Annotated in this window: 208 protein-coding genes, 1 tRNA gene and 5 pseudogenes (2 of these 214 only partly in view); 103 read left to right on the forward strand and 111 right to left on the reverse strand. The window is 66.6% G+C overall.

Annotated elements, in window-relative coordinates; translation table 11 throughout:
• The 10 genes from NG1_RS07920 to NG1_RS07965 all read right to left on the reverse strand — a co-directional run.
• Nucleotides 1–446, reverse strand: the 5' portion of a protein-coding gene (locus NG1_RS07920) for an antirestriction protein ArdA (RefSeq protein WP_168434130.1). It extends 235 nt beyond the left edge of the window; only the first 446 of its 681 coding nucleotides appear in the window; the start codon lies at nt 444–446; its stop codon lies off the left edge, out of view.
• Nucleotides 447–558: 112 nt separating this feature from the next.
• On the reverse strand, nt 559–963 hold the full coding sequence (locus tag NG1_RS07925) for a hypothetical protein (protein WP_062969397.1): 405 nt from the start codon (nt 961–963) through the stop codon (nt 559–561).
• A gap of 81 nt (nt 964–1,044) precedes the next feature.
• Nucleotides 1,045–1,611, reverse strand: coding sequence for an MT-A70 family methyltransferase (locus NG1_RS07930; protein ID WP_245659825.1), 567 nt, complete (start codon nt 1,609–1,611; stop codon nt 1,045–1,047).
• 53 nt (nt 1,612–1,664) lie between these two features.
• Complete coding sequence (locus tag NG1_RS07935) at nt 1,665–2,678, reverse strand: replication-relaxation family protein (protein ID WP_062969399.1); 1,014 nt, start codon at nt 2,676–2,678, stop codon at nt 1,665–1,667.
• Nucleotides 2,675–4,855 (reverse strand): type IV secretory system conjugative DNA transfer family protein, encoded by a 2,181-nt coding sequence (locus NG1_RS07940; protein ID WP_062969400.1) that lies wholly within the window; start codon nt 4,853–4,855, stop codon nt 2,675–2,677. Before NG1_RS07940 ends, NG1_RS07935 begins: the two co-directional genes overlap by 4 nt.
• Entirely contained in the window at nt 4,842–5,096 is a 255-nt protein-coding gene (locus tag NG1_RS07945) for a hypothetical protein (protein WP_062969401.1), read from the reverse strand. The genes NG1_RS07940 and NG1_RS07945 overlap by 14 nt, the downstream gene beginning before the upstream one ends.
• Before the next feature lie 209 nt (nt 5,097–5,305).
• Nucleotides 5,306–5,521: a hypothetical protein gene (locus NG1_RS07950; protein WP_245659826.1), complete on the reverse strand. Its 216-nt coding sequence runs from the start codon at nt 5,519–5,521 to the stop codon at nt 5,306–5,308.
• Complete coding sequence (locus tag NG1_RS07955; protein WP_062969402.1) at nt 5,509–5,760, reverse strand: hypothetical protein; 252 nt, start codon at nt 5,758–5,760, stop codon at nt 5,509–5,511. Before NG1_RS07955 ends, NG1_RS07950 begins: the two co-directional genes overlap by 13 nt.
• Nucleotides 5,761–5,762: 2 nt before the next feature.
• A complete protein-coding gene (locus tag NG1_RS07960; RefSeq protein ID WP_157113909.1) occupies nt 5,763–7,232 on the reverse strand; it encodes a hypothetical protein in 1,470 nt (489 codons plus the stop codon).
• Between the two features lie 61 nt (nt 7,233–7,293).
• Nucleotides 7,294–8,412, reverse strand: a complete 1,119-nt coding sequence (locus tag NG1_RS07965) for an OmpA family protein (protein WP_062969404.1) — start codon at nt 8,410–8,412, stop codon at nt 7,294–7,296.
• A gap of 324 nt (nt 8,413–8,736) precedes the next feature.
• Between NG1_RS07965 and NG1_RS07970 the strand changes: the two genes are divergently transcribed.
• Complete coding sequence (locus NG1_RS07970) at nt 8,737–9,714, forward strand: hypothetical protein (RefSeq protein WP_157113910.1); 978 nt, start codon at nt 8,737–8,739, stop codon at nt 9,712–9,714.
• 57 nt (nt 9,715–9,771) lie between these two features.
• Here the strand turns inward: NG1_RS07970 and NG1_RS07975 are convergent, their stop codons facing one another.
• The 4 genes from NG1_RS07975 to NG1_RS07990 form a co-directional block, all read right to left on the reverse strand.
• Nucleotides 9,772–10,476: a hypothetical protein gene (locus NG1_RS07975; protein WP_157113911.1), complete on the reverse strand. Its 705-nt coding sequence runs from the start codon at nt 10,474–10,476 to the stop codon at nt 9,772–9,774.
• A 168-nt stretch (nt 10,477–10,644) separates the two neighbouring features.
• On the reverse strand, nt 10,645–11,091 hold the full coding sequence (locus NG1_RS07980) for a hypothetical protein (RefSeq protein ID WP_062969407.1): 447 nt from the start codon (nt 11,089–11,091) through the stop codon (nt 10,645–10,647).
• Nucleotides 11,092–11,258: 167 nt separating this feature from the next.
• Nucleotides 11,259–11,975, reverse strand: coding sequence for a hypothetical protein (locus NG1_RS07985; protein ID WP_062969408.1), 717 nt, complete (start codon nt 11,973–11,975; stop codon nt 11,259–11,261).
• Nucleotides 11,965–12,798: a hypothetical protein gene (locus NG1_RS07990; RefSeq protein ID WP_062969409.1), complete on the reverse strand. Its 834-nt coding sequence runs from the start codon at nt 12,796–12,798 to the stop codon at nt 11,965–11,967. The genes NG1_RS07985 and NG1_RS07990 overlap by 11 nt, the downstream gene beginning before the upstream one ends.
• A gap of 167 nt (nt 12,799–12,965) precedes the next feature.
• Between NG1_RS07990 and NG1_RS07995 the strand changes: the two genes are divergently transcribed.
• Together NG1_RS07995 and NG1_RS08000 are read left to right on the forward strand one after the other, a co-directional pair.
• Nucleotides 12,966–13,196, forward strand: a complete 231-nt coding sequence (locus NG1_RS07995) for a hypothetical protein (protein ID WP_062969410.1) — start codon at nt 12,966–12,968, stop codon at nt 13,194–13,196.
• The gene (locus tag NG1_RS08000; RefSeq protein ID WP_062969411.1) at nt 13,193–14,536 is read left to right on the forward strand and encodes a hypothetical protein; all 1,344 of its coding nucleotides are present in this window, start codon (nt 13,193–13,195) and stop codon (nt 14,534–14,536) included. Before NG1_RS07995 ends, NG1_RS08000 begins: the two co-directional genes overlap by 4 nt.
• 12 nt (nt 14,537–14,548) lie before the next feature.
• On the opposite strand, the gene NG1_RS36455 is transcribed toward NG1_RS08000, so the two are convergent.
• A complete protein-coding gene (locus NG1_RS36455; RefSeq protein ID WP_369691006.1) occupies nt 14,549–15,490 on the reverse strand; it encodes a helix-turn-helix domain-containing protein in 942 nt (313 codons plus the stop codon).
• 323 nt (nt 15,491–15,813) lie between these two features.
• Here NG1_RS36455 and NG1_RS36460 point away from each other — a divergent pair, with 323 nt between their 5' ends.
• Nucleotides 15,814–16,887, forward strand: coding sequence for a hypothetical protein (locus NG1_RS36460; protein ID WP_157113913.1), 1,074 nt, complete (start codon nt 15,814–15,816; stop codon nt 16,885–16,887).
• Here the strand turns inward: NG1_RS36460 and NG1_RS35260 are convergent.
• The 7 genes from NG1_RS35260 to NG1_RS08045 form a co-directional block, all read right to left on the reverse strand.
• Nucleotides 16,884–18,056: a M20 family metallopeptidase gene (locus tag NG1_RS35260; RefSeq protein ID WP_084498773.1), complete on the reverse strand. Its 1,173-nt coding sequence runs from the start codon at nt 18,054–18,056 to the stop codon at nt 16,884–16,886. The two genes, NG1_RS36460 and NG1_RS35260, sit on opposite strands and share 4 nt — an antisense overlap.
• Nucleotides 18,057–18,059: 3 nt before the next feature.
• Nucleotides 18,060–18,377: a hypothetical protein gene (locus tag NG1_RS08015; RefSeq protein ID WP_062969414.1), complete on the reverse strand. Its 318-nt coding sequence runs from the start codon at nt 18,375–18,377 to the stop codon at nt 18,060–18,062.
• Between the two features lie 686 nt (nt 18,378–19,063).
• Nucleotides 19,064–19,267, reverse strand: coding sequence for a hypothetical protein (locus tag NG1_RS08025; protein WP_062969416.1), 204 nt, complete (start codon nt 19,265–19,267; stop codon nt 19,064–19,066).
• Nucleotides 19,264–19,839, reverse strand: a complete 576-nt coding sequence (locus NG1_RS08030; protein ID WP_062969417.1) for a hypothetical protein — start codon at nt 19,837–19,839, stop codon at nt 19,264–19,266. The genes NG1_RS08025 and NG1_RS08030 overlap by 4 nt, the downstream gene beginning before the upstream one ends.
• A 37-nt stretch (nt 19,840–19,876) precedes the next feature.
• A complete protein-coding gene (locus NG1_RS08035; protein ID WP_062969418.1) occupies nt 19,877–20,080 on the reverse strand; it encodes a hypothetical protein in 204 nt (67 codons plus the stop codon).
• A gap of 6 nt (nt 20,081–20,086) precedes the next feature.
• A complete protein-coding gene (locus NG1_RS08040; protein WP_062969419.1) occupies nt 20,087–20,689 on the reverse strand; it encodes a hypothetical protein in 603 nt (200 codons plus the stop codon).
• 6 nt (nt 20,690–20,695) lie between these two features.
• Entirely contained in the window at nt 20,696–20,911 is a 216-nt protein-coding gene (locus NG1_RS08045) for a hypothetical protein (RefSeq protein ID WP_062969420.1), read from the reverse strand.
• A 221-nt stretch (nt 20,912–21,132) separates the two neighbouring features.
• On the opposite strand from NG1_RS08045, the gene NG1_RS08050 reads away from it, so the two are divergent.
• On the forward strand, nt 21,133–22,515 hold the full coding sequence (locus NG1_RS08050; RefSeq protein ID WP_501193573.1) for an NsdA family TPR-like regulatory protein: 1,383 nt from the start codon (nt 21,133–21,135) through the stop codon (nt 22,513–22,515).
• 28 nt (nt 22,516–22,543) lie between these two features.
• Nucleotides 22,544–22,873: an MTH1187 family thiamine-binding protein gene (locus NG1_RS08055; protein WP_062969422.1), complete on the forward strand. Its 330-nt coding sequence runs from the start codon at nt 22,544–22,546 to the stop codon at nt 22,871–22,873.
• 25 nt (nt 22,874–22,898) lie between these two features.
• Here the strand turns inward: NG1_RS08055 and NG1_RS08060 are convergent, their stop codons facing one another.
• The 4 genes from NG1_RS08060 to NG1_RS08065 all read right to left on the reverse strand — a co-directional run bounded on the left by NG1_RS08060 (nt 22,899) and on the right by NG1_RS08065 (nt 25,739).
• The gene (locus NG1_RS08060; RefSeq protein ID WP_062969423.1) at nt 22,899–23,489 is read right to left on the reverse strand and encodes a hypothetical protein; all 591 of its coding nucleotides are present in this window, start codon (nt 23,487–23,489) and stop codon (nt 22,899–22,901) included.
• Nucleotides 23,486–23,773, reverse strand: coding sequence for a hypothetical protein (locus NG1_RS36465; protein ID WP_157113914.1), 288 nt, complete (start codon nt 23,771–23,773; stop codon nt 23,486–23,488). The genes NG1_RS08060 and NG1_RS36465 overlap by 4 nt, the downstream gene beginning before the upstream one ends.
• 275 nt (nt 23,774–24,048) lie before the next feature.
• Nucleotides 24,049–24,474, reverse strand: a complete 426-nt coding sequence (locus tag NG1_RS35270; RefSeq protein ID WP_439956399.1) for a histone-like nucleoid-structuring protein Lsr2 — start codon at nt 24,472–24,474, stop codon at nt 24,049–24,051.
• Nucleotides 24,456–25,739, reverse strand: coding sequence for an IS110 family RNA-guided transposase (locus NG1_RS08065; RefSeq protein ID WP_245659827.1), 1,284 nt, complete (start codon nt 25,737–25,739; stop codon nt 24,456–24,458). The genes NG1_RS35270 and NG1_RS08065 overlap by 19 nt, the downstream gene beginning before the upstream one ends.
• Nucleotides 25,740–26,191: 452 nt before the next feature.
• Here NG1_RS08065 and NG1_RS35275 point away from each other — a divergent pair, with 452 nt between their 5' ends.
• The 15 genes and pseudogenes from NG1_RS35275 (at nt 26,192) to NG1_RS08150 (ending at nt 39,845) form a co-directional block, all read left to right on the forward strand.
• Nucleotides 26,192–26,740 carry a DUF3558 domain-containing protein gene (locus NG1_RS35275; RefSeq protein WP_168434131.1) on the forward strand — a complete coding sequence of 183 codons (549 nt, stop codon included), beginning with the start codon at nt 26,192–26,194 and terminating at the stop codon, nt 26,738–26,740.
• An 84-nt stretch (nt 26,741–26,824) separates the two neighbouring features.
• The gene (locus NG1_RS08075) at nt 26,825–27,259 is read left to right on the forward strand and encodes a hypothetical protein (protein WP_245659828.1); all 435 of its coding nucleotides are present in this window, start codon (nt 26,825–26,827) and stop codon (nt 27,257–27,259) included.
• A gap of 10 nt (nt 27,260–27,269) precedes the next feature.
• Nucleotides 27,270–28,478: a WXG100 family type VII secretion target gene (locus NG1_RS08080; RefSeq protein ID WP_062969426.1), complete on the forward strand. Its 1,209-nt coding sequence runs from the start codon at nt 27,270–27,272 to the stop codon at nt 28,476–28,478.
• A gap of 106 nt (nt 28,479–28,584) precedes the next feature.
• Nucleotides 28,585–29,358 carry an ESX secretion-associated protein EspG gene (locus tag NG1_RS08085; protein WP_062969427.1) on the forward strand — a complete coding sequence of 258 codons (774 nt, stop codon included), beginning with the start codon at nt 28,585–28,587 and terminating at the stop codon, nt 29,356–29,358.
• 159 nt (nt 29,359–29,517) lie between these two features.
• Nucleotides 29,518–30,036 carry a YbaB/EbfC family nucleoid-associated protein gene (locus NG1_RS08090; protein ID WP_062969428.1) on the forward strand — a complete coding sequence of 173 codons (519 nt, stop codon included), beginning with the start codon at nt 29,518–29,520 and terminating at the stop codon, nt 30,034–30,036.
• Complete coding sequence (locus tag NG1_RS36470) at nt 30,033–30,347, forward strand: WXG100 family type VII secretion target (RefSeq protein WP_157113915.1); 315 nt, start codon at nt 30,033–30,035, stop codon at nt 30,345–30,347. Before NG1_RS08090 ends, NG1_RS36470 begins: the two co-directional genes overlap by 4 nt.
• Before the next feature lies 1 nt (nt 30,348).
• A pseudogene (locus tag NG1_RS39305) lies at nt 30,349–33,549 on the forward strand (WXG100-like domain-containing protein); the annotation flags it as partial.
• Nucleotides 33,550–33,697: 148 nt separating this feature from the next.
• Nucleotides 33,698–34,228: a hypothetical protein gene (locus NG1_RS38135; protein WP_245659829.1), complete on the forward strand. Its 531-nt coding sequence runs from the start codon at nt 33,698–33,700 to the stop codon at nt 34,226–34,228.
• Between the two features lie 443 nt (nt 34,229–34,671).
• On the forward strand, nt 34,672–36,588 hold the full coding sequence (locus NG1_RS38140; RefSeq protein ID WP_245659830.1) for a hypothetical protein: 1,917 nt from the start codon (nt 34,672–34,674) through the stop codon (nt 36,586–36,588).
• A gap of 194 nt (nt 36,589–36,782) precedes the next feature.
• Nucleotides 36,783–37,274 carry a DUF6301 family protein gene (locus NG1_RS08125; protein ID WP_062969435.1) on the forward strand — a complete coding sequence of 164 codons (492 nt, stop codon included), beginning with the start codon at nt 36,783–36,785 and terminating at the stop codon, nt 37,272–37,274.
• Nucleotides 37,271–37,738 carry a TY-Chap domain-containing protein gene (locus NG1_RS08130; protein WP_062969436.1) on the forward strand — a complete coding sequence of 156 codons (468 nt, stop codon included), beginning with the start codon at nt 37,271–37,273 and terminating at the stop codon, nt 37,736–37,738. The genes NG1_RS08125 and NG1_RS08130 overlap by 4 nt, the downstream gene beginning before the upstream one ends.
• 37 nt (nt 37,739–37,775) lie before the next feature.
• The gene (locus tag NG1_RS08135; protein ID WP_063910297.1) at nt 37,776–38,249 is read left to right on the forward strand and encodes a DUF6301 family protein; all 474 of its coding nucleotides are present in this window, start codon (nt 37,776–37,778) and stop codon (nt 38,247–38,249) included.
• Between the two features lie 224 nt (nt 38,250–38,473).
• Nucleotides 38,474–38,908 (forward strand): integrase core domain-containing protein, encoded by a 435-nt coding sequence (locus tag NG1_RS08140; protein ID WP_168434132.1) that lies wholly within the window; start codon nt 38,474–38,476, stop codon nt 38,906–38,908.
• Nucleotides 38,909–39,158: 250 nt separating this feature from the next.
• Complete coding sequence (locus tag NG1_RS08145) at nt 39,159–39,359, forward strand: hypothetical protein (protein WP_062969438.1); 201 nt, start codon at nt 39,159–39,161, stop codon at nt 39,357–39,359.
• Nucleotides 39,360–39,401: 42 nt separating this feature from the next.
• Nucleotides 39,402–39,845: a hypothetical protein gene (locus NG1_RS08150; RefSeq protein ID WP_245659831.1), complete on the forward strand. Its 444-nt coding sequence runs from the start codon at nt 39,402–39,404 to the stop codon at nt 39,843–39,845.
• Here the strand turns inward: NG1_RS08150 and NG1_RS38145 are convergent.
• Nucleotides 39,833–40,192, reverse strand: a complete 360-nt coding sequence (locus tag NG1_RS38145; RefSeq protein ID WP_245659832.1) for a hypothetical protein — start codon at nt 40,190–40,192, stop codon at nt 39,833–39,835. The two genes, NG1_RS08150 and NG1_RS38145, sit on opposite strands and share 13 nt — an antisense overlap.
• The gene (locus NG1_RS08155) at nt 40,143–41,285 is read right to left on the reverse strand and encodes a hypothetical protein (RefSeq protein ID WP_063910289.1); all 1,143 of its coding nucleotides are present in this window, start codon (nt 41,283–41,285) and stop codon (nt 40,143–40,145) included. The genes NG1_RS38145 and NG1_RS08155 overlap by 50 nt, the downstream gene beginning before the upstream one ends.
• 343 nt (nt 41,286–41,628) lie before the next feature.
• On the opposite strand from NG1_RS08155, the gene NG1_RS08160 reads away from it, so the two are divergent.
• Nucleotides 41,629–41,889, forward strand: coding sequence for a helix-turn-helix domain-containing protein (locus NG1_RS08160; protein WP_062969593.1), 261 nt, complete (start codon nt 41,629–41,631; stop codon nt 41,887–41,889).
• A gap of 136 nt (nt 41,890–42,025) precedes the next feature.
• On the opposite strand, the gene NG1_RS08165 is transcribed toward NG1_RS08160, so the two are convergent.
• From NG1_RS08165 to NG1_RS08180, 4 genes are all read right to left on the reverse strand, one after another.
• The gene (locus NG1_RS08165; RefSeq protein WP_157113917.1) at nt 42,026–43,114 is read right to left on the reverse strand and encodes a hypothetical protein; all 1,089 of its coding nucleotides are present in this window, start codon (nt 43,112–43,114) and stop codon (nt 42,026–42,028) included.
• Between the two features lie 16 nt (nt 43,115–43,130).
• Entirely contained in the window at nt 43,131–43,676 is a 546-nt protein-coding gene (locus tag NG1_RS36480; protein WP_157113918.1) for a hypothetical protein, read from the reverse strand.
• A 74-nt stretch (nt 43,677–43,750) separates the two neighbouring features.
• Complete coding sequence (locus NG1_RS08175; RefSeq protein WP_062969442.1) at nt 43,751–45,652, reverse strand: DUF262 domain-containing protein; 1,902 nt, start codon at nt 45,650–45,652, stop codon at nt 43,751–43,753.
• Nucleotides 45,653–46,206: 554 nt separating this feature from the next.
• Nucleotides 46,207–47,145, reverse strand: coding sequence for a restriction endonuclease (locus NG1_RS08180; RefSeq protein WP_062969443.1), 939 nt, complete (start codon nt 47,143–47,145; stop codon nt 46,207–46,209).
• Nucleotides 47,146–47,517: 372 nt separating this feature from the next.
• Between NG1_RS08180 and NG1_RS08185 the strand changes: the two genes are divergently transcribed.
• The 4 genes from NG1_RS08185 to NG1_RS36485 all read left to right on the forward strand — a co-directional run bounded on the left by NG1_RS08185 (nt 47,518) and on the right by NG1_RS36485 (nt 51,871).
• The gene (locus tag NG1_RS08185; protein WP_157113919.1) at nt 47,518–48,015 is read left to right on the forward strand and encodes a hypothetical protein; all 498 of its coding nucleotides are present in this window, start codon (nt 47,518–47,520) and stop codon (nt 48,013–48,015) included.
• A gap of 102 nt (nt 48,016–48,117) precedes the next feature.
• The gene (locus NG1_RS08190) at nt 48,118–48,996 is read left to right on the forward strand and encodes a hypothetical protein (protein WP_062969594.1); all 879 of its coding nucleotides are present in this window, start codon (nt 48,118–48,120) and stop codon (nt 48,994–48,996) included.
• Between the two features lie 8 nt (nt 48,997–49,004).
• The gene (locus tag NG1_RS08195; protein WP_062969445.1) at nt 49,005–49,709 is read left to right on the forward strand and encodes a hypothetical protein; all 705 of its coding nucleotides are present in this window, start codon (nt 49,005–49,007) and stop codon (nt 49,707–49,709) included.
• Nucleotides 49,706–51,871, forward strand: coding sequence for a serine/threonine-protein kinase (locus tag NG1_RS36485; protein ID WP_157113920.1), 2,166 nt, complete (start codon nt 49,706–49,708; stop codon nt 51,869–51,871). The genes NG1_RS08195 and NG1_RS36485 overlap by 4 nt, the downstream gene beginning before the upstream one ends.
• A gap of 349 nt (nt 51,872–52,220) precedes the next feature.
• Here NG1_RS36485 and NG1_RS38960 read toward each other — a convergent pair whose 3' ends face one another.
• The 6 genes from NG1_RS38960 to NG1_RS08230 form a co-directional block, all read right to left on the reverse strand.
• On the reverse strand, nt 52,221–52,967 hold the full coding sequence (locus tag NG1_RS38960; protein ID WP_084498777.1) for a histidine phosphatase family protein: 747 nt from the start codon (nt 52,965–52,967) through the stop codon (nt 52,221–52,223).
• A gap of 282 nt (nt 52,968–53,249) precedes the next feature.
• On the reverse strand, nt 53,250–54,185 hold the full coding sequence (locus tag NG1_RS36490; RefSeq protein ID WP_157113921.1) for a hypothetical protein: 936 nt from the start codon (nt 54,183–54,185) through the stop codon (nt 53,250–53,252).
• Nucleotides 54,186–54,638: 453 nt separating this feature from the next.
• A complete protein-coding gene (locus NG1_RS08215; RefSeq protein ID WP_062969449.1) occupies nt 54,639–55,622 on the reverse strand; it encodes a nucleoside hydrolase in 984 nt (327 codons plus the stop codon).
• Complete coding sequence (locus tag NG1_RS08220) at nt 55,615–57,267, reverse strand: hypothetical protein (protein WP_062969450.1); 1,653 nt, start codon at nt 57,265–57,267, stop codon at nt 55,615–55,617. The genes NG1_RS08215 and NG1_RS08220 overlap by 8 nt, the downstream gene beginning before the upstream one ends.
• A 242-nt stretch (nt 57,268–57,509) precedes the next feature.
• Nucleotides 57,510–60,320, reverse strand: a complete 2,811-nt coding sequence (locus NG1_RS08225) for an ATP-binding protein (RefSeq protein WP_062969451.1) — start codon at nt 60,318–60,320, stop codon at nt 57,510–57,512.
• On the reverse strand, nt 60,317–61,855 hold the full coding sequence (locus tag NG1_RS08230; protein WP_157113922.1) for a hypothetical protein: 1,539 nt from the start codon (nt 61,853–61,855) through the stop codon (nt 60,317–60,319). The genes NG1_RS08225 and NG1_RS08230 overlap by 4 nt, the downstream gene beginning before the upstream one ends.
• A 1,177-nt stretch (nt 61,856–63,032) precedes the next feature.
• Between NG1_RS08230 and NG1_RS08235 the strand changes: the two genes are divergently transcribed.
• Complete coding sequence (locus NG1_RS08235) at nt 63,033–63,758, forward strand: hypothetical protein (RefSeq protein ID WP_062969453.1); 726 nt, start codon at nt 63,033–63,035, stop codon at nt 63,756–63,758.
• On the forward strand, nt 63,745–64,893 hold the full coding sequence (locus tag NG1_RS08240) for a helix-turn-helix domain-containing protein (RefSeq protein WP_062969454.1): 1,149 nt from the start codon (nt 63,745–63,747) through the stop codon (nt 64,891–64,893). The genes NG1_RS08235 and NG1_RS08240 overlap by 14 nt, the downstream gene beginning before the upstream one ends.
• Here NG1_RS08240 and NG1_RS38770 read toward each other — a convergent pair.
• A complete protein-coding gene (locus NG1_RS38770) occupies nt 64,876–65,127 on the reverse strand; it encodes a helix-turn-helix domain-containing protein (RefSeq protein ID WP_168434134.1) in 252 nt (83 codons plus the stop codon). The genes NG1_RS08240 and NG1_RS38770 overlap by 18 nt on opposite strands.
• A gap of 646 nt (nt 65,128–65,773) precedes the next feature.
• Between NG1_RS38770 and NG1_RS08245 the strand changes: the two genes are divergently transcribed.
• The 4 genes from NG1_RS08245 to NG1_RS36500 all read left to right on the forward strand — a co-directional run bounded on the left by NG1_RS08245 (nt 65,774) and on the right by NG1_RS36500 (nt 69,913).
• Nucleotides 65,774–66,088 (forward strand): hypothetical protein, encoded by a 315-nt coding sequence (locus NG1_RS08245; RefSeq protein WP_157113923.1) that lies wholly within the window; start codon nt 65,774–65,776, stop codon nt 66,086–66,088.
• 965 nt (nt 66,089–67,053) lie between these two features.
• Nucleotides 67,054–68,544 (forward strand): beta/alpha barrel domain-containing protein, encoded by a 1,491-nt coding sequence (locus NG1_RS35300; RefSeq protein WP_169812342.1) that lies wholly within the window; start codon nt 67,054–67,056, stop codon nt 68,542–68,544.
• A gap of 328 nt (nt 68,545–68,872) precedes the next feature.
• Nucleotides 68,873–69,403 (forward strand): hypothetical protein, encoded by a 531-nt coding sequence (locus tag NG1_RS36495; protein ID WP_157113924.1) that lies wholly within the window; start codon nt 68,873–68,875, stop codon nt 69,401–69,403.
• A gap of 294 nt (nt 69,404–69,697) precedes the next feature.
• Complete coding sequence (locus NG1_RS36500) at nt 69,698–69,913, forward strand: hypothetical protein (protein ID WP_157113925.1); 216 nt, start codon at nt 69,698–69,700, stop codon at nt 69,911–69,913.
• 1,670 nt (nt 69,914–71,583) lie between these two features.
• Here NG1_RS36500 and NG1_RS08255 read toward each other — a convergent pair.
• Both NG1_RS08255 and NG1_RS08260 read right to left on the reverse strand, forming a co-directional pair.
• Nucleotides 71,584–71,913 carry a histone-like nucleoid-structuring protein Lsr2 gene (locus NG1_RS08255; protein ID WP_062969457.1) on the reverse strand — a complete coding sequence of 110 codons (330 nt, stop codon included), beginning with the start codon at nt 71,911–71,913 and terminating at the stop codon, nt 71,584–71,586.
• Nucleotides 71,914–72,062: 149 nt separating this feature from the next.
• Nucleotides 72,063–72,449: a hypothetical protein gene (locus tag NG1_RS08260; RefSeq protein ID WP_062969458.1), complete on the reverse strand. Its 387-nt coding sequence runs from the start codon at nt 72,447–72,449 to the stop codon at nt 72,063–72,065.
• 390 nt (nt 72,450–72,839) lie between these two features.
• Here NG1_RS08260 and NG1_RS08265 point away from each other — a divergent pair, with 390 nt between their 5' ends.
• Entirely contained in the window at nt 72,840–73,355 is a 516-nt protein-coding gene (locus tag NG1_RS08265) for a TIR domain-containing protein (protein ID WP_062969459.1), read from the forward strand.
• Nucleotides 73,356–73,376: 21 nt separating this feature from the next.
• Here NG1_RS08265 and NG1_RS35305 read toward each other — a convergent pair whose 3' ends face one another.
• Both NG1_RS35305 and NG1_RS08270 read right to left on the reverse strand, forming a co-directional pair.
• A complete protein-coding gene (locus NG1_RS35305) occupies nt 73,377–73,826 on the reverse strand; it encodes an HIT family protein (protein ID WP_084498780.1) in 450 nt (149 codons plus the stop codon).
• Nucleotides 73,823–74,689, reverse strand: a complete 867-nt coding sequence (locus NG1_RS08270; RefSeq protein WP_210750388.1) for a macro domain-containing protein — start codon at nt 74,687–74,689, stop codon at nt 73,823–73,825. Before NG1_RS08270 ends, NG1_RS35305 begins: the two co-directional genes overlap by 4 nt.
• A gap of 1,061 nt (nt 74,690–75,750) precedes the next feature.
• Here NG1_RS08270 and NG1_RS08275 point away from each other — a divergent pair.
• Nucleotides 75,751–77,232, forward strand: a complete 1,482-nt coding sequence (locus tag NG1_RS08275; RefSeq protein ID WP_063910291.1) for a serine/threonine-protein kinase — start codon at nt 75,751–75,753, stop codon at nt 77,230–77,232.
• Here the strand turns inward: NG1_RS08275 and NG1_RS36505 are convergent.
• The 4 genes from NG1_RS36505 to NG1_RS08295 all read right to left on the reverse strand — a co-directional run bounded on the left by NG1_RS36505 (nt 77,189) and on the right by NG1_RS08295 (nt 80,065).
• Nucleotides 77,189–77,533: a helix-turn-helix domain-containing protein gene (locus tag NG1_RS36505; RefSeq protein WP_157113926.1), complete on the reverse strand. Its 345-nt coding sequence runs from the start codon at nt 77,531–77,533 to the stop codon at nt 77,189–77,191. The two genes, NG1_RS08275 and NG1_RS36505, sit on opposite strands and share 44 nt — an antisense overlap.
• A 584-nt stretch (nt 77,534–78,117) precedes the next feature.
• Nucleotides 78,118–78,459: a helix-turn-helix domain-containing protein gene (locus tag NG1_RS08285; protein WP_062969461.1), complete on the reverse strand. Its 342-nt coding sequence runs from the start codon at nt 78,457–78,459 to the stop codon at nt 78,118–78,120.
• Nucleotides 78,456–78,839, reverse strand: coding sequence for a type II toxin-antitoxin system RelE/ParE family toxin (locus NG1_RS08290; protein WP_062969462.1), 384 nt, complete (start codon nt 78,837–78,839; stop codon nt 78,456–78,458). Before NG1_RS08290 ends, NG1_RS08285 begins: the two co-directional genes overlap by 4 nt.
• A gap of 536 nt (nt 78,840–79,375) precedes the next feature.
• A complete protein-coding gene (locus tag NG1_RS08295; RefSeq protein WP_062969463.1) occupies nt 79,376–80,065 on the reverse strand; it encodes a DUF899 domain-containing protein in 690 nt (229 codons plus the stop codon).
• 504 nt (nt 80,066–80,569) lie between these two features.
• Between NG1_RS08295 and NG1_RS08300 the strand changes: the two genes are divergently transcribed.
• Nucleotides 80,570–81,460 (forward strand): phosphotransferase, encoded by an 891-nt coding sequence (locus NG1_RS08300; protein ID WP_063910292.1) that lies wholly within the window; start codon nt 80,570–80,572, stop codon nt 81,458–81,460.
• A gap of 183 nt (nt 81,461–81,643) precedes the next feature.
• Here NG1_RS08300 and NG1_RS08305 read toward each other — a convergent pair whose 3' ends face one another.
• Nucleotides 81,644–82,393 carry an SDR family oxidoreductase gene (locus tag NG1_RS08305; RefSeq protein WP_062969597.1) on the reverse strand — a complete coding sequence of 250 codons (750 nt, stop codon included), beginning with the start codon at nt 82,391–82,393 and terminating at the stop codon, nt 81,644–81,646.
• Between the two features lie 101 nt (nt 82,394–82,494).
• On the opposite strand from NG1_RS08305, the gene NG1_RS08310 reads away from it, so the two are divergent.
• Nucleotides 82,495–83,373: a helix-turn-helix transcriptional regulator gene (locus NG1_RS08310; protein WP_062969465.1), complete on the forward strand. Its 879-nt coding sequence runs from the start codon at nt 82,495–82,497 to the stop codon at nt 83,371–83,373.
• 24 nt (nt 83,374–83,397) lie between these two features.
• Here NG1_RS08310 and NG1_RS08315 read toward each other — a convergent pair whose 3' ends face one another.
• Nucleotides 83,398–84,306 carry an EamA family transporter gene (locus NG1_RS08315; RefSeq protein ID WP_245659833.1) on the reverse strand — a complete coding sequence of 303 codons (909 nt, stop codon included), beginning with the start codon at nt 84,304–84,306 and terminating at the stop codon, nt 83,398–83,400.
• Between the two features lie 344 nt (nt 84,307–84,650).
• Between NG1_RS08315 and NG1_RS08320 the strand changes: the two genes are divergently transcribed.
• The gene (locus tag NG1_RS08320) at nt 84,651–85,049 is read left to right on the forward strand and encodes an Ig-like domain-containing protein (RefSeq protein ID WP_157113927.1); all 399 of its coding nucleotides are present in this window, start codon (nt 84,651–84,653) and stop codon (nt 85,047–85,049) included.
• Nucleotides 85,050–85,116: 67 nt separating this feature from the next.
• On the forward strand, nt 85,117–86,022 hold the full coding sequence (locus NG1_RS08325) for a universal stress protein (protein ID WP_063910299.1): 906 nt from the start codon (nt 85,117–85,119) through the stop codon (nt 86,020–86,022).
• Between the two features lie 3 nt (nt 86,023–86,025).
• Here NG1_RS08325 and NG1_RS08330 read toward each other — a convergent pair whose 3' ends face one another.
• Entirely contained in the window at nt 86,026–86,481 is a 456-nt protein-coding gene (locus NG1_RS08330) for a hypothetical protein (RefSeq protein WP_062969599.1), read from the reverse strand.
• A gap of 152 nt (nt 86,482–86,633) precedes the next feature.
• Here NG1_RS08330 and NG1_RS08335 point away from each other — a divergent pair, with 152 nt between their 5' ends.
• Together NG1_RS08335 and NG1_RS08340 are read left to right on the forward strand one after the other, a co-directional pair.
• The gene (locus NG1_RS08335) at nt 86,634–87,596 is read left to right on the forward strand and encodes a GlxA family transcriptional regulator (RefSeq protein ID WP_062969468.1); all 963 of its coding nucleotides are present in this window, start codon (nt 86,634–86,636) and stop codon (nt 87,594–87,596) included.
• A 114-nt stretch (nt 87,597–87,710) separates the two neighbouring features.
• Nucleotides 87,711–88,325 (forward strand): dihydrofolate reductase family protein, encoded by a 615-nt coding sequence (locus tag NG1_RS08340; protein WP_062969469.1) that lies wholly within the window; start codon nt 87,711–87,713, stop codon nt 88,323–88,325.
• Between the two features lie 39 nt (nt 88,326–88,364).
• Here NG1_RS08340 and NG1_RS08345 read toward each other — a convergent pair whose 3' ends face one another.
• The 4 genes from NG1_RS08345 to NG1_RS08360 form a co-directional block, all read right to left on the reverse strand.
• Nucleotides 88,365–89,294, reverse strand: a complete 930-nt coding sequence (locus NG1_RS08345) for a hypothetical protein (RefSeq protein ID WP_084498783.1) — start codon at nt 89,292–89,294, stop codon at nt 88,365–88,367.
• Between the two features lie 233 nt (nt 89,295–89,527).
• The gene (locus tag NG1_RS08350) at nt 89,528–90,076 is read right to left on the reverse strand and encodes a thioredoxin family protein (protein ID WP_040868841.1); all 549 of its coding nucleotides are present in this window, start codon (nt 90,074–90,076) and stop codon (nt 89,528–89,530) included.
• 84 nt (nt 90,077–90,160) lie between these two features.
• On the reverse strand, nt 90,161–91,120 hold the full coding sequence (locus tag NG1_RS08355; protein WP_062969471.1) for a threonine/serine dehydratase: 960 nt from the start codon (nt 91,118–91,120) through the stop codon (nt 90,161–90,163).
• Between the two features lie 33 nt (nt 91,121–91,153).
• Entirely contained in the window at nt 91,154–92,548 is a 1,395-nt protein-coding gene (locus tag NG1_RS08360; RefSeq protein ID WP_245659834.1) for a bifunctional lysylphosphatidylglycerol flippase/synthetase MprF, read from the reverse strand.
• 610 nt (nt 92,549–93,158) lie between these two features.
• On the opposite strand from NG1_RS08360, the gene NG1_RS08365 reads away from it, so the two are divergent.
• The gene (locus tag NG1_RS08365) at nt 93,159–93,653 is read left to right on the forward strand and encodes a hypothetical protein (protein ID WP_169812343.1); all 495 of its coding nucleotides are present in this window, start codon (nt 93,159–93,161) and stop codon (nt 93,651–93,653) included.
• Nucleotides 93,654–93,669: 16 nt separating this feature from the next.
• On the opposite strand, the gene NG1_RS08370 is transcribed toward NG1_RS08365, so the two are convergent.
• Nucleotides 93,670–94,836: an FAD-dependent monooxygenase gene (locus NG1_RS08370; protein WP_062969473.1), complete on the reverse strand. Its 1,167-nt coding sequence runs from the start codon at nt 94,834–94,836 to the stop codon at nt 93,670–93,672.
• An 87-nt stretch (nt 94,837–94,923) separates the two neighbouring features.
• On the opposite strand from NG1_RS08370, the gene NG1_RS08375 reads away from it, so the two are divergent.
• Complete coding sequence (locus tag NG1_RS08375; protein WP_062969474.1) at nt 94,924–95,625, forward strand: TetR family transcriptional regulator; 702 nt, start codon at nt 94,924–94,926, stop codon at nt 95,623–95,625.
• Between the two features lie 74 nt (nt 95,626–95,699).
• Nucleotides 95,700–96,404, forward strand: coding sequence for a helix-turn-helix transcriptional regulator (locus tag NG1_RS08380; protein WP_062969475.1), 705 nt, complete (start codon nt 95,700–95,702; stop codon nt 96,402–96,404).
• 125 nt (nt 96,405–96,529) lie between these two features.
• On the opposite strand, the gene NG1_RS08385 is transcribed toward NG1_RS08380, so the two are convergent.
• The 3 genes from NG1_RS08385 to NG1_RS08395 form a co-directional block, all read right to left on the reverse strand.
• Complete coding sequence (locus NG1_RS08385; protein WP_062969476.1) at nt 96,530–96,934, reverse strand: VOC family protein; 405 nt, start codon at nt 96,932–96,934, stop codon at nt 96,530–96,532.
• A gap of 54 nt (nt 96,935–96,988) precedes the next feature.
• Complete coding sequence (locus NG1_RS08390; RefSeq protein ID WP_062969477.1) at nt 96,989–97,402, reverse strand: arsenate reductase ArsC; 414 nt, start codon at nt 97,400–97,402, stop codon at nt 96,989–96,991.
• 341 nt (nt 97,403–97,743) lie between these two features.
• Nucleotides 97,744–98,655, reverse strand: coding sequence for an oxygenase MpaB family protein (locus tag NG1_RS08395; protein WP_062969478.1), 912 nt, complete (start codon nt 98,653–98,655; stop codon nt 97,744–97,746).
• Between the two features lie 111 nt (nt 98,656–98,766).
• Between NG1_RS08395 and NG1_RS08400 the strand changes: the two genes are divergently transcribed.
• A complete protein-coding gene (locus tag NG1_RS08400) occupies nt 98,767–99,081 on the forward strand; it encodes an SIR2 family NAD-dependent protein deacylase (RefSeq protein ID WP_245659835.1) in 315 nt (104 codons plus the stop codon).
• Nucleotides 99,082–99,112: 31 nt separating this feature from the next.
• On the opposite strand, the gene NG1_RS08405 is transcribed toward NG1_RS08400, so the two are convergent.
• Both NG1_RS08405 and NG1_RS08410 read right to left on the reverse strand, forming a co-directional pair.
• Nucleotides 99,113–100,411: a D-arabinono-1,4-lactone oxidase gene (locus NG1_RS08405; protein ID WP_062969479.1), complete on the reverse strand. Its 1,299-nt coding sequence runs from the start codon at nt 100,409–100,411 to the stop codon at nt 99,113–99,115.
• A 54-nt stretch (nt 100,412–100,465) separates the two neighbouring features.
• Nucleotides 100,466–101,146 (reverse strand): TetR/AcrR family transcriptional regulator, encoded by a 681-nt coding sequence (locus NG1_RS08410; RefSeq protein WP_062969480.1) that lies wholly within the window; start codon nt 101,144–101,146, stop codon nt 100,466–100,468.
• Between the two features lie 117 nt (nt 101,147–101,263).
• Between NG1_RS08410 and NG1_RS08415 the strand changes: the two genes are divergently transcribed.
• The 8 genes and pseudogenes from NG1_RS08415 (at nt 101,264) to NG1_RS08450 (ending at nt 109,970) form a co-directional block, all read left to right on the forward strand.
• On the forward strand, nt 101,264–102,763 hold the full coding sequence (locus NG1_RS08415) for an MFS transporter (RefSeq protein WP_062969481.1): 1,500 nt from the start codon (nt 101,264–101,266) through the stop codon (nt 102,761–102,763).
• Between the two features lie 684 nt (nt 102,764–103,447).
• Complete coding sequence (locus NG1_RS08420; RefSeq protein WP_062969482.1) at nt 103,448–103,810, forward strand: DUF190 domain-containing protein; 363 nt, start codon at nt 103,448–103,450, stop codon at nt 103,808–103,810.
• Nucleotides 103,807–104,094 carry a hypothetical protein gene (locus tag NG1_RS08425; protein WP_157113929.1) on the forward strand — a complete coding sequence of 96 codons (288 nt, stop codon included), beginning with the start codon at nt 103,807–103,809 and terminating at the stop codon, nt 104,092–104,094. Before NG1_RS08420 ends, NG1_RS08425 begins: the two co-directional genes overlap by 4 nt.
• A 47-nt stretch (nt 104,095–104,141) precedes the next feature.
• Nucleotides 104,142–105,785, forward strand: coding sequence for a phosphoglucomutase (alpha-D-glucose-1,6-bisphosphate-dependent) (gene pgm / locus NG1_RS08430; protein ID WP_062969484.1), 1,644 nt, complete (start codon nt 104,142–104,144; stop codon nt 105,783–105,785).
• A pseudogene (locus NG1_RS08435) lies at nt 105,775–107,004 on the forward strand (MFS transporter); the annotation flags it as partial. The gene pgm and the pseudogene NG1_RS08435, both read left to right, overlap by 11 nt.
• Before the next feature lie 629 nt (nt 107,005–107,633).
• On the forward strand, nt 107,634–108,335 hold the full coding sequence (locus NG1_RS08440) for a DsbA family protein (RefSeq protein ID WP_062969485.1): 702 nt from the start codon (nt 107,634–107,636) through the stop codon (nt 108,333–108,335).
• Nucleotides 108,336–108,915: 580 nt separating this feature from the next.
• Nucleotides 108,916–108,988: transfer RNA gene (locus NG1_RS08445), tRNA-Ala, on the forward strand.
• A 160-nt stretch (nt 108,989–109,148) separates the two neighbouring features.
• Nucleotides 109,149–109,970 carry a DUF1206 domain-containing protein gene (locus NG1_RS08450; RefSeq protein WP_062969486.1) on the forward strand — a complete coding sequence of 274 codons (822 nt, stop codon included), beginning with the start codon at nt 109,149–109,151 and terminating at the stop codon, nt 109,968–109,970.
• 6 nt (nt 109,971–109,976) lie between these two features.
• On the opposite strand, the gene NG1_RS08455 is transcribed toward NG1_RS08450, so the two are convergent.
• Nucleotides 109,977–110,867 carry a class I SAM-dependent methyltransferase gene (locus NG1_RS08455; RefSeq protein ID WP_062969487.1) on the reverse strand — a complete coding sequence of 297 codons (891 nt, stop codon included), beginning with the start codon at nt 110,865–110,867 and terminating at the stop codon, nt 109,977–109,979.
• A gap of 17 nt (nt 110,868–110,884) precedes the next feature.
• A complete protein-coding gene (locus NG1_RS08460) occupies nt 110,885–112,249 on the reverse strand; it encodes a flavin monoamine oxidase family protein (protein WP_062969488.1) in 1,365 nt (454 codons plus the stop codon).
• A 231-nt stretch (nt 112,250–112,480) separates the two neighbouring features.
• Here NG1_RS08460 and NG1_RS08465 point away from each other — a divergent pair, with 231 nt between their 5' ends.
• From NG1_RS08465 to NG1_RS08485, 5 genes are all read left to right on the forward strand, one after another.
• Nucleotides 112,481–113,728, forward strand: a complete 1,248-nt coding sequence (locus NG1_RS08465; RefSeq protein WP_062969489.1) for a cytochrome P450 — start codon at nt 112,481–112,483, stop codon at nt 113,726–113,728.
• A 162-nt stretch (nt 113,729–113,890) separates the two neighbouring features.
• On the forward strand, nt 113,891–114,763 hold the full coding sequence (locus tag NG1_RS08470; RefSeq protein ID WP_281218137.1) for a metal ABC transporter substrate-binding protein: 873 nt from the start codon (nt 113,891–113,893) through the stop codon (nt 114,761–114,763).
• A complete protein-coding gene (locus tag NG1_RS08475) occupies nt 114,760–115,494 on the forward strand; it encodes a metal ABC transporter ATP-binding protein (RefSeq protein ID WP_062969491.1) in 735 nt (244 codons plus the stop codon). The genes NG1_RS08470 and NG1_RS08475 overlap by 4 nt, the downstream gene beginning before the upstream one ends.
• Nucleotides 115,495–115,519: 25 nt before the next feature.
• A complete protein-coding gene (locus tag NG1_RS08480) occupies nt 115,520–116,395 on the forward strand; it encodes a metal ABC transporter permease (RefSeq protein WP_062969492.1) in 876 nt (291 codons plus the stop codon).
• Between the two features lie 160 nt (nt 116,396–116,555).
• Nucleotides 116,556–117,632, forward strand: coding sequence for an ADP-ribosylglycohydrolase family protein (locus tag NG1_RS08485; protein ID WP_245659836.1), 1,077 nt, complete (start codon nt 116,556–116,558; stop codon nt 117,630–117,632).
• Nucleotides 117,633–117,638: 6 nt separating this feature from the next.
• Here NG1_RS08485 and NG1_RS08490 read toward each other — a convergent pair whose 3' ends face one another.
• Nucleotides 117,639–118,577 (reverse strand): LysR family transcriptional regulator, encoded by a 939-nt coding sequence (locus NG1_RS08490; protein WP_062969601.1) that lies wholly within the window; start codon nt 118,575–118,577, stop codon nt 117,639–117,641.
• A 134-nt stretch (nt 118,578–118,711) separates the two neighbouring features.
• On the opposite strand from NG1_RS08490, the gene NG1_RS08495 reads away from it, so the two are divergent.
• On the forward strand, nt 118,712–120,187 hold the full coding sequence (locus NG1_RS08495) for an MFS transporter (RefSeq protein WP_210750389.1): 1,476 nt from the start codon (nt 118,712–118,714) through the stop codon (nt 120,185–120,187).
• A 132-nt stretch (nt 120,188–120,319) separates the two neighbouring features.
• Here the strand turns inward: NG1_RS08495 and NG1_RS08500 are convergent, their stop codons facing one another.
• From NG1_RS08500 to NG1_RS08515, 4 genes are all read right to left on the reverse strand, one after another.
• Entirely contained in the window at nt 120,320–121,270 is a 951-nt protein-coding gene (locus NG1_RS08500; protein WP_245659837.1) for an alpha/beta hydrolase, read from the reverse strand.
• Nucleotides 121,271–121,414: 144 nt separating this feature from the next.
• Nucleotides 121,415–121,957 (reverse strand): DoxX family protein, encoded by a 543-nt coding sequence (locus NG1_RS08505; protein ID WP_174554907.1) that lies wholly within the window; start codon nt 121,955–121,957, stop codon nt 121,415–121,417.
• Nucleotides 121,954–122,400, reverse strand: a complete 447-nt coding sequence (locus NG1_RS08510) for an ABA4-like family protein (RefSeq protein WP_062969496.1) — start codon at nt 122,398–122,400, stop codon at nt 121,954–121,956. Before NG1_RS08510 ends, NG1_RS08505 begins: the two co-directional genes overlap by 4 nt.
• Nucleotides 122,397–122,618 (reverse strand): hypothetical protein, encoded by a 222-nt coding sequence (locus NG1_RS08515; protein WP_062969497.1) that lies wholly within the window; start codon nt 122,616–122,618, stop codon nt 122,397–122,399. The genes NG1_RS08510 and NG1_RS08515 overlap by 4 nt, the downstream gene beginning before the upstream one ends.
• A gap of 110 nt (nt 122,619–122,728) precedes the next feature.
• On the opposite strand from NG1_RS08515, the gene NG1_RS08520 reads away from it, so the two are divergent.
• Together NG1_RS08520 and NG1_RS08525 are read left to right on the forward strand one after the other, a co-directional pair.
• Entirely contained in the window at nt 122,729–123,388 is a 660-nt protein-coding gene (locus NG1_RS08520) for a MerR family transcriptional regulator (RefSeq protein WP_062969498.1), read from the forward strand.
• Between the two features lie 60 nt (nt 123,389–123,448).
• Nucleotides 123,449–124,015, forward strand: a complete 567-nt coding sequence (locus tag NG1_RS08525; protein WP_062969499.1) for a type 1 glutamine amidotransferase domain-containing protein — start codon at nt 123,449–123,451, stop codon at nt 124,013–124,015.
• A gap of 27 nt (nt 124,016–124,042) precedes the next feature.
• On the opposite strand, the gene NG1_RS08530 is transcribed toward NG1_RS08525, so the two are convergent.
• Entirely contained in the window at nt 124,043–124,714 is a 672-nt protein-coding gene (locus tag NG1_RS08530; protein WP_062969500.1) for a TetR/AcrR family transcriptional regulator, read from the reverse strand.
• A gap of 112 nt (nt 124,715–124,826) precedes the next feature.
• Here NG1_RS08530 and NG1_RS08535 point away from each other — a divergent pair, with 112 nt between their 5' ends.
• From NG1_RS08535 to NG1_RS08550, 3 genes are all read left to right on the forward strand, one after another.
• Nucleotides 124,827–125,972 carry an acyl-CoA dehydrogenase family protein gene (locus NG1_RS08535; RefSeq protein WP_062969501.1) on the forward strand — a complete coding sequence of 382 codons (1,146 nt, stop codon included), beginning with the start codon at nt 124,827–124,829 and terminating at the stop codon, nt 125,970–125,972.
• Nucleotides 125,973–126,115: 143 nt separating this feature from the next.
• Nucleotides 126,116–126,580, forward strand: a complete 465-nt coding sequence (locus NG1_RS08540; protein ID WP_062969502.1) for a PaaI family thioesterase — start codon at nt 126,116–126,118, stop codon at nt 126,578–126,580.
• Nucleotides 126,581–127,262: 682 nt separating this feature from the next.
• The gene (locus NG1_RS08550; protein WP_062969504.1) at nt 127,263–127,592 is read left to right on the forward strand and encodes a transglycosylase family protein; all 330 of its coding nucleotides are present in this window, start codon (nt 127,263–127,265) and stop codon (nt 127,590–127,592) included.
• Between the two features lie 209 nt (nt 127,593–127,801).
• Here the strand turns inward: NG1_RS08550 and NG1_RS08555 are convergent, their stop codons facing one another.
• From NG1_RS08555 to NG1_RS08570, 4 genes are all read right to left on the reverse strand, one after another.
• Nucleotides 127,802–128,542, reverse strand: a complete 741-nt coding sequence (locus NG1_RS08555) for an SDR family NAD(P)-dependent oxidoreductase (protein ID WP_062969505.1) — start codon at nt 128,540–128,542, stop codon at nt 127,802–127,804.
• Nucleotides 128,539–129,708: a thiolase family protein gene (locus tag NG1_RS08560; RefSeq protein ID WP_062969506.1), complete on the reverse strand. Its 1,170-nt coding sequence runs from the start codon at nt 129,706–129,708 to the stop codon at nt 128,539–128,541. The genes NG1_RS08555 and NG1_RS08560 overlap by 4 nt, the downstream gene beginning before the upstream one ends.
• Before the next feature lie 211 nt (nt 129,709–129,919).
• Complete coding sequence (locus tag NG1_RS08565) at nt 129,920–130,618, reverse strand: hypothetical protein (RefSeq protein WP_062969507.1); 699 nt, start codon at nt 130,616–130,618, stop codon at nt 129,920–129,922.
• Nucleotides 130,619–130,666: 48 nt separating this feature from the next.
• Nucleotides 130,667–131,914 (reverse strand): PucR family transcriptional regulator, encoded by a 1,248-nt coding sequence (locus NG1_RS08570; protein ID WP_062969508.1) that lies wholly within the window; start codon nt 131,912–131,914, stop codon nt 130,667–130,669.
• Nucleotides 131,915–132,187: 273 nt separating this feature from the next.
• Between NG1_RS08570 and NG1_RS08575 the strand changes: the two genes are divergently transcribed.
• From NG1_RS08575 to NG1_RS08600, 6 genes are all read left to right on the forward strand, one after another.
• Entirely contained in the window at nt 132,188–133,327 is a 1,140-nt protein-coding gene (locus tag NG1_RS08575; RefSeq protein ID WP_062969602.1) for a lipase family alpha/beta hydrolase, read from the forward strand.
• A gap of 165 nt (nt 133,328–133,492) precedes the next feature.
• On the forward strand, nt 133,493–134,881 hold the full coding sequence (locus NG1_RS08580) for a lipase family protein (protein WP_062969509.1): 1,389 nt from the start codon (nt 133,493–133,495) through the stop codon (nt 134,879–134,881).
• 140 nt (nt 134,882–135,021) lie between these two features.
• The gene (locus tag NG1_RS08585) at nt 135,022–136,371 is read left to right on the forward strand and encodes a glutamine synthetase family protein (protein WP_062969510.1); all 1,350 of its coding nucleotides are present in this window, start codon (nt 135,022–135,024) and stop codon (nt 136,369–136,371) included.
• A 19-nt stretch (nt 136,372–136,390) separates the two neighbouring features.
• Nucleotides 136,391–137,098: a gamma-glutamyl-gamma-aminobutyrate hydrolase family protein gene (locus NG1_RS08590; RefSeq protein WP_245659838.1), complete on the forward strand. Its 708-nt coding sequence runs from the start codon at nt 136,391–136,393 to the stop codon at nt 137,096–137,098.
• Nucleotides 137,095–138,456: an aldehyde dehydrogenase family protein gene (locus NG1_RS08595; RefSeq protein WP_062969512.1), complete on the forward strand. Its 1,362-nt coding sequence runs from the start codon at nt 137,095–137,097 to the stop codon at nt 138,454–138,456. The genes NG1_RS08590 and NG1_RS08595 overlap by 4 nt, the downstream gene beginning before the upstream one ends.
• Nucleotides 138,453–139,247, forward strand: a complete 795-nt coding sequence (locus NG1_RS08600; protein WP_373686133.1) for a 3-oxoacyl-ACP reductase — start codon at nt 138,453–138,455, stop codon at nt 139,245–139,247. Before NG1_RS08595 ends, NG1_RS08600 begins: the two co-directional genes overlap by 4 nt.
• Before the next feature lie 9 nt (nt 139,248–139,256).
• Here NG1_RS08600 and NG1_RS08605 read toward each other — a convergent pair whose 3' ends face one another.
• On the reverse strand, nt 139,257–139,976 hold the full coding sequence (locus NG1_RS08605) for an SDR family oxidoreductase (protein WP_062969514.1): 720 nt from the start codon (nt 139,974–139,976) through the stop codon (nt 139,257–139,259).
• A 72-nt stretch (nt 139,977–140,048) separates the two neighbouring features.
• Between NG1_RS08605 and NG1_RS08610 the strand changes: the two genes are divergently transcribed.
• Both NG1_RS08610 and NG1_RS08615 read left to right on the forward strand, forming a co-directional pair.
• Complete coding sequence (locus NG1_RS08610) at nt 140,049–140,636, forward strand: TetR/AcrR family transcriptional regulator (RefSeq protein WP_062969515.1); 588 nt, start codon at nt 140,049–140,051, stop codon at nt 140,634–140,636.
• Between the two features lie 320 nt (nt 140,637–140,956).
• The gene (locus NG1_RS08615; RefSeq protein WP_062969603.1) at nt 140,957–142,234 is read left to right on the forward strand and encodes an MFS transporter; all 1,278 of its coding nucleotides are present in this window, start codon (nt 140,957–140,959) and stop codon (nt 142,232–142,234) included.
• A 130-nt stretch (nt 142,235–142,364) separates the two neighbouring features.
• On the opposite strand, the gene NG1_RS08620 is transcribed toward NG1_RS08615, so the two are convergent.
• Entirely contained in the window at nt 142,365–142,733 is a 369-nt protein-coding gene (locus NG1_RS08620) for an SUKH-4 family immunity protein (protein WP_062969516.1), read from the reverse strand.
• Nucleotides 142,734–142,818: 85 nt separating this feature from the next.
• Nucleotides 142,819–143,388, reverse strand: coding sequence for a TetR/AcrR family transcriptional regulator (locus NG1_RS08625; protein ID WP_062969517.1), 570 nt, complete (start codon nt 143,386–143,388; stop codon nt 142,819–142,821).
• Between the two features lie 97 nt (nt 143,389–143,485).
• Here NG1_RS08625 and NG1_RS08630 point away from each other — a divergent pair, with 97 nt between their 5' ends.
• Nucleotides 143,486–143,923, forward strand: coding sequence for a DoxX family protein (locus NG1_RS08630; RefSeq protein WP_062969518.1), 438 nt, complete (start codon nt 143,486–143,488; stop codon nt 143,921–143,923).
• A gap of 66 nt (nt 143,924–143,989) precedes the next feature.
• Here the strand turns inward: NG1_RS08630 and NG1_RS08635 are convergent, their stop codons facing one another.
• From NG1_RS08635 to NG1_RS08660, 6 genes are all read right to left on the reverse strand, one after another.
• Nucleotides 143,990–144,793: an SDR family oxidoreductase gene (locus tag NG1_RS08635; protein ID WP_062969519.1), complete on the reverse strand. Its 804-nt coding sequence runs from the start codon at nt 144,791–144,793 to the stop codon at nt 143,990–143,992.
• 8 nt (nt 144,794–144,801) lie between these two features.
• Complete coding sequence (locus NG1_RS08640; RefSeq protein ID WP_168434135.1) at nt 144,802–145,764, reverse strand: DUF1702 family protein; 963 nt, start codon at nt 145,762–145,764, stop codon at nt 144,802–144,804.
• A 183-nt stretch (nt 145,765–145,947) separates the two neighbouring features.
• On the reverse strand, nt 145,948–147,138 hold the full coding sequence (locus NG1_RS08645) for an RnfABCDGE type electron transport complex subunit D (protein ID WP_174554908.1): 1,191 nt from the start codon (nt 147,136–147,138) through the stop codon (nt 145,948–145,950).
• A complete protein-coding gene (locus tag NG1_RS08650) occupies nt 147,135–149,147 on the reverse strand; it encodes a CRTAC1 family protein (protein ID WP_210750390.1) in 2,013 nt (670 codons plus the stop codon). Before NG1_RS08650 ends, NG1_RS08645 begins: the two co-directional genes overlap by 4 nt.
• The gene (locus NG1_RS08655) at nt 149,144–150,568 is read right to left on the reverse strand and encodes an aminotransferase class I/II-fold pyridoxal phosphate-dependent enzyme (RefSeq protein ID WP_062969522.1); all 1,425 of its coding nucleotides are present in this window, start codon (nt 150,566–150,568) and stop codon (nt 149,144–149,146) included. Before NG1_RS08655 ends, NG1_RS08650 begins: the two co-directional genes overlap by 4 nt.
• Complete coding sequence (locus tag NG1_RS08660; RefSeq protein ID WP_062969523.1) at nt 150,565–156,891, reverse strand: type I polyketide synthase; 6,327 nt, start codon at nt 156,889–156,891, stop codon at nt 150,565–150,567. Before NG1_RS08660 ends, NG1_RS08655 begins: the two co-directional genes overlap by 4 nt.
• A 453-nt stretch (nt 156,892–157,344) precedes the next feature.
• Here NG1_RS08660 and NG1_RS08665 point away from each other — a divergent pair, with 453 nt between their 5' ends.
• Nucleotides 157,345–157,893, forward strand: a complete 549-nt coding sequence (locus NG1_RS08665) for an ester cyclase (protein ID WP_168434136.1) — start codon at nt 157,345–157,347, stop codon at nt 157,891–157,893.
• A 22-nt stretch (nt 157,894–157,915) separates the two neighbouring features.
• On the opposite strand, the gene NG1_RS08670 is transcribed toward NG1_RS08665, so the two are convergent.
• A complete protein-coding gene (locus NG1_RS08670; protein ID WP_084498786.1) occupies nt 157,916–158,641 on the reverse strand; it encodes a TetR/AcrR family transcriptional regulator in 726 nt (241 codons plus the stop codon).
• Between the two features lie 650 nt (nt 158,642–159,291).
• On the opposite strand from NG1_RS08670, the gene NG1_RS08675 reads away from it, so the two are divergent.
• The gene (locus NG1_RS08675; RefSeq protein ID WP_062969526.1) at nt 159,292–160,413 is read left to right on the forward strand and encodes an MAB_1171c family putative transporter; all 1,122 of its coding nucleotides are present in this window, start codon (nt 159,292–159,294) and stop codon (nt 160,411–160,413) included.
• Here NG1_RS08675 and NG1_RS08680 read toward each other — a convergent pair.
• A complete protein-coding gene (locus tag NG1_RS08680; protein ID WP_062969527.1) occupies nt 160,410–160,811 on the reverse strand; it encodes a PaaI family thioesterase in 402 nt (133 codons plus the stop codon). The genes NG1_RS08675 and NG1_RS08680 overlap by 4 nt on opposite strands.
• 175 nt (nt 160,812–160,986) lie before the next feature.
• Between NG1_RS08680 and NG1_RS08685 the strand changes: the two genes are divergently transcribed.
• A complete protein-coding gene (locus tag NG1_RS08685) occupies nt 160,987–161,844 on the forward strand; it encodes a cyclopropane mycolic acid synthase family methyltransferase (RefSeq protein ID WP_157113930.1) in 858 nt (285 codons plus the stop codon).
• A 12-nt stretch (nt 161,845–161,856) separates the two neighbouring features.
• Here NG1_RS08685 and NG1_RS08690 read toward each other — a convergent pair whose 3' ends face one another.
• Both NG1_RS08690 and NG1_RS08695 read right to left on the reverse strand, forming a co-directional pair.
• Entirely contained in the window at nt 161,857–162,606 is a 750-nt protein-coding gene (locus tag NG1_RS08690; RefSeq protein WP_062969529.1) for an SDR family oxidoreductase, read from the reverse strand.
• Nucleotides 162,607–162,670: 64 nt separating this feature from the next.
• Nucleotides 162,671–163,042, reverse strand: coding sequence for an Rv1352/Rv1906c domain-containing protein (locus tag NG1_RS08695; protein ID WP_062969530.1), 372 nt, complete (start codon nt 163,040–163,042; stop codon nt 162,671–162,673).
• Between the two features lie 574 nt (nt 163,043–163,616).
• On the opposite strand from NG1_RS08695, the gene NG1_RS08700 reads away from it, so the two are divergent.
• The 3 genes from NG1_RS08700 (at nt 163,617) to NG1_RS08710 (ending at nt 166,424) form a co-directional block, all read left to right on the forward strand.
• Nucleotides 163,617–164,924: an N-acetylmuramoyl-L-alanine amidase gene (locus NG1_RS08700; RefSeq protein ID WP_062969531.1), complete on the forward strand. Its 1,308-nt coding sequence runs from the start codon at nt 163,617–163,619 to the stop codon at nt 164,922–164,924.
• Nucleotides 164,925–165,009: 85 nt separating this feature from the next.
• A complete protein-coding gene (locus NG1_RS08705) occupies nt 165,010–166,044 on the forward strand; it encodes a CobW family GTP-binding protein (protein WP_062969532.1) in 1,035 nt (344 codons plus the stop codon).
• Nucleotides 166,045–166,232: 188 nt separating this feature from the next.
• Nucleotides 166,233–166,424: a hypothetical protein gene (locus tag NG1_RS08710; protein WP_040868744.1), complete on the forward strand. Its 192-nt coding sequence runs from the start codon at nt 166,233–166,235 to the stop codon at nt 166,422–166,424.
• Here NG1_RS08710 and NG1_RS08715 read toward each other — a convergent pair.
• From NG1_RS08715 to NG1_RS08730, 4 genes are read right to left on the reverse strand one after another with little or no spacing between them, the layout of a single operon-like run.
• Complete coding sequence (locus tag NG1_RS08715) at nt 166,414–167,433, reverse strand: AraC family transcriptional regulator (protein WP_062969533.1); 1,020 nt, start codon at nt 167,431–167,433, stop codon at nt 166,414–166,416. The genes NG1_RS08710 and NG1_RS08715 overlap by 11 nt on opposite strands.
• A 56-nt stretch (nt 167,434–167,489) precedes the next feature.
• Nucleotides 167,490–167,924 (reverse strand): molybdenum cofactor biosynthesis protein MoaE, encoded by a 435-nt coding sequence (locus tag NG1_RS08720; RefSeq protein WP_062969534.1) that lies wholly within the window; start codon nt 167,922–167,924, stop codon nt 167,490–167,492.
• The gene (gene moaCB, locus NG1_RS08725) at nt 167,911–168,966 is read right to left on the reverse strand and encodes a bifunctional molybdenum cofactor biosynthesis protein MoaC/MoaB (RefSeq protein WP_062969535.1); all 1,056 of its coding nucleotides are present in this window, start codon (nt 168,964–168,966) and stop codon (nt 167,911–167,913) included. The genes NG1_RS08720 and moaCB overlap by 14 nt, the downstream gene beginning before the upstream one ends.
• Complete coding sequence (locus NG1_RS08730) at nt 168,963–170,207, reverse strand: molybdopterin molybdotransferase MoeA (RefSeq protein ID WP_062969536.1); 1,245 nt, start codon at nt 170,205–170,207, stop codon at nt 168,963–168,965. The genes moaCB and NG1_RS08730 overlap by 4 nt, the downstream gene beginning before the upstream one ends.
• Before the next feature lie 347 nt (nt 170,208–170,554).
• Between NG1_RS08730 and moaA the strand changes: the two genes are divergently transcribed.
• Together moaA and NG1_RS08740 are read left to right on the forward strand one after the other, a co-directional pair.
• The gene (moaA, locus tag NG1_RS08735) at nt 170,555–171,613 is read left to right on the forward strand and encodes a GTP 3',8-cyclase MoaA (protein WP_062969537.1); all 1,059 of its coding nucleotides are present in this window, start codon (nt 170,555–170,557) and stop codon (nt 171,611–171,613) included.
• Nucleotides 171,606–171,848, forward strand: coding sequence for a MoaD/ThiS family protein (locus NG1_RS08740; RefSeq protein WP_062969538.1), 243 nt, complete (start codon nt 171,606–171,608; stop codon nt 171,846–171,848). Before moaA ends, NG1_RS08740 begins: the two co-directional genes overlap by 8 nt.
• A 116-nt stretch (nt 171,849–171,964) precedes the next feature.
• Here the strand turns inward: NG1_RS08740 and nadE are convergent, their stop codons facing one another.
• Both nadE and NG1_RS08750 read right to left on the reverse strand, forming a co-directional pair.
• A complete protein-coding gene (nadE, locus tag NG1_RS08745) occupies nt 171,965–172,789 on the reverse strand; it encodes an NAD(+) synthase (RefSeq protein ID WP_062969539.1) in 825 nt (274 codons plus the stop codon).
• A gap of 22 nt (nt 172,790–172,811) precedes the next feature.
• Nucleotides 172,812–173,417, reverse strand: a complete 606-nt coding sequence (locus NG1_RS08750; RefSeq protein ID WP_062969540.1) for a TetR/AcrR family transcriptional regulator — start codon at nt 173,415–173,417, stop codon at nt 172,812–172,814.
• A 144-nt stretch (nt 173,418–173,561) separates the two neighbouring features.
• Between NG1_RS08750 and NG1_RS08755 the strand changes: the two genes are divergently transcribed.
• The 7 genes and pseudogenes from NG1_RS08755 (at nt 173,562) to NG1_RS08775 (ending at nt 179,651) form a co-directional block, all read left to right on the forward strand.
• On the forward strand, nt 173,562–174,131 hold the full coding sequence (locus tag NG1_RS08755) for an NAD(P)H-dependent oxidoreductase (protein WP_062969605.1): 570 nt from the start codon (nt 173,562–173,564) through the stop codon (nt 174,129–174,131).
• Nucleotides 174,132–174,522: 391 nt separating this feature from the next.
• Nucleotides 174,523–174,756: a redoxin NrdH gene (locus tag NG1_RS08760; protein WP_039799742.1), complete on the forward strand. Its 234-nt coding sequence runs from the start codon at nt 174,523–174,525 to the stop codon at nt 174,754–174,756.
• Between the two features lie 70 nt (nt 174,757–174,826).
• Nucleotides 174,827–175,288, forward strand: coding sequence for a class Ib ribonucleoside-diphosphate reductase assembly flavoprotein NrdI (gene nrdI / locus NG1_RS08765; protein WP_062969541.1), 462 nt, complete (start codon nt 174,827–174,829; stop codon nt 175,286–175,288).
• Nucleotides 175,243–175,824, forward strand: a pseudogene (locus NG1_RS38965) (ribonucleotide reductase N-terminal alpha domain-containing protein); the annotation flags it as partial. The gene nrdI and the pseudogene NG1_RS38965, both read left to right, overlap by 46 nt.
• Nucleotides 175,813–177,018: pseudogene (locus NG1_RS38970) on the forward strand (LAGLIDADG family homing endonuclease); the annotation flags it as partial. The pseudogenes NG1_RS38965 and NG1_RS38970, both read left to right, overlap by 12 nt.
• Before the next feature lie 24 nt (nt 177,019–177,042).
• Nucleotides 177,043–178,659, forward strand: a pseudogene (gene nrdE / locus NG1_RS38975) (class 1b ribonucleoside-diphosphate reductase subunit alpha); the annotation flags it as partial.
• 170 nt (nt 178,660–178,829) lie between these two features.
• A complete protein-coding gene (locus NG1_RS08775) occupies nt 178,830–179,651 on the forward strand; it encodes an SAM-dependent methyltransferase (protein WP_062969543.1) in 822 nt (273 codons plus the stop codon).
• A gap of 366 nt (nt 179,652–180,017) precedes the next feature.
• On the opposite strand, the gene NG1_RS08780 is transcribed toward NG1_RS08775, so the two are convergent.
• The 5 genes from NG1_RS08780 to NG1_RS08800 all read right to left on the reverse strand — a co-directional run bounded on the left by NG1_RS08780 (nt 180,018) and on the right by NG1_RS08800 (nt 185,426).
• Nucleotides 180,018–181,010, reverse strand: a complete 993-nt coding sequence (locus tag NG1_RS08780; protein WP_062969544.1) for an LLM class F420-dependent oxidoreductase — start codon at nt 181,008–181,010, stop codon at nt 180,018–180,020.
• 483 nt (nt 181,011–181,493) lie between these two features.
• Nucleotides 181,494–182,441 (reverse strand): TauD/TfdA dioxygenase family protein, encoded by a 948-nt coding sequence (locus NG1_RS08785; RefSeq protein WP_062969545.1) that lies wholly within the window; start codon nt 182,439–182,441, stop codon nt 181,494–181,496.
• 168 nt (nt 182,442–182,609) lie between these two features.
• A complete protein-coding gene (locus NG1_RS08790; protein ID WP_062969546.1) occupies nt 182,610–183,500 on the reverse strand; it encodes an ABC transporter permease in 891 nt (296 codons plus the stop codon).
• Entirely contained in the window at nt 183,493–184,347 is an 855-nt protein-coding gene (locus NG1_RS08795; protein ID WP_062969547.1) for an ABC transporter ATP-binding protein, read from the reverse strand. Before NG1_RS08795 ends, NG1_RS08790 begins: the two co-directional genes overlap by 8 nt.
• Nucleotides 184,344–185,426 (reverse strand): ABC transporter substrate-binding protein, encoded by a 1,083-nt coding sequence (locus NG1_RS08800; RefSeq protein ID WP_062969548.1) that lies wholly within the window; start codon nt 185,424–185,426, stop codon nt 184,344–184,346. The genes NG1_RS08795 and NG1_RS08800 overlap by 4 nt, the downstream gene beginning before the upstream one ends.
• Before the next feature lie 653 nt (nt 185,427–186,079).
• Here NG1_RS08800 and mgtE point away from each other — a divergent pair.
• The gene (mgtE, locus tag NG1_RS08805; protein WP_062969549.1) at nt 186,080–187,444 is read left to right on the forward strand and encodes a magnesium transporter; all 1,365 of its coding nucleotides are present in this window, start codon (nt 186,080–186,082) and stop codon (nt 187,442–187,444) included.
• Nucleotides 187,445–187,619: 175 nt separating this feature from the next.
• Here mgtE and nrdF read toward each other — a convergent pair whose 3' ends face one another.
• The 9 genes from nrdF to NG1_RS08850 all read right to left on the reverse strand — a co-directional run bounded on the left by nrdF (nt 187,620) and on the right by NG1_RS08850 (nt 209,012).
• Nucleotides 187,620–188,582 (reverse strand): class 1b ribonucleoside-diphosphate reductase subunit beta, encoded by a 963-nt coding sequence (nrdF, locus tag NG1_RS08810; protein WP_062969550.1) that lies wholly within the window; start codon nt 188,580–188,582, stop codon nt 187,620–187,622.
• 577 nt (nt 188,583–189,159) lie between these two features.
• A complete protein-coding gene (locus NG1_RS08815) occupies nt 189,160–190,035 on the reverse strand; it encodes a dioxygenase family protein (RefSeq protein WP_157113933.1) in 876 nt (291 codons plus the stop codon).
• A gap of 152 nt (nt 190,036–190,187) precedes the next feature.
• The gene (locus NG1_RS08820) at nt 190,188–191,006 is read right to left on the reverse strand and encodes an ABC transporter permease (protein WP_062969552.1); all 819 of its coding nucleotides are present in this window, start codon (nt 191,004–191,006) and stop codon (nt 190,188–190,190) included.
• Nucleotides 191,006–191,824 carry an ABC-2 transporter permease gene (locus tag NG1_RS08825; protein WP_062969553.1) on the reverse strand — a complete coding sequence of 273 codons (819 nt, stop codon included), beginning with the start codon at nt 191,822–191,824 and terminating at the stop codon, nt 191,006–191,008. The genes NG1_RS08820 and NG1_RS08825 overlap by 1 nt, the downstream gene beginning before the upstream one ends.
• Nucleotides 191,821–192,807: a daunorubicin/doxorubicin resistance ABC transporter ATP-binding protein DrrA gene (locus NG1_RS08830; RefSeq protein ID WP_062969554.1), complete on the reverse strand. Its 987-nt coding sequence runs from the start codon at nt 192,805–192,807 to the stop codon at nt 191,821–191,823. The genes NG1_RS08825 and NG1_RS08830 overlap by 4 nt, the downstream gene beginning before the upstream one ends.
• On the reverse strand, nt 192,804–206,108 hold the full coding sequence (locus NG1_RS08835; RefSeq protein ID WP_062969555.1) for a non-ribosomal peptide synthetase: 13,305 nt from the start codon (nt 206,106–206,108) through the stop codon (nt 192,804–192,806). The genes NG1_RS08830 and NG1_RS08835 overlap by 4 nt, the downstream gene beginning before the upstream one ends.
• Nucleotides 206,109–206,306: 198 nt before the next feature.
• Nucleotides 206,307–206,768: an AMP-binding protein gene (locus NG1_RS08840; protein WP_062969556.1), complete on the reverse strand. Its 462-nt coding sequence runs from the start codon at nt 206,766–206,768 to the stop codon at nt 206,307–206,309.
• Between the two features lie 141 nt (nt 206,769–206,909).
• On the reverse strand, nt 206,910–208,004 hold the full coding sequence (locus NG1_RS08845) for an ABC transporter substrate-binding protein (protein ID WP_084498788.1): 1,095 nt from the start codon (nt 208,002–208,004) through the stop codon (nt 206,910–206,912).
• Between the two features lie 201 nt (nt 208,005–208,205).
• Nucleotides 208,206–209,012, reverse strand: coding sequence for a VOC family protein (locus NG1_RS08850; RefSeq protein WP_062969557.1), 807 nt, complete (start codon nt 209,010–209,012; stop codon nt 208,206–208,208).
• Nucleotides 209,013–209,348: 336 nt separating this feature from the next.
• On the opposite strand from NG1_RS08850, the gene ctaD reads away from it, so the two are divergent.
• From ctaD to NG1_RS08900, 9 genes are all read left to right on the forward strand, one after another.
• Entirely contained in the window at nt 209,349–211,091 is a 1,743-nt protein-coding gene (gene ctaD, locus NG1_RS08855; protein WP_084498789.1) for an aa3-type cytochrome oxidase subunit I, read from the forward strand.
• Nucleotides 211,092–211,288: 197 nt separating this feature from the next.
• The gene (gene serB / locus NG1_RS08860) at nt 211,289–212,506 is read left to right on the forward strand and encodes a phosphoserine phosphatase SerB (RefSeq protein WP_062969559.1); all 1,218 of its coding nucleotides are present in this window, start codon (nt 211,289–211,291) and stop codon (nt 212,504–212,506) included.
• Nucleotides 212,507–212,608: 102 nt separating this feature from the next.
• Nucleotides 212,609–212,929 carry a protease inhibitor I42 family protein gene (locus NG1_RS08865; RefSeq protein WP_062969560.1) on the forward strand — a complete coding sequence of 107 codons (321 nt, stop codon included), beginning with the start codon at nt 212,609–212,611 and terminating at the stop codon, nt 212,927–212,929.
• Nucleotides 212,929–213,756: an aminoacyl-tRNA hydrolase gene (locus NG1_RS08870; RefSeq protein WP_084498790.1), complete on the forward strand. Its 828-nt coding sequence runs from the start codon at nt 212,929–212,931 to the stop codon at nt 213,754–213,756. Before NG1_RS08865 ends, NG1_RS08870 begins: the two co-directional genes overlap by 1 nt.
• 140 nt (nt 213,757–213,896) lie before the next feature.
• Nucleotides 213,897–214,730: an ABC transporter ATP-binding protein gene (locus NG1_RS08875; protein WP_040868647.1), complete on the forward strand. Its 834-nt coding sequence runs from the start codon at nt 213,897–213,899 to the stop codon at nt 214,728–214,730.
• 106 nt (nt 214,731–214,836) lie between these two features.
• Nucleotides 214,837–215,607, forward strand: coding sequence for an NUDIX hydrolase (locus NG1_RS08880; RefSeq protein ID WP_168434139.1), 771 nt, complete (start codon nt 214,837–214,839; stop codon nt 215,605–215,607).
• A 167-nt stretch (nt 215,608–215,774) separates the two neighbouring features.
• On the forward strand, nt 215,775–216,551 hold the full coding sequence (locus NG1_RS08885; protein ID WP_062969562.1) for an enoyl-CoA hydratase-related protein: 777 nt from the start codon (nt 215,775–215,777) through the stop codon (nt 216,549–216,551).
• 37 nt (nt 216,552–216,588) lie between these two features.
• On the forward strand, nt 216,589–217,566 hold the full coding sequence (locus tag NG1_RS08890) for a class I SAM-dependent methyltransferase (protein ID WP_062969563.1): 978 nt from the start codon (nt 216,589–216,591) through the stop codon (nt 217,564–217,566).
• 271 nt (nt 217,567–217,837) lie between these two features.
• Nucleotides 217,838–219,061, forward strand: a complete 1,224-nt coding sequence (locus NG1_RS08900; protein ID WP_062969565.1) for a class I SAM-dependent methyltransferase — start codon at nt 217,838–217,840, stop codon at nt 219,059–219,061.
• Nucleotides 219,062–219,081: 20 nt separating this feature from the next.
• On the opposite strand, the gene NG1_RS08905 is transcribed toward NG1_RS08900, so the two are convergent.
• Both NG1_RS08905 and NG1_RS08910 read right to left on the reverse strand, forming a co-directional pair.
• Nucleotides 219,082–219,576, reverse strand: coding sequence for a hypothetical protein (locus NG1_RS08905; RefSeq protein ID WP_062969566.1), 495 nt, complete (start codon nt 219,574–219,576; stop codon nt 219,082–219,084).
• Nucleotides 219,577–219,706: 130 nt separating this feature from the next.
• Nucleotides 219,707–221,008: an outer membrane protein assembly factor BamB family protein gene (locus NG1_RS08910; protein ID WP_062969567.1), complete on the reverse strand. Its 1,302-nt coding sequence runs from the start codon at nt 221,006–221,008 to the stop codon at nt 219,707–219,709.
• Nucleotides 221,009–221,240: 232 nt separating this feature from the next.
• Here NG1_RS08910 and NG1_RS08915 point away from each other — a divergent pair, with 232 nt between their 5' ends.
• Nucleotides 221,241–221,990, forward strand: a complete 750-nt coding sequence (locus tag NG1_RS08915; protein ID WP_062969608.1) for an acyltransferase — start codon at nt 221,241–221,243, stop codon at nt 221,988–221,990.
• A 137-nt stretch (nt 221,991–222,127) separates the two neighbouring features.
• Complete coding sequence (locus NG1_RS08920) at nt 222,128–222,673, forward strand: DUF1697 domain-containing protein (RefSeq protein WP_062969568.1); 546 nt, start codon at nt 222,128–222,130, stop codon at nt 222,671–222,673.
• A gap of 11 nt (nt 222,674–222,684) precedes the next feature.
• Here the strand turns inward: NG1_RS08920 and NG1_RS08925 are convergent, their stop codons facing one another.
• From NG1_RS08925 to NG1_RS08935, 3 genes are read right to left on the reverse strand one after another with little or no spacing between them, the layout of a single operon-like run.
• Nucleotides 222,685–223,938 (reverse strand): glycosyltransferase family 4 protein, encoded by a 1,254-nt coding sequence (locus NG1_RS08925; RefSeq protein WP_062969569.1) that lies wholly within the window; start codon nt 223,936–223,938, stop codon nt 222,685–222,687.
• Nucleotides 223,935–225,602, reverse strand: coding sequence for a 1,4-alpha-glucan branching protein domain-containing protein (locus tag NG1_RS08930; RefSeq protein WP_210750393.1), 1,668 nt, complete (start codon nt 225,600–225,602; stop codon nt 223,935–223,937). Before NG1_RS08930 ends, NG1_RS08925 begins: the two co-directional genes overlap by 4 nt.
• The gene (locus tag NG1_RS08935; protein WP_245659839.1) at nt 225,599–226,417 is read right to left on the reverse strand and encodes a class I SAM-dependent methyltransferase; all 819 of its coding nucleotides are present in this window, start codon (nt 226,415–226,417) and stop codon (nt 225,599–225,601) included. The genes NG1_RS08930 and NG1_RS08935 overlap by 4 nt, the downstream gene beginning before the upstream one ends.
• A gap of 264 nt (nt 226,418–226,681) precedes the next feature.
• On the opposite strand from NG1_RS08935, the gene NG1_RS08940 reads away from it, so the two are divergent.
• From NG1_RS08940 to NG1_RS08955, 4 genes are all read left to right on the forward strand, one after another.
• Nucleotides 226,682–227,467, forward strand: coding sequence for an electron transfer flavoprotein subunit beta/FixA family protein (locus NG1_RS08940; RefSeq protein WP_062969571.1), 786 nt, complete (start codon nt 226,682–226,684; stop codon nt 227,465–227,467).
• A gap of 37 nt (nt 227,468–227,504) precedes the next feature.
• Complete coding sequence (locus NG1_RS08945) at nt 227,505–228,461, forward strand: electron transfer flavoprotein subunit alpha/FixB family protein (RefSeq protein WP_040868613.1); 957 nt, start codon at nt 227,505–227,507, stop codon at nt 228,459–228,461.
• A gap of 140 nt (nt 228,462–228,601) precedes the next feature.
• A complete protein-coding gene (locus tag NG1_RS08950; protein WP_062969572.1) occupies nt 228,602–228,994 on the forward strand; it encodes a hypothetical protein in 393 nt (130 codons plus the stop codon).
• Between the two features lie 238 nt (nt 228,995–229,232).
• Nucleotides 229,233–230,288, forward strand: a complete 1,056-nt coding sequence (locus NG1_RS08955; RefSeq protein ID WP_062969573.1) for a uroporphyrinogen decarboxylase/cobalamine-independent methonine synthase family protein — start codon at nt 229,233–229,235, stop codon at nt 230,286–230,288.
• A gap of 212 nt (nt 230,289–230,500) precedes the next feature.
• Here the strand turns inward: NG1_RS08955 and NG1_RS36510 are convergent, their stop codons facing one another.
• On the reverse strand, nt 230,501–230,686 hold the 3' portion of the coding sequence (locus NG1_RS36510) for a hypothetical protein (protein WP_157113932.1). 489 nt of this gene lie beyond the right edge of the window; 186 of the gene's 675 nt are visible here — the last part of the coding sequence; the start codon falls outside the window, past its right edge; it ends in the stop codon at nt 230,501–230,503.

Genomic DNA, 230,686 nt, shown 5'->3' on the forward strand with positions numbered 1-230,686 from the left:
AATAAGCGTGGGTCGTCTTCGTGGGCGCTGGTCCAGGCAGCGAACGCGGGACCGTGGTCCACGATGCCGTTTGCCACCTTCGACAGCAGTTCGATGCTGTGGACGTCGTCCAAGCCGATGGCACCGGTGCTCACGTGGAAGGCTCCGAACCCCTGGTGGTCCCAGATGTAGAACCGATCAGCGTCGTGCTCGTAGGGTTCGCCGAGAACGGCATACAGCTCGGCGTAGATGTAGTCGGGGTCTCGTGCCATCTCCAGCCAGGTGCCTCTCGTGAGTTCGGCCCGCAGCGGGAGGCCAGCGGTCACATAGATCCGGGGGTAGCGCAGGGCTTCCCGCTCGTGGCTTGTTTCGGCCTCATCGCGCCGCAAGTGGTCTTCGGACTGTGCCTGTCCTTGCTCGGTGCGGTTTGTATTGTGTGCGTCGGTATTTGGAAATCGCTCATTCATGCTCGCCTCCTTCGGGTTATGTTTGGATGTTGGCCGGTCGGACGGTGCAGAGGGTGTGCATTCCCTCGATCCGCCGTCCGCCGGCCTCTTACACCGGGCGCTGAGCCGGGGCTCAGCTGTCCGCCTGCTCGCCTTCGGCCTGCTGCCCACCTCGTCGGCCACGGGTGCGGCGTCCGCCCTGTGGCGGTTCGCCTTCCGATGCTTCCGCCGTGTCGGCAGAGCCATCGGTTCCCGACTCCTCCTCCTGCACGGGTGGAGGCGTGGGGATGGCGGTGAACAGGTTGTCGATGGCTGCCTGCCGGGTGCGTGCCTCTTCTTCGATGGCGGCACGAGCGGCGTTGGCCCTGGCCATAAGGTCAGGATCGTTCTTGGCAGCCTCGATCCAGGCGTCCACGGCGGCGAAGCATTCAGCCTTGAGGCTGCGCTTCCGCAGGTCGGCAATCCAGGTCAGCTGGGTATGCCGGGCGGTGTCGATTCGGATAGCCAGGGTGACTTCCTTGTTCGACGGTTCGGACATCGCTCCTCCTCGGTGCGAGCGGCCGGTAAGCACTGATTGCGCTTACGAGTACGGCCGCATGGCACCGACGACGGCATCCCGCTATCCGGTGAGACCCGGTGGTGCGGTGCGTGGGTCGTCCGGTCTCAGGCGAGAGCGCTTGCGGTCGGACGGCACTGGATAGCCGGGCAGCACGATGTCGGAATCGATTTCGTTGCCCCAGACGTCCCAGCCGGGTTGCCGCCGCCGGGCGAACAGCTCCAAATATGGCCCGCTGCTGACCCTCTCGATAATCGCGTACTGCTCTTCCGGCTTGTGGCTGTGCTCCTGCACGGGGGCGATGAACCACGTCGGCTGTGCGCGGAAGTTCACGGGAGCGCGCCCACGGGTACCGAATAGGACGTGCTCGGTCATGTTGCGTAGGTACTGCCCCAGCTGCAGGCGCGGTTTCACCCAGGTGAGCGGCGAGCGGTAGGTGAAGCCCCAGGCGGTCATAATGTCGTAGCCCGCCCGCCACGACCCGTTGGTGACCCACAACCATAGGTGCGCGTCGTCTTCCGCGAGGCTGGTCACGGGCATGTTCGCGATCTGCTCGACGGTCATCAGCGGGTAGTGCTGGATCGCTCCGCGCCCGCCTGCCTGGTCGATGTTCCATGGTGGGTCAGCCATGATAGTGCGGTACCGTTTACTAGGCGCCGCTGGCCGTATGCGGCTGCTATTGGTCATTGTTCACCTCCTTTCTGCATGAGTGCGACGAGCTGTTCGGGCGGGATAATTCGGAACAGCTGCGATCGCAGCTTGCGGTCCTGGTTGATGGCCCGGCGCAGGGCATCGCGTCGTTTCTCGGCCTTGGACAGCGTCTCGGCGGTGATGCTCCACACCACCAGAGGGAATCCGCCGCTTCGTTCTTGCTCGATACCTTGACGCCAGTACGCCTCGTACTCGTGGCATTTGCGGATGAGGGTGGGGATGCTCTCGGTACCCTTGTCAATCTCGATGAACGCCGCATCGACGTACTCGTTGCCGGGCGGGCAAGCCGTTTCGGCGTACAGATCCGGCTTCAAGGTCAGCCGTGTTCCAGCGACGCCGACGTAATCTCGCCAGGCAGCAGGCTCGATCTCACATTTCACCAGCTCCAGCCGACCGTGCCGGTTGGCCTCGACAAGAGCTACATGGGCGTCGGCAATGCCGAGCTGATGGTCAAGAAACCGTTCGGTCGGAGCGTGGAAGCGTCGCCGGGCCGTTGCTCCGGATTCCCGGCGCAGTAGGCGCTGGCCGATGTCATCGACGTAATGCACCATGCCGTCGCTGCCCGCGCTGAAGCCGCCGACCCGTTGAGTCAGGCTGTCGAGCACCCGCAACCGCCGGAGTTTGGCCAGCGCCCGTTGTGCCTTACGCCTGCCAGAACCGGGCGTCAGACCGCCGAAATGCAGCGTCTGGATGTGGCGCACGGTCAGGAACCGATGCCCGGCCACCGAGCGGAGGATTGCCCAGTCGCGCTCACTCATCTGTTTGGCGATGGCCGACAGGTCACGGATCGGCTGGCGAGTCAGGCGAGGGGTCGGTTGCTGGTGTGTGGTGCCCGAATGGGCACCATCATTCGCGTCCAGCAGGACGCGAAATTTCGAGCTGACCGGCGAGGATGCAGGATTCTGAGTCGGGGCGAGACGGCCATCGAGATGGCCAGTGCTTTCCGTCCCCGTCGCTTCGCTCCGCCGCGATTTTTCCGTCGTCATGCCTGCCTCCTGCGACGCCGAGGCGCGCCACTCGCGTCGCTGTTCACCTGGTCGAGCAGCTCGGCGAACCCGGCCTCGATCTCGTCTAGCGGCTGGCCGTAGCGTTCGCGGCTCAGGCGCCGGATCTCGTTCGGATCGCTGGTTTCCGGGGGCGGCGGCAAGGTGACGCCCGAGGCCCACGGTTGCACGGTGTTGTCGCGCATCAGGTTCACGTAGACGTGGTGGGCGGGCAATGCGCCGAAGTCTTCGGGCGCGAGCACGGATTGTCCGGTGGCCATGTCTTTGGCATCACCTGCCTGGAGCTGGAAGGTGATCCGACTCCGCGCGTTGTTTCGGAAGGCGTCGAGCATCGCCGGGGGCAGCTGCTTCTGGTATTGGTGGGCGAGATGGAATCCGGCGCGCAGGCTGCGGGCCGTCGCCAGCGCGTCACCGAGGTCAGTCGGCAGGCGCAAATAGTCCTGCACCTCGTCGATGTAGACCATGACCGGCGTGCGGCTGTCCTCCGGTGTCCCGGCTCGTTCCCGGATCGCCTGCCAGAGTTCGGCGAGGATGATCGCCCCCAGTAGCTGCGCCGCTTCCGGCCCGATGACGCCTTTTTGGAGTGGCACCAGGAGCACCAAGTTCTCATTGAGAACTTGGCGGATATTGAACTTCGGGTGACGCTGGGCCAGAACGGCGCGCAGTTGCTTGGTCAGCAAGGGGCGCAGCTTGTTGCTGAGCGGCGCGATCTTCGTATCCACCGCTTCCGGCGACAACGAGTCGAACCACGCCCAGAACGGTCCGGCCGCGAACGGATCCTCCCGGATGACCCGCTGGGTGAGCGACCGCCGGAAGCTCGGATTGGTCAGCAGCAGCGGCAGCATGGTCAGGCTGGCATCGTCGCGCTTCGCCAGCACCTCCAAGGAGTTGCGGAGGATGTCGGCCGAACGCGGCCCAAGGTCGCCATGGATGGCATGGATGGTGCCGAACAGCGAATCGGCGATCACCTCCGGCGTGCGGCCCTGGCTGTGCGCTAATGGATTGATGCCCACGGGCGCCTCATCGAGCGGATCGAGCAGCACGACGTCGCCGGCCCGTTCCCCTGGGATCCGCGCCAAGATGTCGGAAACGAGGTCCTTGGGCTCAATGACCACCACCGGGCGCCCGGCTTCGAGGTCTTGGACGATCAGGTTCAGGAGCAGCGTCGACTTGCCGGTGCCGTTCGGCCCGATTACCCAGGTGTGGCGCATGCTGTCGAGCACGTCGTAGCCGATCGTGCCGGAGATGCCGGGCGCGTTGGCCTCGGCGATCACCCGCTCGCCGGACAGCAGAGCAGGCGTCGGCCGGACCGGTTTCGGATGCAGGGGCGGTTGACCGGGAAACCGCTCGTCATGATCAGACACCGGCCAGGCCAGCAGATGACTCAGTTCTGGCACGCTGAGCGGTTGAGCGGGAGTCAAGATCGACCACGTCGCCTTCGGCTCGTTGATGTTCTTCGGCTTCTCGTCTGCCAGCTTGAAATGGACCCCGGCCGTTTCGACCGTCCCGATCGCCGCTGCCAATCCGAGCAGCAGCGATTTGCGGCGATCCGCGGTGCCGGCCTCGACGCCGATCCGCACCACCGCCGAAAAGCCGTGCTGCCCGAGCTTGCGAGCGATGGCTTGGCGGGCGTTCGGGCGCTTGTCCGGCAGCAGGCCGTGCCACACCTTCGACGCTGTCGACTGGTGACCGCCGAGCGGCTGCTCGACCGGCGGCAACATGGGCTGACGGCGCGGGCCGAGCGCGACTTGGATGACCAATTGCTCCCCGTGATGCACGGCGGTGAGGGCACTCAGGATTGAGCGACTCGACGCCACCCGATCGACCGGCTCCAGCGGCCAGTCCGTGGCGGTCAGCTTCAAGCGGCGAGCCGTCACGATGTCGCTGCGCTCCTCGGTGTCGAACGGCGTGACGACCGCGCCCGACACCAACTGCTCGACCGACCGGCGTACCCCGTGGGCGTGTCGAAGTTGGCTGCCGACAAGGTATTCCACGCCTTCAACGGTCGAACGGGCTTCGAGGATCAGCTGCGGCGCGTGCTTCTGGGCCGCCCAGTGGCGGAGCAGCGACGTGGCTGCGCCTTCACGAAACGGGCTGGGCCAGAAGAGGAGCTGCCAGACAAGGGAGTCAGCGGTGAGGTCGATGTCATTCATCGTCATCGGTGAACTCCTTCTGAATTGCCTGAACGGTGGCGGTCGGCTCGGGCTGCCGGTGGGCTGCTTCCTCGGCTTTGGCTTCGGCCATTGCAATGGCGATCACGGCGCGGCTGAGCTTGTAGAGGTCGGGCGGATTGCGTTTGTCGCTACGCACGGTGATGTGCCGCTCCGTCTTGTCATTTACGTTGCGCCGCTTGGCCTCTCGGTCAGCACGGCGGGGGTTTGATCTTCCTGTTTTGGACATAGCTCTCCTCCTCGATGAATTACTTTGCCTATTCAGCGAATCAACGCGACGGCTGCGTCGCTGTCGCCCGAATTGCGTCTGCGCAACTAGGTCTAATTCCACTATGAATTGCGCGTGCGCAATCCCCAATCAAGATTGCAAAAAGCACCACACCGAGACGAACACCAGTAAAAGAGGTGAAATGTCCCGCTTGTTGTTCGTCATTTTGTTCACCACCCGGCACGCATCCGGCGGTAGATAACGATCCCGCCGATAACGAGCGCGATCAGTCCGATCACGCCCAGGATCACCACCAGCGTCGGCCACATCGACTGAATCAGGCTGACCGCGAAGTAGATGGCGATCACGCCGAGCAGGATGGCGATGCAAGCCCGCTTGAACGCCTCGGCCATGCCCTGGGGCGAATCCCCGCTCACCGCGGCCACCGCCGCACCCACTCGATCGCCTCGTTCGCCACCAGCCCGGCGAACGCCAGCGCCAAGCGGCTGCTCGTCGGTGCCTGATCTGCCCGCTGTCCGGCGTACCGCTGGATGTCACGGCTCAGCCGCAGCGACCGCCGGAGGACGAAATTCACGATGTCGCTGACCGTTTCCAGATCGTCGCCTTGCGGCACCTTCGGTTGCAGCTCGTTCAGCACCACGTGGTGGTTCGCGGAACGGTCCATGCTCACCACTCCCCACCGAGATTGTCGTCGTCCGCCTCGGTGGGCGCGATCGGCACCGGCGCCATGCGCTTGGGCGCGGCCGTGGACCTCGTGCCCTTGGTGGGCTTGCCGTCCTCGGCCACCAGTTCGTCCAGCCGGTCCATCAGCTCAACGAGCACCGAACGGTCGACGCCGACGTACGGCCGGAGCAGATTGCCGTTCGAGTTGCCGTCTTGATGCACGAACACCGCCTCCGGTCCGCATCCCTGGTGATACGACCGGGCCAGCAGGCGCAGCTGGTCCGCCCCCTTGATCGGCGCGCCCATCTTGGCGAGCGTGGCAGCGTAGACCCGCTCGGCCTTCAGCTTGAGCGGCGGCAGCTGGGCCGTCAGGCCGTCGATCTGGCGTTGCAGCGCCACCCGCTGCCGCTCGATCGGCTCCAGCTGCAGGGCCAGCTGCCCGACCTCGTCCGTCTGGAGCGAGCCGTCCCGGAACCTGGTCGCGAACACCACCACGTTGACCACGATGACGATGAGCGCAAAATACACGCCCAAGATGGCCGCACCGGTGATGCCGCCGCCCGCCGACACACTGTCCGAGGTGATCCGGTAGGCCATGACGATCCCGGCCCCGACGGCGAGCGTGGTCGCCAAGCCGATGAACACCAGCGGCAGGATGCGAGCGGTTCCCTCGGGCAACGTGACACCTCCGGAGGTGTCCTTGTAGCCCTTCAGATCCCGGCCAATGAACTTCAGACCCACGGCCACGGCCGCGGTGCCGAGGAGCGCGAAGACGACTGCCGTGATGAGCGGGATCAGGCTGCCGCCCCACGCCGCGCCGTCACCGCTGGCGATGCCGGTCAGGTCGACGTTGAACACCTGGCTCAGAAAGTACAGCAGCACGGGGAAGTCCAGCAGCGCCGCCCAGGTCGAGAAGCGGTGCAGCCAGATCGGCACCCGCCGGTGCTTCAGGCTGCCCGCGTCGCGCTCCTCGGTGATCGTGGCGCTGACCTTCGTCATCCGGTCGCGGGCATCGCGGGCCGCAATGACATCGCCGTTGAAGCCTGTGACCGGTTGCGCGTCCAGGCGGTCGAGTTCGGCTTGTTCCGTGGCCATCTCGCCCTTGATCGCGGCGGCCTGGTCTACCAGCTGGGCGAGTTGGTCGGCACCGTGTTCGCGGGCTTCCTCGGCGGCCAGCATGCCCTTGCTCATGACGAGGGCCTCCATCTGGCTGAACGTGTCGGGCTCACGCGTCTCACCGATGCAACCCTGCTCGCTATGCAGCGCCATCACCTGCGGCAGCCAGTTGCGCGGGATCGGCTTGCCGGTGGCCAGCGACAAGGCGATGTCACGCTTGGGCACGCCCAGTGGTGACGACGGATGGGCACCGGTCGCCGGCGGCGTGGCGATCGGCGGATCGGTCGGCTTGCGCAGAGTCACGGTGGGCTGTGGTTCGGGCTGACGGCCGTTCGGCCGGGCGGGCATGAGGGTCATGACGGGATCTCCAATCTGGTTGAGGCATGGGGATTTGTGGGAGATATACGGCGGTCGGCCATCACCGGCCGCCGCGGTGAAAGGTCAGCTCGACGCGCCGGTTTTGCTGGGCTTTCAGCTCGTCGAAGACGCCATCGGTGAAATTCGGGATGACCGGCTCGCGCGCGTCGCGGCCGGAGACAATGCCCAGCAGTTCAGACGGCAGCCCCAGTGCCACGAGTCGATCCGCCACGGCACGGGCCCGCCGCTCGGACAGGCGGTTTCGGGTGTCCACGGTGCCGGTGTCCGCGATGTGGCCGGTGACGTCGATGGACGAAACGTCACAGCGGGCGGCGGCCTGGACGATCGGGCGGAGGGCATCGTCGGCGTTCGCCGGCAGGACGGGACTGTCCGGCGCGAAGTGCAGCGTGGTGTCGTTCAGGCTGGCCCAGACCGGGCAGCCGCCCTCGGTGATCGCGTCGGGCACCGGCACGACCGGCACCGGCAGGGTGGCGACCGGCGCCGCCGCGGACGGCATGTCGTGCGCGACGGTGCAACTGGCTGCCCCGGCGCGCTGGCAGATCCCGGTCCACAGCTGCTCGACCAGCGTGCGGGCGAACGGCGGAAGACCAGGCTGCGATCCAGCGGCGATGCCTAGACCATGGAACGTCACGTGACGGCCGGACAGCTTGGGCAGGCGGCCCTGCCGGGCGATGCTGTCGATGACGCTGTCAGGCTTGGCGTTCCAGCCAACGACGCGCAGGTCGACCGGCGCGACCGTGCTGATGCCGGAAGACAGGACGTGCAGATCGCCGGGCAGCTGGCTGGCGCGGTCGAGCAGGCCGAGGAGGTCGAGGCCGGGGTGGTCGGCACGGACTTCTGCCACCGTATTCGCCAGTTCGCGCACCGAAGCGGTGATCTGGCGATCGGCGTCAGCCGCGGCGTGTTGCACCTGGCCGTTGGGCCGGAGAGGTGTCAGGTCCTTCGTGAGGATGTCGCCGGTCGCCGAGGACACCACGCGCACGGTGGCGTCGCCGGGGCGCTTGGAATGCTCGGCCATCTCTGTCAGCTCGGAGATGAGCGAATTCGACAGGGCCGTGCGGGGTTCGGCGCTGGTGACCGTGGCTGCGATGGTGATCGCGGAGGGCTGCGAGTCCGCAGGCGCCGCGGTGCAGCCGATCAGCCCGAGTAACGCGGCCAAGCTCGTGAATATTGCTAGCAATACCCGAAGCGCGTGTTTCACTAACGAGTAGACAGGTGACCCCGAAAACGCCTGGTCGGCACCTGGTTCGGGCGAGGAGGTCAGGGAGGTGTGGTGGGGCATGGGAAAGCCGCCTTCCGAGATGTGCCAGTGGGATGCGAGCTGCCGATGCCTGTGGCGAGTTGCGGTACAGCTCTGGCTGAAACGGTACGAACCGGCAGGTCAGAAAGCAGGCGTGCAAGGTGGCGCTGAAGTTGGTGGGAAAGTTGGTGGGTAGCTGCCGCACCCATGGCGCGCTTCTCCAGTCGGGAACATGATGGCGTCATGACTCGCAACAATCCACGCTCCCGCCTCCACGAAGCGCTGGAGCAGTACGGCCGGCGGGCCCGGCGTCTATCCGAGGCCCGGATGCTGAGCGTGGATATTGTTCTGCGCCAGCTCGGCGACGAGGCACGGCTTTCCGATCCGCTGTACCGCGAACAACTGGCGCGTCGTGTCGTAGTGATGCTGCGGTCGCTCATCGCTGCGATGCCGGATCCGGTCGACCGCCGTATCGCCGAAGCAGTGCTCGCGGCTGCGCCCGAGTTCTACGACAGAACGGTCGAACAGCGCCGCGCCTACGTGCGCGAGCACGACTTCGGATTCACCGATGAACAGTTCAAGACACGACGGGCCCGGGTGGTTGCAGACCTCGCAGCCGATCTGACCGCTGCCTTCCGGAACCACACAGAGCCTATGTCGCGCATCTTCATTTCCGGCAGCTACGACGATGTCCGTTGGGACCGCGATGCCGCGGAGCTCGGCACGGCACTGGCCGATCTGCCCGTCAGCCTCATAGCAGGAATGGCGTTGCCGGGACGGCGAGTGAGCTACGCGATGGCAGATGCGCTGGCTGCCAGAGGGATTTATTCACCCAGTCGGATTCAGCTGTTTTCCCGCGCGAACGTGGCACAGCCAAGCGACGCCGATCGCAGGGTCGGCAGCATCGTGTATGTGGGATCGACACAGCAGCAGAAGCGCCGCGAGATGGTGCGCCATTCCTCGCTGGTTATCCTGTTCGGTGGCGGAAACGGCACAGTGGAGGAGACGAATTTAGCAGAAGCGCATGGTGTTCCAGTGATACCGCTCGCTTTCACCGGCGGTGCAGCGCAGCAGTATTGGCTTTCGCATCGGCATGCGACGGACGTTATTCGAGTTGGCGGTCATCCGGTCGATCCAGGTACTTACGCGTTGCTCAACCACGAAGTACACAGCCTGGCTCTGCGCGCGGCGATCGACCTCGTTCGCCAAGGGCTCAAGTGACACGTAGTTCGTGCAATGTACCGCCAATTAACGGCTGTTTGCATCCTGGCGCGTGCTCTACTTGGAGCGCTGTATCTTGACGATCAAGCGATACAATGACAAATATGATGCGATCGTCGTGTCGGCACTCTTGACGGTGGAGTTCAACACGTAGGTTGGGACCATCTCGCCACTGCATTCTAATACAAACTTCGCTTTAGTTTCTTCGTGTTTAAGGGGTGTTTCGTACCAGGACGTCGCGTAGTTGACGTGGAGTTCGTTGCTCTTCAACCGCGAGAAGTCGAGTTCGTAATCATCGCCGTTCAACCGCAAAGTGGGTAGCCGCATTCCGATGATTCGCGGCACTTGAAAATGAGCTTTGAATCGAGCTGTATCAGACTCGACTTTCACGTCGAGCGCGATCCGGGGGTCGACCCACGGGGCGTTCGTCAGAATCAGCTGGGCAAGCTTGTCGATACCGCGGTCACTCCATCGCCTGATGGTCCTGGCATCGGTGCCGTGTACGAGCGAGTAATCGTCTAGCCGCGCCTGAACAGAATCGGCTTCGTTCAAGTATCCCATTGTTGCCAGTGCAGTCATGATGTCGCGGTCGTCCTTGTGATGGCGACTGAAGAACAGAAGCCGACTCAATGCGATATCGGCGTTTCCGCCGCCAAGTCCCTTCAAGATCACCGGCGCTTCTAGCATCTTCGATTCGTCCAGCTCTCCGGGCAATCTGCGGAGTGTCCGCAGCTCGGCCCGGACCACATCCCGAACGCTCACCGTTTGACTCCTATGCTATTCGCGCGTGTAGCTATCCTAGCAATTTCGTCGGTGGAACCTCATCGCGAATGAAAAACACCCTGGGCCGCAACGAGCGCAGGGCGTTCTTCGTTGCATCGCGGGGTGGTGTCGGCGTCCCGTATAGAACACCGTTGTGGTGGTCGGTTCTTAGTTGAAGACCGTGATAGTACTGCCGGGGTCAGGGTTGTCGGACAGACGCTGGATGTAGCCGTCGCCGCTTTCTTCCGAGATGTAGTCCAAGTACAAGCGCACGCGGACTATCTCGGCATAGGGATCGAACCCCGATTTCAGCAGCCAACCCTCAACATATAGGTTGGGCCGCCGCCAGCATCCCAGCGGATAGTCGTCTGTGGTGAACCGATGCGGCTCATAGACCACCCGGATCGAACTGGCGACAACATTGAAGGCGAGATCTTCATGCACGACGATCCTTACGGATACCGGTTCGTCGTACAGACTGCCGACCAGCGCTGCACTCAGTCTTTTCGGAAGGTCTGCCTCCGGACGGAATGGGTACACCGTCTCACTGGCGTCGAATCCGAACTCTTTCAATTTGACCTGCTGTGGATCTTCGGAGACTGACTCGTCAACCATAACGCTACCTCTATGCATCGATTTTCGGGTGGGGCGCGCCACCGCTCAAAGCAAAGCGGAAGGGCGCCAGACCCGAATGCGCAAAGAGGTGCGCATATCATATGCTAAGTGGCACCAAATATCAATTAACCAAGTTTTATGCCGAATGTCAATAGATTCAGTCTCGGTTAGTGCGATGGCAGCATCCGAATCATGAGTTTGTTCGCCAGGGTTTCTGTTGCGATGCCGAAATTTGAGATGTCCGTGCGGAGGAATACCGCGAATTTGGGCCAGAGTTCGCCGCGCCAGACGATCGTTAGGGATGTCTCCTCGTTGGCGTGAATTTCGATGGGTCTGGCGAGCTTCGTGAGATTCCAAATATCTTCTTCGGCTGAAACGAAGTCGACATTCAGTGTGCGCGGCGGTGTGGATCCCTGGTAGAGGTGGACCTGTACTGGCCGCATTTCGATGTAGTGTTGACATTTCGTTTCGATGCCGACGACGAACCGGTCCGGGCCCACCTGGTACACCGTCAGGTCGAGGAATGGCACCGTATTGACGGTCCAACTGGTGGCGATCAAGGCGGCCAACTGCTGAATTCCCTTGTCGCTGTATCGCCGGACGTGGCGCTGCTCGTAGCCGTGAGCGTCGCCGAATTCATCGAGCCGACCGAGGTGGGTGAGTTTGTCGCTGGTCAGTCCGAGCGAACTGGTTGCTGCCTCCAGGCCGGTGTCGCTGTCGGCATTCAAGATCAGGTGCTTGAGCGTGTTGTAGGCGACCTGCGGATCGCCGGCGCCCAGCAGGCCGCGGATGACCGGGCTCCGGGCGACGGTCGCGGGTGTCAGCCCCTCACTGGATTTGCGGATGGCGAGCAGCTCGGCCTTGACCTGTTGTTCAAGGTCCATCCTCACCACCGATCCCGTCGTGTTCTTCGGCTGCGTCACTGTTAAGTCGGCCCAGTTCGGCAGCGAGTTCGGCGAGGCTGTCGATGTCGTCACCGTCGCGGTACAGCGCTAGACCGGTCGCGCCGCGGGTCAGGCTGGTCATTTCGATCACGTCGTCGGGGAAGTTGATCGTCCGGGACACGATCACGGGTTGCATCTCACCGAGCCAGATCAGTTGGAGGTGGACGGGGAAGCCGACGTCAACCTCGACAGCATGCTCGGGTTGATACTTGTGCTCGCCCACCGTCTCCATGTCTTCGCGCGAAAATATCTGGATGGCATGCGCTTCCGCACCGACAACGATCAACACCGGATCGTTCATCACGTAGCCGTGCATGTGGTAGATCGTCGGCAGCACGATCAGCGTGGTTCCCTGCCGCCGCAAGACATCGAGATGCAGAGTGGGCGGCTCGACGCCGGACGCCTGAACGATAAGGCTGGCGAGGATGCGCTGCCCTGATGACGACCATCGCCGAACGCTTCGGCTGGACGGCTCCTTTTGGCCCTTCGGCGAATGAGCATGTTGTTCAAGGGCATAGGCATTCAGTCGGTCCTCGGTGTTTCCCTTGTAGCCGAAGCCACCGAGGTGGGCGAAGGCTGCCCCGACGTCACGGTTGACATTGCGTTTTCGGATGCCGTCGATCACGAGGTATGCCTGTTCAGGATCCCCGTGGGCCAAGAGGGCCGTGATCGTCGGGGCGTGCGCCAGGGTCTCGGGGGTGATCCCGTCGTCCTGGTCAATGAAGCTGTCGAGCTCCTCGGCTACATGCTCCAGAATGCTCATTATGTCTCCTGGCAGAGTCCAAATATGCTGTTCGAGGCGAGATTCGGGCCCTGGCACAGCCGCCCCACGCACGATGTCAATTTCGTGTCACGACTGCCAGGGGTGTGCTGGCCCATCGTAGAAATCGTTCATTTACTTCGATCGCTACACGTGAGGGGACCGATCCCGTGACCGACGCCAACCACTCCGCCGACCCAGACCGTACCCTCGATAGCCCGATCGGTGCGCACCTGCTGAGCATCAGCCTGGACGTCGTCAACGAACTCGTCGCGGAGCTGCTGGAGACCGCCGAGCAGCACCGGACTGTCGCGCCGCAACGCGCCGCGCAGATGGCAGTCCTGGCGATCGTGCTCATGGAGCAGACCAACATCTGGCTCCGGCAGGTGGCCCGCGCATGATCGTGCGCACCCAGAACACCCCGCAGTGCCCGGCCTGCGGGGTGTTCCTCTCTCGCGACACCGGGCACACCACGCAGATTGACTGGTGGCTCGACCCGGCCAGCATCCTGCCGCCGAGCATCGACCATGCGTCCTTCGGCCTGGAGCCCGAAGTATTCGAAGGGTTCCTCCGAGGCTTCCGCATCGACACCGAAGCCAAAGTCCGGACCCTTGTTCGGGCCTACGACCTCGTCCAGCACCACGTCGCGCCCTTGGTGGTGAAGGTGGCCATCGACATGATCCCGGACCTCGCGGCCGCGGTCGCCCAGGATCCCGAGACGAAGATCGTCGCGAACGGCCGCGACGGTCACGCGTTCGGCTTCGTCCTAGCGGTACTTATGCCGGAACTCTTCGCCCGCCACGGCATCAGCATGTATCTGCCGCGGCAGCTGGTCGACGTCGCCGTCCAAGACGCGGAAATCCATGAGGGTAAGAAGTTTTCGCAAATCGAGGTGTTCCGCAAGCGGCCGACGGTGCCTGTCGATCCCACCGGCACACTGCGGCAGCTCACCGCCTACTTCGCCCAGTACGGCCTCGACGTTGAGGCTGGCGGTCAGGATATCCACCTGATCGACATCTGCTTCCGGGGAAGCATCCAGGAGAAGCTGGCCGCCTTGTACCCGAAAACAGCATTCCGAGGGCACCTCGCGTTCTACGAAGCCGTACCTGAGGACCCGCATCCAGGCACGAAGAAGGGCTACGCGCTTCATCTGGATGTCTCCAGCAACCACGAGCGAGGGCCAGTCAAGGGCCCGCTGCCCGAGGACCTCGAACTGACCTTCCTTCACCAAGATGCCTACGTCGCGATCGAGAGCCTCATCTCCGGAAGCAAGAGCAGCCCAACCAGCTTCGGCGCGAACGGCCGTCCCGACGCCCGGCGCCACCGGCACGACTACCGCCCCCTCGGCGGCATCAATCCGGCACTCGTCGCCCCTGAGTACGCCGATCCGCTGGTCCGCGAAGCGGTCTTGGCCATCAGCGTGATGGCGATCATCCACCACGCTCGTGAATTGGCACCAGTCGTCACTGCCGCCGGTGCGAGATGGTTCGACACCGCGCATGACACGCCGTGGTACGCCCAACTTGCCCACCAGAGCGATGCGCTACGCGACCAGATTCGGGCGTGGATCAACCGGTCCCAGGATGCCGATCCCGAATTCGCCCGGCTGCTTGACGCTTTTGCTCTCCGCACCAACAAGTACGTGATCGAGAACATCGACGAACGTCTGCGCGAGGCCGACCTGACCGACGCGGACCGCCACGAGATCTGGCGGGAGATCACCAAGCTGTACCGTTCGTGAGCCCGCAACGCATCATCTGGCCAGTACGACGATCGCCACGGTGCCGCCCAACAGCGCAATGCCCAGGTGGGCGGCTACCCACAAGTGGTGCAGCCGAATCCCCGACAGCACTTTATATTTACGCCTGTGCTGGTTTTCGTTCTCCGACCACAATTGTTCGATTCGTAGCTCCGGATACAGCTCGTCCAGGCGGCGGTGGAAGTGGTTAGCGCCATACACGTGCAGCTTGAACCGCTCGTAATACTTGGCAGAGATCAGGGCGCCGAATACGCCGAGTAGACCGACCGCCGACGCGACGGCAGCCGAAGTGATCCGGGAATCGGACTGCAGCGCAACATAAGCCATTCCACCGACTGCACCAATCACGACAACCAGCGTCATGACCGCCCGGTGATTCTCGGACTGCCGGGCCTGCGCATGCTGCTCTTGCCACAGTCGCAGCAGAACTTCAGCCCCGCCTTCACCCCGGTCGGGTGTTCGGCGCTTCGGGACATTTTCGACTGACGTTTGAACCGGTTGGTTACCTGTGTGCTGAGTAGTGCTGGCACTGGGGCCGTTGGTGGTTCGCCTGCCGGACTGGGATAGCTGATCTTGTACCCGCTCCCACTTGGCTAGCCATGTACCGATGTCCCCGCCGCACGCTTTCACGAACGCTTCGGTGGTCTCCCATGTCGGCACGTGATCGCCACCAGCGGCCTCGGAAAGCGCCGTGCGCGACCGACCAGTCAGTCGAGCCATCTGAAGGTACTTAGGACTTCCCGCCTGAGCGCGCAACCGACGCAAGTCAGCGGCGAAAGCTTGGATCGGGCCCGCTGACGGGTCGAGCGGACGCTCCTTACGCGCCATAGCAACTGTCCTTCGAGCTACGCGGTCCACGCGGGCCGCGGCCATCTGCTTCACGAGTGTCGGTGGAGTTCCTGCAGCGCAGCTGGCCCCCGCCTTGTCGTCCCGCATCAGAGCGACCTATTTGGGCCGCATCCCCGCACTCGGGTTGACCGAGCTCATGGTGGCACAACAGCAGCCCGTTCGCCGGAAAACAACAGCAGTGCGTGGAACCTGCGGCGACGACGCCCGCCCACACAAAGGACCACCGCGCCGTACCACTCACCATCGTTGAGCAGGCACGACGGTCTATGAAGCGCGGCGCTTCCCATGTGCACAGTGATCAGCACAAATGTGTCCGAGCGACCTACATTATCCGTCGCTCTCGGTGATTAGACCGTCGGCGGTAATTCATGATCCGAATGAGGTCTACAACGGTTCAGCACCTTGAATATGTGGCCGCGCCCCAGCGGCGACTCCCATTCAAGAGTGGCTATCAGCAGGACGGCACAGGCGGCAAGAACGTGAATGAACCAGTACGTCAAAACTTGACAAGCTCTATAGGGGCAGTGTGGCCCCCCGCATTTGCCACGCACAATAGACTTCGAGGGTTCTACCCGCGCGTCGTCGACACGGCCGACGCGATGATTCAGTTCATTGAAGATTTCGAAGACTATCGAGCCAAGGCGGCGTATTCTTCAATTGATAGGCTTACGATCAGATATGCGGGCAGCATAGAATTACTCTACATGCTCGAAGATGCAGGTATTGAAGTAGAAGGAGTTATTCCGCTCGCGTGTGAGCATCCACACTATATCGTCTACACCTGCTGGCATTCCTCATTCAGATCCATTGGAGCTGACGACCTACTTCAGCATCGAATTATCCTGAAGCGCACCCGCAAAGAGCGAGCGCGAAAGAACCGAATTGCTACCGATTCGCAAGCGCTGGGGCTGACGATCCATGTACTATCCAGAGGTACGGAACTGTCGCGGAGAGAGCATGCGGTTGCGCGATTCGTGGAGGTTTACCGTACTTTCGGGTTGGACCAACACGGTGTTCGAGATCTTGTACTAAGTGCCGACAATACGATTGCATATCTCGCCGACAGTTCCGACGCAGTCGTTTGCACTGTCCTTGCCGAGCGGGCAAAGATTCTCATTGAAGGTCACGATGCTCTGGTCCTGTTTGAAATCACCGAAGGCACTACCCGCGTTGACTTCCAAGGGCGCGGACTATACCGAGGGCTATCCGCGTTACTTGTAGATCACGTCTGGGAAGAAGCAACTGAACCAATCCATGCTATTTATGGCGAAAGCAACCTTTCATCACCTGGTGTCATATATGCTGCCCGGCAGAATGGTAGACGGTTCGTACACGACGAAGGTCATCTGTATGGTGCTATTCATTCACGAAATCTTAGGTTTGGTATCTTGTCTCAGAACTACAAGGTCAACGACGGTAGAGAGAAGAGGGCCTACAATGACTTCGCCCTATCGTACGTTGACCTTGCCGAGCGACGGCTCTAAAGTTCGAAGTAACGTTCGAACAGGTCTCGGTAGACCGCTGATACGTCATTCAGCGAATTCTGTGATACCCATTCGTTCGGGGAGTGAATATTTCCGCCTTCCGGCCCTAACACCAGGGAAGGTAAACCAAGCGCGTTCGCAAATACGTTTTCATCGCCAACGGACCTGCCGTAGTTGATAAACGGTCCGTCTTCGGGTTGCAGCGTGTTGACAACTGCGCCTCGCGCTGCAGCTACGAGGGGGTCATCGATAGCGATCTCGTATGGCTCAGAGTACCTATTCTGACGCGGAACGAGCTCCGCGACAGCGCTGGCGTACGACCTTGCAGATTCAGGCATCTCCATCGAAGCCAGGACACGCGCACATAGATCGTTGTATTCCTTCAGGCAGTCATCAATGGTCTCGGGGATAACCAGCAATCGCTCGACTTCAAGCTCGCAGTACTCAGGGATCGACAGACCAGCCGAGGAGCCATTGAAGCTGGCGACATACTGGCTGCCCTCTTTCAAACGTGGGTGGAATGCCTGCTTTGCTCCATCAATTTCGCGGGCGATGCGAGCACCTATGTCGATCGCATTGACACCGCGATCAATATGTCCACCGTGAGACGAGAATCCATGAATGATGAATCGGAATCGAGCGCGGCCACGGCGACCGAGTGTTAATACATCTGCGCCCCCGATCTTATCCGCCGACGCCCCTGGTTCGACAGAGAGGATGTGTTCGACACCTTTCATCCAATTTCGCCGATCGCGCACTACTTGCCAAGCTCCCAGCGATTCATTCTCTTCATCTACCGCGAACAGCAGCTTGATCGGAACATCAGCCGGAAGCTGCTGCAATGCAAAAAGCAGGCTCGCGATGCCGCCTTTCATGTCACAGGCACCCAAACCATACAGTCTGTCTCCGACCCGCGTGAGACGAAGAGGATCGGTCTTCCACCCACTATAGATGGGGACAGTGTCCACGTGTCCGTAGCACAATAGAGTCGCGGTGCCCGTTCCGCGTTCGGCTAGTACATTGAATCGGTCAGACTCGACTATCTGCTTTCGCACGACGAACCCCTCGCCAGTCAGATACTTGACCAGCCACTCACCGATTGTCCGCTCACGGCCAAAGGTCGAGTCGTGCGCTACCAGCGCTTCGAGTAGTTCTGTCAGATTCATCATGAGCTAGCGAATGTCTCCAATGTCGCCGGTCGTCCAGATTCCGATCCCGTTAGGATAGTAGATTCCCTGGATAATGTTGGGACCCTTGAACGTGTCTTTCCTGCGGTCGATCAGGTTGCTTCGATAGGTACCGACTGCATCCCTGGGCCATGCGCTATCATCCGCCAGAACAGCTCCACCGATGTTCTCACATCGATGTTCGTCGAGAAAAGCGACAATGGCTGCCAGCTCATCCGGTTCCAGCGTGGGCAGTTTGTCTTGCCGATATAAGTCGTCGATTTCCTGGTAGGATTCAATCTTTTTCCGAGCGTCGGAGTTCATTGCCGCCCCTTCCGGAATTAAAGTAGTATTGGTCGGATATTACTTTATATACGACGTCGCCGTCAAGCGATTTTCGTTCATCCAGGCGATTTGCCTCAGTAGATATCGATATCTAAGCCGACTTACCTGCGGGCATTAGAGGAATTCATAGATACTCCGCCGTAAGTTCAACTTCACCGTCGAGGTCGGTCATGCGGAGCCTGTGCAGCTGACCGAGCACGACGCCTACGCCTGGACCAGCCTGGTCGAGGAACCGCCTGTAACGGATGCCGTGAAGCAGGTTCTGGCGCGGTACCGGGAGAGCTGACCCGGCACAGTTAATCCGCTGTCCAGATAGGTACGACCGAAGGCTCCGCGACGCCAACAGCCCGCTCCCTACACGAAGCGGGCTGCGTTGTTGTGCAGTTCCGAGCTACTGGTCATCCACGTCGATCACTGGCCTCCGTCTCATCGTCATCGCCTCACCACCGGATCGGCCTCGCTGGCGGTGGCGGGCTCCCCGAGGCGACGTCGCCGCGGTCGCCGTTGTCGATCGCCTGCGGACTATCCCGCAGCCGCACGTTGCCCACCGCGTGCCGCCTCTGAAGTTCGGTCGTCTTCCACCAATAGCCGAGCCTGAAGCACAGCGCCCCGGTGAAGATGACTGATCCCGCCCAGGCTACGGCGACGAGGAGGGACGACATCGCTCAGAAGTCACCCTCGATCAGCAGCAGATAGGCCGCCTCCAGGTGCACGATGCACTCGTCGGGATGGTGGAATCGGTGGACATACCGCAGCTCGCGGGCACGTTCGAGCGTCAGCTCCATCAGGTGCACCTGACACATGAACTCCGCCAGCTTGCCGTCCGCCTGCACGAACGTCCGCTCCGGCATCGGTTCCGGCCTGCTCATGCCGAACCATCCTCGTCCGGCCATACCCGCCTCGGCGGAAACTCCGTCCCGCCCCTCTCCGGCCCCTGATCCTTGGGCAGCCGCGCGTCCCGTGCCGCGGCCACCAGCTCGTCGAACGCCTCAATGCACCAGGAGAGTTCAGCGGCGTCACGCTCATGGTGCTGCGGATCGTTTTGCCGGAGCGCATAGAGGACGTACTTCCATACCAGCCACGCCACCCACTGGCCGTAGGTCGATGGACTGAGTGGTGCATCCGCCTGGGATGCAATGTCTTTGAGGTGCCCGCCCGCCTCCCGGTCGATCAGCCAGATCAGTAGGTTGAGCTGCTCATCGACCGAGGCTTCGGCGTTACGGCCATGCTCATGAACATGACGCCACTCACCGACCAGTCCACGGGCACAGCGCAGCAGCACCGTGGTTGGTTCCTCGACCCGCGCGCACACCCGTAGGAACGAGCTGACATCCGGCAATGGCTGCTCCGGTGTGGCTTCTACGGGCGGCACGGTGAAGGCGAGCGGCTTGTCCGGGGTGGAGCTACAGAAGATGCTGTGCTCCGCGCTCGTTTCGGGCATGGTGGTGTGCCTTTCGGATTTAGGTACGCGAGGAGGCTCAGTCCCACAGGTCGGCGCATGGAAGCGGCGGCAGATCGGCCCGGACATCGTCATCGACGGTGACGACCAGCTCCGGGAACCCCTGGGCCAGTCGGTCAGCGACGTTCTGCGCTTGTTCGGCGCTAGCTTGGTAGTCCAGCGTGAGGGCGCCGGACTCGATGTGGATATGCCGGATGCGCCGAAGCGGGGTGATGGGCTGCATGGCGGATCACATGCCGGGCGGCAGGCGCCGACCGGGTTCGATCTCAGCAGCGAGCTGGTCGTAGCCTTTGCACAGTTCGACCAATTGGTGGGCTTCAGGCAGCTCGTCACAGTCGGGCTGTTTCGATCTGATTGCGACCCTTTCCCAAAGATCCGCCATCCGGGCCGCGATCTCGCCAATGCTCTCGGTGTGCACAGCGATGACCTCGTCAATGAGGCTGGTCTGCAGCAGTGGAAGCGGTGAGCTTCGCTGGTTCCGGCACTGCTTCAAACGATCGGTGACGACGTCATCAATGATGGCAATCAGGACTTCGATATCCGTCTGCGCCACTACCAGTTCGGACGCTGCAGGCCTCAGCTGTTCGGCCGAGGTTGTGTCACTACCGAGTACCTCGTACGCTAGCCGGTACTGCTTCTGGCAGGCCACGAGGTCGAACGCCGGATCGAGGATGTCGGCAGCTGTCAGGGGCGGCTTTCCATTGAATGCCGCCAGGAACATCTCGCTCGACGGCAGTGGCTCCAGAGGTACCCATTCCGGGATCGTGTCGTCCAGATCGCTGTCTCTATTGGGAGGCCCGTCCTCCGGGCTGCCACTGGGCAGTATGGTCACGGCAGATCACCGCGGCTTCGTCTGCGAGGGCACGACGCGGCCGGCCTCGATCAGCGTGTCGAAGGCGGCAGCCTTGCGCGGGCAGCGCTTCGCCCGGCAGGCCACGTGGTAGCGCATCACTGTGTGGGCTTGCTGGATGGTGAACGGCATGATCGGCGCCTGATGCGCCTCCTGTCCCGTCATAGCGATGAGTTGGTAGATGGCAAGCGAACTGGTGAGCATCGCAGAGTGCTTCTTTCCGATCCGGGGCGGCCAAACGGTCAGGCGGTACCCGGCACCGGGGGCGTTTCGCCACCGGCCTGCCACTCTGGCGGCCCGGTGCCGGGTACCGCTTTTAACCCTGGCGCACAAGCGGTTTCGAGCGGTACGGCGCTGTGGTGGGGTAGTGTGGGCGTAGCGTAGGTATTTGCCCAGTTCAGGCCCCAAAAACATAGGCAAAGGCGATGGTACGAGCGCGACAGTGGACCGGCTTCGAAGCCGCCGCACTCCAAGAAGCTATGCGCAAGTCGATTCGTGAGTTCGCTGCTCTGCTAGGAGTGGAGACGACCACGATCACGAACTGGCGCAGCGGTCTCAGCGCAGTCACGCCCCGCTCTGGCACCCAAGCCATCCTGGATACGACCTACCAGCAGCGGGCAACACCGGAGGACCGCACCCGCTTCGAGCAGATCGTGGCCGAGGGGGAGGCGGTGTGGCGGGAGCGGCACGATCGCGCTCGCCGTCCGGCCACCAGCCGCGCCGTTCATCCGTCCTATGATGAGGAGGCATGGCCCCCAGACCACCAGGTGGATGATGTGCGTCGCGCTGACTTTCTTCGCGGTCTGTTAGCTGTATCCGCCACGGCTGTCACCGACGATGTGGTCGCGGTGGCTACCCGCCCGATCGACCGCGCACCGGTCCGCGTGGGCATGGACCACGTCAACCGCGTCCGTGACTGGGCCTCCTTGTTCCGTGCAGCGGATGACGCGGGCCTGCACATCGGGGACGGCATGGTCGCGCAACTCCGGGTGGCAGTGGGCTATCTGCGGGCGGATATGTCGGAACCGGTGCGGCATGCCATGCATGCGGTGGTCGGGACGCTCTTCCGAGTTGTCGGTTGGGCGCAGTACGACCGCGGCAACCACGAGGCAGCCCGGACGAGTTTTCGCGCAGGATGGTACTGCGCCGAGGAAGCCGACGAGTGGTGGCTGCGCGCGGCAGTCCTGACATGCCTGGCTCGTCAAGACATCTACCTCGGGAATGCCGACGATGCGCTGACGCTGCTTGGGCTGGCATCGGTTCGATCCGACCGGCTGTCGCTGCTGCGCCGCGCCGACATCGCGGCGGTGCAGGCACGGGCATTCGGCAAGCTCGGTAACGCAGTCGAGTGTATGCGGGCTGTCGATCAGGCCGAGCAGTTCTTCGCCGAGGCGCAAGGGCAGGACCATCCGGATACCGACCACGAAGGCTTCAAGTCCTACTACGCCGAGTCGCTGCTTCGGGGCGACACGGCGCAGGGACTGTTCGACCTGGCGTACCACCAGAAGGCTGAAGTGCCAAGCACCGCTGCTAGGCTCCGGACCGCGCTGAATCTGTCCGATGAACACGCTCGGTCGCGTCACCTCAGCCTGATCCGGTTGGCCGCTCTTGAGTTGCGCCACGGGGATAGCGATGAAGGATTGGCGCTCGGATTTCAGGCGGTCGAAAGCGCCGGCGGCACTAGCTCGGCGCGCGTCCTCGATAGTCTGAAGCTGATGTACCAGGCGGCCAGCGCGCACCGCCTGACATCTTCCGTTGGAGCCCAGCAACTCCGGCGCGGGATCACCGATCTGCTCCACGCCTCGTAACCTCAGGAACCTACCGACAGGAGCTGTCGTGATCATCGCTTTCTCAGTCACGCCGATGGGGACGGGCGAAAGTGTCGGCGAAGGAGTTGCCGAGGCCGTGCGCGTGATTCGAGCGAGCGGACTGCCGAACGAAACCAACGCCCTGTTCACCACGATCGAGGGGGAATGGGACGAAGTCATGGCGGTGATCAAGCAGGCAATCGACGCGGTCATGGCTGTCGCACCTCGATGCAGCATCGTCCTCAAAGGTGACATCCGTCCGGGTGTCACCGATGCGATGACCGGCAAGGTGGCATCGGTCGAGCGGCACTTGGCGGCGAAGTCCGGATCTTCCGAGGCGCAATCGAACGGCCGCTAGCACGAGCTGTTCCGGTAGCACGGGACTAATGCGCTACGAACCACCAAATAAGCGCAGGTGAGCGCAGGGCCCCGGGCTTCTCATGCCTCTGACGGTTCAGATCGACTGCCATTCTATTGGTGTACTGGATGAACAGCTGCGATGGCAGCAGATGGTGCTCCTTTTGCCAGCTCGCGAGCCCTACGGGGGTGGACCAGCTCTTGGAGACCATTTCGTAGGTGTCGTAGAAGGTTTGGATCCACTGCGCGGGGAAGAATGACTCGTCAGACATAGGGCAATCAACAGACACCGAGTTCTTCCGGTCAGCGAATAGTGCCCATACGGGAGGCCGCACGTTGGTGGGCGAGGATCTGCCAGTTGCGATCTGTAACTCAAGCGATAACGTCTCCGATGCCGAGCCGAGGATATCAGACAGCGCGTGGAGGCATCTATCGGCCGTCGTTCGGTAGTTGAGTCTCGCTGCTTGCCAGACCGTCAAGTAGACGATGACAAGCCCAACCGCGACGGCAATGGCGATGCCTCGCTTGGTAAGTACGATGCCGTGAATGAAATCTCGACCGACTTGGAAGATGGTGGAGTGATCGCCACCTTCTGCATGCTGGTTATGGAAACTCATGGTGAACGATCGCCAATATTGCCCTCGAACTTCAAGTCATTACCTGCCATAAGCACATTTGCGCTATCGCCAGTCTTTACCGACTGATTCGTTTCTCTGTACTCGGGCGACGAGGAGGTCCTCAGGTTCTGCCAAGGGAAGGTCAGTAGCACGCCGAGTAGCAACAGGGCGCCAAGGCCCATCAGCACCCAACGCGGCCAGGATGTCAGGACGGGCGGAAGGCTAATCGCAATCGCGATCAGCGCCAAAATGGTTGTGCCAAGCCATGGCCAATACCTCTGCATGTCACGGGCTCCTTGCCGCGCTGCGGTCTCCCCAGTCGCCGCCATCGTCTCACAGGTTGGCAATGGACTCCACCGGAATGTGCAGTTGAGAGTCGCGTCGCTCATGAGCTGACCGCTGGTTCGCCCCGAGGCGTTCCGCTCAGGCACTTCCGTATCCGCCTCGGCTCTGCTCACCACAGTCTCGTCGGCTGCGGCCCGCTGTCGAATTCGTTATCCACGGTGTACAGACATTCTCCCGCCCCTGGCCTTGCGGTGCCCTAGGTGTGCTTCCGCGATCACCGACTGTGTTCCTCTCGGTATGCAGCAACGAGTGTGCTTGCGATACGTCCCCGTTCGGACACCCGATACCCCCGGCTGCGGGCCCATGCGCGGATGGCTTTGCTTTGTGGACCCCTGATGTCCTGCTGTCCGTCACGGTTGGCCGCCTGTGTTGATCGGCCTACTTCGCGGGCATGCGTTGTCCACTGCCCGAACGCGTTTCGTAGCTGCTCGGCTTGGACCGTGGTCACCGCGATCTCGTAGCCGACCCCGTCGAGAGAAAACCGGACAGTTTCCATGATCGGCGATTGGTTGTCTTTGTTGCCTGCAAGCGCTCTGGCCCAAGGCGCACGCGCGAGAGCCTCTTGTCGAAGACGGACGGGTTCGTACTGCGCTTGCGCGGTCCATGCACCTGGCGGTGCCGTCAGGAACCCCGATCGCAAGGTTGCCTCATCTGGTGACGTGGCCGTACCGGCAACCGCGGTCGGTCGTCCATAACTACCGTCACGGCTCCGCCCCGGATCGTCTCCCGTCCTCGCTGATACGGCGTGCGGTCGCGGAGCATCGCCCACAACACGTTGATCCGACGGCGCGCGAGGGCGAGCACCGCCTGAACGTGAGTCTTGCCTTCGGAACGTTTGCGCTGGTAGAACGCCTCTGATGCTGGATCGCGCATGCGGGCCGCCTGCGCTGACAGATAGCATGCGCGCAGCAGGCGGCGGTTGTAGTAGCGGGGACGCCGATGATTGCCACGGACCTGACCCGAGTCCCGTGGCACGGGTGCCAGGCCACAGAATCCGGCCAGCTTGTCCGCGCTCGGGAAAGCTGTGATGTCACCAATCGCGGTGAGGAAGTCGGCGGTCAATGAAACACCGAAGCCTGGCATGCTCAGGATGATCGCGGCGTCACGATGACGGCGCACTCTGGCTTCGATCTGCGCGTCGATGTGGGCGATGTCGACGTCACGGTTGAGGCTGGCCTGTGCGAGTCTCGACACAAGGGCGCCGATCAATGTCTCGCCGGTCAGTCTGATCTGTTGCGCCTCGGCGGCCTCGACGGCAGTCGAGGCGATGGTGGCTGCCTTTCTGACCTTGAGGCTCTTCAACCAGGCTGTCAGTTCATCGACGCCGGCCTCCCGTATCGCCTGTGGGGTCTGAAATTTCGTCAGCAGGATGCAGGCGCCTTTGCTGCGGGCGAAATCGAGGGCAGCTTCCAGCGCGGGAAAGCACTCCAGCAGAAGATTGCGCATCCGGCTAAAGTCCCGGACGCGATCCTCGCACAAGCTGGCGCGCTCGGCAGTCAACGACCGCAATTCAGCAGTGACCTCGTCGACGGGGCGGATCGCCCGCAGCCCGCGCCGCATCCGCACCTCCTGCGCGATGACTGCCGCGTCCTTGGCATCGGTCTTCCGCTCGCCCGAATGGGACTTGGCCGCGTGATAAAATACATGCCCCGGGACGAAGAAGACCCGCTGGCTTCGGTGCATCAGCGAGGCAATTAGCAGGGCAGCGCACCCTCGGCTGAGGTCGGTCGCCAAGGTGACCTCAGCGCGATCAGCGAGGGCTTGCACCGAGGTGATCAGTGAGTCCAAAGCTGCTTGGTCATTGGGCACTCGCTGCGACAATAGTTCGGCGCCTTCATGGTCGACGACGACGCAGTGGTGTGCTGCCTTTCCGACGTCGACCCCTGCCCAGATCTTCTGTTGCATAGTCATATCCGTTTGACAGTCCTTCATCAAGTCCTGAACGACTCGCCAGCACCCTCGAAAAAGCGCTCGAAGCGCAAACATAGATCAGCGGTCGAGCCGTGTCTTTCAGTCGGGCGTCGCGTCGGCCTTCTTGCATAAGCCTTCAGACAGGAGCGGAGGTGTGCCAGCCATGGACGACGTCCGAAGGTGTATTCGGAGCCAAAGCCGCGACGGCGGGGCGGTGAGTGATGGCTCTCCGTATCAGCATTGCTAGCTGAAACATGTTGCAGCAGTGGTTATCTGCAATACAGAGGCTCTGCGGGCGTGCTTGCGAGTGCAAAGAGGCTCACGGTACGGTGCACCGAGGCAGCCAACAGGAAGCTAGGTGCCGGGTTTCGATCCACCTGACGCCACCAGTGTGCCGAGGCCGTGAGGGGAGCCATATGACACGTTGCGGCAACACACTGCGCATCTTGGGTTTCGCCATCGCTACGGCTATGGCGCTCGTCGGATGTGAATCCTCGAGTAGTGAGGGTGACATGTTTCCGAGCAGTCCTTTGCCTGCGGCAGAGCCATCGCTTGCAGCTAGCGTGCCGCAGGGGTACGACCCTTGTAAGGACATCTCGGCCGAAGTCCTGGCATCGGAGAATCTCACACTCAGGGGACAAGCGGATGCGGAGGCCGATGGTGGCGTGAAGTGGCGCGGCTGCCGGTACGGTCGATCCGACGGCTACGTGGTGAGTATCCGCGCGACCAATTTGACCGTCGAGGTTGTGCGTGGCAAGCAGCTCCCGGAGGCACAGGAGTTCACCATTGCCGGCCGTCGGGCGATCTCCACCCGGCAGTTCGACGGCCCTTATATCAAGGAAGCCTGCACGGTGGATGTGTCGATGCAGGGCGGCAGCCTCGAGTTCAACCTCAATAACCCAGCCTCGAACCGTGACACGGGAAGCGTTGACTCATGCGAGCTCGCCCGGAGGCTCACGGAGAAAGTGGTGCCGACCATGCCCGCGACGGCGTGACCGGGTCGGCGCCCAAGACGCACTGATAGGGAGACTGGATCATTGAGCGGGGATGACAACCTACCGCGGCCGTTGACGAACTTGGTGAATGACGCACGCGAGGGCCGACTTCTGGTGCGGATGGATCCGGAGCAGTTCGTCTACGTCGATCGTGACTGCGAGTTCTTCAAGACCAAGATTCGCGACATCCAGCAGATGATGACCGACATCGCGCAGCAGCAGACCTGGGGCCTCGGTGAGCAATATCGGAGCAAGAGCGGCAACGAGCTGGTGTCGGGAAAGACCATGGTCAAGCGGTACCGGGAGAAAGCGCGCGGCTCCCAGAACAGCGTCTACGCGGTGATGGAGTCCCACTACCGGGTCGTGGAGGACATCCAGGATCTGTTTCGTGTGATCCGTGAGCGCTACAGCCAGCAGGACGCCGAGTGGGGTGCGCGCTACCGCGAGCTGGAGGCAACCTTGCCGCCGCAAGCCCCAGCACCGCAGCGCATCTTCTCAGTGCCCTTCGCGAAGGAGTGACGGTCGTCCGATGCAGGAAAACGAACCGAAGCAGATTCCGGGCAACGGCGAGTACACCGGCGCCTGGTCCCACCACGAGATCAAGGACGCATTCGAGTCACAAAACACCCACAACGCCTACAACGCGGCAGTGCAGTACTCCAACGCTGCGACGATGTGGGACCAAGGCGTCGAAACCTTCGCCCGATCGGTGATCAGCTCGATCTCGCAGGCATGGGAAGGGTCGGCGGCGGATGCTGCCAAAGACGCGATCAAGCGGTATACCGACGCTGCGCGGAACCTTGAGCCGATGCTGACGCAGCTGTCGAACAAGATCACTGAATCGGCGGCTGCCATCGTCGATACCCGCAATGCGATTCCCGGCTATGCCGATCACTCGTGGACTGCAAATGTCTGGCCGCCCCGTGCTGCCGAAGAAGAGCGCTCCCGCAACGAGGCCGAACAGAGCGCCCGCGACGCCATGAACAACATCTATGTCAGCCGTTTCGCTGGCTACGACGCGCAGGTGCCCGTCTTGCCGTCCGGGGTCAATCCGACACAACAGTCCGACGCCCCGGTGTTCAATCCCGGGACGAGTCCGACGGTGGACAGCAGCTTCAGTCCGTCGTCTCCGGGCAGCCCGGGCTCGCCGGACGATCCTGGTTCGCCCAGTGCGCCAACCGATCAGGCGCAGGATGTGCCCACGGCGGACGAACTCATGCAGCAACCGAATGCGAACGCGCCTGCGACCAAGCCGACCGGCTACGACCCGACAGCCACCGACACCGGTACACCCACTCCTACCTCTCCGGGTACGACGCCAGCCAGTACCGTGCCGACCAGCACGCTCTCCCCGAGCACGCCCCATACACCGAATTCTGTCGTGCCGGGCAGCCCTGAAAGCCGCGCCCCCCGCCCCGGAAGCAGCGTGCCGGGCGCGACCAGCCCCAACGTCAACGCGTCTGCGGTCAACCCCTCAGCCGTCAGCCGCGCAGGCATCGGCACGCCCGGGATGGTGCCTGGGATGGGCGGCGCTGGTCGTGGTAAGTCCGATGAGGAGTCGACCCACAAGACTCCCGACTACCTGATCAACCAGGAGAACACCGCTGAGCTGATCGGCGAGCTGCCGCGGACCATACCGGCGGGAGTTATCGGCCGGGACCCGCAGTACGTCGGCCTTTCGACGGACGATGACGAAAGCGCAGAGGCCAGTCAGACAACCGAGTCCACGGAAATTTGACGCTCGCAGGGGCGCTCACGCGTGAGGAATGTGCCGTCACCCCTCCAGGACGTCACCGCAACGCCTTGCAGGTTCCGGGTGGCCGATATGAACGAATGGACGTTGCATGGATGAATGGACATGGGATCCGGATGACTTCGCTGCTCTTTGGTACAGCGACGCCAACGATCGGTTCCCGAATCCATTGCACTACACAAGCCGCTTCGCGCTTCGCGACGAGTTTGCGGAGCACCGCCTGGTCGTGCGCGAGCGCTACTCCTGGAACGAGATGGAGCGGATCCAGCTCGCTCTCGACACCCTGACGACTTCGGACCTGCGTATCGAAATACTCGGCGGCACTACCAAGCACAAGGGCCGCGACGGCAGTGTGCGGATGTACCGGATCGTGGGTGCGCGGACCAAGTACCAGGCTGTATCGCTCTACCAGACCGCCAACGTTGAACACGACGGACCAATCCGACTGCGCCTGTCTAATCCCGACGATCTCCCAGCGCACCTGGCGAAGTCGATCCCTGCTCGTGAACCGGGCCAGCATAAACCTGCGACGTTTGATGTCCGAGATCTGCAGCCGGACAACTGCAGCCATCTCGAAGATGTCTCCCGGGCTAGCCCGCGAGAAAGGTACGAGCGACTGGTTCATCGTGCGGCCGACGGCGGGGGCAGCGCCGGTCTGCTCACCGGCCCAGTCAATGTGGTGTCACGGCCCCTGTTCGTGCTGCAGTGGCATGACCTCGCCGATGACGGGCGCTACCTTGAGCGTCGGAGCGGTGATCAAGTCACCGTGAGCCCCGCTTCAGCAGAGGCGCTGTCTACCCAGTTCGCTACCTGGATCGAGCGCGCTTTGCAACGCCTGCAAGAAGACGCGCGCGCCAGGTGGTAGCCGTCCGGCAGGGCCTGCGGTATGTCGCACGCACCGCCGCGCGTGCGACAGCGTCGGCGCGTGCACACCGCCAAACAAACTGCGATCCAATGGAACCGATCGGCGGCCCGCTGCGTCGGAATAGATTGACGGACTCGATCTCGGACATGAGGAGCATGAATGGTTGGCATCGAGCAAGATCCTCTCGGCGCACACAGCGGCGGGCTAGGGGAGCAGGTCGACTCGATGCTGGAGCAGCTGCAGCGGCAACGCCAGGGATTCGTTACTGCGCAGTCCCGCCTGTCGTCAGCGACAGCTGAGGCGTGGTCCTCCGACCGGTTGGTCCGGGTGGTGAGCAATATCGCCGGAATCCCCGTCGAGGTACATGTCGTGCCCGAAGCGTTCAAGCGCTCGACGCCCGAAAAGCTGGGACGGTCCGTCACCGAAGCTGCCCAGTTGGCTGCTCGACTGGTCGCCGAGCGGGCCCAGCAAGCACTCGGGCCTATCGAGGAGCTGGTGGACGGCATGCCCGACCTTCCCGACCTCATTCCCGGCGCTCCTAGTGTCAAAGACTTGTTCAAGTCAGTTGTTCCGCGTCCGCCCAGCCCGGCACCGTCGAAGCCCAAGCGGCCTCGGGTCGAGGACGATGACGAAGACGAGTACTTCCGCAACGCCTCGTATCTGGAGGAGCGCCCGTGAGCGACTTTGGCGTCAATCCAGAAGCCCTGCGGGCGACCCAACCTCGGTTCGTCAGCGCGTCCGACCGCGTCAAAGCCGCAGCCGCTGACCTTAGACGAGTTATCGAGGCCGAAGGCACGTGCTGGGGAACGGACAAGATCGGACAGTCCTTCGCCAAAGATTATGTGCCCGGCGCGGACGACGGGTTGAAAGGGACAGACGGTCTGGCAAAAGTACTGACGAATCTCGGTGAGAGCGTCGTCATTATCGCCGACAAGGTACAAGCGCAAGATCAATCAACCGCTGACAGAGTGAACCAGATCAGGCCGTGACATGGGCATAGAGCTACCGGGCGAACTGCAGTGGGTTGCCAAATGGGTTGTTGGCGCAGGCGACTGGCCCGAGGGTGACGAAACCGCCATGCGGCGGGTCGCTCACGCCTGGGACACCTTAGCCACCGTGCTCGACAGCGACGTCGAAGCTGACGCCGACGGTGCCCTTCGAGAGGTCCTCACCGCGCTGGATAGCGGCAAGACCTCTGACGCGCTCGCTGATTACTGGCGGCAGATAGACGGTCCAGACGGGTCGCTTCCTGCCTTGATCAAGCGATGCCATTCCCTGGCCGACAGCCTGAATGACGGCGCGAATGACATCGAGCACACCAAGATGGTCATCATCGCGGCACTCGTTATCTTCGCCGCCCAGGCGCTGTGGGCATTAGGCGTCGCTGCTACAGGGATCGGCGCCCCGGCTGCAGCAGCCGCAGAGGTAGCCGCGCGGGTCGCCACTCAGATCACGATCCGGATGGCGATCAGACAACTCATCCAGCGCATGTTGACGCGGGCCGCGGCAAAGGCTGCGGCCCGCGCCGCAATGAAGGGTGTGGGCTGGGGCATCCTGCAAAGCGGTGGCGTGGACCTCGGCGCCCGCCTTGTGCAGATCGCCGACGGTCACCGCGATGGACTGAACGCCAAGGACTGGAATCAAGTTGGTCTCGGCACCTTGACCGGAACGGTCGCCGGCGCGATCGGTGGCGGGCTTGGTGCCAGCGGTCTCGGAAGTAACGCCGTCAACGCAGCGAGCTCCGGACTCGGCAAAGCCGCCACCCAAACCGCGGTCGACGGCGCCGTCGGCACGGCCGCTTATGCAGCGGGCACTGCAGCGACGGTGCCGCTGGGCGGAAACTTTGAGTTCGGCGCACCGATGGTGACCTCATCCGTCGCCAACGGCGCCATCTTTGCTGCCGGTGCGGGAGCGCACCAAAACCACGACTCGACGGCTCCGAGCGTCGATCATGGCGCCGCGCCACACCTCGACCTAAGCAGCCCCCAGGACATTGGCACAAAGCCATCTCCAACCATCGAGGCCGAGCCAGCGCCAGCAGCTACGGCCGAGACCAAACCAAGTCCTCAAACAACGGCCGTCGAGCACACCTCGCTTGAGGCACCGCCATCTTCCGCCCCGCATGACGTCACTACGGCGCCCGCCTCGACTGGCACTGAGCCAATTCGTCCGGATCACCAGCACGACAGTCCATCGTCGACCACCGCAGACACCACCAGTCGGCCGACCGTGCATAGCGATGCGCCGCCTGCTGCGACGCAACCGCCCGCGCATACCGACGTGATGCCCACAGGCCATCACGAGAGCCCGACGTTGCCATCGGAGCAGTCCTCGCCAGCGCTCTCTGACAGCCAAAGCAGCGGCCCAAGGATGGAACGCCTCCCGGACGGCTCCACGCTGTTGTCTGGGCACGGCTCACTGGACATTGAAACCGTTTTTCATCCGCCCAACACCGAGTCAACCCACGCGCTTGATACGCCGACCGTCGAACCCGACGCGCCGCCGTCGGGCGTCCATGCACCAGCCCCGGCGCCTCATGAGGCCACTACCCCCAGAACGGTCAGCGATGCTTCTGACGTCGCCTCGGGTGCCCCGACATCGACAAGTCACCCGAACACGACCGCGGTCGCACCCGTGACGTCGACTGCTGTGGCTGATAGTCCCTCAGTACCGACAACCTCTTCGGCAAGCCCGCCATCCACTCTCGGCCTGAGCGCACCTGCACATGAGGTCAATCGACCGAGCGCACCCAGTCACGCTGTGCCTGCAGAGCCTCCACACGCTGGACTGCCCACCTCTACTGCGGTTCCACCGGCAGCTGCACGTCCTGACGCGCCCACGGCAGCGCGACCAGAGGCTCGGACACCGCAAGGTGCCGCGCCGCCACCGGACTCAGCGCCCCGAAGCGTGGCACACGGTGCCGAATCAGTGGCAGCGCGTCCACTTCACGAGTCAGAGCGAACTCCCGACGCTTCGGCCCTGCGGCCCGAGTCTGATCGGCCAACCGCGACGACGCCCGAGCACAGGCCCAAACGTGATGACTCCTCCGTCGTCCGGCCGCGTGATTCTCATCAGCCGACGCGCGATCCCGGCGCTCCGGCTCACCACCCCGCCTCTCGCGAAGTACCGCACGTCAGCGAGGCTCGCGTCGAACGGGAGCAGTATCGACACCAGGCAGCGGACAACAGCCGCCTGACTTCCGTTACGCCGCGCGGACGCTCGAACGAAGACGTCGCCTACGACGTGCATCGGTTCAACTACAACCCGGACGAGCCGGTCGCGCTGATCAGCATCCAGGTGCACCTCTCATCCGGCGACCACATATCCCCGCAGGAACTACAGCAGGTCCTCGAAAACGCCCAGCTGGGCGCCGACCGAGCCTTCAACAGCGGTGAGCGACTTCTCAGCGGCGACCGTCTGCTGATCGATATCGTCCGCACCGAGGACCCGGCCGCCGCACACCTGCACATCAATGTCGACCACGCGCCGACCGGTCCGAACACCTGGCACCCGAACGACCACCCCGACATCCTCGCTGACCACCTCCGCCACCAACTCGGCCTGCCCACCGATACCGGGCACACCCCAGGCCTCGACGCGGTAGACCTGCGCCACATCAGCAACGACATCGCCCGCGCCAACACCCCGTCCCGGTTCCAGGACCTGCCCCAAACGCGGGTTGTCGGCAACGGTCGACTGAATCACCTCGAGGATTCGGCCTTCCAAGCCGCGGTCGAGGATGCGCTCCGCGATGGCAACCGCTTCCTGGTCGGAGCCGATCCCCGCACCAACCCCTACGGGCAGCTGATCAACGACGGCGGTCCGGAAAATCCGGGGCGCAGCAACAACTGCCTCGAACAAGCACTGGCCGCGATCTCCTCCTTCCACGGCGACCCCCAGGTCGGGGTCCCGAGGTGGGCCGACGTGCTGGCAGACGGAACACTCGATCGCACCGGAGGTGAAGAGGGGGGACCGGAACGCGCTACCGAATGGCTCGGGGGTGAATGGCAGAACTTCGACCATCAGGGCAGGACCATCCAGGAACAGTTCGACGCACTCCACCAATGGGTCGCCCACCTGGGCCCCGGATCCTCGGCACTGATCATCAACGAATGGCACGCGCGCGACATCAACACAGGCGAACTGCGCTACCACCCCGACGGATCACCGGTGGTCGACGGCTCGCACGCCACCGTCATCGTCTACCCCTACGACGCCAGCGGACCCGTATGGTGGGATCCGCAGCAGCGACTGCTATCAGACACCCCGCCGGCCTACCTGTCCGCGAACTCATCGTCGCTCTGGTTTATGACAAACGGCCCCGATGGAGGAATCAACAGTGCCAGAACAGCTTCAGACGCGGGAGCAAGTGGAACAGTATCTGGCACGCATCTTCCCGACCGATCAACAGTTCCAGATACTCAAGACCGAGTACGGGTGGGTCTGTCGGAAGACGCTGACGCCAGAGGAGACCGCCAAGGGGATGGGACTTGGGCTTGGCAACTACGTGATCAACGCCCAGACCGGAGTAGTGACAGCGCATTCGAGCCTCCCCCCGCACGTGATCGGGCAGATGTACGACGAAGCGATCCGGAACGAACAACCGATCCAGGGCAGCCAGGTCTACCCACCCCAGTGGCGCGTGAGCATCCAGCTGATACAGGAAGATCAACAGAAGATCGAGTACCAGCTCGAAGCACAGTCGACGGCGCAACCCCCAGAACCGACCATCAGGCACCAACTGCTGATCGACAAGCACACCCTGGCCTACCAACCGACCGACACCACCTCGGCGAACGCAGTGGCCTGGGCAGAGATGCGCAACCGGGTGGACGGGACCTGGCCGGAGCAAGGGACGTTCGAGTACTAAACCCACTGGGCGCCGCGCCCAACGAGGTACTCACCCCGAGATCGGCACAGCTGCCGGACATCGCGCCACCAGGCCACACTGAACCAGGTGGACCAGAGGGTGATCCGCACGAGCCGCCCAATGACCGGGACCCGGACTCTTCCTCAGAGGGATCAAACCCCTCACGTGACGATCAGTCGACCCCGCCGGGCATGTACCGCGGCGAGGATGGCATGCTTCACCGACCGGGCGATCGCGCTGACTCCTATCGAGACCCCGATGGAAGATGGCACCGCTTCGGAGACCGAGAAGGCACGTACCGCGACATACGATTTCAGCTACGAGAGGGTAGTAGCTGGGTCAACGATCCCGCAGCGAAAGAAAATATCGCCTTCCTGGCAGACAAGGGTCCTTCCCAAGCGCATGAAGTAGCAAACCCGGACATAAGGTCGAGGCTCGACGAGTTGGCAGCCGAGGCTACCCGGCAAGACCGCGACCGCGCTGCTGCCGCCGCAGTGGTCAAAGCCCACATGAGGGAGTTCGGTGTCGACAAGATCGACGAGCTGAGCGAGAAAAAGCTCGCCGGACTCGTCGAAGACAGAGAAGACCGCATCGCGAACGACCCCTCGCTTTCCGGCCAGGATAAAATAGCCAAGCTTGAGCGGCTGCACGAGATGCGGGACAACGCTCGGGACTACAACCGCCTCGGCACGGAGAAGGTGCTTACCTCGAAAGAAATGGGGGAGTTGGGGGGAATCTCACATGCCACAGACCGTCCCGACGCTGTGCTGCTGACCCCGTTCGAGAACGCCGTAGACGGACGCGACACCTTCGACGTCGTCTCTTTCACTGACCATCCGCCCACGCTGATCGTTGATGAGTGCAAGGGCGGCACTTCACCACTGGGTGCTGCCAATACCGAAAACGGACGCGCGCAGCAAGGCTCGCGCGAGTACGCCGAGCGCACCGCGGCCATCGAAAAGAACCTTCAGCGACTGCTCTCGGAAACCCCTGAGCAGATGCGTGAGCGTGGCCTGGATCCGAACAGCCCGGAAGGACAGCAGTTCTTGAAGGCTCGCGATCAGCTGCTGAGAGCCCACGCTGACGGCACGCTCCAAGTTGAATACAACCTCGTTCATGTGGCGCGCGATGGTACCGTCGCTGTCGCTCAGTTCAATCTCGGTCGTGAGGGGCAGCCGTTCTCGCTCGAAATCCTTGGGGGCATCGATAAGTCTCGTGCATTCGAGCTCGTGGAAAGGCGAGAGCTGGAACAATCGATGGGGCGAGAGATGGAGGAGCTTCGGGTTGAACTATTGCAATCATTGCATCCTGAAGACCGCGAACTCGTACTGGATGCTGTCGATTTTGCCCTAGATAACGCCGTTCCAGGAAGAGCGGTGGAAGAGTCGCGGGCTCACATCCTTGAAGCTATCGACAGGCTCAACGCAGTACCTGAGCTGGACCCTGGTCAGGTGAGTAGAGAGCTATTTTCCCTGTACGAACGCTTGGATCAAGTTCACGAGCTGGAGAACGGTAAAAGTCAAGACATCCTGGTCAACCTTAACTTGGAGGCAAGCCTGAAAGAGGTCGCCATGGATCTGGTGGCAGCCGAAATCGTTGATCGCGACCGGGCTGTCATCGCAAACTTACAGGTTATCGATCGTGGCCTCATTACGAATCTGACGCAGCAGATTGCAGATGCTACTCAAGTGCCGGATCGTGAGAAACTGTTGGCGCAGGCGGTTGAGAGGGTGAATCAGCTCACTATTTCCCGGGGTAGCGAGCGAGGTGTAGATCTCACGCATGTTCTCGAAGCTCATAACGCGATCGAGCAGATTGTCAGCGCAGAGCGTGAACATGACAGCCGCACCATCGAAGCGATTGGGCTTTCTCCAGAACACGCGGCAGAACTATCTCAGGCTGTGACTGAAAGCCGGGAAGAACGCCTCGTACCACTACGCGATGCTGTCGCGCGCGAGACTATCCGCGAGCATAATTTGACAGTTGAACAGAATATGTCGTTGAGGGTTCCGGAGGGGCGGGAGGCTTCGTTTGACGCCAGGATATATCTGCTGTGTCTGGAACACGAACCGAGCGGTTTCGATAGCAAAAACCACGCTTTCGTCTACGAGCTGCCGGGTCGAGAACCTATCCAAGTGCCATATGATTCGCTAGCCGCACGCTTGGCGGACGCGTCGAAAGCTATCGAACGCGGACTGTCCATCGATCACGCTGCCTTGGTACATTTGACTCGAATAAGCCAGGCCGCTCCAGCGCAGGAAGCGGTCCGCACACTCCCTACGGCTGAGGAGTTGACGATGCGTGGTCGTAGTCAAGCCGCAGCCCGTGAACGCGAACGCGGTTTATCTAGGGGGCTCTGAAAAGTGGAGATGCTTAGGCGAAGAAGGCTGAATTATGTTGCGGTAGCTTGTAGCTCATTGTGACTCACGAAATGAAGTAAGATCGACAACATGGCGCAAAAAGGGAGACGGCACATGCCATACCGGGTTGATATCTCACCCGCATTGGTCGAAGATGACGAGGTAGCGCTGGCTACACGACGTCGGATGTCCCAGTGACTGAATGGCGAGCGCTCGATGATGCCCAGATCGTCGAGTTGGCGACCCGACTTCTCTCATTGGATTGGTCGTGGCGGATGGCTGACACCCCTCAGCTGGCCGCTGAATTTGGCTGGGAAGTGCAGAGTCTGGGGGCGAAATCGGCCATCCTTGATACGGGCTTCGGTATGGCGAGTGGTGGGGTACAGGGCCGCGATGAACACGCCGAAGTGATCGAGGTGGCAGTCACGTCAAGGGCAACCAGGGATACGGCTGGCCGAGCATCACTGCGAGATGCGTTCGCCAGGATGGCGTCAGTGCTTACTGATGGGCTGGGTGCGCCGTCGAGTCAACATCCCGGAGAGGATCCTGAGATCCGTTGGGCTGGTGAGAAGACGACGTTGCAGCTGGTGTGCCTTCGAACGACGGTGCGTTTGTACTTGGTGACGAACTCGTGGCTTGCTATGCACGACAAGACGGTGGAGCTGCAGGAACAAGGACTGATATGACCAGTTGGGCGGAGTTCGGTGATGGCCTGACGCAGCACCTGGCCACATTGTCTGCTGGGACGGTCGTCATCATCAGCGAGGCAGGCGAACCGAAGGAACGCCGCCGCTTCGTACAGTTCCGGCAGCTCGACACCATGATCTGGGCAGAGTTGCCCGGCGACAGCTGGCTTGCCTCCGATGTTCGGGTCGGAGAGGCCGGAGGCCGGGCCATCACAGACGCTGGCTGGCAGCAACCTGACGCCGACCACTGCGGCAACTGGTGGTACGAGTTGCCCTGGCCGGCTTCGGCGGACGGCTACCGTCAGCTGGCGGCAAGGATGATCACTGGTCTGCGGGATGGATTCGGGATCACGGATCCTGCCACCTTGGTGTACGAGGCATGGAACGATCGTGGCGGCAATCTGAAGGTCGAACTGCCGCTTCTCGGTCTAGCGATATGGGGCACAAGCTTTGACGAGCGTTGATCCAAGTTCCGACGACCCGGTGGTCGGATGGCGGGTGATGGACGACTCTGACGTCGTCGGTCTGGCCCTCAAGCTGCGTTCTCTGGTCTGGTCGTGGCGGATGGAGAACCTCATGAGGCTGGTGGTCGTATTCGGCTGGCGGGATCCGATCATCCAGTCGAGTGATTGGATTCGCTTCGATAGCGGCCTCGGTCCGGGGAGCTGTGACGTGATAGCCAAGGACGGTGCCGCGGAACGCATCGAAATCGCGCTCAGCACCCTGGCTGCCGATGATGCCGCCGGTCGAGCGGCGGTGCACGACGCGTTCAACAGAGCGAGTGCTGCCCTGGCAGGTGCACTCGGTGCGCCTGCCACAGAGGTCGCAGGCTCGATTCCTGAGATCCGCTGGGGCGGTGACGAAACCACGCTGCTATTGACTGACCTGGGCGTGATGATTCGACTGCGTTTGGTTACCAACTCGTGGTTGGCTTTTCACGACGAGACGAACGACCGCCAGGATCGGTGGACCTGATCTACCAGCGCGTAGTGGATGCCACCGAGGTCTGGCGCTCTGGAGGCGGTCACATACGGCTGCACCCCGAAGCCGCTATCTGCATGCGGAGGATAGTGTCGGCATGGTGGCGATCGACTGGAGCGGGATTCAGGCCGCAGTGTGCGGCCGAAGAACGACCCACCGAACCGCTGGGACCTTTGCCTGCTTGCCCGCATCAGTGTGCAATCCATCTGATCGCCTCGATGGTCGATGAACACACCCGCGAGTCGCTGCTGCACCTGGTGGAACGCTGCATCACCGGCGAGAAACTCGTCACCGAACTCGCCCGGGTGTTCGCCCTGCGGGGTACGCCGCGGGTGCTGCGGTGTGACAACGGTCCGGAGATGATTTCAGCAGCGCTGCAACGGTTCTGCGCCGACCGGGTCGGGATCACCTATATTCCGCCCGGCACGCCCTGGAACAACGGCTACATCGAATCGTTCAACCGCAGACTGCGCACCGAATGCCTCAACCGCAACCACTGGACGAGTCTGCTCGAGGCCCGCGTGGTGATCGGTGACTTCAAAACCGACCACAACCTACGGCACCGGCACTCAGCGCTGGGCTACCGGACACCGGCCGAGTACGCTGCGGCCTGCACCCACACCCACCATCCGGTGGGCTGTGGGATCGATTGAAACCGACGAAACAACCCGGGCTCTACTACCGGGTGGTCGCGTTATCGGGGACTGGCCACTCGCATTGAACTACCTGCTGCCCATCTTGATTCGCGATTCAGAAGAGCTGCCACGTAGCAGCCGCTCGGGGTCCATGCGGGCGCAGCGGCGACAAACCCGCCGGTGCGGTGCGTTCTGATGGATCCGCGAAACCTCGGGAAACCGATCGATTCGTCGACGGGGCTCCACCGCATCGTCGAAGATCCATGCCATGGAGGTCGGCGACGAGTACATCTACAGAGCTAAGGACTTCGCACCATCACAACGGGTCCGCATTCTGGGCATCGAGAGGCGGAAGACGACCTCGCGGGTAGACATCGAGTTCTTAGACGGCCAGGCGCGAGGTACCAAGGAGAACGTGCCCGGAAATCGCCTGCGCGGGCCGTGGGCGCAGGTAGACGAGTTCGACTAGTGGTGGGCCAACTGGGAGCGTCTTAACGACGACCACTACGAAATGACTGCGGTAGAGGAATACGCAGTCGCCCAAGTCTTCGGCACGCTGATTCCGGACGAGGTCGCTGAGATCGAAGGACGACCGATCAGAGACTGCATCGCGGTCCGTGACACCACTGCCCTCGAACAACTCCTCGGGATCCCGATGGCGACACTGACCGCGGACATCGCCTGGTTCGAAGCGAGCGAGGTGGTGTACCTCTCCTCGGCGGCCGGCATCCTCATGGCCGAACTTGCTTGCCATCAGAATCCGACACCGATTCTTGAGCTTGTTCTGAAGGCAGAAGCCGAACAGCGGGAGCGCTGCAAGCACGGCCGAACTTTCCAGGCTGTCGATGGGTCAGGTGAACGAACCGCGACCCCCGAGCCGGAGTACGACTCTTACCGTAAGCGCCACCGTCCGCGCCATGAGCTGCTTCGTCAGTGGTGCGGTCATCGCGAGTAGTCACCTTCCACGAGCGTCTGCTTGCCGCGGAGGCTGAAGTCGAGCGGCTGGACATTCTGGCGGCTCGGGCAATCGGCATAGTCAAGGAGAGCAACGCTTTCCTGGGCCAGGAGTTGGAAGAGGAACACGAACGAGAGCGCATCACGCCAGAGAAGGTTCGCCCGGTTGTGGACCGGCCGCTCGATCCATCGGAGATACCCGTCATCTATGTCAAGAGGCGGCAGCGTCGATGGTGGTAGCAGCCCGATGTCGTCGATGCTTGGCTGCAAGGAGAACGCTGTTCCGCGGCGCAGAAGCCTATGCCGCTGCTCGATCCTGACCCGCTCCTGTTCGGTGAACCTCATCATCCTTGACCCAGACAAAGGCGACGCCGCTCCTTGGCATGATCCAGCCATCGAACTGTAGACCGATCGTTCTGCCCGGCACCGTGTCCGGGCTCTTGGTGACAACCGTCTTGTGGCTGCTCGCAATGAAGTCGATCAGGTTGACATAGGCGATTTCGGTATCGCTGTAGTCGAGGTCGATGTCGATTCCGCGGCTAGGCTGATCAACCGTGAACTGCAGCCACCGGCTCTGCGGCGCGGGTTGTAGGCGGTAGGTGAAGGCGATGGTCCGCGGTTGGGTCCGATGGCCATCCGGTAGACCAAGATCGACGGTGTAGGTTTGCGCTCCCCTTCGAGCGCTCCGCCGGATGGCACGTTCCGCGCCATCAACGGTGAACTGGACCAGTTCGAAGGCTTCCTTGGCGCCAGCGTCGATGCCGCTGGTCGGGTTATAGTACCAGGCAAAGGTGGACGCTGGATCGTGTGTCAAAGCGCGGTACTCATCGGCATCGGATACCGATACGAACCGGCGCACGGTGCCTGCCGGCACGGTGGTGTATTCCTGCCGCACCGTGATGACCAGTCCGGAGAGGTCAGTGGAGCTTCCGTCGGCGGTATCCGACCTCGGGGTGGTGATCCGAACCGACAGCTTGACGTCATGCCATCGCTCGATGGACTGCACGGCCTGGTCGCGAATGTCTGTGTAGAGCTCGCGGGCCAACTCCCTGTCCTTGAGTCGCATTGCCAGGCTGTTGGCGATGATCTCGTCCAGGAGTTCAGGGGTGGCTACCCGCTGGAGGTCATCGTCCGCGAAGGCGAAGCCCTTGATGACAGCTTCTTTCATGGCGGGTGCCTGCTCGATGAGCAGCCGCCGGAGGCGTGCTTCGTCGGCCTCTTGTTTTTCGCGCTCGAAGTAGGCATCAAGCCAGACGCCGAGTAGGCCGGAGCCAACGAGGAGCGCGCCCAACTCGCTCCACGGCACCCACGACAGCCATCCCAGCTCTCGCACTGCCGGGAGGGACTTGCCGACTGCCATTAGTCCGACGCCCGTCACGAACAACACCACGACAGCGAGGAGTTTCTTGGTTCGGAGGAGTCGGTTCAGGACATCATTCATAGAGTTTGATGCATCTATTGTATCAAGCTGGCGGCAATTGGCCTAGACCAAAAGCAGGGTGGGGCGCCCACTACGAGCGCCCCACCCTGCAGTCAAGGTGTCGGTCGTCAGCCGTTGCCGCCACCGAAGAAGCCGTTTCCGCCGCCCATGGTGCCACCTCCTCCCGGTTCGCCTCGCCTAGTGGCGGGTTTGCGCTGGGGACATTTGCCCCAGTCACGGGACAAAACCGCCCATTCTCTCGGCGAGGGCGACCCGACAATAAGGTACGAAACGCTTGGGGTCAATACGCTTGCGTACGTCAAACTCTGGCCGCTTCCGCCTGAGTCGTATGGGGTTGGGCATCATGCCCGACGACGCCAAGCCTCCGTTGAACGAGACCACTCGCGTATTCGGCTCTCGTGTCCGTGACCGCCGTCTCGAAATCGGCCTCAGTCAGGAAGCGGCGGCCGTTCGATGCGGCATTCACTGGACCCAACTCGGCAAGGTGGAGCGCGGGCAGCGCAGTCTGCGCTTGGAAACCATCGTCAAGATTGCCGACGGCCTCGACATCGACGCGGGCAAGCTGGTCAGCGGATTACCTATTCCGGCGGCTGCGTCAGATTGAGCCCCGCCGGATCTTGACTGAGACGGGCGAATGGCTCGGGTCGATCGGGCTCGATGGCGACTGCGTGTGCCAGTGTGCCCGCGGGCTGGGTGGGATCGTCCGCCATCATCCAGTCAGCTCGTCGGTTGTGCCCCACCTACTCCGGCCCGAGCAGCCAGTCCTGAGTCTGTATGGCTTCCGTCCAGTCCGTTTGAATGATGGACCCGTCAGGGAACATTGGAATCTCGCGCTGGCGAGCTGACGAGAGCAGCTCTGAGACGCGCTCACCGAAGCCGGCCGGATCATTCGCGGGAATCTCTCTGGCAAGGTCAGTCACTCCTCTCAGGAGGCCGAGCTGCACGCGGAAGCCCCCGAAGCTGACCGTCTCGAACGGACCTTCAACCGACGTGTCCTGGAGGCGGTCGCCAGCATCGAGAGCATTAATGAACGGCTGGTAGTAGGCGTGGAGGTAGCGGTCCCATGTCACGTGGTCGAGCCGGATGGCGTCTTCAGCTGGCTCGTCGGGGTCGAAAGCATCGACCACCAGTTGCTGCCCGGCGGGGAAGGAGGCGACGCAGCCCAGTGCGAGCCACGGCGGGCCAGATTCGATCGACAACACGGAACGCTTCTGATCGCGGAGCTTCTCGGGAAGCGTGCGTTCCATGGCGCGCGAACGCCCCTTGGCCTCGGCTACCACCCACCCAGAGGGGGCTCGGCCAAACAGATCCGCGCGCTTACGGCCGGTCCCGAAGACGATGCCGTACGTCGATGCGTAGCGGTCGATATGCAGCAGATGACTGACACCAAGCACCTGGCGGCAGAAGATCGCTGTCATTGCCGTACCGAGGGCATAGGAGAGGCCGACAAGTTCGGATCGGTCAAGCTCGTGCGCCAGCCGCGAACGGGTGAGTGCACCATAGGGCCGACGACGAATGTAGGCCGGGATGAGTGACGTGCGGTACAGCCATTCCCAGGTCGACGCGCTGCCATAGCGGTAGCGGTCACCGGGGGCACGCCCTGTAGCAAACAGTGCATGGGCCAACTCCTCGGTCCGGAAGCTCAACTGACCGTGCGGAACCACTGAGGTTGGGAACGCGTAGGCGTTGTAGTTCACCTCGAATGACGGTGAAAGCGGAATACCTACCATGATGCCTGTGTCTTTCCTCTGCTCGCTGCCCACTGGCGTCGCCCCGTTCGGCGCCGCCCAAGTGGGCAGCCCAACATCCCAGCGGAGTGCGGCAGACATTCCTTTGTCGATACGGTCAGCCGAAGCCGGGCGTCTCGATCTCGAACTCATCCGGGTACAGTCTGAGCGCACTCGGTGGCCGGTCTTCGGGGATGTGAAGCAGCGGATAGTCCGAGGAGCGGTGCTGCTGCGGTCGGTAGGTTCCTTCGAACACGACCATCACTGAGCCGCCCACCCCATTTTGGTTTCGTTTCGAGTTCGCGTAGCGCCCCGCGTTGAGCAGTCCGCGGATATCCCGCCCATCGTTTCCGACGGTGATGGTGCCATCGTGGAACAGTTGGACGAAGGTGCCGTTGTCGGCGCAGACGGTGGCCGCCACTGTGCGGCCGAGTGCGGGATCGGTCGGCACGTCGATATCGGGGCGCTGCGGCTTTGGACGTGGCACCTTCAGGCGTTCACCGATCTCGATGTGGACACTCTCACCCAGAGCGGTCTGGCGCTCCCTGCCACTAACAGTCCAAAGGTGCGCCGTTGAACGGACTTTGACGCGTCCATCGTAGAACAGGGATATACGGTCGCCGTTGCTGTTGCCAACCACATGCTTGTCGTTATTGGATGCCACTCATACCTCGCGGGGCAAATGTTGGTGAATGATCGTGCGCGCTGACCTGTGGCGTATCGTCGACTACCGCCACCTCACGCCTCATCGGTACTGTCGGCGGCTGGCGCGAACTGGTGGGGGCCGGGCCATTCCTGGCAGATCAGCCTGGTCAGTTCGGCCGAACGCTTCACAATATCGGCGTCGGTCCACGCGGCAGGGTGGTCATCGATGAGCTCTTTGTTGAGGACAAGCAGGCTGAACTTGCTCAGCAGCGAGCGCTTGCCCTTGCCGGCCTCGCGCCCGGTGGGAGCGATGAGTTGCGTCTCGCTGTCAGTCCAGGGGCGATGCGAAAGGGAGCCGTTGAGCTTCTGCGTGACCAGGGTGAGGTTGCCGAGTGTGTTGACGAGGCGGTCTCGCTCGCGGGCGGCCTCGCCGGTCAGGGGCGGCTGCTGATCCCAGTGCTGCTGCCATTTCTGGGGCATGACGTGCTCGATCTGCAGCGGGCTACTGAGGCTGACGGATTCGTGGCGTTCGACCCGGAGCCGCTGCTCGATCGCTTCGAGGACAACCCGAATTCGACTCTGTCGAATTGTCTTGTAGATGCGGAGTGTCGGCAGATACTCCTGCAGCTCATCGTCACTCGGCCACAGTCGCGTCTCTGCAGTCTGCACACTGAGGTAGCCGAACAGTGCGGTGCCAACTTTCTCCGGAGCAATGCCGTCGAGGATCGCTAGGGCCGAGACCATGAACCGATTGACGTCCTTCGTGGTGTAGCGCAGCAGCGTTCGGCGGATCACCCAACTCTCCAACGCATCCAACGCCAGCTCGACCTGTTCGTCGGGGACCTGGTGATTCTCGGAGATGATCGACATCAGTAGCGGAGTCGTGGCCGCAAGCTCGAACTCTTGGATCACTCGCCGGTAGAAGCGTCCCGCTGCAGTGTCGGGCGGACATTCGGCCAGCATGCGGTAGGTCTCCGCGTCACGGATCAGTTCGCTGAGCAGTGCCTCGGCCGATTCGATGGTTGTCATGTGATCGCTGGCGTACTGGGTGAAGGCCCTGAATGTTTCATCGACCAGGATCTCGTCGCGTGTGCGCATCGTCAGCCAGTACTGCAGAAATGCGTCGATACGTGAGCGCAGGTGACGTCCTTGGGGTACTTCATCGCGCCACCAGTCGTCGTCGAAGTCGCTCCAGAACCGGTCCGGCCAGCTATCGATGTCGGCGCGCAGCCGTTCGCCCTGCTGGAAGACCCAGTTCTTGACCAGATCGGCCTTGAGCAAAGGTGTGCCGCGGTCGTTGAGCGTTTCGAAGATCAGCTGGTCGTCGTCATGCCCGGACAAGTTGATCGCCACGACGAGCAGGCGCGATTGCAGCACATCGGTGAGTGCCTCAACCCGCTGCTTCTCGGTTCCAACCGGTTCTGGCTCGCCTTCCTCATGCTCACCGGAAATCCAGGCGCGGATCTCGGTGCTGAAAAACTGATGCGCCTCAGTAATGCGGTGGTCGGGGTACTGGCTGCCGTTGGTCCCGGCAAGGGCGGCGGCGAACGCCTCGCGGTCCGAGCGGGAGGGTCGGAGCTTGAACTGGTCGGGTTTGCCTCGAAACCGATTGGCCGCATTGACGGTCAGCTCTTTAAGGGCCTCGCCCTGGTCGGCGTAGCCGAGATCGGTGAAGGCTTTCTGCGCGGTATCGAGGAGCAGCTGCAGGGTGGTCGTGCGCTGCTGGCCATCGATGACAGCGTGCCGCGTGACGTCCCCAAGAATTGCCGATCTGGACTTGTAGACGATGGCGCCGAGGAAGTGTCCGCCGATCTCCTTCAACGTGTCCTGGTCGCCGTTCGCCCCTACCACCCGCTCTGCGACGCGCCTGACGTCTTGCCATAGGGGAGCCCACTGGTCCTCCTCCGACCAGACATACGGTCGCTGGAAGACCGGGATCTCGTAGTGCACAGCACCGTCGAACAACGCTCGCGGCGCCAGCGCATCGGCTTTCATCAGGCGATCTCCCTCGACTCAATGAACCCCCAAGCAAGCATGCCTAGCTTAGGGACGGCGCACGGATTGCGCTGCGCGATGGCAGACTTCAGTAGTGGAGCACCATCGTTGTCAGAGACGAGCGATCGTCGTCTTGTACGTCATGGGACACCTTCACGACAGGCGAGCAACCCGGCAGTGTGTCCATGACTGCTCGATCGTTGTAGTACTGGGAGATCTAGGCATCGATGCCGTCGAACGTGTGCCGTCAACTGCAGGCTGCGGTGTCGTCTTTGACCTCCGCAGTTCGTGGACGCACTATATCCATACCGCCGCGAGAATTGGTCGCTAGACCCCGCTCTCAGCCCGGGATCTTTTCCGACAGCTGCGCCTCATATCTAAAGATCCGTCGAGTCCCTCGCAGATCATTTCGAATATCATCGGCAAGAATCGACTGAGCGCTGGGTGTCCGTCGATGGCCCTGGCGATTGATTCGCTACGGCGAGCCGAGATTTCGCGAATGGTTCGACAGTAGTCGAATCTTGCAGCGTTGCGACGCCTTCAGATGTGGCGCTTTATATGACCATTTCGCTGACCGGAAAGTAGCATTGACCGGTCTCACTGGCGTGGCGCTTCTTTCTGGTGAGCATGTCATCGAGCCGTATGCGTCCCTCAAGGACGCACATGAGATCCGTCCCATCCATGGTGAGGAACGGTGTGCTTTTGTTGTACTCTTGGACTGCGTCCTTCGTGAATCCGGTAACACTGACGAGAAGGCCCAATGTAATCCGGAGCCTCCGTTCCACTTTCTTGGCGAAGGCATCTGCCTGCTCGCGGCTGACCTTTTCTTTCCGCCACCTGGCTTCGACAATGTAGTCGTCGCTGTCGTGGGTGAATGCGCCGTCAATCTGTTCGGTGTCAAGTTCATAGGCGACGCTCGGGTTGAGGTCGAAGAGGCTGAATAGCTGGTACAAGAAGCCTTCGAACGCTTTTCCGCGCGAGTGGGGATTGTCGGTACTATGCATCGCAATGAAGTGTTGTTTCATCTGCTCAAGTGTCTGATCAAACTTCTTTTGCGAGGCGAGCTGTTGCTCGAACACGGCTTGCTGAGCCGCAAGCCGTTCGCGCTCACTGAGCAACATTTCAAACAGTTCGGTATGCCGCTTCATTTCGGCAACGGCTCTGCGCGCCGTAGCGATTCGCGTTGCGGAGTCCTCTAAGTCCTCAAGGTCGAAGAAGCGTGTCATATTGGCCACTTCCATCATTAGATGGATCGTTGCGTCCTGATACGTTGCCTCCTGAGTCAACAGTCGGCCGATCAGTACATCGACGATCTTGTACTTGGTCCACTCCTTGAAGTCAAGCCCCACAAGTACGTTCGGGTGCTCGCGGAACGCCGCCTTAAGGAAGGGCTTCAGCGTGCGTTCCTTGTACCAGAAGACGACGGGCAATGCCTTCTGCAGCGCCTGGTACGCCTGAGCCGAGATCCGTTTGCGCGGAGAAGTCGCGGGCACCTTCCATGGACCTTTCAATCCTGAGAGTCATTGTCGTCGCGCCGCCACGCGCCCCGACCGACCATACTCCCTCGATCGGCGGAAGCCCGTCGCTTCCCCGTCCTTCCGCTGCGGTGAGCTCCAACGGATTGCAGGTGTGCGTTCCGGGCGGCTGGACTATCCTCGACGCGGTCGCGTTCCGAGGGTGGAAGGTTGGAGCGTGATGTCCCATCGGCGTCGGGGGTGGCCTAATGAGCGTTTCGCAGTCTGTGATTCCGCCAGTTCGCACGCCGCCATACGTGCTGGCGGTCACCGGCGTCGGCATGCTGTGTGGGGTTCTCGCTGTCGTCCTTGCCGTGGTGGATGGCGAGGGGGTGTATCGCGGTCGCGTTCATGACCATCATTCCGGCGGCGGCCACGTATCGGGCGCTGGTTGCGGGACCCGGTACCTGGGCGAAGGTCGTCGAGAGTATCGCGGTCCTGTTTGGGGTGTGGCTGATGTGGCGGCAGCCCGACGTTGGGCTGATTCTGGCGGTCGTCTTCTTGTTGTTTCCTGTGCTGGCCGGTGAGACATACCGGCGCCTTCGGCGTCTGCGGGAGGCGCGGCTGCGTTGGCTCACCCTGACCGCGGCAGCAGCGGACGAGGGCGGGCGGATTCTTTGGGTCGAGCACGCGAGTCCGCGTGGGCAGCAGACGCAGGTGCTCCTGCTTGACCCTGCGACGGAACTAGAGACGGCCCCGCGATCATTGTGGGGTCAGTGGCCGTCAGGCATCTACGTGTGTGTCAGCGACGGCCGGCGTGTGCTGGCGGCGGCCCTGCCTGGCGATCCGGCTGCTGTGGACAAACTCGCGAAATATGTAGTACAGCAAGGCTATCCGAGCCGTTGTTGAGGTGACAGGTCGGTATCTGACGGTATCGTGGGCCTGTTCGTCTGAATGCAATTCGCACTGTGCGCGGGGATCGGAAGGCGCATCAACACGAGGGAGGGTGTCATGGCCTATTCGGCCGAGATCAACCGACGGCGGCCAGCATTGCTCATGCTGCTGATCGACCAGTCATACTCGATGGAAGAAGCATGGGCGGGGACTGGTGCGTCGAAAGCGCAGGCTCTGGCCGAGGCGGTGAACACGACCCTGAACAACGCCATTGCGCTCTGCAGCAAGGGCACCGAACGAATCTATGACTACTTCGAGGTATGCGCGCTCGGTTACGGCGTCGACGTCCGTCTTCAGCTCCCTGGCGCAGCTGCTCACCGCCCGATCCTGACAATCGGCGAACTCGGCCGGGGGCCGAAGCGTGTCGAATCGAGGGTGGGGCAAACCGTTGACCACACCGGTCGGCCGGTTCAGGTGGAGAAACCGTTCCCCGTCTGGATCGAGCCGGTGGCAGGAGGAATGACGCCGATGACGGGAGCCTTCCGCGCCGCCGAGCCTATCGTGGCAGCGTGGTGCGCTGACCATCCGTCGAGCTATCCGCCGTTGGTCGTCAACATCACCGATGGCGAGAGCACCGACGGTGATCCGACCGTCGCAGCAAAACGGATCGCGGCGATCGGGACCGATGATGGCGCTTCGCTGATCTTCAACGTCCACTTGTCAGGCGCCGAGCAGCGGTCGTTCTCGTACCCCAGCACCAGCGCGGCGCTCCCTGATTACAACGCTGACATGCTGTTTGGTATGTCCAGCCCGCTGCCGCCTGCGATGTTTGAAGCTGCTCGGGGCACCGGTGTGCAGCTCGAAACGGGTGCCCGCGGATTTCTGTACAACGCCGACGCAACCAGTGTGTTCAACTTCTTGGATCTGGGGACGCGGGCGGTGACGCCGACCGGCCTGAAAGAACTGACCAGCGGCATCCGGGCCATCGAGAGCTGAGCCTGTCCGTGGACCAGGTGCAGGTCCGTTGGAGGAGCGTGCCGAAGCCGGGCGAGACCGACACGGACAATGAAGACCGCTGCGATCACCTCGGCGGCCGGATCGCGATGGCTGACGGTGCATCACGCACCGCCCGGCCCGACATCTGGGCTGAACTTCTGGTGTCATCGTTTGTCCGCGATGGCAACGACCCGCTCGATCCGGTGTGTCTGGCAGCACTGCGAACACAGTGGCTCGCGGCCGTTTCGGATGACGACCTGCCCTGGTACGCCACGGCCAAGATCGCGGAAGGAGGGGCCGCGACCTTCCTGGCCGTCGAAACTGACATTGCTCATCGTCGCTACCACGCTCGCGGCATTGGCGACACCTGTCTGCTGCATGTGCGTGGTGGCGATGTCCTGATCGCCGGCCCGCTGCATCGAGTTGAGGACTTCGGTCGTCGTCCGGCACTTGTCTCCACCGTCCCCGCGCGGGACACGTTTATCGACCACGTGTGGGAACACCGGGCCAGTTGCGAAGACGGCGACGCGCTGATCCTTGCCACGGACGCGGCAGCGGCGTATCTCCTGGGCGCAGGGGCGGAGGTTCGGCAGGAACTGGTTCAGACTGACTTGCTGACTGACACCAGCGAATTCGCTGACTGGGTCGACTACGCACGATCGGTCGGCGGGATGGCACCTGACGACACGACCGTCTGCGTGGTGATGCTATGAGTCTCCCGAGCCTTCTCGAATACCAACAAGCCGTCCTTCATCCCCAATATGCGTTTCCCCGTGACCCTGAGCTGCAAAGCGGCCAGCCAGCGCTAACTCCCATGAAAATCGCGGCAGTCGCGTCTGGCGGCTTCGCTGCCACCTTCCGCATCGACAACACCGCTGGTGGCCAGAGCTACGCCGTGCGCTGCTTCCACAAACTTGGCACCGACGACGCGCTCGCCCAGCGTTACGAGCAGATCGCTCGATTTGTCGCCCGCAACCCGCAACTCGACTTCATGGTGAATGTGCACTACGACCCACAGGGAATCGTGGTGGCAGGCAACCCGTTTCCGACGGTACGAATGCCGTGGATCACGGGCGATCCCCTCGGCGACTGGGTCGACGACCACTTCGACGAACCCGACAAACTCAACGATGTTCGTCGGGCGCTGGCCAACGCGCTCACGGAGCTGCACGCCCTCGGCGTCGCACACGGCGACCTCCAACACGGCAACATCATGGTCGGCGCCGACCAGTCGATCACGTTGATCGATTACGACGGCATGTACCTGCCAGAGCTCGCTCCCTTCGGAGCGGCCGAACGCGGACACCCGAATTACCAACACCCCGATCGCGGCGATACCACCTACGACGAAGAGATCGACGCCTTCTCCGCCTACGTCATCGACCTGTCCCTCGACGCCATCAGCCGCGACCCGGACCTGTATGACCGCTTCGGCGGAGGCGGACAGAACCTGCTGTTCAGTGCACCCGACTTCGCCGATCCCGACAAGTCCGAGGTCTTCGCCGCACTGCTGGCAGGCCCCCTGGCCACGCGAACTCAGCGGCTCAAGAGCGCATCCACTACGGAATACAAACACGTCGTGCGCGCTCTACGCGGGGAACCAACACCGCCGCGGGCTGCCAAAGTTCACGTCCGGGCAGGGCTGGATGTACTGCTTGCCAACAACGCCGCCGCACTACGTCGACGGCAAGGCGATCAGGTCACCGTTGTCGGCACGGTCGTGCGCGCCTATGTGACACAGGACTGGCGCGGCAACCCGATCGCCTTTCTCAACTTCGGCGACTACAAGAACGGCGACTTCACGATCGTTGTCTTCGGCGCTGTTGTCACCGAACTGCAGCGGCGCCACGGTGGAAAAACCTTGCCCAAACTCCGCAACGCGCGGGTTGCTTTGATCGAACTCGTCACACTCTACGAAAACGACTACAGCACAACCAATCTCACGCCGCAAATGGTGCTCTCGCGAGCCAATCAGCTCCAGGTCCTCGACGACGCAACCTACCGCGCACTCGTCGCAAAGGCATCGGCGTCGCCCCGTAGCCAGGCGCCCAAACAGCCCTCAACCCCCAAAGCGCAGACGGCGACAGATCCATCCAGCCCACCGCCAAAACGGACGGTTCCAACAGGCGCCGGTAGTACGACCAGCGACTTGCTGAGCACCATGATGGCCCGCCACCCAGCGCCCGCGCCGCCGCCAACTGCCCCACCACCAAAGCCCGAACCGACGTACACCCCAAAGCCTCCGCGCCCGCCGTCGCCGGTCCCGGCCGCTGATGTGCCACGGACTGTTCATATACAACAGCCACGTCCTGCAACCTGGTCATCGGGAACACCGCAGTACGGCTATAGCGCTCAGCCGCACGCGGTATACGTACAGCGGTCCCGGCAGCTGCGCCCGCGATCACGAGTGCGTACCGGTAGCAAAGTGGTACTGGCGTTTCTCGCAGTCGTGCTCGGTCTCGCTGTGCTGAGCTCGATGGCGAAAGACCGGCAGGAACCGCAACCGGCCTCGGCTCCGCAACCGGTACGGTTCCAGTCGAAAAGCACGAACCTGTCATGCGTGGTGACCTTCGAAGCGCCGGCGACCGTTCGGTGCGACGCCGACAAGATCCTCTACCAGCCGCCGCCCGCGCCACCGGACTGCAACCAGCCGAGATTCGGGCACTCGATCATGCTCTCCGCTGGTGGAGGAGCACATTTCCCGTGTGTGTCGGACTCGCTAATCGACCACACCCTCCCCGTTCTGGAGTACGGCACCTCGCGATCCTATGGGCCGTTCACCTGCGACAGCGACCGCTATCGAGGCATAACCTGCCGTGACAGGACGACGGGTTGGGGTTTCCGGATCGAACGCGACTCCTTCGAGCTCTATTGACAGCACGCTACTGGCGAGATCACGGCCACCCTGCCACCATGGCCGTCGGCCAGACAGTACGATTTCGACAAGTGAGCGGAGGTGACGGCTTAGGATTTCGTCGCACCGCACCACCTATCGTCATCGAGAGCTGCTCCAGGGCCATTCTTGATCAGTCGCGAGCGCTAGTCCTTGACTGAAGTAGCTTCGGATAGAGGCGTTCGAAGGCTGCGGGTGGAGTGGGAATATGCTCGCTCAGCATTCGTAGCCGGCAGCGCCCCGTCGAGCGTTACAAGGTGGCTCGACGGAGGCGCGTGGTGCCGCCGACCTGTGTGCATCACGTGCTTTCATTACGACACACAAAGCGTCTTCAGTAAAATAGTCCAGACCCTGCCGGTATTCCGGCCTTCTCCAGATGTCGCGTGTCGTTGTGCCTGATCAGCACCCATCGCCATTGCTGAGGATTTCTCGTTCGTGGGCGGCGCTCCCATTCGGTAATTGCGGTGTAGTCGACTTCGGCGCTGGCATAGGTGAGAGTGGGTGGTATTCGTTGGAAGTGTTGAGCTGCAGCCAGGATCGTCTCCCTATGGCAGGCGAGTACGACGGTTGCACCCGGGTGCTGGGTAGTCAATATGTCGAGTTTGCGGCCGACGCGCTGGGCCGCTGCAGGCCAGGAGTCGGCTCCTGCGGCAATCGGATAGTCGGGGGACAGAGCCAGTGGGTGCGTTGGGTCCGCAATGATTTCGTGTCGTCGTTGACCTTCGGCGGTCCCGTGCTCGTTGTAAGGAAATTCCGGTCGCACTGGCACCCCGAGTTGGTGCGCGATCGGTTCAGCGGTTTGTACAGCTCGTCGCACTCCAGTTGAGTACACCGCGATGGCGCCGAGGCGGTGTCGTTCAGCTGCGAGATATTCAGCGACAGCCACGGCTTGGCTGTGGCCGCGGTCGGTGAGGCCGAGGCATGCTCGGTGACCAGCGATCACGCCATCGACGTTGCTGAAGCTTTCACCGTGTCGGACGAGGATCAGACGCAAACCGCGAGCTCGTATCGTTTGGCGTGGTTGCGGAGCAGTCTCGGAAGCAGAGCAACGTGGATCTGCCGGGGACGGAGGGGGCATTGAGCTGTACTTCCTCGGATTAGGTTCAAGGGTGTGTACTAGTTGGGTGAGCGACTCGATGGTGCGGTGTGCGCAACTGTGGTCAGCGTCACGAGTGTTCGATGGCCGCCGGGCCGGCCCATGCGATGGCTTGGGCTGGTGGCGTTCGGTGCAGTCGCTAACCGCTGCTGTCAGCGGGCGAACGATCTCAACAGTCCAGACATGACGAAGCTCCAGACCTGGGCAGCCGTGATGGCCCCGCCTTTCGGTCGGTTGACCGTCACGGCTTAGGCCACGCTTGACTTAGGAGGCAGGCTCTAGGAGCAGGTGGGTGACCATTCGAACCGTTGCGTGCAAAGAAGTGGTCTTGTCTGGGTTGGCAAGATCGTGATACGTAGCTGCGATGGTCGGGTCGTGCTTCGCTATGGCGGCGCTGTCCGCCTCCCAGCGATCCCAGGCAGCTCCGCCGGTAGCAGCAAACGGCACTACGGGAATGCCGAGCTGGTCGGCCAACTGAAGTTCATAGGCTGTTCCAGCGTCACCGGCAAAGGCGATGGCGATATCGGATCGGCTGAGGATGCTCAAACGGGCTTCGTTGAGACTGCCGGGAAGGCACTCGGTCCGCCCGAGGTAACGGTAGATGGGCTGGCGCCTGCGAGATCCGGTGCGGCGGAAGAGAGTGTAGCGCTCGGGCGTGTAGGTATTCATGATTTTTGACTCGGCCGCCATGGCATATCCGGTCAAGAGCCCCGCCTTGGATGCCATCGACCAGACATTGACCGGTACAGGCTGTTGTGCCAGGGTAGCACCCAACGTGGTCGCGACTGGATCTAACGATGAACCGCGGTAGTAGCCGGCAAGGAAAATGTTGGGTACCCGTCCCGTGCGGAGGATGACTGGGGATGTGCCGCGATCAGCTGGTACATGCGTGGCGCCTTTCGCGTTGCGCGCATGATAGCTGGCTACGAGGCCAGCAGTGATTTCGCGAACGACCCGACGGCGGCGGTCGTAATACTGGTTCTTGGTGAAGGTTCTTTTATTGCAGAAAGCTTTAAGGCGTTCCTCGATGTACTTTCCGTGCAGGTCAGGGTGTGCAGCAAGCGCGATCTGCGCGATCCCCTTGTCCATGGGGTCATTGAGTGCTGCGATCTGCTTGTGGATGCCGTTGACGATCCAGCTGGCTAGGGCGGTGCATGTGGGTAGGTCATCAGGGGCGGGTGCTCCAGTCAGGGCGGACATGACCTCCTCTCCAGAGGCCGCGAGTGCCTCGGGAGTTAGTTTTCGGGCTCCCTTACCGCAGAAGTCGAGCAGCGCATCCTCAAGTGGCGTGTCGGTCCGTGATGATCTCACAGGCAAATGATGCCTTGTGTGCGGACGATCATGGGCACTGCACCAAACATCGCCGAAAGATTGCCCCTCACTTCGGGTTCGGTGTACCCGTAGGCTCGATTCCGAGGCCCGGCGGCACTGCCGACGGGACGCGGCACCACTGAATCTTGAAGCGAGAGAGAGGATGTGATCACAAGATGGGCAGGCACAGCCGGTGTGGGGGATCGATCGATGCTGGTGTGGTGCTGGTCGGGATCGCGGTGATTGCGGTCGTCGTGGGGGCTGTCGTGCAGGTGACCCGTGGCTGTAGGCGAGCGTCCGATGTGCGCTCGCACTCCCAGAGGGGCACCGGTGCGTCCTAGGTCAGGTGGCGAGTTGGGTGGCAAGCCAGCGACGGAAAGCGGGATAGTCGGCGTCAGAGGTGACCCAGGTGGGGTGACCGGCGGGATCGACGCTCATGCGGGCGTCGGCAGCGACCAGGATGCTGGGGCGGGAGAGTTCGACGAAGGGAAGTTCGAGGGCGACGGTGAGGGTGAGCGGGTCGTGCTGCTTGCTGGCGGGGTAGCGCAAGCTGAACCAGCGTTCAAGGTGCGCGGCCAGCAGCCCGGCCCATTCCGGCCCATCGGGTGCAGCCAGGGCGGTGAAGAGGTCAGTGCTGGCACTGATCGCGATCTCGTCAGTAAACGTGACATCAGACAGCACAAGTGTGAGTTCTGGCGCTGTGGCGACGACGAAACGGGCGGCGTCGGGGTCGAGCCGGAAGTTGTGTTCGGCACGGGCGGGGTCTCGGTAGTTGATGGCACCGCCCATCTGGGTGATAACCAGTTGTCGCGCGAGGTCGGGGTCGGTGCGCAGGACTGCAGCAAGGTTGGTGAGCGGCGCACACCCGACCCAGCGAACCGGTCCGTCAGCATCCGTGCAGACAGCGCGGACAGCGGCAACGACGTCATCTGGCTGGGCGGCGACGCTGGTCGGCGTCAGCCCCTCGGCGACCCAGTCGCGGGTGTTGCCGAGGTCGGCGCCGGCCACAACGGCAACGTCGGGCCGTCCCAACAGGTCGAGCAAGTAGCGGGCGAGCCGTGCTCGCTGGCCGTTGTATTCGTCGGCAGTGATCACTAGCGCAAGCTCGGGCTGCCGGGCGGCGCAGGTGAGGGCGACGGCGTCGTCGGGGTCGCCGCCGATGTCGGTGTCCAGAATGATCGGAGTGCCCAGGACTCGTGGTGATGGGGGTCCGGCGGCACGGAGTTTGGCGGCAAGGGAGGAGTACTCGGGGTAGCGCGTGGCGAAGCCCAGCATTGCAGCGTATGCGGATTCGATGGTTTCGTCGGTGTCGTCATAGTCACCCATGGGGTGTTCCTTCCGGTGGAGCCGAGCCCGGCGATCGAGTGGTGAGTTCGAGTTGCTCTACGTAGCGCTCCTTATCGGCGAGTGAGAGCTGCTGGTAGCCCCGCCATGCCGCAGTGGTAGCGGCCTCACCGAGTTCGAGGTCGGTAATGACGGCGCGTAATCGGGGGATCAGATCCTTATCGGCGCGGCGGACGAACGAGTCCGCCAATGCGTTGAACGCAGGGTCACCGGTGTCGTGGCCGTGGGCCCATGATCGCACCCGTTGGGTGCAGGTACGGGCCTGTTCGGCCAGGTTGGGTTGGTAGTCGATACCGGCTTTGTCGAGTTCGGCGATGGTGCGGGCGCAGTTGGTGACGGTGCGCTGGGCGATGTCCATAATCGCGATCCGAACACCCCGATCGGCGTATTCGGGGGCAACGACCAGAGGATTGATCTGGTCGAGCGACGGGATCTCCCGGGCGTGGATGGGGCTGCCGCGGTTGTCGTGTCCGTGGGTGGTCGACATGATTCCGCGGAGCAGGTGCTCGAACACCACGGCCGGGTCCTTTTCGGCGTAGATTCTGGCCGGGTCGTCGGCTTCGGCCGGGAAGGTGCGTTCGGGCGATTGATGCAGGACGTGGCCAGTTTTGGCGTCCGGGTGTGGATCGCGTTCGGCTTGGACGTGGAACAGGTAGTGGCCGCTGTAGGTCGGTTTGGGGAATGCTGCGTTCAGTTGCTCCTGGATGGTGCCTTTGTGTCCGGAATCGACCAGGATGATGTGGGCGCCCGGGGTGGTGACCGGTAGCCCGCTGCGCACCAGATGCTTTCCGGTGCGCATGGAGGCACCAGGAATCTCAGCGGGGTCCGGCTTGTCTCGTACGCGAAACTGCTCAGGTAAGGAGAACGTCCGTTCTGCAGCATTCTCCTGATCTTGCAGTACAGCTTCGGTGGTTTTTCGTGACAGGTACACCGGTCGGCAATGTGATTCGTATAGGTCGGCGTCGAGTTCCTTGATGGCCATGCCGATGGTGCCACCGTCGCGGTAGACGATGCCTACCACTGCGTTGGGTTGCTCTGCGATCTCGCTGCGTACGCCGCGGAGCAACCGGATCGTGGCATCGACGGTAAATGGTGCCAAAGTCTCTGCGATGACATCCCGAGCCTTCGCGACCGCGCCGATCCGCTCAGGGGTATCGATACCGAAAACGGTGCACACTTCATCGAGTTGCTGCTCAGCGCGTGCGGCCGCGTCGGCCATGATCCGCTCCCGAGTGGACTCGAGCTGCGTGTCAGGCGCATCGTCAGAGGCTGATCGCAGCTCGGTGTCTCTGGTGGCGGTCTGATCGAAGGTCGGGGGAGCCGTGGTCTGTTCTGTAGCTTGCGCGTGGTCGCTGGACCCGGTGTCGGGTTCTCGCCTAATGGCGCCTGGATCGGGGTAGTCGTTTTGTCGTAGCCTTTCGGCGGCGGTGGTGAGAGGTGGATCGGCACCAGTCACCGGCCGCGCCGGGCGGTCATCGGATTTGCCTCGGGTGTCGACGTGCCACATCTTTTGGGCGTCGGTGGTGTTGTGGCCGTTGTCCAGCAAGCGTTGCCGCGTGGATGTCTCGTCCCCGGGTCCACGTTTGGATTGGTCGTCGTCGGGGTGATGGCGTGCATCGACGTTCATGGCGAGTCCTGAACGGTGGGATCGGTGATGAGGGAGAGCGGTCACCGAAGTGCCGAGAGAAGCTGGCCGGTTGCGTCGCGGAGCCGTCGGCATGAGGCGATGTGCCGGTAGGAGTCCGTAGCGGCGGGAGCTGTTGGTCGCTCGCCGCGCCGCTCGGTGGGGGAGCAGATTGCTCTTTGGGCACACGCCCGCAGGCATCGCCGGTCGGCCTATGCGTTGTGTACGGGAAACAGCAGCGACCATCACGGCTCACCCCGCAGCGGCGTCGGCGCATCGTCGGGCGCTTCAAGCAGGGACAACGGCCATCGCGTCAGCCCATTGAGGTGTGTCGTGGCATGACGAAGTCGTTGCTCGATCGAGTGGGCATGGCTGAGCCGCTCGATGCCGGTAGCCAGCACCATAGGATCGGGACCGGTCACGATGTGGGGATCGGCCCAGTTATCCGGGTGATCGTGAAGAAGGTCGCGCTGCTCGGCAACTGTCGCGCCCTGGAGGTGGAGTCCGCGCTGTGCCCATACGTCGGTGGCAGGGTGCGGTTGGTATGGGGGCACGGCGGGATCGTGCAGGGCGTACTCGACATCCGCCCAGCGGTATCTCCCTGCTTGCCAATGTGTTTCGTTATCCAAGCAGGCGGAGGCTGTGCGGCGGAGCGCTGCTGTGGCGAGTGCAGAAAGGTGGTCGGCGAGCTGGTGTGGTGGAAAGTAGATTGCTAGTCCGGTGTATCGCTGGTCGATTGCGGTCCGGATGCGGTAGGTGACGGCTTCGGTCACGATTGCTGGCTTGGCGCTGGCGGCCCATGCGGAGAGCCAGTCGGGGTTCGGCCGTGGACTAGGACGACCGACGAGGTGCGCGATCACCATCAGCTCGATCCATACCGTCAGCCGTGGGTCGTCGGCGAGAGCGTGGGCATGATGCAGATCTCGCAGGCTCAGCGGTGTCTCGCGTGGGGCCGGGGACAGCGCCGGTGTTGGGGCTGGTCGGCACGCTTCGCGGGATTCGCCGAGAGGAACGTCAATACGGATGGGGCGGTCCATGCCCTCGGTGAACACGACTGCGCGTCCGGCTGTTAACGAGACAAGGTGACGGGATTGGGATGGGTCGAGGTTCATGGTGGCACCAACGAGGTCGCGGTCCTCGGCGGCAGGTAAGCGGTGCACGATTTTCAGCGCGGTGTTCTTGACGACATCGGGGGAGATTTTGGTGGGGATCTGCTCGGCGACGAGAATTCCTTCGCCGTAGGCGCGGATCTCGGCCAGCAGCGCGGTGAACAACTCCACCGCATGCGCTGCGGGCGTGCCTGGTTCGGCTCGCCGCAGCAGGCGGTGGGCTTCTTCGACCACCATCACGTGACGTAACGCCGTTGAGGAATTGGTGCGGTGTACGCGCAGGTGTTCGAAGACACGGATGAGGATGGCGCCGATGAAGAAGGCTTTGTCGGTGTCGCTGCCGATGTCCTCGATCTCCAGCACCGCGTTGCGCGATAGCAAGTCCGCAACATCGAGGTGGTAGCCGCCTTCGAAAAATCGGCCAGGGGTGCCCAGGCGCAAGGCGCTGAGCCGAACGTCGATGAACCCGCGGACGTTGTCGGTGATTTCGCGGCCGTAGCCGATGCCATTGACGACGGACAGGGCGGTGGTCTGTAGGTCTGACAGCGTGGGATATTTCGGGGTGATCATCTCGTGGCGTGGTGCGCCGATCACCGTGTCCCAGCCGAGGTTGGTGTAGCAGGTGCTCAGGGCGTGCGCGAGCACCTGGGGGAACGGTTCGACAGCGTCGAATGCCGCCAGAAACAGTGCGCGCACGAGGTCGATGTGGGTTTGCAGCGCAAAGCTGGGCTCGGGTTCCAACGGGTTGAGCCCCACCGGTACCGCGTCGGGATCACCGGGCCGGATCCGGATCACTGGGGCGTCGATGCGCCCGGCCATGCCGGCGTACTCGGCTTTGGCGGGCTCGATCACCAGCCATGGCACCCCGGCGGAATACAACCCTTCGAGCAGATGCCGGACGGTTTGTGACTTGCCGGAGCCGGTAGCTCCGGCGACGAACCCGTGCCGGTTGAGGGTACCGAGGTCGACACCGAACCGCCCAACTGCGCTGTCGGAATCATCGAGGATCGCCCCGAGGTCGATCTCCCCATCGCGTTCAGGGGTCAGGTCGAAGGCGACGGGCTCGCACACCCGGATGCCGGGCAGTTCACGCCGTGGCGGCCGCGCCAATGCAGCGAGCAGCTCACCACTGGCCTTGAATGGGGAAGCGAATCCCGCACCGTTCGTGGTCGTTGATTCCCACGCCTGCCTCAGAGGCACCGCGTCCGATTGCGGGCTGAGTACGTAGGGCAGGGCATCCAAATCCGAGGAGCTGCAGAGCAAGCCAGCTGCGCGAGCGGTGCTAGTTTCGTCAGGGCCGCCGACGAGCACATGCACGGACCACATACCTGCTGCCCGTGCGCGGGACAGTTCTCGGTAGCGGGCCTCACCGCGTTGCAGCGCGATGCGGTCGGGTTCGGAGTTCTCCCGCGCCCGGAGTCGCGGCAGCCGCACTTCGAGCTCGGCCAGCTCGGCCTCGACATCGGTGTCCGGCAACGGCTGCGCGACGACCAGCCATACGAATGCGCCAGGAAGGTGAGCAATATAGTCCTCGAAACACCCTCGTAGCGGAACCTTCTCAGCTGGACTGGCTGACCACAGGGAGTCAGCGCGTCCACCGCAGCGGACCCAGACCGGCAACTGTGCCCATTGATAAACGACGTCGTCAACGTTTCGGGCGGTGGTGCCTGGCGGATACAGCACCCGAAGTTCTCCCGCTTCGGACGCTACTGGTGGAAACCGAGGATTGCCGCCCACCAAGACACGGATGGCTCGCCCCGCGGGTCGGCGGTCCCACGCGACTGCGAGCCCCGCCCCCGGACCTTCGCGAAGCAACTCGGGGTGCGCCGCCGTCAGGGCCGCGAACAGCGCTGCCCGCCCTTCACGCGCACTCTCGTCATGTTCGCTAGCAACTGCGGAGGGGACGGTCACGAGTTGATGGAAACGAAACTCCTGCAGCTTGTTCATGTTCGGCTCCGGGCAGGCTGCCGGGGTTTCGTGGCGACACGGTCGAGCAAGGCGATGCCGGGATTGCAGTCGCCAGCGAGCACTCGTCTGCCCTGGTCGCCAGTTTCCACGAGCACGAAAGCGGTCGTCGGCAGGGCCTGGAAAGTGATCGGTTCCACCGTGTATTCATAGGCTCGGGCGTAGGTGCGGCTTTGGGATACAGAATCGGAGTCCGACCAGCTGGTAGTGCGCGACCAGGTACTTGCCCGCGACAGTGAATCCGACACGCTGCCCGATCCGCCGGAGAAGCTGTCGGACGTCGTGGAGGTCACTGAGTCGCCGACGGTGTCAGAGCTACCTCCGGTAAAGCTACGGCCGATCTGCTCGGTCAGCTGCGATAGCACGAAATGGTGTCCCCGGCCAACGAAGTCCGCCGCTGCGCTTGCCTCGGCGGCATTCCCCAGCCGCATTACGATCGCCGCACTGTCACCGCCACCGAGCAGTTGAGCGAACTCCCCGCGAAGATGCTCAAGCATCAGGATCAACCGCACGCCGGCTCGGCTGGCGTGGCGGGCGAGTAGCTCCACGGCGGTCAGTCCGAGATGATCTACACCAGCGACTGCCAGCACGGCGCCCGAAGCGGTGTCTTCGCCAGCCCGGATTGCATGCAGCACTCGATGGAACACGATCCGATCCAGCAGGTCTTTGCTTCGCGCACTCGCGCCCCAAGTTGCGACGACCGATAACCCCGAGCGCGGCCACACGAGCGGGTTACCACCCAGCTCGGCGTCACGATCGGACAACAGCCCCAGCACACCGGCCAAGAATCGGAGTTCTTCACGCACTGATTCCGAGGACCCGACAGCATCCAGCAGTCGGTTGAGCCGCAGGATTTCGGTGGCGGACAACGACGTTTCGTACTCGGTGTCATAGATACTGCGCAGTACCCGCAGCCCCGCCGCGAGCCGCCCGAACGTCACTGGCGCCGTCAGTACTCCTGCCACCAATGTGACTAGTTCCGCATCCAACGCAGTGACCTGCACAGCGCGCCCGTCACCAGTCCGCAGCCCAGTCAAGGCTTCGGCTATCACCTCGCCGACATGCTGCGGCGACAGACCTTCGAGTAGGCCGACACCTGCATCGGGAAAATCAACAACCGACACGGCGTGGTCGCTAATACGCGCCAAAGCGGCGAGATCCCCAGCCACCTTCTGCTCGGTGAAATCCAGCACCAGTAATCGGGCATCCTCAGCCAGCAGTGACATGCCCAGCGTCCCCAGCAGGCTCGCCCAGCCGTCGGCAGTGCCTCCAAACACATCGACGCGCCGCACTCGTCTGCTCAAACCCACCGGATGCCACAATGCAGATGCCGACACCCGCAGCTGCTCGCGCCGCTCATGTTCGTTTACCTGTGCTGACCATTCGGCGTAAGCGCGTTTATATTTCGTGAGTTCACCCTCGCGCCAGCCCAGATAGATACGCCGCGCCGCGCCCGCCCGCAGCACCGCCTGCGCCCACCACCCAGCCGACACCACAATCCCCGCTGGCAGAACCACTGGCCATAACGCCAATCCCCACGCGGCTGCCAGTCCAGCTGCCCACACTGATACGACACACCCCGCGCCGAACACCTTTGGCGCTGCACTGGCGCGACGTTCCTCCCGCTGAACATGCGCAGGCAGCGGTGGATCAACCCACCGCGGCATCCGCGCCAGCAGCGGGCTCGGCTGTGGAGGGGAGGGGACCGTGAATTCCCACCCCCAACGCTCCCGCGGTACGGACAGACGTGTCGCAAGAGCAGGATGATCGATTACCGGCAAGCGATCCACGACAACCCCCAAACTTAGGCGTGGCGTAAACCGAATCGTCATTGAAGAATAACCGTGATCCGACTGGTTGTTGTCAAATTCGCGTGAATTAAAAGAACGACACTGGCGTAATCACTACGCCCGTGTTTCAAACTTGAACTCCGTAACATTTGCGTCTCCCAACCTCATAGCAGCGTCCTACTGCTGGCGGTAATTATGATCTCTAAAAACCATTGCTGATCAGCTCTTTTGGGCGGAGAGTGTCTTGCCCTGGGATCATGGATGCGGCGCTAACTTGCCCCCGCCGAGCCGTGCTGTGCACCTGTGCTTGCATTCGAAATTGCGTGAGTAATGCTCGGACTGCAGGGTTGCAAGGCGAAACTTAGACACCTCTGGCGAGGTGCAACGTGTAAGGCGGCGGAGATGGAACCGACCGGACTGCTGGCGGACCCCCAAGTCCGATGAAGTGACGTCTTAACACACACGGTGCACCGGGGTAGTCCCTCGTGCCGCACGGCAGCGATGTGGTCGATCATCAGTGATGCTTCGAAACACATGAAGCGGTTGGCGTCTCGCCATGTGTTGTCGGTGATCACACGTCGCCTGGTACGGCGCGCTCCAGCAGGGCGACGTCGGGCGCAGCGGCGACCGCCAGCCGTACTGTGCTGGAGGAGATTTGGCGAATCAAGTAGGGGACTAGGATCTACGACTACTTCGAGGTCGCGGTCATCGGTTACCGAGCAGGTGTTGGCACTGCTCTGCATCGCCCGCTCCTAAGCTCGATGCTGCTGGTGAGTCGGTCCGTGCTGAGTTAATGTGAAGGCACCGCCGAAACTGTTCGAAGAACTGAAGCAGAACAGTGCTGATTCGGTGATCAACTAAAGTGATGTGCTAGGCTCGGCCGGAACCGCTTGAGGAGGCGACGATGGAGCTTGGCCGTCGGTGGGCGCTTGAGACGCTCGGTGAGTACGGACCGCGGATTCGCGAAGAGATCGCTGAGATGGTCAGGGCCGAGCATGTAGCTTCGGTGGATGCCCAAGAGGCGTCGGGTCACCGATCTCAGAGCGTGTACGGAGAGTTCTGGCGCGGCATCCTGGAGCGGTTTGAACAGCTCGGCGAGCTGCCGGGAGTCGTGCTGGTTCGTCCCGGACAAGCGCCGTACAAAATTCCCGTTGTCAATGGTGTCGCCTTGTTCCCATGGCGGTTCGGGAAGAGCGCTACGGACGAGCCCGAGGGTGTCCTGTTCGGAACTTCTGATGCCAGAATCGCGGCAGCGAACCTCAAGCCCGTTGCCGAGCAGGGAGTTCTCGACTTTGATCTGCCAGACCCCGGCTTGACTGCGGAGGAGAGGGAGTTCTTCAAAACGTTGCAGGACGTCGTCAAGCTTCCCGCCGTAACAACTGGCCGGCTGGTCGTCGTCGCCATCTCTAGTTCGGTCCGCGGACTGCACTTGGTCCAATGGGGTGAGGTGACGTTGACGGACGACGGCAACATCCTGTGGACCGGGGCCCGCGAGAGCCTGATGAAAGTCTCCTACTCGCGCCCTGCTTCCACAGCACCGACTGGCGACTTCACGACAGGTGCTGTGCCCCAGAAGCTGAAGCCGGCGGAACCGGACGCTGTGAACTCCGAGAACGATGAGCGACGATAGGCGGAACCAAGCGGAGTTGGAGCTATTCGTCAATGACGACTGGCCCCGGCTCGGTGACATCCTCCAAAGCTTGGAGCCTGCCCGCCTGACGCAGGCCAGAGTCCTCGCTGAGCTGACCAAAGCCGAACTAGCGGAACGGATTGGTGTCTCGGCTGCGGCGATCGGTCAGTACGAGGCTGGTGCAAGTCGGCCACGCGGTGAACTGCTGCCCACCATATCCAAGGTGCTGAAGGTACCCGTCGAGTACTTCGCCGCTGGTCGCCCGCTGGGCCGGTTGGATGCAGCGAATGCGCACTTTCGCAGTTTGCGCTCGACCAGGGCGAAGGATCGTGCGAAGGCCGCAGCACATGCTGAGCAGGTGTGGGAGCTGACTTACGCGCTTGAAAAGCGCGTTCGCTTTCCCGATCCCGATGTACCAGCTGTCGAGGAAGGTACCTCGCCGATCGAGGCCGCTCACCGCCTGCGACATCATTGGGGTATCGGTAGAGGCCCGGTCTCGCACCTTGGTGCGCTGATGGAGTCGCGCGGCATCGTGGTGTGCCTTATTGCGATGACAAACGACGCTGTGACACGGGTTAGCGCCTACTCGACGGATGCGTTGGGGCGGCCACTGGTAATCATCACGCCGGAGCGAGTGAAGTCGGTGTACCGGTTCCGCTTCACGTGCGCGCATGAGTTGGGTCACCTCCTGCTGCACCCGAATCCACTGCCTGGGGACCGGCAGCAGGAGCGTGAAGCTGACCAGTTCGCTGCGGAGTTCCTCACGCCGCGGAGCGAGATCGAGCCACTGCTGCCAAAATCTGTGCGGATAGCCCTGCTGGAGAAGCTTAGTCGGCAATGGGGTGTGTCGGTGGAGTCGTTGATCTATCGCATGGGCGAGTTGAATCTTGTGTCTGAGACATCTATCCGACGAGCCCATCAGCGCTTGGCGGGTATGGCAGATCTTCGCCGCGACGAACCTCTCACAGCCTACCCCGGTGAGTTTCCGACTCTGCTCCGCGACGCTCTAGACCTAGCGGCGCGACATGGTTTCAGCCGAACTGACCTCGCACGCGAGCTGTGTTGGAGTGAAGAGAACTTGACCGATGTGCTCGGTGATGTCGACGCCAGGCCTCAACTAAGAGTTGTCAAGTGATGAGATTGCCCCGGTCTTCCGGAGCAATCTCAACCCTTGCAGGCGGTTTCGCACGAATCGGCCGCGCCACCGGGCCACGGTCTGCTCCCGCGTCCTCAACACCGCAGCTACCTGCTTGTTGGATACGCCCTCGGCGCAGGCCAGAACGATCCGCGCCCGAAAAGCCACCGCCTGCGCGGTTTTCGACCGCCGCGCCCACCGCTGCAACGTCGCGCGTTCTTCCTCGGTCAACACCAGCCCGGCCTTCTTACGCCCCAGGCCGCGGGCTATTGGTCAATCCGTCGAGCCACGACTCTATGAAACGCTGGCGCCATTTGCCCACTGTCGCCGCCGTCACTCCCAGATCTGCGGCGACCGCGCCGATATGGACGCGACCACCGCCGCCTACCGCCGCGCCTCCACCAAGCCGGAGACTCCGCCATCCTGCGCGCGACCGCAGTTGTCCGCCTCGCACGCCGATGGTCGGATCCGGGCCGCCCGGACGAGCGCATATTGCTCCTACTGCATGAAGTTGCCGAAGTCCTCGATCCGCTACGTCACGCTGATCCGGACGGCCGGCGACTGTGGCAGCAGATCAGCGCCCACTTGGCACACAAGGCGACCATGGTGCTGTCCGGCGACGTCTCGGGCCCTGACGGCGCCACCATGGCGACGGCGGTGCTCGCGGAGGCGAACCCGAGCGACCTGCCCGACGTCGCGTGCGACGTTCCCACCGAATGCCATTGGGGTCTATGGTTTCACACCACCCATCGAGCTGAGGATGCTGAGCGTCCGACTCAACGATGCCGCAGCACGCGCAGGGTCGGACCATTTTGAGGGAGAATCCCTGATCGCGACCGTCATCGATCAGCTCTGTGCCCTGATGGAGCGCGCGAATGACTTGAAATCTCTACCGCGGCATGGCTGGCCGGTGCCGGTGCTCGCTCTCGTCGCCGAGACGATCAGCAGCATATATCGAACCAGCAAGCGCACCACCGAGATCACGCACATCGCCCGGCACACCGACGACCTGCTCACCCCGCACGACGGTGAGCTCGTCCTCAGCGGATGGCCCGCGGTTCTCCTCGGGCCCGTTGGACGAACTCGCACATGGCTTGCCCTCGCCCTCGGCGACACCGCCACCGCACTAGCCCACCTCGATTCCTGCGCCACACTGGTCGCCCGGGCCCCGGCACAACTGGCCTGGCACCGCTAACCAGCACACCAGAGCGCTTGCGAGCGCGGGACCCCAACATGAGAGTCGAGCACGCCAGCTGTTGACACAGGCTCGGACGGTCGCCGGCGGTCGAGGACTGCTCACTCTTCAACGCGCTATCTCGAACCTCGATCCGCAGATCAGCGGCTTCAGCGACGGTGACGATCCAGCGGCACGACACACGCTGCATTGCGAATGACCGCAGGTGCGTAGCCGTGGCGCTGCTGGTCAGGGTCAGAGGAACAGTTGTGTTCCGCTCGCTGCGAGTCGCGGTCCATCGCGACGGCAGGGAAAGACGCTGCGGGCAGCCGCTTTGCGAGCTTCCCTTCGAGCACGGCAGAGGGGTTGGGTGTAATCGACCGACACGGCTAACTGGCGCAAGTCTCCAGTCGCTAAGCATGTGATGCGGTCGGTTTTGTGAACCCCAAAGGTTGTTGCCAGTAAACTTCGCTCCCGCTTCAAACAATCCGTTCGGGCCGCAGCAACGAAGATCGGAGGACGGCACCTCAGCGGCTGAAGCTGGGCCTACTAGGTGTTAGTGCAGAATACTAGGAATTACCGAACCGTCCAGTCCGGATTCGGCAATCCGTGAGCACTCATTGTTATCGACCACAATTCAAAATACTGAAGCGTCAAGCCTGGCTCCGGGCCCCTATTTGGTCTACGATCTCTAGGAGACACGTGATGCCCACTCAAATGCGGTGCTCTGTCACATCGATGGGGGTTCTGCTGCGCGGAGATCATATATGCCTGCCCGGCTGGCGAGTGATCGAAGTTGGCACGCACGACGGTGATGAGAGTAACTAATGGACGCTACTGGTAATGAAGACGAGCTGGATAAGCTGCGCCCTCGCGACCCATCTGGCAGTCAGCCTTCGACGGAACTACGCCTCCGTCGGGTGGCGCGCACTTTGGGTCAAAACCCGCCCCTCATCAACCTAATCCGGCAGTGTTATCGCAATAACGTGCGAGATCAGAGCCGACTTCAACGCGCTGAGCGGCTGCTTGATCACATACGTGATCAGGCCGCTGCGCTGCCGCAGGACGAACTGTCGGCGCTTCCCGATATCTTGTACTTCTCGGCGCAGCATCGATTGGCTGCAGAGCATGGGATCGTTCTGCCTGTATACAATGTTGCGCTAAGCTATCTCGATAATGTGCAACTCCCATGGGCGGACCTCATCACAGGCCGGCCGAGCCCCGAGCCCGCCAAAACGTGGTCGCTACTGGGTCGCTCGATTGGATTTCCGATTGGGGTACCGGCTTCGGCGCTTACGGCCAACTCATTCTGGCTGTATTTCTACGCGCGCCATGGCTTCAACGTCCTCACCTACAAGACTGTTCGGACGCGCGGTCATGCCGGGTACGAAAAGCCTAACTGGGTGCTGACGCCTCAGGCAGACACACCCTTTCCTGTCGAAACACCATTCCGTCGGACCATTGTTGCCGACCCGGATTCGTGGGTGCCAGCGGGAAAAGGGGTGTCAACAGTCAATTCGTTCGGGGTGCCCAGTTCGGATCCTGACGAATGGAAGGCCGATATAGCGGAAGCGCAGCGGCTCTTACGCTCCGACCAGTGTCTCATAGTAAGTGTCGTCGGAGATATTTATCAGGATAGCGAGCGTACTCGCCGTGCGCTGATCGAGGATTACGTTCAGGCTGCCCTGCATGCTGAGGAAGCGGGCGCCGAACTGATTGAACTTAATCTTTCGTGCCCGAATTCGCTCGATATCTCGCAACGCAGAATGCGTGATCCTGTATGCTTTAGCGTCGAGCTGACTCGCGATATTGTCGAGGCTGTCCGAAGGCGGCTAGATCCTGATACGAAGATTATCGCTAAGTTGGCCTACCTCCCAAAGGCTAAGCTTGCGGAGCTCATAGGCAGTATTGGGCGATACATCGATGCGGTAGCGGGAATCAACACACTTCAAGTTAGCGCTATCACAAGCTCGAATGACTACACCTTCCCTGGTCGGCCGCAGGCGGGATTGTCGGGACGGGCGATTGCAAACTACGCACTGGAGTTCGTGCGCAATCTCTCGTCACTGAAAGTCGATCTCGGCTACGACTACGACATAATCGGAATGGGCGGAGTGACGAACGCTGAATCGTTCAAAGCGATGTATGACGCAGGATGTACGGTCGTTCAATCTGCAACTGGATCGTTCGCGAACCCGCGACTGGCGGTCGAGTGCGTGGAGGCCTTCGGAACAGCGCTCCCGTTTACCGCAGGAATGAATGACCCGGGCATCAAGAAAAAGCTGACTCGGTCGCTCCTGGATCTCGTTGAGCATGCGAAAGGGGCTACGGACAAGTATGCTCTTGCCGCCGAAATGCCGGTCGCACCAAGTCTCACCTACGCTGTGCTGGATCAGATGGAGGAAGCTGGCTTATTGAAGAAGCGGAGCTCGCGGCGTGGTCATCGGTTCTATGAGATCGGCTCTTCCGTGGTATAGCCTGTAGCTGGATTTAGCAGATTCAGCGGAGGGGCTCCACAGTTGACAGTTGAGTACGGCCTGATCGCGCTTTGTTGCTCCACCGTAATTCTGGCAGCGCTTGTAGTCACTTTGGACGTCCTACGTTACCGTGGAACCCTAGGCCCGGTTGATTATTTGACCTATACCCTCTGGTGTGTGCTACTCGGCGTTCTCGGTGCGGGTGTCTACGGTATGGCTATCGGGGCGAGTGTCCCGCTTAGTGGCGGACAGGAGACCGCAGCGCTCATAACGGGCATCCCCTTTGCCATATCCGCCCAGATCGCAGCAGCTCGGAAGATGACCCGTAATGAGTCCCGATGAGGCCCCGAACCCTAATGCTGACACCGCTTCATCCGGCGAAGTAGTAGCGACACCCGGCGAACCGGCAGGTCATGTGCAGGCTGGGACCCGTGATAGGCTACTGGCCTCCCTCAATGGCCAAGCAAAGGCCGTGGGACGGGTTCGCCAAGCGCTCTCGTTCGTCACCCTGACGGTGGACAAACTAAATGAGGCGAGAGATCGGAGCCGCCTCGATCGTATGCGATCACATTGCGTGAAATGGGCCGACGAACTGCTGGCGGTGGCCGGCGATCGCGCACCTGAAATGTTCGCTGAGGAGTATCTCCATGGCCGCGTGTACGGCCGCGAAATATACAGTGAAGCTGATAAATCGAAGCGACGGCGCGGCCTGCTGAGGATCGCATCAGATAATGGTTTGTCTCCGCGTGATCAATTGCGTCAAATATTCGCTAAGATACAGGCATATGGTGACTCTTCATTCCTCACAGAGCGTCGTATCCGGGCAATCGAAGCGGAATGGCGGCGGCGCCTCCTGTAGCTTCCATGCGATAGCGTGTTGCGAACGGTATAACATTCATGTACAGTACATGAATGAATGGTCGATAGGCAGAATAATCATATCACACCCTGGGCCGCTGGGCTAAATTTTGAATTGGAAAGCTTTTCTGATGACGAATTATTTCGGTTCGCGTTAGAGGCTTTGCATCGAATTCGGAGCCCTGGGCCATTGGAAGCGTTCGAGACCGGACGGAAGTGTCATAGGTTTTCTCATCCTGAGATTGAGAATCAACGATGCCTAGCACTGGGGGATATTTGCGAGGAATCCCCTCTCGTGGCGCGTCAGACATTCCATGGGTTTGTAATTTCAGAGGACCGTATGCTGCGCGGTGAGGCTCTTCACTACATACCGGACAAGTTAGCGAAACTGGATCGCGATTATGCGCTTAAGCTACTTGGTATCTTGTGTCAAGACCATGATGCGGACATCGCCGCAGTCGCTCGCGACTACTATGATGAACTGATGCAGACGCTGCCTCCCGAGCGTTGAATTCTCGCTCCATTTCACCTCGCGCATCGTCGAGCTGGGTGGTAACCCGCTCGTGTGGCCGCGCTCGGGATTATAGGTCGTCGCAACTTGGGGCGCGAGTGCGCGAAACAAAGACCTGCTGGTCGAACCAGCGTTCAAGATGGCGGCCGTGTGGGGGTTGGCATCGCTACGCTGGACGCACGAAGTGAAGATCGTCCGTCGCGTCGCTCGTGACAGGCCGACGAAGAATGTCGCTGTGGATTGTTCGGGGTCTATCCCGCTGAACACGCGCAGGCAGCGGCGGATCAACCCACCGCGGCGTCCGCGCCAGTAGGGGGCCTGCGTTGTGGCGCCCGGTGGGCCACCAGTAATTGGGCATCTTCGGTCAGCAGTGACATGCCTAATGTGCCCAATAGGCTCCCATTGATCGTTACGGCTTGGCCCTACGCCTGACTTAGGGAGGCAGGCTCTAGGAGCAGGTGCGATCAGTGCGAAGTGGGACCGAGCGCTCTGGCGCGCAGTGTCGTGCTACCCGATGTCTGTGGTACATGTCGGGTTCGGGTGAGTGGGTCTACGACGCGGGGATCGCCTTCGGTTAGATCACTGTGCGTCGCGTCTATGGCCAACGCGCAAAGCGAAGCAGTGGATCCATGACTGGCATTCGTTTGGTGCGCCTGAGATGCGGCCCGCGAAACCGGCATCCCTTGAGAGCTTGCACCGCAATATTTCCGCATCCCCGCGCAGGCATGAGCAATGCACCGTCCCCATATCCGATACTTGGTCATGGCTCTCCTTCTTGTAGCGCTCACCGTTGCGCTCCTCGTCGTCGCTATTCGCCTATGGCGGGGGTTCGGTCTGGCGTCTCACGCCGACACGACCGAACGGTGCACAAGGTGTGGCGCCTACGGCGGAGGGACCCACTGCCCACAATGCTCACAGGACGTACGCGACCGCGCGCAACCTATGGGCGCTGCATCAGTCTCGCGCTCATCCATTGCGGACTTGGTGGATCACGAACCGAAACCGATTGTCCAGAGGTACGGTCGCCCATCGTCTGGAACGCGAAATGCAACACCGCAACCGGTGATCGTCGAGCCGCTGAAGCTCAACACACATCGCAGCATGAGGTGGCCTGCAGATACGAAGTGCCCGTCGTGCGGATCGCCGCGCCTGCCGTCGATGCCACCAGGGCCACAGCGAGTTCTACCTCAGTCTCCTTACTGCCGCAGGTACCCCCATGTACCGGCAGGGTGGGGGACAACATGCTCCTGCGCGCAATGCAGTGCAGCAAAGCCTCAGCTGTCACCAGTGAGCAGTACCCAGCGGTTGGGAGGACCTCCAGCCCCATCGTTTACACCGCCGCCCGGTCAGACGCCGGAGCCGGTCTACCGAAACCCGCTTCTGCCGGACTCGTACTTCCTGAATCCGATGTTGCCGCGGAGTACACACATCCCCAGTTACGACCCGCCAGGTGGGGTGTATCGGAATCCGATGATCCCGGACTCGATGCACCGCAACACGATGATTCCAGATTCGGTCTACATGAACCCGATGCTGCAAGCGCTTGGGTACCACCATCCCAATCCGTTCATTGATCGAACGCTCAAGCGAAGTTAGCGTTGGCACCGGCCATTCAGGTCTACGCGCTCGAAACGATTGGGACCGATGGCCGCCTAGGAGCTGCGGGAATCCTAGTTCGCCTTGTGATACGCCTCGATGACGTCCGCCTGAATCCGTCCGCGGCTGGAAACTTCGTAGCCGTTCTGACGGGCCCACTCACGGATCGCCTGGGTCTGCTCGCGGCTTGTCGCCGGCCGGGCCACGCTCTTGCCCTTGGGGATACGTCCCACCTTGCGGGCATGTGGCTTCCACTGCTCGAAGAACCCGCGGAGCGCGCTGGCGTTCAGGACGGACAGGTCGATCTCGTAGGCCGTGCCGTCGAGTCCGAAGACGACGGTCTCCTCGGCCTTGGACTTGCCGTCGTAGTCGTCGACCAGCTCGACGGTGACCTTCCTTGCCACGTACTTACCCCTTCATGTTTGTCAGACTGCCGGAACAGGCAAGCGTAGACGGTGACCGAGAGGGCTCCTGCACGCGACATGCAGTAACTCACCGCACGACTCCTAGACGGTGACGCCCGCGGGCAGCCGCACCAGCGAGCGGACGGCGATCAGGTCATCGTGCCGGTAGCTTTCCACTTGATTACGTACCCAGTCACCGGATCACGGGTGACGACAGTGCGATTGGCCCGCGAGACCCGCCAGGCGTGTGGGATGTGCTGCTCGCTCAACCGGCCCGACGTCTCGTGGGTCAAGCTGTCACCGTCGAACAATACGGTCGGCACCGCAATCATCGGGATGATCCCGAACCGATCGCCGGACACATTCTCGAAATCATGGACCTGGTCCGAGGCGTCGAACGGCAGCGAGTAGCTGATGATGTCATCGCGCCGAGCGCCTTTGCCAGCAATGTCGATCATGCCGCAGGTGCCGTCGACTTGGACTGTGCCCGCATGGATCACCCGCGCCTTGCTGGCCAGGTCTCGAACCGAGATCATGTGTCGTCCACATGAGCGGCGATCAGGTCAGCTTGTATCAGTCGGCGTCCAACGTGGCGCCCACCCCCGAAGCTATCGCAGCAGCGACGGTTCCACCGCTGCATATTCAGGCAAGTGCAACGGGGTGGTGTGACCCCTAATCTTTCGGTTTGTTTCAGCGTGTTCTGTGGCTGGGATTGGCAATTTCTGGTTTAAGCAACACCCGGTCCACTGGCCGGTTACTCTTCTATTGTTAACGCATTCGGATCTCGGTTGCTATGCTGGAGTGTAAGCTTCCGCGAGGTAACCAGGCCGGATGACCTCAGTAGTATCCAAAGACTCTTGTCGTCACGCGAACGAGACCGAGCGGGCTTCTGAGGAATTTTACAAATATGCGCACCGAGAGGTCAAATGAGCTACCGCAACAAGACGTATGTCGCATTCGCGAGCGAGAATATCAGCTGCTACCGAATGATGGAAGCTTGGCGAGACAACGACCACATAGACTTCGACTTCTATGACGCCCACGATCTCTATATGTCTCTGGACACGAGCAAGCCCGAGACAATAAAAAGAAATCTCCGGCAACGAATGAAGAACGCGAAACAGGTTGTTTTGCTCGGTAGCGCGCAAGCGAAAAAGAAGGGGGGCGACGGCGTATCATTTCTCGCTCATGAGATCGACTTGATTGTCGAGTTCGAATTGCCAGTGGTTGTCGCCAACATCAAAGACACCCGTTATCGCAAGGTCGACCGCACGATAATTCCTGATCCACTGCTCGATGTCGACTACTATACCATGTCGGTAACCTTTCAACCGAGTATCATCATGTACGCCCTCGACCATTACGCGGCCGACTTCGGTAATCACACAGAGTCCGGTCCGTATAATTACAAAGATTCGGTCTATCAGTCCCTCGGTCTCTAGTGATGGCCGTAGGCTGATCAGTTAGCACAAATTGTCGGATACCTCCCTGATTTGAGCGGCAATCCGGTCGGTCTCCTCAACTGAGAGTTCGGGGACATCCCCGAACTCTGTACTTCTACCTGGCAACGTGCCTGCAACATGGAAGTGGGCATGCGGAATAGTCTGGTGTGCAGCCGTTCCATTGTTTTGCCACACGGCAATGCCAGGCCGCTCAAAAGCGTTGTCGATTGCACTGGCAACGGCTGCTACAGCATCTATGAGAGCGTGGCGCTCCGTCGCATCTAGCTCAAGTAATGTCGGAACATGGCGTACTGGTATTACAATGACGTGTCCGATTCCTCTTTGCTCACGAGTGACAAGGATCGCTATTTTTTCGGACCGGCAGAGGATAGTGAATGGGCGACGGCCACTCAGGTAATCACAAAACGCGCACCGCTCAGTCTTCGGCACATTAAGGTTCGACTCTGTCATAACTGCGCTACCGATGCGAGAAACGCTTGAAACTCCTGCATATTGATTTGACTCGCCCCTTCCTTTGTTAGCACGATCCGTAGTTCGCTTGAGAACCGCCTCCTCCGCGATCGGAGCAAGAACGAAAAGGCGATAAGCCGGATGGAAATCTCTGGCGTCAACTCGGGGATCCGCGCAAGCCCTTGACCTATCATGGGCGTGCATATTGGCGCGCCGTTTCCTCTTCGGTCGCATTCATCCCAAACCGCGTTAAGACTGTCAAGGACGCCTTGGATCGAACCGTGCGCTACGTTATGAGAATCCATATTGGTATATGCGACACAGAAATACTTCTTTCCATTGGTAGTCGACAATGTTGCAACAGTGCCGAGGGGGTATATGTCTTGCTTACCCGGCTTGAGAATGGTGCCAACAGGGCCTGCAGAGGCTGACAGTTCCGCGCCGAGCTCCCTATCGAGATTTTGAACAGAACCGCCATAGACCCTTTCCAAAAACTGACCCTGTATACTATTGCGGGATATAATCCCCCCAGTGACGTCAGTGTCGAAGGTCGACGACATTCCGATGAGAACGTTGGCGTCGTCCTGTTCGAATAGGTCGCCAATAACTAATCGGATAGACCCGTTGAACGAGTACCTCTGCGCAGGTGTTTGCGGCCTCTCAACCCAGGCGGCCCATAGTAGCGCTACCGCAGCCACGGCAATCGCGATCCACCACCTGGCCTTGAAAAATTCGGGATAAAGTAGACCAAACAGGCCGATCGTGAACGACATCAGGCCGACAGCAGCAAAGAAGCTGCGAGCGAACTGTTTCCAGAATCTCAATCGCTGAAGTTGCGCGGCATATTGCGATATCAACTGCACCACGCACCTCGCTGGTCATACCAGACGCTTTCAGTGACGATCGAACATCTCCTTGCCCAAAGTAATTAGTCGGGTCAGCGACCCTCTGCTCATCTGGATTCTAGCGCAGCGCTGCTTGACACCCGAAATCGTGTTGGGTTTTGACTGGCGTTGGTCACAGTGCGGAAATTACGGGTGATTACTCGCCGCCCTGCATCACCGCCTACCTCCACGATTGTAGAGTATCGCAAGTTTGATTTTTCGTCATGCTAACGCCGCGTAGATACATTAGATACCGACCTACCGGTCGGTAATCCTTTCGGAAAATGCAACAGTCGCGCTTCGTATTTTTGCACGACAGTGCCAGTACTGAGCAGTAAACAAGAAACGAAGGTCAGTCACAAATGCCCGGGGCATTTGGTCTGTGCCAAACTCGGAATCGTCCCGATTCGCAAGCGTGCTCGGACTTTCAAGAGAGGCAGAGGCGACAAGTGATGATCCCTGGGAACGTAGACACTTCAGATGCCACCCCGAGGAGCGACAGCGAGGCTTTCCGTTTGTTCCAGGCGGTCGGCAGGCGATTGACCTTGTTGGGTGTGTGGGTTCTAACGGTCTTGGGGTTCACCGTGATCAGTCAAGCCATAGTGGCTACGGTTCTCGTGGGACGTGTGCCATGGCTAGTAACCGGCGGACACCTAATGCTGACATCCGGTGCCACTGTCGCCCTCGCTCTCCGTCTTCCAGAGACAGTTACGCGGGTAGCGCAGGTGGAGGCAAGCCGCACCGAGGCACTCCGCGTGCTGTGCCGCTTGCTGCGCCCCAGTGGTCATGAAACGCTTGCGAGAGCCGTGACGCCGGTCAGGCGGAGGCGTGTTCAAAGACGACCTCTTGTGTAGTCGTATCGACCTGTTCACCCGCTTCATGAAAGCCAGTAAATGGCGGCAAAGTCACCGGCTGCTTCCGGCGCTGGAACCGGGCGTCTTGTTGGACGGCTCGACTACCCTCTTGTTAGAGGCGGGGCGGCTCACTCATGCGTCTCGCCAGCTTGCTGTTAAGCCGGTAACGAGTCTGGGAGTCGATGGGTGGAGGGCCAGCAGGTACAGCTGTCTACGGACTGGCTTGTAGGGGAACGGATCGGAGAAGGTGGCTTCGGGCACGTATACCTGGCGGTGGGTGACGGCTGGGAAGCAGTCATCAAGTTGGTGCCGAAGGTTCCTGGTGCACAACGGGAACTGCTCTTCGCGAACCCCGACGGTGTTCGCAATGTGATACCGATTCTCGATTCCGGCGAGCACGGTGACTACTGGGTGTTGGTGATGCCCCGGGCCGAACGCTCGCTCCGAAGCCGCCTCGCTCAGGAATCACCGCTTCCGCTGGACGAAGCAGTGACCGTGACCAGCGACGTTTGCGATGCGCTGGTAGATCTTGCCGGCAAGGTCGTGCATCGCGATCTCAAGCCCGACAACATCCTGTTCTACGACGGCGCTTGGTGTCTCGCCGACTTCGGGATCTCCCGCTATGCCGAGGCGTCAACAGCTTCGGACACGCGGAAGTACTCGAAGACGCCGCACTATGCTGCGCCAGAGCAATGGCGCAATGAGCGTGCCACGATCGCCACCGACATGTACGCGCTGGGGATCATGGCCTTCGAGATGATCGTCGGACACCGTCCGTTCCCAGGCCCCTCGTTGGAAGATTTGCGGGAGCAGCATCTCCATGGCGAGGTACCTGATCTGCCGATGGCGCCAGCGGGGCTGGCAGCGTTGATCGATGAGTGTCTGTACAAGGCCCCCGCAGCACGCCCGGCGCCAGCGAATTTCCGTCAACGGCTCGATCGGTACATTGCGAAGGCGAACGCTGCGGGTGGCGGCCTTGCGCGGCTTGAAGAAGCAAACAAGGCCGAGGTCAGGCGGCGGTCAGCTGAATCGCGCCAGCAGTCCGAAGCTATAAGCGAACGCGAACGGCGAAACGCTCTGATCACCAGCGCAACGAAGAGCTATACGCGGATTTCGACAGGGTTCCGCGACGCCATCGCCACTGTGACTTCTGCGGCTGCACTGTCCGCCTCGGCAGATGGAGGCTGGTCAGTCCGGTTCGGTGAGGCGACGTTGCGTTTTTCGGGTTTGAACCGGAACGTGGACAATGCGTGGGGCGGCTGGGTCCATCCCGTGTTCGATGTGCTGGCATGTGCCTCCATAAACCTGCGCATTCCGCCTGATCAGTCCGACTACGAAGGACGCTCACACTCCCTCTGGTTTGGAGATATCCACAACGCAGGCCAGTTCGGCTGGTTCGAATGCGCGTTCATGATCTCGCCCGTGGTCCCTATGCGGGGGCGCCAGAATCCGTTCGCGCTCGACCCTGGGGAGGAGTCGGCGCAGGCAGTAGGAGCTGGGATGGCGAAGTACCAGGTTGCGTGGCCGTTCACCCGGATCGAAGTTGACGATCTAGATGAATTGGTCGGCCACTGGGCGAATTGGTTTGCACAGGCGTACGCAGGTGCGCTGCATACGCCCTCACTCATGCCTGAACACCCAATCGACGGGAGTTGGCGGAGGCAATGACGGCCCTGCGGCGCTGTCCGCCTTTTGGTCGCACCGTCACCCCCGCCTCCCGCAGCACTTTCGCCACCGTCCGCTTGGCCATGTGGTGCTCCGCCTTGAGCTGAGCCATCGACACGCCAGCTTCGTACTTAGCCACGATCGTCGCAGTCTCCTCGGCGGTCAGGTGCTTCTTGCGGCCGACAAGCCGTGGTGGCTCGGGCGCGCTGGAGGCTGATCGCCCCCCTCGTCCCACTCGCTCAGACAGCTTGACCAGGCGTTCCAGCAGCGCGGCTTGTTTCGAGTAGTTTCCCGCAAGGTCCACTCGGGCCCTCCACCTGTTTACGCAGGTGGAGGGCTTTTTTATGCGGGCATCCGCTCGAACAGGTCGACCCATCGGCTGTGGCTTTCCACGCCTGCATAGCCGATATCGAGGCGGCGTTGTGGATGGCCGGTCACGCTGCCCACGACTGGCGCGGCCGCGCCTACTGAGTGAACTCGCCGAGGCTGCGCGGAATGGCCGAACTCGTCTCGCGTATGACTTCGTGGCGCTCGGGCCGATGCTGGCGCCGCTGATCGCCGAGAGCTACCAGCACACCGCTGCCGCGTCGGAGGCCAACCGGGTGACCGCGTGGAACATCCTTGCGTCGGTGGCGTTCGATACCGCGATCGCGTGCGGGTGCGCGGGTATGGCGCGCTGGCATGGACCGCGGCTCAGGCAGTCGAACAGGCGGCCGAGCACACCGGCGAAACCGCCGGATACGCGGCAGCGGCGTTGCGCGTAGTCAGGTATTGCTGTCTCGGCCGGGGGCGGTGTCTGCGTCGCTGGGTTGCGCCGAGTCCTCCGCCGACAAGCCGGCAACGTCGGTGGCCTCGCGCGGTGAGCTGGAAACGTACGGGATGCTTAATTCACGCCGCATCGGTGTGGTGACTGGTGAAATTGACTCGGGTGTCGTCGGCATCGAGGGCGATGTTGAGGGTGGCGTCGAGGGCGTCGGCGAGTTTGGTGAGGAGGGGGAGGGTTGGCACGGTGTCGGAGCCTTCGATGCGCGAGATTTTGGCTTGGGTCAGGCCGGCGCGTTCGGCGAGGTCGGCCTGGGTGAGGCCGAGTTCGGTGCGGCGGTCGTAGACGGCTTTGGCTAGTGCCATGGAGAGCCGGATTTCGCGGCGGGCCTCGGTGACATCTTCGGGTTCGGTGTGTCCTTCGGCGAGTTTGCGTTCCCAAAGGGTTTTCCAGCGTGCGTGGCTCATCGGTCCAGTTCTCCCTTCTCGATCGTGCGGATGAATTCTTGATGGGCCGCCTCATGTTCGGCTTGGCAGGTCTGTTGTGCGAGTTTCGCACGTTTGACCTCGGCGTCTTCTCGCATACGAGTCTTGCGGAACACCGTCAGCAGGACGGCTCGTCGTCCAGGTGCGAGCCAGTAGGTGATGCGGATGGCTGCGCCATCCAGTGTTGGGCGTAGCTCGCGGACACCGTCGCCAACATATCGGGCGCAGGGTTCGCCCAGCGACTCTGCTTGCGCGGCGAGCAGGCCGACGTATTCGTCGATCTTGAGGAAGTGTTTGGCCGGCAGCGCTTCCAGCCAGTCCCGTACCTCGGGCTCGATCTCGATGGTGAACAGTTCGCTCACGGCACCAACAGTATATGTCGTCGACGACATATGGCAAGGCGCCTGTTCGACGCCAGTTGTCCATTTGCCGGATCGTGGTTGCAGAAATCCGCACCCTCAGCGGTACTGCCAGGCCCTCGGCCGAATCGTCACTGCGGCCTCCCGTAGCACCTCGGCCACTGTTCGTTTGGCCAAGTGGTGCTCCACCTTCAACTGAGCCATGGACGCGCCTGCTTCGTACCTGGCCACGATCGCCCGAGTCTCTTGGGGCCAGTTGCTTCTTCCGGCCGTCAGACGTGCTCCTGCGGGATTGCAATGACCTGCGCAGTCCGATTCCCTCGATCCGTTTCTGCAGGTCAGCGAAGTCCTCCAATAGATCGGTCCGGTTCGAGTAAGTTCCCGCCATGTCCACAATAGGAGGCGAGTGCTCGTGGAGAGCGCTCGCCTTTTGGTGGAGCTGTGTTCTGTCGAGGTACAACCCCCACGCCCCGCCCGGCGGGCGGGCTCCGCCCCCGGACCCCCGTTTTCGGTGGTTTCGTGAGGCGCTCACCAGTCACTCACCCATTCGGCTCGCCGTAGGTTGCGGCGATGTCCTGGGAACTGCTCCACCGGCTGTAGGTGGGGGATTGTGGCCAGCCGTCGGGGGAGTCCTGCCATTCCTTCTGCCTGCCGTAGGGCAGTAGGTCGATCAGGGCGAAGGAGTGGCTGAGTTGTTCGGTGCCGCGGCCGTTGGTGTGCCAGGTGCGGTAGACGGTGTCGCCGTCGCGGAGGAATACGTTGACCGCGAACCCTGCGCCGGGCGGTGCGCCGACGTCGGCGCCGAAGGAGCTGTTCGCGGTGGAGTACCAGGCCATCTTGTTTCCGACCCGCCGCTTGTAGGCGAGTGCTTCTTGGATCGGGCCTTGGGTGACGATGACGAACCGGGCGTCGTAATTGTTCAGGAACTCCAGCCGGGTGAATTGCGAGGTGAATCCCGTGCAGCCGCCGCACTGCCACTGCTCGCCCGGAAACCACATGTGGTTGTAGACGATCAGCTGCGACATACCGCCGAAGAGGTCGGCCAGCCGGACCGGTCCCTCCTCGCCCTCGAGGGTGTAGCCGGGCATCTCGACCATCGGCAGGCGGCGGCGCTGAGCGGCGATCGCATCGAGTTCCCTGGTGGCGGCCTTCTCCCGGACGCGCAGCGCATCGAGTTCGCGCTTCCAGGTATCGGTGTCGACAACGGGTGGCAGTGCTTGCGTGCTCATAGGGTCCTCCCTGTCCGGGTTCATAGCTCGAGGGCTGTAGGTGTAGACCCCGCCCGCTCGCGGAACTCATCGGTGACCGGCTACTTACTCTCGCCTTTGCCGCCATCCCTTCGGTCATGTGATCCCCTCGACTCGAGCTGGGCCGCCTTGCCGTGCGGAAGGCGCGCGAACCATTCGCGGCTACTTCCTCGATCGGAGTCGGCTCTACCGATCCCGGTCATGATCCGGCCTGGGCATACATGCCTCGGCATGTATGCGCCCGGCATCGTTCCGGGGCGTGAAGGCAGCGAAGGTGCCGGGTTGGGTTGCGGCCGGAAAACGGCAAATCGGGGAAAACGGGCGGATTCTGTTTGGTTGCTGACTGCGGTGGAATTGCCGGGGTAATGTCCACTGAGCAGGGAAAATGGGGTGTTTGCCCCCCGGTATCTGGATGGCTGCCATGAAGCTCGAAGCCGAGATTCGCAACTTCTCCCGAGATGGGAGTGGGGGGCTTGGGAGGCTGACATGACTGCGGGAATCGCGGGTAACGGGATGCGGTCGATCCTGCGTGCCGCCTGTGTGAGCGTCGGGATAGATGCGAGCGATGCCGAACCGGTGGGGTCGCAAGGGGTCTACCGGTTGCGCGGCGGGATCGTCGTGCGGATCGGCGAGCGGGGACAGAAACTCGCGACCGGGCGGGAAGTCGCGGTCGCGCGATGGCTGGAAACCTGCGGGGTGTCCGCGGCGCGCGTCGTCGCGGACATTCCGCAGCCGGTAGTGGTCGACGGACGCCCGGTGACCTTCTGGCAGGAGCTGCCGCCGCATCACCCAGGCACGCCCGGTGAGGTCGCCAGGGCGCTGGGACAACTGCACCGGCTACCACCGCCGGGGTTCGAACTACGCCGGATGTCGCCCCTGGCCCGGGTGGAGGAGGAGATCGCCGCCGCGCACACGGTGACCGAGGACGACCGGCGCTGGCTGGGCAAACACTTGGAGGAACTGCGCGGCCGCTGGAAGGCGCTGCCGAAGGGCCTGCCGTGGTCGGTGGTCCAGGGTGGCGGCTGGGAGGACGGCGTGGTGGTCGGCGACGACGGCGACGTCATCCTGGTCGGCTTGGGGCAGGCGATGATCGGCCCGCCCGAGTGGGACCTGGTGCACACGGCGATCGAGTGCTGGACCGCGGGCGAGCTAACCGCTTCGCAGTACGCCGAATTCTGCGCCGGGTACGGCCGCGACGTGATGCGCTGGGACGGCTTCTACCTGCTGCGCGACATCCAGGAGTTCCGGATGGCGTTGCAGTCGATGCGCGCCGCCACCGTCGACCCCACCTATCAGCGGCAGGCGATGCGCCGCCTCGCTTACATCCGCGGCGACGAGGGCATGCGGCCGTGGCCCGAGTGGGCGAAACTCGAATAGTCCGCCCGCCGCGCCGCGACCCGTCATCTCTGAAACGGATGGCAGGCAGGGATCTCGGGGACGTGCCCAGGTGCGCGCCGTACCCGGCCGAGTTACCCCATCTCGGCGATCGCCGAGGCGTCCTCGGCCGGGCGCGTCGCGGTACCGGGGCCACGCCGCCGGACGGTAGCGATGGGTCGGTGATCAGCCTTGCTGAGTCGGGACGACGACGAGTTCGGCGATATTGACGTGCTGTGGTACGCCGACCGCATAGGCGATCGCGTCGGCGATGTCGCGCGGTTCCAGGATCTCGATCGCCGTGCGCCACTGCTCCAGCCCGGCGCGCTGTTGTTCGTCCTGCATCCCCGCGCCGAGTTCGGTGCCGACGAAGCCGGGTTCGATGTTCTTGACCCGCACGCCGCGCGGCCCGAATTCGGCGCGCAAGTTGCGGGTCAGGTGCGCGACCGCGGCCTTGGTGGCGGTGTAGACGGCGTAGTTGGGGAAGACCGTGTGGCCGCCGATCGAGCCGACCAGCACCAGATCCGCTTGCCCGCCCTGTTCCGCGGCCGCGAGCAGGTCGTCGATGAACGCTCTCGCGGTGTAGAGCAGGCCCGTGATGTTGGTGCCGACCATCTGGTCCCACTCGTCGGTGAGCGCGGACTCGAACGGCGCGGCGAGCATGACGCCCGCGTTCGCGACGACCAGGTCGACGGAACCGAATGCCGCCCGCACGGTGGCCGCGGCGTCTCGCATGGACTGCTGGTCGGCGACGTCGGCGACCACCGCGAGCGCGTCCCCGCCGATCTCGGCGGCGAGTTCTTCGATGCGATCCTTGCGCCTGCCCAGCAGGGCGACCTTCGCGCCGCCCCGCGCGAGCTGCCGCGCGGTCGCTGCGCCGATTCCACTGGATGCTCCGGTGACGACCGCGACGCGGCCGGTGATGTTGTTCGTCATGTCCACAACGTTGCGCGCCCGCGCGGCCGCCTGACAGGTTGCGGTCTTCCTGGTAGTCGCGGGACCACCCGGGCTCACGTCGGCTCACCTAGGCTCGGATCATGAACTCCGACAATCGACTGGGCGCTTTCCTGCGTGCGCGCCGCGAGCTGGTGCGGCCGGAGGATTTCGGGATGTCCGGTGGTGGCCAGCGGCGGGTCGCGGGACTGCGCCGGGAGGAGATCGCCCTGCTCGCGGGGGTGAGCGCCGACTATTACGTACGGCTGGAACAGGGACGCGACCGGCACCCCTCCGAACAGGTCATCACCGCGCTGGCGCGCGTGTTCGCGCTGGACGAGGAGGGCACGGCGCATCTGCGTGCGTTGGCGCGGCCGACGGCCGCCCGATCGCGGGCGCCGCGACGGCCCGAACGGGTGGCGCCGGGGCTACTGCGCCTGATGGAGGCGTGGCCGCATACGCCCGCGGTGGTGCTCGGCAGATACCTGGACGTCCTGGCGGCGAATCCGCTGGCCGCCGCCGTCAATTCGTGCTCGGTGCCGGGCGTCAATCAGGTGCGCATGGTCTTTCTCGATCCCGAGGCGCGCGATCTCTACGGTGACTGGCCGACCATCGCGGCCGATACGGTGGCCAGCCTGCGGGCGACCGCGGGTGCGGACCTGGACGATCCGCGATTGACCGAGCTGGTCGGGGAGCTTTCGCTGAAGAGCGAGGAATTCCGGCAACTGTGGGCGCGCCACGACGTCCGGGTGAAGACCGCGGGTGTCAAACACTTCCGCAACCCCATGGTCGGGGACCTCACGTTGTCCTACGAGACGCTCAGCGTCAACGGCGCGCCGGGCCAGATACTCATCGCCTACCACGCGGAACCGGGATCGCCTTCGGAGCGATCGCTGGCCCTGCTCGGCAGCTTGATCGCGAACGACGGGATTACGACCGGTGCCGAGCGCCGTGATGCCGGTGCGTCTCGGCCACAGCGCTGAGCGAGTACGGCGCGATCGGCCGAGTCAATCGTTCGTTTCGGTCCGTGCCGCCCCCGCCGACGCCGCCACCACACACCCGACGCCCGCCCACTGTCCGAGGTTCATGACCTGACCGAGGACGACCAAGCCCGCGATCGCCGCGACCGCGGGCTCCAAGCTCATCAGCACACCGAACACGCGGGGTGGAATCCGCCGCAGCGCTTCCAGCTCCACCGAGTACGGCAACACCGATGACAACATCGCGACCGCGAATCCCGCGGCGAGCACGGCGGGCTGCAACAGCGCGGCGCCCGCATCGATCACGCCGACCGGCAGCATCACCAACCCGCCGAATGCCATGGCGAGCGCCAGCCCGCCCCCGCCGCTGGTCCGTTCGCCGAGCGCGGCGCTGAGCAAGATGTAACCCGCCCAGCACGCCGCCGCGGCCAGCGCGAACATCACCCCCACCCAGTCCACGTCCCCGTCCGCACGGGTCAGCAGCAGCACCCCGGCCCCGGCCAGCACTGCCCATAGCGGGTCGATCCAGCGCCGCGATCCGGCCAGCGCGACGGTGAGCGGCCCCAGGAACTCGATGGTCACCGCCATGCCGAGGGGGATTCGGTCGATCGCCTCGTAGAACGAGAGGTTCATCAGCGCGAGCACCGCCCCGTACCCGAGCACGACCGGCAGCGCACCACGCCCCACCCGTAGCGACGAACGCCAGATCACCAGCAGGACGATCCCGGCGAAGACCAGCCTCAGCATGACCGCCCCGGCCGCTCCGGTCGCCGCGAACAGCTGCGTGGCCACTGCCGCGCCCACCTGCACGCTGACGATGCCCGCCAGCACCAGCGCCGTCGGCGGCACACCACCGAGCCCCTGCGCGGCGACCCTGCGTCGCACCGACAACGGCCTCGCGCCGCGCACCATCCGTTCGAAGTCGATCGCTACCACACCAGCACCTCCGTCGCTCCATGGGGAAGACCCTCGGGACACACAACCACGAGGGGACGACACGATCGTCAGGCGGCACGGGGGCCCGGTCGCACGCCGCCGGTGAGATGAGCGGCTGCGGTGCGGTCGTTGTCGCCCCGCGTCGGACACGACGGAACAGGCCCGTCCGAGCGAGCTACCGAGGAGCACACGCGCCGACGGATCTCGGTGCGCCGGTGCGAGCCGAATTCCGCGGTTCGCGCCCCGCCGAAGCCGCGCGGGAGTGAGGATCTAGTAATCGCGTCGGTGCGCGCGGCCGGCGTCCGTTCGACGAGGAGCGACTCACGACCGATAGGACCACCCGAATGCGAAGACGAATCGGTGCGACAGCGGTGGCGCTCGGAGCCGTCGCGGCGGTCATGATGGCCGACCCGCCCTCGGCCGGGGCCACGGTGACCCAGGTCGGGATGTATCCCGGCCTCAATTTCGGGTTGGTGACCAATTACGGGACGGGCTGCGCCTATACCGCGCGAGCCACCGTGACCGACGTCGTCGCACCGGTGGTGTTCTACGACAACGGCATTCCGTTCGGTGTGGTCCGGCCTTCCGGCGGCGTCGCGCTGATCGACTGGGTGCCCGCCACGCCGGGACCGCACACCGTCAGTGCCGTGCAGGAGCCGGACGCGCCGTATGCGGCGAGTATCGACCTCCCGGTCGGCGAAGGCATCCACCTGGGCTACGCGTGCGTCGTCCGCGGCGGTTGACGGCGACGTCCGCCGCACCGGTGATCGGCGGTCCGAGCTCGATCTCTTCGGCGGGAAGGAAATGAGCATGCGAAGCAACGGGCCGATCGTCGTCGGTGTGGACGGGTCCGCCGGGTCGGCGGTGGCGGTCGCGTGGGGAGCACAGGCCGCCGCGCAGCATCGGGCGCCGTTGCGTCTGGCGCACGTGGTGGATCCGGTCGCCGACTACGGACCTGGTGTCACCGAACCGCTCACCAGCACCGACTACGCCCGATTGGAAGGGCACGGTCGCTGGGTGCTGGACACCGCGGCCGAGGAGGCGCGCATCGCGGTCCGGGCGCTGCACGACATCGAGATCAGCACCGAGTTGGTGCACGAGCCGGTCGGTCCGGCGCTGCTCGACCGCACCGGCGGAGCGCGGATGATGGTGGTCGGCACCCGCGGTCGCGGGACCGTACAGCGTGCTCTGCTGGGATCGGTCAGTGCGGCGCTGGCGCGACGGGCGCGCTGCCCGGTGGTCGTGGTCCGGGAGGGCGCCCCGCTCACCGCGGAAGCCAGGAAGAAGCTGATCGTCGTCGGCGTAGACGGCACCGAGATCAGCGAACCCGCTATCGAAGCGGCGCTGCACGAGGCCTCGGCGCGGGGTGTGCCCCTGCTGGCCCTGCATGTGTGGACGGGCGTCGAACTGCCGTCGGTGAGCGCCGAACTCGCGGTGGATACCGAGAAGCAGATCGTGCTGGCCGAAAGCCTCGCCGGGTGGCAGGAGCGTTTTCCCGATGTCGAGATCCGGCGCGAGATCGTGACCGACCGGCCCGAGCGCAGCCTGCTGGAACGTTCCGGGCAGGCCCAGTTGCTGGTGGTCGGCAGCCGCGGTCGAGGCGGGTTCGCCGGCATGCTGTTCGGTTCGACCAGTCAGGCACTGCTGCTGTCGGTGGCGTGCCCGATCATGATCGTTCGCGACGTCTCGATGGCGGTCCGCTTCCTGCCCGACTGAGCGTCACACTCCGGTCGTCGAGCCCGGCCGCACGATCATCAGAACGGTGACCGCCACCCACAGCAGGTTGAACACTCCCGTGTCCATGGCGAGACGCCGGATCAGCGCCGGAGTGGTGCCGGTGAGGTCGGCGAGGACCTTCTGTTGCCCGGGCAGCACGAGCAGTGCGAGCACGCCCGCCGCGGCCGCGGTCAATCCGATCGACACCACCAGCCAGGTGTCGCCGAGCACGCCGAGAGCGAGCGCGGTGAGCACACCGAAGGCCGGGACCGCCACGCCGAGCAGGGCATAGACGCGGCAGATGCGATGCAGCGTGCCGAGGACGGCCGGGTCGTGCCCGGTCGCGGTGGCGGCGAGGGCGCGGCGGGTGGTGGCGGGAAACATGCTGGCCGCCACCGTCACCGGGCCGACGGCGATGATCACGGCGAGCACGTGGACCGAGAGCAGGAACTTCGTCACGGCGGTCGACACTAGCCAGGATCCGGCGCGGGCGAAATTGGCGAAAGTGCCATATATCGCTCGATTCTCGCCAAGGGCCGTGAAATGCGGATATTCGGCAGAAGCCAGTTCGGCGCATTGGCTGGAATCAGCTGGACGCCTAGACTATCGCCATGCACACCGTGGCCGTCCTCGCGCTGGACCAGGTGATCGCGTTCGATCTGGCCACGCCGGTGGAAGTGTTCGGGCGTACCTGTCTCCCCGATGGCAGGCCCGCATACCGCGTGCTGGTCTGCGCTGGCACCCCGACCGTCGACGCGGGGCTGTTCACGATGCGAGCCCCGCGCGGCCTCGATGCGCTGGGCGAAGCCGACACGATCGTGCTGCCCGGCTGCGCCGACCCGGCCCTTCCGGTGCCGGACGAGGTGCTCGAGGCGCTGCGCCGCGCCGCGGCCGCGGGCACCCGTCTCGCGTCGATCTGTTCCGGCGCCTTCATCCTGGCGGCGACCGGATTGCTGAACGGGCACCGCGCGACCACGCACTGGCTCGCCGCCGCGGACCTCGCGGCCCGTTACCCGGACATCGACGTGGACCCCGACGTGCTGTACGTGGACAACGGCTCGCTGCTCACCTCGGCGGGCGCCGCGGCCGGAATCGACCTGTGCCTGCACATGATCCGCCGGGACTACGGCTCGGCGGTCGCGGCCGACGCGGCCAGGAAGTCGGTCGTCCCGCTGGAGCGGGAAGGGGGGCAGGCGCAGTTCATCGTGCACGACCAGCCGCCGACGCCGCGCGGCTCGGCGCTGGAGCCGGTGCTGCGGTGGATCCAGGACAACTCCGCGCGGGATCTCACCCTCGACGACATCGCCGCCCAGGCCGGGATGAGCACCCGCACGCTCAACCGGCGATTCCGCGAGCACACCGGGACCACGCCCCTGCAGTGGCTGCTGCGCGCGCGAATCCGGCAGGCCCAGCATCTGCTGGAAGCCACCAGCCACCCGGTCGACCGGATCGCGGGCCAGGTCGGTTTCGGCTCGCCCACCGCGTTCCGCGACCGCTTCAAGCGGGTGGTCGGGACGAGTCCGCACAACTACCGCGCGGCATTTCACGGCTCCGATGCGAACCTGTCCGGCTAGCGCGGGGGCGTGCCGGACGGGGCGCGGCGACGGCGGCCGCGCCGACCGATGAGTTCTCGCGCGTCGTCCCGTCGGATCAAGCGACATCGCAACACCGATCCAGGAGCAACGCACATGAGGAAAATCACCGCCGGTCTGTTCATCGCCCTCGACGGCGTCATCGAGGACCCGCAGGACTGGCACTTCCCCTACTTCGACGACGCCATGGGCGCGGCGGTCGACGCCCAGCTCGGCGCCGCCGACACCCTGTTGCTCGGCCGCAAGACCTACGACAGCTTCGCGGGCGCGTGGCCGGAGCGCGAAGCGGCGGGCGGCCCGGACGCGGCGTTCGCGAAGAAATTGGGCGACGCGCGCAAGATCGTGGTTACCCGGCAGGACCTCGACTTCACCTGGCGCAACTCCGAAGTGATCGACGGCGATCTGATCGACGCGGTGACGGCGCTGAAGAACGAGCCCGGCGGCGACATCGGCATGAGCGGCTCGGTCTCGGTGGTCCGCCAACTCCTGGCCGCTGGTCTGCTCGACGAGTTGCACCTGCTGGTGCACCCGATCGCGGTCGGGAAGGGCGATCGCCTGTTCCAGGACGGCGCTGCCACGGTCCCGCTGCGCCTGCTGTCCTCGGAGACCTTCCCCACCGGCGTGCTGCATCTGGTCTACACCCGCGACGAGACCGCGTCCGACGCGTCCTACGACGACGCGAAAGCCCATCTGTCGCAGAGCGTTCAGTAGGCGTCGTCGCCGTACGGTCGGCCCGTCGTGGTGAAGCCGCTAGTGCCCCAGCGCTTTCGCGACGATGCTCCCCGTGACGGCTTTGATGAGATAGCTGGTCGAGTCGTGTGGCGACGCGCCGTTGTCGAAATGCTGTTCGGTGACCGGGATGACGGCGCTGCCGGGGTACGGCGGAAAGAACGAGGTGAGGTCGAGGTGTGCCGCCACGAGGTCGTCCTCGTCGACCAAGTTGTGCCATTCCGTCACCGATTTCGGCACGGTGCTCGGCTGGGGTCGCAGCCGGTCGTACACGACCGAGCGCAACCCGAGCGGCGAGCCCATGGTCAGCAGGGTCACCGGATGGTCGGTGCGGTGCAGCGCCTCGTAGGCCACCACGCTGCCCAGCGAGTGCGCGACGACCAGGCGGGTGTCGGGACCGACCTGATCGAGCACCTGCCGCTGGGCATATTCCCGCACATCGTCGTCGGTGAAATACCGGGCGACCTGGGACAGGGCACGGATGACGAACTTCTGCGCCAATCCGAAACCGAACGGCGCGAACCAGCGCAACCGCATCAGCGCGTTGAGCGCGGGCCGCAGTCTCGCCTGCGTTCCCTGCGCCACCGCGTCCGGCGGCGGGGGAGTGCCGAGGCGACGGGCCGTCGCCCGATCACGCTCGTCGCCCGCGTGCGCGGCGGCCGTCGCCAGCCACTCGGCGGCGAGCTGTTCCATCAGGTCGAGCTGGGCGTCGTCGGGTTCGATCCCCGCGCCCTGCGCGCCCTCGACCAGGAAACGATTGCCGTAGAAGGCCATCCGGATCGACAAGTCGCCGGGAGAACCGTTGCGCCACAAGCGGTCCGCCAGCTCCGGGGCGCCGTGGTTGCGGACGCCTCCCGCGAGTCCGGGCAACCAGCGTGCCTCCAAGGTGTCGGCCGATTCCTGTTCCTGCGCGATGCCGTGTACAAGGACGATCGTCGCCAATGTCCCCACCCCTTTCGATCCCCGGCGTCGCCGAACAGTGTCCCTCATTCCGGCCTGCTCGTCAGCACGGGTCTTCCTTCGGGGCAAAGCATCGCGCGCCGTGCGGCTGGCCGCCACCGCCTGGCGGGCCCGGACCGTGGTGGAACCGGGGAATTTCGGAGAATTCGCCAGATTGTCGGCCGCCGTGCCGCAGCTGGCGTGGCGCAGTGCGATCCGTCGGGTGCGCGTACGCGGGAAGATGCTCAGGCGTCCCGCCACTTGATCGAGCAACCCATGCTCGGCCGGTGCGGTTCGGGGACGGGCCCGCCTGCCAGCACGGCTTCGACGGCCGTGCGCAAGTCGTTCCCGGTCAGCGGTTTCCCGTTTCCGGGCGTCGATTCGTCGAAGGCGCCGCGGTAGGCGAGCCGGAGGTTCGCGTCGTAGAGGAAGAAGTCGGGAGTGCACGCGGCGCGGAAGGCCCGGCCCACGTGCTGCTGCTCGTCGACGAGATAGGGGAAGGTCCAGCCCGCGCGGATCGCTTGGTCGCGCAGCCGCAGCGGTGCGTCGTCCGGGTAGGCGGACGCGTCGTTGGTGCAGATCGCCACGGTGGGCATGGACGGCAGGGAATCGACCAATTCGCCGAGCGCCGCCTCGATGTGCTTGACGTAGGGGCAGTGGTTACACGCGAAGACGACCAGCAGTCCGGGGCCGTCCGCGAAATCGTCCCGGGAGTAGATCCGCTGGTCGAGGTCGGGAAGTGAGAAGTCGGGTAGCGCTGTGCCGATGGGGACCATGTGTGAGGTATGCGCCATGGTGTGCCTTCCGTCGGGATCGCAGAGGACAGCGGGAGCCTAACCCCGTGTCGTCCGATTCGTCGGAAATACGCCGCTGGGCCGTCAGTCGGCGTGGCGGCCGTCCGAACCGGCCAGATCGGACGGATCGGTGTTCGCTCCGCACAGCACCACGCATACGCGTTGGCCCGGACGAGGCCGGAACGCGGGCTCGTCGCCGAGGATCGCCGCCGCGGCGGTCGCCGCACCGTGCTCGACGGCGATGCGGCGCTCCTCCCACAGCTCGCGGCGCGCTGCGACGATCGCGGCGTCCTCCACGAGCACCGACGCCACGTCGTAGTGCCGCGCAGCCGCCAGCGCCAGTTCAGAAGCCCGCCGGGCACCGAGCGAGTCGGCGGCCACCGAGTCGACCTCCACGTCGACGACCTTCCCGGCCGCGATCGCGGCATGCAGCGCGCGGCAACGGGCCGGCTCCGCGGCGACGGTCCGGACACCGTAGTGATCGGCGGCGGTGGCCACACCCGAGAACAGCCCGCCGCCGCCGACGGCGACCACGACGGCCCCGAGATCCGAGATCCGCTCGCGGATCTCCGTCATCAGCGTGCCCGCGCCTGCGGCGATGAGCGGGTGGTCGTAGGCATGGGAGAGCAGGGCGCCGGTGGTGTCGGCGAATTCGCGACTGGCCGCGAGCGCGTCGGCGTATTGCGTCCCCACCAGACGGACGTCCGCGCCGTAGGAGTCGAGCCGGTCCACCTTGACCCGCGGGGCGGTGGTCGGCAGGAACACCGTGGCCGGAATCCCCTGACTGCGGGCCGCCCACGCACAGGCGAGTCCGGCGTTGCCGCCCGAGGCGATCGTCACGCCCGCCCGTGGGAGCGTGCCGTTCTCGCGATGCGCGAGCAAGAAGTTGAGCGCACCGCGGGCCTTGAAGCTCCCGGTGTGCTGGAGGAACTCCAGTGCGAACCACAGTTCGCCCGCCTGGTCGGCCTGCGCCACCACCACCGGCCTGACCAGTCCGCTCACCCGTTGGGCGGCGGCCTTCACGTCGCTGTGGGTCAGTTCCACGTGGCTCCTCGGGACACGGTCGGGCGCCGCCGCTCAGTACTCGCGGCGATGCGGGACGAACTCCAGGGTGAGCAGGGCGGCGGCCGCGATCACCACCTCCCGCCAGCGGACCAGGACGTAGCGCTGATGCGACAGCGCATGGAACTTCCGCAGGAAGCGGTAGAGCGATTCCAGCCGGATCAGCGGATCGGCCAGGTGTGCCAGCACATAGAACAGGGTGGCCGTGCGCGATTTGTCCTTTTCGGCGAACAGTTCCGGGAACGGCGCGAAGGCCAGGGAGATCCGCTGGATGTCATGCGCCGCGGCGTAGTCGACCAAGTCGACGATCATGCGTTCATCCAGTCCGTTGGGCGCGTCCTTGCGCCGCCACGGGACGTCCAGGCTCAGTTCCCGCCCACGCCCGGAAATGCCGTAGCGCTGGAAGCCGACGGGACTGCCGTCCGCGTCGTTGGCGATGACCACCAGCATGTTCGGATTCCGCCCGTCGAGCAGATGGTCCAGGATCATCGAGAAGCCACGGGTCTGCCTGCCGCGGCGCCATTCGTCGACGATGGCCAGCAGTTCCTCGCGCCGCTCAGGGGTGAGGGCGGACTCGTACACCACCTCGGTGGTGACGCCGAAATTCCTGGTGCGGCTCACGGCTTGGCGCAGGTTGCGGTACTTGCGTCCGACGAGGTTGAACCGCTCCACGTCGATCGCCACGTCGCGGCCGATCGGCACCGCGCGCAGCCCGCGATGCTCCAGTGCCCACACCTGCCATAGTTCGGCCAGTTCCGGGCTCGCGCCCAGCACGGCGACGCGCCAGCCATGGTTGACCGCGAAGTCGGAGAACGCCGCGACCAGTTCGGGGAATGCCGCGCGATCGCCGATCGGGTCGCCCGCGACGACGGCGATGCCGAAGCGGGTGCGGTAGCCGATGGCGGCGGTCGAGGACGTGTTGAAGAAATAGGCTTTGGACGAGTGCAGGGCGAAGGGGGCCAGCGGGTCGCCCTCGGTGCGGCCGACCAGTTCGGCCACCCGATACACCTCGCCTGGCTGCGGTCTACCGGTGCGCGGCAGCACTACGACGAATCCGGTGGCCGCCAGCAGGACGAATCCGGCGTCGGCGTGCTCGGCGCGGTAGGCGAGATGCGCGACGGCGAGCACCAGCACCGCGGCGGTGACGTGCGGAAGCGTGATCGGCCTGCGCAGGTGCAGTCCGCGTGCGACGAACACCCCGGACAGCGCGACCCCGACGAACCACCCGTGATCGGCGCCCTCTTGCGAGGTCGTGTTCGACTCGTAGGCCAGGATCACCGCGATCAACAGCGCCGTCGTGATCAGTGCGGCGCGCGTGCCGGGAGTGGTGGTGAAGGCGGCTGCCCGGTAGCCGCCGAGTGTGGTGGCGCGCAGCGTGCGCGAGCTGGAGGTTCCCTGACCGTCAGGCACGATCGGGCTCCGCCCTACCCTCGTGCTCCGCTACCCACGACAGCTTCGCCATGGTGGTCCTCCACATGATCGCCTACCGAACACACTATGCGGCCCCCCTGGTCCAGGGGAAACACCTTTTCGAAACCAGCCGGTAGGCGGCACGAACCAAGGCATCACAGACCAACGGCGCCCCACGGCAAACATCGGATGAATCTTGTTTATTCCTGGAAGGGTTTCGCGGCGATGTCCGTCGCGCGGTGACGCGGGCGGCCGGCTCGTCGCCGCGACGATCCGGCCGCCGAAGATCGCCGCGGTCGGGCGTGCGAGCGGTCCGCCCATGCGGTAGCCGATCGCGGCCAGTGGTGCGAGTGCGACGAACTTCGAGCGCGTCCCTCGGATGCGCGCCGATTGCCCGAATGGCGTCATAGGCTCGTGTCGGAGAATCGGAAATTCAACTCTATTTCCTTCTCCGCCGGGCGATTTCGGACATTTGCGAGCGAATTGCCGATTTATCGGCGTGTATCCGAGCTTTTCCTCTTTCTCGTTGTCATGCTCAGTGCCTGGCTGCTCCGAACCAACCGCCTGATGAGTGGGCGCGACGAGAGGTCCGACTGTGAAACTGAGCTGGATGGTGATTCCCACGCTGGTCGCCGCCGCTGTGTCCGGATGTTCCGACGACACTTCGGCGAGTGAGGCGGCGACCGCGACGAGTACCGTCGCCGCCCCGAGCGTTCCGGCGACGACGACCGGGGCGCGCGACGAGGAAGTGGCAGACAGCGGTATCCGGATATTGCTGGGCGAATCGAAGAAAGTTCCGGTGCCCCCCGATGTGGTGCTCGATATTCGCGCGCCTGTCGCATGGGGGCAGGCTGCCAACGGTATTCGCTGCACGGTGACCGACAGTTCCGGGCGGAATGAAGATCTGCGCTCGTCGGACGCGAAGAAGACGGAGGCGTTCGGCGGGACGGAGTGGGTGACGGTGTGGACGTTCTCCTCCGTGCCGAACAGCGACGTCACCGTAGGTTGCCGGGACCCGGAATCGAAGATCGCCGCGGACCATCGTGAGCCGTACCTGCGGGTCGTGCCGCGCGTGATCGTCCCGATCGCTGCGCCGCAGCGCTGATCCCGCGGCCGTCCGCTCAGGCGGCGCGCACGGCGACCGGCCGGTAGACCCGGGACGCCAGGGTCTGGAGCACCATCAGGCGGGTCAGCTGGTTGCGCAACCAGATGTGGCCGCCCGTGGCCGGAATCAGCATGGAACTGCTCGCCCGTACCGAGCGCTGTGCCCGCAGTACCGTGGGCCGCAGGGTTTGTTCATAGCGGTGGAAGGCGATCCGATGGTCGCCGCCCGCGGCGGCGAGTTCCGTCGCGAGCAGGTGTGCGCCTTCGATGGCCAGCGCCGCGCCCGCGCCGGATAGCAGGGTCGCGCAGTACCCGGCGTCACCGACCAGGGCGACCCGTCCGCTCGACCAGGCAGGCAGGCGGACCTGGCTCACCGCGTCGAAGTAGAAGCCGTCGTCGGCGGTGGCCTGCTCGAGCAACGCGGGCACCTGCCAGGCTCGGTCGTCGAAATACGCGCTCAGCAGGGCTTTCTGGGCGTTCTCGTCGCGGTGGTCGACATCCAGCACGCGAGCCTCCCGGAAGGCGAAGAACGCCGTGGCGCCGTCGTGCGCCCCCGATCGGTAGACGCCCGCCACCTTACCCGGCGTGTTGTAGAGGGTCACCGCGTGCGGGCGTCCGAGACCGGCGTCGACGCGGGCGGTGGCGAAGTACACGCCGAGGTGATGCAGCGCGTCGGCCTCCGGCGTTACGGCCAGATTCCTGGTCCGCGAATGCAATCCGTCGGCGCCGATGACCAGGTCGAACTCGGCCTGCTTGCCGCTGTCGAAGGTCACCTCAACGGCGTCCGGGCGCTGGGTGATCGCGGCGATCGAATCGCCGAAGGTGAACTCGACGTCGTCGGCGGTCGCCTCGTACAGCACCTGGGCCAGGTCGCCGCGCATGATCTCGATGTCACCGTCGGCGTTGAAGATACGCGTACTCATCCCGGCGACGCGGCGATCGGCCGCGTCGACGAACGTCAGCTCGCGGATGTCGGTGGCCCGTTCGCGCAACGTCGGCAGTACGCCCATCCGCTCCGCGATCCGTACCGAGGACCCCCGGATGTCGACGCCGTTGCCACCAGGGCGCAGTGCCGGGCTGCGCTCGACCACGGTGGGCCGGAAGCCGTTGCGCACCAGCCAGTACGCGAGCGTCGGTCCGGCGATGCTCGCGCCGGAGATGAGGATGCGGGGATCGTGCGCCATGAGTGCCTCCGTTGTATCGACTGACCGTTGGTCAGTCATGAATGTAAGACACTGACCATCGGTCAGTCAACGGGTAGGATCCGAGGCGTGAGCGACGAGACGACCACCCGCGCGCGCATCCTCGAGGTGGCCATGGACCTGTTCGGGACGCATGGTTATCACCGCACCTCGGTGCGCGCGATCGCCGAGCAACTGGGCATTTCCAAGGCGGGTGTGCTCTATCACTATCCGAGCAAGTACGACATCCTCGCGGGCTTGGCGGAGCCGTTCCTCGCGGCGATGGAGCGCACCGTCGCCGAGGCGGGCGATCCCGATCCGTGCGAGGCGCGCCGCCGGGTGGTCGAAGGGTTGCTCGATGTCTTCCTCGCCCATCGCTACCTGCTGCGGCTCAACGTCCGCGATCTGGCGCTGGCCGCTCCCGGTAGCATCTTCGAGCGGTTCAGCAAGGTCATGATGCAGGCGAACATCCTGGTCGCGGGCCCGGACGCCAGCTTCGCCGAGCGCGTTCGCGCCACCCAGGCGGTGGCGGGGCTCAGCGATCCGGTGGTGTTGTACGCCGAGGCTCCGGTCGACCAGTTGCGTTCGGAGGTGCTGGAAGGGGTGCGTCTGTTGTTGGCGCCCGCGGACCGGACGCCGCCCGCGGCCGCGTCCAGGGGGCGGCCGATGGCACTGAGCCCGCAGCAGGTCGAACTCGCGCGGCGGCGGCACGACGCGGAGGGGCGTGGCGTCGCCGAAATTGCCAGGGAACTCGGTGTCTCGCGGGCGACGCTCTACCGCTATCTCAAATAACGGCGTATTTTGAGACAATATTTTTGAGACGCCGCGCGCGCGTGGTCGGTGGTCCGGAGGGTAGCGTCGGTGTCATGAACGATGCCGCCTACCGCGAGCGGCCGGCGCGGTACGAGGGCGCCGTGCTGTGGATCAAGACCGTCGATGGCGGTGGCACGGCGCTGCCGGTGCTGCCCGACGGCTGCATGGATCTGATCTGGATGGACGGCCGGTTGGTCGTCGCGGGGCCCGACACCCGCGCCCACCACCCCGGTGGGATCCCGGGTGATCGGTACGTCGGCATCCGGTTCTTTCCGGGTACCGCACCCGCGTGGCTGGGCGTTCCGGCGCGCGAGTTGCGCAACCGGCGGGTCGAATTGGCTCAGCTGTGGCCATCGGCTGTGGTCCGGCCGCTGGTCGATCGGATCGCGGCCGCCGACGATCGGGCGGCAGCGCTGGAACGCCTCGTGCAGTGGCGCGCGGCCGAGACCGAGCCGGCCGATCCGCTCATCCGGAAGGTGGTCGGCGCGCTCGACGCCGGATGGCCGGTGGCGGCGGTCGCCGACGCGGCCGGACTGGGGGAACGGACCTTGCACCGCCGTTCCCTGGACGCCTTCGGCTACGGTCCGAAAACCCTCGCGAGGGTGTTGCGTCTGCAACGCGCGCTGGCGGTGGCGCGCAGCGGCGTGCCGCTCGCCGACACCGCGATGCGGGCCGGATTCGCCGACCAAGCGCACCTCTCCCGCGAGGTGCGCGCGCTGGCGGGAATTCCGTTGGGCGGCCTTCTCGTCGAGTCGTGACCACGTCGACGCGCGCAGGCTGGTCGCTGTCCCGGGATGCATCGGACCGGTCGAGACGGCGTACGCGGCGGATTTCGCCGGGAAGCGTGTCCGGCTCCGTCTCGCGCCGGGCGGGCGGATGTGGCTCAGCTGCTCGCGGCCGGAAGAGCGGCGTACAGGTCGACGCCGTTGCCATCCGGATCCTGCACCACCGCGTAGCGCTGCCCCCAGAACGCGTCCCACGGTTTCAGCTCGCCGTGATACCCGGCATCCACGAGTTCGGCGTACACGGCGTCGACCTCCGTGGGATCGGCGCAGCGAAAAGCGACTGCGAGACGGCCAGCGCCGGTCGGGGGCCGCCAGCCGGTGTGGAACGACTCGATGACGGCTTCGGTGTCCAGTGTGAGCCGCATGCCGTTGGGCAGCGCCGCCTCGGCATGCCCTTCCTGCTCGGATCCCTCCGGGAAGGCGAGCCCGAGGCGGCGGTAGAAGGCCACCGAGGCGGCCATATCGCTGACGACGATGCCGATGACGTCGAGTTGTGGTGTCATACCGGCAGCGTAGGCAGCGGCGTGCGGACGCGTCTTGAACGAATCGGACAGCGCCTAGCGTGCGGGCGCGGGGACCAATTCGGCGATCAGGTTCTCCACCAGGATGCGGATGTGGTCGCGGATGGTGCGCACCACGTCGAGGGACTGGTCCGCGGGGTCCGGCAGCATCCAGTCGCGGTAGCTGATGCCGGGGAAGAACGGGCAGGCGTCGCCCGCGCCCATGGTGACCACCACATCGGAGATGCCGATCGCGTCCATCGTGAGCGGCTTGGGGGCGTGGCCGGAGATGTCGATGCCGATCTCGGCCATGGCGTCCACCACCGTGGCGTTCAGGGCATCGGCCGGCGCGCTGCCCGCCGATCGCACGTCGAACCGGTCACCCGCGAGGGCGGTGAGGAACCCGGCAGCCATCTGCGAGCGGCCCGCGTTGTGCTCGCAGACGAACAGCACACTGGGCTTGTGGGACATGGGAACGCCTTTCGAGGTGCAAGGTGGAGCATAAGTGTGCTGGCCGTCCGGCCGCGGTGAACCGAAACGCTTTCCTAGCGTACGAGATACGTATACCAGCGCGCCGCGAAGCGTTACGGCGCGACGTGCTCTCGCGGGTGGGCGCGTACGGTGACCGCAGGTCACAGGCCCGAATCCGTTATCACGCAGCTTTTGCGGCGCCTCGGGTCGCCGTTCGCGCCGCCAACACGCGTACCCCGGTCGACGAGGGTCGACCGGGGTACGGGCAGTGTCGGCGAATGGGATCGGGTCGCCCCGGCCCACCGACCGTGGTCACCCGGAAGCGGTTTGCCGGGAACGGGTCAGATCGGACGCAGGTCGATCATCTTGCGCAGCCGCTGCCGGTCGCGTTCCAGGCGGCGTGCTTCGTAGGCGATCGGGAAGTAGCGCAGGCGCTCCGGCAGCAGCGGGACCAGTCGCGCGATCAGCCAGCCGAGCACGCGCAGCTTGCGTTCGTCGGCCGCGGTCCAGGTCAGCCCGAGCTTGCGCCGCGCGACCTCGGGCGTGGTGCCGACCGTCACGAAGTACTGGAGCCAGCCGATCGGCGCCACCGCCGCCTTCCAGGCGGGACGCAGCGCGCGCGGCAGCTGCTTCGGCGGAGCGACGGAGCGGATCACCCGCAGGTAGTCGCGCGCGGTGTCGGTGGCGACCAGGTGGTTGGCGACGGTGTCTTCGAAGAACTTCTCGAACTCGGTGTAGTTCGCGGGGATCTCCTTGGGCGCCACCGAGAAATTGCGCAACAGCTGCAACGTCTCCTGGAAGTACGCCTCTTTGTCCGCCGCGGTGAGCGGGCGCTTGGCGAAGTACTTGGCGCTCTCGGTGAAGGCGAAGGTTCCGGTGTGCAGCACCCAGGCCCACGGGGCGCTGGACAGCGCGGTGTGCCGGACGCCGTTGGCGTCGGTCGTGTTCAGCGACGCGTGCAGTTCGCGCAGGCGGTCGGCCTCGGCCAGCGCTTCCTCGCCGCCGTAGACCCACATCATCACCGACGCCAGGCTGCGCATCGCGCGACCCATGGGATCGGTGCGGAAGGTGGAGTACTCGTCCACCACCGCGGAGATGGTCGGCTCCATGGTTTGCAGCAGGAAGGCAGAGCCCGCCGTGAGGGAGAAGGTGACAAGGCCGGTCTGCTCCCACATCTGTGTCCCCGGTTCGATCGGGCGGCGGGGCGGCAGCGTTCGCGCGCCGGTGGATTCGCGTGCGACGGACGCGGTCATCGTGATCTCCCTTGATCGGCCGAACTCAATACAATGAGATGATAACCCTACAAGTCTCTCATCGTCTATCCATGATCGGCGATCTCGGCGCTGCCCTTAGGCTGTGCGGATATGACGACCGAGTGGCGCGGTCGTGACGGCCGCATCCTCGAGTCGGCCACCGTGATGTTCGGGCAGCAGCTGGACCGCCGCACCATGACCAAGGCCGCGCTCGCCGCGCAGACGAGCGACGTCTTCCTGGCGATCGGCGCGTCGTTGCAGGTCGAGCCCGCCGCGTCGATGTGCTCCGTCGCGGTGGAGAACGGCGCGGATCTGGTCATCGTGAACGCCGAGCCGACGCCCTACGACGACCTGGCCACCGAGATCATCCGCGAACCCATCGGCACGGCCGTGCCCCGCCTGGTCGCGGAGATTCTCGCCGCGTGACCGCGGCGGCGTTGGGTGCGGTGAGCCGGGTTCAGCCGACCGGCCCGAGCACCCGGTCGAGGTAGGGATTGGCGAAACGCCCCTTCGGGTCGAAGCGCCGCCGCACCTCGGCGAACCGATCCCAGTCGGGATAGCGGTCCCGCAGGGTCGCCGCGGTCTGGAAGTGGCGTTTGCCCCAGTGCGGGCGGCCCTGGTAGCGGTCGAACACCGCTTCGCAGGCGCGGAAGTACGGCTCGAAGTCCATGCCCCGGTATTGGTGCACCGCGATGTAGCAGGTGTCGCGGCCGCCCGCCGGGGACAGGAACGCGTCGTCGGGTGCGACCCACCGCACCTCGATGGGCATCGGGGTGTCGAAACGAGTGGTCAGTTCCTTGATCTCGCGGATCGCGTCGACGGAATGCGCGCGCGGGATGGCGTACTCCATCTCGGTGAAGCGGATCAGGCGGGGCGAGGCGAACACCCGGTAGGAGCGGTCCACCTGACGCCGGTAGCTACCCGCGTAGGCGGCGCTGCGCTGGATGAAGGGGACCAGGCGCGGTTGCGTGCGGCTCAGTCTGCACAGCGCGTCGAACAGGTGATTGGACATCAGGATGTCGGCGAACCAGTCCACCGCTTTGGGGCGCGGCTGCTCGGGTAGGGTCACGCGGTTGTTGCGCTTGGTCATGGCCACCGGACTGTGCGCGAACATGTAGAACTCGAAATGGTCGTTGCCGTCGACGAACGAATCCAGGTCCGCGAGCACCTCCTCCACCGGGATCGGCCGTTCGACGCCCTCCAGCACGAACGACGGCGCCATCCGCAGGGTCACGGCGGTGACGACACCCAGCGCTCCGATGCCGACCCGCGCCGCCCGCCAGCCGTCGGGATCGGTGTGCTCGTTCAGTTCCACCCGGGTGCCGTCCGCCTGCATCAGTTCCAGCGAATGCACCGCGGCGGAGAGGTTCTGCAAGGTGGCGCCGGTGCCGTGGGTGGCGGTGGCGATGGCGCCCGCGATGGTCTGCACATCGATGTCGCCCAGGTTCGGGAAGGCGAGGCCGTGCTCGTGCAGGGCGGTGCTGGCCGTGTTCAGGCTGATGCCCGCCTCCACCCGCACCAGGCCGCTCGCCCGGTCGACATCGAGGACGCGGTTCAGCTTCGCCAGGTTCAGCAGCGTGCCGTCGGTCAGGACGGCGTCGGTGAACGAATGACCGGTGCCTGCGACGCGCACGGTCCGGCCGGCGGCTTCGGCGTCGGCGAGCAGGCCGGCCACTTCCTCGACGGAGCGCGGCATGGCGATGATCGCGGGCGCGCACTGTTGGTCGCCAGCCCAGTTCACCCACGAATTGGTCATGTGACCAACTTTACGGGAGTGAACGTGACGCGCGCTACTTACCGTGCGATTTCGCTACCGCTTGCGCCAGCCGCAGGTCAGATGCTGTTTGGCGTGCTCGACCTCGGCGTCGGTCAGCGGGGGGACGTCGAGATGCCTGCGCGGCGTGCCGTCGCTCCGCAGGCCGTTCAACATGATGGCCATATAGCGCTGCCAGACATCGGGATTGACCGGCTTGGCGAACTCGGCGAGCCCGTCGACCATGTGCACGAGCGCGAAGAAGTCCGAGGGCTCGATGCCGTCGGCGAGCACGCCCGCGTCGCGCGCGCGAGCGCAGATGGCGGTCACGGTGGGCTTGATGCGATCGCGCACGACCGCGAACCGGTCGGTCTCGTCGTCCTCGAGTTCGAGCATGACCTCGCTGAAGCCTCGGTTGATGGCCATGTGTCTGCACGCGTACTCGAAGAATTCGACCAGCCCGAACCAGGGGTCGGGATGTCGGTAGGCGGCGTCGGCCGCGTCGGCGAAATCGTTCAGGTTCTGGTCGAAGACCTCGACGATCAGTTCCTTCTTGTTCGCGAAGCGGCGGTAGACCGTACCGACACCCACGCCCGCGCGTTCGGCCACGTCGTCGAGCGTGATCTCGAGTCCGTGGTCGGCGAACAATTCCCGCGCCGCGGCGATGATGCGCTGCTGGTTGCGTGCGGCATCGGCCCGCAGGCGCCGGGGTGGAGAGGCGACCGTGGCGTGATTCACACCGTCATTCTATCAACATCGGGGATTAACCGGAGGCCTTGTCTCCGTTATCGTGATAACTTCTTCAGATAAGCGGAGGGGTTACCTCCGGATCAAGCTTCGAGCCAAAGGGGACAGATGACTACCGCCATCGACCGTGGGGCCCCCGCCCCCGAGCAGACGGGAAGCGAGCGGCGCGGCTCGCATGCCCTGCGCTGGTGGGTGCTCGCCGTCCTCGGTGTCGCCCAGCTGATGGTCGTGCTCGACGCGACCGTGGTGAACATCGCGCTGCCCGCCGCGCAGGCGGATCTCGGCTTCAGCGACGGCGACCGCTCCTGGGTGGTCACCGGCTACGCGCTGGCGTTCGGCAGCCTGCTGCTGCTCGGCGGACGCCTCAGCGACCTGTTCGGCAGGCGCAACACCTTCATCATCGGCCTGGTCGGCTTCGCGGTCGCCTCCGCCATCGGTGGCGCGGCCACCAGCTTCGAGATGCTGGTCGCCGCCCGGGTCGGACAGGGTGTCTTCGGCGCGCTGCTGGCGCCCGCCGCTCTCTCGCTGCTCACGGTGACCTTCACCGAGCCGTCCGAGCGGGCGAAGGCGTTCGGCATCTTCGGCGCCGTCGCGGGCACCGGCGGCGCGATCGGGCTGCTGCTCGGCGGCGCGCTCACCGAATGGGCCTCGTGGCGCTGGGTGATGTTCGTCAACCTCGCCTTCGCGGCCGTCGCTCTGGTCGGCGCGGTGCTGCTGCTGGCCAAGCACGCGAGCACCGAGCGTCCCAAGCTCGACATCCCCGGCACGCTCGTGGTCACCGCCGGTCTGTTCGGCATCGTCTACGGGTTCTCGCACGCGGAGTCGGACGGGTGGACCAACGGCGTCACCCTCGCGTTCCTGCTCGGCGGCGCGGCGCTGATCGCGGTGTTCGCCTGGCTCGAGACCCGGGTCGCGCACCCGCTGCTTCCGATGCGGATCGTGCTCGACCGGATGCGCGGCACCTCCTACCTGACGGTGTTCGTCCTGGGCATCGGGATGTTCGCGATCTTCCTGTTCCTCACCTACTACATGCAGCTCACCCTGGGCTACTCGCCGATCATGACCGGCGTCGCGTTCCTGCCGATGGTCGCCGCCATGGTGGTCTCCTCGACCACCGCGCCGTCGCTGCTGCTGCCGAAGCTCGGCCCGAAGATCGTGGTCAGCGGCGGCTTCCTGATCGCGGCGGCGGGCATGGCCTGGCTGACCCGGATCGGCTTGGACACCGGCTACGCCAGCCACATCCTGCCCGCCCTGATCCTGCTCGGTCTCGGCCTCGGCGGCGCGATGTCGACCGCCTTCCAGGGCGCCACCTCGGGCGTGCAGCACGAGGACGCGGGTGTGGCCTCGGCCATGATCAACACCAGCCAGCAGGTCGGCGGCTCGATCGGCACGGCGTTGCTGAGCACGATCGCGGCGTCCGCGGCCACCGACTACCTGTCCACCCGCACGCCCGATCCGCTGTCCATCGCCCAGTCCGCGATCGAGAGCTACACCACCAGTTTCTGGTGGGCCACGGCGATCTTCGTGGCGGGCGGCATCCTCACCGCGGTGCTGATGCCGAGCACGGTGCCGGTGCCCGCCGAGGGAGAACCGGTACTCGCGCACTGATCCGGTTCGGTATCGGACGGCCGCCGCTCCCGCGACCTCGTCGCAGGGGCGGCGGCCGTCGTCGTCGAACCGCACGGCGCGCGATCCGCTTCGTCGGTGAGCGCGGCGAGATGCACGCGGCGTACCCCGGCCGAATCTGTGCTCCGCGATTGCCAATCGGCCGCTCCCGGCGTGCGAGTGCCGTGTCGAGGATGAACCTCTCCGTCCGCTGCCGCCGTCCGAATCAGGGTTGTCCGCGGTGCCGCTCGGCGTCGCGCGGACCCGCGCCGCCCGTCCGCCGCGCAAGCAAAGTGCTCCAGAATCACCGTTATCGGTGCAAAATACAAGGTGAGTAGATGCGGCGGGCTGTGCCGTGAGCGGTCCCTTTTCCGACCTGCGCGGTAAATATCATGCGATGCTTTGCGCATCGGAATCCGCGAGGGTTCCGGCCGCTCATGCGTGGGTAGCCAAGAGACTGCTGCGCACCCTTCTCGGCATCGGCGCACCCGGCGGTCGCACCACCCTCTCCACCCCACCCGCGGGGTTCGTAGACTCCTCGGACCGGGCGCGGCACTCCCCGCGCTCGGCCGCCTCGGGGAGTGGCGGTGGTGCGGCCGGGACGGCGGAGCCCGGCGGGCATGGCACGGTGGTTACCTGGTTCGGCTCGGCGATCGACGGGAACGGCACGACGGAAGGGGGCAGGCAATGAGTGGTTCGCAAACGGGCGCGGCCACGGCGGGACGATGGCGGCCCGCCGCACGGCTCACCGTGCTGCTCGACGAGGACGACAAGTGGCGGCACACGCCCCTGTATCACGAGATCGTGCGCCGGGCCAGAGATACCGGTCTGGCGGGGGCCAGCGTGTGGCGTGGCATCGAGGGCTACGGTGCGTCCTCGCACGTGCACACCACCCGGATCCTCGACGTCGCCGACCACCTTCCGTTATTGCTGATGCTGGTCGACGAGCCGGGTCGCCTGCGCGCCTTCGTCGAGCGGAATGCCGAGCTGTTCGCTTCGGTCAACGTCACCTTGGTACCGGTGGACCAGTGGCAGGAAGGTGAGCGATGACCAGACGCGGCAGGCCCGCCGGATCCGCCGTAGCCCCTGTGGCCACAGCGGGTTTCACCTCGCCGCCGCTGTCACACGCGGCGGCCGTTACCATTGTCGGTTCGGCGCGGCTCGGCGATCTGAGCGGCGCGTCGGCGGGCCATCGGCCGCTCGCCGCCGCGGAAGCAGGCTTCCGCACCGTGCCGAGCACGTTCAACATGTACGGCTACGAGAGGTTCCGGCGGGTGGCCGACGTGAACGACGTGGCCGTGGGGTCGGCGGTGGTCGGGCGGTCGTGGACATGATCCTCATGACGAGCCGGGCGCAGCCGATACGGAAGGGAGACCCGAGCATGGCCCACGATCGAGCCGGGCGTTCCGCACGTCCTACCGATCTGGAAGACATCGCGCACCTGGTGACGGCGTACTACAGCCGTGTTCCGGACGCGGCGGATCCGGCCCAGCGGGTGGCGTTCGGAACGTCGGGACATCGCGGCTCCAGCCTGGACGGCGCCTTCAACGAGGCGCACATCCTGGCGATCACGCAGTCGATCGTGGAGTACCGCGCCACCCGGGGCATCACCGGCCCGGTCTATCTCGCCAGGGATACCCACGCCTTGTCCGAGCCCGCCTGGACCACCGCGCTCGAGGTGCTCGCCGCCAACGACGTCACCGCGGTGATCGATGCGCGCGATCGCTACACCCCTACGCCCGCGCTGAGTCACGCTGTGCTGCGCCACAATCGGGGCGGCGCCAAGCATCAGGCCGACGGCATCGTGGTCACCCCCTCGCACAACCCGCCTCGCGACGGCGGCTTCAAATACAACCCGCCGCACGGCGGCCCGGCGGACAACACGGCCACCGACGCCATCGCCGCGCGCGCGAACGAGCTGCTGCGCGACGGGCTCACCGGGGTCAAGCGCACCACGTTGCAGCGCGCGCTGGCCGACGGCGTGGAACGCTACGACTACCTCGACAATTACATCGACGACCTGCCCAACGTGCTGAATCTGGACGCGATCCGCGGCGCGGGCATCCGGCTCGGCGCCGACCCGATGGGCGGCGCCAGCGTCGACTACTGGGAGGAGATCGGCCAGCGCTACGATCTCGAGCTCGAGGTGGTCAATCCGTTCGTGGATCCCACCTGGCGGTTCATGACCCTCGACAGCGACGGCAAGATCCGGATGGACCCGTCCTCCCGCTACGCGATGGCCTCGCTGATCGGGATCAAGGACGACTACGACATCTCCACCGGCAACGACGCCGATGCCGACCGGCACGGCATCGTCACGCCCGACGGCGGGTTGATGAATCCGAACCACTTCCTCGCGGTGGCCATCGAATACCTGGTCGCCAACCGGATGGGGTGGGATGCGCTGACCAAGATCGGCAAGACCGCGGTGACCTCGTCGATGATCGACCGGGTCGTCTCCGTGCTCGGGCGCGACGTGCACGAGGTGCCCGTCGGATTCAAGTTCTTCGTTCCCGGATTGTTCAGCGGCAGCCTGGCATTCGGCGGGGAGGAGAGCGCGGGCGCGTCGTTCCTGCGGATGGACGGCACGGTCTGGACCACCGACAAGGACGGCATCCTGCTCGCGCTGCTGGCCGGCGAGATCGCCGCGGTCACCGGCCAGAGCCCGTCGGCGCGCTACGTCGAACTCGAACGCCGCTACGGCAGCCCCGCCTACGCGCGGATCGACGCACCCGCCACCGTGGAACAGAAAGAGCTGCTCGCGAAGTTGACTCCGGACATGATCACGACGAAGGAGATCGCCGGGGAGCCCGTCACCGCCGTGCTCACCAGGGCGCGGGGCAACGGCGCGCCACTGGGCGGCCTGAAGGTGACCACCGAGAACGCGTGGTTCGCCGCGCGCCCCTCCGGCACCGAGGACAAGTACAAGATCTACGCGGAGTCGTTCCACGGACCCGAGCACCTCGCCGAGGTGCAGACGGCCGCGGAGGAATTGGTGGGGCAGGCGCTGTCCGGTGACCGGTAGATCCAAGCCCCTGCCCAGCGAGATCTGGGTGCTGGTCGGGGGCGCGTTCGTCATCGCCATCGGGTTCGGCCTGGTGGCCCCGGTGCTGCCGCAGTTCGCGCGCGGATTCGGCGTCGGCGTGGCGGCCGCCTCGGCCATCGTCTCCGCGTTCGCGCTGATGCGGTTGCTGTTCGCACCCGTGAGCGGGCGGCTGGTGCAGCGGCTGGGGGAGCGCTCGGTCTACCTCGGCGGGCTGCTGATCGTCGCGGCGTCCACCGGCGCGAGCGCCCTGGCCCAGAGCTATTGGCAGCTGATGGTGCTGCGATCGCTCGGCGGCATCGGCTCGACCATGTTCACCGTGTCGTCGCTGGCGCTGGTCATCCGGATGTCGCCGCCCGAACAGCGCGGCCGGGTCTCGGGACTGTGGTCGACCAGCTTCCTGGTCGGCTCGGTGAGCGGGCCGCTGGTGGGCGGCGGGTTGTCCGGGCTCGGGCTGCGCTGGCCGTTCGTCATCTACGCTGTCGCGTTGTTCGTCGTCAGCGTCGTGGTGTACTTCAGCCTGCGCAATTCGGAGTTGGCCGCGCCGGAGCCGGTCGGCGGCGCCCGCATGATGTCCTTCCGCGAGGGCTGGGCGCGGCCGGAGTACCGGGCGGTGCTGCTGTCGAACTTCGCCAACGGAGCCGCCGTGTTCGGTGTCCGGATGGCTCTGGTGCCGCTGCTCGTCGTCGAGGTGTTGCACCAAGCGCCGGGTATGGCCGGAGTCGCGTTGACGGTGTTCGCCGCGGGCAACGCCACGGTGCTGTTCGCCGCGGGGCGGCTGTCCGATCGGTGGGGACGGAAACCGTTCGTGATCAGCGGCTCGCTGGTGTGCGCGGTCGGCACGGCGGGGCTCGGCGTGGCCACCGACCTTCCCTGGCTGCTCGCCACCTCGTTCCTGGCGGGGGTCGGTTCCGGCATGTTCACCCCCACCCAGCAGGCGGCCGTCGCCGACATCATCGGCCCCAAGGCGCGCGGCGGGCCGGTGCTGGCCGGTTTCCAGATGGCCGCCGACCTCGGCACCGTCATCGGGCCGGTCGCCGTCGGAGCCCTGGCCCAGCAGGTGTCCTACGGTCTCGCGCTCGGCGTGACCGGCGCCCTGCTCGCGGTTGCGGCGCTCGTCTGGACGGTCGTGCCCGAGCCGCTGCGGCGGGGAGTTCCCGCTCACCCGGAGATGCCGTCCGAACGCTCCGCAGGAGCGGACGACGCCGAGGGTCGATCGGCGCGGATCGACCGTGCGCTGAACGAAGTGTCCGGCGCGCCCGTCGCCGACAGTCCGGTGCCCGTGGTGGCCGAGACTATGAGGGTTCCGGGAGAGGGTTCGGCGGATCCGCAAATCGTGGTTGACCGGCGGGAGTCGGTGACGGATGGTGTCCCGACGGTGGCGGAGTCCGACGGACCGGCGGGCTGTCCCCCGGCCGGCGATCGCCACGGTGCGGCATCCGACGCCAGACCGGTGCGGACCGCGCCGGGCACCGCGGTCGTCGACTCGAACGAGGCTGAGTATCCGCCGGGACGCCCGATGTCTCGCGGCAAACGTCGGCGACCGGAGCGGCGTGCCCGTCGCAAGCGCTGAGCACTGTAGTCCGGACGGGCGGTGCTACGGGCCGGGTGCCGCCGGGGCGTAGCGCGAGGTAATCAGCGGCGGGGTCCGTCCGCGCGTCGCGGAGCCCGCGGACAGAACCGTTGGGTGGCCCGGGCGGGGGACTTGCCCGTGGGCTCCGATCAGTGTGCGCGCGGCCGTCGGATCGGTGGCCCGGCGGCGGGAACGGCGGTTCGTTGCGGCAAAGTGTCAATGTGAGCGAATCGCGTTCGAACTACACTCCACGGCCGATGTCCAGTGCGACCACCTACGCGCTCGGTGCGGTCGCTCTCGTGCTGATCGTGCTCATCGTCATCGCGGCGATCCGCTGGGGGCGCGACGACGCGACTGTCCGCAACGACGGCTACGGTTCGGTGCGGGACCCTGCGGTGCACTCGATGCTCGAGCAGAACGGTTCGATCCTGCTCGGCCGCCCGGACGCGAAGAAGACCATCGACATCTTCGAGGACCCGCTGTGCCCCGGCTGCGGCAGCCTGGAGCGCATCTACGGCCAAGAGATCGCGCAGCAGATCGATGCGGGCGCGCTGGCCGTGCGCTATCGCCTGGTGAACTTCCTCGACGGCCGCTCCCGGAGCAAGGACTACTCGACGCGCGCCGTCGCCGCGAACCAGTGTGTGGCCGAAGCGGGTTCGGGGCCGGTCTACTCCAAGTTCCACACCGAACTGTTCACCACGAAGCGTCCCAGCGAAGGCGGCGCCGACCTGAGCAACGAGGAACTCGCCGCGATCGCGGGCGACGCCGGAGCCGCCGAGCCCGTGCGGCAATGCATCGCGACCGGTGCCAAGCTCGACTCCGCGCGCAGCACCGCGATGGCGCAGACCGCGGCCCTCGGCGAAGCGCTGGGCGGCTCCGCGGCCACCCCCGCGGTGTTCGACGGCACGAGGAAGGTCGACACCAACGACGAGAACTGGGTGGTTTCGCTCGCCGGTTGAGCAGGGTTGAAGGCGCTGAGCGCGGGTGTATAGCGGACATCCGCCGAGCGGGGGTCCATCACCGGAAGCCGACTCGGCGATGTAGTCCGGCTCCCCGCGACCCGGACGTTTCCCGGCGACGGAAGGGCCGGAACGCCGGCTCCACCAAACCGGCGCCCCGGCCCACTCGACGGCACGACCCGACATCCCCAGCCCCCGAGATCGCCGCTCGCCGAGTTTTCAGTTGGCCTGGGGCCGGGCAGCGGCTCCACCTGCCGCTGCCCGGCCCGCGCACTCGACAGCGCGATCCGGCCCCCTGTCCCTAGACCGCACCTCGAGGTGTCTCACATCCGCTCCGACTCCCGTCAGGGAGCCGGACACTCGAAACGAACAAACCAGCAACCCCATCTGCTCTGGCCGTTCCGAGTGCCCGACCGGCTATCGCCCTACGCCCTGGTCGAAACTCGATTCGAACACATGTTCGATACTAAGCCCATTGGTCCCCCTCTGTCACCCCCCGAATCGAGGCGATTTGGTCGCCGACATACCGTTGGTGTAACTTCATTCAAGCGCGGCCGGGAAGCCGGAGCGCAACCAACCAGGGGCTATGGCGCAGCTGGTAGCGCACCACACTGGCAGTGTGGGGGTCAGGGGTTCGAGTCCCCTTAGCTCCACTTTTCTTCTCGAAGGCTCGTGCTCACCAAGAGCATGAGCCTTTCTCGTTTTCACGGTGTTCGCGGGTGTGATTCCGCCGTGTGCTTTCCCGGCGGATCTGGGTAACCGGTCGATGTTCTGTGACCGGCCCCGTGCCGCAGCACCCGTTGGAGAAGCATCATGACTGACACGAATCTCTCGCACGCCTCGTCCACCGCGGGTCGGATCGCCCAGAACGGCGTGTTCGCGCGGTTCGCCCGCGCGGGCTACGTCATGTCGGGCCTTGTTCATCTGCTGATCGGCTACATCGCCATCAGACTCGCGCTCGGGGGCGGGGGCAGTGCCGATCAGTCGGGGGCGATGGCCGAACTGGCCGACAAACCGGGTGGGGTGGTCACCCTGTGGATCGGCGTGGTCGCGTTCGTGCTGATGGCGCTGTGGCGGCTGGCGGAGGCGGTCTTCGGCAAAGCGTCCGAGCCGGGCTCCGGCAGCTTGAAGTCCGAGGCGTTCGACCGGGTCAAGGCGCTCTCGCTGTCGGTGGTCTACCTCGCGTTCGCGATCACCGCTTTCCGCTTCGCGCAGGGCAGCGGACAGTCCAGCAGCAGCCAGAGCGTCGGGCTCACCGCGCGTCTGATGCAGCACACGGCGGGAACCGTCGCGCTGGTCGTGGGCGGGCTGATCATCATCGGCGTGGGCGGCTACCACGTGTACAAGGGAGCGAGCCGGAACTTCCTCGAGGACCTCCGCGGGACCCAGAGCGCCTTCGTGCGGCGGCTCGGCACCGTGGGATACATCGCGAAGGGACTCGCCGTCGCCGCCGTCGGGTTGCTGGTCATCCTCGCCGCGACGAAAGACGATCCGAACAAGTCCGCCGGGCTGGACGGAGCGTTGAAGACGCTCGGCGCGCAACCCTTCGGCGTGGCCCTGCTCCTCATCGCCGGGTTGGGCATCATCACCTACGGGCTCTACAGCTTCGTCATGGCTCGCAGCGCCAAGATGTAGGGCCGGTCAGCGCACCGCGGTCAGCAGCCGGGGCTGCCGCCACAGGTTGTCGAGTTCCTCGGGGAGGTCCGGGACCGATCGCCCGTAGGACGCGGCCAGCTCGCTCGGACTGAAGCAGCGCACCGACCAGCCGTGGCCGGACAGCCACTGCGCTGGATCGGCCCGTTCGTCGTCGTAGAACAGTTCGGCCGGGTCGATGTCCCCGAACGGGTTGTAGCGGTCGAAATACTTCGTCTCGATGCTCGCGAAGCGCTTGACGTCGACGCCCGTAACGAAGCTCTCCACGGCGAGGTGGCTGCCGGGTGCGGACAGCTCGTCGATGTGCTCGAACAATCTGTCCTGCGCCGCGCCGGGCAGATAGGGCAGCAGCCCCTCGGCCGACCATGCGGTGGGCTCATCGGGGTGGAAGCCCGTGCCGCGCAGGGCGGCCGGCCAGTCCTCGCGCAGGTCCACCGGCACCGTGCGCCGCCGGGCCTTCGGTCGTGCGCCGTTCTCGGTGAGAACCTTCTCCTTGAACTCCAGGACCTTGGGCTGATCGATCTCGAACACCGTGGTCGCCGGCGGCCAGTCGAGACGATGCGCTCGCGCGTCCAATCCCGCCGCTACGATCACTGCTTGCCGAACGCCGTCCGCGACGGCCGACAGGAAGAACTCGTCGAAGAACTTGGTGCGAAAGCCCATGAACCCGGGGACCAGCGGCGTGTCCGCGAGCGGGGAGGGATCGGCCAGCAGCCCGGTGAAATGCGGATGACCTGCGGCCGCCACGAACAGCGGCGCGTAATCGTCCTGGATCAAGGGATCGGGTGAGGCCGCCTCCAGCGCACGGAACGTCGCCACACCCAACGCGGTGAGCCCGACGCTACTGACGATGTCCCAGACGTCTCCATCGGTTCGCATACCGCACCCACTTCCCGTCAGCCCACCACGGCGGTCTCGTGTTCCATGACTTCGCTGGCCGCGCGTTCGCCGGAGCGGATGGCCCCGTCGATCCAGCCGCACATCACCGCGGAACTCTCCGTGCCCGCCCAGTGGATGCGTCCGCACGGCTCGCGCAGCGCATGGCCGAATTGCGTGAGCACGCCGGTCGGCGCGTGGCTGAGCATCCCGCCGCCGGAGTACCGCTCGGCGCTCCAGTTCTGCTCGATGTAGTCGACGGGGGAGCCCGCCTTGCGGCCGAACCGCTCGACGAGTGCGCCGAGTACCGCGCTTCTCCGTTCGGTTTCATCGAGTCGGCCCACCTGTCGTGCGATGGGCCCCTCGATGATCACGCACAGCACCCCGGGGCGTCCGGTGTCCGTGCACGCGTCGATGGTGACCGTGGCGGGCGAGCCCGGGGCGACCGACTGTCCCGACAGGCCGTCGTCGCGCCAGAACGGTTCGTCGTACACGGCGGAGACCTTGATGATCGAGCCGCTCGGCATGCGCTGATGCAGGAACGATCGGTCTACCGGCAACATCGGCCGGTAGGAGATCTGACCTGCGATCGCGAGGGGGACCGCCACGATCGCCCGGCGCGCGCGCACCGTCAGATCGGTCGCGCGGACCATGACTCCCTCGTCGTCCTGATGGATGCAGCGCACCGGCTGCGACAGGTGGATCGAATCGCCGAGTTCGGCCGCCATCGGCCGGTAGATCGCGCCCATGCCACCGACCGGCCGCGCGTCCTGCGCCGCGTCTTTGACACCGAGGACGAAGCTCGGCCCGCCGCCCGACGCCATCTGGTACAGCACGAAAAGCAACGACACCTCCGAGGCCGCCGACGTGTAGCAGCCGGCTATGGCCGTCTCGAGCAGATCGTGCGCGGGCTTGGACAGCACATTGCCTTCCAGCCAGTGCGCCAAGCTGACCTGATCCCACTTGTCGGCCTTCTTCGCCGACCACGGCGCTTCCAGGGGAACCGACTTGCACATATGCCCCAGCTCGAGGAATACCGCCCCGAGGTTCATCGCCGCCCATGGACTCATGGTCCACGGGATGGTGCCGGTGTACCGGTGCTGCTTGCCGTCGACGACCATCATCGCCTCGCCGTCGGTGTACTGCTTGTAGCTCGGTACCCCGTACTCGGTCATCAGCGCCCGGACGCGGTCTTGACCCGGCCCGATCCAGGCGCCGCCGAGATCGATCCACGACCCGTCGTCGCGCACTCGGGTGAACGTGCGCCCCCCGAGCCGGTCGCGCGCTTCCAGCAGGGCCACCGATCGGCCCGTTTGTTTCAGCCGCAGCGCGGCCGTCAGTCCCGCGAATCCCCCGCCGATTACGCAAAAGTCGACGTCTGTCATGGCGTGCCGTCCTCGTGTCGCAGTAGCGCGCACGGCCGCCGTGTCACCTGCGCTCGACCGGAGCTCTCAGCACAGCGGGTGCATTCGCCTTCGATCAGGTCTACGCGTCGAATCTCGGGCAATTCTATAGCAAATTGCACTGGCCGGTCATCTCTCGCCATTTGCCGTACGGACGCTCGGCAAGCTGCCTACGCTTCGGATCTTGTTGTCCGACCGCCTGGAGCCCTTTCGATGACGATGTCCCCGTCCTCCGCGCACAGCCACGCGCCGCATGGTTCGCCGATCGATACCGACGGCCCGCGGATCCCTTTGTACTCCGCCGAATTCGCCGCGGACCCGCACGCTGCCTATCGCGAGATGCGGGCGCGGTACGGCTCGCTCGCGCCGGTGGAACTGGCGCCGGATGTACCGGCGACCTTGGTGATCGGCTATCACGCCGCCGTGCGGATCGTGAACGACCCGGAGCACTTTCCGGCCGACCCCCGCGCGTGGCAGCAGGACATCGCCGCAGACTGCCCGGTGCTGCCGATGATGCAGTGGCGGCCCAACGCGTTGCGGAACGCCGGGGCCGAGCATGCCCGCTACCGGCAGGCCAACGTCGCGGGGCTGGAGAAGATCGATCTGTACGGCTTGCGCGACACGGTCGCGCAACTGGCGACGCCGCTGATCAACTCGTTCTGCGCGGACGGGTCCGCGGATGTGGTGCGCCAGTACGCGTTTCCGCTTTCCTTCGCGGTGCTGAACGCCATGCTGGGTTGCCCGGCCGAGATCGCCCAGCGCGCCGCCACCGGCATGGCCGCGATCTTCGAGGGTGTCGAGGCCGAGCGCGGGAACAAGATGCTCATCGATTCGCTGGGGGAGCTGACCCTGCTGAAACGGGCCGAACCCGGGGACGACATCACCACGCGCATGCTCCGGCACCCGGCCGGGTTGAGCGACACCGAAATGGTGCACCAGCTGGGCACGCTGTACGGCGCAGGCATCGAGCCCCAGCAGAATCTGATCGTCAACACGCTGCTGCTGATCCTCACCGACGAGCGGTTCGGCGGCAGTGTGCTCGGCGGCAGCCTGTCCACCCGGGACGCCCTGGACGAGGTGCTGTTCAACGATCCGCCGATGGCGAACTTCTGCTTCAGCTTCCCGAAGCAGCCGATCCTCATCGACGACGTCTGGCTGCCCGCTCATCAACCGGTGGTGATCAGCATCGCCGCCTGCAACACCGATCCCGCGATCCGCGCCGGACAATTCGCGGGCAATCGTGCCCATCTCGCGTTCGGCGGGGGTCCGCACGCGTGTCCGGCGAATTCGCTGGCCTATTTGATCGCCCAGGACGCGATCGATCAACTGCTCGACGCCCTGCCGGAGATCCGTCTCGCGGTAGAGCCCGGTGAACTGACCTGGCGGCCGGGCCCGTTCCACCGAGCGCTGACCGCTCTGCCGATCGTCTTCCCGGAGTCTGCGCCGTTGCCGCTGCTGTGAGCCGTGGGCAACCACCGGACGCGGCGAGCGCGAGGTGTTTCATTCGCTCGAACTTGTAAGTTAGGCTCGCCGAACTTATCATCTCTGTGCATGAAGGTTCGGCTCCGCCGCGTGCTCGCTCGGTCTCCGCGTCGATGGGTGGCGGCAATGGCGGTGGGCGCCATGGCATGCGCCCTCACCGCCTGCGCCGCGACGGAGGCGGGCGCCGACGACCGGCCGGTGGTGCTCACCACGTTCACGGTGCTCGCGGACATCGCCCGGAACGTGGCGGGCGAGCACTTGACCGTGGAGTCGATCACCAAGGCGGGTACGGAGATCCACGGCTACGAGCCGACACCGGGTGACATCAAGAAGGCGTCCACAGCGGATCTCATCCTGGACAACGGACTGAATCTGGAGGCGTGGTTCGCCCAGTTCGTCTCCGACCTGCGGGTGAAGCACGTCGTGGTGAGCGAGGGCGTCGCCGCGCTGCCGATCCGCGAGGACGCCTACCAGGGCAAACCGAACCCGCACGCGTGGATGTCGCCGCACAACGCCCAGATCTACGTCGACAACATGGTGCGCGCGTTCGGCGAACTCGCACCCGCCCACGCGGCCGATTTCCGCGCCAACGCGGAGCGGTACAAGTCCGAGCTGCGCGAGGTGCACGACGAATTGACCGGCACCTTGAACGCCCTACCGCCGAACGAGCGCGCTCTGGTCACGTGCGAGGGCGCCTTCTCCTACCTGGCCCGCGACGCCGGACTCACCGAGAAGTACATCTGGGCGGTCAATGCCGAGCAGCAGGCCACGCCCCAGCAGATCGCGTCGGCCATCGACTTCGTCCGAGGTCAGCGGGTGCCGGCGGTGTTCTGTGAGTCCACGGTGTCGGACGCGCCGATGCGCCGGGTGGTCGAAGCCACCGGCGCGGCGTTCGGTGGCGTGCTGTACGTCGATTCGCTGTCGGAGGCAGACGGGCCCGTGCCGACCTACCTGGCGCTGATCAGGCACGACGCGCGGACGATCGGTTCCGCGCTGACGGGCCACCGCCCATGAGCACGCCCGCGATCGAGGTGCGCGGCGTCACCGTCCGCTACGGCGAGGTCCCCGCGCTCGAGAATGTCGACCTGACCGTCGACGCGGGGCGGGTGTGCGGTCTCATCGGGATGAACGGTTCCGGCAAATCCACCTTGTTCAAGACGATCATGGGTCTTGCCCGGCCCGACCGCGGGACGGTCCGGATCGACGGCGGCGCCCCCGTGACGGCGCGCCGGGCGGGGATCCTCGGTTACGTCCCGCAGAGCGAGGACGTCGACTGGACTTTCCCGCTTTCGGTGCGGGATGTGGTGATGACCGGGCGATACGGGCGGCTCGGTATCACCCGTCGGGCGCGCAAGGCCGATCGGGAAGCCGTCGCGCAGGCGCTGGAGCGGGTGGAACTGACCGATCTCGCCGACCGGCAGATCGGCCGGTTGTCCGGCGGGCAGCGCAAGCGCGCCTTCGTCGCGCGCGGGCTCGCGCAGGGCGCGACCGTTCTGCTGCTCGACGAGCCGTTCGCGGGCGTCGACAAGCGTTCGGAGGCCACGATCACCGCGCTGCTGCGCGAGCTCGCGGCCGACGGCGCCACCATCCTGGTGTCGACGCACGATCTGCACGCCCTGCCCGGCCTCGCCGACGAGGCGGTGCTGCTGATGCGGACGGTGCTCGCCAAGGGCAGCCCCGATGCGGTGCTGCGCCCGGAGAACCTGGCCAGGGCGTTCGGCCTGGATGTGATGAACCGGGTGTGAGCCCGGCCGAGTGTGGGACGGACGCATGAGCTTCACCGAAATCTTCACCGACCCCTTGCGTTACGAGTTCATGGTGCGCGCGCTGGCCACCACCGTGACCGCGGCGCTGGTGTGCGCGGTGCTGTCCTGCTGGCTGGTTCTGATCGGGTGGTCGCTGATGGGGGACGCCGTCTCGCACGCCGTGCTGCCCGGCGTGGTGCTGGCCTACATCCTCGGGCTGCCGTTCGCGGTGGGCGCGATCGTGTTCGGGTTCCTGGCGGTGGCGTTGATCGGCGTGGTGCGCGACACCAGCCGGATCAAGGAGGACGCCGCCATCGGCATCGTCTTCACGACGCTGTTCGCGTTCGGCCTGGTGCTCGTCTCGGTGACGCCGAGCCAGACCGACCTGAACCACATCGTGTTCGGCAATCTGCTGGGTGTGAGCCGCGCCGAGCTGATCCAGGTGGTGATCCTGGCCGCGATCACCCTCGCCGCGCTCGTCCTCAAACGCCGTGACTTCACCCTGTACGCCTTCGACCCCACGCACGCGCACGCCATCGGCCTCAGCCCCCGGTTGCTCGGCACGGCACTGCTGGGCCTGCTGGCCCTCACCGCCGTGGTCGCCCTGCAAGCGGTCGGCGTCGTCCTCGTGGTCGCCATGCTCATCATCCCGGGCGCGGCGGCCTACCTGCTCACCGACCGCTTCGGCCGGATGCTGATCATCGCCCCCGCCGTCTCGGTGACCTGTGCGGTGGCGGGTCTGTATCTGAGCTACCACCTGGATACGGCTCCCGGCGGCATGGTCGTGGTGGTCCAGGGACTGTTCTTCACAGCCGTTTACCTGTTCGCACCCCGGCAAGGCGTGCTCGGACGGCGGATCTTCCCGGCAGGTCGCGCGGATTCGATGAGCGCTCCAGAATAAGCCGCACCGCCGCGGCGATCGAGCTACCCGCTCGGCGCCGGGATCGACTCTCCAGCCCGTCCGCGCCCTCCTGCCCAGCGCCGATCCGGCACCGGACTGATATCGGGCCCGCACCGTGGTGGTGGACCGCGCTCCGCATGCGCGAAGATGATGTCTCGTGGTGGATTACACGACGATCTTCGATCGGGTCCGCGGCTCTCTGCTGGGCGGAGCGGTGGGGGACGCGCTGGGGTGGCCCATCGAATTCCTGCGGCTGGAGCAGATTCGGCAGCGCTACGGCGACGACGGGGTGCCGGGCTTCCTGCCGCAGTACGCCGCCGACGCACCGCAGCAGATCACCGACGACACCCAGATGACGCTGTTCACCGCGGAGGGATTGCTGCGGTCGCAGCCGGGCGCCGATCCGGTGCCCGCGCTGCGCCGAGCGTATCTGCGCTGGTTGCAGACCCAGCGTCAAGAGGAGCCCGCGCCGCACGCCGACGGGTGGCTGGCGAGTCTGCCCTTCCTGTACGCGACGCGCGCACCGGGGAACGCGTGTATGTCCGGTCTGAACCAGCAAGCGCGGGGATACCTCGCGCCGGCGCCGCTGGGCGAACCCGGTCCGGTGAACGCGCATTCGAAAGGCTGCGGCACGGTGATGCGGTCCGCGCCGTTCGGGCTGGCCGGTGTGGGGCCGGACCAGGCGTTCACCACAGCGGCACGGGCCGCGCAGCTGACCCACGGACATCCCACCGGATATCTGGCCGCGGGCGCGTTCGCCGCACTGATCGATCGCGTGGTGACCGGTATCGAGTTGCCGATCGCGGTGCGCGAGACGGTCGACCAGCTTCGCGCCCATCCCGCGAGCGCGGAAACCGTTGAGGCACTGACCCGGGCGGTCGAGATGTCCGACGGGGCGGTCTCCGCCGAACGGGTGGAGCAGGTCGGCGAGGGGTGGATCGCGGAGGAGTGCCTGGCCATCGCGGTGTATTGCGCTCTGCACGCGGCCAGGACCGGCGATGTGCGCGCGGCGCTGCTGCTGTCGGTGAACCACTCCGGCGACTCCGATTCCACCGGTGCCGTGGCGGGCAATCTGATCGGCGCCGTGCACGGCGTCTCGGGACTGCCGATGGAGTGGGCCGCCGCGGTCGAGGGGCGCGATGTGCTGGTCCGGGTCGCCGACGATCTCGTCATGAACTTCGGTCTCGGCGACCGGGCCGCGCTCGCCCCGCGATACCCCCGCGACGAAGGTCTGTGACGACGATCAGGACGAGGATTCCTCACGCACCGCGTTCTCCGCTGCCGTGCGGTCCGGTCGCCGGCACACCTCGAGCACACGGCCGCGCAGCCAGCGGTGCGCCGCGTCCGCCTCGAACCGGACGTGCCACAGCAACGACACCGTCACCTCTGGAGCGCGGAAGGGCAGGGCGAACGAGTGCATCCCGCGCCGCAGGACCGTGGTGTGGCGCTCCGGAACCGTCGCGACCAGATCCGAGGATCTCGCCAGCGCCAAGGCGGCGCCGAAACCGTCCACGACCGTCACGACCTCCCGCCGGTGGCCGGTGGGGTGCAGAGCCTCGTCGACCAAGCCCTCGTCCAGGCCGCGCCGTGAGACGTGCACGTGCCGCGCGGAGGCATAGCGGGCCGTCGTGATCATCCCGGTGCGCAGCGGATGCTCGCTGCGCACCACCCCGATGAACCGGTCGGCGAACAGGAACGTGCTCGCGATATCAGGAGGCAGCGCGCGCTCGATCACTCCGACCTCCAAGTCGACGCTGCCATCGCGCAAGGGACCGGTGTCCTTCTTCGTCTTCTGCACGAAGCGCAGCCGAACGCCCGGGGCGGCGCGGCCGACCTCGGCCACCAATTCGGGGCCGAACCGCTCCACGAAGCCGTCGCTGCTGCGCACCGTGAAGGTCCTGGCCAGCCCGGCCAGGTCCAGCGTGCCGGCCGGCCGCAGCACGTCTTCGGCCTCCCGGACCAGGTCGCGCACGCGGTCGCGCAGTTCCACCGCGCGCGGTGTGGGCGTGAGCCCGCGGCCCGACCGCACGAGCAGCGGGTCACCGGTGGCCCGGCGCAACCGCGCCAGCTGGCGGCTCATCGCCGACGGGCTGAGCGCGAGCCGTTCGCCCGCCCGGGTGACGCTGCCCTCCTCGAGCAGGACATCCAGAGTGATCAGCAAGTTCAGATCGGGCCGGGCCATGCGCACACGATCGCACAAGCTCGTTCGTGACATGGCGTTCGGTGCACAATCGGCTTTCCATTTGTGCGCCTTCCGCCAGGTGAGGGCGGGACCTAGCGTCCAGGGGGACACCCCCGATCGAAGAGGTCATCGTCGTGAAACCAGCGCAACCACCCGTGCGGACATCGCCCGTTCACCCCGCGACCTCGGCCCGGCCGCTGCTCGCGCTTTCGCTGTCGATGCTGCTGCCGTCGCTGAGCATCAGCATCGCCAATGTCGCGCTGCCCACCATGGCGGTGGCGTTCGGCGCTTCCTTCCACCAGGTGCAATGGGTGGTGATCGCCTATCTGCTGGCCACCACGTCGCTGGTCGTCGGCGCGGGCAGGCTCGGTGACGTCACAGGTAGACGACGGCTGCTGCTCGTCGGCATCGGTGTGTTCACCGGCGCGACGCTGCTGTGCGGTCTCGCCCCGAACCTGGCCGTCCTGGTCGCCGCTCGGGCGCTGCAAGGCGCCGGCGCCGCGTGCATGATGGCGCTGACGATGGCCCTCGTCGGCGAAACCGTCCCGAAGGACCGCACCGGCAGCGCCATGGGTCTGCTCGGGACGATGTCGGCGGTGGGCACCGCGCTGGGTCCCTCGCTCGGCGGAGTCCTCGTCGCCGCCTTCGGCTGGCGCGCCATCTTCCTGGTCATCGTGCCGATCGGGCTGCTCACGATCACCCTGTCGAACCGCGCGCTGCCCGTGTCCGCCCCGGAGAGGAAACCCGGGCGGTCGCGTTTCGACATCCTGGGCACGTTGTTGCTGGCTTTCACCCTGGGTGCCTACGCCGCGGCCATGACGATCGAGGGGAGGTTCGGCCCGCTCGGTATCGGGCTGCTCGGTGCCTGCGCGGTGTGCCTCGGTCTGTTCGTCGTGGCCGAGCGCCGTGTCGACGCCCCGCTGCTCACCTTCGGCATGTTCCGCGACCCCGTCCTCGCCGCCGGTCTGGCGACGAGCGCCTCGGTCTCGACCGTCGTCATGACCACCCTTGTCGTGGGCCCCTTCCACCTCGCCCGCGCCCTGCATCTCGCTCCCGCCGTTGTCGGGTTGGTGATGTCGGCCGGTCCGGCGGTGTCCGCCTTCACCGGTGTGCCCGCGGGGCGCGCCACCGATCGCTTCGGCGCCGGGCCGATGGTGGTGGTCGGGCTCGGCGCCGTGATCGGCGGCACGACCTCGCTCGCGATGCTGCCCACCACCGCCGGGGTCATCGGATACGTGCTGCCGTTGATGATCACCACCTGCGGCTACGCGCTGTTCCAGGCGGCCAACAACACGATGGTCATGAACGACGTCGCACCGCACCGGCGCGGGCTGGTGTCGGGCATGCTGAACCTTTCCCGCAACCTGGGCCTCATCACCGGCGCCTCGGTCATGGGAGCGGTCTTCGCCTTCGCGGTCGGCGCGAGCGATGTCACCGTCGCCGCGCCGGAGCAGGTGGCGCGTGGTACGCAGTGGACCTTCGCCGTCGCAGCGCTTCTCGTCACCTGCGGTCTGGTGATGGTTCTGGCGGTACGGGCGCGCAGCTCTCGTCCGCCTCGGCCCTCGGACGCAGGAAAGCTCGACGGCGGGCATCGCGACCGACGCGGATAACGCTGTCGGACAACGATGCCCGCCCTCGGAACCGCGGCCCGGTCCGGCCTCGCGTGTTGTTCGGCAAGCGGGGGTCGCCGAGTGCTCCGCCCTGTGGGTAGCAGGGATGCGCTCGACGGCTCGAAAGAATTCCTATGCGCCCAGTGCGGAGGCCAGGTGCGGCCAGGAGTCGTGCAGGTCGGTCTCGAACTGGCCCCAAGTGTGCGAGCCCTCCGAGCGGTTGACGTGAATCGCCGGTAGCCCGAGTTCCTCGAGACGCTCGGCGAAGGCCGCGGTGCAGGAACTCGCGATCGCCTCGAGCGGCGGGAAAGGCAGGCCGCGATCTATCGCGCCCGGAGTGCCCGTAGCGGCGGACAAGAAGATGGTTTTCCCGGCCAGCGCACTCGCATTGGCGAAAGCGTCGTGTGCCCGCCAGAGCGCGTCGCCCGGCGATCCCCACATGTTGCCCGGGTTGCCCCCGCCACGGATGACCTGCGCGGTGACCATCGCCGCGCCCGCGGCGTCCGCGGCCCACGGGCACCCGCTGTAGGCCGCCACGGCGTCGTACACCTCGGGCGCCTGGATCGCGAGGTCGATCGCGGAGCCCGCGCTCATCGACACCCCGGCGATCGCGTTGCGTCCGGTCGTCCCGAGTTCGGCGTCGAGGGTCGGCGGAAGTTCCCGGGTCAGATAGGTCTGCCACCGGTTTCGTCCGACCGCCGGATCGTCGGCGCGCCAGTCGGTGTACATGCTGTACGCGCCACCGACCGGCATCACCACATTGACTCGCTTGTCGGCGAAGAACTCACGCACGTCCGTGTCGTCCCACCACGAGATCCCGTCCACCCCACCGCCGATACCGGTGAGCAGATACAGCGTGGGCGCCGGACCGCCCCCCGCCGCACGGATCACCCGATTGGTGACCACCCGATCCATGGACGGCGAATAGACATCGATCTGCGATACCGAACCGCCGAGCGGAACCTGCCCGACCACGTGTGCGCGCGCCGCCTCGGCTGCGGCGGGTTGTACGGCGAAGACGGACACTGCGACAGCGGTCGCCAGCGCGCTGACGAGCACGCCCAAATACTTAGAAGCACTCACTATTCCGTTGTACCCATCCGCGGCCACGGCACTCATTGCGCCGTAACGTCTCTCGGTCAACCGTGATTCGAAATATCACGAAGGCAACGCTTTTCAATGACGCGTCAATCGAATGGGCCTTCCTGCAGTGATGGCACTGTGCCGTCAGGCCACCGTGTTCTCCGGAGCGCTCCCTGCTGCAAGGCCGTGGTCACGGTCACCTCGCCGGGAGGACCGCAGGACACCGGCCGCCCACAGCGCCGCGCCGATGTACAGCGCCTGCTCCGGAATGCGTGCCCACAGCGGTGTCGCGGGCGCGCCGTTGAACGGGATGTCGGAGACGGCTGCGTAGATGTTGGCGGGCACCATCACGACGAACAGGGCGGTGAGCCCCAGCCCCGCGACGCGGCGGGTGCGGGTGCGGAACAGGCCCACCGCGCCGAGCAGTTCCAGGACGCCGGTCAGGTAGACCATCGCGCCGGGGAACGGGACGGCCGGCGGCACCATCGGGAGCAGATCGCCGTGGGTGGGAACGGGGGAGTCGGCGAACGCCTCCGGCAGGAAATGCGTTGTGCCGGTCATGATCAGCATCACGCCGAGGGCGTAGGCGGCGCAGGTGGGCCAGGCGGCGAACCGGCGCGCGCCGAGGGCCCCCGCCGTGCGCAGCGCGAGCAGGGTGGTCAGCAGAACGATGAGGGTTTCCATCATGCCTCCATGGGGACGGTCCGGCCGGGCGCCGGGGTCGTGGTGAATCGGATGAGCAGGTAGAGCAGGACGCCGAGCGGCGCGAAGAGGATGGTGAGCACGAGCAGCGGGCTGATCAGCAGCGCTGGCAGGCCGCGGGTGCGGCTGTCGGAGAAGATCCAGCGCCCGAGGAACAGGTCGAAGGCCACGAAGTGCGCCCATGCCGCCGCTGCCCCGGAACTTTCCCCGAGTACCGCCCGCAGGCCGGACAGCTCCGGACGGATCAGCGCCGCGGCGAACGCGCCGAACTCGGGCACGACCAGGGCCGCGTAGATGATCAGGGGCGGGAGGCAGATGAGCGGCGAGGCGACGAGCGCGGCGGTCCTCCGCCATGTCGGCGCGAGGATCATCAGTGCCCAGAACGGCGCCGCGAACCAGAAGGTGAGATCGAAGAACAGTTCCGTCATCGGTTCACACCTGCCGGGAACTTCTGCACCGCAACGCGTTTCGGTCGCAGCGCACTGGCCGTGAGCGCCGTCGCGCCGAGAGCGGTCGCAGCGAAAGCCGCAAGGGTGGCCGCGTCGGGATGGGCCACCGACTGCCCGCGCAGCGCCTGCCAGGTCAGCACCGTGAGCACCGCCGCGTAGCAGGAGAGTGCGGGGAAACGCTGGAAGAGGGCGGTCACGACACGTAGACCTTTCGAGAACTCGAACTATCGATAGTTGTACTATCAGTTACGATTATGGATAGCTGTACTATCTGCTGTCAAGAAGCCGACCCAGTCCGAGGAGTCCGATGCGGATCGCCGAGCTCAGCCGCGCCAGCGGCGTCCCCTCCGCGACGATCAAGTACTACGTGCGCGAGGGGCTGTTGCCCTCCGGTGTGCGAACCCATCGCAATCAGGCCGAATACAGCGAGGCCCACGTCAGCAGGCTGCGGCTGATCCGGGCGCTGGTCGACATCGGCGGTGTGTCCATCGAAGCAGCGAAGGAACTGCTCGCGGCGCTCGACAGCGGCAGCCTGTCGGCGCGGGAGTCGCTCGGCCATGTGCAGTACGCGCTGGGCGGGCGGAGGTCGCAGGTCGGTGACGAGCAGCGGGAGGCCGCCGCGGAGGACGTCGCGGCACTGCTGGACCGGCGCGGCTGGCGGATCCACGACGACAGCCCGGCGCGCGGCACCCTCGTGGACGTCTGCGCCGCCCTGCGCATGCTCGGCCACGACGACGTGGTCGCCGCGATGGACGACTACGCGGGCGCGGGCGAAGCCATCGCCGCCACCGATATCGCCCTGGTCCGCAACCAGCCCGGCCTGGAGCGGATGACCGAAACCGCCATCGTCGGAACGATTCTGGGCGACACCCTGCTCGCCGCGCTGCGCAGGCTGGCGCAGGAGCATCTCTCCAGCACGCTGTTGCCGCCGGAAGACGACGCGGACCGCGCCGCAGGCGAGGTTTAGCCCGGCCTTCGCGCGGCATGCCGGAAAGAGGACCGATCCGAGGCGAAAGGAGAGTCGCTCATGACCGATCAGTTGGATGGAACTCGCGTGCTGATCATCACCTCGAACACGGGGGTGGAGCGGGACGAGCTGCTGGTGCCGCGCGACGAACTGCGCAAGCGCGGCGCGCGGGTCACCCATGCCGCGCCGAAGCGGGAAGAGGTGCGGACGTATCAGCACGACACGGAGAAAGACGCCGTCGTGCAACCGGATACGTCGTTGCACGAAGTGTCGGTGGACGATTTCGACGTGCTCGTCGTGCCCGGCGGCACGGTGAACGCGGACAAGTTGCGGGTCACCGACCGGGCGATCGAATTGGCCAAGGAGTTCGCGGGCGCGGGCAAGCCGATCGCCGCGATCTGTCACGGCCCGTGGCTGCTGGTGAACGCCGAGTTGGTGCCGGGTAAGACCCTGACCTCGTACTTCTCGCTTCGCGCCGACATCGTCAACGCGGGCGGCGACTGGGTCGACGAAGCGGCGGTGCGCTCCGCAGAGGGCGGGTGGACGCTGCTCACCTCGCGCAACCCGGGTGATCTCCCCGATTTCGTGCACGCCATCACGCGCGAAGTGGTCCCTGCCGCACGGTGACCGGTCGATCTCGCGCGACGTGCCGGTTCAGTTGCCCGGCAGTGGTTTTCGCGGGTCGATCGCGATGCCGAGATCGCGCAGGCGGTTGTCGATGAGCAACCAGCACTCGGTGGTCAGGCGGTCGACGAGGGCGGTCTCGGTGGTGTCGTGGTGCTCCAGCCACCAGCGCACCGAGGCGTCGACCAAGCCGAGCAGTGCGACCACCACCCGGTCCGCGGCCAGCGGGTCGGCCCCGAAATCCGGCAGGTAGCGTGCCGCCGCCGCGGAGATCTCGGCGGCGAAAGCGCTTCCGCCGACGCGCGGCTCGTTGCGGCCGCGCCGGTAGTCGCGTCCGACCAGGAAGCGATAGAGATTGGGATGCTCGGCGGCCCACCGCACGTGCTGGGCCAAAGGCGCGCGGATGATGTCCAGCGGGGTGCCGTCCACGGCCAGTTGCGCGCGAATCCGTTCGGTGAGATCCCGGTGCGCGTGCCGGGCGACCGCAAGGTCGAGTTCCTCCTTGCTGGCGAAGTGCCGGTAGACGTGCGTGCGGGCCAATCCGGCCCGATCGGCGATCCGGCCTGTGAGCGCGTGCGGGCCGTCCTCCTCGATCGCCGCGATCGCGGCTTGCACGATGGCGCGGCGACGCTCGTCCCGGCCTGGCCGGTTGCTGGTGGACCGTCGCGCGTCGGCGGTGTCCACCCAGGGTTGTCGTGCCACGCGGCTCAGCGTATCCGCCGTCCGATCGAGTGGTACACCTTGTACCCGGCAGCCTGTTGGTACACACTGTACCCGTAACTGTCGGTATCAGACTTTCGCAAGGACACACCCGATGACGACCTACCGGTCCGCCTGGCTCGACGACGACCTGGACGCCCTGCGCGAGCTCGCCCGCTCGTTCTTCGCGAAGGAGTTGACGCCGAACATCGACAAGTTCATCGAGCAGCACCACGTCGACCGTGACTTCTGGACCAAGGCGGGCGCGCTCGGCCTGCTGTGCGCGTCGATCCCGGAGGAGTACGGCGGGGGCGGCGGCACCTTCGCGCACGAGGCCGTGCTCATCGAAGAGCAGGCCAAGGCGTTCGACACCTCGTGGGGCGCCACGCTGCACAGCGGCATCGTCGCGCACTACCTGCTGCACTACGGCACCGAAGAGCAGAAGCGGCAGTGGCTGCCGAAGATGGCCGGCGGTGAGGTCGTCGGCGCGATCGCCATGACCGAGCCCGGCACGGGGTCGGACCTGCAGAACGTGAAGACCAAGGCGATCCGCGATGGCGACGAGTACGTGGTGAACGGCTCCAAGACCTTCATCACCAACGGCAGCCAGGCCGACCTCATCATCGTGGTCGCCAAGACCGACACCAGCGAGGGCGCGGGCGGCATCTCGCTGGTTCTGGTCGAGGCCGACCGGCCGGGCTTCCGGCGCGGCCGGGTGCTGGACAAGGTCGGTCAGAAAGGGCAGGACACCTCCGAGCTGTTCTTCGAGGACGTCCGGGTGCCGGTGTCGAACCTGCTCGGCACGCAGGAAGGCCAGGGCTTCGTCCAGCTGATGCAGCAGCTCCCGCAGGAGCGGCTGATCATCGCCGTCGGGTCGGTGGCCGGGATGGAGGCCGCGCTGGAGGTGACGCTGCGCTACACGAAGGAGCGGCACGCGTTCGGCAAGCCGCTGTTCGCGTTCCAGAACACGAAGTTCACCCTCGCCGAGGCGGCCACCGAGACCCGGGTGGCCCGCGTCTTCCTGGACGACTGCATCGCGCGGCATCTGCGCGGGGAACTGGACATCCCGACCGTCGCGATGGCCAAGTGGTGGACCACCGACCGCGCCATGTCGGTGGCCGACGACTGCCTCCAGCTGCACGGCGGCTACGGCTACATGACCGAATATCCGATCTCCCGGATGTGGACCGACAGCCGGGTGCAGAAGATCTACGGCGGCACCAACGAGATCATGAAGGAGATCATCGCCCGCAGCCTCTGATCGGGTGACCGACGGTGTTGGCGCAGCGCCAACACCTTGTCGGTGCGCGGACCCGGGGGCCTACGCTTCGGTGAGGTCCACCCAGGTGGCCGTGGCAGAGACAACGAGGTGCTGGCCACCTCCGGCGTGAAGGGACGATTGCGATGAGCGACGTCGAAACTCCTCCGTTCAAGGACATCGTCAACGGGGCACTGGAATTCACCATCCCGATCGCGCACAAGATGGGTGTGCAAGCGGTGGAGGTGCGCCGCGGTTTCGCGGCGACCTCGGTGCCCGCCGAGGGCAACGGCAACCACTTCGGCGTGATGTACGCCGGTGTGCTGTTCACCGTCGCCGAGATCCTCGGCGGCGCGATCGCGGTCGCGACCTTCGACAACTCGGCGTTCTATCCGCTGGTGAAGGACCTGCGCATCTTCTTCCGCAAGCCGGCCAAGACCGACGTGCGCGCGGAGGCGACGCTGTCGGAGGAGGAGATCGCGCGCATCGGCGACGAGGCGGCCGCGAACGGCAAATCCGACTTCACGTTGCGTGCGGTGGTGACCGACGCCGACGGTGTGGTCGTCGCGGAGACCGAGGGGCTCTACCAGTTGCGGGCGCACGGGAAGTAGTCCGAGTCGTTACCTACGGCAGTGGTTCCGGCCGCGGTCGCGCCCGGGCGGCGAACTGTTGGTGTATCGCTGGGCGGGGGCCGCGGAGGCGAAGACGCTCTCGTCTCCTCGGCCCACGGCTATAACGCCTGGTCCGCGCCGTTTCATTTAGGTCGGCATGAGCGCGCCTGCGATCGTGCGATGCATGCGCGGAGGCCTCGTATCCAGGTCACGGATCGCTTCCGGGCCGCGCCGTCGTCGCATCGGGGCGAGGCGCGGAAAGTGGTCGATATGGAGATAACGAGTCGGTCGCTGGAGCTGCCCGAGCGGCCCGCGGGACTGGTTGTCTACCTACTACCGCAAGTCGTGGACCTGGGAAAATGCGACTCGTTTCACGATCTAATCGTGATCTCGAACACATAACGGAAGCATTACGCACGTTCGATAAGGCGGATTTTCCGCCGATCGACCTGCGGGAATGGTCGGGAGTCTCGACCAGGGGTCAAACGCCGCGGCGCGTTATTCGAACGTGATCTGCCGCGACATCTCCGCTAACGTCGGTGACGGCTCGGGGCAACACCGAGATCGAGCTCGAATCGCAGAACGCCGGAAACCCTGTCCCGCGGTTCGAGTGTCCACAACCTTCCTGGGGACAGGGGCGCGGCGATATTCGCCGAGCCGGTGGGCGCAGGCGGGAAATCTCATGTCGCATAACCGTAAATTCACCACTCGTGTTCTCGGCTTCACCGCGGCCATCGGCGCTTTCGTCGCCGTGCCGTTCGGTCTCTCGACCGCCACCGCGTCGGCCCACAACTGGGACGCCGTCGCGCAGTGCGAAAGCAGTGGCAACTGGTCCACCAACACCGGTAACGGCTTCGCAGGCGGGCTGCAGTTCACCCAGAGCACCTGGGAGGCCAACGGCGGCTCCGGCAGCCCCTCCAGCGCCAGCCGCGAAGAGCAGATCCGCGTCGCCGAGAACGTGCTCGCGACCCAGGGTCCGGGCGCCTGGCCCGTGTGCGGCGCCTACCTCTGATGCGCCACCGGCGCCTATCGCTGAGTTTCGGTAGGCGCCGGGCTAATTCTCGGCGGTAAATGCCGGGCGGCGATTACGCGTAATCGCCACAATCGCGTCGGACAATTCAGCGTCGAATTGTCCGGCCCGATTCAAAATTCACCGAATGCGGATTCGCGCGCTACTTCCGACGACGGACCCGCACCTCGGTCGCTGTCCGGTAACGGTGCTCAAGCGCGCCACAGCTGGTAACCGGCACGGGACAGCACGATGTTCGGCACCACCGCGTTGCGGGACAACCGGGTGATCGCCAGCACCATCTCGGCGATGTCACCGGTGGTGAGCATGGCGGACCGGTCGAGCACCTCCCGCTTCCACGCGGTCATATCGGTGTCGACGTAACCGGGGGACACCGCCGTCGCACTCACGCCGTTCCCGGACTCCTCCAGCGAAACCGTCTCGCAGAGCGAGATGAGCGCCGCCTTTGTCGCGCCGTACGCGGCGAGGCCCGCTTCCCCCGCGACTCCGGTGATCGACGCGAGCGCGACGATCTTCGCGCCGCGCTCGCGGTCGGTGCTCGCGCTCTTGCGCAGCAGCGGGAGCGCCGCCTGGATCAGGGTCAACGGCGCGCGGAAATTCACGTCGAGCATGCGCTCGTACGCCTTCGCGGGCAGGTCGGCCACGGCACCCGCCGTGCCGGTGCCCGCGCTCAGGACCAGCACGTTCATCCCACCGAAGCGTTCCTCGTGTGCCTGCGCCAGAGCGCGCACCTGATCGAGGTCGTTCATCTGCGCGACCACGGTGTGCACCTCGGCGCCCGTCTCCTCGCGCAGGCGCGCCGCGGTCTGCTCGAGGGTTTCAGGCGTGCGCGCGGCCAGCGTCAGGTGATAGCCCTCGCCCGCCAAGCGGCGCGCCACCTCCGCGCCGATTCCGCGCGACCCGCCGGTGACCAGTGCCGTGCGGGCGCTCATCCGAGGCGTTCGATGATCGTCGCGTTGGCCAGGCCACCCGCCTCGCACATCGTCTGCAGGCCGAAGCGGCCGCCGGTCTGCTCCAGGTGGTTGACCAGCGTCGACAGGATACGGGTGCCGGAGGCGCCCAGCGGGTGGCCGAGGGCGATCGCGCCGCCACGGGGGTTCAGCTTGTCCGGATCGGCGTTCACCTCTTGCCGCCAGACCAGCGGCACGGGCGCGAACGCTTCGTTCACCTCGTAGGCGTCGATGTCGTCGATGCTCAGTCCGGCGCGATCCAGCACCTTGCGCGTGGCCGGGATGACGGCCGTGAGCATGAGCAGCGGATCGTCGCCCACCACGGCGAACGAGTGGAAGCGGGCGCGCGGGCGCAACCCGAGCTTCGCCGCCGCCTCCTCGCTCATGATCAGCGCGGCGGAGGCGCCGTCGGTCAGCGGCGAGGAGTTGCCCGGGGTGATCGACCACTCGATCTCGGGGAAGCGCGCGGTGTACTGATCGTCGACGAAGGCCGGCCGCAGCTTCGCGAGGCTTTCGCCGGTGGTGGCGGGCCGGATGGTCTCGTCGGCAGTCAGCGTGCCCGCGGCGACCAATTCGTTGTCGAAGCCGCCCGCCGCCGCGGTCTCGGCCGCGAGCCGATGTGAGCGGGCCGCGAACTCGTCGAGCGCGGCGCGATCGAACTTCCACCGGGCGCTGATCACCTCGGCCGCGATGCCCTGCTGGATCAATCCCTCCGGGTACCGGTGCGCGAGCGGGCCGCGGTTGGCGTCCTTGCCCTGGCCGTTGGAGAACATCGGCGCGCGGCTCATCGACTCCACACCGCAGGCGATCGCGATGTCGTAGGCGCCCGCGATGACACCCTGCGCCGCGAAGTGCGCCGCCTGCTGGCTGGACCCGCACTGCCGGTCCACCGTGGTGGCGGGCACCGACTCCGGGAACCCGGCGGCCAGCGCGGCGGTCCTGCTGATGTTGAACGCCTGCTCCCCGCTCTGCGTGACGCATCCGCCGACCACATCGTCCACCAGCGCGGGATCGAGGTCGTTGCGGGCGACGAGTTCGGCGAGCACGCCCGCCAGCAGGGTGGCCGGATGCACTTCCGACAGGCCGCCGCCTGCCTTGCCCTTACCGGACGGTGTACGGACGACATCGACGATGACGGCGGACCCCATAGCCCTCTCCGATCAGTTAAGTTAACTGCCATTCACAGTGAAGTTAACACAGGTTCGCTCTCTCGGGTCAGGTCGGGTGGTGCTCACGTGGGATCGCGAACGCGGCGACGACGCAGCCCGCGGGATGAGCCCGGCGCGGGTGACGACTGTGACGGCGGTGCCGCGTCGACGCCCGCGAGCGCGTCGGCGACCCTGGTGTGCTCGGGCTCTGTCAGGCCGCGCCCAAGCGCAGCATCGAGCGCGCCCCGCGCTGGAACTCGAAGTCCACTTCGGCGATATCCGTTCGAATTCCTCCGGCGTGCAATGCCTTTCGGAGGCGATCGAGCAGGTCGTCCAGCGGCCCACCCGCGTGGTCGACGAGTGGGAACACCCGGACCTCGCCACGGCTCGATCGCGCCAGTTCCCGCAGCGTCGCCAAGTGGAAGTCGAAATCGAGGCGGTCGGCGTAGGTGAACAGCAGATGCGAACTCAGCACCAGGTCGAAGGCGCGATCGGGAAGATCGAGCGCGGGCAGGAGGCCGAAGCGGTAGCGCCACGGGTTGGCGCGCAGATCCTCGGCGAACCGGGCCGCGGCGGCTTCCCGCACCCGCCGATGGCCGTCCGGATCCCCGTAGAAATCCCAGACGTAGCGGTCGGCGGCGGCTGTCGTGTGGGACGTGCTGTGCTCGAGTTCCTCGGCCGCCAGAGCGGTCAGCTCCGCGGCGGGCAGCCGATAGACCGGATCCACCGCGACCACCCGCGCGCCGAGCGCGGCCGCCTCCACCGCGAAGCTCGCGGCGCCCCCGGGGCAGTCGAGGATCTCGCCACGCAGGTCGTCGCCGGTGAGCGCGAACATGGCCCGGTATTCGCTCAGCGATCGACCGGTCAGCAGATAGCCGCCCCCCTCGATCGACCCGTGCTCGTCTCCCATGCGTCGGACGGTAGCCACGACCGGCGCGCGACGCGAGCGAGTTTCCGGCTAGGGCCTGCCCTCACCGGCCGGCCGGACGGGATACAGGCGCTGAATCGTCAGCGCGGCCGCCAGTAACCGCGAGTCGTGCGGATCGGTGGGATCGACGCCGGTGAGTTCGGCGACGCGGCGCAAGCGATAGCTGAAGGTGTTGGGGTGCACGTGGATCTCGGCCGCCGCGGCTTTGCGGTCGGAGCCGTGGCGCAGGTGCGCGTCGAGCGCCTCGAGCAGGTGCGGACTGTCCAGAATGGGGGAGATGCGCTCGGCCAGCCGTGCGCGCGCGGTACCCGGTCTGGTGAGCTGGTATTCCAGCAGCAGGTCGTCGAGCCGGTAGACGCCCGCGGGCTTGCCGAGCAGCCGGGCGAGTTCGGCGAGGTCGGTGGCTTCCTTCGCGGTCCGGGCGATGGCGTCCCGCGGCACGGACGCGTATTCGGCGAGGAACACCGGCGCCCCGAAGTGCTCGGTCAGTTCCTCGGCCAGCCGGTGGTAGCGGGTGTCGTCGAGTTCGGCGTCGGAAGCGCTGGGCAGCAACGCGATTCCGGTCCAGCCGTCGAAAGTGGCCAGTGTGGTGGTGCCCGCGAGAGCGTCCAAGGCGCGGTGCAGCAGCCGGATGCGTCGCCGCCCGACGAGCGTGGCGACCGTGCTCGGCTGGTCGTGGTGGCGGATGTGGATCGCGAGCACCGTGTATTGCTCGGCGAGTGCGGTGTCCGCCCGCGCCGCCAGCTCGGCGGCGGGCAACCCGTGCAGCAGCGCCGAGCACAGGGCGCGACGCGCCTCTCGTTCGGCGTTGTAGATGGACTGCTCGACCTCGGTGTAGGCCTCGATGACGGTGATGTTGATCCGCATGAGCAGCTCGAGCAGCCTGCTGACGACCAGGACGAGTTCGTCGAGTTCTTCGCGGGAGGCCAGCGCGGCCGCCTCGTGGAGCACCGACTGCGCGGAGCCGTGCATGGCCTCGATCAGCACGGGCAACGGGAGCCGGTCCTCGGCGTGCCGCTCGGCCACCGGAGCGACGAACGTGGCGACCTCGGCCTGGGTGAAGCTGCGCTGTTCGCCGATCGCCTGGAGCACCGCGCGGCCGCAGGCGTAGATCGCCGGAAGCACCTCGGCCGTGAAGTGACCCTCCGGCAGGTCGGCGGCCGGAGGGGTGGTGCCGAGACCCGCGGCGAGCATGCGCTCGGCGATCTGAGGCCAGCGAGCCAGCAACCGGGCGACGAGCGGGGCGTCTCCGGCCACCGGGGACAACACGACGGACATGGGCCGATTGTTTCCGACCACACAAACGGCGGCAAGGCTACGGGCGCGGTCGCCCGAATTTTGGCTCCCGCGCCAATATTCCGAATGGAATGTTCTCCTCGCGGTGCAGTGACACCGACCCGGAGAGCGCCCTACATTCGAAAAGCGGCTCATAGATATGGCCCCGATCACATCTCCCTCCGAATGTGGCGCGGGATACATTCGGAGGCGGTGCAAGACGCACCGCCGAGTCGCGTTCGTTCGGTGCGAATGGAAGTGAACTCGATGTTGGCAATGATGCACAACGCTCGGCAGGCGATTCTCGGGGCCGCGGTGATCGCAGGGGTGACAATGGCGACCGCGCTCGGCGGCGGGATCGCGCACGCACAAGAGGAGATCGAACCGACCCAGCAGGCCCTCGCCGATTACATCAGCGCGGGTCTGAACCCCGCCCCGGACGGCAGGCAGCCGCGCGCGATCGTGGACGCAGGCAGTTCGTCGGGATGGGCGACCAGCGTCGCGTCCGACGCGTCCGGCGAAGGCCCGGAGCTGTCGGCGTATCTGGCCGCTTTCGGCTACGGGCTGACTCATCCCGACGCGGCTCCGCCCGGCGCCAACCGCTGGAACTGCGCGCCGTCCGCCGAACACCCGCGGCCGGTGGTGTTGCTGCACGGCACCTGGCTGAACGCCTATGACACCTTCGCCTCCCTGTCGCCGCGGCTGGCGCGCGCCGGATTCTGCGTGTTCGCCTTCAACTTCGGGCGATCCGGCCTGATGCAGGGCGGCGGCCTCGGACCGGTGCTGCCCGGGCGCTTCGGTGTGGGGCGGATGGAGGATTCGGCGGCGCAATTGCGGGACTTCATCGATCGTGTGCTGGGCGCGACCGGCGCACAGGCCGTCGACATCGTCGGGCATTCCCAGGGTGGAACGGTCGCCAACCATTATCTGAAATTCGAAGGCGGGCAGGGCAAAGTGGGCAAGCTGGTGAGCCTGGGCGCCACCCACCACGGCACCTCCCTCATGGGCATGGCGACGCTGGGCCGGATCATCAACAACCTGGGCGTCGATATCCTCGGGTTCTACGAGCCGCTGGTCGGCATCGCCAATATCCAGCAGGCGGTGGGCTCGTCGTTCTACGCCGGCCTGAACGCGCAGGGCGACACCGTGCCCGGCGTCGCGTACACGGCGATCGGCTCCCGGCACGACGAGGTCACCAACCCTTATCAATGGACATTCCTGCAGGCCGGTCCGGACGCGACGGTGGACAACGTCACACTGCAAGACGGGTGCGAGCAGGATATGTCCGACCACCTGACGATGATGTATTCCCCGCGGGCGGCCTCGATCGTGCTGCACGCGCTGGATCCGATCGCGCACCCGTCGCTGGAATGCACCTTCAACCCGTGGATGATCGGCGGCAACGGCAGCTTGTGAGCCACGCTGTCACTGCATCGGCGCGAGAATTCGTGACCGCTTGATTGGCGTGCGAGCCAATTCTTTTCCGGCCGCCGCATTGGTTGGGTGGAATACGGGCCACACCGCAGTCGTCGGCACGGCGGCGCCCGCGATCACGGCCGTGCCGTCGGAAAGGAAAACCGGATGAGTGTGGAACTCGAATGGGACGGCGGCCCGGTGCCGCCGGAGCCTGCGGCGTTCTCGGATCGGCCGATGTTGCCCGAAGACGATCCGTTCTACGTCCCACCGCCCGCGGTCGGGCGCTTGCGCCCCGGTGCGATCGTCCGCACGCGGGCGGTGGAGATCGGATTCTTCGGTCTTGTGCCGCAGCGTATCTCGGCTTGGCAGTTGCTCTATCGCACCTGTGATCTGCACGGTGTGCCGGAGGTCGCGGTGACCACGGTGCTGCTGCCGTGGGGCGCGGATCCGGCCGAGCCGCGCCCGCTGGTCTCCTTCCAGTGCGCGATCGACGCGGTCGCCTCGAAATGCCTGCCCTCGTATTCGCTTCGGCGCGGAGCGCGGGCGGCCGGTTCGATTCCGCAGCTCGAGCTGCCGCTGATCGTCAGCGCCCTGGCGCGGGGCTGGGCGGTGTCGGTTCCGGATCACGGCGGAACGGCCGGCCGGTTCGGGGTGGCCAGGGAGCCGGGATATCGCGCGCTGGACGCGGTCCGCGCCGCCCTCGCCTTCCCGCCGTTGGGTCTGGATCCGGCTACACCTATTGCGCTGTGGGGATATTCGGGCGGGGGATTGGCCACCGCCTGGGCCGCGGAGGCGGCCGCCGAGTACGCGCCCGAGTTGAATCTCGTCGGCGCGGTGGCCGGGTCGCCGGTGGGTGATCCGGCGGCCGCGTTCGTCCGGCTCAACGGCACGCTCTTCGCGGGATTCGCGGCCGTCTTCACCGCCGGACTGCGCCGGGGGTACCCCGAATTGGACCGCATGCTGCGCGCCCACCTGGACGCGCGGTATCTGGGCTGGCTGGCCGAGACCGAGACCACCGCGACGTTCCCGCTGCTGTATCGCTTCGCCCGGCGCGACATCGACAAACACAGTGGCGCGGGGCTCGCCGCCATGATCGAGCAGGACGGGGTGCGGCGGATCCTCGACGACATCCACCCCGGCCGCCGGGCGCCCGCCATGCCCATGCTCGTGCTGCAAGGCGTGCACGACGAGGTGATCGCGGCCGCCGACGTCGACGGCCACGTCGCGCGCTACGTCGAAGCGGGCGTCCACGTGCGCTACCTGCGCGATCGGCTCAGCACCCATCTGTTGTTGCAGTTCCTCGCGCGGCCGGTGATGGTCGACTGGCTCGCCGGTCGCTTCACCGGCCGCGAGCTGCCCGCGGCCGGTACGTGGACCCGGTGGTCGCTCGCCTTCGCCGGTCCGGCGCTGAGCGGTCACCTGAGTTTCGCGGCCCTGCTCGCCCGCATGTGGCTGGGGCGGCCGATCCGTGGAGCGCGCCCGCCGGTGATGGCGCGCCCCCGACCGCGACGCCCGTCCGTCCTTTCCGCCGCCCTCCGCAATCCGTTGTCCTGACCTCTGCTCGCGCCGGCGAGTGCCGCTGAGCTGGCCTGATCCCGCACCGGCACGCCGTGCGGACGAGATTCGGGCGTCGCCTCACAAAGGTGTCCGTTTTGCTCTAGCGTGAGCACGGTTGGTGCCGAGAGGGGTCGTGGATGCTGAGTGTGGCGCAATTGCGGGACCGGGTCGACACCGGCGAGATCGACACGGTGCTGGTCGCCATGACCGATATGCAGGGGCGACTGCAAGGAAAGCGCTGCGCGGCACGTTATTTCCTGGACGAGGTGGTCGAGCACGCCACCGAGGCGTGCGGGTACCTGCTCGCGGTGGACGTCGACATGACCACCGTCGACGGGTACGCGCTGTCGTCCTGGGAGACCGGGTACGGGGACGTCGTGCTGCGACCGGATCTGCGGACGCTGCGGACGACGCCGTGGTGGCCGGGCACGGCGCTGGTGCTGTGCGACGTCGAGCACGTGGTGCCGCAACGGCCTGTGCCCGCCTCGCCGCGGCAGGTGCTGCGCAAACAGCTCGACCGGCTGGCCGAGCGCGGCCTGCACGCGTTCGTCGGGACCGAACTCGAGTTCCTGGTGTTCGACGACAGCTACGAGGCGGCCTGGAACGCCGGGTATCGCGGGCTGACGCCGGCCAACCAGTACAACGTGGACTACTCGATGCTGGGCACCGGGCGGATCGAGCCATTGCTGCGCCGCATCCGCAAGGAGATGGACGGCGCCGGAATGTATGTCGAGTCGGCCAAGGGCGAATGCAACCCCGGCCAGCACGAGATCGCCTTCCGATTCGACGAAGCCCTGGTCACCTGCGACAACCACAGCATCTACAAGACCGGCGCGAAGGAGATCGCGGCCCAGGAGCGGCGCAGCTTGACGTTCATGGCGAAATACAATGAACGCGAGGGCAATTCCTGCCACATCCACCTAAGCCTGCGCGACGACGCGGGCAAGCCCGTATTCGCGGGTGACGGGGCGGAGGGCATGTCGCCGCTGATGCGGCATTTCATCGCGGGCCAGCTGGACTGCCTGCGTGAGTTCACCTACCTGCTGGCGCCGAACATCAACTCCTACAAGCGGTTCGCCGCCGGTAGCTTCGCGCCCACCGCGATCGCGTGGGGGCGGGACAATCGCACCTGTGCCATCCGCGTGGTGGGCGAGGACCATTCGCTGCGGTTCGAGAACCGGGTGCCCGGCGGCGACGTGAACCCGTACCTGGCCGTGGCCGCCCTGATCGCGGCGGGACTGCACGGCATCGATCGCCGGCTGCCGCTGGAGCCGGAGTTCCGCGGCAACGCCTACCACTCCGAACGCCCCCGGGTGCCGCGGACACTGCGCGAAGCGGCCCAGCTGTTCTCCGGCAGCACGGTGGCCCGCGCGGCCTTCGGTGATGATGTAGTGGAGCACTACCGCAACGCGGCGCGGGTCGAGCTGGACGCCTACGACGCCGCGGTCACCGACTGGGAGCGTATCCGTGGTTTCGAACGACTCTGAGGTCGCGGGAGCCCGTCCCGTGATCGGCCTTCCCACCTATGTGGAGCGGACCCGGTTCAACGCGTGGGATCTGCCGAGCGCGGTCCTGCCGCACGCCTACGTCGAGATGGTGGCGGCCGCGGGCGGCATCCCGGTGTTGCTGCCGCCCGCGGGCGTCGCGCGTCCCGAGCTGGTGCGGCGGCTCGACGGATTGGTGCTGACCGGCGGCGCGGACGTGGATCCCGCTCGCTACGGTGTCTCTTCGGCGGGGATACCCGGCTACACCAGGCCCGACCGCGACGAGTCGGAGTTCGGCCTGTTCGAGCTGGCCAGGGCCGCGGGCCTGCCGATTCTCGCGGTGTGCCGCGGCCTGCAACTGGCGAATGTCGCGCTCGGCGGCACGCTGATCCCGCATCTGCCCGATGTCGTCGGTCACGAGGAGCACTCCGGCGTCGAGGGCGGGTTCACCGCCACCCGGGTGCTGACGATCGCGGGCAGCCGCGTCGCCCGCCTGGCCGGTCCGGAGCTGAAGGTGCACTGCCACCATCACCAGGCCGTCGACCGGCTGGCCGAGGGCCTGACCGCCACCGCGTACGCCGCCGACGGCACGATCGAGGCTGTGGAATCCACCGAGGGGGCGTTCCTGGTCGGTGTGCAGTGGCACCCGGAGGCCGACGTCACCGATCGCCGGTTGGTCCGGGCACTCGTGGTAGCGGCGGAGACTTATGGAAGGGAGCGCGACCGGTGACGACAGCGCAGGTGATCAATCCGGCGACCGAGCAGGTGGTCACCACCGTGGAACTCGCCGGGGAAGCGGAGACCGACGCCGCCATCGCCCGCGCCCAGCACGCCGCGACCGCGTGGCGGGAGGTGGCGCCGGGGGACCGGGCGCGATTGCTGCGCCGGTTCGCCGAGGTGGTCGAGTCGGATCTGGAGCACCTCGCCGGGCTCGAGGTGGTCAATTCCGGGCACACCATCGGCAACGCGCGATGGGAGGCGGGCAACGTCCGCGATGTCCTGCACTACGCGGCCGGAATGCCGGAACGACTGCTGGGAAACCAGATTCCGGTGGCGGGCGGGGTCGACATCACCTTCCACGAACCGCTCGGCGTCGTCGGGGTGATCGTGCCGTGGAACTTCCCGATGCCGATCGCCGCGTGGGGCTTCGCGCCCGCGCTCGCCGCGGGCAACACCGTCGTGCTGAAACCCGCCGAGGTCACGCCGCTGACCGCCCTGCGGCTCGGCGAACTCGCGCTCGAGGCGGGCCTGCCCGAGGGCGTGTTCCAGGTGCTGCCCGGCAAGGGGTCGGTGGTGGGGCAGCGCTTCGTCACCCACCCGGCCGTCCGCAAGGTGGTGTTCACCGGCTCCACCGAGGTCGGCACGCAGATCATGGCCGGCTGCGCGCGGCAGGTGAAGCGGGTGACGCTCGAATTGGGCGGCAAGAGCGCGAACATCGTCTTCGCCGACGCCGATCTGGAGCAGGCGGCGGCGACCGCGCCCTACGGCGTCTTCGACAACGCCGGGCAGGACTGTTGTGCCCGATCCCGCATCCTGGTGCAGCGCAGCGTGTTCGACCGCTTTCTCGAACTGCTGGAACCCGCGGTGCGCGGTGTGCGGGTCGGTGACCCGTCCGACGAGTCCACCGAGATGGGCCCGCTCATCTCGGCCGCGCACCGCGAGCGCGTCGCCGCGTTCGTGCAGCCGTCCACCGAAGTCGCGTTCACCGGCAGCGCGCCCGACGGACCGGGATTCTGGTATCCACCGACCGTGGTGCTGCCCGGGGCTGCGACCGACCGGGTGCTCACCGAGGAGGTCTTCGGCCCGGTGGTCGCGGTGCTCCCGTTCGAGGACGAGGCCGACGCGCTGCGCATCGCCAACGACACGAATTACGGCTTGTCCGGCTCGATCTGGACCCGGGACGTCGGCCGGGCGCTGCGCGTGGCCCGCGGTGTGGAGGCGGGCAACCTGTCGGTGAATTCGCATTCGTCCGTGCGCTATTGGACGCCGTTCGGCGGTTTCAAGCAGTCCGGGCTCGGGCGCGAACTCGGCCCGGACGCGGCGCTGGCGTTCACCGAGACCAAGAACGTCTTCCTCGCCACGCAGTGACACCCGCCCATCCGACAGGAGATACGTTGCAGCGCTTACAGGATCGAGTCGCCGTCGTCACCGGCGGCGGGAGCGGTATCGGTCTGGCCACGGTCCGTCGCTTCGCGGCGGAGGGTGCGAAGGTCGTGGTCGCGGATATCGACGCCGGGAGCGGCGAAGCGGCCGCCGAGGAGGTCGGCGGGCGGTACGTCCAGGTGGACGTCACCGAGGAAGCGCAGGTCGAGGCGTTGTTCCAGACCGCGGTCGACACCTACGGCGGGTTGGACATCGCGTTCAACAACGCGGGCATCTCTCCGCCGGAGGACGATTCGATCCTGACCACCGGCATCGACGCGTGGCGGCGCGTCCAGGAGGTCAACCTGACCTCCGTGTATCTGTGCAGCAAGTACGCCATCGGGCACATGCTCGAGCGCGGCAAGGGCTCGGTGATCAACACCGCCTCCTTCGTCGCGGTGATGGGCGCGGCGACCTCGCAGATCTCCTACACCGCCTCCAAGGGCGGCGTGCTGGCGATGAGCCGGGAACTGGGAGTGCAGTTCGCCCGCAACGGTATCCGGGTGAACGCGCTGTGCCCGGGACCGGTGAACACCCCTCTTCTCCAGGAGCTGTTCGCCAAGGACCCCGAGCGCGCCGCACGGCGTCTGGTACACGTTCCGCTCGGGCGGTTCGCCGAACCCGAGGAGATCGCCGCCGCCGTCGCTTTCCTCGCCAGCGACGATTCCTCCTTCATCACCGCGTCGCAGTTCCTGGTCGACGGCGGCATCGCGGGCGCGTACGTGACGCCGCTGTAGGACCGGGACCTATTTCGGCGCTCCCAAGCGCGCGCCGCCGTCGACGCGCATCACGATTCCGGTGGTGAACGAATTCCCCACCAGGAATTCGATCGCCTGTGCCACGTCGTCGGCGGTGCCGACGCGCCCGACCGGTGTGGCCGCGGCGATCGAGTCGAAGACCTCGGCGCGCGCGCCGTCGGGCAGGAAGCTCCACCATTCGGTGTCGATCACGCCGGGGGAGACCGCGTTCACACGCAGGGGCGCCAGTTCGACGGCCAGCACCGGAACCATCGCTTCCACCGCCGAATTCACCGCGGCCAGCGCCGCTGTGGTCGGCATCGAGCCGCCCGCCGATGCCGCCGACACCAGCGTGATCGAACCGCGCTGCGCCAGATGGGGCAGCGCCGCCTGCACCACGGCGGTGTGCGCGAGGAGTTTGCCCTCGACGTGCTCGCGCAGGTGGTCGAGTGCGAGTTCGCGGAATGGAGTCGTGCCCGGCGGGCCGGTCACGGTGACCACCACATGGTCGATCGGCCCGAGTTCGGTGAAGAAACGGGCCAGCTCGGCCTCGTCACGCGCGTCGACGGTCCGGCCGGTGACGTTCTCGCCGAGCTCGGCGAGCGCGGCCTCGAGCCTGCCCGCGTCGCGACCCGCGATGACCACGTCGTGCCCTCCGGAGGCGAACCTGCGCGCCGCGGCCAGGCCGATGCCCGACGTTCCGCCGACGATGACTACTCGGTTGCGCACAACATCCTCCTGAATTTCGAAGCTCTGTGTCTCGAAATATAATCGAGGCACGATGTCTTGTAAAGTGTCGGCATGACCGGAACCCGCGGCCGTCCGCGCAGTGAGGACACCAGGCGCGCGATCCTGCGTGCCGCCCTGGAACTGTCCGCCCGCGACGGCTATCAGGACCTCACGATCAAGGCGATCGCCGACGCGGCGGGCGCGGGCAGGCAGACGGTGTATCGCTGGTGGCCGGACAAGGCCTCGGTGCTCATGGAGGCGCTCGTCGGGCTGGCCGAGGAGAACCCGGCGTTGCTGGGGCACGCCGAGTCCGCCGACGTGCTCGCGGAGGTCGAAAGTCTGCTCACCGCGACCTATGAACTCGCCCGCGAACTGACGGGGCAGGCGCTGGTCGGTCTGATGGCCGATGCGCAGCGTGATCCCGTGCTCTCGAAGCGATTGCAGGAGACCGTGATCGGGCCACGGCGCGCCACGCTGCGTACGCTGCTGCGAAGGGGTGTGGACAACGGGGAGTTCACCGAGGTGGTGCCGTTGGATCTCGTGGTGGATTTCGCGTTCGGAGCCATGTGGTACCGGCTGTTGAGTCGGCACGCTCCGGTCGACGGTGCGCTGGCGCGTGAAGTCACGGCCGGAGTCGCCGCCATGCTCGGCCGGGAGTGATAGCGCCGCTGATCGGCGGACGGCCGGAGTGGCGGCCACGAAGCCGGGCCGATAGCCGCGGTGGCGGCGATTTGTTGTGACTGACATCACAATTAGCGGATTCATCGCAGGTCAGCGCGACCGCTTCGGTGGGTTTCTCGGGTCCGGGACTGTTTGCCGGGGGTTGATCCTGGGTAACGGTCTGTTTCGTGCCACACCTTCGGTTCTCGTAGCCCGAGGTGGAACGAACCGAGGTCCGTGGACGGACTGGAGAGGACGTGCACGTGACCGACCGGACATCGGAGAGTTTCCCGCTGCGGCGTTCCGTGGCGGCTTCCGCCATGGGCAACGCGACGGAGTGGTTCGACTACGGCGTCTACGCCGCCACCGCGACCTACCTGACCGACGCCTTCTTCCCCGGGGAATTGGGCACGCTCGGCACCATGCTCGGCTTCGCCATCTCGTTCGTCCTGCGGCCGCTCGGCGGCATGGTGTGGGGACCGCTCGGTGACCGGATCGGCCGCAAAGCCGTGCTGGCCACCACGATCCTGCTCATGGCCGCCGCCACCGGAGCCATCGGCGTACTACCCACCCACGCGTCCGTCGGTGTGCTGGCCCCGGTTCTGCTGATCCTGCTGCGCGTGGTGCAGGGCTTCTCGACCGGTGGCGAATACGGCGGTGCCGCAACGTATCTCGCCGAATGCGCGACCGACCGCAAACGCGGTTTCCTCGGCAGTTTCCTGGAGTTCGGCACGCTCGCCGGCTTCGTCGGAGGTTCCGCGACCGTGCTGGCCTTCCAGCTCGCGCTCGGTTCGGACACCATGCACGAATGGGGCTGGCGCATCCCGTTCCTGATCGCCATCCCGCTCGGCCTGACCGGCTGGTACCTGCGTGCCAAGCTGGAGGAGAGCCCGGTGTTCACCGAAGTCGCCGAGCACAAGCGTCCGGCCGGTGGCCTGCGCGAAGTGCTGACCACCTATCGGCGCGAGACGCTCACGCTGGCCGGACTGGTGGTCGCGCTGAACGTGGTGAACTACACGCTGCTCACCTACCAGCCCACCTATCTGCAGAACACCATCGGTATGGGGGAGTCGGCCACCACCGCGATGATGCTGCTCGGGCAGCTGGTGATGATGGTGGTGCTGCCGTTCTTCGGCAGGCTGTCCGACAGTGTCGGCCGGCGCCCGATGTGGTTGTTCTCCCTGATGGGTCTTGCCGTGCTCGCGGTGCCGATGTACTGGCTGATTGGGCAGGGCACCGCGTGGGCCATCATCGGCTTCATCGTGCTCGGACTGCTGTACGTGCCGCAGCTGTCCACCATCAGCTCCACCTTCCCCGCGATCTTCCCGACCCATGTCCGGTACGCGGGTTTCGCGCTGGCCTACAACGTCTCCACCGCGGTCTTCGGCGGCACCGCCCCGCTGCTCAACGAGGCCGTCATCGAGGCGACCGGCTGGACACTGTTCCCCGCCCTCTACATGGTCGGCGCCTCCCTGATCGGCCTGGTCGCCTGGAACTACCTGCGCGAGACCGCGGGCACCTCGCTACGCGGCACCGAGGTCCCCGACGCGGGCGAGCCCACCCCGGACCCGGACCTCCCCGCCCAGCCCGCGTTCTGAACACGCCGGACGCGCCACCGCGCGGCCTGATGCGACTCCGACTTGTGGGACGTTGTCCTAGTGCGTCTCGGCACTCGGCGGAGAATTCCAGCGGACTTCGCCGGAAGCCACCGCGGTCGGGACCATTCGGTCAGGCCGAGGGCGACTCGTCGTCCGCGGGCCAGCCGTCCTCGATGACCAGGCGACCGTCTCGCAGCGCGGTCGCGTACTGGTCGGCCACCAGGTCGGCAGGGTAGGTCGGCCAGTAGGAGACCGCGCCGGTGGGCTTGTCGATGACGCAGACCGACCCGCCGACGATCACCGGCGGACTGGCCGGATCGGCCTGCGGCGGGCGGGGGAAGGTGGCGACGGCGACGAAGCAGGTGTCGAACTCGCTCAGGTGGTAACTGATTCCGCGATCGGCGTAGTCGCCGTTGGCCAAGTGGTGGTCGGCGATCCGGTGTGCTTCGGTCAGGTCCACCGGTGTGGTCGCCTCGGTCGGGTAGGCGTGGATGTCCATGTGTCGATGGCAGCTGGGAGTGGCCGCCCGCTCCTTCCGGGTCTCTGGATAGCACGGTGGCGGCTCGGCGCAAGCCGGTTTCCGGTCAGTCGAACCGGATAGTGGACAACATCTTGCGGGCCAGGGCCTCCGGATCGGAATCGGCGGCCAGTGATGAATTATGCAGTGCCCCTTCGCGCCACAACGAAGCGAAGCCGTGCACCAGCGACCATGCGGCGAGTTGGGTCGCCTGCTGCCGGTCGTGGCGGTGGCCCGGTTGGAGGTCCGCGACGCCGGAGCGCAGCGCCAGCGCGGACCGTTCGCGCGCGGCGTGCAACGCCGCGTCCTCCGCGTGCAAGAGGCTGTGCCGGAACATCACGTCGAAGTGCCCGGGGTGCTCGCGCGCGAAGCGGATGTATGCCACCGCGACCTCGCGGAAGTCCCCGCCTGCTCGTGCGAGCTGTTCGGCCAGCAACTCGAAACCCTCGGTGGCCAACGCGGTGAGCAGACCGGCTCGATCGCCGAAGTGGTGGGCGGGCGCGGCGTGTGAGACGCCCGCGTGCCGGGCCAGGTTGCGCAGCGAGAGCGCGTCCACGCCGTCGGCGGCGATCCGCTCGGCGGCCGCGGTCAGCAGCGCCGCGCGGAGATCTCCGTGGTGGTAGCCGTCCTTCGCCATCCCTCGATGGTGACCGATCATCTTGACATTGACAAGTTTGCGGCGCCGAGCCTAATCTTTCCACTGTCAAGATTGTTCTCGATGCACAGGAGATCCGATGGCCCCGCTGGTTGTCCTCGTCGCCGTCACCGCACTCGCCCGGCTCGTCGGCCGGCTGATCGGCAACGGCTGGCTCGATTCGTGGGCGCACGCGACCGCACTCGGCCTGGCCGCGATGCTCGTCCTCACGGCGAGCGCGCACTTCCTCCAGCCACGCCGTGACGCCCTGATCGCCATGGTGCCGCCGCGGCTGCCGAACGCGCCCGCGCTGGTGACGCTGACCGGCGTCCTGGAATCGGCGGCCGCGGTCGGCGTGCTGATCCCGGCCACCGCCGACCTGGCCGCGGCCTGCCTGATCGCCTTGCTGCTGGCCCTGTTCCCCGCGAACATCCGCGCCGCTCGCGCGGAACTGGGCATCAAGACCATGCCGCTGCCGCTGCGGGGTCTGGTTCAGGTGCTCTTCATCGCGGCCTGCGTGGTCGTCATCATCGGGTGAACATGCGAAAGACCCGCTCACACATTCGAATTCGATGTGCGAGCGGGTCTTTCGCGTGGTCGGGGTTCAGTTGCCGCGCAGCGCCTTCGCGATGGTGCGGCGCATGAACGGCCGCGCCAGATCCTCCGGCAGGTTCGCCCAGGCCAGGAAGAACCGCGTCAGAGGGTCGAGGGCGATATGGTGATGCCCGCGTTCCATTCCCCGCACCGCGGCCTCGGCGACCCGTTGGGCCGACATCGGCTCGATCGACCCGGTGATCGCCTTGGTCTCCACCGGCTTTCGCTGGTTCTCCATCGCCAGCCCCGGCGTGTCGGTGTCGGCCGGATAGATCACCGTGACGTCCACGCCCTTCGGCTCGACCTCGTAGCGCAGGCACAACGCCAGCTGCCGGATACTCGCCTTGGTGGGTCCATAACCGGTGTAGCCGGTGATCCCGAGAAACGCCGATGTCGAGCTGACCAGCAGGATCTTCCCGCCGCCCCGCTGCACCATCCCCGGAAGCACCCGGCGCACCGCGTGCACCGCGCCGAGATAGTTCGCCGACATCTGCACCTCGAACTCGTCGGCGTCCACTTCGAGGAACCGTCCGGGCAGGGCGAGTCCCGCGCAGCAGGCGATGACGTCGCACGGCCCGTTGCGCTGCTCCAATTCCTCGATGGCCGGATCGAGTTGGTCCGGACGGGTCACGTCCGCGGCGGCCCAGTCCGCACCCAATCGTTTCGCGGTGTCGCGCAGCGGAACCTTCCGGCGCGCGATGATGGAGACCTGCGCGCCACGCCGCGCGAAGACCTCCGCCACCGCGGCGCCGATCCCTTCCGATCCGCCGGTGACGATGACGTGCTTACCGACCCAGTCCCTGACCCGTGCCATCCGTGACCTCAGGCTCGGCTCGCGGTGACGATATCGGCGATCCGATCCCGCCACAGCAGGTAGGTGCCGGAGGTGCCGTCGTCGGGCAGGTCGTCGAGCGAACTCTCGATCAGCGCGTCGGTCTCGGCGACGCTGGTCCCGCAGAAGACCTGCGCCGCCGCCTCGCTGTGCTCGTTGACGCTGTTGGTCTGCTGCCGGATGCGCGCGACCATGGCCGAGCCCAGCGACAGCTGCGGCCGGAACTCACCGGCCACATCCCAGAGTTCCTCCATGGCAGCCGGTTGCACGCCGCCCGCGAACGTGACGGCGATGCCGACGCCGCTCCACAGATCGGCGTGCCGCTTCGGGTCGAACTCGCCGATCAGGCGCACGACACCGGCCGGATTGCCGCCGCCGATGAACCACAGCGCGCGGCCCATGCCCTGATCGGCGATGCGCTTCAAGTTGTCCCGGTCACCGAGCCAGCCGGGGTAGCGGGTCTCGACGTGCTTGTCCCGCACATAGCGCTGCATCCGGAAGAACGCCTTGTAGAAGCCGTACCCGTCGATGGCCAGCCAGCGGAACAGCGGGTGCTGCGGAAACAGCTTCTTCCAGCGGAGCTTCGGGATCTTCGCCATCGCGAGGCCGACACCCACGTACATGGTCAGGGCGTAATCACCGGCCGGGCCGTCGATCAGATCGGCGGCGCGCCGGCCGGGCGACAGCGAGTCGATCGCGGTGAGGCCGACCGCCGCGCCTTCGTAGGCGAAACCGCGGTATTTCGGCGGCACCTGGAGCAGCGCGGCGATCAGTTCGTCGTTGTCCGAGCTGCGGACCGCGGAGTCGATGCCGCCGACCAGGTGCATGGTCACCTGCTCGAGTTCCAGCGCGGTGTGCTGGTCGGGCTGCTCGAATCCGCTGAGCACCGTGCGGACACTGGCCGGACTGGGGACGAAGAGGGCCGCGCGCAGCGGACCCAACGGCGAGGGCATGGAGTTCTCCAATCGTCGGGAGGAGTCTCGGGCCCGGTGCGGGAGCGCCGTGTGGGCGACGCACACCAGGATCGGCGGGGGATTCGGCGAGACGGACGTGAACGCGTCGGCGGTCATGCCGTGCGGCCGCGGTGACACCCATGGTGAAAGCGCCGAGCACGCGGCGCGGCTCGGCGCTGGCGGTCAGGAGCGGGCCGCCTCCTTCGCGGGCTCGGGTTCGCGTGCGATGTCGGCATCCAGGTCGTCGGCCACCACGGGCTGCTGCACGGCCGGGGTCGCGCCGCGCTGCCCCCACCACTCGGCGATGCCGCGCACCCACCAGTAGACGCCGCGAGCGCCGCAGACGACGACCAGCGCGATGAACAGGCCGTAGGAGATGTGCAGCGCCGTGACCACGCCGTACATGATGCCGACCGAGGCGCCGAACATGATCTGCTGCTTCTTGCCCGACGGCGTGGTACCCGGGTCGGTGACCATGTAATTGGTGAACAGCACGAACGCCAGGCCGGTCATCACGCTCAGACCGCCCAGGATCGAGATGTTCGGTTCGATGAGCCCGCGCACGATGGCTTGCAGCGCGAACGCGCCCACCCACGCCATGATCAGCGGCATCTTCAGCGTCAGCTTGGCGTTGAGCATGGTGCCGGTCATCAGCAGGCCGAGCACGATGAGCGCGTCCGCCGGGCCGGTGATGTATTCGGTGAAGTGGTACGGCGGCGCCACCGCGATCATCGGGAACACCAGGAAGCACACCACGACACCGAAGTTCGACGGATTCATGAAGTGGCGCATCTTGCCGTTGATCTTGGCGCGCAACACCCACTTGGTACCGACCGCGACCACGATGCCGAAGATCACCGGCCACAGCTTGTCGTGCGCGAAGGTCAGGAAGTTGAACGCCAGACCGGTGATGTGCGCGGGCAGCAGGAACTCGAACAGCCCACGCGGCCCACGGCCCCGGAAGGCGGGCGGCCGCTTGTACGCCCACGCCGCGAGGACTTCCAGCCCGATCTCGGTGGAGTACGCGGTGGCCAGCGCGATGAACGGCCACAGGAACGGTTGCTCGAAGCCGAGCAGCGGGAATCCGATCAGGTTGAAGATCGTGATCGAGATGGCGAAGTTGCGCAGTGCCAGGTAGCGGGGGTCTTTGGTCGCCGCGGGCTTCTCCACCCATTCCTTGGCGAACTCGGTGCCCGAGCGCTGCACGGCCGAGATGCGCTCGGCTGCCGTAACGCTGGTCCCGTTGCCGTTACCCGCCGTGGCGGCCGGATTGTCGCCCGCGGCGCTGCCGTTGCCGTCGGCCGCCGGGGTTTCGTGATGACCGTTCGACGCGGCTTTCGCCTCGCCCGGATCCTTCTTGTCGTTGTCGCTCATCGCTGCTTGACCTCCTGCGCGTCCGAGGCGAGGTTCACGGTGTGCCAGCCCGGCGCGAGCTGGAGGGTTTGGTCGTGCGGGGTGCCGTTGGTCTCCCGCCAGCGGAGCACGACGTTCAGCGGGGCGGCGGGGTCGACGTCGCCGAGGCCGATGTGCACCTCGGTGGCCCGCTTGCCGGTGTGCCCGCTGCCGCCGTCGAGGTGGCTGGTGAGCAACCGGCCGTCCGCCGTGCGGACCTCGACCTGGGCGTCCACCGCGGGAACGCCCTGCGTGGGAAGACCGGCGATGGTGTTCGTGGTCGCGGTGCCGTCCCAGGCCTGCTTGAACAGCTTCAGGCCGAGGAACCGGCCGTTGCCCGCCTTGTTGTTGTGGTAGAAGGTCGGATCACCCCATTGGCGCGCGACGGCGAAGCTCAGTGCGCCGTTGCCCGAGGTGTCGCCCACGGCGATGCCGCGGGAGGGGACGGGGGTGTCCATGCCGAGAGCATGGGTGAGGTTGGCGAATTTGCCGTCGTCGCCGCGGCTGAAGAAGCCGACCGGATTGCTGCCCGCCAGATCGGCGTCCGCGCCGATGATCGGCCAGGACCACGGGTACTTGGTCAGGTTGTCGTTCATGGTGCCGAGTTCCTGGATCTGCGGCCACCGGTTGGTGTCGCCCTTGATCATGCCGGTGGCCTGGACCACCTCGTTGCGACCGTCGTTGTCGAAGTCGTCGATCTTGGCGTCCCAGCCCCAGGTCTCCCAGGCCAGTCCGACGTCGGTGGCGCGATTCTTGAACGGGGCGACGCCCTCGGCGAGCTGACGCGCCGCGTCGGCGGTGTCCTTGGCGGTGTTGTAGAAGGCGAAGTGGCCCTCCATCAGCGCGAAGCGCACGGCGATGTTGCTGACGAACAGGTCCGGCATGCCGTCGCCGTTCAGGTCGCCGAAGTCCGCGGCCATGCCCTTGTCCGAATCATGGCCCATCACATACGACTTCGGCTCGGTGATGCCGCGCTCGCCCTCGGCGAAACCGAAGCGGATCCGGCCCGGTGTCGACTGGTTGACGAACAGGCGGTCGCGCCCGAAGTCGTTGGCCACGTACAGCTCCGGCAGCTGATCGCCGTTCAGGTCGGCGGCGGCGGCGGCCAGCGCCCATCCGGTGTCCATGCCGATCGGGAACGGGTTGGCCACCTCGCGGTAGTCGGCGGTCGGTTCGTTGCCCGACGCGGCAGAGGTCAGCGTGAAGATCCGATCCTTGCCGCCGTTGCGCGCGTTGGACAGCGAGTCGGTCATCCACAGCGCGAGCTGGCCCTCCTTGGAGAGCACGTCCATGTCGTTGAAGTACTGACCCAGGTAGATGTCCGGCTTTCCGTCGCCGTCGAAGTCGGAGACCGACACCGCCGCGGTGATCCAGCGCTCGCCCTCGTAGTGCCCGTCCGGGGTGTTCGGGGAGGGGACGATGTCGATCGGGCGGAATGCCTTGGCGTCCAGTCGGGTCGCGTTGGCGCGTTGCAGGTACAAGATCGGCGTGCGGCCGTAGTACGACACCAGCGCGTCCATCCGGCCGTCACCGTTGTAGTCGCCCGGGATGCAGCCCGACGGGACGGTGGAGGAGTCGACGGGCAGCGGCGCGGGGTCGAGGACGAACGGTTCGTACCGGCCGGTGTTGCTGTCCGGCGTCGGGGTGAGGAAGGCCGTGTCCGAACGGGGATCGACCACGCACAGGTCGTCGGCCAGCCGGTTGCCGTCGAAGTCGTTCATCGCGATCGCCGCGCCGACCGAGGAGATCCAGGCCGACAGGTGCTTGTACGGCTCCCGCAGCTCGCGGATCTTGCGGTCGGTCGGCAGGCCCTTGGGCAGCGCGATCGGCATCGCGGTGAAATCGAACTTGCTCGCGATCGGCCCGCCCGCGTCGTCGTAGGTGGGCAGCAGCGCCGACCGCGCGGGAATGAACAGCGAGCCCATCAGCAGCAGGGCCACCCCGGGGACCACCGCTTTTCGGAGGAGGGATCGGTTGATGGGAATTTTCACGAGTGCTGCTCCTCATGGGCGAGAGTGAATTGCTGTCCCGCGGTGTCCGCGAGTCCGTCGAGCACCTCGCGCAGCGTGGCCAGCGCTTGGTCCATGTGCTGCTCGGTGTGCCTGCAGTTGATGAAGAACCGCAGCCTTGCCTCCCCGGCGGGGACGACCGGGTGGGTGATGGCGTTCACGCTGAAGCCGCGTTGCAGCATGGCGAGTGCCGCAAGCACGGCCGGTTCGTCGGCGCCGGTCATCACGGGGATGATCGGGGAATCCTCCGACATGCCGATGTCGAACCCGTATTCCTTCGCGCGACGGTGGAAGTACTCGCTGTTGTGCCGCAGCCGCGTCACCCGTTCCGGTTCGTCGCGCAGTACCTCGAGCCCGGCCAGCGCGGCGCCGATGGCCGAGGGGGCGGGCGCGGCGGTGTACATGCTCAATCCACCCGCGACGTACTTGAATCCGTCGACCAGTTCCCGGTTGCCCGCGAGGTAACCGCCGACGCTGCCGAGCGCTTTGGACAGGGTGCCCATCCACACGTCCACGGCGTCGCCGGGCAGGTCGAACAGCTCGCGCACGCCGTGCCCGGTGGCGCCGAGCGTGCCGAACGAGTGCGCTTCGTCGATCATGATCGAGCAGTCGTAGCGCCGGGCCACCTCGATGATCTCGGGCAGCCGGACCACGTCGCCGTCCATGCTGTAGAGACCCTCGATGATCACCATGGCCCGGTCGAAGCTGCGCCGGGACATCTTGAGGATCGTCTCGAGCGACTCGGGATCGTTGTGCCGGAACGAGACCCGCTTGCAGCGCGACCACTCCGTGCCGGAGACCACGCTGTGGTGGATCAGCGCGTCGCAGACCGCGAGATCGCGCTTGCCGAGCAGGAATCCGACCGCGGCGGCATTGGTGAGGTAGCCGCTGGCGGTCACCAGGGCTGCCTCGGTGTCGTAGACGCGGGCGATCTCGGCTTCCAGCGAACGATAGATCGGCAGCTCGCCCGCCACGATCCGGACCGCGGCGGCGGAGGTGCCGTACTGATCGATCGCGTCCTTGGCGGCGTGGCGCACCCGCGGGTCGGCGGCCAGGTCCAGGTAGCCGAAGCTGCTGAAGTTCACCACATCCCGGTCGGCCATCCTGGTCACCGCACCGCTGACGCCCTCGTGCGGCAAGTAGTACGGGTTGACCAGACCGACCTGTTCGACCCAGGCGTCGAACCGCCCGAACCGCTGCCCGGCCTCGAGCACACCGGGGTGGTCACGGAAGGACGTGTGGGCGGCCCCGCGCGGTGCGCTGTGGCCGTTGGCGGTGGTCGCGGACGCGGATCCGTTCGTGGTCCGCGCGCCGTCGGTCGCGGGCGCGGCGGCGCCGGTCTCGCCGCTCGCGTGCCTGGCCAGCAACGCGCGGGCCAGCTCCCTCGGGTTGTTGTCGGTCATTCGTCCTCGCTCCTCGCCGCGCGCTCTTCTTCTTGGGCAATCTGCTCGGCAATCCGCGCGCCGAGCCCGCGCAACGTCAGTCCGATCACGGCGAGCACCGACAGCTGGGTGCCGAGCACCTGCACCACGCGGGCGCCGAACTCCATGCCCATCAGCGAGTCCATGCCGAGTTCGGGCAGCGGGGTGTTGAGGTCCACCGTCTCGGCGTCGACGCCCAGCACCGCGGCGAGCTGTTCGGCGAGCAGGTAGGCCACCACCTCGCCGCGCTGCTCCAGACCCAGCTGGAGGATTTCCGCCCGCAGCGCACCCGCGCCCGACGCGCCGCCGCCCGCGGCCGCCACCAGGTCGGCGAAACGCGGCGTCCGGGTGGACGGGCGATGGGCCAGGGCCCACTGGCTCCAGTCCACGTCGAACAGCACGATCTGCGGCAGGTCCAGCCGCAGGCACTCGCCCAGCAGATCGGTGGCCACGTCCATGTCCACCGAGCGGTAGCCGGTCATCTCCGCATACCGGCTGACCGCCTCGTAGTCGGCCATGCCGCCGCCACCGCTCATGAAGCCCCAGTTCACCGCCAGCGCGGCGGCGCCACGGGCGCGGCGGGCCGCGGCGATCATGTCGAGCACGGAATTGGCCGCCGCGTAACCGAATTGGGGCGAGATGCCGACGATGCTGCTCGCCGAGGAGAACAGCACGAACATGTCGAGTTCGATGCCGGCGGCGGTGACGGCGGTGTCCAGGTTGACCGCGCCCGCGACCTTGGGCCCGAAGATCTCCGCCAGCGACTCGGCGGTGATCTGCGGGACCTCGAGGTTGTTCACCACACCGGCCGCGTGGAACACCCCGCGCAGCGGACGCCCGCTCGCCTGAATGCGCTCGACCAGCGCCACGACGGCGTCGTAGTCGGACATGTCGAGGCGTTCCTCGACGACTTCCGCACCGGCGGAGCCGAATTCGGCGATCGCGGCGCGGGCCGCCTCCGTCGTGGCGCCGCTGCGCCCGGCCAGCACCAGCCGGCGCGCGCCGTTGCGGACCAGCCAGCGCGCGGTGGCAAGGCCGAACGCGCCGAAGCCACCGGTGACCAGGTAGCTGGCCTGCGCGTCGATCGGCAGACTCGGTCGTCTGGCCAGCACGGTCGGTTCCGGTTCGCGCAGATCGAGCACGACCCGGCCGATCTGCTTGGACCGCACCACGGTTTCGAACGCCTCGGCGGTCGACGAGAGCGGGAACGCGGTGTAGGGCAGGTAGTCGTAGGTGCCGTCGTTCAGGGCGTCCATCGCCCGGCGGGCCGCGCGGCGGACCAACTCGGGCCGTACGGCCAGGGCGCGGTCCATGTCCACGGCGAAGAACGACAGGTTCCGGTCGAACGGGCGCAGGTCGATCGCGCCGCCGCCGTAGATGTCGGCCTTGCCGATCTCGACGACCCGGCCGAACTCGGCGGCCACCCGCAGGTTCTGCTGGAGGATCTCACCGGGGGAGGAGTTGTAGACCACGTCGACGCCGCGTCCGCCGGTCAGCGCGAGCACCTCGTCGACGAAGCTGATCGACCGCGAGTTGACCACCTCGTGCGCACCCGCCGCCGTGGCCACCGCGCGGCGCTCGTCCGAGCCCGCCGTCGCGATCACCCGCGCGCCGAGGCGCACCGCCACCTGGACCGCGGCCATGCCCATGCCGCCCGCCGCGCCGTGGACCAGCACCGTCTCACCCGGTTGCAGGTGCGCGAGGTCGCCGAAGGCGAATTCGGCGGTGAGGAAGGGCAGCACCGAGCTGGAGTGGCACGGGTCGAGCACCGTGTCCGGGTAGTCGAGGGGCATCGTGGCGCCCTCGTCCGGCCGGAGGGTGACGTGCCGCCGGACCAGGTCCCGAGCGCATACCGACATCTGGTCACCGACGGCGACCTCGGTCACCCCTGGGCCGACCCGCTCGACCACGCCGAACCCGTCCATGCCCAGTTCGGTGCCGAAGTATGTTCCGGCCAGCTCCTTTTCGGTGAGCACCCCGAGCGCTTTGAGCGCGTCCTTGTAATTGAGGCCCACCGCGTCCATCCGGATCTCGACCTCGCCGGGGCCCGGCGCCACGCGGTCGACCGCGCGCCACGCCAGATCCGACAGCAGCCGCGAGCGCGAAATCTCCAAGCGGAACGAGCTTTCCGGGTCGGTCAGGGGCGCGGCCTCGTCCCAGACCGCCAAGTGCTCGCGCAGGGATTTGCGCAGGTGCAGCGCCCAGCACGCGCCCGCGCGCAACGCGACCTCGTCGGCGCGTCCGTCGCCGAACACCTGCTCGACGATGTCCGCGGCGCGCGTGGCCGGTTCGGTGTCGACCAACCGCCAGTGCACCGCGGGTTGCTCGTTGCGCAGTGTGCGCCGGGCGCCGGTGAGCGCGGCCTGCGCGGGATGCGCGAATGTGTCGATCGGCAGGCAGAACGCCTGTTCGGTGACCACCACCGCGCGCACTTCGGCCGCCGTGGCCTCGTCCTCCTCGCCGACCACCAGTTCGCCGACCGCCTTCGCGACGAGGGCGAGCCCGTAGGCGTTGGGCACCGCGTCCAGCTCGGCGCCGGACACCACGACGAGCCGGCCGCGCGTCACGCCGGGCCGCTCGTGAGCGGCGCGCAGGGCGGCCAGGACACGATCCGAGGCGCCGGCCTCCTCCGGTTCCAGCGTGAGGATCTCCGAGGAGGTGCGGGCGCTGGCGATTTCCTTGGCGCGCTGGGAGACGGTGCTGCCGAGGCTGACCACGAGCAGGAACTCCTCGCCGCCCGCGGGTTCGTCGGCGGTCGCGGTGTCGTCGACGATGGACCACACCGGCTCGTAGAACAGGCCGTCGAGCTGCTCGTGCAGATCCGGCTCGGCCGCGAGGCTGGCGAACCGCACCCCGGAAAGCGTCAGCGCGACAGCGCCTTCCGGTGCGGCGACGGTGATATCGGCGCACAGCGGATCACCGTCCACCCGGCGGACCAGCACCACGGCCTGCTCGGGCAGCGGCCCGGTCCAGCGGACCCCGGCGACCGAGGACGGCACCACCACGCTCGCGCCGCGCGCGGTCTGGGCGTACAGGGCGGCGAAGCACTGCAGCGCGGCGTCGACCGCGGCGGGATGGGCCAGGTGCGGCAGGCTCGGCGCGCTACCGGCCGGCGGCGTGAGATCGAGCCGGGCCAGCACGGAGTCGGCGCCGACGCGGGCGTCGGTGATCAGCCGGAAACTCGGCCCGTAGGCCAGACCGTGGGCCGCGAGGCCGTCGTAGAGCGTCGCCGCGCTCACCTCCACCGCGTCCGCCGCCGGCGTGAGGTCGATGTGGCGCGCGTCGACGTCCGCTTCGATCAGCCTGCCGTGCGCGTTGACCGTCCAGGTGGTCGCGGTGGCTGCGCGCGAGCGCAGGGTGAACCGGTGGGTGGTCTCCTCGACGGTGAGACGCAATACCGGCACGTCGTGCTGCCCGATCACCAAGGGCGCGACGAACTGGACCGACTCCAGCCCGAAGGAGGGGCGACCGGTCCGCACCGCGACGGCGCTGAGCGCGGCGTCCAGATAGGCCGCGCCGGGCAGCACGACCGATCCGTCCACGACGTGGTCGGGCAGCCACGGCAACGCGGCCACCGACAGCTCTACCTCCCACTCCGGAGCGGACGCCGCGGTGCGCCGGCCGAGCATGACGTAGCCGTCGACGGCGCCGAGGCGGTCCGCCTCGATCGCCGGGTCCTCGGTCCACAGCGTGCGGCGCTGCCACGGATAACGGGGCAGGTCCAGATGCGCGGCAGGCGTTTGTGCCCCGCCGGGCGCGTGCGTGGTGTCCAGCCCGCCCACCTGGTACAGCTCGCCCACCGCGCGCAGCAGGTTGTCGTGGTCGTCGGCGTTGCGCGAGAGGGTGCTGATCGCCGCGCCGTCGAGACCGCGGCGCACGAACGCCTCCTTGATATTGCCGCTGAGCACGGGGTGCGGCCCCACCTCCAGGAAGACCCGGTGGCCCGCGTCGAGCAGGCTGTCCACGGCCGCGCCGAACCGCACGGGCTCGCGCACGTTGCGGCACCAGTACTCGGCGTCCCACTCGGGCCCGGACAGTTCACCGCCGGTGACGGTGGACCAGATCGGCACCTGTGCGGGTCGCGGTGCGAGGCCGGCCAGCACCGTGGTGAGGTCGCCGAGAATGGGGTCCATCAGATGGCTGTGGTAGGGCACCTCGACGCGCAGCGCCTTGGCGAAGACGCCCGCTTCGGTGAGTTCGGCTCGGATACGGTCCAATTCGGCCGGGTCACCGGACAGCGTTACCGCGGAGTGGCTGTTGATCGCCGCGACGCAGACGCCCGGCACGCCCGCGAGGCGCTCGCCCACTTGCTCTTCGGACAGGCCGACGGCCAGCATGCCGCCGGTGCCCGCGGTGGTGGCCTGCAACCGGGCGCGGTGATAGCTCACCAGCAGCGCGTCGCGCAGTGACAGCGAGCCGGACGCGTAGGCCGAGGCGACTTCGCCGACGCTGTGGCCGACCACCGCGGCGGGGTGGATGCCGAGTTCGGCGAGTTCGGCCACCAGGGCGGCCTGGACCAGGAAGTTCGCCGGTTGCGCGTACGCGGTCCCGGTGATCCGCGACTCCGCTTCCGGGCGCAGGAGTTCTTCGACGATCGACCATCCCGCGATCTCGCGGAAGATCTCGTCCATCGCCCGCGCCGCGGCGGCGAAATGCCCGTCGGCCTCGAGCAGGCCACGGGCCATACCCCACCACTGCGGGCCCATGCCGCTGAACACGAACACCGGCTGGGTGGATCCGTCGGTCAGCGCGCGGGCGGGCGGCTTGCCCGCACCCACGGCGAAATCGGCCAGCTGGGAACGCAGATCGTCGGTGTCGCGGTAGGCGAACGCGGCACGCAGCGGGTGATGCGCGCGCTGCACCCACGCCGCCTCGGTCACCGCGTCGACGGGGGCGGTCTCGGTCAGCTCGTGCAGCTGGGTGGCCATCGTGCGCAGCGCGGTCTCGTTGCGGGCCGACAGCGGCAGCACGGTGATCGGCCCGCGCGCGGACTGCTCGGCGGGCGCGGGCACTTCGGGCGCGCGGGTGAGGATCGCATGGGCGTTGGTGCCGCCGTAGCCGAAGCTGTTGACCGCCACCGCGGCCCGGCCGTCGTCGTTCGGCAGCGGCTCGGTCTCCAGCGGAATGCGTACCCGCAGTTCGTCGAACGCGATCTCGGGGTTCGGGTTGTCCAGCCGCAGTTGCGGAGCGATGACGCCGTGATGCAGTGTCAGCGCGGCCTTGATGACGCCCGCGACGCCCGCGGCGGCCTCGGTGTGCCCGATGTTGTTCTTCACCGAACCGACCGGCAACGGTTCGTCGCGGCCGTCGACCGCGCCGTACACCGCGCCCAAGGCGGCCAGTTCGAGCGGGTCGCCGACCGGTGTGCCGGTGCCGTGCGCCTCCACGTAGCGGATGTCGTGGGCGTCGATGCCCGCCAGCCGGCGCACCCGCAGGGCCAGGGCCTCCTGCGCGACCGGGTTGGGCACCGGGATCGCCAGCGTGCGGCCGTCCTGGTTGACGCCGCTGCCGCGCACCACCGCGTAGATCCGGTCGCGATCGCGCACCGCCGCCTCCAGCGGCTTCAGCACCACGGCGCCCGCGCCCTCGCCGCGGCCGTAGCCGTCGGCCGCCGCGTCGAAGGACTTGCAGCGGCCGTCGACCGCGAGGAACCGGCCTTTGCACATGGAGATGAACGCCTCGGGCCGCAGCATCGCGTTGGCGCCGCCGACGATCGCCGTCTCGCATTCACCCGACTCCAGCGCCAGCATCGCCTGGTGCAGTGCGACCAGGGAGGAGGAGCAGGCGGTGTCGATGGTCATGGTCGGTCCGAGCAGATCCAGCAGGAACGCGATCCGGGCCGACAGCAGCGTGTGCGAGGAGCTGGTCGGGCTGTGGCTGTTGATCGAGGCCCGCGACAGCGAACCGCTGCGCACCAGCGCGTTGTCGTTCATGAAGCCGCCGACGAACACGCCGACCTCGCGACCGCCGACCCGGCCCGCCATCCCCGCGTCGTCGAGCGCCTCCCAGGCGACTTCGAGCAGGAGCCGTTGCTGCGGATCCATGATCGACGCCTCGCGCTGGGAGATGCCGAAGAACTCGGCGTCGAACTCCCACAGCGACCGGGTCAGGAATCCACCGTGCCTGGTGTACATCCGGCCCGGTGCGTCCGGGTCCGGATCATAGAATTTCGCGAGATTCCAGCGGTCCGCCGGTACCTCCACGATCCCGTCGCCCTTGCGCACGACGAGATCCCAGAACGAGTCCGGCCCCTCGATGCCGCCCGGAAAACGGCAGCCGATACCGACAATTGCTACATTGGGCATGCAAAATCCCCTGGTGCTCAGGTATTCGAAATCGCAGGCGTTTTCACGTCGGCGTCGTCGAATCAGCGTGGAGACAACCGGAATCGCGACGCCGGTATGCCTGTTCGGCCACGACGTCGTCCGGAGGTGAAGTGGTTCCGCGGTAGGAGGTCAGTGTCCACCCATGGTAGGAGGCCCGATTCGCGAAGGTCAATAACGAATCGTGCGGGAGTGGACCGAAAAGCATTGCGCGGTAGGTAATGACAGAACCGTCATCAATGCAGTTCAGGGCGGGTATGACGATATTATTCTCCTGTTATTACACAGTTATGGCCTTGCTGAACTCGCCGGATTACACCGTTATTCCGATGTTATTTCTCGGAATTCGGCGCCGGATCGCCGGAAGTGTTGAGCACGTGCTCCATTCGTGGCTACGATGGCTCGTCGAATACGCACCGGCGAAAGGCGATGGGCGTGGATCCGTACAACACCGGGCAGTTCCGTATCGAAGCGGAGGCCGAACCCATCGAGAGCCCGGCGTGGCTGCTCGAGTTCACCGAGCAATACATCGCCGGGTGGAACAGCGGGGACGGTGCGGCGGTCGCGAAGTGCGTCACCGAGGACACGATCTGGCACGACCCCTCGCTGGACGCGCCGGCGCACGGGCGGGCGGGTGTGGAGAAATTCGTCACCGACACGGTGCGATCGTTCCCGGATGTCGCCTACACCAACCCCTTCCCGCCGACGCTCGCCGCGGACAACCGGCTCGCCCTGGTGCCGTGGCGGATGACCGGCACCCATCTGGGCCCGATCGACCCGCCCGGTTTCGGCCCGACCGGCAAGCGAATCGACCTGCTGGTCATCGACGCGTGGCAGTTCCGCTCCGGGCTCATCTGGCGCAGCCAGGCCACCTGGGACCTGACCGAGATGCTGCTGCAACTGGGTCTGATGCCGCCGCGCGGAAGCGCCGCCGAGCGCGCGATGGCACGCGCCCAGCGGTTCCGGTCCCGGCTGCCGTTCTGACCGGTACCCGGCTACGCGGGGTTCAGTCGCCGAACTTTTCGGCGAAGCGCTCCACCGCGAGAAGGACCGAGGCGCCGACGGTCTCCAGTTCGGCGCCCATACCGGCGAGAAGATTCACGATCGCGGGCACCAGCACTTCGAGTAGGCCGTCGTCGCCCAAGTGGCCGGCCATCTCCAGCTGGACGAAGCCGAACAGTCCCATCCACAGCTGTGCCGCGGCCGAACGGACGTCGGGAGTGTTGATCAGTCCCGCGTCCTGTGCGCGCTGTACCGCGCCGACCACGTGGTCGAAGGTCTCCGCGTAGTGCTCGAACTCCGAATCGTGCCCGGCCACGAGCACATTGCCGCGGTTGATCTTCATGTCGATGCGTGTGCCGGTGCCGAACATCAGCTGGAACAGCTCCGGCCTGCGCTGGGCCTCGTCCCGGAACACCAGGCCGAGCACGAGCAGATCGGTGATCGGCTCCTCGCTCACCCCGGCCGCGTTCATCCGCTCGGCCAGCTGGGCGAATCCGGCGGAGCCCGCCGCCCGGATCAGCCCGGGCATGCCGCCGAAGTTGGAATACACCGCCATCGTGGAGACTCCGCACATGCGCGACACGCGGCGGACGGTGAGTGCGTGCAAACCCTCGGTCGACACCACCTCGACGGTCGCGTCGATCAGTCGATCGCGCAGGGCGGTGTTCATCGTGTCCGTCCCGGCCGGGCGCACGGCTAGTTCAGTTGTTCCGGCAGTTTGCTTGCTCATCGCTTCCGTTTCCCCAGCACGGTCACGCCGTGACGCATAGATCCGCTAGTGCGCTGTCTTCGGGAAGGCGGTACCGCCGCTCGACCGAGGGCACCCCGGTCGCGGTCACCGCGCGGGCGCCCGGTCTCGGGGCGGTGGATCGCGGCCGGAATGGTCGGCCGTGCCTCGGCAGTGCCGCGACGGCGATGTCTATTTCGATCGATGCACCATCGATTCGCTCGGTCCGGAAAGCTGATCGTGGTTCATCGCGCACAGAAATCTCCGTTCTTGCCGCACGAACGGGCGGGCAGAGCATGAGGGGGAGCCGCGTTCGCGGGCTACGAAGAGCAGGCGCACTCGCCGGGAAGTGCGTGTCGGAGGTGGGTGTCGTCACCGAAACTCTATGTGATACAGCGTAACGTCCACAGGCGAACGGCCAAATGTTCCGCCTTGTTCCCCCATTCGCTGCGCGGCGCTCGATTGTGGCATCCCACGACCGAAGTGGCAAACTTCTGGACGGGGTGACAATCGCGCTCCGTTTCCGCTCGATACCCGGCGCACGATTTCGCAAAGCGGACAAATAGGGCTGCCGATTCTCGATCCGCACGGTCATGAACACGCGGCAACGGTACCGTTCACCGGGGACAGTTTCGTGGGTGGGAGGCCGGCCGATGTCGTCATCGATCTCGGGAATCGTCGCGTGGCCGGTCATCGGTTTCGTCGCCGCCGTGCTCGCGGGCCGGTGTTTGCTGGTACGCGAGACCGTCGTCGACAAACTGCTGAATCAGCTGTTCCTGTGGGGCTTGCTGAGCCTGCTGCTGTATCGCTGCACCATGACACCCGGCATCGCGAGCTTCACCCATCAGCTCTCGCTCGGCTGCACGGTGATGGCGTCGATGTGCCTGCAAGGGATCGTCCGCATCTGGGCCTTCGACGTGGACCCGGCGGCGGTACGGCGCAGGCACCGCGTCTGCCGCGTGCTCGCGGCCGCGGCCACCGGCGCGATCCTGCTGGCGGGCACGGCGGCCCGGCAGGAAGGCAGACTCGTCGACCTGACCCTGGATGCCGAGGGATTGGTGGTGTGGACCGCCTTCGGTCTCCCGCTGCTGGTGAACGTCTCGCTGCTGGCCCGCATGTGCCTGCGTGAGCTGCGGGCGGGCGGCGTCGGCCTGGCGGAGAAGCTGGTGTGCGCCCTGATGATCTGGGCAGCAACACTTTTCGGTGTGAACCTGGTGCTGTCGACGGTACGGGCGGTCACCGGATGGCAGCGCTGGGGTACGCATCTTATCCGGATCGAAGCGACGGTCACCATCTGTCTGGCGATCGACGCGACGGTGATCGCCATACCGCTGATCCGGTCGCTGCTGGCCACGGCGGAACTCGATCGAGCAGGACGATCGTGCCGCAGGTTGCGCCCGCTGTGGCGGGATCTCACCGCCGCCGTCCCGGAGATCGTGCTGCGGCCGGCCGCGGGCGAGCAGGCCGACGCCGGGACCCAGCTGTTGCGGATGACGGTGGAGATTCAGGACGCGCTACTGCATCTGGGCCGCTACGCCCCGGCACACGGGGCATCGGCCGAGTCGGGATGTCCGATGACCGACTACGCGCGGCAATTGGCGTGCGCGGCGGTGGCGCGACGGGAGGGCTCGGCGCCGATCGGATCGACCTCGGCCCGGCTGCCGGTGCCCGCGGCGGATTTCGCCGCCGAGCTGCGGCAACTGCTCGAACTGGCCCGCGTGTGGCCCGCGGCCCGCGCGGCGGCGGGCGAGCGGGCCCCGGTGGCCGTCGGCTAGAGCACCGCTTGGGTCTGGGTGACCTTCGCGACCAGCTTGTCCGCGTCGTCCCGGATCACCGTCTCCACCACGATGAACGAGCGTCCGGCATGCAACGGCACCGCCGACGCGATGGCGTGCCCGGAGCGAACCGCGCGCAGGAAATTCGTCTTCGATTCCACCGTGGTGGTGCCCTGCTTGCCTTCCGGCAAGTTCAGGAACGCGCAGACCGCGCCGGTGGCGTCGGCGAGCGACATCAGCACCCCGCCGTGCAGCATGCCGCCCAGCGTGCACAGCGATTCGTCCCAGGCCAGGCGGCTGCGGACCAGCTCGGGGCCGTGGGCGAGCACCTCGACGCCGAGGCGTTCGGTGAACGGCATGGTCTGGTGGAAAAGCTTGGTGCCGGTCTCATCGATCATGGCCGTGATCTTGCCCGCCGCCGGTCATGGAGTCGATTACTTCGCGGGTAGTCGCCGGCCCGCCCCGTTGCCGGATGGAGACCTGCACATCGGTTCCGTATCGGTCCGCCGTCGGTGAAACGCGGCGACTGCTGGCGGGTATCAGCTCATGAACCCGATGAACAGGAGAAACGCGATGACCGGACTCCAGCCGTTCTATCGGCAAGTGCAAGCCCACTACGACCTCTCCGACGAGTTCTACGCGCTGTTCCTCGACCCCACCATGACCTACAGCTGCGCCTACTTCGAGCGACCGGACATGACGCTCGAGCAAGCACAGCGCGCGAAGATCGATCTGGCCCTCGGCAAGCTCGACCTGCGGCCGGGGATGACCCTGCTGGACGTCGGATGCGGGTGGGGCTCGACCATGCTGCGTGCCGCCACCGCCTACGGCGCGCGGGTCGTGGGGCTGACGCTCAGCCGCAACCAGTACGAGTACGTCGCGGACAAGATCGAACGCGAGCGCGTCGCCGACGCGCAGGTGCGGTTGCAGGGCTGGGAGGAATACGACGGCGAAGCCGATCGCATCGTCAGTATCGGCGCCTTCGAGCACTTCCGGCGTTCCCGCTACGAGACATTCTTCGAACGATGCCACCGGACGCTGCCGCCGGACGGCAGGATGCTACTGCACACCATCGTCGCGTACACGCTGAAAGACCTGCGGCGCATGGGCATTCCCGTGAGCCGGGAAGACGCGCTGTTCCACATCTTCATCAAGCGGGAGATCTTCCCCGGCGGACAGCTGCCGCACCCCGCCGAGGTGACGCGCCTGGCCGGCCGCGCCGGCCTGGGCACGGAGAAGATCCAGGAGCTGCGGCCGCACTACGCGCGCACCCTCGACTGCTGGGCCGATGCGTTGCGGGCGCACCGTGACCGGGCGATCGCCCTCGCGTCCGAAGAGGTCTATCAGCGGTACCTGAAGTATCTGACCGGGTGCGCGCGGCAGTTCCGCGAGGGCCGCATCGACGTCATGCAGTTCACGCTGGTCAAGTGAGCGTCGGCCGGGTCAGCTCAGCCGTGCCACCAGGGCGTCGGGCAGGTGGGGGAGCGCGAGATCGATCAGCCGCCAGGGCCACCCGGGCACACACGCTCGTCGCCGCTCCTTCTCGATGGCGGCCACCATCGATGCGACGCCTTTGTCCAGGGGCGCAACCATCCGCGCGTCACCCGCCTTGGCCGCCATGTCGGTGGCGATGAAACCCGGCAACAGCGTGGTCACGGCGATCGGCGACCGCGCCAATTCGGTGGCCAGTGCGGCACCGAGCGCGGCGAGGCCCGCCTTGCTCGCCGAGTAGGCCGCCTTCTTGCCGGGAAGCCCGCGCACCGCGCTCATGGATGCGACGAGCACCAGGTGGCCGGCCTGCTGCGCGCGGAAGATCTCCAGCGCCGCCTCCGTCTGCGCCAGCGCGCTGACGAAGTTCGTCGTCGCCGTCGCGAGGTTCGCGTCGGCCCGCCCGCTACCGATCGGCGCTCCCTTGCCGATACCGGCGTTGACGATCACGCGATCCAGGCCGCCGAGTTCGTCGCGCAGCTCGCCGAAGACGATCGGCACCGCGGCGTGGTCGTCCACGTCGAGGGCGCGTACCGCGACGGTGACTTCCGGGTGCGCGGCCACCAGCTCGTCGCGCAGCGCCGTGAGCGCGGCCGGCCTGCGGGCGCACAGCGCGAGATCGCGGCCCTTGCCCGCGAAGTCGCGCGCCATGGCGGCCCCGAGGCCCGCGCTCGCGCCGGTGATCAGAATCCTCTTCCGCGTCATGCGGCTGACCCTAGCCTCTGTTGAACACGAGTCAATACGCCGCCCGGCGGGACGCGCCGCGCGGTCAGCCGCCGAACGAGCCGGTCGGCGGCGGTGTCGGCAGCAACCGCCACGCCCCGCAGTTCTCGGTCTTGAACCCCACGTCGGTCGGCTTGATCTGCACCCGGACCGGACCGAGCCGGGTGTAGTTGTTCGCGAGGATGTACTGCATGTTCGTGTTGTCGCCCTCCACCTTCCACAGCCTGCGCCAATCGCAGGCGTAGGCCGGGTCGGGGGTGCCGGGCGCCTCCCAGATTCCGGGCACGATGTCGACGCCGACCAAGTAGACGCCGTCGTGCGTCATGGTGTTCGCGGGCTCGGCCGCCGCCGTCCCCGCGGCGAGCAGAGTCACCGCGCAGCTCATGGCTCCCGCGACGAGGAGTGCGCTTGCACGCATACCGGTTCTCCTTGACTTGTACTACCGCCGCGTCCACGGTCGTCGTGCTCCCCGCGGCCGCGTCCGACCCGGGAGATCCCCGCATCTCCGCGGCAAGGAATACCAGAACCGACCGAGCGGTGTGCCCGGAATCCCGTATTCCGGGCGGAATGTCGTCGCGGGCATCGCCCGGTCGCGGCGCGGCGGGGCGGGGCGGGGCGATGGTACGAACGGGTCGAGTCCGTCACGCTTCGCCGACCGGTCGGCCGACGATCTACCGGGGGTGCAGTTACCCGCTGTCCACCTCCGCCCTCTCGCGCGGGGATTGCCGAGCAGATCGAGCGTGACCATCACTCTCGGCAAGTCGCCGACAATTTCCGCGCGCCGTTCGGTGTGGTGCCGAGCCGGATGCATTACGCTCTGCTACCTCTGCGCAAACTGACCGAGCGAGCCGGACGGCCGGGCGTCGCGCATGCTGTAACACTTCGATCACGCAACTTGCTTTGCTGATACACACGTTGCCAGAGTTGACTACTGGGTTTGGTGTTACAAGTGGGAAGGGAGGGGTGCTCCGTTTCGGAGCACCGACCGCACTATGAAGCCAAGCATCATCAAGGCAGGGATCTGTACCGCCGTCACAGCCGCGGTGACGGTGACGTTGTCCGGGTTGCTCCCGGCCACCGCGCAGGCGGCGCCGTCGGCGCTGGATATGTCGCAAAAGCTCGCTGGCAAGACCGTTTTCCTCGACCCGGGACATCAGGGGTCGAACCATTCCCAAGATTTGGCAAGACAGGTCAGCGATGGCCGCGGCGGCACCAAGGACTGCCAGACCACCGGCATGACCACGATGAACGGCGTTCCCGAGCACACCATCACCTGGAACGTCGCCCAGGTCGTCAAGACGTCGCTGGAGACCCTCGGCGCGCACGTCGTGCTGAGCCGCCAGGACGACATGAATTGGGGCGGCTGCGTCGACGATCGGGCCCGCGCGGCGAGCCAGTCCGGCGCTGACGTCGCCGTGAGCATCCACGCCGACAGCGCGCCCGCACAGGATCGCGGGTTCCATCTGATCGTTCCGGAGCTGCCGATCCCGAATCTGATCGTCGATCAGGTCCAGTCGGGAGCGGGCCTCGCCGCGTCGAAGTCGGTGCGCGACGCGTACCGCGACGCGGGCTTCCCGCCCGCCGACTACGGCGGCGTTGTGGACGGTCTGCAGACCCGCAGCGACATCGCCGGGCCCGCGCTGACCACCGTTCCGCTCGTCTTCCTCGAGATGGGCAACGGCGCCAATCCCGAGGACGCGGCGCTGCTGGAAACACCTGACGGGCAGCTCGAGCACGCCATCGCGCTGACTACTGGAGTGGTCGGTTACCTGCTCGGCGCACCGCAGCCTGGTATCTCACCGGATCAGCAGGCAAGCCAGACCACTCCGCAGGGCACGTCGCTCGACCGTCCCGCGGTGGCGCCGGAAACGCCGCAGGGCCAGACGAATCAGGGTACTCCCCAGGCGCAGACGAACCCGGTGGTGCCGCAGGCGCAGACGATTCCGGCGGTGCCGCAGAGTTGGACGACTCCCGGTGTGCCGCAGAGTCCGGCGGCCCCCGCGGTGCCGCAGGCGCAGTCCGTTCCGAGCACCTCGACGCCGAAGCCCGCGCCCGGCACCGCCACCCCGCAGTCATCGGGCACCCCCGCGGTGCCGAATGCACCGGGCACCTCCGGAACCCAGTCGCCGGGCACGCCGAACGCGCAGCAGTCACCCGGGACCGCCGGGGGCAACGCTTCGATCATGGAGTTGCTGATGCCGTTGGCGAAGATGCTGGGCCTGGACGACAACGCGATCACCACGGAGCTGATCAACCTCGGCTACAGCCTGGCGGGCATGCTGCTGGGTTCCTCGAAATAGTCCGCACACCGAACCCGCCGGACGCCATCCTCACCACCTCGAGGGTGGCGTCCGGTCTTTCCCGCGGCGCACTAGGGTGAGCGGAATGGCTGACCGGATTCCTGTTGTGCTCGTCGCGGGGTTTCTCGGTTCCGGAAAGACCACGCTGCTCAATCACTTGCTGCGGGACAACCGCGGAACGCGGATCGGGGTGGTGGTCAACGACTTCGGGGCGATCAACATCGATTCGATGCTGGTCGCCGGGCAGGTGGACGCCATGGTCTCGCTCGGCAACGGGTGCGTGTGCTGCGCGGTCGACGTCACCGAGCTGGACGAGCTGTTCACCCGGCTCACCCAGCCGAAGGCCGGAATCGACGTGATCGTCGTGGAAGCCAGCGGCTTGGCCGAGCCGCGCAGCCTCATCCGGATGGTGGTCGGCAGCGACAATCCCCGCCTGCGCTACGGCGGCCTGGTCGAGGTCGTCGACGCCGAAGAGTTCCCGCGCAGCAGTACCCGCCACCCGGAGCTGCGCACGCATCTGCGGCTGGCCGATCTGGTCGTGGTCAACAAGGCCGACCGGGTTGCGCCCGAGCAACTCGAACGGCTGCGCGAGGACGTCGCGGCGCTGGTCGGTTCGGTGCCGGTGTACGCGACCAGCTACGGCCGGATCGATCCCGGGCTGCTGTTCGACCAACCGCACCGCACCCGCCCCCTGGTGGCCGAGCAGCTGAGCTTCGATGAACTGCTCGTCGAGCACGACCACGACGATCACGCCGGGCACCGTCATCTGCACGACGACTACGCCAGCGTCTCGTTCACCAGCGAACGAGCGCTGGACCCGCGCAAGCTGATCGGCTTTCTGGAGGACCCGCCGCCGGGATTGTTCCGGGCCAAGGGGTTCGCCGCCTTCGGGGTGGCCGACGAACGCAGGAAGTTCGTCCTGCACATGGTCGGCCGCCACATCGTCTTCGAGCCGGGCGGCTGGGCGCGCGGCGAAGCGCGGGGCGCGCAGCTGGTGCTCATCGGGGCAGGCCTGCGCACCGACACGGCACTGGCGCGGCTGCACGACACCGTGCACGACGACGCCGAACCACTCGACGCGCAGAGCATGCTCGGCGTGTGGCGCTATACACCGCACTGAACGCGCGCCAGATTGGCGCGTTTGTTCGCGACATGTCGCGTTCGGTGCTGGTGACAGGGCAGTCTTTTCATGAGACTGAATGCGTGTCCGCCGGTCCGCGGGCACTGGGAGCGTACTGCCGCCCGCGGCGCCGCTCGGCAGCCCATCCGTGACCGACCGAATCGTTCCGCGACCGATGGGAGTTTCCCGTGTCAGATTCCATGGAGAGCGCCACCGCGTACGTCATCGAGGCGCTGGAGGCCAAGGGCACCGCCACCCGCGAGGACTTCGACGTTCCCGCGATCGTCGCCGAGACCCACGCCATCGCCAACAGCTGGGATTTCCGTGCGATCGAGGACGCGACGTTCTGGTCGATCGCCGCGCGTTTCATCAGGCCGTGAACGTCCGCTCCACCCACTCGGCGCGATACGCCGGGGTGGCCAGCGACCACCGCCGGGCCGCTCGCCGCATCGATCCCGGGTCGGAGTAGCCGAGAATCTCGGCCTGGCGCGACGGGCTCAACGGGCCGGTGGCCGTCGCGGCGATCAGCCGCGCGCCGCGTGCCCGATCCAGTTCCGCGCGCCAAGTGGTGCCCGCCTCTCGCAACCGCCGCTGGAGCGTGCGGGGGCTGGTGGCCAGCCTGCGCGCCACCCGCTCGAGGGACGCGTCGCCCTCGTCCAGACAGTCCGCCAGCGCGGCCGCGACACGCTCCGGCCAGGCGGTTGCCAGCGGCGGCGGTGGCGGAAGGGCCGCGGCCAACGGCCGCAGGATGCCTGCCAGGACCGGATCACTGGTGGTGAGCGGCAGATCCATATCCGAGGCGCGGAAGGTCATGGCGTCCACCGGCGCGTCGAACTCGATCGCGGTGGTGCCGAATACCTCGACGAAGGTGTCGGTCTTGGCGGGCGCGCGCTGGCGCAGCGAGACCCGCAACGGGGCCAGCGGTTCGCGCACCACGCGCCGCGCGCGGCTGAGCACCGCGCACAGGCCCCACAGTTGAGTGAGATCCCGGCCCCGGCCTTCCCCGTCGATCATGTCGAGATACAGGGTGACTTCGTCGTTCTCCGCGACCAGGTCGAACCGATGGTTGGTGGTCACCGCCGTGACGTAAGGCCCACAGGTCGCCAATCCGGCGCCCAGCGTCGGGGCCGAGGAGAACAGGTAGTCGTAGAGACCGAGGCAGGTGAGTTCGTAGCGGCTCGCCACGTTCAGGGCGACGTCCGGATCGCCGAGTTCGTGTTCACCGATCTCCCACAGCCGGGAGAACGTCTGGCTGGGCAGGTGCACGTCGTCGCCCGCCATGGTCCACTCCGGCAACCCGGATTCCCGGAGCAGCCGGTCGCGGTCGACGCCGGCCGCGGTGAGCTGCGAGATGACGAACCGGTGGAGCAAGACCTGGTCGGTTCCCACGCCGACACGCTATCCCGGTCGTGTTGATTCGTCATGAGATTCATGTCACGGTCAGGTCACCCGCAGGCGTTCACCCATTCGGACAGGCCGTCGGCGAATAACTGGCGCTTCCAGATCGGGACTTCGTGCTTGATGCGATCCACCAGTTCCGAGCACGCCGCGAACGCCGCGCCCCGATGCGCCGCCGCCACCGCGACGACGATCGCGCGGTCACCGATGCCGAGCGAACCGACGCGATGCACGGCCGCGACCGGCAAACCGTGCGCGGCGGCCAGTTCCGCGCAGACGGTGCGCAGGAAGCGTTCCGCCTGCGGGTGCGCGGAGTATTCCAGGGCCGAAACGGCCTGCCCGCCATCATGGTCGCGGACCTTCCCGGTGAACACCACGACCGCGCCGTAGTGCGGTCCGCAGACCGCCTCCTCGACCTCCGCCGGGTCGAGCGGCTGGTCGCTGATCCGGGCGAGCCGGACCTCGGCCTCAGTCGTTGTCATGACTTCCACCTCCGGCGACTTGTGCGAGCAGATGATCCAGCAGCGGTTCCAGCACCGCGATGCCGTCGCGAACGCCACCGGGCGATCCCGGCAGATTCACCACCACCGAGCGCCCGGCCAGCCCCGCCACGCCGCGACTCAGCGCCGCCAGCGGGAATTTCGCCGTGCCGCGCTGCCGGATCGCCTCCGCGACACCGGGGAGTTCGCGGTCGAGCAAGGCGAGGGTGGCCTCCGGTGTCCCGTCGGTGGGGGACGCACCCGTCCCGCCGGTGCTGATGACGAGCGCCGGTTCGAAGCGCAACGCGTCGGCCAGGCCGAATTCGATCTCGGCGTCCGCGTAGACCAGCGGGCCCCGCACCGAGAAGCCGAGTCCGGCCAGCCAGTCGGCGAGCACCGGACCGGTGGTGTCCTCGCGGGTCCCCGCCGCCACACCGGTCGACGCGACCAGCACCACGGCCGACCGTGGCTCCTCGTCGAGTTCCGGCTCGGCGTACTCCGAGATGTCCGGCTCGGTATCCGCGTCCTCGGGGGACAGGTCTTCCTCGGCGGAAGGCGGGATGGGGCCTTCGTCGGCCGGGCGCTCCCAATGTCCGCGTTTGCCGCCTTCTTTGGTGAGCAGCCGCACGTCGGTAAGCGTCGCCGCGGGGTCGACCGCCTTCACCATGTCGTGCAGGGTGAGCCCGGCGACCGCGACCGCGGTGAGCGCCTCCATCTCCACACCCGTGGGACCCTTGGTCTTCGCGGCGGCCTCGATCGTGATGGCGGTGTCGGTGAAACCGAACTCCACTCGCACCGACGACAGCGCCAGTTGATGGCACAGCGGGATCAGTTCGGAGGTCTTCTTCGCCCCCGAGATGCCCGCGATGCGTGCGGTGGACAGCACATCCGCCTTCGGCAGGTCGTCGGCCCGCACCAGCGCGACCACCTCGGCCGTGGTGCGCAACTCGCCTGCCGCGACGGCGATCCGGGTGGTGTCGCTCTTGGCGCTCACATCCACCATGCGGGCGCGGCCTTCCTGGTCGACATGGGACAGCTCGCTCATAAGGACCACACTCGCACAAGCGCTCCGGCGGGCAGCGCGGTGACCTCGGCGGGCACATCGATCAGCACCTCGGCCCACGCCATGGCCGCCACGAGATGCGACCCGGGACCGGACACCACCTCGACCGCCCGGGGTTGCCGGTGCGCGGGCGATTCCCCCGGATGGGCGCGGATGAGTCTGCCGCGCAGGAATTGCCGTTTCCCCTCCGGCGAGCGCGGCACGGCGCCGGCCAGAGGAAGCTCGTAGGTGTCCACCTCGGGCAGACCGGCGAGACGCCGCAGGATCGGGCGGGCGAACACCTCGAACGACACCATCGTGCTGACCGGATTGCCGGGGAAGCTGAGCACCGGCACCCCGTCGACCACGGTCAGTCCCTGCGGGCCGCCCGGTTGCATCGCGACCGAGCCGAACCGCCCGCCCATCGGCTCCAGCACGTCCTTGACCACCTCGAAGTCGCCCTTGGACACGCCGCCGGAGGTGAACACCACATCGGCGTTCTCGGTCGCCGCCGACAGCAGCGCGCGGAAGCGCGCCGGATCGTCGGTGCTGTGCGCCACCGAGACGACATCGACGCCGTTCGCCGCCAGCGCCGCGGCGAGGGCGACGCCGTTGGAGTTGTAGATCTGCCCGGGACGCAGCGGCTTTCCGGCCGCGACCAGCTCGTCGCCGGTGGTGATCACCGCGGCGCGCACCGCCCGGAAGACCGCCACCGCGGGCAGGCCGACGGCGGCGAGGGCGGCGACATGCCGGGGGGCGAGCATGGTTCCCGCCCGCACGAGCAGATCCCCGGTCCGGACGTCCGTCCCCGGTTCCCGCACGAATTCGCCTGCGCTGCGCCCGCGTTCGATGGTCACCGTGCCGTCGCCCACCTGGGTGTCCTCCACCGGCACGACGCAGTCCGCGCCGGGCGGGATCGGCGCACCGGTCATCACCTTCATCGCAGCGCCCCTCGGCAGCGGCGTGCGGCCCGCCGCGCCCGCCGCGACCACGCCGGTCAAGGGCAGGGTGACCGGGGCGACCAGCACCGATTCGGCGCGCACCGCGTAGCCGTCCATCGCGGAGTTCCGGAACACCGGCAGCTCGATCGGCGAGCGGACGTCCTCGGCCGACTGCCTGCCCAGCGCCCGCGGCACCGGGACGGACTCGACCGTGCGCGCGGCCAGTGGCCGCAGCAGCTGTTCGATGCTGTCGCGGTAGTCGTCGACGGGCCTGGCCGAGACGCCGGCGGGCCGAGGGTTCATGCGAGTCAGCCTAATGGGTGCGGTCGGACGTAGTCCGTCCTCAGCCTGCGCATGGCCGGAGCGAAGGCGGAGGAGCCTGCGCATGGCCGGAGCGAAGGCGGAGGAGCCTGCGCATGGCCGGAGCGAAGGCGGAGGAGCCTGCGCATGGCCGGAGCGAAGGCGGAGGTACGCCTAACGCCCGATCCGGGCGGTTTTCCGCCTCCGTCGCCGCGCGCCGGTCCGTGCGCAGGTCGCCCGGCGTCGCGCTCGTCCCCGGCGCGGGCCTCACCGCCGATTCGCGGCCGTGGTGAGCCCGAAGTGAGCATTCCGCCCGCAGCCGAATCGGGACAGGCGGTCATAATGGACGTGTGACTCTGGTCGAGATCGGGATTCCCGCGGTGCGTTCCGGGCGTCCCTCGCTCGCCGGCCGTCCCGACACCCCCTACTTGCTGGATCGGTTCGGACGCGTCGCCCGCGACCTACGCGTATCCATCACCGAGAAGTGTTCGCTGCGCTGCACCTATTGCATGCCGGAGGAGGGGCTGCCGGAGATTCCCCGGCACGAACTGCTCACGGTGGACGAGATCGTGCGTCTGGTCAGCCTTGCGGTGCGCGAGCTGGGCGTACGTGAGGTCCGCTTCACCGGGGGTGAGCCGCTGATGCGCCGCGAGCTGGAACAGATCATCGCGGGCTGTCACGCCGAGGTGCCGCACATCCCGCTGGCCATGACGACCAACGGCGTCGGGCTCGAGCACCGCGCGTTCGGCCTCGCCGCCGCGGGACTGCATCGGGTGAACGTGTCGCTGGACACCGTGGACCGGGCCGGTTTCGCGCGGCTGACGCGCCGCGACCGCCTCGAATCGGTGTTCGCGGGTGTTCGCGCCGCCCGTGCCGCCGGACTGGCGCCGATCAAGGTCAACGCCGTCTTGATGCGCGAAACCCTCTCCGGCGCATCGGATCTCCTGCGCTGGTGCTTGGACGCGGGTTGCGAACTGCGTTTCATCGAGGAGATGCCGCTCGACGCCGACCACGAGTGGGCCCGCGCCAACATGGTCACCGCCGCCGAGCTGCTCGACGTGCTCGGCGCCCGGTTCGGGCTCACCGAGGCCGGCCGCGCCGATCCGTCCGCCCCGGCGGAGAAGTGGCTGGTCGACGGCGGCCCCGGCACCGTGGGCATCATCGCCACCGTGACCCGCAAGTTCTGCGACACCTGCGACCGCACCCGGCTCACCGCGGACGGCATGCTGCGCTCCTGCCTGTTCAGCGACCAGGAATTCGACCTGCGCCAGGTGCTGCGCTCCGGTGCGGGCGACGACGAGGTCGCGACCCTCTGGCGCGGTGCGATGTGGAACAAATGGGCAGGTCACGGCATCGACGCCGAGGGCTTCGTCCCCCCGGAGCGGACGATGGGAGCCATCGGTGGTTGAGATCCGCTATTTCGCCGCGATCGCCGACGCCGTCGGCAAGGACAGCGAAACGCTCGACTTCCCGGCCGGAGCGACGGTGGCCGACCTGCGCGCCGCCCTGTCCGCGACCTACGGCCCGGACCTGGACAAGATGCTGTCGGTGTGCGCCTATCTGATCGGTGACGAGCTCACCCGTGATCCCGCCGCCGCGCTGAGCCCGCGCGTCGACGTCCTGCCCCCCTTCGCCGGGGGATAGCCCGGCACCGCGTGCGGCGGCCCACCCGCACCGGCGGGCACGCCGCCCTCGCCGATGGCGTCAGGTGCGGCGGTTCCCGGCGCGCCGTCTCGCGCCGGGCGAGTCGGTCCGTGCGCTCAGCGCCACCAGGTGTCCAGCGGAGTCACCGGGACGGTGCGCTTGTGGCGGGTGTTGCGGAAGATGCCTTCCAGCCGCTCGGCGACCTCGGGGGTCACCTCCTTGCCTTCCAGGTAGTCATCGATCTCGCTGTAGCGCAGACCGAGCGCCTCCTCGTCGGGCAGGGCGGGGCGGTCGTCCTCCAGATCGGCGGTGGGCACCTTGGACCAGATGCTGGCGGGCGCGCCGAGCTCCTGGAGCAGGGCGGCGCCCTGGCGCTTGGTGAGGCCGGTGAGCGGGGTCAGGTCCACACCGCCGTCGCCGTACTTGGTGAAGAATCCGGTGACCGCCTCGGCCGCGTGGTCGGTACCGATCACGAGCAGGTTCTCCTGCCCGGCCAGCGCGTACTGGAGCACCATGCGTTCGCGCGCTTTGATGTTGCCGCGCACGAAGTCCCGCAGCTGGTCCACCTGCAACGCCGTCGCAGCCTCCGCGGCCGCGGCGCTCGCGCTGGGCCGGATGTTCACCACGACCTGCCGGTCGGGCCGGACGAAGGCCATGGCGGTGAGCGCGTCGGCCTCGTCGGCCTGCACGCCGTGGGGCAGCCGGACGGCGAGGAAGGTCGCGTCCACGCCGTCGGCGCGCAGTTCCTCGACCGCGAGCTGGCACAGCCTGCCCGCGAGAGCACTGTCCTGTCCACCGCTGATGCCGAGAACGAAACCCCGTGCGGGAGTGGCGTTCAGATAATCCTTGAGGAAATCGACCCGGCGGCGGATCTCTTCCTTCGGTTCGATCGTGGGCTGGACGCCCAATTCACTGATGATCTGTTCGCGCAGGTTCCCCATGGCGCCCGAGTGTACTGGCGCTTCAGCGGGTGACAACGCGACGGACGACGTCCTCCCAGTTGTCCCCGATCTGCTCGCGGGTATAGCCGAGCACGTGCATCTGGTGCATGACCAGCGCCGCGCCCAGCATCGCCAGCAGCCAGTCGGCGACGAGCGGGACCTCCCCGGGCACGTCGGCCTGCCGCAACAGCATCGCGACGTGCGCGCGCAGCAATCCGTAGGGCGCACCGGAATACCGGTCACCGGCCTCGCCGAGCTCGGCGGCGCGGTGCAGTTCGCCTTCCACTTCGATGTCGAGGAGCCTGGCCCGCCCGAAGGCGACCAGTCGTTCCACCGGAGGTGCGCCCGGGCCGAGCGGCGGCGGGCCGAAGATGAACGACTCCTGGTACTTCTGCTCGGAGTGGTCCAGCAGGGCGAGCATCAGGCCGGATCTGCTGCCGAACCGGCGGAACACCGTGCCTTTGCCGACCCCGGCGCGTTTCGCCAGCGCGTCCATGGTGAGACTGTCCACGCCGTGCTCGCGCACCAGCTGCTGCGCCGCGTCAAGCAGCAGCCGGCGATTGCGCGCGGCGTCGGCGCGCTCGGCGGGCTCCGAGGTGCCGGGCAGCGGGGCGCCGACGTCGAGCATCCGACGGGAGGCATCGGAGGTCGAGTGGTGTGTGGGGTAGTTCACAGCGCTCACGCAGGCTCCGCGGGAAGTAATCGGACCATGGTCCGGTTAGTGTGTGGTGAACGTACGGACACCATCTAATTCAGTACACCAGGAGTGTTCATGAGCCAGACCCGCATTCTCGCACTCGTCGGCAGCCTGCGCGCCGCCTCGGTCAATCGGCGGCTGGCCGAGGCTGCGGCCCACGCCGCGCCGGAGGGTGTCGAGGTCACCCTCTACGACGGACTCGCCGACATCCCGTTCTACAACGAGGACATCGACGTCCCCGGCTCGGTTCCGGCGGCGGCCCAGGCGCTGCGCGACGCGGTCGCCGAGGCCGACGGCCTGCTGGTGGTCACGCCGGAGTACAACGGCACGCTGTCGGCGGTGCTGAAGAACGCGATCGACTGGGCCTCTCGCCCGTACGGCGCCGGCGCCATCAAGGGCAAGCCCACCGCTGTGGTGAGTGCGTCGATCAGCCCGAACGCGGCGCAATGGGCGCACGGCGACGCCGTCAAGGCGCTCGGCGTGGCGGGCGCGCGAGTGGTCGAGGCCGCGCACCTGCACTTCGGTGTCATCGGCGAGCGTTTCGGCGCCACGCATCCGCGCGACGACGCCGAGGCCCTCACCCAGCTGACCGGCACCGTGCGCGAACTGGTCGAGGCCACGCGGGGCGAATTCGCGTCGGTGTAAGCTCCATCTCCGGTCTCCGACGAGGGTCATCGCTGCGGGCGCAGCGGTGGCCCTCTTCGTTTGCCAGATAGTTTGCTGAAAGTGTGCTGGCGTGTCGAACAGTGATCTGCGCCACTGTTTGATCCGGGGGTGAATCGAGCGTCCTGGTACTTCTCTCGATGGAATTTCATCAATGTGACTCGCTACATGTCGTGTTGTAGGAATCTGTCGGCCACTAGGTGTAGTGTCTTCGCTACTGGAAGACGGTGAGAGGCCCCACCCGGTAGGAGTCGGTCACGAGTGGCTGATCAGGGGATTCGAGTCCGGCTCCAGAAGTTTGCGCAGCATACGTCGATCGTGTATTGCAACGGATCTCAGGCTGTGGATCAGGCACAAGGAGAGAGGGACATCAATGACCGTCACCGTGTACACCAAGCCCGCTTGCGTCCAGTGCAACGCCACCTACAAGGCCCTCGACAAGGCCGGGGTGGACTACGAGGTCATCGACATCTCGGAGAACGACGAGGCGCGTGACTACGTCATGGCCCTGGGGTACCTGCAGGCGCCGGTCGTGGTGGCCGGAGACGATCACTGGTCGGGCTTCCGGCCCGACCGCATCAAGTCGCTCGCGACCGTGGCGGCCTGACCCTCCACCGCATCCGAGGTGCGAGTGCCGGGCGGTCCGCCGCGGCACTCCCGAGAAGAGGAAGGCGACCATGCCGGAGACGACGGCGCTGGTCTACTTCTCCAGCGCTTCGGAGAACACGCATCGTTTCGTCGAGAAGCTGGGGCTCCCGGCGACTCGCATACCACTGCACACCGCCGACTCGCTGCGCGTAGACCAACCGTACGTGCTGATCGTCCCCACCTATGGGGGCGGTCGGCACGTGCTGGGGGGCGATCGTTCCGACAAGGATTTCGTGCCGCGGCAGGTCGCGAAGTTCCTCAACGATCCGCACAACCGGGCGCTGCTGCGTGGCGTCATCGCGGCGGGGAACACGAACTTCGGCGACACCTTCTGCTATGCGGGCGAACTGATCGCGCGCAAGTGCGGCGTGCCGTACCTGTATCGCTTCGAACTCATGGGAACCGCTGAGGACGTCGAACGCGTCCGAGAGGGATTGGGATTGTTTTGGCAACAGCAACGACAGCACCGGCCGGAAAAACAGCTCGCTTAGAGCAGCCGCCGGTCCGTGGCGGCGACGCGGGCGAGGTCCTCGACTACCACGCCCTCAACGCGATGCTGAACCTGTACGGTCCGAACGGGGAGATCCAGTTCGACAAGGACCGTGAGGCCGCCCACCAGTACTTCTTGCAGCACGTCAATCAGAACACCGTCTTCTTCCACAACCTGGACGAGAAGCTGGACTACCTGATCGACGAGAACTACTACGAGGCGGAGGTCCTGGAGCAGTACAGCCGCCCGTTCATCAAGAATCTGTTCAAACGGGCGTACGCCAAGAAGTTCCGGTTCCCCACCTTCCTCGGCGCCTTCAAGTACTACACCTCGTACACGCTGAAGACCTTCGACGGCAAGCGCTACCTGGAGCGGTTCGAGGACCGGGTGTGCATGGTCGCGCTCACCCTCGCCGCCGGTGACGAGGCGCTGGCGGGCCGGCTGGTCGACGAGATCATCGACGGCCGTTTCCAGCCTGCCACCCCGACCTTCCTGAACTCGGGCAAGAAGCAGCGCGGCGAGCCGGTGTCGTGCTTTCCTCCCGGGACCCCGATAGACACCTCGGACGGTCCGCGAGCGATCGAGCTCTTGCAGCCCGGAGATCGAGTGCTCTCCCACGACGGTTCCTATGCCGCAGTCGAAGCAGTCATCGAGAATCCAAATGACCAGGCGCTGGTATCGATCTCACACTTCGGGCACAAAGAGCCGATTCGGTGCACGCCCGAGCATCCGATACTCGTCTGGACCACGCGCGATGTCGATACGCTGATCGAGGGTGACGGCGCAGATCCGTCCAATGGATTCGTTTGGTTGGCTGCGCAAGACGTGCATCCTTCGGACTTCATTGTCACCGCGGCGCCCCTGGATACGCGGGAGCGGCGCGTCTTCGATCTGATGGATTATGTTGGCGTGGGTGCCTACGAAGAGGTTGACGGCCTGATTCGAAAGGTGAACGTGGATGCGGGGCGTATGAACAAGCCGCGCCACAGCGAGCGCTTCCTAGCAGTCAATCGCTACGTCGAGGAATCCTATGAGTTCGGCTTAATTCTTGGCTGGTACCTCGCTGAGGGGCACGTGTCAAAACGATCGGGGATCGCGGAAATAGAGCCGACCGGCGTTCATTTCACACTCGGTGCGCATGAGGTCGAGTATCACATCGAGCTGAGTATGGCTGTCAAACAGGTGTTCGGTGTCGATTTGTCCTTGCGCACTAACCACTCGGACCACTCGACCCGAATGTCCTGCTACAGCAGGAGTATGGCGTCTCTGCTAATTTCGCTGGTCGGCGCCGGATATGCAACCAAGCGTCTCTCGCATGAGGTTATGACTGCTGATGACGATTTCCTCCGCGGCCTGGTGAGTGGTCTGTTCCGCGGCGACGGATGCAGTACCACCGGTGGAATGGTGCTCGACCTGGTCAACCCGGAACTGATCGACCAGGTGCAGCTGATTCTGCGTCGACTGGGCATCGTGTCGGTCGTGCGTACCTACATCAACCAGGCGGGCAATCTGACCGGACAGATCTTCGTGCCCGGTCTGCCCGGCACGAATGAAGAGTTCATCTTCGACATCGGTAAGAATTTGCACAATTACACCGGGCGCAAGGGGATCAAGCGCACGACATACCAGGTTGTGCACGGCCGTCACGTATACGGTGTCCGTGCGATCGAGCGGACCTCGGAAACTCCGGAGAAGGTGTACAACCTGCACGTGGCGGACACCCACACTTACACGATTCGCGGCACGGTCGTGCATAATTGCTTTCTCCTGCGCATCGAGGACAACATGGAGTCCATCGGCCGCTCGATCAACTCCGCGTTGCAGCTGTCCAAGCGCGGTGGCGGTGTCGCGCTGCTGCTGAGCAACATTCGTGAGCACGGCGCGCCGATCAAGAAGATCGAGAACCAGAGCTCGGGCGTCATCCCGATCATGAAGCTGCTCGAGGACTCGTTCTCCTACGCCAACCAGCTCGGCGCGCGCCAGGGCGCGGGCGCGGTCTACCTGCACGCCCATCACCCGGACATCTACCGGTTCCTGGATACGAAGCGGGAGAATGCGGACGAGAAGATCCGCATCAAGACGCTCTCGCTCGGCGTGGTCATCCCGGACATCACCTTCGAGCTGGCCAAGAAGAACGAGGACATGTACCTGTTCTCGCCCTATGACGTGGAGCGCATCTACGGCAAGCCGTTCGCCGACATCGACGTCACCGAGAAGTACCACGAGATGGTCGACGACAAGCGCATCCGCAAGTCGAAGATCAAGGCGCGCGAGTTCTTCCAGACCATCGCCGAGCTGCAGTTCGAGTCGGGCTACCCGTACATCATGTTCGAGGACACGGTGAACCGGGCCAACCCGATCGCGGGCAAGATCACCCACTCCAATCTGTGCTCGGAGATCTTGCAGGTCTCCACGCCGTCGGAGTTCAACGACGACCTGTCCTACGCCAAGATCGGCAAGGACATCTCCTGCAACCTCGGGTCGCTGAACATCGCCAAGACGATGGACTCTCCCGACTTCGCGCAGACCATCGAGGTGTCCATCCGGGCGCTGACCGCCGTGTCGGACCAGACCCATATCTACTCGGTGCCGTCCATCGAGCAGGGCAACAACTCCTCGCACGCCATCGGCCTCGGGCAGATGAACCTGCACGGCTACCTGGCGCGCGAACGCATCCACTACGGGTCCGAAGAGGGCATCGACTTCACCAACATCTACTTCTACACCGTGGTCTACCACGCGATCCGGGCTTCGAACCGGATCGCGATCGAGCGCGGCTCGTACTTCGGCGGCTTCCCCGAATCGAAGTACGCCAGCGGCGAGTACTTCGACAAGTACACCGATCAGGTGTGGGAGCCGAAGACCGATCGCGTCCGGCAGTTGTTCGCCGACGCGGGCGTGCACATCCCGACCCAGGACGACTGGCGTGAGCTGAAGGCCTCGGTCATGGAGCACGGCATCTACAACCAGAACCTGCAGGCGGTCCCGCCGACCGGGTCGATCTCCTACATCAACCACTCCACCAGCTCCATCCACCCGGTGGCGTCGAAGATCGAGATCCGCAAGGAAGGCAAGATCGGGCGCGTCTACTACCCGGCGCCCTACATGACCAACGACAACCTCGAGTACTACGAGGACGCCTACGAGATCGGCTACGAGAAGATCATCGACACCTACGCCGCGGCCACCCAGCACGTGGACCAGGGCCTGTCGCTGACGCTGTTCTTCAAGGACTCCGCCACCACCCGCGATCTCAACCGCGCCCAGATCTACGCCTGGCGCAAGGGCATCAAGACCCTCTACTACATCCGGCTGCGCCAGATGGCACTGGAGGGAACCGAAGTCGAAGGTTGCGTCTCCTGCATGCTGTGACGCCCTAGCGAACAGGGTGGCTTCCCGCTGAGGCGGCCACCCTGTTTCGCATTCTCCGAACGGCGCGGTCGCGCGCGGCCTGTTCCCATACCGGGTCTGCGCGGTGCGGTGCCCATCCCACGTCTGGAATATGCTGGCGCAGAGGCGATCCGGTAGTGATGGGAACGACAATGACCGATCTCGGCGGCAACGGTGAGCCGCTCCGGCCGATTCACAACGCGAGCGTGCCCAGCAGCGCGCGAATATACGACTACGTGCTGGGCGGCAAAGACCACTATCAGGTGGATCGGGACGCGGCCGAGAAGGTGATCGCGGCCTTTCCCACCACCCGGGTCGCGGCTCGGCAGAACCGGCTCTTCATGCACCGTGCGGTGAACGCGCTCACCGCGATGGGCGTGACCCAGTTCCTCGACATCGGCACCGGCATCCCCACCGAGCCGAACCTGCACCAGGTGGCGCAGGCGCCGACGCCGGAAGCGCGGGTGGTCTACGTGGACAACGACCCGATCGTGTTGTCCCACGCCCGGGCCTTGCTCACCGGTACGCCGGAGGGGCGCACCGCCTACGTCGACGCCGACCTGAAAGATCCCGCGGCGATCCTGTCCGCCCCCGAACTCCTCGACACCCTGGACCTGAAGCGTCCGGTGGCGCTGAGTCTGGTCGCCGTGCTGCATTTCCTGTCCGACGAGCAGGACCCCTACGGGATAGTCCAGACGCTGCTCGGCGCCCTCGCGCCGGGTTCGTTCCTCGTGGTCTCGCACATCACCGCCGACCTCGAACCGGAGATGATGACCGAGGCCCTGAACGTGTACAGGCAGAGCGGGGTCTATGCCCAGACACGCACGCGAGACGAATTCGCCCGATTCTTCACCGGGTTGGAACTGATGGACCCGGGCATCGTCGTCTCCAACCAATGGCGCACCCACGGTGAGTCACCGTCCTGGCTCGACTCCCAAGTGAACTGCTGGAGCGCGGTCGGCCGGAAGTCGTAGTGCTGTGTTTGATTGGCCGTGCCTGCGGCACGGCGTGTTCGCGGCCCTTTATGTCTCGCGGCCGAGTGACCGAGACTCGCGCCTGCGGCGCATGCGCTTCGGTCGCTCGGCCGCGAGACGGCCGCGAACGGTCGCTCGTAAGACTCGCTCCGTTGTGGGTGCGTAAGTGCGAATCAAGCTGTTTAGGGTGGGCCGGGTTGCGAGGGCTCGGTCGACGGTGGGCCTTCCCCCGGACAGAAGTCGCTGGCGCCTCCGCCGATGGTGGGCCTTTCTGGAGGCAGGAGGCGCAACGGCTCGGGCGCTGGCGGACCCGCTCGGGGCAGGAGTCACGAAGGCCCGGTTGCGCGTGAGTCCTGCCCGGCGTGATCAGCTCAGTGCGGGGAGCACTTCGCGTTCGAAGAGTTCGATGCCGGAGGTGTCGTAGGCGGATTCGGGGAAGTTGAAGATGGCGTAGCCGAGGCCGAGGTCGGCGACTCGGCGCAGGTTCTCGGTGATCTGCTCGGGAGTGCCGGTGGCGGCGCCGCTGTTGTACAGCTGTTCGAAGTAGGACTTCGTCGCGTCTTCGCCGATGACGGGTGTGAGGCGGGCTTTCAGCGCCGCGAGGCGATCCTCTACTTCGGCCTGGGTCGAGCCGATGACGACGTTGAAGTTCGAACTGCGGACGATGGCGTCGAAGTCGGTGCCGACGTCGGCGCAGTGGGCACGCAGCACCTCGGATTTGTGGGTGAACTCCTCGGGGTTACCGCTGAAGTTGGTGTACTGGGCGTATTGCGCGGCGATGCGCAGCGTCTTCTTCTCGCCGCCGCCCGCGATCCACAGCGGAATACCGTTCTCCTGCAACGGGAGCGGACGGACGATGGCGCCGTCGACCTGGTAGTACTTGCCGTCGAGGGTGGCCGAACCCGTGGTCCAGGCCTGCCGGAAGATCTGCACACCCTCGTCCAGGCGGCCCAGCCTTTCGCCCGCGGACGGGAAACCGTAGCCGTAGGCGCGCCACTCGTGTTCGTACCAGCCACCGCCGATGCCCATCTCGACACGCCCGCCGGAGATCAAGTCGACCGTGGCGGCCACCTTGGCCAGGTAGGCCGGGTTGCGGTAGCTGATCGCGGTACACATCTGGCCCAGGCGGATGCGCGAGGTGGTCGCCGCGAACGCCGACATCAGCGTCCATGCTTCGTGCGTCGCCTCCTCGGTGGGCACCGGGACGGTGTGGAAGTGGTCGTACACCCACAGCGATTCCCACGCCGGGTTCGCATCGGCGCGCTGGGCGAGGTCTCGCATCACCCCCCACTGGTCCGCCGGGTCGATGCCCACGAGATCGAGCCGCCAACCCTGCGGAATGAAGATGCCGAAGCGCACGAATATCTCCTTCGTGTGTACCCGAATCACCGCGGCGAGCGCCGCGCTTTCCTACCTCACTGTTCCCACTTCGCCGCACTCCGGCAACCGTTCGGCGCTCGACGCACCGAATTCGTTCCACGTGCGGCGCTGTCTGGATCGCACTACCACCAGATCGTCGCGAGCCAGGTAGCCACGCCTGCGAGAGCGAGCAGCAGGAGGTTCAGCCGATCGCGTCGAGTTCGCCCCGGCTGAGGTGCAATGCGAGGCCGCGAGCACAATCCCGAGATGGATGCACATCGTGCGGCGTACGACACACGGCCACGCTGATACCCGCGCAACGAAGTCCGAGGGTCCCGCCCGCTGACCGAATGGTCACTCTGTGCACCGTCGAGTGTGGCCGCGGGAGGCGGCGACCCCGATACCGGCTGACTTGCTCGAATACTGCGGAGACGCGAGATCGGCCGACTGCTTGCCGACCGGCCGACCTCGCGTGTCCGGACCCTAGGCGCCGGTGAACTTCTCTCCCGCGATGGCCTTGGACGGCGCACCGTCGACGCCGACGGGAATGTCACCCTCGAGTGTGGTGCGGTACAGCACGCGGGTGACGTCGAGGTGGTCGAGGTCGCTCGGCGCGAGGTGCGCGGTGGCGCGGTTGTCCCAGAACGCGAGGCTGCCCTTCGCCCAGCGGAAACGGACGGTGTAGGCCGGGTTGGTCACCTCGTCGAACAGCAGCTTCAGCAGCGCGTCGCTCTGGTTCGGCCGGAGCCCGACGATCCCGGTGGTGAAGCCGGGGTTCACGAACAGCGCCCGCTCGCCGGTCACCGGATGCACCCGGACGACCGGATGTTCGGTGATCAGCGGCGCGGCCGCGACCTTCTTCGCGTAGTCGCTGTCGGAGTCCCAGGCCGGCCTGCTGCCGCCGAAGCGGTGCTCGGCGCGCAGCCCTTCGACGAATCGCTTGAGCGACTCGGGCAGGTTCTCGTAGGCGGCGACGAGGTTCGTCCAGCCGGTGTCGCCACCCTGCGCCGGGGCGATCTCGGCGCGCAGGATCGAGGCGGCGGGCGGGTTGATCAGCGCGGAGACATCGGTGTGCCAGTGATTGGTGTAGCTGAATTTCCGCACACCGAACCGCTTCTCGTACAACCGGCTGTCGACCGCGAGGATCTCCGGGTGCTCCGTCGGCGCGTCGTCGTCGTACGGATGTGACGGCGTGACCGCGCCGAACCGGCGGGAGAAGGCGATCTGCTGCGCGTGATCGATGTGCTGATCGCGGAAGAACAGCACCTTGTAGGTGTGCAGCGCGTCGGTGATGGCCGCGACCTGCTGGTCGGTCAGCGGCTCGCGCAGATCGACGCCGGAGACGTCGGCGCCGATGTACCCGGCGACGGGCGCGACGCGCACCGGGTTGTCGGTGACGGTCGAGATGGGGGTTTCGTGGACAGCGGTCATCGGAAGAACTCGTTTCGGATCAGAGGATCGGGCCGGTGGCAACCGGAGGTGCGGGATGTGCGGCAAGGCGACAGGCGCTGCCGCACACCCGCATGAAGTCCACGACGCGCCGTTTGGTCAGCGCCCGCACGGAGACTGCCTTCCGCATATGAGACGGGCGGCCATGGTTCAGGCGTTCGCCGGGGCGCGCCACCGCGACAGGCGGCGTTCCAGGGCGACCAGCACGCCGTTGAAGCCGAGGCCGAGCAGCGAGATGGCGAGGATTCCCGCATACATGTTCGGGATCGCGAAGTTCTGCTGCGCGGCGGTGATCAGGTAGCCGAGCCCGGCCCTCGCGCCGAACATCTCGGCGGCCAACAGCACGAGGATCGAACTGGCGGCGGCCATCCGCAGGCCGGTGAAGATGGACGGCAGCGCCGCGGGCAGGATCACCTTCTGGAACAGCCGCAACGGCGAGAAGCCCAGGGAGGCAGCGGATTTGACCAATAGTGGGTCGACGGTGCGCACGCCGGTGATGGTGTTCAGCAGAATCGGGAAGAAGCTCGCGTAGACGACGATGGCCACCTTCGAGGTTTCGCCGATGCCGAGGATCAGCAAGAAGACGGGGAGCAACGCCAGCGCCGCGGTGTTGCGGAACAGTTCGAGGATCGGGTTCAGGAAGTCCGCCACCGGCTTGTACCAGGCGATCGCGATGCCCACCGGGATGCCCGCGACCAGCGCGAGGGAATACCCGGCCAGGGAACGATTCAGGCTCGCGGAGATGTGCGTCCACATCTCTCCGCTCGCCACCAGGTCGGCGAACGCCTGGGCCACCACCGAGAACGGCGGCAGGAACACCTCGTCCACCAGCCCGAGCGTGGGGGCGAGTTGCCACAGCAGCAAGAACAGCGCGATCACGACCGTCGGTTTGAATACCCGCCAGGCGAACCGGCCCACCGCCCGCAGGGCCTGCGTCACGGCGGTGGGCGCGGGCTCGGCCCGCTGCACCGGGGCGGGCCGGGTGGGCTGGACCGCACGTTCCCGTACCGGCCGCTCGCTCAGCTGAATGGCACTAGACATGAGCCGTCCTCTCGGTGGTGGATTCGATATCGGCCGGGTCGGTAAGGGATTTCAGCTCCAGGCTCGCGGCGCGTTGGACCTCGCTGTGCAGCAGCGTCCAGATCTCGTGGCGGTAGTCCCGGAAGCGCTGCGAGGAGCGGATGTCGTCGTCGGTGTCCCGGTCGAGCTCGACGTCGACGAGGGCCTTGATCCGGCCGGGCCGTGAGGTCAGCACGGCCACACGCTGGCCCAGATATACCGCCTCATCGATGCCGTGGGTGATGAACAGGACCGTCTTGCCGGTGGCGCGCCAGATGCGCAACAGTTCGTCCTGCAACGACTCCCTGGTCTGGGCGTCTAGCGCGGCGAACGGCTCGTCCATCAGCAGTACCTCGGGATCGAACGCGAGACTGCGCGCGATCGCGACGCGCTGTTTCATGCCGCCGGACAGTTCGTGCGGGTAGCGGTCGCCGAAACCGGAGAGCCCGACCAGTTCCAAGTAGTGGTCGGCGAGTTCGCGCCGCGTCCTGCGCCGCAAACCCTTGGCCTCCAAACCGAATTCGATATTGGACCGGGCCGTGCGCCAGGGCAGCAGGGCGTACTGCTGGAAGACGATGCCGCGGTCCAGGCCCGGTCCGGTGATCGGCTTCCCGTCCAGCAGGATCTCACCGGAGGTGGGCTTGCTCAGCCCGCCGAGCAGGTCCAGCAGCGTCGACTTGCCCGAGCCGCTCGGCCCGACCAGGACGAGGAACTCGCCTTCACGCAGTTCCAGCGAGATGTCCTCGAGTGCGGTGAACCGCTCCTGGGAGCCGCGCACCGCGAACTGCTTGCGCACTCCGGTGAGCGCTAGTTTCGTAGCCGTGGTCATTTCGCGGCCACCACCTCTCCGGTCGGTCCCGCCTGCGGCGTGAATTTGCCGTTGGCGTACGGGTTGAACTTGTTGGTGAACAGGTCCGCGGCCTTCAACTTGCCGTTGGGCAGTTCGCCGTTGCGCACCAGCCAATCGATCCAGATCTGCAGTTCCTTGTCGGCGACCACCGCGCCGGGCACCGGGATCCCGGAGCTGAGCCAGTACGGCACCAGGCCGGTGTTCTCGTTGCGGCCGCGCTTGCCGATGATCTGGACGAACCGCTCACGCACCTGATCGCGCGGAGTCACCTGCAGCCAGCGCACAGCGCGCGCGGTGCCCTGCACGAAGTCCTCCACGGCTTCGGGATTCTTGGTGATGTAGTCGTTGCGGAAGACGTAGGTGCCGTAGTCGAACGTGCCGAAGATGGCCTTGTCGGTGTACAGCGGGTGGATACCGCCGCGCTGGAGGGCGGTGTCGCGGAAGACGCTGCCGAGGGCGCCGACGTCGACCTGCCCTTTGCGCAGCGCGTCCTCGGTGTTGGCAGGTGGTACGACGACCAACTGCACCTGCTTGATCTCGTCGTCGGTCAAACCTTGCTGATGCAGCCACTCCCTTGTGATGAATTCGTGGTGCGCGCCGAGAGTGTTGACCGCGACCTTCTTGCCGATCAGATCGCGTGCCGAGGTGATGCCGGAGTCGTCGCGCACGTAGTAACCGGTGAACGACTGCTCGTCCGCGCCATAGGAACTGAGCACCGAGGTGACCTTCGCCCCGCCCGCGATCAATTTCACCACCGCGCCGTTGAACGCGCTGCCGAACTCGACCTGGTTCGTCGCCGCCGCCTGGATATTGGCCGGTCCGCTGGTGGTGTCGCCTTCCCAGTGCAGGCTGATCTTCGTGAAGTAGCCGAGATCGGCGGCCAGTTCGACGGGGCTCACCTGTCCGGTGGCGCCTTGGTAGCGCAGCACGGTCTTGCCGTCGGCGGTCTTGGCCGGCGCGGACGCACCGCATCCGGTGAGCACGGACAGGCCGGTGAACACCGCTACCGCGGCGGAGACAGCGCGGGCGACGCGCCGGGAGGATGGGGATAGAGGCATTGTTGTTCTTTCGAAGAGAAGACGCCGTGCAGTTCGATGCAGGCATCCGGCGACACCACAGCGGAGCGATGCGGCGGTGGACGACCGCGCGGGCCGGAAACGAGGCCGCGCCGCCTCAGCGGCAACAGATTCCGTGCGGAACGCGCATGAAGTCGACCGCGCGACGGCGGATCAATGCTGTTGCTGTCGACACTTCGAGACTTCCGTGAGCTGTATATCGGTGCGGGGCAGGCGCGGTGACTTCCGACGCCGCTTCGAAACACTGTTCCGGTTCCCAAGCATGGGAGCAACAGTTCGACGCCGACTGCGTATAACCCTGTCGTCCGGGCATCGAGCGTCAAAGCCGATTCCGATCGGCGTGGAGCGGCTTGGGTCACAGTGCGCTGTCGTAAGGTGATCATCGTCCCCGAAGCCATGTAAGCTGCACGAGGACGTTTCCTGTCCGCGAGATGTTGATCCGAATGGTGCGGATATCCGAGATCCGCGGCGACGACGAGAGGGAGGTGGGGTAGCGATGCGCAGCGAACCTCCCAGTCGAAGGCCGCGCGGCGCCGCCCCTTCGCATTCCTGATCAGGTCGCGACGGCAGGGGCCGGCGCCCGCGGTGTGAATTTCGCGCTCTCCGTTCACTCACGCATGTGCTGAGGTCCTCTCATGTCGCAGACCGACATCATCGAAGTACGTCCGACGCTGTCCGAATTCCTTCAGGACATCGTCGATACCCGTCGCGTGGACGCCGCGCTGGACTGGCTCGGCAACCATCCGCCGCACGTCATCGCCGATCAGCTCGCCCGCATGGACGCGGTGCGAGCCGGGATGGCGTTCCGCCTGCTCGACAAAGACCTGGCGCTGGCCGTCTTCGAGGAACTCGAGCCGGTGGACCAGCAGCAGATCCTGCAAGGACTGCGCGATCAGAGCTTTCGCGACCTGGTCGAGGGCATGGCGCCCGACGACCGCGCCCGCATGCTGCGCGAGGCGCCCGCCAAGGTGGCCAAGAAGGCGCTGGCCGGGCTGAGCCCGCGGGAGCGGCGGATGACCGCGAGCCTGCTCGGCTACCCGGAGGGCTCCGCCGGTCAGTTCATGACGCCCGAGGTGGTGGCGCTGCCGCGTGACCTCACGGTGGCCGAAGCGCTCGGCATGGTGCGCGCCAAGGGCGGCAACGCCGAGACGGTGTACACGCTGCCGGTGGTCGATACGGGCAGGCGGCTGACCGGCATCGTCGAACTGCGCGAACTGGTGCTCAGCAAGCCCGAGACGATGGTGTCGGAGCTGGTCGTCACCGAACCGGCCTTCGCGCGCGCCACCGATTCCGCGGAGAAGGCCGCCCGCTTGATGCGCGAGACCAACGACATCAATCTGCCGGTGGTGGACAGCGAGGACCGGCTGGTCGGGCTGCTCACCATCGACGACGCGGTCGAGGTGATCGAGGCCGCCGACAGCGAGGACGTGGCGTTGCAGGCGGGATCGGCGCCGTGGGAGGGCCACTACATGGCCGCCGGGGTGTTCCAGCTGGCCCGCTATCGCGCGCTGTGGCTGCTGCTGTTGCTCTTCGCCGCCACGCTGACGGTGAGCGTGACCGACTTCTTCGAGGGCACCTTGCAGCAGGCGGCGCATCTGGCGCTGTTCATCCCGCTGCTGATCGGCGCGGGCGGGAACGCGGGCGCGCAGGCCGCCACCGCCTGCGTGCGCGCGGTAGCGGTCGGCGAGGTCAAGGCGTCGGACCTGTTGAAGGTGATCTGGCGGGAATGCCGGGTCGGCCTGGTGCTCGGCTCGCTGCTGGCCGCGGTGGGCTTGGCGATCGGCGCCCTGTTCGTCGGTCCGCGCATCGCCTTGGTCGTCGGCATCACCCTGGTCCTGATCTGCGGCTGGGCTGCCACCATCGGCGGCACCATGCCGCTGCTGGCCAAGAAACTGCGCATCGACCCCGCGGTCGTCTCCGCTCCGATGGTCACCACCCTCGTCGACGCCACCGGCCTGATCATCTACTTCACGACGGCCAAGCTGGTTCTCGGGATCTGAGAGTGCGGCGTGGGGGCGCACGGTCGAGCCTCAGCGCAGTGGAGATTCCCTTCCGCCGCCCCGCCTTGCCGCACCGCTACGCACGCCGGGCTTCGCCGCTGCGTCGGCGAGGCGGAGACGAGGCAGGGCCCGGCATCGCTGCCGGGCCCCGGTGTCCGTCGTCACAGCTGGGTGCTCAGAACTCCCAGTCCTCGTCCTCGGTGTTGACCGCCTTGCCGATGACGTAGCTCGAGCCCGAACCGGAGAAGAAGTCGTGGTTCTCGTCGGCGTTGGGGGACAGGGCCGAGAGGATGGCGGGGTTGACCTCGGTTTCGTCCTTGGGGAACAGGCCCTCGTAGCCGAGGTTCATCAGCGCCTTGTTGGCGTTGTAGCGCAGGAACTTCTTGACGTCCTCGGTGAGGCCGACCTCGTCGTAGAGGTCCTGGGTGTAGTCGACCTCGTTGTCGTAGAGCTCGAACAGCAGCTCGAAGGTGTAGTTCTTGAGTTCGTCCCGCTCGGCCTGGGTGACCAGCTCCAAGCCCTTCTGGTACTTGTAGCCGATGTAGTAGCCGTGGACCGCTTCGTCCCGGATGATCAGGCGGATCATGTCGGCGGTGTTGGTGAGCTTGGCCCGCGACGACCAGTGCATCGGCAGGTAGAAACCGGAGTAGAACAGGAAGCTCTCCAGCAGCGTGGAGGCGACCTTGCGCTTGAGCGGATCGTCGCCGTTGTAGTACGACAGCACGATCTCGGCCTTGCGCTGGAGGTTGCGGTTCTCCTCCGACCAGCGGAACGCCTCATCGATCTCCCGGGTGGAGCACAGCGTGGAGAAGATCGAGCTGTAGCTCTTGGCGTGCACCGACTCCATGAACGCGATATTGGTCAGCACCGCCTCTTCGTGCGGGGTCAGCGCGTCCGGGATGAGGCTCACCGCGCCGACGGTGCCCTGGATGGTGTCCAGCAGGGTCAGGCCGGTGAAGACCCGCATGGTCAGCTGCTTCTCGTCGGCGGTCAGGGTGTTCCACGACGGGATGTCGTTGGAGACCGGCACCTTCTCCGGCAGCCAGAAGTTGCCGGTCAGCCGGTCCCAGACCTCGGCGTCCTTTTCGTCGGGCACCCGATTCCAGTTGATGGCCGACACCCGATCGATCAGTTTCATCCTGCCTCCACGCCTTTCCCGAGCACGCTGCCGTCACGGAATGTCTACCCTCGGAACACTACTCCTAGTGGCTGACATGTCCGCGTAGCACAACACCTTGTGTCGCCGCGACACGCGTCCTCCGTGCGGAAGAACGCCGGTGCGCGCCGCGCGCGGCCCCCTATTGTGCGGTACGTGCCTTCTGGCGACTACATCGGCACCGGTGGGTCCGATTGCTCGCTGAAGGTTTGCCAATAGGTGTCACATAAGGCGGGGGCGACGGGCTGACGACGCGGCACACCAGGTGTGGATGCCTGCCTGCGCTCGGCCGCGAAAGCGTTGCCGGGCTCGCTGATCCTTCGTTTCCCCGGTGCGCCGGGACGGCGGCAGTGCCGCAAGTCACCGCCGCCCGGGGACCGAGCCGCTTCGACGCGCGGTGGTCCACCTGCTCCGAATCGATCATCCGAGCGGCTACACCTGGCCCGGCATGGGGATTCCTGGTCGGTTCCGGGTGTTGGTGATCGCCGTGGACGTCGTGGTCATCCGGGGCCGACCGACGCCCGGCCGGAGAGCCCGTGGCGGACGGCAGCACCGATCGCTACCGCGGAGGCCGGCCGCCGGGTGCGCCGCCGCCGGGCGGCCGCCCACCGGGCTGCGTGGAACCGTTGCCCGACTGCGTGTTCTGCGATTTCTCGGCGACGCCCACGGTGAGCGAGACGCGCAGCCCGGAGGACGGCGTGCCCGTCACGGTCGCCAGTTCGGCGTCCCAGCCGTCGCCGAAGACACCGTCCGAGGCGAGCGTGACCTGCGCCAGATTGGCGACGCTGCGCGCGTAACCGGAGTCGTGGGCGAACACCGCCGAGCAGGTGTCCTGGGGCAGCGCGATCTGCGAGGTCAGCCGCGCGTTCTGGCCCGCGACCGCGGTCTCCAGCGAGTCGTAGACCTCGAAATGGATGTGCGGCCACCGGCCCGAGTAGCAGGCCGGGAAGATCGAGGTGAAGCTCACCTTGCCATCGGCGCCGGCCACCTGCACGCCGCGCAGGTAGTTCTGCTCGGTGACACCGCTGCTGTAGAGCGAGTAGTTGCCGTCCCGGTCGCAGTGCCACACGTACACCGCCATGCCCGCCCCCGCCGCGCCGCTGTTGGCCAGATCGCGCAGCGTGAGTTCGAGCGTCATCGGAACGCCCTGCGCGACGCCGGAGTACGAGCCGAACGAGCCGGTGATGTCGCTTCGCACCACGCCGGACTCGATGAGGACGTTGGGTCCGTTCGACCCGTCGCCCGGATACGGTCCCCCGGTTTCCTGCGGAGCGGCGGTGACGCCGCCGGATTGCGCGGTGGTCGCCGACGCGGTCCCGGTCGCGCCGGCCGTCGTGTCGTTCGAGCCCGACGCGCAGCCTGCCGCGACCGCTGCCGCGCCCGCGGTCGCCCCGAAGAAGAGCAGGGCGCGGCGCCGGGACACCATCACCTTCATATCGTGTGTGAGGCCGAGATCGTGTTCGTGAACCTCATCGCGCCGTGCGCCCACCGTCTGTCCTTTCGTTCGCCGACATCGTTCTGCACGACGTTAGGGACGGGCGCTCGTATCCGGCTGGGTTCGTGCTGGGAGTTCGCTGTGAGCCGGGGTCAGCGCCTGCTCGCCCGGCGGTAGCCGATGGTCGCGGGCACCGCGAACAGGACGATCGCGCCGATCGACCACACGACGGTGAGGGTGAGCGGGCGTGCGAGCGGTCCGCCGAAGGCGAGCGCGCGCATGGCGTCGACCCCCACCGACAGGGGTTGGTTGCGCACCACCGGCTGCACCCACTTGGGGAAGGCGGCCAGCGGAACGAAGCCGGTGCTGAAGAACATCATCAGGGATGTGAGGATCGTGATGCCCTCCACCAGTGTCGATTTCGCGGTGAACACGGCGACCGAGGTGACGACGGTGGCGAAGGCCAGGCCGAAGAGAACCGGGACGAACAGGAAGACGATCGCCGCGGCGACGCCCTGGTGGAAGCGGAACCCGAGCACCGAGCCCACCAGTACGACGGCGAGAGTGCAGGCGAAGATGCGGCAGCCCTCGGCGAGCACTCGCGAGGCCAGGCCGGAGGCGCGGTGCACGGGCAGTACCCAGAAGCGCGCGAGCAGGCCCGCGTCGCGTTCGCGGCCGAGTAGCACGCCCCCCGCCACCGCGCCGGACAGCGCACCCACCAGGGCGACCATGGGCACCGAGCCGTACAGCGCGCTCTCGCCGGTGAACTTCCGGATCTGCCCGCCGATCACGGTGTTGAGCATGATCAGCAGCAGGCACGGGATGATCAGCGTCTCCAGCAGGGTGACCGGATTGCGTGCCCAGCGCAGCAGCAGGCGCTGGGTCTGGATCAGCGTGTGCGCGATCAGCGCAGACGCCGACACTTCCGAGCCGGTCCACGACTCGTGCCTGTGATCGGCCAGCAGCGCCATCACGCCCTCCTCGAGCTCAGCCGCAGCGACAGCGGGACGCAGATGATCAGGATGGCGAGCGCCCACGCCACCGGCGGTCCCAGCAGCGACAAGCTCACCTGGCCCGCGTTCGGTCCGCTGTCACCCGCGAACGCCCGCAGACCGATGGCCCACTGCGACACCGGCTGGTTGCGCACGAACGGCTGCACCCATGCCGGGAACTGGTCGGCGGGCGCGATGCCGGTGGACAGCATGCCGAAGATCAACGGCGGAAGTACCAGTGCCTGCGCGGTCGCCTCCGGGTTGCGCGACACGGTGCCGATCACGTCTCCGGCCCAGATCAGCGCGAGCCCGATGAGCAACGAGAACAGCACGAACCCGATCGTGTGCGCGGCGCCGAGGTAGAAGCGGAAGCCGATGACGTGGCCGCAGATCAACGCGGTGATCAACGCGATGACCAAGCGGAAGATGTTGCCGGACAGGCGCGCCGCGACCGGCACCAGCGGGCCGATCGGCATCGCGCCGAAACGCCGGTTGAGCCCGGCGACCGAATCGGTGGCGGCGCGGAAGGCCGCCGAGACGGCGGTGAAGGCGGCGGCTTGCAGGATCACCAGTGGCATCATGTACTGCGCGTAACTGCTGAAGCCGGTGCCGATCACGGTCATGATGATCTTCAGCGGAATGTAGAAGCTGGCGGTGAACGTCGCGGGCGCCAGCACCGAGGTGAGCACCTCGCCGCTGCGTACCGAGGGCACGACCAGCCGGCTGGTCAGCACCCACCACTGCTGCGGCCGCAGCGGCGCGGCGCGGGTCTGGCTGAGCCAGGTCGCCGCCGTCACGACACGACCTCCCGTTGCGCGATCTCCGCCGTCGTCGCCAGATGCCCGGTCAGCTGGAGGAACACGTCGTCGAGCGAGGGGCGGCGCAGCGCGACGTCCACGAGGTCGACCCCGGCGCTGTCCAGTCGGCGCAGCGCCTCCAGCAGTGTCTTCGCGCCGTCGGGCGCGGGTATGGCGATCCGATCGGAATCCGGACCCAGCGCGTCCCGATTCTCCTGCGGCAGCAGCGGACCCAGGGCCGCGGCGATGGCGGGCAGGTCGCGCAGGTTCAGCGGCACGACCTCGCAGTAGCTGCCGCCGGTGCGCGACTTCAGCTCGTCGGCGGTGCCTTGGGCGATCACCACGCCGTGATCGATGACGATGATCCGGTCGCTGAGCGCGTCGGCTTCCTCCAGGTACTGGGTGGTGAGCAGGGTGGTGATGCCCGCCTTCTTGAAGCCGGAGACCAGATCCCACACGCCTTGCCTGCTGCGCGGATCCAGCCCGGTGGTCGGCTCGTCCAGGAACACCACATCGGGCCGGACGACCAGACCGCAGGCGATGTCGATGCGCCTGCGCATACCGCCGGAGTAGGTGCCCACCCGGCGGCCCGCCGCGCGTTCGAGATCGAACTCGGCCAGCAGTTCGTCCGCGCGGGCGCGGGCGGCCCGCTTGCGCAAGCCCATCAGCCTGCCGAACATCACCAGGTTCTCGTAGCCGCTGAGCATGTCGTCCAGCGCGGCGTACTGCCCGGTCAGCATGATGCTGCGGCGCACCGCCGCGGGATCGTCCACCACGTCGTACCCGGCGACCGTGGCGCGGCCGCGGTCCGGCCGGATCAGTGTCGAGAGGATGTTCACCGTGGTGGTCTTGCCCGCGCCGTTGGGTCCGAGGATGCCGAGCACCTCGCCCGGCTCGGCCGCGAAATCGACTCCCCGCAATGCCTTGACCGCGCCGAAGGATTTCTCGATCCCCTCGACGACGACGCCTTGATCGGAATTCATCCTCGGCCTCCCAGATGTGCATCGAGCACGCGCGCGATGACCGGCAGCACCTGCGGCGCCGTCAGTTCGTCGTGGGTGACCTCGATGTCGTGATTGATGATGTCGCCGGTCACGTACGGCCGCCAGCCGTCGGGACCGAAGATGTCGGAGGTGTCGACGGTCGCGCTGAAGTACACGATGTCGCCGTCGTACACGGGTCGGCGGTATCCGGTTCTGGTCCGGGCGGCGGCGTTGTAGGACCCGGCCATCCGCTCCAGCGTGGCGGCGTCGATCAGCGAGACCCCGCCGAGTTTTTCGCGGATCAGCTCCGCCGCCTGCTGCGCGGTGGCGTCCGCGGGCACGTCGTGGATGCCGAACACCGCGCCGAAGCTGTTCACGAACGAGCCCGCGGTGAGCCGCTCGATGCTGTCGCCGTCGATGTCGGCGGTGTCGGCGTCCAGCAGCGCGACCACGCCGACCTCGGCTCCCGCGGCCTTCAGCCGCACGGCCGCCGCGTGGGCGATCAGGCCGCCGAACGACCAGCCGAGCAGGTGGTACGGCCCTTCGGGTTGCAGCGTGCGGATCTCCCGCACGTAGCGGTCGGCGAACTCCTCGATCGAGTGCGCGGGCGGTTCCTGGCCGCCGAGATCGGGCGCTTGCAGCCCGTAGATCGGGCGGCCGGGCGCGAGCGCGTCGGCGAATCCCAGGTAGGTCCACGACATTCCGGACGACGGGTGGATGCAGAACAGCGCGGGTTGCTCCCCGCCGAGCCGGATCGGCAGCACCACGTCCAGACCGAGCCCGCCCGCCGCCGGGACGGCCGGCGCCGCCGTGGCCGCCGCTTCCTCCTCGGCGGCGGTCCGTGCCGCCGGGGTCTGGGCGAATCGAGCCGCCGCGCGTAATGCGCCGATCCACAGATCGGCCAGCTCGGCGACGTCGTCCTGGTCGAGCAGGGTGGACGGGAAGCCGAAGCTCGCCCGCAGCCGGTCTCCGATGACGACGGCGTTGACGTCGATCGCCGATTGCAGGGGTACGCCGAGATCTTCGGCCACGTGCACATCGCCGAGTTCGTCGGTCGGCAGCCAGCCCAGCCCCTCGAGCCCGGCCGGGATATCACCGGTGGAGTATCGGCCGAGATAGTTGAAGCCGACCCGACCCGGCAGGCGTTCCGGGAGCTGCCGCGCGGTCTCGGGGTTGAGATAGCGCAGCAAGCCGAAACCGATGCCTTTGTCCGGCACCGCCAGCAGTTGGTGCTTGACGGCGCGGATCGCCGCGCCCAGCGCGGGGCCTCCGGCCAGCGCGTCATCGATGTCGATTCCGGCCAGGTCCAAGCGCACCGGGTAGATGCTGGTGAACCAGCCGATGGTGCGGGAGAGGTCGGCGCCGGGCACCACTTCCTCTTGGCGGCCGTGACCTTCCAGGCGCACCAGCGCCGAGGGGTCGCAGGCCCGCCAGCGCACCAGCGCCAGCGCCAAGGTGGCCAGCAGCGCGTCGTTGACGCTGCCCTGGAACAGGCCGGGCAGGGTGGTGAGCAGCGCGTTGGTGACTTCCGCTGACACCTCCCGCTCGACCATGCGCAGTGCGGCGGTCCGGTCCACGGCGGGATCGAGTTCCCGGCCGCCGATCACCGGGTCGGGTGCGGCGAGCACGTCGCGCCAGTAGGCCAGTTCGGCGATCCGCTGCGGTGAGCGCGCCTCGTCGGCCAGCGCGTGGGCCCACCGGCGCATCGAGGTACCGGTCTCCGCGAGCACGGGGGTGTTCCCGGCCGACACCTGGGCCCACGCGGCCACCAGGTCCGGCACCAGGATGCGCCAGGACACGCCGTCGATCGCCAAGTGGTGCGCCAGCACGATCAGCCGGCCCGATCCGGTGCGCGCGCCCGCGTCGCCCACCGGGTCCAGCCAGATGAATTGCAGCACCGTGCCCTGGGCGGGATCGAGCCGGTCTGCGGCGGCGTCCAGCTCGGTCATGGCGAACTCGTGCAGTTCGATCGGGTCGAGGGTGGTGAACTCGATGCGGTGCAGCAGCGCGTCCACGTCGACCGATCCGGGCGGGCCGACCAGCAGGCGCGGCCCGCCCTCGCCGTCGGTCACCAGCCGGACGCGCAGCATGTCGTGCCGGTCCACCGCCGCGGTGAGCACCGCGATGATCTGCGCGCGCTCGATACCCACCGGCAGTTCCAGGACCGCCGTCTGGGCGAAGCGATCGTAGTTCCCCCCGCGCTCCAGCATGTAGTGCGTGATCGGCGGGAGCGGCAGCTCGCCGACGCCGCCGCCGGGCAGTTCGTCCAGGGTCACCGCGGTGCCCGCCGCGTCGGCGGCCGCGGCCAATGCCGCCACCGTGCGGTGCTCGAACACCTGCAGCGGGGTGCAGGTGATGCCCTGCTGCTTGGCGCGCGACACCAGCTGGATCGCCAGGATGCTGTCCCCGCCGAGCGCGAAGAACGAATCGTCGGCGCCGACGCGCGCCTCCCCGAGAAGTTCGCCGAAGATCGCGGCCAGCTGCTGTTCGGTCGGCGTATCCGGCGCGCGGTACGCGGTGCGGTCGGCGAGGAACTCCGGTTCCGGCAACGCCTTGCGGTCCAGCTTGCCGACCGCGTTGCGCGGGATCTCGTCCAGCACGACGAAGGCCGTCGGCACCATGTAGCCGGGCAGGATGTCGGCGGCGAAGGCGCGCACCTTCGCCACGTCGAGCTCGTATCCGGGTGCGCGGACCAGGTAGGCGGCCAGCGCGGTCGCGCCGGTGGGGCCGGGCACGCCGAGCGTCACCGCGAAGTCCACGCCCTCGGCCCGGCCGAGCACCGCGTCGATCTCGCCGAGCTCGATGCGCTGTCCGCGCACCTTGACCTGGAAGTCGGTGCGGCCCAGGTACTCCAGTTCCGGGCCCGCGTCGCCGCGAATCCAGCGCACCAGGTCGCCGGTGCGGTACATCCGTTCACCCGGCGCGCCGAATGGGTCCGCCATGAAGCGGGCGGCGGTCAGGCCCGCCCGCGCGTGGTAGCCGCGTGCCAGCGCCGCTCCGGCGAGATACAGCTCGCCCGCCACGCCGAAGGGGACCGGTCGCAGCCGGTCATCGAGAACCAGCGCTTCCGTGCCCTGCACCGGGGTGCCGATGGACACGGGGGCGCCCACCTCCAGTGGTGCCGAACCCGTCGCCCAGATGGTCGACTCGGTGGGGCCGTACAGGTTGACCATGTTGCGCCCGGTCGCCCAGCGTTCGACCAGTTCGGCCCCGACCGCCTCGCCTGCCACCGCGAGCACCCGGACGCTGGTCACCTCGGCGGGATCGAGGGTGGCCAGCGCGGACGGGGTGATCACCAGGTGGGTGACCTGCTCGGTGTCGATCAGCTCGGCCAGCGCGCTGCCGCCGAACACCTCCGGCGGTGCGACCACCGACGCGCCGCCGGAGCCGAACGCCATGAGCGCCTCGAACACCGACGCGTCGAAACTCGGCGACGCCACCTGCAACACCCGGGAGTGTTCGTCCAACCCGAGCGAAGCCCGTTGCGCCGCGACGAGATCGGCGATACCGCGATGCGAGACCGAGACGCCTTTCGGCGTGCCGGTGGAGCCGGAGGTGTAGATCATCCATGCCGCGTTGTCCGGCCGGACGGGTGCGGGCAGCTCGCGCTCGCGCAGCGGCAGGCTGCTCGCGGCGCTCCAGCGTTCGACGACGGCGAGGTCGTCGAGCACCAGCCAATCCGTGCTGTCGGGCAGCATCGGCCGGAACGCGGCCAGGGTCAGGCCCAGTGCCGCGCCGGAGTCGGTGAGCATGTGGTCGATGCGCTCGACCGGGTGCTTCGGATCGACCGGAAGGAACGCCGCGCCCGCCTTCGCCGCGGCCCACATCCCGGTGAGCAGTTCCGCTGAGCGTGGCAGACCCAGCGCGACAACGGTTTCCGGCCCGCCGCCCGATTCGAGCAGGACTCGGGCCAGGCGGTTGGCGTGCGCGTCGATCTCGGCGTAGGTGGTGATGTGCCCGCCGACCACGAGGGCGACGCGATCCGGGTACCGCCGCGCGGTCTCGCTCAGCAGGTCCGGCAGGGTCACGGCCGCGACGGACGCGGGCCCGCGCACGGGCACCAGCGTGGCGAGTTCGGCCTCGTCGAGGATGTCGATATCGGCGATGCGAACGTCGGGCCGGGAAAGCACCGTCGTGAGCACGCGCCGCCACCGGGCGGCGAAGGAGGCCGTCGTCGCCTCGTCGAACAGATCGGTGGCGTAGGTCAGCACGGCGTCGATGCCCGCCGGACCGCTGTCGGCGAAGCGCTCGCGCAGATCCAGGGTCAGGTCGAACTGGGAGGCGTCGCGCTCGAAGTCCTCCACCTCGAACCGCAGGCCGGGCAGTTCCAGCACCGGTTCGACGAAGTTCTGCAGCGACAGCGAGACCTGGAACAGCGGGTGGTGCGCGGTCGATCGCACCGGATCCAGTACCTGGACCAGCCGCTCGAACGGCACATCCGCGTTGGCGAAGGCGTCGAGGTCCGCGGACCGGACCGTGTCCAGGAACGTCGCGAAACCCGCTGCCGAATCGACCGGGGTGCGCAGCGCGAGAGTGTTGACGAACATGCCGACGAGCTGGTCGAGCGCCTCCTCACCGCGTCCGGCGACCGGGGTGCCGATCAGCACGTCGTCGGTGCCGCCGAGTCTCGCGAGCAGGACCGCGAGCGCGGCGTGCACGACCATGAACGGGCTGACGCCGTGCGCGGCGGCGAAATCCACCAGCGCCCGGTGCGTCTCGCCGTCGACGGTGAAGCCGAAGTCGGCGCTGTGCATGGTCTGTACCGCCGGGCGCGGCCGGTCGGCGGGCAGTTCCAGCACATCGGGCGCGCCGGCCAAGGTCTCGCGCCAGAAGCCGATCTGGTGGGCCGCCAGCGACTCCGGGTCGGTCTCGTCGCCTAGCACCTCGCGATGCCAGAGCGCGAAATCGGCGTATTGCACCGGCAGCGGAACGCGGATGGCGTGCCCGCCGCAGGCCCGCTCGGAGTAGGCGGCGACCAGGTCGGCGGCCAGCGGCGCCATCGACGCGCCGTCCGCGCTGATGTGGTGCACCACCAGCACGACGACGTGCACCGGCGGCGTCGCGGCCGAGATCTCCTCGGGGCCCGCGGTATAGCTCGACGTCACCGGCGCGGTCCCGGCTACGGGCCCGGACGAGACCGGCGCTTCACCCATGACAGGAGCCGACGACACCGGTGCCGCACTCGCGGCGGGCTCGGCGCCCCCGTGGATCCGGAACAGGCCCACCCGCAGTGGCGGCTGGGCGGCGAGATCGAAGCCGGTTCCCGCCAGCTCGGTGATCCGCCCGCGCAGCGCGTCGCCGTCCTCGGTGTCGACCACCGGCATGGCGGGCACGGCCACATCCGCGCCCACCACCACCTGACGCGGCCCCTCCGCATCCGCCGGGTACAGCGTGCGCAGGCTCTCGTGCCGGTCGACCACGTCGACGAGCGCGGCGCGCAGCGCCTCGACGTCCAGATCGCCGGTGAGCCGCAGCGCTACCGCGATGTTGTAGGCGGGTGAGGCCGGATCCATCCGGTTGAGCACCCACATGCGCTGCTGCGCGGGGGACAGCGGAACCCGATCCGGCCGGATGCGCGGCGCGAGGGCGAACCGGCCGGGCGCCGCGCCGGTGGCGGGTACCACTCGGGCGGACAGCTGGGCCACGGTCGGCGCGTCGAACAGATCGCGCAGCGCGATCCGCGACCCGAGCGCCGCGTTCACCCGCGCCACGACCTTCGTCGCGCTCAGCGAGTTGCCGCCGAGCTCGAAGAACGACTGGTCGGTGCCGACCCGCTCGCGGTCGAGCACCTCGCCGAACACCGCGGCCACCGCCTCCTCGACCGGCGTGCTCGGCGCGAGGTAGGGCCGGTGGCTCTCCGCGAAGTCCGGCACCGGAAGCGCTTTGCGATCGAGTTTGCCGACCGGGGTGAGCGGGATCGAATCCAGCACGACGAGGTAACCCGGCACCATGTAGCCGGGCAGTTCGGCGGCCACCTGTGCGCGCAGCCGCTCGACGTCCAGTCGCACGCCCTCGGCGGGCAGCACGTAGGAGACCAGCACGGTGGTCCCGGCCGGGCCGGGGCGCCCGATGGTCACCGCGTACTCGACCTCGTCGTCGCGGGAGAGCACCGCGTCGATCTCGCCGAGCTCGATGCGCAGGCCCCGGATCTTGACCTGGAAGTCGCTGCGGCCCAGATACTCCAGCTCGTACCCGCCGTCGTCCTCGACCCAGCGCACCATGTCACCGGTGCGGTACATCCGCTCGCCGGGTTCGCCGAAGGGGTCGGCGACGAACCTGCTCGCGGTCATCTCGAACCGGTTGAAGTAGCCACGCGCCAGCGCCGGGCCCGCCAGGTACAGCTCACCGGGCACCCCCGCCGGCACCGGACGCAGCCAGGCGTCCAGCACCACGGTGGCGGCGCCGCGGATGGGTCCGCCGATCGTGATCGGCTCGCCGGTGCGGAGTTCGCCGGGCCCGGTGGCCCAGATGCTGAACTCGGTGGGGCCGTACAGGTTCACCATGCGCCTGCCCGGTGACCACCGCTCGATCAGCTCCGGCGTCGCCGCCTCGCCCGCGACCGCGAGCACGCGCAGGTGCTCCAGGCCGGTGGGGTCCATGGTGGCCAGCGCCGAGGGCGTGATCACCGCGTGGGTGACGCGCTGGGCGCGCAGCAGGGTTTCCAGTTCCGTCCCGCCGTAGACGTCCGGCGGCGACACCACCAGCCTGCCACCCGCGCCGTGGGCGATGAGCAGCTCGAAGACCGAGGCGTCGAAGCTGGGTGAGGCGACTTGGAGCACGCCGGCGGTGGGCTCGAGCCCGAGCGTCTCCCGCTGCGCGGCGACGAGATTCGCGATGCCGCGGTGGCTGAGCAGCACGGCCTTCGGCTTGCCGGTGGAGCCGGAGGTGTAGATCAGGTACGCCGTCTGGTCCAGATCGATCGGCCCGCCGCGCTCCTCGTCGGTGATCGGCGCTTCGGAGACCGTCATCACCCGGCGGATGGTGTTGAGGTCGTCGAGCAGCAGCCAGTCGATCGTGCCGGGCAGCGTCTCGCCGGTGGCGGTGACCGTCACGCCGATCGGGGCCTTGGAGTCGCTGAGCATGTGCTCGATGCGTTCCACCGGGTAGTTCGGGTCCAGCGGCGCGAAGGCCGCGCCGGTCTTGGCCAGCGCCCACACGGCGATCACCGATTCCAGCGAGCGCGTCAGCGCCAGCACGACGAACACCTCGCGCCCGACCCCGCGGCGCAGCAGCACCCGGGCGTAGCGGTTGGACCACGCGTCGAGCTCGCCGTAGGACATGGTGAGCTCACCGGCGGTGATCGCGATCGCGTCCGGATCGATCCTCGCGCCCGCGCTGAGCAGTTCGGGCAGGGTGGCCTGCGGCACCGACTCCGGGCCGCGCACCGGCACCAGCGCGGCGCGCTCGGCGTCGTCGCAGTACTGCAGTTGGGAGACCAGCGCGCGCGGGTTGTTCCCGAGCTGGGTCAGCAGCCGGACGAAGCGATCCAGCAGCGGACGCGCCTCCTGCTCCGGAAGCTGGCCGGCCATGTACTTCAGCGTGATCCGCAGCGTGTCGCGGCCGTCGTCGCCGCGCAGCGGGATCACCATCAGATTCAGCGGATACGGCGTCGCGTCGGTGCCCTCCACGTCGAGCACCCGCATGCCCGCGATGTCCAGCGCCTGCGACAGCGCTTCGCGATCGATGGGATAGGACTCGAACACCGTGAGTGTGTCGAACAATTCGGCCAAGCCCACCGCCTGATGAATGGCGGCCAGTCCGACGTGCTGATGGTCCATCAGGCGCGCCTGCTCGGACTGCACGCGGGCGAGCAGGTCGGCCACCTTCTCCGCCGGATCGAGCCGCACCCGCACCGGCAGCGTGTTGATGAACAGGCCGACCATCTCCTCGACCCCGCCCAGCTCCGGCGGACGCCCCGAGACGGTGCCGCCGAACACCACGTCGGTGCGGCCGGTGAGCATGGCCAGCAGCATCGCCCACGCGGCCTGCACCAGGGTGTTCACCGTCGCGCCCGCCTCCCGTCCCGCGGTCTCCAGCCGGGCCACGGTGTCGCGGGACAGGTCGACGGAGAGCATTCCGGTTTCGGTCGATTCGATCCCGGCGAGGGTGGGCACCGCGCGGGTCGGCGTGTCGATACCGGCCAGCGAATCGGTCCACGCCGCGAGGGATTCGGCGTCGTCCCTGGTCGCCAGCCAGGTCAGGAACTCGCGGTAGGAGTGCGCGGGCGGCAGGGCCCCGGTGTCACCGTCGGTGACGTAGAGGGTGAGCAGTTCGCGCACGAGCAGCGGCGTCGACCACCCGTCCAGCACCAAGTGGTGGTTGGTGAGCACGAAACGGTAGGTGTCGGGGGCGATCCGGATGAGCGTGCAGCGCAGCAGCGGGGGACGGGTGAGTTCGAACCGGGTGCGGGCATCGAGTGCGACCAACCGGCCGAGTTCCCCGGCGCGTTCCTCCGCGTCGGTGATGCCGGTGAGATCCGCTTCCCGCCAGTCGATCTCGGCGTCGGCCAGGACCAGCTGACGGGGGCCGTCCTCGGTCTCGGCGAAGGCGACGCGCAGGTTCTCGTGTCGGGTCACCAAAGCCTGTGCGGCGCGGCGCAACCGGGCCGCGTCGACGGTGCCCGCCAGGGTGAGCAGCGACTGCACCGTGTAGCCGTCGGCGGTGTCGGAGTCGTACAACGCGTGGAACAGCAGCCCATATTGCAGCGGCGAGAGCGGCCATACGTCGACGAGGTCTGGGTAGGCGCGCTCCCAGGTGTCGATCTGCGACTGGGTGACGGCGACCAAATCGAAGTCCGACGGCGTGCGTCCGCCCGCGTTCGCGGATCCGGCGTGCCCGGCCAGCGCGCCGAGCGCCTCCCCCCACAGCGCGGCGAGTTCGCCGAGATCCGCCTCGTCGAAAAGTCGTCCGGCGTAGGCCCACGTCACCTCGAGGCCCGCGTCGGTGAGCACGGCGTTGATGTCGACCGCGGCGGCCAGCGGCGCGCGGTCGTCCTGGGTGGCGGCGAACCGGCGCGGCAGCCAAGGTTCCGCCTCCCCGCCGGTGGACGCGCGGCCCAGGTAGTTGAAGCTGATCTGCGGGGTGGGCGCGTCCGCGAGCGCCGCCGCGGTTTCCGGGACCAGGTAACGCAACATGCCGTATCCGATGCCCTTGTCCGGCAGGGTGCGCAGCTGTTCCTTGGTCGCCTTGATCGCGCCGCCCGCCGCGGCCCCGCCCGCGAACGCCTCCGCCACATCGATGCCGGTCAGGTCGACCGCGGCGGGGTAGACGCTGGTGAACCAGCCCACCGTGCGCGCGACATCGGCGCCCGGCACAACGGTCTCCGAGCGGCCGTGACCCTCCAGTGTGAACAGCGTGGAGGTACGTCCGCGCCACCGCGCGAGCGCCAGCGCGAGTCCGGCCAGGAGCACGTCGTCGGCGCCGCAGTGGAACCGGTCCGGCGCGGTGCTGAGCACCGTGTGCGCGACATCCGGCGGCACGACGGTGGACAGATGCGCCATGGTGCCCACCACATCGAGGGCCGGGTCCATCGGCGCCGACCCGAGCACGGGGTCGGGCGTGGCCAGAACGCGTTGCCACAGCGGCAACTCGCCCGCGCGGGTAACCGCGTGCTCGCGCTGCCCGTGCGCCCAGCGCCGGAAGGAGGTGCCGACCGGCGCGAGCTCGCCGCCCAGCGCGGCGGTGGCCAGATCCGGCAGCAGGATGCGCCAGGAGACGCCGTCGGTGACCAGATGATGCAGCACCAGCCACAGCAGCGGCGCCGCGCCCGCGCGGTCGATCCACACGAAACGCGCGACCACGCCCCCCTCCGGGTCGAGGTGGTCGGCGGCACGCTGCAACGCATGCTCGCAGGTCGCCTCGGCATCCGCGCCCGCGGTCACGACCTCCAGCAGGGCGCCCGCGTTCACCGCACCGGCTTCGGCGACCACCCAGCTCCACCCGTCACCGGTGCGGCGCAGCGTCGAACGTAACAGGTCGTGCCGGTCGAGCAGTGCTTGCAGAGCCGTGACGAGACCGGCGTGCTCGGTGCCGGGCGGCAGCTCGATCAGCACCGCCTGGGCGAAACGCCGCCAGGTGTCGCCGGCCTCGAGCATCGCGTGCACGATCGGCGTGAACTCCACCTCGCCCACCCCGCCGCCGGGCAGTTCGTGCACCACCGCGCTCGGGACTTCGGTGGCCACCGCGGCCAGTGCCGCGACGGTCTTGCGTTCGAAGACATCCCGCGCGCCGAATCCGAGTCCGGCCGCCTTCGCCCGCGACACCAGCTGGATCGAGACGATGCTGTCGCCGCCCAGCGCGAAGAAGCTCTCGTCGACACCCACCGATTCCAGGCCGAGCACCTCCGCGAACAGCGCGGCGAGCGTCTCCTCCCTCGGCGTGGACGGCGGCCTGCTCGTCGTCATGCGCGTGCCGAATTCCGGTGCGGGCAAGGCCTTGCGGTCCACCTTGCCCAGCGGCGTGAGCGGCAGTTCGTCGAGCACCATGACCACGGCCGGAACCATGTAGGCCGGAAGCGATTCCCCGACGGCGGCTTTCAGCGCCTCGGGATGCAGCTGCGCTCCCGGCTTCGGCAGCACATACGACACCAGCGCGGTGGCGCCCGAACCGGTTTCGACGCCGAGGGTGAGCGCGAAGTCGACGTCCGGATGCCGCTGCAGGGCGGCGTCGATCTCGCCGAGTTCGATGCGGAACCCGCGCACCTTCACCTGGAAGTCGCTGCGTCCCTGGTACTCCAGTTCGACGCGCCCGTCGTTGTACACCCAGCGCACGAGGTCGCCGGTGCGGTACATGCGCTCGCCGGTCGCGTACGGATTCGCGACGAAACGATCGGCGGTCAGCCCGTTGCGCCGGTGGTAGCCGCGGGCCACACGGGGTCCCGCGAGATAGAGCTCACCGGTGGTGCCCGGCGGCAGCGGACGCAGCCACGGGTCGAGGACCACGGCCGCTACGCCGGGGGCCAGGCCACCGATGGTGACCGGGCCGTCCGGCGTCAGCGGGGCGCTGAGCGTCACGGTGATGGTGGTCTCGGTGGGGCCGTAGCCGTTCAGCAGGGTCCGGCCCGACCACTTCGTGACGAGTTCGGGCGGGCAGGCGTCACCGCCGACGATCACGGTGCGCAGTTCGGGCAGGGTCGCCGGATCGAGCGATCCCACGACGGCCGGGGTCACGTTGAGATGGGTGACGCGGTGGGCACGCAGCACCCGGGCCAGTTCCTCGCCCGCGTACGCCGCGGGCGGCACAACGGCCAGCGTCGCGCCCGCGGCGAGCGTGACCAGGATTTCCTCGACCGAGATGTCGAAACTCGGTGATACGGCGTGGGCGACAACTGAACTCGCGTCGACACCGAAGCCGGCGCCGGAACTCGCCACCAGGTCGGCCAGCCCTCGGTGCGGCACCGCCACGCCTTTGGGGAGTCCGGTGGAGCCGGAGGTGTAGATGATGTAGGCGACCTGGTCGGGCTGCACCGCGGTGAGCCGCTCGGCGTCGGTCAACGGCGCTGCGTCCCGCTCGGCCACTTTCCGCTCGGTGTTCTCGTCGTCGAGGACCAGCCAGGACACCCTGCCCGGCAACGCCTTTCGGGCGGACGTGATCGTGATGCCCGCGACGACTCCGCTGTCGCCGACCATGTGCTCGATCCGGTCGGCCGGATAGGTCGGATCGATCGGCACGAAGGCCGCGCCGGTCTTGACCACCGCGATCGTCGCCAGGACCGACCGGAGGGACCGCGGGATCGAGATCGCCACCGTGCGCTCGGGGCCGGCGCCCGCGGCGATCAGCATCCGGGCCAGCCGGTTGGTGTAGTCGTCCACCTGCCGGTAGGTCAGCGCGGTCTCGTCTTCCACGAGCGCGGTCGCCAGCGGGTCACGGGCCGCGCCATCGGCGAGGATGCTCGGCAGCGTCCGTGCCGTCTCGCCGAGCGGCCCGCGAGCGGGAGCGAAGTCGGCGCGCTCGTCGTCCGACAGCACCGACACCCCGGCCAGCGGCGCGTCCGGCCCCGCGGCCAGGAAGCGGTGCAGGAACGACAGGAAACGGCGATGCTGCCCGGTCAGCTCGGCGTCGGAGTAGAGGTTGCCGTTGGCCTGGAAGTCGATGTGCGTGCTCTCGCCGCCGACGCCCGGATACAGGTTGACGAACAGGTCGTCGATCAACCCGGAGGTCAGCACGTGCAGCCGTCCGGTGACCGGGCCGAGCTGGATCCTGGTGTCGACCATCATCAGGTTCACCGTGGGCCCGAACGATCCGGCCTCGTCCATCGGCCAGCCCAGATCCCGGAAGATGTCCTCCTGCCGGTAGCGCTGGCGCCGCAGCGCACCGGTCAGCTCACCCTGGGCCGCCCGGATCACGTCGCCGACCGTGGTAGCCGGCGTCAGCCGCAGCCGCAGGGGGACGACATTGGCGATCATGCCGCCGGAACGCCGCAGCGTCGCGGTGGTGCGCGCGGAGACCGGCAGGCTCAGCACGACCTCCGGCGAGCCGGTCATCGCGGACAGGTACGCGCCGAACGCGGCGACCACGGTCGGCGCGACACCGGAGGAGAGCTGCTCGGCGACGGCGTCCAGCAGTCGCGCGGTATCGGCGGGCAGCGCGCCCGCGACCCGGCTCGGATGCCCGTTCACGCCCGCGGTGCGGCCGGCCAGGCTCACCGGATCGGCCATCCCGTCCAGATGCGCGAGCCAGTGCTCCCGGTCCGTGTCGAACCGCTCCGAGCTGCGGTAGGCCAGATCGGCCTCGACGATCTTGCGCAGGTCCTCGGCCTTCGCCGGTGGCGCTTCGCGGCCCTCGACGGCGGCGTTGTACAGCTCGCCGGTGCGCTGCACCATGGTCAGCGCGCCCATGCCGTCGAGCACGATGTGGTGGATGCGCGAGTACCAGAACCAGCGCTGCGCGCCGACGCGCAACATCGCGATCCGCACCAGCCGGTCGCGGGTCAACTCCAGCGGTGCCTCGTACTCCGCGCGCATCCACGCGTGCGCGGCCGCCTCCGGATCTGGCTCGGAGCGGAAGTCGAGCGTTTCCAGGCTGTCGTCGAGGGTGGTGTCGACGAACTGGAACGGATGCCCCTCCACTTCGATCAGGCGGAGGTAGCCGGTGCCGAACTCGCGCCCGGCCTGCCGCGCCGAGCGCGCCAGCAGGTCGAGATCGATCGGTCCGTTCAGTTCGACGTACTGGGCGATGGAGATCGGAGTGTCACCGGCGACGTGCTGGGCGAACCAGATGCCGCGCTGGGCCGCCGACAGGGCGAAGGCCCCGGCGGGAAGCGCTGTGTCCGAATCTTTCACCGAAAGGGAAGGCTGTTGCATGACGTGTCCTACGTTCTGACCGTGGTCGGGCTACCCGGCGAGGACCGCCCGCAGCCACCGCGGTAGCGGTAGTACCTGCCGCCGCACAGCACGCGGCACCTCAATTCTGGACCGGCGTGGTCGGCGCTGCGGGGGTATTGCGCACACTGCGCGACCCGAACATCGCTGTTCGGGTCGCGTTCGGAGAGGTATGCCCGCTCAGGCGGCGGCCGGGAGAAGATCCAGGTCGGCCGCGCGCAGCGGCGCGGCCGAACTGGTCAGGTAGCGCTGCAGGGTGGAGCGCTCGTCCAGCACCAGCCAGGTGATCCGGTCCGCGTGCTCGGGCTGCTGGTCCTTGGTGGTGATGCCCACCGGGGTGCCGAGCGCGTAGGAGCCGTCATCGGTGACCGGGACGGTGATGGCGCCGATCTTGGTGGCGGCCCGCTCGGCCACCACGGCCTCGATCGGCTGGTCGATCGCCACCGCGATACGGGCGCCCGGCCCCGCGCCGATGCGCAGCAGCAGCCGGGCCAGGCGGTTGGACCAGCGATCGAGCTCGGCGTAGGTGAGGTCGCAATCGGGGGTGGACACCACGACCGCCTGCGGGTCGACCTCGGCGACGGGCTGTGCGATCGGCAGGGCGTACAGGTTGTCGGCGAGCGAATCGGTCAGCGTGCGCATGTCGTGTCCTCGGGAGTCGATTGAGAGGTTCTTTGGCGTACCTCTGAATCTCGTCCTCGAAAGGGCTTTCCGACAGCAACCCCAGCGCTGGTCCGCGCACTCCCAGGGTGGGGGAAACCGCACCCAAGGGGGTGGTGACGGTCAGTCGGTCACGTAGCCGTTCAGCGTATTGCGCAGATCGGTGAGCAGGGCGCGTGCGGCGGTGAGGCCGTCGCCGTGCCAGACGCTGTCCTCCACGGCGAACACCCGGCGATCGGTGGCGGCGCCGAGTTCCTTCCACTCGTCGGTGCGCAGCACCGCTTCGGCGTGCTTCTTGCCCTCCGGGCCCGCGAGGATCACGTAGATCAGGTCGCCCTCCACCTTCGTGGCGAACGCGTCCTCGTGCACGTCGAACGAAGCGCCGCGCTGAGCCGCGGGACGCTGCACGCCCGCGTCGGCGAGCACCTGGCCGGAGAAGCTGTCGGCGCCCTGCACCCGCTCGGCGTCGGCGGTGAACCTGACGACCGACGCCTGGGTCTGGCCCGCCGCCAGCGCCACACCGGTGTCGCGCGCCTCGGTGCGGTAGTTCTGCAACGCGGTCTCCGCCGCGCCGCGACGTCCCAAACCGGCCGCGAATGCCGCGAATTCGGCCTGCCAGCTGTCGTTCGAGCCGACCAGCACCGTCGGGGCGATGGCCTGTAGCGCCGCGAAACTCGCCGACTGCGTGGGGATCTCGCCCAGAATCAGGTCGGGGTGCAGGCTTGCGATCCGCGCCGGGTCGGGCTGCGCGGCGGTGCCGACGGCGGGGATCTTCAGCACGCCGGTGCCGAGGTAGTCCGGCTGCGGACTGGGCCCGTCCATCGTCACCGTGCCCACGACTCGCTCCCACAGACCGAGTGCGCAGACCGCGTCCAGCGCGGAAGTGCTGAGCACGACGACGCGCTGCGGGTCGGCGGGCACCTCCGAGACGCCCGCCGCATGGGTGACGCTGCGGGTGGCCTCGCCGCCCGGATCCGGCGCGCTCGGCAGCGCGCATGCCCGGGTGGTGTCGCGCTCGAGTCCCACCACGCCCGCGCCCGCGATATTGGTGGTGGTGCGCACGATGGACGCGGCGTCGTCGGTGGTGCCGCCGCACCCGGCCACGAGGAGCGCGGCGCACCCTGCCACGACCGCCCGGAACCGGTGACCGCCCGCGCTGCTGCGGGACCGGACCGCGCGAATTCGGCCGCGTACATGCAAAACGTCGCTCACCGGCATGCGAGTGAGGGTACATGTCGGCGCCGGTCGTCCCATGGGTGAGGTCGCAGCGGCGGGCGCCCCTGTGTGGGGCTCGGTCTGCACCGGGTTCGGCGGTTCGGCGGCTCGAGCGCGGCACGCGTGACCAAGTGATTCGAGCTCGGGAGTGCGGCCCGCACGGAATGTCCCCGAACACACGGAACTCCGTGCGGCCGAACGGATTCAGGCTCGATTGCCGCCGATACTGAAGCGGGCGCCGGTGGCGTCGGTGACCGCGGACATGCGGCCGTAGGGGGTGTCCTCGGGCGGGGAGAGCACCGAGCCGCCGAGTTCGACGACGCGTTCGACGGACTTGTCCACGTCGTCGGCGCCGAAGTAGACCGTCCACCCCGCGGGGGCGCCCTCGGGCAGGAATGCCGAGGCGTCCATGACCCCGCCCAGCATCGGGCTCTCGGCATGGATGGTGGAGTAACGGAACTCCGGAGCGTCCGAGATGGTGAAGACGTCCGACCAGCCGAAGACTTCCCGGTAGAACGCCAGCGAGGCGTCGTAGGCGCGGGTGTGCAGCTCGAACCAGGACGGCGCGCCCGCGTGGTCGCGCCACTGGCCGCCCGACACCAGACCCATGGTCTCGAACCCGGGGAACGTCCCGGCCTGCCAGATGCCGACACCCGCGCCTCCGACGTCGCCGAGTACGGCCATCGTGCCCAGTTCGCCGACCGCCATCGGCGGCACCACCAGCGACGCCCCCGCCGCGCTCGCCGCATCGGCGGTGGCCTGCGCGTCGGGACGGGCCAGATACACCGTCCATTGCTCCGGGCTGTCGGTGTCGCCGGGCATCCTGGCCATCGCGCCCGCCACCGCGCGCCCGTCCTTGCGGAAGGTGACGTACCCGCCGAACTCCTCGCCCGTGCTCTCGGCGGTCCAGTCGAACAGATCGCGGTAGAACGCGATACTGCGATCGAGGTCGGAGGTGTACAGATCCACCCAGCAGGGATCGCCGGGCTTGCGGCCATTCGGTGTCGTCATCGCTGGTCTCCTGGTCGAGAGGGAAGTCGTGTCACCGATACAGACGGCCGTCGCCCACGGAACTCATCGGTGCCACGGAAGGGCCCCGGCCCGCCGCGTACGCTGTGCAGGAGCAAGCGGCGGCCGCTCGAACGCGGCCACGAGAGCGCCGCGAACAGGCCGCGCCGCAGGTGCCGCCAAACAAATACGACAGAGAGTAGGACCCGTTCGGTCGGCTCGGGAGGCGCGGGTTTACGATTCGAAGAGCGCAAGCGAACTGTCGTCTGTCCCGACATAGGGATGGATGCGATCAGCGGAGCCTGCGGAGCGAATTGAAGGCACCTTTCAGGAGGATCAGTGACTGCCGTAGAGCCCCAGCCAGTCCCTCAGTTGGAAGCGACTCGGCCTTATCCGGCTCGGACCGGGCCGAAGGGCTCGTTCATCTACAAGATGGTCACCACCACGGACCCCAAGGTCCTGGGTGTCATGTACCTGACCACGTCGATGGGCTTCTTCCTCATCGGTGGCCTGATGGCCCTGCTGATGCGCGGTGAGCTGGCCCGGCCGGGCCTGCAGTTCCTCTCCACCGAGCAGTTCAACCAGCTGTTCACCATGCACGGCACGATCATGCTGCTGTTCTACGCGACCGCGATCGTGTTCGGCTTCGCCAACATCATCCTTCCGCTCCAGATCGGCGCCCCCGACGTCGCCTTCCCGCGCCTGAACGCCTTCAGCTACTGGCTGTACGCGTTCGGCGCCAGCATGGCGACCGCGGGCTTCATCACCCCGGGCGGCGCGGCGGACTTCGGCTGGACGGCGTACGTGCCGCTCACCGACATCCTGCACTCGCCCGGCGTCGGCACCGACCTGTGGATCCTGGGCCTGGCCGTGTCCGGTCTGGGCACCATCCTCGGTGGCGTGAACATGCTGACCACCGTGGTCTGCCTGCGCGCACCCGGTATGACCATGTTCCGGATGCCGATCTTCACCTGGAACATCGCCGTCACCAGCGTCCTGGTGCTGCTGGCCTTCCCGCTGCTGACCGCCGCGCTGTTCGGCCTGGCCTACGACCGCCACCTGGGTGGCCACATCTACGACCCCGCGACCGGCGGCATCCTGCTCTACCAGCACCTGTTCTGGTTCTTCGGCCACCCCGAGGTGTACATCATCGCGCTGCCGTTCTTCGGCATCGTCTCGGAGATCTTCCCGGTCTTCTCGCGTAAGCCGATCTTCGGTTACACCACGCTGGTCTACGCCACGCTGGGTATCGCCGCGCTGTCCATCGCGGTGTGGGCGCACCACATGTACGCGACCGGCGCGGTGCTGCTGCCGTACTTCTCGTTCATGACCTTCCTCATCGCGGTCCCGACCGGTGTGAAGTTCTTCAACTGGATCGGCACCATGTGGCGCGGTCAGCTGACCTTCGAGTCGCCGATGCTGTTCTCCATCGGCTTCCTTGTCACCTTCCTCTTCGGTGGTCTGTCCGGCGTCATCCTGGCCAGCCCGCCGCTGGACTTCCACGTCACCGACTCGTACTTCGTCGTGGCGCACTTCCACTACGTGCTCTTCGGCACCATCGTGTTCGCCACCTACGCGGGCATCTACTTCTGGTTCCCGAAGATGACCGGCCGGATGCTGGACGAGCGCCTGGCGAAGTGGCACTTCTGGACCACCTTCATCGGCTTCCACACCACCTTCCTGGTCCAGCACTGGCTGGGCGCCGAGGGCATGCCGCGCCGCTACGCCGACTACCTGCCCGGCGACGGCTTCACGACGCTGAACACGATCTCCACGATCGGCGCCTTCGTGCTCGGCGCGTCGATGCTGCCGTTCCTGTGGAACGTCTTCAAGAGCTACCGCTACGGCGAAGTGGTCACCGTGGACGACCCATGGGGCTACGGCAACTCCCTCGAGTGGGCCACCACCTGCCCGCCGCCGCGGCACAATTTCTACGAGCTGCCGCGCATCCGCTCTGAGCGCCCCGCGTTCGAGCTGCACTACCCGCACATGGTCGAGCGCATGCGCGCCGAGGCCCACGTGGGCTGGGGCGCGGGCAAGCACGCGACCGAGCTGCACGAGCCGAACGCCCTGGCGAAGTAGGGCGTTTCCGCGCCGGGGCAACGCACGGGCGACGTCCGGCCCCGCCGTAGGATTCATCGCGACGAGTGTGCACCCGCTGGTCATCAGCGGGTGCACACTCGTTTGTGGAGATCGTTTGTGGAGATCAGTACGCACCGTGCGTTGCGACAACGACGTCCAGCACAGCGACGGCGAACATCGAACATGGAGCGCATCAGTTGGCCGACACCACCGTCCTCGTCACCGTCACCGGACCCGACCGCCCCGGTGTGACCTCCGTGCTGCTCGCGGCCATGTCCCGGCACCACGTGAGCCTGCTGGACGTGGAGCAGGTCGTGATCCGGGGCAGGCTGACCCTGGGCGTCCTGGTCACTTGCCCGACCGACGCCGAGGCGTTGCAGGACGAACTCGAAGAGGCCATGAACACCGTCGGCATGCACGTCGACGTGGAGGTGGACGCGGCGATCGGCAGGCAGCCGATGTCCACGCACGCGGTGGTGATCCTCGGGAGCCCGGTCACCGCGCGGGCGTTCAGCGCGGTGTCACGGCAACTGGCCGTCTTGGGCGCCAATATCGACACCATCCGCGGTATCGCCGACTACCCGGTGACCGGCATGGAGCTGCTGGTCACCGCGACCGACTCCGGCCCGGACACCGACTCGCGGCTGCGCACGGCGCTGGCCGAGGTCGCCGTGGCCGAGCAGGTGGACGTCGCCGTGGAGCGGGCCGGGCTGGCCCGCCGGGGCAAGCGGCTGATCGTGTTCGACGTCGACTCGACGCTGATTCAGGGCGAGGTCATCGAGATGCTCGCGGCGCACGCCGGCGTGGAGGACGAGGTCCGCAAGGTCACCGAGGCCGCGATGCGCGGGGAGATCGACTTCGCCGAATCGCTGCGGCAGCGGGTCGCGACGCTGGCCGGGCTGGACGAGTCGGTGATCGAGGAAGTGGCCGACCGGATCGAGCTGACCCCCGGCGCGCGCACGACCATTCGCACTCTGCGCCGGATCGGTTTCCGCTGCGGCGTGGTGTCGGGCGGCTTCCGGCAGGTGATCGAGCCGCTGGCGCACGAACTCGAGCTGGACTTCGTGCAGGCGAACACGCTGGAGGTCATCGACGGCAAGCTGACCGGCCGCGTCGTCGGCGAGATCGTCGACCGTGCGGCCAAGGCGACCGCGCTGCGCAAGTTCGCGGCCGAGGCCGGGGTGCCGATGGAACAGACCGTCGCCGTGGGTGACGGCGCAAACGACATCGACATGCTCAACGCCGCCGGGCTCGGGGTCGCCTTCAACGCCAAGCCCGCGCTGCGCGAGGTCGCCGACGCCGCGCTCTCGCATCCGTACCTGGACGCCGTCCTGTTCATCCTCGGGGTCACCCGGCACGAGGTGGAGGCCGCCGACGCCAGGGACGGCCTGCTGCGCCGCGTTCCGCTGGGCTGAGCGGTCCGGAACCGAGCACTCGGACGACTCACGGCCTGCCGCTGCGCGGATCGCCGATCGGTAGGCTCGCCGCGAGTTGATCATTCGCCGATCGGAGGACAGGTGCGCAAGTCCCTGCTGGTTCTGCTGCTCTGTTCGACGGTGGTGGGCTGCGGCAACGACTCGCGCGAGACCCATCCCGCCGAGGACGCGAAACCTGTTGTGCGGGTTGGTGATGCCGACGACGGGCAGCAGCGGCGCCTGCTGGTCGGACAGCGCCTCGTGGTCGCCCTGCCTGCCAACCCGTCGACCGGATACTCCTGGAGTGTCGCGCAGATGGGCGTCGCGGCCGGTGTCACCCCGTTGAAGTTGGAGTACACGCGTCCGTGGGACCAGGGCTTGGCACCGGCACGGACGTTTTCGTTGACGATCGAGGTGCAGTGATGACGCGCATTCCGGAATGCGGCGCCGAAGTCGGGCGCGGCGCAGAGAATTCCACGGCCGCCCAGCCATCGGACCTCGCCGCGGCGACATCGGATATCGCGACATTCCATGCCCGGCATGCGGAGCTGGCGCGTGGCTACCACGGCGCGGGCGATCCGGACGACCCCGCCATGGTGCAAGCGATGCAGATGGTCCTGCACCTGCCCAAGGCCGATCCGCCTCCGCGCAGCGCGCTGCTGGCAGCGGCCGCGGCCGCCGCGGTGGCGCTGTGCCTGGACGAGCGGGTCGGGCCCGGCGGCGAGTGGGAACAGCCGTATCTCGCATGGAAGCGGTTGCGCATTCGCAAGGTGGCCCGGCGGGCGCGCGGCGCGCAGTGGCAGGCGACCTGCGCGGTGCCGGGTGTCACCGTCGAGATCGACGGCGCGCAGGCGCGCGCGTTGGTCCCCGGACCGGTGGGCGAGGTCGATCCGCGGATCAAGCGTCTGCAAATCGGCGGCACCGATCTCGAGCACGACGCTCCCGGGCCGCCCGATCCGCTCCTGCCGGTGCTGTGGGTGAACGCCGCGCTCGGGATGACGCTGGGCAAGACGGCCGCGCAGGTGGGTCACGCGAGCATGCTGCTGGCCGGTGCGCTGCCGGTCGAGCACGCGCTGCGCTGGGCGGAACTGGGCTTCAGGTGCGCGGTGCGCGAAGCCGACCCGCCGCGCTGGGCATCGCTGGCCGGGCAAGTGGCCGAGGGCGGTGCGGTCGCCGTGCGCGACGCCGGATTCACCGAAGTGGCGCCCGGCTCGATGACGGTGATCGCGGTGCCCGCCCGTTCCTGGTGAACCCTCCTGCGGCGACCCCATGGTGGGCGTGTCGGTGCGGCGGCCGACGCGGCCGTGACGGCGGCGTTCCGGCGTAGATCCGACCGACCGGCTCGGTTTTCCCTCCCCGCGTTGGCAAGTGTCCCCTCAGGTGGGCCAAGATGGAGCGCGTGCCGCAACCGGATCCCGATCTGCTCATCGATTTCACCGACGTGACCGTCCGCCGCTCGGGCCATACTCTCGTCGGTCCGGTCACCTGGCAGGTCGAACTCGACGAACGCTGGGTGGTCCTCGGCCCCAACGGCGCGGGCAAGACCTCGCTGCTGCGGATGGCCGCCGCCGAGATGCACCCCACCGCGGGCGTCGCCCATCTGCTCGGAGAGCGGATCGGGAAGGTGGACATCAACGAGTTGCGTCCGCGCATCGGCCTGTCCTCGGCGGCGGTGGCCAGCCGGGTTCCGATCGATGAGAAGGTCAGCGACCTGGTGGTGTCCGCGGGCTACGCGGTGCTCGGCCGCTGGCGGGAGCGCTACGACGAGATGGACACCGACCGCGCCATCGACATGCTGGAAAGCCTCGGGGCCGAACATCTCTCGGACCGCACCTACGGCACCCTGTCGGAGGGCGAGCGCAAACGGGTGCTAATCGCCCGCGCGCTGATGACCGATCCCGAGCTGCTGCTGCTCGACGAACCGGCGGCGGGCCTGGACCTGGGCGGCCGCGAGGAACTGGTGGAGCGGCTCGGCGATCTCGCCGCCGACCCGGACGCCCCCGCGATCGTGCTCGTCACCCATCACGTGGAGGAGATACCCCCCGGCTTCACCCACGGCCTGCTGCTCAACGAGGGCGAAGTGGTCGCGCAGGGACTGCTGTCCGACGTGCTCACCTCGGAGAACCTCAGCGACGCCTTCCGCCAATCGATCGCGCTGGATCGAGTCGACGGACGCTACTTCGCGCGCCGCTCGCGCCGCGCGGGCCGGCACCGCACCCGCTGACTCGGACGGTGTCCGTCGCTCACCAAGCGCGCGTTAGGGTGCAGGGGTGAGTGAGAAAGAACCGCAGGCAGACTCTCAGCAACCGATCAAAGACGCGTCGACGGTGATGCTGGTGCGCGACGGTGCCGAGGGGCCCGAGATCTTCCTGCAGCGCCGGGTCGGCGCCATGGCGTTCGCCGCGGGCATGACCGTGTTCCCCGGCGGCGGCGTCGACCCGTCCGACGGGACCGCCGACATCGCCTGGTCCGGGCCCGAGCCCGCGTGGTGGGCCGAGCGGTTCGCCACCACCGAGGCCAGGGCCAAGGCGCTGGTCTGCGCGGCCGTCCGGGAGACGTTCGAGGAGTGCGGCGTGCTGCTGGCAGGCCCGACCGCCGACAGCGTCGTCTCCGACACCACCGGTTACCGGGACGCGCGCGGCAGGCTGGAGCGCAGGGAATTGTCGCTGGCATCCTTCCTCGCCGAGGAGGAACTCGTCCTGCGCGCCGATCTGCTCCGCCCGTGGGCGAACTGGATCACCCCGGTCATCGAGCCGCGCCGCTACGACACCCGGTTCTTCGTCGCCATCCTCCCGGAGGGGCAACTCGCCGACGGCGCCACGTCCGAGGCGGCGGAGGTGCGGTGGAGCACCCCCGCCGAAGCGCTGGCGCGCTGGCGTTCCGGCGCCGACGTGCTGCTGCCGCCGACCTGGACCCAACTGGTCGAACTCGGCGAATTCCACTCCACCGCCGACATCCTGGCAGCGCAGCGGGCGATCGATCCGATCCTTCCGGTGCTGGCCGATTCGGACGGCAGGCAGCTTCTCTCCTTCCCGGACAACCACCGCTACTTCGCCGATCTCCCCGACGCCGGTCGCCTGAAGGGTTCCGTGCGGCCCTGACGGGCAAGTCGGGCGCATAAGTGATGAGTGCCCCTGCCCGGTTCTTCGCAGCGGTATCCGGTCTGGGACGGCCGCCTACCGGGGCGGTGGATGATCGCGTCGGTCGCCGCTCGCCGTCGTCGGGCCTGACCGCCGGTGCCGGTGCGCACCCGGTAGCGTGGCCTGCCATGGCCGAATTCGTGACCCTGGAGCTGCCCGAGGGCGATGCCGCGCGCGGCGTGGCCGTCCTGCGGTTCGCCCGCCCGCCGATGAATCTGCTCAACGCGCAGCTGGTGCGGGAACTGGCCGAGGCGGCCGACGCCGTCGCCGCCGACCCGGGCGTTGCCGCGGTGGTCGTGTACGGCGACGAACGCGTGTTCTCCGCGGGTGACGACGTGGCCGAACTGTTCGGTCTCGGCAGTGACCAGGCCGCCGCGATGGCGGCCGACTTGCAGCAGGACCTCGGTTGCCTGGCCCGGATCCCGCAGCCCACGGTCGCGGCGATCAGCGGTTATTGCCTCGGCGGTGGGCTGGAGCTGGCGCTGGGCGCGGACCGCCGCGTCATCGGTGACAACGTCAAGCTGGGTCTGCCGCAGATCAAGACGGGCTTGATCCCGCTCGCGGGCATCCGTCGCCTCGCCCTGCTGATCGGACCGGGCCCGGCCAAGGACCTCGTCTACACCGGTCGTTTCGTCGAGGCGGACGAGGCGAAGGCGCTCGGCCTCGTCGACGAGGTCGTCGCGCCGGACGACGTGTACACCGCCGCGATGCGGTGGGCGCGCCAGTTCACCGACGGTCCCGCCCGCGCGCTGGCGGCCGCCAAAGCGGTCTTCGAAGCGGGTCCGCACGGCCTCGATCGCGCCCGTGGCGAGTGGTCGGCCCTGTTCACGACGGAAGATCGCCTGATAGGAACAGGTTCCTATCTGACCGACGGTCCCGGGTCGGCGGAATTCGTGGGGCGATAGCAGGCGTCATCTGCGGATTTGGGTAGGCTTGCCGACCATGACGGTACGTCCCGACGACCCCGCGCCGAACCCGCACGCCACCGAGGCAGAGGTCGAAGCAGCGCTCAAGGATACGAAGCTGGCCCAGGTTCTCTACCACGACTGGGAGGCCGAGACCTACGACGACAAATGGTCCATCTCCTATGACGAGCGCTGTATCGAGTACGCGCGCGGCCGGTTCGACCTGGCCGTGGGTCCCGCGCCTCTGCCCTACGGCAAGGCGCTGGAACTGGGCTGCGGTACCGGCTTCTTCCTGCTGAACCTGATGCAGGCGGGTGTGGCGAAGTCCGGCTCGGTCACCGACCTGTCGCCGGGCATGGTCAAGGTCGCGCTGCGCAACGCGCAGCACCTCGGTCTGGACGTGGACGGCCGGGTCGCCGACGCGGAGACCATCCCCTACGACGACGACACCTTCGATCTGGTGGTCGGTCACGCGGTGCTGCACCACATCCCCGACGTCGAGCTGGCGCTCAAGGAGTGCCTGCGGGTGCTCAAGCCGGGCGGCCGCTTCGTGTTCGCCGGTGAGCCGACCACGGTCGGCAATTTCTACGCGCGCTGGCTGGGCCGGATCACCTGGAAGGCCACCACCACGGTCACCAAGCTGCCGGTGCTCAGCGACTGGCGGCGTCCGCAGGAGGAGCTGGACGAGTCCTCGCGCGCGGCGGCCCTGGAGGCGGTCGTCGACCTGCACACCTTCGATCCGCGCGCCCTGGAGGCGATGGCCCGCTCGGCGGGCGCCGTAGAGGTGGCCGCAAAGACCGAGGAATTCGCGGCCGCGCTGTGGGGCTGGCCGGTGCGCACCTTCGAGGCGGCCGTGCCCGCCGAGAAGCTCACCTGGCGCTACCGGATGGCGATGTACCGCGCTTGGCTGGGGTTGAGCTGGGTGGACGAGAACGTCATGCGCCGTGTGGTGCCGCGTCAGTTCTTCTACAACGCCATGATCACCGGCGTGAAGCCGAGCTCCGCCGGAAAGTAGTGGGCCGCGCCACCTCTCGCGACCGCATCGCCGACCTGGGCAGCGACCATGCTGCCCGGGTGCGTCGGCTCGAGTCGCCGCGCCGGAACCCGGAGATGGAGCGCCACCGAAACGGTGACCGGACCAAGGCCCATGGGATCGTCACAGAAGTTCGGGAACAGGCCGCCGTCGCGATCACCCACATGGGCCGGGCTGTCGCGACAGCTCGGACGGTCCCGCCACCCGGACTCAGGCTGGTCGGCACGGTGCGGACAACTATGGGAGCTCGGTAGTGGGCTACCGCTTCACCCGTGATGATGTCGGGTACCTGGGTAGCGCGATCGGCCGGGACGCGCTCGCCGAGGCGGATCGGCTGGCACTCACCCCGGCGACGCACCTGCGGGATCTCGAGCTCGTGCGTCGCGCGCACGGCGACCGGGCGGCGGCCCTGATCGAGACCGTGCGATTGCGGCGCAGAGCCGCCGCGAAGCTCCTCGACGCCGGGCAGTGGCTCTTCACCGACGACGCGCTGCAGCAGGCCACCCCGACGCTCGTGGCACGGCAGCGGGCCACCCGGCTGGCCGGGCGGACGGTGCACGACGTCACCTGCTCGATCGGAGCCGAACTCGTCGAGCTGGCCCGGGTGTGCCCGGCGGTGCTCGGCAGCGATCTGGACGAGGTGCGGCTGGCGATCGCCGCGCACAACCTGGGGGCGCACCGGCTCGGGGCCGGGGAGCGGGACTCCCTCACATCCGCCGCCTGTCCCTCGGAGCTGACCCGGAATGTGATGCTGATCCGGGCGGATGCGCTGCGTCCGAGCAGTCGCGACACCGTGATCATCGCGGACCCGGCCCGGCGCGCCGACGGCCGCCGCACGCACGACCCGGCCAAACTCCAACCGCCGCTGCCGGATCTGCTCGCGGCCTACGCCGCCCGTGATATCGCCGTGAAATGCGCTCCCGGTCTGGACTTCGACCGGCTCGTCTGGTCGGGTGAGGTCGAGGTGGTCTCGCTCGACGGATCGGTGCGTGAGGCGTGCCTGTGGTCTCCGGGGCTCACCGAGGCCGGAGTGACCCGTCGCGCGAGGGTGCTCTCGTCCAAGGGCGGCGGGTGGACCATCACCGATGCCGAACCCGACGTCATCGAGGAGCGCCCGCCGGGGCAGTGGATCATCGACCCGGACGGCGCCGTCGTGCGTGCCGGACTCGTCCGTCATTACGCCGCGAAACACGGCTTGTGGCAACTGGATCCGCGTATCGCCTATCTCACCGGAGACACCGTCCCCGAGGGGGTGCGTGGCTTCCGCATCCTCGACCGCATGGATTTCCGCGAGAAATCCCTTCGCGCCGAACTCCATCGCCGCGACTGCGGCCCTCTCGAAATCCTCACGCGAGGCGTGGATATCGACCCCGATGCGCTCCGGTCGCGCCTCAAACTCCGTGGCACTCAACCGCACACGCTGGTGATCACACGAATCGGCCGCGCCGCGACGGTCTTCCTCTGTTCCACCCCGTGACGACCCGGCTGCGTCGCGCGCTACGCCGGGAGTTTCGCGACGACGAGTCTCGCTGCGACGGCCCATCGTTGGTCTGTCGGCGGGGCGGACAGATTGCTGCCGACGAGAAAGACGCGGACGACGAACCGGTCGGTGAGGACCCAAGCCTGCGGGTAGTCGGCCTTCGCTTCGATGAGTACCGAGCGCCCGATTCCCGGGAGTTCGCGCGTTGTCGGACTCTTCAGCCGCGCGATGGTCGCCTCTGTCACCGACCCCTGTTGCGGCCGCATCACTTTGATCGATGCAGTGAAGGACAGAATCCCACCGGCGGTGAGGTAGTAGGTGCAGCTTCGGCCATAGGAACCGTCGTCGCGCTTGGTCTTGGTGTCGTGCCCATCGCCGAGGCTCACCTCCGCCAGGGCACTGATTTCCGCCCCGCTCAGAACACACTCGTCATCGACAGCGTGTTCCTGGAACGGCTCATCGGCGACCCGCGCCGGTGTGGTTGTCGCGGCCCGGCTCTGCGAGGCTGCCACCGGACGCCCGTCGACCGTGCCGGCGCACGCCGCGGTAGACGTGAGTAGAGCGACAGCGACTACCGTCGCCCTGCCGAGACGCGCAAGAATCCCACTCTTCGCCAAAATTCCCCCTCGAAACCGACGGTGCTTACTTCTCCGGCGTGAACGCGAAGATCTCGCCGATGCGGGTGGCGACCACGACCTCGCCCTTCGCGCCGACCGACGTGCCGGTGGTGGTGCCCTTCGCGCCAGGCAGCACATCGGAGTCGAGGGTGGCTCCGGTCTGCGTGTCGAAGGTGACGAGGTTCAGGCCGTCGCCGATCGCCGCGACGGTGTAGCCGGTGTCGCCCGCGGTCTGCGCCGCGGAGCCGCGCAGCGCCAGATCCTTGCGCTCCCAGACGGTTTCCACCGCGTCGCCGTTGTCCCGCAGCCCGACCAGGTAGCCGTCGTCGCCGGAGGGGATGATCAGGCCGTCGTCCGACACCGAGATGCCCCCGCGCGGCGTCCAGTCCAGCCGGTGGACCCACTTGGTTCGCCCGTCAGCGGTGTCCAGGGCGATCAGGCGGTTGTTGTTGTCGCCCACGTAGAGGGTGGCGCCGTCGGCGGACAGGGCCGGGCTGGTCGCGCTGCCGCCGAGCAGCAGTTCGGCGCTCCACTCCCGCACGAGCTTCTCGCCGGTGTAGCGCAACGCGACCACGGCCGCCGCGGGCCGCCCCGGCTGCCAGAGCGTCACGTAGAAGCGGCCGCTGTCTGCGTCGACGGCGGAGATGGTCGCGACCGGGCACTGCGGCCCGCCGGTAGCGCAGTCGTCCAGGCCCTGGCTCGCGTCGGGCCAGCTGAGGCCCGCGTGCACGAGGAAGTCCGGTTCGCCGAGCAACTGCACGGTCGGCACCGTCCGGTCCCCTGTCTGCCTCGACAGCACGTCGACCTGGCCGGATCGCGTGACGGTCAGCAGCTTTCCGTCACCGGTGAACTGCACCGAGGCCGGTGTTCCCGCGACGGGCGTGGCCCACCGTGGCTGCCCCAGGTAGTTGAACGAGATCACCCGGCTGTCGTCGCCGACGTAGACGTTGCTCATCCCGTCGACCGACGAAGGCGCGGTGATCGCGCTCGGGCCCAAGGCGTTGCAGAACCGTTTGCGGCCGGTGGCCATCTGGAAGGAGAAGATCGAGCAGTTCTGCAGGCGGGTGGTGACGAACAGCTGGCTGTCGGGCCCCAGCGTGATCGGCTGGGCGATCGGGCCGCCGACCGGCCGCTGCCAACTCAGCTCGAGCTCCCGCGATCCGGTGACCGGGCCGGTGCCGCTGTTGCGGCCGTCGTGATAGGCGGCGGTCCAGCCCTTGCCGGTGCCGACGGTGATGTCGTCGTAATCGGTGCCGCACCCGGCCAATGCCAGCGCGCCGACCGCGGCCAGCGCGGCCGCGGCACGTTTCCGGGACGGTCGCCACATGGAAGTAGCCAGTACGCCGCCGCTTCGCACCTGCCGCACTCCTGTCGTCGTTGGCGTTCGCCGTCGCCGTCTCCGGCGCAGGAGTCACTGTACGGGAGGCTCGCGCGCGGGTGAACGCGTCCCGGCGTTCTCGTCGCGGGTGCTCGTCGTGGTGCTCACCGCGGGCGATAGGCTCTATCCGTCGCCGCCGAGGCGCGCGACGGCCGGTAGGACCACGACAGGAGAACCGTTCGTGACGAGCATGTGGGGCGCACCGTTGCGCTCGCGCTGGCGGGGATCGCGCCGCCGGGATCCGCAGCAGGCGCGTTTTCTGACGCCGGCGTCGCTGCGCTGGGTGCTCGCGAACCGGGCGTACACGCCCTGGTATCTGGTGCGCTACTACCGGCTGTTGAAGTTCCGCCTGGCGAATCCGCACATCGTGCTGCGCGGCATGGTCTTCCTCGGCCGCCGCGTGGAGATCCACGCCACCCCGGAACTGGCCCGCATGGAGATCGGCCGCTGGGTGCACATCGGCGACGGCAACGCGATCCGCTGCCACGAGGGTTCGCTGCGCATCGGTGACAAGGTGGTGTTCGGCAAGGACAACGTCGTGAACACCTATCTCGACATCGAGATCGGGGAATCGACCTTGGTCGCCGACTGGTGCTACATCTGCGACTTCGACCACAAGATGGACGACATCAACGTTCCGATCAAGGACCAGGGGATCGTGAAGAGCCCGGTGCGCATCGGCCCCGACACCTGGATCGCCGCCAAGGTGACCGTGCTGCGCGAGACCAGTGTCGGCCGCGGCTGCGTGCTCGGCGCGCACGCCGTGGTCAAGGGTGAGATCCCGGACTACAGCATCGCCGTCGGCGCACCGGCGAAGGTCGTCAAGAACCGCAAGGCGGCCTGGGAGGCGGGCGCCGAACAGCGTGCGGAATACCTCGCCGCGCTCGAGGACATCGCCCGCAAGAAGAACGGGGCCACGCAGACCGCCTGACGGGTAGGGCTGGACGAGTCGCGCAGCGGTCTCACTCGGCTGTCGCGTGGCGGGCGCCGTCTGCCGGAATTCCTCCCGCGCCGACACCGCGCCGTGACGCCCTCGATTCGTCGGTGCGGGCGAGTAGGTTCGGCGCTATGACTGCCTACGCCGCCCTGTTGCGCGGGATCGCGCCGAGCAATCCGAACATGAGCAACGCCAAGTTGCGCACGGTGTTCGAATCGCTCGGGTTCGAGGGCGTCGGTTCGGTGCTGGCCAGCGGCAACATCGTGTTCCGCAGCGCGGAGACCGACGTGCCCGCGCTGGAGGACCGGATCCAGCAGGCGCTGATCCGGGAACTGGGGATCGGTGGTGGCACGATCATCCGCAGCCATGACGAACTGCGCGCGCTGCTCGACACCGATCCGTTTCCCGGCCTGACCCACGGGCGCGGAACCTATCTGATCGCGACCTTCCTCAAGGACACGGCCAAGGCTCCGGCCACCGTGCCCGAGCACCCCGACCCGCTCACCCGGGTCGTCGGCTACGACGAGGCCGCGCGCGCCTTCCTGGCGGTAATCGACAACAGCGAGCCGGGCAAGACGCCGGACTTCATGGCGTGGCTGGAGAAGACGTACGGCAAGGACATCACCACTCGCACCTGGCTCACCGTCGAGCGCATCGTCAAGAAGCTCGCGACCTAGCCGGGCCGGGGTTACTTCGGATCGCGTTCCGGCAGCGGACGTTCCACGATCGAGGGGCGGCCGAGCGGGTTGCGCACCCGCCGCTTGGCCGAGTGGTACACCTGGGCGGTCTCCGCGGCCACCACGTCCCACGCGAAATCGGCGGTGAGCCGTTCCCTGGCGGCGTAGGCCCGCTGCTGCGCGGCGGCGGGGTCGTCGAGGGTGGCGCGGACCGCCTCGACCAAACCGTCGACGTCCGCGGGCGCGAACGAGGCGCCGGTGACGCCGTCGATCACCGCCTCGCCCAGGCCGCCCGCCGTCGAGGTGATCAGCGGGGTGCCCGCGGCGGCCGCCTCGAGCGCGACGATGCCGAAGGGTTCGTACCGGCTGGGCAGCACGATCGCGTCGGCGCCGTGCAGCCAGCCGAGCAGTTCGGAGTGGTCGAGCTGACCGGCGAAGGTCACCGCTCGCGCCACGCGGTGCACCCGGGCGCGTTCGCGCAACCACTCGAATTGGGTGCCGACGCCCGCGACGGTCAGGGTGGTGCCGGGATGGGCGCGGCGGATGCGGGGCAGCGCGGCGATCGCGTCCTGCACGCCCTTCTCGTACTCGAGCCTGCCCACGTACAGCAACCGGGGCGGACCGCTGCGCGGCGAGCGCGGGCGGAAAGTCCACGCGCCCACATCGATTCCGTTGCGGATCACCGTCATCGGGATCCGCTCCGGACCGTAGAGCCGTTCGACCTCGTCCTGCATGGACGACGAACAGGTGATCAGCGCGTCGGACTCGTTGGCGAGCCACCACTCCACCGAGTGCACCTGCTTGTTGACCTTGCCCGCGACCCAGCCGCTGTGCCGTCCCGCCTCGGTGGCGTGGATGGTCGACACCAGCGGCACGTCGTAGTACTCGGCCAGGGCGATGCCGGGGTGGGCGACCAGCCAGTCGTGCGCGTGCACCACGTCGGGCGTCCAACCGTCGCCGATGCCCGGCTTGCCGAGCGCGACGCCCGCGCGCACCATCGCGTGCCCCATGGCAAGCGTCCAGGCGAGCATGTCCTCGCCGAAGTCGAAGACCGGCGGGTCCTCCGCGACCGCCACCACCAGCACGCCGTCGGCGATGTAGGAGTGCGTGGGATGGGTAGCGGCGTCGGTGCCGGAGGGACGCCGGGACAGCACGACCACCTCATGACCGGCCGCGGCCAGTTCGACGGCGAGGTGATGCACGTGCCTGCCGAGTCCGCCCACCACGACCGGCGGGTACTCCCACGACACCATCAAAATCTTCATGCAAGTCCTTCTGCGGCCGAGCCCGGGTCCGCCGGAACCGGCCCGTGGTCCGCGGTGGCGGAGCCCGGTCCTGGCACGGCGGCGGATACTGCCCCGGTGGCGCTGGGTACGGACCCCGCGGAGGTGAGTCGTCGCGCGTCCACGCCGGGGAAGAGTCCGTCAGCTGCCCCCCATCCTGCCGCCAACTGCCGTGCTTTCGCGAGTTGGCCCGCCCCGACGGCCGCGGCGATTTCCCGGACCGCGTGGGCATGCCGGTGCGCCCGGTCGCGCGCGTAACCCGCGGCGGAGTCCTTGCTCACCATGAACGCCCAGTCGCTGGAGACGGTGAGGATCGCCTCGCGCAGCAGTTGATCGGCGACGTGGTCGCGCAGCCCGAGTGCGCCGCCCTGCGCGGCGCGCATCTTGTCGATGGTGTCCAGGGTCAGCCGCACGATGTCGTCGTTGAGCTCGACCAGATCCCGCACCTGCTCGCCTGCCCACACCCGCCAGTCCTTGCCCGAACCCCAGGACGAGTCGGCCAGCGGCACCGGTTCGCCCAGGTAGCCGCGTGTTCGCGCGTCGGCAAGGGTGCCCACCGTGACGCCCGCTTCCGGCAGCGCGCGCAACACCTCCGCCAGCCACTGCGGCCCCTCGTGCCACCAGTGGCCGAACAGTTCGGTGTCGAACGCGGCGACGACCAGGGCGGGCCGGCCGATCCGGTCGGACTCGGCGATCAACCGTTCGCGCACGGTCCGCACGAAGTCGTCCACGTCCCGCGCGACGGCCGCGGCGGCCAGTTCCGGGTCGTAGGGAGCCTTGTCCGGGCCCGCCACGGTCTTGCCGGTGACCCGTGCGGGTTTGAGACCCGTCGCGTGGTCATAGTGATGAAAGTCACGGTAGGCGCCGTGGCCTGGATAGCCGGATTTCGGGGACCAGACGCGGTAACTCACCTGCAGATCGCGGCCGAACGCGACCACGTCGGAATCCCGCACCGGACGTCCGAGCGTCGTGTCGCCGCGCAGCGCGGGACCGTCGACCATGAAATGTGTCACACCCGCGGCGGCGTAACCGACCTCCATGCCGGGCGTGTATCCGCATTCCGGCGCCCAGATGCCCGTAGGTGTGTGACCCCAGCGGTGCCGCGCGTCGGCCAGGCCCTCGGTGAGCTGGAACCGGCGCATCCGAGGATCCAGCAGCGGCTGGAACGGGTGGGCCAGCGGGCCGCCGAGCAGTTCGATGGTCTCCGCGTCGATGAGCGCCCGCCAGACCGGCGCCGCGCCGTGTTGCCAGTGCTGCTCGAACTCGGCCAGGGCGGCGGCGGCCAAGCGATGTTCGTGCCTGCCCAGCGCGACATTGCCCGCCATGGCGGCTTCGTCGGCGCGCAGCTGCCAGTTGCCCAGCCAGTGGTGCATGCCCGCCAGGCAGTGCGGGTCGTCCAGCTGGGCCGCGAGCACCGGCGTGATGCCGAGGCTGAGCAGATGCGAACGTCCTTCGGCCGCAAGGGTTCGCAGGACCTCTACGAGGGGCAGGTAGGACGCTGCCCAGGACTGGTAGAGCCATTCCTCGCCGACCGGCCAGCGGCCGTGATGGGCCAGCCAGGGCAGGTGGGAGTGCAGGACCAAGGTGAACTGGCCCGGCACCGGGCTTGCGGCGTGCCCGCCGGGCACGGTACTGCGATCGGTCAAGGCTTCACCGCGATGGCGACCAGATCCAGACTCGCGTCGATGTCCGCGGCGACCAGCGCGAAATCGTCCACCGTGACGCTCGCGACGTCCGCGGTCAGTTCCGCGGGCCACGGTTCGCCCGCCAGCGCCCGTTCGATCTGCGCGTCGATGAACGACCCGCCGTGCTTGGCGTCCAACGCTTTCAGGCCGGGACCGTGGTGCACGCCGATCATCTGCGTGACCTCGAAACCGGCGTCGACCAGCAATTCGGTCAACTCGGCCGCGTTCAGTTCCCTGGTGTGGAACGGGTTGAGCGGAGTGTCGCGACCGGGGGAGAAGGTGATCCGGTTGGGCGTGCTGATCAGCAGCTCGCCGCCGGGGCGCAGCACCCGCAGGCACTCGCGCAGGAACTGGGACTGATCCCAGAGATGTTCGATCACTTGGAAGTTCACCACGACGTCGACCGAGGCGTCCTCCAGCGGCAGTTCGGCGAGGTTGCCCTGGATCATCTCCACGCGGGGGTAGCGCGCGCGCACGTGCTCGACGGCGCTGGTGTCGTAGTCCACGCCGATCACCTTGGTGGCCACGCCCGCGATCATGTCCGCGCCGTAGCCCTCGCCGGAACCCGCCTCCAGCACGGTCTTTCCGGCGCAGCGGTCCAGCAGGCGGGCGTAGGCGATCTCGTGCCTGCGGAACCAGTAGTTCTCCTCGGCGATGCCGGGAACGGTGCGCTCGCCGGTCAGCGGCAGTGGTTCGACGGCGCCGACGGCGGCCTCGGTGTCCACGGAGATGCCGGACGGGTCGCCCACTGCGGCAGGGATCACAGCCTCGCTCATCACTCCGACGTTACTGGCACCGCATCCGCGGGAAACACCCCACCCGGTCGGCTCGGAAGTGCGGCTCCGGCAGGCCGGACCCGGGGCCGCCGAACCGGGGCACTGTAACGCGTGGTACCCACTTGTGAGAGAGAAGCCGCTAAGTTACCCACGAGTAACTTAACGTAAGGTAATGTCACGGCCTGAGCCACCCACCCGGGCGTACGGCGCAGCTCGTGCGACCACCATTTACGTGTAACCAGAACAGGAGGTCGACGAAGACCGATGCCGAACATCGTCGTACTCATCAAGCAGGTTCCCGACACATGGTCGGAGCGCAAACTCACCGACGGTGACTACACGCTCGATCGCGAGGCCGCCGACGCCGTCCTCGACGAGATCAACGAGCGTGCCGTCGAAGAAGCGCTGCTGATCAAGGAAGCCCAGGGCGGTGAGGTCACCGTGCTGGCCGCCGGTCCCGACCGCGCCACCGAGGCCATCCGCAAGGCGCTGTCCATGGGCGCCGACAAGGCCATCCACATCAACGACCCGGCCATCCACGGCTCCGACGCCGTGCAGACGGCGTGGGTGCTGGCCAGTGCGCTCGGCCAGGTCGAGGGTGTCGAGCTGGTCATCGCGGGTAACGAGGCCACCGACGGTCGCGCGGGCGCCGTGCCCGCGATCATCGCCGAGTACCTCGGCCTCCCGCAGCTGACGCACCTGCGCAAGCTGACCGTCGACGGTGACAAGATCACCGGCGAGCGGGAGACCGACGACGGCGTGTTCAAGCTGGAGGCCACCCTCCCGGCCATCGTCAGCGTCACCGAGAAGATCAACGAGCCGCGCTTCCCGTCCTTCAAGGGCATCATGGCCGCGAAGAAGAAGGAAGTGCAGACCTTCACGCTGGCCGACCTGGGCGTCGACCCGTCGACCGTGGGCGTCGCGAACGCGGGCTCCACCGTCACCGCGGCCACCCCGAAGCCTCCGCGCACCGCGGGCGAGAAGATCGCGGACGAGGGCGACGGCGGCAGCAAGATCGCTCAGTACCTGATCGGCCAGAAGATCATCTGATCTCGGTAGCGCCTGCAGACTTCCTAGGAGAGAACAAATGGCTGAAGTACTCGTGCTCGTCGAGCACGCCGAGGGTGCGATCAAGAAGGTCAGCACCGAACTGCTCACCGCGGCTCGCGCTCTCGGCGAGCCCGCCGCCGTCGTGCTCGGCACGGCGGGCACCGGCGAGAAGCTGGCCGACGCGCTGGCCGCCGCGGGCGCCGAGAAGATCTACATCGCCGAGTCCGACGATGTGGAGAACTACCTGGTGACCCCGAAGGTCGACGTGCTGGCCGCGCTGACCGAGTCGGTCTCGCCCGCCGCCGTGATCGTCGCCGCCACCGCCGAGGGCAAGGAGGTGTCGGGTCGCCTGGCCGCCCGCATCGGCTCCGGCCTGCTGGTCGACGTCATCGACGTGAAGTCCGACGGCACCGCGGTGCACTCCATCTTCGGTGGCGCGTTCACCGTCGACGCCAAGGTGACCGGCGATGTTCCGGTGATCTCGGTCCGCCCGGGCGCCGTCGAGGCCTCGGCGCAGGCCGGTGCGGGCGAGAAGGTGACCGTCGAGGTGCCCGCGCAGGAAGACGGCGTGGTCAAGGTGACCTCGCGGGAGCCGGTCGTGGCCGGTGACCGTCCGGAACTCACCGAGGCGGGCATCGTGGTCTCCGGTGGCCGCGGCGTCGGCTCCGCCGACAACTTCTCGGTCGTCGAGGCGCTGGCCGACTCGCTCGGCGCGGCCGTCGGCGCCTCGCGCGCCGCCGTCGACTCGGGCTACTACCCGGGCCAGTTCCAGGTCGGCCAGACCGGTAAGACGGTCTCGCCGCAGCTGTACATCGCCCTCGGCATCTCCGGCGCGATCCAGCACCGCGCGGGCATGCAGACCTCGAAGACCATCGTCGCGGTCAACAAGGACGAAGAGGCGCCGATCTTCGAGATCGCCGACTACGGCATCGTGGGCGACCTGTTCAACGTCGCGCCGCAGCTGACCGAAGCGGTCAAGTCGCACAAGGGCTGACACCCTTCGAGCGTTCGAAAGTGGCCCCGACCGGACGGTCGGGGCCACTTTTTCGTTCTCACCTCTGAATAGCCCAGCAGGCAACGATTTCGAGCTACTGTCGGCGAGCGTTGCCGCACGGGATTGGGACGAGGGGGGCGATGAGCGACGTCGTGGACAGCGGCGGCCTTCAGGTGGCGACCGGCATGGACGGCGGTCTGCCGATCAATACGCGGCAGGACACCCTTCTGAAGGTCGCTTCGATGTTATCGCCACCGGTGGTGTCCCAGTACCTGGCCAACCACGACTGGCAACTCGAATACCGCGATCAAGACGTCAAAGAAATCTGGCGACTTCCGGGCGAGGACGGCCTGCTAGGCCGAATCATGCTGCCCTTGGCCACCGACTATGTCGATTTCCCTCGCCGCTTTCGTGAGACGCTCCAAGCCCTGGCCACCATTTACGACTGTGACCTCACGCAACTGGTCGAACGAATCGCCATCGCGTGGCCGACGTGTTGTTCGTGCGCATCGACCAGGAAACCGGAGAACTGACGCCGGGGTGCGAGCGACTCCGCCGAGGCGCTGGTCGGTTCGAACCGTTGCGGTCGATGAGCATGTAGAGGCGCTGATCTTCGAGTACTTGGTTCGTTGTGCTCGGTCGGAAGAGGTCGGCGCGAAATTGGTGCGAAGTCTCGAGGCCAGGTGAGCGAGAATCGTGACCGATGCGAAAGAAATTACGGTGCAGGTGATTTGGCGTCGGAGATGCAGGTGGCGGACTTACACTCGCCCGGTGAGCATCCCCACGGAACCGATCGGTAGCATCCCTCGACCTCACGACCTCCTGGCCGCCATGGCCGATGATTCCGGCGACGCCGCCGCGCTCGCCGAACTTCAGCGCGGCGCGGTCGCCGAGACCATCCGGAAGCTGGAGGAACTCGGCTCTCCCGTCGTCACCGACGGTGAGCAATCCAAGCCGAGCTTCGCCACCTATCCGCTCGCCGGGCTGGACAACCTGGCCCCGGACGGGGCGATCATCCCGTTCGCCGACGGGCACCAGCGGCAGTTGCCCCGGCTGACCACAGGCCCGTTCCATTACGCCGCGCACGCGGCGGACTATCTGCGCGCCGCACAGCAGCACGCCACCGTTCCGGTGAAGCAGGCCGTCATCGCGCCGTCGGCGCTGAGCCTGCTGTATCCGGCCGAGGGTATCGAGGGTTATCCGCGCGAGCAGTTCCTCGCCGATCTCGCCGACGCGGCCGAGGCCGACATCCGCGGCTGTCTGGAGGCGGGGGCGTACCTGGTGCAGCTCGACTTCACCGAAGGGCGGCTCTCGCTGAAGCTGGATCCCAGCGGCGGCGTGCTCGACCAGTTCATCGAGCTGAACAACACGGTGCTCGAACGGTTCTCGGACGAGGAGCGGGCCAGGATCGGCGTGCACACCTGCCCTGGCGGCGACCAGGACTCCACGCACAGCCTGGACGTGGACTACGTCCAATTGCTGCCGAAGCTGCTGCAACTGCGAGTGGGCGCGTTCTATCTCCAGTTCGCCAGCGAGCCCGACCCGGAGAAGGTGCTGGCCGTGGTCGCCGAACACCTGCCGGCCACGGCGCGCGTGTTCATCGGCGTCACCGACCCGATCGATCCGCGCGTCGAGACACCCGAACAGGTGCGTGACCGCGTGCTGCTCGCCGCTCGCTTCCTGCCCGTCGATCGGTTGGGCACCTGCGACGACTGCGGTTTCTCGCCATTCGCCGACGACACCTCCACCTCACGGGAGACGGCGTTCGCCAAGATCCGCGCGCGCATCGAGGGCACGGCGCTGGCATCGACGGAATTGGGTGTCTGAGCGCAGCGAGACGGGATCGACCGGGCCCGCTCTAGGTTGTAGTGGCCAGGAGCGGGCCGTTCGACTCGGCTGGGTTGCGAATTGCGGTCAGGCGGTGCGGTTGAATTCGCCCCTTCCGGTCTGTGGTGAAGGCATTCCACTCACCTGGTGTGTGTGGGTCCTCGTCCGGCTCGACCAAGGTCTTGCCTGCTGCGCGCCGTCACGCTCGTGCTCTACTCCTGCCAGATCGTGAGATTGAACGTCGCGGTCGGATCATCGCCTTCGGCAGTCTTCGTGAACGTAGCGGCAGCCACGACACCGTTGCCGGTGATGCACACGACGTAATTCTTTCTGGGACCGAATACCTCTTTGGTGAACCTGGTGTTCTTCTTGCAGGCATCGAACGTTGCGGGGGGCGA

It is taken from the genome of Nocardia gamkensis NBRC 108242, assembly GCF_001612985.1.
GTDB lineage: Bacteria > Actinomycetota > Actinomycetes > Mycobacteriales > Mycobacteriaceae > Nocardia > Nocardia gamkensis.

Coding starts and splice junctions, on each gene's coding strand:
- NG1_RS08535 (WP_062969501.1), top strand. CDS start 124,827: ATGACGACCTACCGGTCCGCCTGGCTCGACGACGACCTGGACGCCCTG.
- NG1_RS08795 (WP_062969547.1), bottom strand. CDS start 184,347: ATGACCACGGCTACGAAACTAGCGCTCACCGGAGTGCGCAAGCAGTTC.
- NG1_RS08015 (WP_062969414.1), bottom strand. CDS start 18,377: ATGAACTCCGACGCTCGGAAAAAGATTGAATCCTACCAGGAAATCGAC.
- nrdI (WP_062969541.1), top strand. CDS start 174,827: ATGCCGGAGACGACGGCGCTGGTCTACTTCTCCAGCGCTTCGGAGAAC.
- NG1_RS07990 (WP_062969409.1), bottom strand. CDS start 12,798: ATGAGCATTCTGGAGCATGTAGCCGAGGAGCTCGACAGCTTCATTGAC.
- NG1_RS08790 (WP_062969546.1), bottom strand. CDS start 183,500: ATGTCTAGTGCCATTCAGCTGAGCGAGCGGCCGGTACGGGAACGTGCG.
- NG1_RS07970 (WP_157113910.1), top strand. CDS start 8,737: ATGACTCGCAACAATCCACGCTCCCGCCTCCACGAAGCGCTGGAGCAG.
- NG1_RS08400 (WP_245659835.1), top strand. CDS start 98,767: ATGACGACCGAGTGGCGCGGTCGTGACGGCCGCATCCTCGAGTCGGCC.
- NG1_RS08335 (WP_062969468.1), top strand. CDS start 86,634: ATGCACACCGTGGCCGTCCTCGCGCTGGACCAGGTGATCGCGTTCGAT.
- NG1_RS08190 (WP_062969594.1), top strand. CDS start 48,118: ATGGCCTATTCGGCCGAGATCAACCGACGGCGGCCAGCATTGCTCATG.
- NG1_RS08285 (WP_062969461.1), bottom strand. CDS start 78,459: ATGAGCCACGCACGCTGGAAAACCCTTTGGGAACGCAAACTCGCCGAA.
- NG1_RS08405 (WP_062969479.1), bottom strand. CDS start 100,411: ATGACCAATTCGTGGGTGAACTGGGCTGGCGACCAACAGTGCGCGCCC.
- NG1_RS08950 (WP_062969572.1), top strand. CDS start 228,602: ATGAGCGACGTCGTGGACAGCGGCGGCCTTCAGGTGGCGACCGGCATG.
- NG1_RS08720 (WP_062969534.1), bottom strand. CDS start 167,924: ATGACAACGACTGAGGCCGAGGTCCGGCTCGCCCGGATCAGCGACCAG.
- NG1_RS08550 (WP_062969504.1), top strand. CDS start 127,263: ATGTCGCATAACCGTAAATTCACCACTCGTGTTCTCGGCTTCACCGCG.
- NG1_RS08620 (WP_062969516.1), bottom strand. CDS start 142,733: ATGGACATCCACGCCTACCCGACCGAGGCGACCACACCGGTGGACCTG.
- NG1_RS08520 (WP_062969498.1), top strand. CDS start 122,729: ATGCGGATCGCCGAGCTCAGCCGCGCCAGCGGCGTCCCCTCCGCGACG.
- NG1_RS38145 (WP_245659832.1), bottom strand. CDS start 40,192: ATGATGAGGTTCACCGAACAGGAGCGGGTCAGGATCGAGCAGCGGCAT.
- NG1_RS36455 (WP_369691006.1), bottom strand. CDS start 15,490: ATGCGGGACGACAAGGCGGGGGCCAGCTGCGCTGCAGGAACTCCACCG.
- nadE (WP_062969539.1), bottom strand. CDS start 172,789: ATGGGGAACCTGCGCGAACAGATCATCAGTGAATTGGGCGTCCAGCCC.
- NG1_RS08575 (WP_062969602.1), top strand. CDS start 132,188: ATGATGCACAACGCTCGGCAGGCGATTCTCGGGGCCGCGGTGATCGCA.
- NG1_RS08695 (WP_062969530.1), bottom strand. CDS start 163,042: ATGCGTGCAAGCGCACTCCTCGTCGCGGGAGCCATGAGCTGCGCGGTG.
- NG1_RS08625 (WP_062969517.1), bottom strand. CDS start 143,388: ATGGCGAAGGACGGCTACCACCACGGAGATCTCCGCGCGGCGCTGCTG.
- NG1_RS08045 (WP_062969420.1), bottom strand. CDS start 20,911: ATGCTCACCAGTTCGCTTGCCATCTACCAACTCATCGCTATGACGGGA.
- NG1_RS07945 (WP_062969401.1), bottom strand. CDS start 5,096: ATGTCCAAAACAGGAAGATCAAACCCCCGCCGTGCTGACCGAGAGGCC.
- NG1_RS08875 (WP_040868647.1), top strand. CDS start 213,897: ATGGAGCGCGTGCCGCAACCGGATCCCGATCTGCTCATCGATTTCACC.
- NG1_RS08775 (WP_062969543.1), top strand. CDS start 178,830: ATGACCGATCTCGGCGGCAACGGTGAGCCGCTCCGGCCGATTCACAAC.
- NG1_RS08700 (WP_062969531.1), top strand. CDS start 163,617: ATGAAGCCAAGCATCATCAAGGCAGGGATCTGTACCGCCGTCACAGCC.
- NG1_RS08225 (WP_062969451.1), bottom strand. CDS start 60,320: ATGAACAAGCTGCAGGAGTTTCGTTTCCATCAACTCGTGACCGTCCCC.
- NG1_RS08730 (WP_062969536.1), bottom strand. CDS start 170,207: ATGAACCCTCGGCCCGCCGGCGTCTCGGCCAGGCCCGTCGACGACTAC.
- NG1_RS08260 (WP_062969458.1), bottom strand. CDS start 72,449: ATGATCTCGGTTCGAGACCTGGCCAGCAAGGCGCGGGTGATCCATGCG.
- NG1_RS08490 (WP_062969601.1), bottom strand. CDS start 118,577: ATGGCCCGGCCCGATCTGAACTTGCTGATCACTCTGGATGTCCTGCTC.
- NG1_RS08890 (WP_062969563.1), top strand. CDS start 216,589: ATGACGGTACGTCCCGACGACCCCGCGCCGAACCCGCACGCCACCGAG.
- NG1_RS08365 (WP_169812343.1), top strand. CDS start 93,159: ATGGTGATTCCCACGCTGGTCGCCGCCGCTGTGTCCGGATGTTCCGAC.
- NG1_RS36485 (WP_157113920.1), top strand. CDS start 49,706: ATGAGTCTCCCGAGCCTTCTCGAATACCAACAAGCCGTCCTTCATCCC.
- NG1_RS08135 (WP_063910297.1), top strand. CDS start 37,776: ATGGACGACTCTGACGTCGTCGGTCTGGCCCTCAAGCTGCGTTCTCTG.
- NG1_RS08470 (WP_281218137.1), top strand. CDS start 113,891: ATGGCATGCGCCCTCACCGCCTGCGCCGCGACGGAGGCGGGCGCCGAC.
- NG1_RS08585 (WP_062969510.1), top strand. CDS start 135,022: ATGCTGAGTGTGGCGCAATTGCGGGACCGGGTCGACACCGGCGAGATC.
- NG1_RS08820 (WP_062969552.1), bottom strand. CDS start 191,006: ATGGCGCTGCTGGCCGATCACAGGCACGAGTCGTGGACCGGCTCGGAA.
- NG1_RS08265 (WP_062969459.1), top strand. CDS start 72,840: ATGAGCTACCGCAACAAGACGTATGTCGCATTCGCGAGCGAGAATATC.
- NG1_RS08340 (WP_062969469.1), top strand. CDS start 87,711: ATGAGGAAAATCACCGCCGGTCTGTTCATCGCCCTCGACGGCGTCATC.
- NG1_RS08150 (WP_245659831.1), top strand. CDS start 39,402: ATGACTGCGGTAGAGGAATACGCAGTCGCCCAAGTCTTCGGCACGCTG.
- NG1_RS08295 (WP_062969463.1), bottom strand. CDS start 80,065: ATGAGCACGCAAGCACTGCCACCCGTTGTCGACACCGATACCTGGAAG.
- NG1_RS08090 (WP_062969428.1), top strand. CDS start 29,518: ATGGTTGGCATCGAGCAAGATCCTCTCGGCGCACACAGCGGCGGGCTA.
- NG1_RS08415 (WP_062969481.1), top strand. CDS start 101,264: ATGACTACCGCCATCGACCGTGGGGCCCCCGCCCCCGAGCAGACGGGA.
- NG1_RS08145 (WP_062969438.1), top strand. CDS start 39,159: ATGGAGGTCGGCGACGAGTACATCTACAGAGCTAAGGACTTCGCACCA.
- NG1_RS08560 (WP_062969506.1), bottom strand. CDS start 129,708: ATGGGGTCCGCCGTCATCGTCGATGTCGTCCGTACACCGTCCGGTAAG.
- NG1_RS07925 (WP_062969397.1), bottom strand. CDS start 963: ATGTCCGAACCGTCGAACAAGGAAGTCACCCTGGCTATCCGAATCGAC.
- NG1_RS08300 (WP_063910292.1), top strand. CDS start 80,570: ATGACTGCGGGAATCGCGGGTAACGGGATGCGGTCGATCCTGCGTGCC.
- NG1_RS08130 (WP_062969436.1), top strand. CDS start 37,271: ATGACCAGTTGGGCGGAGTTCGGTGATGGCCTGACGCAGCACCTGGCC.
- NG1_RS08175 (WP_062969442.1), bottom strand. CDS start 45,652: ATGAAAGCCGATGCGCTGGCGCCGCGAGCGTTGTTCGACGGTGCTGTG.
- NG1_RS08025 (WP_062969416.1), bottom strand. CDS start 19,267: ATGAGCAGGCCGGAACCGATGCCGGAGCGGACGTTCGTGCAGGCGGAC.
- NG1_RS08935 (WP_245659839.1), bottom strand. CDS start 226,417: ATGAGCGAGGCTGTGATCCCTGCCGCAGTGGGCGACCCGTCCGGCATC.
- NG1_RS36465 (WP_157113914.1), bottom strand. CDS start 23,773: ATGCAGAGGTATTGGCCATGGCTTGGCACAACCATTTTGGCGCTGATC.
- NG1_RS07955 (WP_062969402.1), bottom strand. CDS start 5,760: ATGGACCGTTCCGCGAACCACCACGTGGTGCTGAACGAGCTGCAACCG.
- NG1_RS08370 (WP_062969473.1), bottom strand. CDS start 94,836: ATGGCGCACGATCCCCGCATCCTCATCTCCGGCGCGAGCATCGCCGGA.
- NG1_RS08185 (WP_157113919.1), top strand. CDS start 47,518: ATGACCATCATTCCGGCGGCGGCCACGTATCGGGCGCTGGTTGCGGGA.
- NG1_RS08390 (WP_062969477.1), bottom strand. CDS start 97,402: ATGTCCCACAAGCCCAGTGTGCTGTTCGTCTGCGAGCACAACGCGGGC.
- NG1_RS08035 (WP_062969418.1), bottom strand. CDS start 20,080: ATGCAGCCCATCACCCCGCTTCGGCGCATCCGGCATATCCACATCGAG.
- NG1_RS08350 (WP_040868841.1), bottom strand. CDS start 90,076: ATGGCGCATACCTCACACATGGTCCCCATCGGCACAGCGCTACCCGAC.
- NG1_RS08830 (WP_062969554.1), bottom strand. CDS start 192,807: ATGAATTCCGATCAAGGCGTCGTCGTCGAGGGGATCGAGAAATCCTTC.
- NG1_RS08645 (WP_174554908.1), bottom strand. CDS start 147,138: ATGAGCGACAACGACAAGAAGGATCCGGGCGAGGCGAAAGCCGCGTCG.
- NG1_RS08570 (WP_062969508.1), bottom strand. CDS start 131,914: ATGTCCGTCGTGTTGTCCCCGGTGGCCGGAGACGCCCCGCTCGTCGCC.
- NG1_RS08940 (WP_062969571.1), top strand. CDS start 226,682: ATGCCGAACATCGTCGTACTCATCAAGCAGGTTCCCGACACATGGTCG.
- NG1_RS08505 (WP_174554907.1), bottom strand. CDS start 121,957: ATGATGGAAACCCTCATCGTTCTGCTGACCACCCTGCTCGCGCTGCGC.
- NG1_RS38960 (WP_084498777.1), bottom strand. CDS start 52,967: ATGCCCCCTCCGTCCCCGGCAGATCCACGTTGCTCTGCTTCCGAGACT.
- NG1_RS08675 (WP_062969526.1), top strand. CDS start 159,292: ATGTCGTCATCGATCTCGGGAATCGTCGCGTGGCCGGTCATCGGTTTC.
- NG1_RS08320 (WP_157113927.1), top strand. CDS start 84,651: ATGCGAAGACGAATCGGTGCGACAGCGGTGGCGCTCGGAGCCGTCGCG.
- NG1_RS08385 (WP_062969476.1), bottom strand. CDS start 96,934: ATGACACCACAACTCGACGTCATCGGCATCGTCGTCAGCGATATGGCC.
- NG1_RS36490 (WP_157113921.1), bottom strand. CDS start 54,185: ATGTCCGCCCTGACTGGAGCACCCGCCCCTGATGACCTACCCACATGC.
- NG1_RS08065 (WP_245659827.1), bottom strand. CDS start 25,739: ATGCAACAGAAGATCTGGGCAGGGGTCGACGTCGGAAAGGCAGCACAC.
- NG1_RS08690 (WP_062969529.1), bottom strand. CDS start 162,606: ATGACGCGGAAGAGGATTCTGATCACCGGCGCGAGCGCGGGCCTCGGG.
- NG1_RS08460 (WP_062969488.1), bottom strand. CDS start 112,249: ATGACAGACGTCGACTTTTGCGTAATCGGCGGGGGATTCGCGGGACTG.
- NG1_RS08670 (WP_084498786.1), bottom strand. CDS start 158,641: ATGAGCAAGCAAACTGCCGGAACAACTGAACTAGCCGTGCGCCCGGCC.
- NG1_RS08475 (WP_062969491.1), top strand. CDS start 114,760: ATGAGCACGCCCGCGATCGAGGTGCGCGGCGTCACCGTCCGCTACGGC.
- NG1_RS08660 (WP_062969523.1), bottom strand. CDS start 156,891: ATGCCCAATGTAGCAATTGTCGGTATCGGCTGCCGTTTTCCGGGCGGC.
- NG1_RS08850 (WP_062969557.1), bottom strand. CDS start 209,012: ATGACGACACCGAATGGCCGCAAGCCCGGCGATCCCTGCTGGGTGGAT.
- NG1_RS08525 (WP_062969499.1), top strand. CDS start 123,449: ATGACCGATCAGTTGGATGGAACTCGCGTGCTGATCATCACCTCGAAC.
- NG1_RS08395 (WP_062969478.1), bottom strand. CDS start 98,655: ATGACCGCGTCCGTCGCACGCGAATCCACCGGCGCGCGAACGCTGCCG.
- NG1_RS08565 (WP_062969507.1), bottom strand. CDS start 130,618: ATGGGAGACGAGCACGGGTCGATCGAGGGGGGCGGCTATCTGCTGACC.
- NG1_RS08455 (WP_062969487.1), bottom strand. CDS start 110,867: ATGCGAACCGATGGAGACGTCTGGGACATCGTCAGTAGCGTCGGGCTC.
- nrdF (WP_062969550.1), bottom strand. CDS start 188,582: ATGAAACTGATCGATCGGGTGTCGGCCATCAACTGGAATCGGGTGCCC.
- NG1_RS08655 (WP_062969522.1), bottom strand. CDS start 150,568: ATGACCGACAACAACCCGAGGGAGCTGGCCCGCGCGTTGCTGGCCAGG.
- NG1_RS08510 (WP_062969496.1), bottom strand. CDS start 122,400: ATGACGGAACTGTTCTTCGATCTCACCTTCTGGTTCGCGGCGCCGTTC.
- NG1_RS08465 (WP_062969489.1), top strand. CDS start 112,481: ATGACGATGTCCCCGTCCTCCGCGCACAGCCACGCGCCGCATGGTTCG.
- NG1_RS08750 (WP_062969540.1), bottom strand. CDS start 173,417: ATGCTCGACGTCGGCGCCCCGCTGCCCGGCACCTCGGAGCCCGCCGAG.
- NG1_RS08845 (WP_084498788.1), bottom strand. CDS start 208,004: ATGCCGGTGAGCGACGTTTTGCATGTACGCGGCCGAATTCGCGCGGTC.
- NG1_RS08220 (WP_062969450.1), bottom strand. CDS start 57,267: ATGAACGTCGATGCACGCCATCACCCCGACGACGACCAATCCAAACGT.
- NG1_RS08840 (WP_062969556.1), bottom strand. CDS start 206,768: ATGCGCACGCTGACCGATTCGCTCGCCGACAACCTGTACGCCCTGCCG.
- NG1_RS08885 (WP_062969562.1), top strand. CDS start 215,775: ATGGCCGAATTCGTGACCCTGGAGCTGCCCGAGGGCGATGCCGCGCGC.
- NG1_RS08425 (WP_157113929.1), top strand. CDS start 103,807: ATGACCAGACGCGGCAGGCCCGCCGGATCCGCCGTAGCCCCTGTGGCC.
- NG1_RS08085 (WP_062969427.1), top strand. CDS start 28,585: ATGGATGAATGGACATGGGATCCGGATGACTTCGCTGCTCTTTGGTAC.
- moaCB (WP_062969535.1), bottom strand. CDS start 168,966: ATGAGCGAGCTGTCCCATGTCGACCAGGAAGGCCGCGCCCGCATGGTG.
- NG1_RS08755 (WP_062969605.1), top strand. CDS start 173,562: ATGAGCCAGACCCGCATTCTCGCACTCGTCGGCAGCCTGCGCGCCGCC.
- NG1_RS08910 (WP_062969567.1), bottom strand. CDS start 221,008: ATGTGGCGACCGTCCCGGAAACGTGCCGCGGCCGCGCTGGCCGCGGTC.
- NG1_RS08140 (WP_168434132.1), top strand. CDS start 38,474: ATGGTCGATGAACACACCCGCGAGTCGCTGCTGCACCTGGTGGAACGC.
- NG1_RS08325 (WP_063910299.1), top strand. CDS start 85,117: ATGCGAAGCAACGGGCCGATCGTCGTCGGTGTGGACGGGTCCGCCGGG.
- NG1_RS08080 (WP_062969426.1), top strand. CDS start 27,270: ATGCAGGAAAACGAACCGAAGCAGATTCCGGGCAACGGCGAGTACACC.
- NG1_RS08870 (WP_084498790.1), top strand. CDS start 212,929: ATGACGCGCATTCCGGAATGCGGCGCCGAAGTCGGGCGCGGCGCAGAG.
- NG1_RS07930 (WP_245659825.1), bottom strand. CDS start 1,611: ATGGCTGACCCACCATGGAACATCGACCAGGCAGGCGGGCGCGGAGCG.
- NG1_RS08060 (WP_062969423.1), bottom strand. CDS start 23,489: ATGAGTTTCCATAACCAGCATGCAGAAGGTGGCGATCACTCCACCATC.
- NG1_RS08880 (WP_168434139.1), top strand. CDS start 214,837: ATGCTGGTGCGCGACGGTGCCGAGGGGCCCGAGATCTTCCTGCAGCGC.
- NG1_RS08030 (WP_062969417.1), bottom strand. CDS start 19,839: ATGCCCGAAACGAGCGCGGAGCACAGCATCTTCTGTAGCTCCACCCCG.
- NG1_RS08760 (WP_039799742.1), top strand. CDS start 174,523: ATGACCGTCACCGTGTACACCAAGCCCGCTTGCGTCCAGTGCAACGCC.
- NG1_RS07985 (WP_062969408.1), bottom strand. CDS start 11,975: ATGGACCTTGAACAACAGGTCAAGGCCGAGCTGCTCGCCATCCGCAAA.
- NG1_RS08420 (WP_062969482.1), top strand. CDS start 103,448: ATGAGTGGTTCGCAAACGGGCGCGGCCACGGCGGGACGATGGCGGCCC.
- NG1_RS08640 (WP_168434135.1), bottom strand. CDS start 145,764: ATGCCCTCGCCGTTGGGTCCGCTGCGCGCGGCCCTCTTCGTCCCCAGT.
- NG1_RS08610 (WP_062969515.1), top strand. CDS start 140,049: ATGACCGGAACCCGCGGCCGTCCGCGCAGTGAGGACACCAGGCGCGCG.
- NG1_RS08630 (WP_062969518.1), top strand. CDS start 143,486: ATGGCCCCGCTGGTTGTCCTCGTCGCCGTCACCGCACTCGCCCGGCTC.
- NG1_RS07980 (WP_062969407.1), bottom strand. CDS start 11,091: ATGGTTGACGAGTCAGTCTCCGAAGATCCACAGCAGGTCAAATTGAAA.
- NG1_RS08580 (WP_062969509.1), top strand. CDS start 133,493: ATGAGTGTGGAACTCGAATGGGACGGCGGCCCGGTGCCGCCGGAGCCT.
- NG1_RS08555 (WP_062969505.1), bottom strand. CDS start 128,542: ATGAGCGCCCGCACGGCACTGGTCACCGGCGGGTCGCGCGGAATCGGC.
- NG1_RS08705 (WP_062969532.1), top strand. CDS start 165,010: ATGGCTGACCGGATTCCTGTTGTGCTCGTCGCGGGGTTTCTCGGTTCC.
- NG1_RS36495 (WP_157113924.1), top strand. CDS start 68,873: ATGAGTCCCGATGAGGCCCCGAACCCTAATGCTGACACCGCTTCATCC.
- NG1_RS08160 (WP_062969593.1), top strand. CDS start 41,629: ATGCCCGACGACGCCAAGCCTCCGTTGAACGAGACCACTCGCGTATTC.
- NG1_RS07960 (WP_157113909.1), bottom strand. CDS start 7,232: ATGACCCTCATGCCCGCCCGGCCGAACGGCCGTCAGCCCGAACCACAG.
- NG1_RS08925 (WP_062969569.1), bottom strand. CDS start 223,938: ATGAAGATTTTGATGGTGTCGTGGGAGTACCCGCCGGTCGTGGTGGGC.
- NG1_RS07940 (WP_062969400.1), bottom strand. CDS start 4,855: ATGACGATGAATGACATCGACCTCACCGCTGACTCCCTTGTCTGGCAG.
- NG1_RS08000 (WP_062969411.1), top strand. CDS start 13,193: ATGATCGTGCGCACCCAGAACACCCCGCAGTGCCCGGCCTGCGGGGTG.
- NG1_RS08310 (WP_062969465.1), top strand. CDS start 82,495: ATGAACTCCGACAATCGACTGGGCGCTTTCCTGCGTGCGCGCCGCGAG.
- NG1_RS08235 (WP_062969453.1), top strand. CDS start 63,033: ATGGAGCTTGGCCGTCGGTGGGCGCTTGAGACGCTCGGTGAGTACGGA.
- mgtE (WP_062969549.1), top strand. CDS start 186,080: ATGTCGCAGACCGACATCATCGAAGTACGTCCGACGCTGTCCGAATTC.
- NG1_RS07935 (WP_062969399.1), bottom strand. CDS start 2,678: ATGACGACGGAAAAATCGCGGCGGAGCGAAGCGACGGGGACGGAAAGC.
- NG1_RS08685 (WP_157113930.1), top strand. CDS start 160,987: ATGACCGGACTCCAGCCGTTCTATCGGCAAGTGCAAGCCCACTACGAC.
- NG1_RS08815 (WP_157113933.1), bottom strand. CDS start 190,035: ATGAAGGTGATGGTGTCCCGGCGCCGCGCCCTGCTCTTCTTCGGGGCG.
- NG1_RS08945 (WP_040868613.1), top strand. CDS start 227,505: ATGGCTGAAGTACTCGTGCTCGTCGAGCACGCCGAGGGTGCGATCAAG.
- NG1_RS08240 (WP_062969454.1), top strand. CDS start 63,745: ATGAGCGACGATAGGCGGAACCAAGCGGAGTTGGAGCTATTCGTCAAT.
- NG1_RS08615 (WP_062969603.1), top strand. CDS start 140,957: ATGGGCAACGCGACGGAGTGGTTCGACTACGGCGTCTACGCCGCCACC.
- NG1_RS08800 (WP_062969548.1), bottom strand. CDS start 185,426: ATGCCTCTATCCCCATCCTCCCGGCGCGTCGCCCGCGCTGTCTCCGCC.
- NG1_RS08215 (WP_062969449.1), bottom strand. CDS start 55,622: ATGGGTGACTATGACGACACCGACGAAACCATCGAATCCGCATACGCT.
- NG1_RS08440 (WP_062969485.1), top strand. CDS start 107,634: ATGTCCAGTGCGACCACCTACGCGCTCGGTGCGGTCGCTCTCGTGCTG.
- NG1_RS08680 (WP_062969527.1), bottom strand. CDS start 160,811: ATGATCGATGAGACCGGCACCAAGCTTTTCCACCAGACCATGCCGTTC.
- NG1_RS08155 (WP_063910289.1), bottom strand. CDS start 41,285: ATGAATGATGTCCTGAACCGACTCCTCCGAACCAAGAAACTCCTCGCT.
- NG1_RS08540 (WP_062969502.1), top strand. CDS start 126,116: ATGAGCGACGTCGAAACTCCTCCGTTCAAGGACATCGTCAACGGGGCA.
- pgm (WP_062969484.1), top strand. CDS start 104,142: ATGGCCCACGATCGAGCCGGGCGTTCCGCACGTCCTACCGATCTGGAA.
- NG1_RS08480 (WP_062969492.1), top strand. CDS start 115,520: ATGAGCTTCACCGAAATCTTCACCGACCCCTTGCGTTACGAGTTCATG.
- NG1_RS35260 (WP_084498773.1), bottom strand. CDS start 18,056: ATGATGAATCTGACAGAACTACTCGAAGCGCTGGTAGCGCACGACTCG.
- NG1_RS08050 (WP_501193573.1), top strand. CDS start 21,133: ATGGTACGAGCGCGACAGTGGACCGGCTTCGAAGCCGCCGCACTCCAA.
- NG1_RS08920 (WP_062969568.1), top strand. CDS start 222,128: ATGACTGCCTACGCCGCCCTGTTGCGCGGGATCGCGCCGAGCAATCCG.
- NG1_RS08785 (WP_062969545.1), bottom strand. CDS start 182,441: ATGACCGCTGTCCACGAAACCCCCATCTCGACCGTCACCGACAACCCG.
- NG1_RS08380 (WP_062969475.1), top strand. CDS start 95,700: ATGAACGATGCCGCCTACCGCGAGCGGCCGGCGCGGTACGAGGGCGCC.
- NG1_RS08635 (WP_062969519.1), bottom strand. CDS start 144,793: ATGGCACGGGTCAGGGACTGGGTCGGTAAGCACGTCATCGTCACCGGC.
- NG1_RS08305 (WP_062969597.1), bottom strand. CDS start 82,393: ATGACGAACAACATCACCGGCCGCGTCGCGGTCGTCACCGGAGCATCC.
- NG1_RS08835 (WP_062969555.1), bottom strand. CDS start 206,108: ATGCAACAGCCTTCCCTTTCGGTGAAAGATTCGGACACAGCGCTTCCC.
- NG1_RS35305 (WP_084498780.1), bottom strand. CDS start 73,826: ATGACAGAGTCGAACCTTAATGTGCCGAAGACTGAGCGGTGCGCGTTT.
- NG1_RS08165 (WP_157113917.1), bottom strand. CDS start 43,114: ATGTCTGCCGCACTCCGCTGGGATGTTGGGCTGCCCACTTGGGCGGCG.
- NG1_RS08450 (WP_062969486.1), top strand. CDS start 109,149: ATGACTGACACGAATCTCTCGCACGCCTCGTCCACCGCGGGTCGGATC.